At 54.1% G+C, this 230686-nt stretch carries 203 protein-coding genes, 1 pseudogene and 4 riboswitches (2 of these 208 cut by a window edge); of the genes and pseudogenes, 28 read left to right on the top strand and 176 right to left on the bottom strand.

Annotated features, from left to right (window positions below):
- The 23 genes from flgK to ACTHO6_RS04875 all read right to left on the bottom strand — a co-directional run.
- On the bottom strand, positions 1-1255 hold the 5' portion of the coding sequence (flgK, locus tag ACTHO6_RS04985) for a flagellar hook-associated protein FlgK (RefSeq protein ID WP_440239983.1). It extends 233 nt beyond the left edge of the window; 1255 of the gene's 1488 nt are visible here — the first part of the coding sequence; its start codon is at positions 1253-1255; the stop codon falls past the left edge of the window.
- A 12-nt stretch (positions 1256-1267) separates the two neighbouring features.
- The gene (locus ACTHO6_RS04980; RefSeq protein ID WP_440239981.1) at positions 1268-1759 is read right to left on the bottom strand and encodes a flagellar protein FlgN; all 492 of its coding nucleotides are present in this window, start codon (positions 1757-1759) and stop codon (positions 1268-1270) included.
- A 36-nt stretch (positions 1760-1795) separates the two neighbouring features.
- On the bottom strand, positions 1796-2071 hold the full coding sequence (gene flgM / locus ACTHO6_RS04975) for a flagellar biosynthesis anti-sigma factor FlgM (protein WP_440239979.1): 276 nt from the start codon (positions 2069-2071) through the stop codon (positions 1796-1798).
- A gap of 130 nt (positions 2072-2201) precedes the next feature.
- Complete coding sequence (locus tag ACTHO6_RS04970) at positions 2202-2633, bottom strand: TIGR03826 family flagellar region protein (protein WP_440239977.1); 432 nt, start codon at positions 2631-2633, stop codon at positions 2202-2204.
- 85 nt (positions 2634-2718) lie between these two features.
- Entirely contained in the window at positions 2719-3567 is an 849-nt protein-coding gene (locus ACTHO6_RS04965) for a ComF family protein (RefSeq protein ID WP_440239975.1), read from the bottom strand.
- Complete coding sequence (locus tag ACTHO6_RS04960; RefSeq protein ID WP_440239973.1) at positions 3564-5672, bottom strand: helicase-related protein; 2109 nt, start codon at positions 5670-5672, stop codon at positions 3564-3566. Before ACTHO6_RS04960 ends, ACTHO6_RS04965 begins: the two co-directional genes overlap by 4 nt.
- A gap of 139 nt (positions 5673-5811) precedes the next feature.
- On the bottom strand, positions 5812-6192 hold the full coding sequence (locus ACTHO6_RS04955) for a glycosyltransferase family 2 protein (protein WP_440239971.1): 381 nt from the start codon (positions 6190-6192) through the stop codon (positions 5812-5814).
- Between the two features lie 68 nt (positions 6193-6260).
- Positions 6261-6968 (bottom strand): response regulator, encoded by a 708-nt coding sequence (locus ACTHO6_RS04950; RefSeq protein WP_440239969.1) that lies wholly within the window; start codon positions 6966-6968, stop codon positions 6261-6263.
- Positions 6969-7002: 34 nt separating this feature from the next.
- Positions 7003-8145: a sensor histidine kinase gene (locus ACTHO6_RS04945; RefSeq protein ID WP_440239967.1), complete on the bottom strand. Its 1143-nt coding sequence runs from the start codon at positions 8143-8145 to the stop codon at positions 7003-7005.
- A complete protein-coding gene (locus tag ACTHO6_RS04940; RefSeq protein WP_440239965.1) occupies positions 8142-9158 on the bottom strand; it encodes a polysaccharide deacetylase family protein in 1017 nt (338 codons plus the stop codon). Before ACTHO6_RS04940 ends, ACTHO6_RS04945 begins: the two co-directional genes overlap by 4 nt.
- A 142-nt stretch (positions 9159-9300) precedes the next feature.
- Positions 9301-10512, bottom strand: coding sequence for a methionine adenosyltransferase (metK, locus tag ACTHO6_RS04935; protein ID WP_440239963.1), 1212 nt, complete (start codon positions 10510-10512; stop codon positions 9301-9303).
- A 131-nt stretch (positions 10513-10643) separates the two neighbouring features.
- A riboswitch (SAM riboswitch) is annotated at positions 10644-10744 on the bottom strand.
- A 206-nt stretch (positions 10745-10950) separates the two neighbouring features.
- Positions 10951-13518 carry a S8 family peptidase gene (locus ACTHO6_RS04930; protein WP_440239961.1) on the bottom strand — a complete coding sequence of 856 codons (2568 nt, stop codon included), beginning with the start codon at positions 13516-13518 and terminating at the stop codon, positions 10951-10953.
- Positions 13519-13767: 249 nt separating this feature from the next.
- Positions 13768-14763, bottom strand: coding sequence for an SLAP domain-containing protein (locus tag ACTHO6_RS04925; RefSeq protein ID WP_440239959.1), 996 nt, complete (start codon positions 14761-14763; stop codon positions 13768-13770).
- A 43-nt stretch (positions 14764-14806) separates the two neighbouring features.
- Complete coding sequence (locus ACTHO6_RS04920) at positions 14807-15766, bottom strand: SLAP domain-containing protein (protein ID WP_440239957.1); 960 nt, start codon at positions 15764-15766, stop codon at positions 14807-14809.
- Between the two features lie 86 nt (positions 15767-15852).
- Complete coding sequence (locus ACTHO6_RS04915; protein ID WP_440239955.1) at positions 15853-16800, bottom strand: accessory Sec system S-layer assembly protein; 948 nt, start codon at positions 16798-16800, stop codon at positions 15853-15855.
- A gap of 455 nt (positions 16801-17255) precedes the next feature.
- A complete protein-coding gene (locus tag ACTHO6_RS04910; RefSeq protein ID WP_440239953.1) occupies positions 17256-17423 on the bottom strand; it encodes an aspartyl-phosphate phosphatase Spo0E family protein in 168 nt (55 codons plus the stop codon).
- Positions 17424-17511: 88 nt separating this feature from the next.
- On the bottom strand, positions 17512-18222 hold the full coding sequence (locus ACTHO6_RS04905) for a YjjG family noncanonical pyrimidine nucleotidase (protein WP_440240096.1): 711 nt from the start codon (positions 18220-18222) through the stop codon (positions 17512-17514).
- Between the two features lie 167 nt (positions 18223-18389).
- On the bottom strand, positions 18390-19685 hold the full coding sequence (locus ACTHO6_RS04900; RefSeq protein ID WP_440239951.1) for a glycosyltransferase family 2 protein: 1296 nt from the start codon (positions 19683-19685) through the stop codon (positions 18390-18392).
- A gap of 167 nt (positions 19686-19852) precedes the next feature.
- Positions 19853-20728 carry a diguanylate cyclase domain-containing protein gene (locus tag ACTHO6_RS04895; protein ID WP_440239949.1) on the bottom strand — a complete coding sequence of 292 codons (876 nt, stop codon included), beginning with the start codon at positions 20726-20728 and terminating at the stop codon, positions 19853-19855.
- Between the two features lie 17 nt (positions 20729-20745).
- Positions 20746-21864, bottom strand: coding sequence for a glycosyl hydrolase (locus ACTHO6_RS04890; protein WP_440239947.1), 1119 nt, complete (start codon positions 21862-21864; stop codon positions 20746-20748).
- 316 nt (positions 21865-22180) lie between these two features.
- A complete protein-coding gene (locus ACTHO6_RS04885; protein ID WP_440239945.1) occupies positions 22181-22468 on the bottom strand; it encodes a hypothetical protein in 288 nt (95 codons plus the stop codon).
- The gene (locus ACTHO6_RS04880; protein WP_440239943.1) at positions 22453-22593 is read right to left on the bottom strand and encodes a PD-(D/E)XK nuclease family transposase; all 141 of its coding nucleotides are present in this window, start codon (positions 22591-22593) and stop codon (positions 22453-22455) included. The genes ACTHO6_RS04885 and ACTHO6_RS04880 overlap by 16 nt, the downstream gene beginning before the upstream one ends.
- A 68-nt stretch (positions 22594-22661) precedes the next feature.
- On the bottom strand, positions 22662-22814 hold the full coding sequence (locus tag ACTHO6_RS04875; protein ID WP_440239941.1) for a PD-(D/E)XK nuclease family transposase: 153 nt from the start codon (positions 22812-22814) through the stop codon (positions 22662-22664).
- A 191-nt stretch (positions 22815-23005) separates the two neighbouring features.
- On the opposite strand from ACTHO6_RS04875, the gene ACTHO6_RS04870 reads away from it, so the two are divergent.
- Complete coding sequence (locus tag ACTHO6_RS04870; RefSeq protein ID WP_440239939.1) at positions 23006-23230, top strand: helix-turn-helix domain-containing protein; 225 nt, start codon at positions 23006-23008, stop codon at positions 23228-23230.
- Positions 23231-23353: 123 nt separating this feature from the next.
- On the opposite strand, the pseudogene ACTHO6_RS04865 reads toward ACTHO6_RS04870, so the two are convergent.
- From ACTHO6_RS04865 to ACTHO6_RS04845, 5 genes and pseudogenes are all read right to left on the bottom strand, one after another.
- Positions 23354-24229, bottom strand: a pseudogene (locus ACTHO6_RS04865) (tyrosine-type recombinase/integrase).
- 124 nt (positions 24230-24353) lie between these two features.
- Positions 24354-24848 (bottom strand): hypothetical protein, encoded by a 495-nt coding sequence (locus ACTHO6_RS04860; RefSeq protein WP_440239937.1) that lies wholly within the window; start codon positions 24846-24848, stop codon positions 24354-24356.
- Positions 24849-25264: 416 nt separating this feature from the next.
- The gene (locus ACTHO6_RS04855; RefSeq protein WP_440239935.1) at positions 25265-27673 is read right to left on the bottom strand and encodes a hypothetical protein; all 2409 of its coding nucleotides are present in this window, start codon (positions 27671-27673) and stop codon (positions 25265-25267) included.
- Positions 27674-27798: 125 nt separating this feature from the next.
- Positions 27799-30939: an S-layer homology domain-containing protein gene (locus ACTHO6_RS04850; RefSeq protein ID WP_440240094.1), complete on the bottom strand. Its 3141-nt coding sequence runs from the start codon at positions 30937-30939 to the stop codon at positions 27799-27801.
- 454 nt (positions 30940-31393) lie between these two features.
- Positions 31394-32602: a TolC family protein gene (locus ACTHO6_RS04845; protein WP_440239933.1), complete on the bottom strand. Its 1209-nt coding sequence runs from the start codon at positions 32600-32602 to the stop codon at positions 31394-31396.
- Between the two features lie 274 nt (positions 32603-32876).
- On the opposite strand from ACTHO6_RS04845, the gene ACTHO6_RS04840 reads away from it, so the two are divergent.
- Positions 32877-33536, top strand: a complete 660-nt coding sequence (locus ACTHO6_RS04840; protein WP_440239931.1) for a YigZ family protein — start codon at positions 32877-32879, stop codon at positions 33534-33536.
- Positions 33537-33660: 124 nt separating this feature from the next.
- On the opposite strand, the gene ACTHO6_RS04835 is transcribed toward ACTHO6_RS04840, so the two are convergent.
- The 53 genes from ACTHO6_RS04835 to ACTHO6_RS04575 all read right to left on the bottom strand — a co-directional run bounded on the left by ACTHO6_RS04835 (position 33661) and on the right by ACTHO6_RS04575 (position 87146).
- The gene (locus tag ACTHO6_RS04835; protein ID WP_440239929.1) at positions 33661-38835 is read right to left on the bottom strand and encodes an Ig-like domain-containing protein; all 5175 of its coding nucleotides are present in this window, start codon (positions 38833-38835) and stop codon (positions 33661-33663) included.
- Positions 38836-39016: 181 nt separating this feature from the next.
- Positions 39017-40117: a glycosyltransferase family 4 protein gene (locus ACTHO6_RS04830; RefSeq protein WP_440239927.1), complete on the bottom strand. Its 1101-nt coding sequence runs from the start codon at positions 40115-40117 to the stop codon at positions 39017-39019.
- Between the two features lie 27 nt (positions 40118-40144).
- Entirely contained in the window at positions 40145-40882 is a 738-nt protein-coding gene (locus ACTHO6_RS04825; protein ID WP_440239925.1) for a WecB/TagA/CpsF family glycosyltransferase, read from the bottom strand.
- A 70-nt stretch (positions 40883-40952) separates the two neighbouring features.
- Complete coding sequence (gene fabZ / locus ACTHO6_RS04820; RefSeq protein WP_440239923.1) at positions 40953-41411, bottom strand: 3-hydroxyacyl-ACP dehydratase FabZ; 459 nt, start codon at positions 41409-41411, stop codon at positions 40953-40955.
- Positions 41412-41575: 164 nt separating this feature from the next.
- The gene (locus ACTHO6_RS04815; RefSeq protein WP_440239921.1) at positions 41576-42097 is read right to left on the bottom strand and encodes a CDP-alcohol phosphatidyltransferase family protein; all 522 of its coding nucleotides are present in this window, start codon (positions 42095-42097) and stop codon (positions 41576-41578) included.
- A gap of 149 nt (positions 42098-42246) precedes the next feature.
- Positions 42247-42501 carry a DNA-directed RNA polymerase subunit beta gene (locus ACTHO6_RS04810; RefSeq protein WP_440239919.1) on the bottom strand — a complete coding sequence of 85 codons (255 nt, stop codon included), beginning with the start codon at positions 42499-42501 and terminating at the stop codon, positions 42247-42249.
- 37 nt (positions 42502-42538) lie between these two features.
- Complete coding sequence (locus ACTHO6_RS04805; protein ID WP_440239917.1) at positions 42539-43372, bottom strand: flagellar hook-basal body protein; 834 nt, start codon at positions 43370-43372, stop codon at positions 42539-42541.
- A gap of 15 nt (positions 43373-43387) precedes the next feature.
- Positions 43388-44359 (bottom strand): flagellar hook-basal body protein, encoded by a 972-nt coding sequence (locus tag ACTHO6_RS04800; protein ID WP_440239915.1) that lies wholly within the window; start codon positions 44357-44359, stop codon positions 43388-43390.
- A 6-nt stretch (positions 44360-44365) separates the two neighbouring features.
- The gene (locus tag ACTHO6_RS04795; RefSeq protein WP_440239913.1) at positions 44366-45382 is read right to left on the bottom strand and encodes a rod shape-determining protein; all 1017 of its coding nucleotides are present in this window, start codon (positions 45380-45382) and stop codon (positions 44366-44368) included.
- Between the two features lie 77 nt (positions 45383-45459).
- Positions 45460-45747 (bottom strand): sporulation transcriptional regulator SpoIIID, encoded by a 288-nt coding sequence (spoIIID, locus tag ACTHO6_RS04790; RefSeq protein ID WP_005831806.1) that lies wholly within the window; start codon positions 45745-45747, stop codon positions 45460-45462.
- Positions 45748-45929: 182 nt separating this feature from the next.
- Positions 45930-46655 carry a peptidoglycan DD-metalloendopeptidase family protein gene (locus ACTHO6_RS04785; protein WP_440239910.1) on the bottom strand — a complete coding sequence of 242 codons (726 nt, stop codon included), beginning with the start codon at positions 46653-46655 and terminating at the stop codon, positions 45930-45932.
- A 91-nt stretch (positions 46656-46746) separates the two neighbouring features.
- Entirely contained in the window at positions 46747-47763 is a 1017-nt protein-coding gene (gene spoIID, locus ACTHO6_RS04780; protein ID WP_440239908.1) for a stage II sporulation protein D, read from the bottom strand.
- Between the two features lie 150 nt (positions 47764-47913).
- Complete coding sequence (murA, locus tag ACTHO6_RS04775; RefSeq protein WP_440239906.1) at positions 47914-49239, bottom strand: UDP-N-acetylglucosamine 1-carboxyvinyltransferase; 1326 nt, start codon at positions 49237-49239, stop codon at positions 47914-47916.
- An 18-nt stretch (positions 49240-49257) separates the two neighbouring features.
- On the bottom strand, positions 49258-50001 hold the full coding sequence (locus tag ACTHO6_RS04770) for a YwmB family TATA-box binding protein (protein ID WP_440239904.1): 744 nt from the start codon (positions 49999-50001) through the stop codon (positions 49258-49260).
- Positions 50002-50100: 99 nt separating this feature from the next.
- A complete protein-coding gene (locus ACTHO6_RS04765; protein ID WP_440239902.1) occupies positions 50101-50331 on the bottom strand; it encodes a DUF1146 family protein in 231 nt (76 codons plus the stop codon).
- Between the two features lie 105 nt (positions 50332-50436).
- Positions 50437-51963 carry an NADH-quinone oxidoreductase subunit NuoN gene (gene nuoN / locus ACTHO6_RS04760; RefSeq protein WP_440239900.1) on the bottom strand — a complete coding sequence of 509 codons (1527 nt, stop codon included), beginning with the start codon at positions 51961-51963 and terminating at the stop codon, positions 50437-50439.
- A gap of 3 nt (positions 51964-51966) precedes the next feature.
- Entirely contained in the window at positions 51967-53508 is a 1542-nt protein-coding gene (locus tag ACTHO6_RS04755; RefSeq protein WP_440239898.1) for a complex I subunit 4 family protein, read from the bottom strand.
- Entirely contained in the window at positions 53492-55414 is a 1923-nt protein-coding gene (nuoL, locus tag ACTHO6_RS04750; protein WP_440239896.1) for an NADH-quinone oxidoreductase subunit L, read from the bottom strand. Before nuoL ends, ACTHO6_RS04755 begins: the two co-directional genes overlap by 17 nt.
- Before the next feature lie 26 nt (positions 55415-55440).
- Positions 55441-55752, bottom strand: a complete 312-nt coding sequence (gene nuoK / locus ACTHO6_RS04745; RefSeq protein ID WP_440239894.1) for an NADH-quinone oxidoreductase subunit NuoK — start codon at positions 55750-55752, stop codon at positions 55441-55443.
- On the bottom strand, positions 55749-56258 hold the full coding sequence (locus tag ACTHO6_RS04740; RefSeq protein WP_440239892.1) for an NADH-quinone oxidoreductase subunit J: 510 nt from the start codon (positions 56256-56258) through the stop codon (positions 55749-55751). Before ACTHO6_RS04740 ends, nuoK begins: the two co-directional genes overlap by 4 nt.
- Before the next feature lies 1 nt (position 56259).
- Positions 56260-56673: an NADH-quinone oxidoreductase subunit NuoI gene (gene nuoI / locus ACTHO6_RS04735; RefSeq protein WP_440239890.1), complete on the bottom strand. Its 414-nt coding sequence runs from the start codon at positions 56671-56673 to the stop codon at positions 56260-56262.
- Between the two features lie 101 nt (positions 56674-56774).
- Positions 56775-57785, bottom strand: a complete 1011-nt coding sequence (gene nuoH, locus ACTHO6_RS04730) for an NADH-quinone oxidoreductase subunit NuoH (protein ID WP_440239888.1) — start codon at positions 57783-57785, stop codon at positions 56775-56777.
- A complete protein-coding gene (locus tag ACTHO6_RS04725; protein WP_440240092.1) occupies positions 57782-58864 on the bottom strand; it encodes an NADH-quinone oxidoreductase subunit D in 1083 nt (360 codons plus the stop codon). Before ACTHO6_RS04725 ends, nuoH begins: the two co-directional genes overlap by 4 nt.
- A gap of 69 nt (positions 58865-58933) precedes the next feature.
- On the bottom strand, positions 58934-59980 hold the full coding sequence (locus ACTHO6_RS04720; protein ID WP_440239886.1) for an NADH-quinone oxidoreductase subunit C: 1047 nt from the start codon (positions 59978-59980) through the stop codon (positions 58934-58936).
- Positions 59977-60495, bottom strand: a complete 519-nt coding sequence (locus ACTHO6_RS04715; protein ID WP_440239884.1) for a NuoB/complex I 20 kDa subunit family protein — start codon at positions 60493-60495, stop codon at positions 59977-59979. Before ACTHO6_RS04715 ends, ACTHO6_RS04720 begins: the two co-directional genes overlap by 4 nt.
- On the bottom strand, positions 60486-60857 hold the full coding sequence (locus ACTHO6_RS04710) for an NADH-quinone oxidoreductase subunit A (RefSeq protein ID WP_440239882.1): 372 nt from the start codon (positions 60855-60857) through the stop codon (positions 60486-60488). The genes ACTHO6_RS04715 and ACTHO6_RS04710 overlap by 10 nt, the downstream gene beginning before the upstream one ends.
- Positions 60858-61160: 303 nt before the next feature.
- The gene (locus tag ACTHO6_RS04705; RefSeq protein WP_440239880.1) at positions 61161-61901 is read right to left on the bottom strand and encodes a DUF6042 family protein; all 741 of its coding nucleotides are present in this window, start codon (positions 61899-61901) and stop codon (positions 61161-61163) included.
- A 217-nt stretch (positions 61902-62118) separates the two neighbouring features.
- Positions 62119-62517, bottom strand: coding sequence for a F0F1 ATP synthase subunit epsilon (locus tag ACTHO6_RS04700; protein ID WP_440239878.1), 399 nt, complete (start codon positions 62515-62517; stop codon positions 62119-62121).
- Positions 62518-62544: 27 nt separating this feature from the next.
- Positions 62545-63954, bottom strand: coding sequence for a F0F1 ATP synthase subunit beta (atpD, locus tag ACTHO6_RS04695; protein WP_440239876.1), 1410 nt, complete (start codon positions 63952-63954; stop codon positions 62545-62547).
- 49 nt (positions 63955-64003) lie between these two features.
- On the bottom strand, positions 64004-64867 hold the full coding sequence (atpG, locus tag ACTHO6_RS04690; protein ID WP_440239874.1) for an ATP synthase F1 subunit gamma: 864 nt from the start codon (positions 64865-64867) through the stop codon (positions 64004-64006).
- A 74-nt stretch (positions 64868-64941) separates the two neighbouring features.
- A complete protein-coding gene (atpA, locus tag ACTHO6_RS04685) occupies positions 64942-66453 on the bottom strand; it encodes a F0F1 ATP synthase subunit alpha (RefSeq protein WP_440239872.1) in 1512 nt (503 codons plus the stop codon).
- Between the two features lie 40 nt (positions 66454-66493).
- The gene (locus ACTHO6_RS04680; RefSeq protein WP_440239870.1) at positions 66494-67021 is read right to left on the bottom strand and encodes a F0F1 ATP synthase subunit delta; all 528 of its coding nucleotides are present in this window, start codon (positions 67019-67021) and stop codon (positions 66494-66496) included.
- Positions 67018-67521, bottom strand: coding sequence for a F0F1 ATP synthase subunit B (gene atpF, locus ACTHO6_RS04675; RefSeq protein ID WP_440239868.1), 504 nt, complete (start codon positions 67519-67521; stop codon positions 67018-67020). The genes ACTHO6_RS04680 and atpF overlap by 4 nt, the downstream gene beginning before the upstream one ends.
- A 187-nt stretch (positions 67522-67708) precedes the next feature.
- Positions 67709-67930 (bottom strand): F0F1 ATP synthase subunit C, encoded by a 222-nt coding sequence (gene atpE, locus ACTHO6_RS04670; RefSeq protein WP_005831752.1) that lies wholly within the window; start codon positions 67928-67930, stop codon positions 67709-67711.
- A 68-nt stretch (positions 67931-67998) separates the two neighbouring features.
- Positions 67999-68814, bottom strand: a complete 816-nt coding sequence (atpB, locus tag ACTHO6_RS04665; protein WP_440239866.1) for a F0F1 ATP synthase subunit A — start codon at positions 68812-68814, stop codon at positions 67999-68001.
- A 65-nt stretch (positions 68815-68879) separates the two neighbouring features.
- The gene (locus ACTHO6_RS04660) at positions 68880-69248 is read right to left on the bottom strand and encodes an ATP synthase subunit I (protein WP_440239864.1); all 369 of its coding nucleotides are present in this window, start codon (positions 69246-69248) and stop codon (positions 68880-68882) included.
- Between the two features lie 11 nt (positions 69249-69259).
- Positions 69260-69469: an AtpZ/AtpI family protein gene (locus ACTHO6_RS04655; protein WP_440239862.1), complete on the bottom strand. Its 210-nt coding sequence runs from the start codon at positions 69467-69469 to the stop codon at positions 69260-69262.
- 136 nt (positions 69470-69605) lie between these two features.
- Positions 69606-70796: an acetyl-CoA C-acetyltransferase gene (locus tag ACTHO6_RS04650; protein WP_440239860.1), complete on the bottom strand. Its 1191-nt coding sequence runs from the start codon at positions 70794-70796 to the stop codon at positions 69606-69608.
- Positions 70797-71030: 234 nt separating this feature from the next.
- Entirely contained in the window at positions 71031-71855 is an 825-nt protein-coding gene (gene bioC, locus ACTHO6_RS04645) for a malonyl-ACP O-methyltransferase BioC (protein WP_440239858.1), read from the bottom strand.
- Positions 71803-72561: an alpha/beta fold hydrolase gene (locus tag ACTHO6_RS04640; RefSeq protein WP_440239856.1), complete on the bottom strand. Its 759-nt coding sequence runs from the start codon at positions 72559-72561 to the stop codon at positions 71803-71805. Before ACTHO6_RS04640 ends, bioC begins: the two co-directional genes overlap by 53 nt.
- On the bottom strand, positions 72558-73754 hold the full coding sequence (gene bioF, locus ACTHO6_RS04635) for an 8-amino-7-oxononanoate synthase (RefSeq protein WP_440239854.1): 1197 nt from the start codon (positions 73752-73754) through the stop codon (positions 72558-72560). The genes ACTHO6_RS04640 and bioF overlap by 4 nt, the downstream gene beginning before the upstream one ends.
- Positions 73755-73771: 17 nt before the next feature.
- Positions 73772-74767 (bottom strand): biotin synthase BioB, encoded by a 996-nt coding sequence (bioB, locus tag ACTHO6_RS04630; protein WP_440239852.1) that lies wholly within the window; start codon positions 74765-74767, stop codon positions 73772-73774.
- On the bottom strand, positions 74764-75501 hold the full coding sequence (gene bioD, locus ACTHO6_RS04625) for a dethiobiotin synthase (RefSeq protein ID WP_440239850.1): 738 nt from the start codon (positions 75499-75501) through the stop codon (positions 74764-74766). The genes bioB and bioD overlap by 4 nt, the downstream gene beginning before the upstream one ends.
- Complete coding sequence (bioA, locus tag ACTHO6_RS04620; protein ID WP_440239848.1) at positions 75498-76907, bottom strand: adenosylmethionine--8-amino-7-oxononanoate transaminase; 1410 nt, start codon at positions 76905-76907, stop codon at positions 75498-75500. Before bioA ends, bioD begins: the two co-directional genes overlap by 4 nt.
- Positions 76908-77032: 125 nt before the next feature.
- Complete coding sequence (locus ACTHO6_RS04615; protein WP_440239846.1) at positions 77033-80197, bottom strand: phosphodiester glycosidase family protein; 3165 nt, start codon at positions 80195-80197, stop codon at positions 77033-77035.
- Between the two features lie 246 nt (positions 80198-80443).
- Entirely contained in the window at positions 80444-81592 is a 1149-nt protein-coding gene (gene wecB, locus ACTHO6_RS04610; RefSeq protein WP_440239844.1) for a non-hydrolyzing UDP-N-acetylglucosamine 2-epimerase, read from the bottom strand.
- 19 nt (positions 81593-81611) lie between these two features.
- Positions 81612-82241 carry a uracil phosphoribosyltransferase gene (gene upp, locus ACTHO6_RS04605; RefSeq protein ID WP_440239842.1) on the bottom strand — a complete coding sequence of 210 codons (630 nt, stop codon included), beginning with the start codon at positions 82239-82241 and terminating at the stop codon, positions 81612-81614.
- Positions 82242-82509: 268 nt separating this feature from the next.
- A complete protein-coding gene (gene glyA, locus ACTHO6_RS04600; protein WP_440239840.1) occupies positions 82510-83760 on the bottom strand; it encodes a serine hydroxymethyltransferase in 1251 nt (416 codons plus the stop codon).
- 43 nt (positions 83761-83803) lie between these two features.
- A complete protein-coding gene (locus tag ACTHO6_RS04595; protein WP_440239838.1) occupies positions 83804-84373 on the bottom strand; it encodes a TIGR01440 family protein in 570 nt (189 codons plus the stop codon).
- Positions 84374-84829: a ribose 5-phosphate isomerase B gene (rpiB, locus tag ACTHO6_RS04590; protein WP_440239836.1), complete on the bottom strand. Its 456-nt coding sequence runs from the start codon at positions 84827-84829 to the stop codon at positions 84374-84376. It abuts the gene before it with no gap.
- A gap of 150 nt (positions 84830-84979) precedes the next feature.
- Positions 84980-85438 (bottom strand): low molecular weight protein arginine phosphatase, encoded by a 459-nt coding sequence (locus ACTHO6_RS04585; protein ID WP_440239834.1) that lies wholly within the window; start codon positions 85436-85438, stop codon positions 84980-84982.
- 12 nt (positions 85439-85450) lie between these two features.
- A complete protein-coding gene (locus tag ACTHO6_RS04580; RefSeq protein WP_440239832.1) occupies positions 85451-86011 on the bottom strand; it encodes a manganese efflux pump MntP in 561 nt (186 codons plus the stop codon).
- Between the two features lie 55 nt (positions 86012-86066).
- Positions 86067-87146, bottom strand: a complete 1080-nt coding sequence (locus ACTHO6_RS04575; RefSeq protein WP_440239830.1) for an L-threonylcarbamoyladenylate synthase — start codon at positions 87144-87146, stop codon at positions 86067-86069.
- Positions 87147-87794: 648 nt separating this feature from the next.
- On the opposite strand from ACTHO6_RS04575, the gene ACTHO6_RS04570 reads away from it, so the two are divergent.
- Complete coding sequence (locus ACTHO6_RS04570; protein ID WP_440239828.1) at positions 87795-88370, top strand: hypothetical protein; 576 nt, start codon at positions 87795-87797, stop codon at positions 88368-88370.
- 214 nt (positions 88371-88584) lie between these two features.
- A complete protein-coding gene (locus ACTHO6_RS04565; RefSeq protein ID WP_440239826.1) occupies positions 88585-89379 on the top strand; it encodes a DUF3298 and DUF4163 domain-containing protein in 795 nt (264 codons plus the stop codon).
- A gap of 64 nt (positions 89380-89443) precedes the next feature.
- Here ACTHO6_RS04565 and spoIIR read toward each other — a convergent pair whose 3' ends face one another.
- The 14 genes from spoIIR to ACTHO6_RS04495 form a co-directional block, all read right to left on the bottom strand.
- Complete coding sequence (spoIIR, locus tag ACTHO6_RS04560) at positions 89444-90274, bottom strand: stage II sporulation protein R (RefSeq protein WP_440239824.1); 831 nt, start codon at positions 90272-90274, stop codon at positions 89444-89446.
- A 173-nt stretch (positions 90275-90447) separates the two neighbouring features.
- Positions 90448-91338 carry a peptide chain release factor N(5)-glutamine methyltransferase gene (gene prmC / locus ACTHO6_RS04555; protein ID WP_440239822.1) on the bottom strand — a complete coding sequence of 297 codons (891 nt, stop codon included), beginning with the start codon at positions 91336-91338 and terminating at the stop codon, positions 90448-90450.
- Complete coding sequence (prfA, locus tag ACTHO6_RS04550; protein ID WP_440239820.1) at positions 91322-92398, bottom strand: peptide chain release factor 1; 1077 nt, start codon at positions 92396-92398, stop codon at positions 91322-91324. Before prfA ends, prmC begins: the two co-directional genes overlap by 17 nt.
- Before the next feature lie 167 nt (positions 92399-92565).
- Complete coding sequence (locus tag ACTHO6_RS04545; protein WP_440239818.1) at positions 92566-93063, bottom strand: sporulation protein; 498 nt, start codon at positions 93061-93063, stop codon at positions 92566-92568.
- 93 nt (positions 93064-93156) lie between these two features.
- Positions 93157-93732 carry a thymidine kinase gene (locus tag ACTHO6_RS04540; protein WP_440239816.1) on the bottom strand — a complete coding sequence of 192 codons (576 nt, stop codon included), beginning with the start codon at positions 93730-93732 and terminating at the stop codon, positions 93157-93159.
- A gap of 217 nt (positions 93733-93949) precedes the next feature.
- Positions 93950-94150, bottom strand: a complete 201-nt coding sequence (rpmE, locus tag ACTHO6_RS04535; RefSeq protein WP_440239814.1) for a 50S ribosomal protein L31 — start codon at positions 94148-94150, stop codon at positions 93950-93952.
- Between the two features lie 106 nt (positions 94151-94256).
- Positions 94257-95522, bottom strand: coding sequence for a radical SAM protein (locus ACTHO6_RS04530; RefSeq protein ID WP_440239812.1), 1266 nt, complete (start codon positions 95520-95522; stop codon positions 94257-94259).
- 70 nt (positions 95523-95592) lie between these two features.
- On the bottom strand, positions 95593-96495 hold the full coding sequence (locus tag ACTHO6_RS04525) for a peptidoglycan DD-metalloendopeptidase family protein (RefSeq protein WP_440239810.1): 903 nt from the start codon (positions 96493-96495) through the stop codon (positions 95593-95595).
- 69 nt (positions 96496-96564) lie between these two features.
- Positions 96565-97845, bottom strand: a complete 1281-nt coding sequence (gene rho / locus ACTHO6_RS04520; RefSeq protein WP_440239808.1) for a transcription termination factor Rho — start codon at positions 97843-97845, stop codon at positions 96565-96567.
- Positions 97846-97909: 64 nt separating this feature from the next.
- On the bottom strand, positions 97910-98872 hold the full coding sequence (gene glpX, locus ACTHO6_RS04515; protein ID WP_440239806.1) for a class II fructose-bisphosphatase: 963 nt from the start codon (positions 98870-98872) through the stop codon (positions 97910-97912).
- Positions 98873-98900: 28 nt separating this feature from the next.
- Positions 98901-100184 (bottom strand): UDP-N-acetylglucosamine 1-carboxyvinyltransferase, encoded by a 1284-nt coding sequence (locus ACTHO6_RS04510; RefSeq protein WP_440239804.1) that lies wholly within the window; start codon positions 100182-100184, stop codon positions 98901-98903.
- A gap of 81 nt (positions 100185-100265) precedes the next feature.
- A complete protein-coding gene (gene fsa / locus ACTHO6_RS04505; protein WP_440239802.1) occupies positions 100266-100910 on the bottom strand; it encodes a fructose-6-phosphate aldolase in 645 nt (214 codons plus the stop codon).
- A gap of 14 nt (positions 100911-100924) precedes the next feature.
- Complete coding sequence (fba, locus tag ACTHO6_RS04500) at positions 100925-101779, bottom strand: class II fructose-1,6-bisphosphate aldolase (RefSeq protein WP_440239800.1); 855 nt, start codon at positions 101777-101779, stop codon at positions 100925-100927.
- A 105-nt stretch (positions 101780-101884) separates the two neighbouring features.
- Positions 101885-102259: a response regulator gene (locus ACTHO6_RS04495; protein WP_005827822.1), complete on the bottom strand. Its 375-nt coding sequence runs from the start codon at positions 102257-102259 to the stop codon at positions 101885-101887.
- Between the two features lie 168 nt (positions 102260-102427).
- Between ACTHO6_RS04495 and ACTHO6_RS04490 the strand changes: the two genes are divergently transcribed.
- Positions 102428-103222, top strand: coding sequence for a lipid II flippase Amj family protein (locus ACTHO6_RS04490; RefSeq protein WP_440239798.1), 795 nt, complete (start codon positions 102428-102430; stop codon positions 103220-103222).
- Positions 103223-103286: 64 nt separating this feature from the next.
- Here ACTHO6_RS04490 and ACTHO6_RS04485 read toward each other — a convergent pair whose 3' ends face one another.
- From ACTHO6_RS04485 to speE, 17 genes are all read right to left on the bottom strand, one after another.
- Entirely contained in the window at positions 103287-104888 is a 1602-nt protein-coding gene (locus ACTHO6_RS04485) for a CTP synthase (RefSeq protein ID WP_440239796.1), read from the bottom strand.
- A 215-nt stretch (positions 104889-105103) separates the two neighbouring features.
- Positions 105104-105652 carry a DNA-directed RNA polymerase subunit delta gene (rpoE, locus tag ACTHO6_RS04480; RefSeq protein ID WP_440239794.1) on the bottom strand — a complete coding sequence of 183 codons (549 nt, stop codon included), beginning with the start codon at positions 105650-105652 and terminating at the stop codon, positions 105104-105106.
- Between the two features lie 291 nt (positions 105653-105943).
- Positions 105944-107473, bottom strand: coding sequence for an alkyl hydroperoxide reductase subunit F (gene ahpF, locus ACTHO6_RS04475; RefSeq protein WP_440239792.1), 1530 nt, complete (start codon positions 107471-107473; stop codon positions 105944-105946).
- Positions 107474-107485: 12 nt separating this feature from the next.
- Positions 107486-108049, bottom strand: a complete 564-nt coding sequence (gene ahpC, locus ACTHO6_RS04470; RefSeq protein ID WP_440239790.1) for an alkyl hydroperoxide reductase subunit C — start codon at positions 108047-108049, stop codon at positions 107486-107488.
- Positions 108050-108322: 273 nt separating this feature from the next.
- The gene (gene icmF / locus ACTHO6_RS04465; RefSeq protein WP_440239788.1) at positions 108323-111574 is read right to left on the bottom strand and encodes a fused isobutyryl-CoA mutase/GTPase IcmF; all 3252 of its coding nucleotides are present in this window, start codon (positions 111572-111574) and stop codon (positions 108323-108325) included.
- 34 nt (positions 111575-111608) lie between these two features.
- The gene (locus ACTHO6_RS04460) at positions 111609-112241 is read right to left on the bottom strand and encodes a TetR/AcrR family transcriptional regulator (RefSeq protein WP_440239786.1); all 633 of its coding nucleotides are present in this window, start codon (positions 112239-112241) and stop codon (positions 111609-111611) included.
- A gap of 208 nt (positions 112242-112449) precedes the next feature.
- Positions 112450-113592 (bottom strand): acyl-CoA dehydrogenase, encoded by a 1143-nt coding sequence (locus ACTHO6_RS04455; RefSeq protein ID WP_440239784.1) that lies wholly within the window; start codon positions 113590-113592, stop codon positions 112450-112452.
- A gap of 74 nt (positions 113593-113666) precedes the next feature.
- Entirely contained in the window at positions 113667-114809 is a 1143-nt protein-coding gene (locus ACTHO6_RS04450; RefSeq protein ID WP_440239782.1) for an acyl-CoA dehydrogenase, read from the bottom strand.
- A gap of 34 nt (positions 114810-114843) precedes the next feature.
- Positions 114844-115695, bottom strand: a complete 852-nt coding sequence (locus ACTHO6_RS04445; RefSeq protein WP_440239780.1) for a 3-hydroxybutyryl-CoA dehydrogenase — start codon at positions 115693-115695, stop codon at positions 114844-114846.
- 13 nt (positions 115696-115708) lie between these two features.
- On the bottom strand, positions 115709-116887 hold the full coding sequence (locus ACTHO6_RS04440) for an acetyl-CoA C-acetyltransferase (protein ID WP_440239778.1): 1179 nt from the start codon (positions 116885-116887) through the stop codon (positions 115709-115711).
- 183 nt (positions 116888-117070) lie between these two features.
- Positions 117071-119146: a heterodisulfide reductase-related iron-sulfur binding cluster gene (locus ACTHO6_RS04435; protein WP_440239776.1), complete on the bottom strand. Its 2076-nt coding sequence runs from the start codon at positions 119144-119146 to the stop codon at positions 117071-117073.
- Between the two features lie 271 nt (positions 119147-119417).
- Positions 119418-120776, bottom strand: coding sequence for a lysine 2,3-aminomutase (gene ablA / locus ACTHO6_RS04430; RefSeq protein WP_440239774.1), 1359 nt, complete (start codon positions 120774-120776; stop codon positions 119418-119420).
- 171 nt (positions 120777-120947) lie between these two features.
- Positions 120948-122378, bottom strand: coding sequence for a sigma-54 interaction domain-containing protein (locus ACTHO6_RS04425; protein ID WP_440239772.1), 1431 nt, complete (start codon positions 122376-122378; stop codon positions 120948-120950).
- 70 nt (positions 122379-122448) lie between these two features.
- Entirely contained in the window at positions 122449-122847 is a 399-nt protein-coding gene (locus ACTHO6_RS04420; protein WP_440239770.1) for a hypothetical protein, read from the bottom strand.
- 75 nt (positions 122848-122922) lie between these two features.
- On the bottom strand, positions 122923-123336 hold the full coding sequence (locus ACTHO6_RS04415; RefSeq protein ID WP_440239768.1) for a DUF1934 domain-containing protein: 414 nt from the start codon (positions 123334-123336) through the stop codon (positions 122923-122925).
- A gap of 202 nt (positions 123337-123538) precedes the next feature.
- Entirely contained in the window at positions 123539-124408 is an 870-nt protein-coding gene (gene speB / locus ACTHO6_RS04410; RefSeq protein ID WP_440239766.1) for an agmatinase, read from the bottom strand.
- Positions 124409-124427: 19 nt separating this feature from the next.
- The gene (gene speE, locus ACTHO6_RS04405; RefSeq protein ID WP_440240090.1) at positions 124428-125261 is read right to left on the bottom strand and encodes a polyamine aminopropyltransferase; all 834 of its coding nucleotides are present in this window, start codon (positions 125259-125261) and stop codon (positions 124428-124430) included.
- A 324-nt stretch (positions 125262-125585) separates the two neighbouring features.
- Here speE and ACTHO6_RS04400 point away from each other — a divergent pair, with 324 nt between their 5' ends.
- Positions 125586-127637, top strand: coding sequence for a transglycosylase domain-containing protein (locus ACTHO6_RS04400; protein ID WP_440239764.1), 2052 nt, complete (start codon positions 125586-125588; stop codon positions 127635-127637).
- A 52-nt stretch (positions 127638-127689) separates the two neighbouring features.
- On the opposite strand, the gene ACTHO6_RS04395 is transcribed toward ACTHO6_RS04400, so the two are convergent.
- The 14 genes from ACTHO6_RS04395 to ACTHO6_RS04330 all read right to left on the bottom strand — a co-directional run bounded on the left by ACTHO6_RS04395 (position 127690) and on the right by ACTHO6_RS04330 (position 147132).
- Positions 127690-127941: a hypothetical protein gene (locus ACTHO6_RS04395; protein WP_440239762.1), complete on the bottom strand. Its 252-nt coding sequence runs from the start codon at positions 127939-127941 to the stop codon at positions 127690-127692.
- 289 nt (positions 127942-128230) lie between these two features.
- The gene (locus ACTHO6_RS04390; protein WP_440239760.1) at positions 128231-128728 is read right to left on the bottom strand and encodes a YwhD family protein; all 498 of its coding nucleotides are present in this window, start codon (positions 128726-128728) and stop codon (positions 128231-128233) included.
- An 81-nt stretch (positions 128729-128809) separates the two neighbouring features.
- Positions 128810-129139, bottom strand: coding sequence for a hypothetical protein (locus tag ACTHO6_RS04385; protein WP_440239758.1), 330 nt, complete (start codon positions 129137-129139; stop codon positions 128810-128812).
- Positions 129140-129202: 63 nt separating this feature from the next.
- Positions 129203-132052, bottom strand: a complete 2850-nt coding sequence (locus ACTHO6_RS04380; RefSeq protein WP_440239756.1) for a lipase/acyltransferase domain-containing protein — start codon at positions 132050-132052, stop codon at positions 129203-129205.
- Positions 132053-132120: 68 nt separating this feature from the next.
- Positions 132121-135480, bottom strand: coding sequence for an ABC transporter permease (locus ACTHO6_RS04375; RefSeq protein WP_440239754.1), 3360 nt, complete (start codon positions 135478-135480; stop codon positions 132121-132123).
- A 625-nt stretch (positions 135481-136105) separates the two neighbouring features.
- Positions 136106-137002: an S-layer homology domain-containing protein gene (locus ACTHO6_RS04370; RefSeq protein ID WP_440239752.1), complete on the bottom strand. Its 897-nt coding sequence runs from the start codon at positions 137000-137002 to the stop codon at positions 136106-136108.
- A gap of 184 nt (positions 137003-137186) precedes the next feature.
- Entirely contained in the window at positions 137187-137564 is a 378-nt protein-coding gene (locus ACTHO6_RS04365; RefSeq protein WP_440239750.1) for a thioredoxin domain-containing protein, read from the bottom strand.
- Between the two features lie 232 nt (positions 137565-137796).
- Entirely contained in the window at positions 137797-138324 is a 528-nt protein-coding gene (locus ACTHO6_RS04360; protein ID WP_440239748.1) for a YwgA family protein, read from the bottom strand.
- Positions 138317-139612, bottom strand: coding sequence for an HD domain-containing protein (locus ACTHO6_RS04355; RefSeq protein WP_440239746.1), 1296 nt, complete (start codon positions 139610-139612; stop codon positions 138317-138319). Before ACTHO6_RS04355 ends, ACTHO6_RS04360 begins: the two co-directional genes overlap by 8 nt.
- A 175-nt stretch (positions 139613-139787) precedes the next feature.
- A complete protein-coding gene (locus tag ACTHO6_RS04350) occupies positions 139788-142898 on the bottom strand; it encodes an efflux RND transporter permease subunit (RefSeq protein ID WP_440239744.1) in 3111 nt (1036 codons plus the stop codon).
- Positions 142895-144127: an efflux RND transporter periplasmic adaptor subunit gene (locus tag ACTHO6_RS04345; RefSeq protein WP_440239742.1), complete on the bottom strand. Its 1233-nt coding sequence runs from the start codon at positions 144125-144127 to the stop codon at positions 142895-142897. The genes ACTHO6_RS04350 and ACTHO6_RS04345 overlap by 4 nt, the downstream gene beginning before the upstream one ends.
- Positions 144128-144169: 42 nt before the next feature.
- Positions 144170-144796: a TetR/AcrR family transcriptional regulator gene (locus ACTHO6_RS04340; RefSeq protein WP_440239740.1), complete on the bottom strand. Its 627-nt coding sequence runs from the start codon at positions 144794-144796 to the stop codon at positions 144170-144172.
- 199 nt (positions 144797-144995) lie between these two features.
- The gene (locus tag ACTHO6_RS04335; RefSeq protein ID WP_440239738.1) at positions 144996-145931 is read right to left on the bottom strand and encodes an RluA family pseudouridine synthase; all 936 of its coding nucleotides are present in this window, start codon (positions 145929-145931) and stop codon (positions 144996-144998) included.
- 88 nt (positions 145932-146019) lie between these two features.
- Positions 146020-147132: an aminopeptidase gene (locus tag ACTHO6_RS04330; protein WP_440239736.1), complete on the bottom strand. Its 1113-nt coding sequence runs from the start codon at positions 147130-147132 to the stop codon at positions 146020-146022.
- A gap of 700 nt (positions 147133-147832) precedes the next feature.
- Here ACTHO6_RS04330 and ACTHO6_RS04325 point away from each other — a divergent pair.
- Positions 147833-149071 carry an MDR family MFS transporter gene (locus tag ACTHO6_RS04325; RefSeq protein ID WP_440239734.1) on the top strand — a complete coding sequence of 413 codons (1239 nt, stop codon included), beginning with the start codon at positions 147833-147835 and terminating at the stop codon, positions 149069-149071.
- A 192-nt stretch (positions 149072-149263) separates the two neighbouring features.
- On the opposite strand, the gene ACTHO6_RS04320 is transcribed toward ACTHO6_RS04325, so the two are convergent.
- Both ACTHO6_RS04320 and ACTHO6_RS04315 read right to left on the bottom strand, forming a co-directional pair.
- The gene (locus tag ACTHO6_RS04320; protein ID WP_440239732.1) at positions 149264-151936 is read right to left on the bottom strand and encodes a DUF4855 domain-containing protein; all 2673 of its coding nucleotides are present in this window, start codon (positions 151934-151936) and stop codon (positions 149264-149266) included.
- A 32-nt stretch (positions 151937-151968) separates the two neighbouring features.
- Positions 151969-153132 carry a THUMP domain-containing class I SAM-dependent RNA methyltransferase gene (locus tag ACTHO6_RS04315; RefSeq protein WP_440239730.1) on the bottom strand — a complete coding sequence of 388 codons (1164 nt, stop codon included), beginning with the start codon at positions 153130-153132 and terminating at the stop codon, positions 151969-151971.
- A 199-nt stretch (positions 153133-153331) separates the two neighbouring features.
- Between ACTHO6_RS04315 and ACTHO6_RS04310 the strand changes: the two genes are divergently transcribed.
- Entirely contained in the window at positions 153332-154141 is an 810-nt protein-coding gene (locus ACTHO6_RS04310) for an Fpg/Nei family DNA glycosylase (RefSeq protein WP_440239728.1), read from the top strand.
- Positions 154142-154159: 18 nt separating this feature from the next.
- On the opposite strand, the gene ACTHO6_RS04305 is transcribed toward ACTHO6_RS04310, so the two are convergent.
- Positions 154160-155068, bottom strand: a complete 909-nt coding sequence (locus ACTHO6_RS04305) for a GNAT family N-acetyltransferase (protein WP_440239726.1) — start codon at positions 155066-155068, stop codon at positions 154160-154162.
- 146 nt (positions 155069-155214) lie between these two features.
- Here ACTHO6_RS04305 and ACTHO6_RS04300 point away from each other — a divergent pair, with 146 nt between their 5' ends.
- Together ACTHO6_RS04300 and ACTHO6_RS04295 are read left to right on the top strand one after the other, a co-directional pair.
- Positions 155215-155640: a 2Fe-2S iron-sulfur cluster-binding protein gene (locus ACTHO6_RS04300; protein WP_440239724.1), complete on the top strand. Its 426-nt coding sequence runs from the start codon at positions 155215-155217 to the stop codon at positions 155638-155640.
- A gap of 15 nt (positions 155641-155655) precedes the next feature.
- The gene (locus ACTHO6_RS04295) at positions 155656-156297 is read left to right on the top strand and encodes a thiamine diphosphokinase (RefSeq protein ID WP_440239722.1); all 642 of its coding nucleotides are present in this window, start codon (positions 155656-155658) and stop codon (positions 156295-156297) included.
- Between the two features lie 61 nt (positions 156298-156358).
- Here the strand turns inward: ACTHO6_RS04295 and ACTHO6_RS04290 are convergent, their stop codons facing one another.
- Entirely contained in the window at positions 156359-157045 is a 687-nt protein-coding gene (locus tag ACTHO6_RS04290) for a uracil-DNA glycosylase (protein ID WP_440239720.1), read from the bottom strand.
- Positions 157046-157267: 222 nt separating this feature from the next.
- Here ACTHO6_RS04290 and ACTHO6_RS04285 point away from each other — a divergent pair, with 222 nt between their 5' ends.
- On the top strand, positions 157268-157783 hold the full coding sequence (locus ACTHO6_RS04285; RefSeq protein WP_440239718.1) for a stalk domain-containing protein: 516 nt from the start codon (positions 157268-157270) through the stop codon (positions 157781-157783).
- 181 nt (positions 157784-157964) lie between these two features.
- Here ACTHO6_RS04285 and ACTHO6_RS04280 read toward each other — a convergent pair whose 3' ends face one another.
- Both ACTHO6_RS04280 and ACTHO6_RS04275 read right to left on the bottom strand, forming a co-directional pair.
- A complete protein-coding gene (locus tag ACTHO6_RS04280; protein ID WP_440239716.1) occupies positions 157965-159632 on the bottom strand; it encodes a glutamine--tRNA ligase/YqeY domain fusion protein in 1668 nt (555 codons plus the stop codon).
- A gap of 84 nt (positions 159633-159716) precedes the next feature.
- Positions 159717-160334 carry an SET domain-containing protein gene (locus ACTHO6_RS04275; RefSeq protein ID WP_440239714.1) on the bottom strand — a complete coding sequence of 206 codons (618 nt, stop codon included), beginning with the start codon at positions 160332-160334 and terminating at the stop codon, positions 159717-159719.
- Between the two features lie 222 nt (positions 160335-160556).
- Positions 160557-160645, top strand: a riboswitch (cyclic di-GMP riboswitch).
- A 180-nt stretch (positions 160646-160825) separates the two neighbouring features.
- Here ACTHO6_RS04275 and ggt point away from each other — a divergent pair.
- Together ggt and ACTHO6_RS04265 are read left to right on the top strand one after the other, a co-directional pair.
- Positions 160826-162544: a gamma-glutamyltransferase gene (gene ggt, locus ACTHO6_RS04270; protein ID WP_440239712.1), complete on the top strand. Its 1719-nt coding sequence runs from the start codon at positions 160826-160828 to the stop codon at positions 162542-162544.
- 112 nt (positions 162545-162656) lie between these two features.
- Entirely contained in the window at positions 162657-164645 is a 1989-nt protein-coding gene (locus ACTHO6_RS04265) for a methyl-accepting chemotaxis protein (protein ID WP_440239710.1), read from the top strand.
- A 67-nt stretch (positions 164646-164712) separates the two neighbouring features.
- On the opposite strand, the gene ACTHO6_RS04260 is transcribed toward ACTHO6_RS04265, so the two are convergent.
- The gene (locus ACTHO6_RS04260; protein ID WP_440239708.1) at positions 164713-165432 is read right to left on the bottom strand and encodes a glycerophosphodiester phosphodiesterase; all 720 of its coding nucleotides are present in this window, start codon (positions 165430-165432) and stop codon (positions 164713-164715) included.
- Between the two features lie 384 nt (positions 165433-165816).
- Here ACTHO6_RS04260 and ACTHO6_RS04255 point away from each other — a divergent pair, with 384 nt between their 5' ends.
- Both ACTHO6_RS04255 and ACTHO6_RS04250 read left to right on the top strand, forming a co-directional pair.
- Positions 165817-167571: a SulP family inorganic anion transporter gene (locus tag ACTHO6_RS04255; RefSeq protein ID WP_440239706.1), complete on the top strand. Its 1755-nt coding sequence runs from the start codon at positions 165817-165819 to the stop codon at positions 167569-167571.
- A gap of 24 nt (positions 167572-167595) precedes the next feature.
- On the top strand, positions 167596-167922 hold the full coding sequence (locus ACTHO6_RS04250) for an ArsR/SmtB family transcription factor (RefSeq protein WP_005827573.1): 327 nt from the start codon (positions 167596-167598) through the stop codon (positions 167920-167922).
- 69 nt (positions 167923-167991) lie between these two features.
- Here ACTHO6_RS04250 and ACTHO6_RS04245 read toward each other — a convergent pair whose 3' ends face one another.
- The 7 genes from ACTHO6_RS04245 to ACTHO6_RS04215 all read right to left on the bottom strand — a co-directional run bounded on the left by ACTHO6_RS04245 (position 167992) and on the right by ACTHO6_RS04215 (position 175953).
- Complete coding sequence (locus tag ACTHO6_RS04245) at positions 167992-168717, bottom strand: nucleoside phosphorylase (RefSeq protein ID WP_440239704.1); 726 nt, start codon at positions 168715-168717, stop codon at positions 167992-167994.
- Between the two features lies 1 nt (position 168718).
- Entirely contained in the window at positions 168719-169381 is a 663-nt protein-coding gene (locus ACTHO6_RS04240) for a sulfite oxidase-like oxidoreductase (protein WP_440239702.1), read from the bottom strand.
- A 41-nt stretch (positions 169382-169422) separates the two neighbouring features.
- Positions 169423-170337, bottom strand: a complete 915-nt coding sequence (locus ACTHO6_RS04235) for an ABC transporter permease (RefSeq protein ID WP_440239700.1) — start codon at positions 170335-170337, stop codon at positions 169423-169425.
- Positions 170324-171394, bottom strand: coding sequence for an ABC transporter permease (locus ACTHO6_RS04230; protein WP_440239698.1), 1071 nt, complete (start codon positions 171392-171394; stop codon positions 170324-170326). Before ACTHO6_RS04230 ends, ACTHO6_RS04235 begins: the two co-directional genes overlap by 14 nt.
- Positions 171369-172898, bottom strand: a complete 1530-nt coding sequence (locus tag ACTHO6_RS04225) for an ABC transporter ATP-binding protein (protein WP_440239696.1) — start codon at positions 172896-172898, stop codon at positions 171369-171371. Before ACTHO6_RS04225 ends, ACTHO6_RS04230 begins: the two co-directional genes overlap by 26 nt.
- A 130-nt stretch (positions 172899-173028) precedes the next feature.
- Positions 173029-174057, bottom strand: a complete 1029-nt coding sequence (locus ACTHO6_RS04220; protein ID WP_440239694.1) for a BMP family lipoprotein — start codon at positions 174055-174057, stop codon at positions 173029-173031.
- A 193-nt stretch (positions 174058-174250) separates the two neighbouring features.
- Positions 174251-174372, bottom strand: a riboswitch (SAM riboswitch).
- A 105-nt stretch (positions 174373-174477) separates the two neighbouring features.
- The gene (locus ACTHO6_RS04215) at positions 174478-175953 is read right to left on the bottom strand and encodes a methyl-accepting chemotaxis protein (protein ID WP_440239692.1); all 1476 of its coding nucleotides are present in this window, start codon (positions 175951-175953) and stop codon (positions 174478-174480) included.
- 163 nt (positions 175954-176116) lie between these two features.
- Between ACTHO6_RS04215 and ACTHO6_RS04210 the strand changes: the two genes are divergently transcribed.
- Both ACTHO6_RS04210 and ACTHO6_RS04205 read left to right on the top strand, forming a co-directional pair.
- Complete coding sequence (locus ACTHO6_RS04210; protein ID WP_440239690.1) at positions 176117-176740, top strand: DUF3298 domain-containing protein; 624 nt, start codon at positions 176117-176119, stop codon at positions 176738-176740.
- 200 nt (positions 176741-176940) lie between these two features.
- Entirely contained in the window at positions 176941-177357 is a 417-nt protein-coding gene (locus ACTHO6_RS04205) for a MarR family winged helix-turn-helix transcriptional regulator (protein WP_440239688.1), read from the top strand.
- A gap of 103 nt (positions 177358-177460) precedes the next feature.
- On the opposite strand, the gene ACTHO6_RS04200 is transcribed toward ACTHO6_RS04205, so the two are convergent.
- A complete protein-coding gene (locus ACTHO6_RS04200) occupies positions 177461-178894 on the bottom strand; it encodes an NAD(P)/FAD-dependent oxidoreductase (protein WP_440239686.1) in 1434 nt (477 codons plus the stop codon).
- A gap of 63 nt (positions 178895-178957) precedes the next feature.
- Positions 178958-179057, bottom strand: a riboswitch (purine riboswitch).
- Positions 179058-179341: 284 nt separating this feature from the next.
- Between ACTHO6_RS04200 and ACTHO6_RS04195 the strand changes: the two genes are divergently transcribed.
- The 5 genes from ACTHO6_RS04195 to ACTHO6_RS04175 all read left to right on the top strand — a co-directional run bounded on the left by ACTHO6_RS04195 (position 179342) and on the right by ACTHO6_RS04175 (position 185592).
- Positions 179342-180529 (top strand): amino acid deaminase/aldolase, encoded by a 1188-nt coding sequence (locus ACTHO6_RS04195; RefSeq protein WP_440239684.1) that lies wholly within the window; start codon positions 179342-179344, stop codon positions 180527-180529.
- 218 nt (positions 180530-180747) lie between these two features.
- Positions 180748-182385 carry a M20/M25/M40 family metallo-hydrolase gene (locus ACTHO6_RS04190; RefSeq protein WP_440239682.1) on the top strand — a complete coding sequence of 546 codons (1638 nt, stop codon included), beginning with the start codon at positions 180748-180750 and terminating at the stop codon, positions 182383-182385.
- A 32-nt stretch (positions 182386-182417) separates the two neighbouring features.
- Positions 182418-182801 carry an OsmC family protein gene (locus ACTHO6_RS04185; protein WP_440239680.1) on the top strand — a complete coding sequence of 128 codons (384 nt, stop codon included), beginning with the start codon at positions 182418-182420 and terminating at the stop codon, positions 182799-182801.
- A 43-nt stretch (positions 182802-182844) separates the two neighbouring features.
- Complete coding sequence (locus tag ACTHO6_RS04180; RefSeq protein ID WP_440239678.1) at positions 182845-184464, top strand: helix-turn-helix domain-containing protein; 1620 nt, start codon at positions 182845-182847, stop codon at positions 184462-184464.
- Positions 184465-184578: 114 nt separating this feature from the next.
- The gene (locus ACTHO6_RS04175) at positions 184579-185592 is read left to right on the top strand and encodes an ABC transporter substrate-binding protein (RefSeq protein WP_440239676.1); all 1014 of its coding nucleotides are present in this window, start codon (positions 184579-184581) and stop codon (positions 185590-185592) included.
- A 162-nt stretch (positions 185593-185754) separates the two neighbouring features.
- Here ACTHO6_RS04175 and cls read toward each other — a convergent pair whose 3' ends face one another.
- The 17 genes from cls to ACTHO6_RS04090 form a co-directional block, all read right to left on the bottom strand.
- Positions 185755-187203 (bottom strand): cardiolipin synthase, encoded by a 1449-nt coding sequence (cls, locus tag ACTHO6_RS04170; RefSeq protein WP_440240088.1) that lies wholly within the window; start codon positions 187201-187203, stop codon positions 185755-185757.
- Positions 187204-187285: 82 nt separating this feature from the next.
- Positions 187286-188239, bottom strand: coding sequence for an aminopeptidase (locus tag ACTHO6_RS04165; protein WP_440239674.1), 954 nt, complete (start codon positions 188237-188239; stop codon positions 187286-187288).
- A 272-nt stretch (positions 188240-188511) separates the two neighbouring features.
- A complete protein-coding gene (gene eutC, locus ACTHO6_RS04160) occupies positions 188512-189441 on the bottom strand; it encodes an ethanolamine ammonia-lyase subunit EutC (protein ID WP_440239672.1) in 930 nt (309 codons plus the stop codon).
- Between the two features lie 19 nt (positions 189442-189460).
- Positions 189461-190822: an ethanolamine ammonia-lyase subunit EutB gene (locus tag ACTHO6_RS04155; RefSeq protein ID WP_440239670.1), complete on the bottom strand. Its 1362-nt coding sequence runs from the start codon at positions 190820-190822 to the stop codon at positions 189461-189463.
- Between the two features lie 20 nt (positions 190823-190842).
- Complete coding sequence (locus ACTHO6_RS04150; RefSeq protein WP_440239668.1) at positions 190843-192303, bottom strand: ethanolamine ammonia-lyase reactivating factor EutA; 1461 nt, start codon at positions 192301-192303, stop codon at positions 190843-190845.
- 157 nt (positions 192304-192460) lie between these two features.
- The gene (locus ACTHO6_RS04145) at positions 192461-193057 is read right to left on the bottom strand and encodes an ANTAR domain-containing response regulator (RefSeq protein WP_440239666.1); all 597 of its coding nucleotides are present in this window, start codon (positions 193055-193057) and stop codon (positions 192461-192463) included.
- On the bottom strand, positions 193020-194483 hold the full coding sequence (locus ACTHO6_RS04140; RefSeq protein ID WP_440239664.1) for a sensor histidine kinase: 1464 nt from the start codon (positions 194481-194483) through the stop codon (positions 193020-193022). The genes ACTHO6_RS04145 and ACTHO6_RS04140 overlap by 38 nt, the downstream gene beginning before the upstream one ends.
- Before the next feature lie 44 nt (positions 194484-194527).
- Positions 194528-194971, bottom strand: coding sequence for a EutP/PduV family microcompartment system protein (locus ACTHO6_RS04135; protein ID WP_440239662.1), 444 nt, complete (start codon positions 194969-194971; stop codon positions 194528-194530).
- Positions 194968-195309: an ethanolamine utilization microcompartment protein EutS gene (gene eutS, locus ACTHO6_RS04130; protein ID WP_440239660.1), complete on the bottom strand. Its 342-nt coding sequence runs from the start codon at positions 195307-195309 to the stop codon at positions 194968-194970. The genes ACTHO6_RS04135 and eutS overlap by 4 nt, the downstream gene beginning before the upstream one ends.
- Positions 195310-195311: 2 nt before the next feature.
- Entirely contained in the window at positions 195312-195599 is a 288-nt protein-coding gene (locus tag ACTHO6_RS04125) for a EutN/CcmL family microcompartment protein (protein ID WP_005827520.1), read from the bottom strand.
- A gap of 4 nt (positions 195600-195603) precedes the next feature.
- Positions 195604-196422, bottom strand: a complete 819-nt coding sequence (locus ACTHO6_RS04120; RefSeq protein WP_440239658.1) for a hypothetical protein — start codon at positions 196420-196422, stop codon at positions 195604-195606.
- A gap of 16 nt (positions 196423-196438) precedes the next feature.
- Positions 196439-197218 carry a phosphate propanoyltransferase gene (gene pduL / locus ACTHO6_RS04115; protein ID WP_440239656.1) on the bottom strand — a complete coding sequence of 260 codons (780 nt, stop codon included), beginning with the start codon at positions 197216-197218 and terminating at the stop codon, positions 196439-196441.
- A gap of 6 nt (positions 197219-197224) precedes the next feature.
- Entirely contained in the window at positions 197225-197512 is a 288-nt protein-coding gene (gene eutM / locus ACTHO6_RS04110; protein WP_005827515.1) for an ethanolamine utilization microcompartment protein EutM, read from the bottom strand.
- A 42-nt stretch (positions 197513-197554) separates the two neighbouring features.
- Positions 197555-199048 (bottom strand): acetaldehyde dehydrogenase (acetylating), encoded by a 1494-nt coding sequence (locus tag ACTHO6_RS04105; RefSeq protein WP_440239653.1) that lies wholly within the window; start codon positions 199046-199048, stop codon positions 197555-197557.
- Complete coding sequence (locus tag ACTHO6_RS04100; RefSeq protein ID WP_440239651.1) at positions 199045-199539, bottom strand: BMC domain-containing protein; 495 nt, start codon at positions 199537-199539, stop codon at positions 199045-199047. The genes ACTHO6_RS04105 and ACTHO6_RS04100 overlap by 4 nt, the downstream gene beginning before the upstream one ends.
- Positions 199540-199573: 34 nt before the next feature.
- Positions 199574-200224 carry an ethanolamine utilization microcompartment protein EutL gene (gene eutL, locus ACTHO6_RS04095; protein WP_440239649.1) on the bottom strand — a complete coding sequence of 217 codons (651 nt, stop codon included), beginning with the start codon at positions 200222-200224 and terminating at the stop codon, positions 199574-199576.
- A gap of 244 nt (positions 200225-200468) precedes the next feature.
- Entirely contained in the window at positions 200469-201365 is an 897-nt protein-coding gene (locus tag ACTHO6_RS04090) for a LysR family transcriptional regulator (protein WP_440239647.1), read from the bottom strand.
- Positions 201366-201506: 141 nt separating this feature from the next.
- Between ACTHO6_RS04090 and ACTHO6_RS04085 the strand changes: the two genes are divergently transcribed.
- Positions 201507-202586, top strand: a complete 1080-nt coding sequence (locus tag ACTHO6_RS04085) for a YeiH family protein (RefSeq protein ID WP_440239645.1) — start codon at positions 201507-201509, stop codon at positions 202584-202586.
- Between the two features lie 114 nt (positions 202587-202700).
- A complete protein-coding gene (locus ACTHO6_RS04080; protein WP_440239643.1) occupies positions 202701-204377 on the top strand; it encodes a sulfatase-like hydrolase/transferase in 1677 nt (558 codons plus the stop codon).
- A 113-nt stretch (positions 204378-204490) separates the two neighbouring features.
- Here the strand turns inward: ACTHO6_RS04080 and ACTHO6_RS04075 are convergent, their stop codons facing one another.
- The 10 genes from ACTHO6_RS04075 to ACTHO6_RS04030 form a co-directional block, all read right to left on the bottom strand.
- Positions 204491-204751, bottom strand: coding sequence for an HPr family phosphocarrier protein (locus tag ACTHO6_RS04075; RefSeq protein ID WP_440239641.1), 261 nt, complete (start codon positions 204749-204751; stop codon positions 204491-204493).
- 14 nt (positions 204752-204765) lie between these two features.
- The gene (ptsP, locus tag ACTHO6_RS04070) at positions 204766-206493 is read right to left on the bottom strand and encodes a phosphoenolpyruvate--protein phosphotransferase (protein WP_440239639.1); all 1728 of its coding nucleotides are present in this window, start codon (positions 206491-206493) and stop codon (positions 204766-204768) included.
- A 19-nt stretch (positions 206494-206512) separates the two neighbouring features.
- Positions 206513-207673, bottom strand: a complete 1161-nt coding sequence (locus ACTHO6_RS04065) for a mannitol-1-phosphate 5-dehydrogenase (RefSeq protein ID WP_440239637.1) — start codon at positions 207671-207673, stop codon at positions 206513-206515.
- A 6-nt stretch (positions 207674-207679) separates the two neighbouring features.
- Positions 207680-208114 (bottom strand): PTS sugar transporter subunit IIA, encoded by a 435-nt coding sequence (locus ACTHO6_RS04060; protein WP_440239635.1) that lies wholly within the window; start codon positions 208112-208114, stop codon positions 207680-207682.
- A complete protein-coding gene (locus ACTHO6_RS04055) occupies positions 208111-210219 on the bottom strand; it encodes a BglG family transcription antiterminator (RefSeq protein ID WP_440239633.1) in 2109 nt (702 codons plus the stop codon). The genes ACTHO6_RS04060 and ACTHO6_RS04055 overlap by 4 nt, the downstream gene beginning before the upstream one ends.
- 64 nt (positions 210220-210283) lie before the next feature.
- Complete coding sequence (locus ACTHO6_RS04050; RefSeq protein WP_440239631.1) at positions 210284-211711, bottom strand: PTS mannitol transporter subunit IICB; 1428 nt, start codon at positions 211709-211711, stop codon at positions 210284-210286.
- A gap of 211 nt (positions 211712-211922) precedes the next feature.
- Positions 211923-213434: a DEAD/DEAH box helicase gene (locus ACTHO6_RS04045; protein ID WP_440239629.1), complete on the bottom strand. Its 1512-nt coding sequence runs from the start codon at positions 213432-213434 to the stop codon at positions 211923-211925.
- A gap of 242 nt (positions 213435-213676) precedes the next feature.
- Complete coding sequence (locus ACTHO6_RS04040; RefSeq protein ID WP_440239627.1) at positions 213677-215305, bottom strand: formate--tetrahydrofolate ligase; 1629 nt, start codon at positions 215303-215305, stop codon at positions 213677-213679.
- Between the two features lie 117 nt (positions 215306-215422).
- Positions 215423-216805, bottom strand: coding sequence for an FAD-binding oxidoreductase (locus ACTHO6_RS04035; RefSeq protein ID WP_440239625.1), 1383 nt, complete (start codon positions 216803-216805; stop codon positions 215423-215425).
- A 67-nt stretch (positions 216806-216872) separates the two neighbouring features.
- The gene (locus ACTHO6_RS04030; RefSeq protein WP_440239623.1) at positions 216873-218648 is read right to left on the bottom strand and encodes a sigma-54-dependent Fis family transcriptional regulator; all 1776 of its coding nucleotides are present in this window, start codon (positions 218646-218648) and stop codon (positions 216873-216875) included.
- 265 nt (positions 218649-218913) lie between these two features.
- Here ACTHO6_RS04030 and adh point away from each other — a divergent pair, with 265 nt between their 5' ends.
- Both adh and ACTHO6_RS04020 read left to right on the top strand, forming a co-directional pair.
- Positions 218914-220434, top strand: a complete 1521-nt coding sequence (gene adh, locus ACTHO6_RS04025; protein ID WP_440239621.1) for an aldehyde dehydrogenase — start codon at positions 218914-218916, stop codon at positions 220432-220434.
- Between the two features lie 3 nt (positions 220435-220437).
- Positions 220438-220779: a DUF779 domain-containing protein gene (locus ACTHO6_RS04020; RefSeq protein WP_005835162.1), complete on the top strand. Its 342-nt coding sequence runs from the start codon at positions 220438-220440 to the stop codon at positions 220777-220779.
- 71 nt (positions 220780-220850) lie between these two features.
- Here ACTHO6_RS04020 and ACTHO6_RS04015 read toward each other — a convergent pair whose 3' ends face one another.
- Both ACTHO6_RS04015 and ACTHO6_RS04010 read right to left on the bottom strand, forming a co-directional pair.
- Positions 220851-222203: a DEAD/DEAH box helicase gene (locus ACTHO6_RS04015; RefSeq protein WP_440239619.1), complete on the bottom strand. Its 1353-nt coding sequence runs from the start codon at positions 222201-222203 to the stop codon at positions 220851-220853.
- A 27-nt stretch (positions 222204-222230) separates the two neighbouring features.
- The gene (locus ACTHO6_RS04010) at positions 222231-222854 is read right to left on the bottom strand and encodes a class I SAM-dependent methyltransferase (RefSeq protein ID WP_440239617.1); all 624 of its coding nucleotides are present in this window, start codon (positions 222852-222854) and stop codon (positions 222231-222233) included.
- Between the two features lie 154 nt (positions 222855-223008).
- Here ACTHO6_RS04010 and ACTHO6_RS04005 point away from each other — a divergent pair, with 154 nt between their 5' ends.
- Entirely contained in the window at positions 223009-223701 is a 693-nt protein-coding gene (locus tag ACTHO6_RS04005; protein WP_440239615.1) for a response regulator transcription factor, read from the top strand.
- Complete coding sequence (locus ACTHO6_RS04000; RefSeq protein WP_440239613.1) at positions 223679-225862, top strand: HAMP domain-containing sensor histidine kinase; 2184 nt, start codon at positions 223679-223681, stop codon at positions 225860-225862. Before ACTHO6_RS04005 ends, ACTHO6_RS04000 begins: the two co-directional genes overlap by 23 nt.
- A 148-nt stretch (positions 225863-226010) precedes the next feature.
- Here the strand turns inward: ACTHO6_RS04000 and ACTHO6_RS03995 are convergent, their stop codons facing one another.
- The 6 genes in view from ACTHO6_RS03995 to celB are tightly spaced (at most 43 nt apart) and all read right to left on the bottom strand, a layout consistent with a single transcriptional unit that may run on beyond the window.
- Positions 226011-226274: an HPr family phosphocarrier protein gene (locus ACTHO6_RS03995; protein WP_440239611.1), complete on the bottom strand. Its 264-nt coding sequence runs from the start codon at positions 226272-226274 to the stop codon at positions 226011-226013.
- Positions 226275-226294: 20 nt separating this feature from the next.
- Entirely contained in the window at positions 226295-227146 is an 852-nt protein-coding gene (locus tag ACTHO6_RS03990) for a Cof-type HAD-IIB family hydrolase (RefSeq protein ID WP_440239609.1), read from the bottom strand.
- Positions 227147-227189: 43 nt separating this feature from the next.
- A complete protein-coding gene (locus ACTHO6_RS03985) occupies positions 227190-228512 on the bottom strand; it encodes a 6-phospho-beta-glucosidase (RefSeq protein ID WP_440239607.1) in 1323 nt (440 codons plus the stop codon).
- Positions 228509-228835: a PTS lactose/cellobiose transporter subunit IIA gene (locus tag ACTHO6_RS03980; RefSeq protein WP_440239605.1), complete on the bottom strand. Its 327-nt coding sequence runs from the start codon at positions 228833-228835 to the stop codon at positions 228509-228511. Before ACTHO6_RS03980 ends, ACTHO6_RS03985 begins: the two co-directional genes overlap by 4 nt.
- Positions 228836-228847: 12 nt before the next feature.
- Positions 228848-229591: a chitin disaccharide deacetylase gene (gene chbG, locus ACTHO6_RS03975; protein WP_440239603.1), complete on the bottom strand. Its 744-nt coding sequence runs from the start codon at positions 229589-229591 to the stop codon at positions 228848-228850.
- Between the two features lie 22 nt (positions 229592-229613).
- A protein-coding gene (gene celB / locus ACTHO6_RS03970; RefSeq protein WP_440239601.1) for a PTS cellobiose transporter subunit IIC crosses the window boundary here: on the bottom strand, positions 229614-230686 show its 3' portion. The gene runs 271 nt beyond the window's last position; 1073 of the gene's 1344 nt are visible here — the last part of the coding sequence; its start codon lies off the right edge, out of view — the gene reads right to left on this strand; its stop codon occupies positions 229614-229616.

Below are 230686 nucleotides of genomic sequence, written 5' to 3'. Positions count from 1 at the left end.
TCGTATAGCGATAGTAGTTATCCAAGGTTGAACTTTCGGCCAGATCGTTCGGGCCTGTTCCGGCAGCCAGGACTTTGAACTTGATCGACGCAATAGCCAGCGCGTTTTCGTTGTTGCCGACCGGCGTAGATAGCGCTTCCGGTTTTGCCGCGGCGATTGCATCCAGGCTTCTCATAATTTCAGGATTAATCACCAAGCTTGATGCGCTCGTCGGATAATCCTTGGTTGCAGGATCCGCGGCCAGAGAGTTCGCGTCCACAAAGAACGGCAGATCCTGAACCGTCCCATTATTGATATCGCTCAGGCTTCGTCCCGCCCTGTGCAGGTCATTGATTTCCTTTGTCAGATTGACTGCGAGAACATCCAGCCGTTTTAGCATATTCGGTACAATTTGGTCACGGGATTGGAGAGTCCCTGCCATATATCCGGCCGTCGGAACAAAAGCTGCTCCGCCCAGGGTGAGATCGCTCAAGCCTGTGACAGGATTTTGCTGGGCGACTACGGGCTGGGAGGTGACACCGTTGACAAATTCGCGCCCTTCAATCGTTACATTCACCATTCCAGCCGTCGTTTGTGTCACGCGAATGTCTACCAGCTTGGAGAGCTTGTCCAGGAGAACGTCGCGCTGGTCATACAAATCGTTCGGCTGGTAGCCATGCGGTACAATGTTGGCAATCTGGTTGTTCAGGCTGGCTATTTGCTGCCCCAAAGAGTTGATTTCCATTGCCTTCACATTGACTACGTTATCCAGATCGAGCTGCACTTCCTTGATATGGTTCGTCAATGTGTTAAACGTATCAGCCACCGCTTTGCTTCGTTCACGAACAACAGCACGTGCGGATGTATCGGTCGGGTCCTTGGCCAAATCCTGCCAAGCTTGCCACATCTGATCCATGACCTTTTGCAGTCCTGTCTCGGAAGGCTCGTTCATGATCCCTTCCAGTTTTTCCAGTGTCTCCAGCCGGGCGTCCCAGTATCCCTGGCGCTTGTGCTCATTGCGAAACTGAATATCCAGAAACTCTTCCCGCAGGCGCTGAATGCTCGTGGCTTGTACACCCGTTCCAAGCAACCCCGGCTCGATCGTCGCATTCATTCCTACGTATGGCAACCCCGTCGTCGCCTGCATATTGACTCGCTGCCGCGTATACCCTTCCGTATTCGCATTCGCGATGTTGTGTCCGGTCGTATTCAAGGCAGACTGCTGGGCGAACAGGCCGCGTTTGCTTACTTCGATTCCATGAAAAGTCGAGCGCATCTCAGCACCTCTTTACGCTTTTTTGTTGAAAAAAGTTCGGCTCGCCTGGCGGTACGTGTCCGCGCCCGGATTGCCGTAAATAAAATCGTCTTCCGGCGTGTCCGTAATCAGGTCGAGCGTCATGTTTACAAAAGAAAGGGATTGCTCCAGCAACTGCTGATTCAGCTCGTTTGCCTCACGCAGTTCGGTGACAATCCGGACAAGCTCGTCGCGATAGGACGCTAGCCGCGTCTTCTCTTCCGCACTGGTCGTCAACTTGATCAATTCAGCCAGTGTGCCTTCCCGAAGCGCCAAGCCTTTTTCGACGGTCAGTTCCTGGACCAGACTTTGGCGGGCTGCTTCTGCTGCTGTGACGCCCTTGATTAGCTTTTGTTCCCGGCGGGTAATCGCCACCAGCTCATCCACGTTTCCTTTCACCAGCACATCTTTTTTGTGTGTGGCCAAAGTGTACAAGGCTTTGTGCAACTGGATCAAGTTGTCGAGCAGATCGTAGAGTCTCTCCATGTTCGCGTTTCTCCTCGTCTTCCCTAGAGAACTGGGTTATCGCTTTTTCCAAAAAGACAGCAGCTTCTCGGCAATGCGTTCGCTCGGGACGCGATACGTGCCTTCCTCGACTTGCTTTTTCAGCTGCTCTACCTTTTCGCGGCGCTGGGGCGCGTTCGCATCTTCAATCTGACGCTGCATTTCCAGCGCTTCCGTGGAAATGTTGACCTCATCCTTGCCCATGGGGATTTTTCCGTTTTTGCCTACCTGGTTGTTCGCCGTCTTGTTGTAAGCATTCATCATCCCGACACGGTTCGGTTCATTAATCCGCATCTGATTCCCATCCTCTCAAACCACCGGACATTTTCGCGGGAACAGGTCCCTGCTAACAGAAAAACCGATGATACCTCTTAGTAGTATCATCGGCAATTTCCTGATTGACGATTAGTTTTTTTGCGCAAAACTATTCGTCACGATTCTGCTTTCTTCGATAGGCGGCCGCTTCCGCCTGACGGGCCCGCGCGTCCTGCTCCAGGCGCTGGTCCACTTCGAGCTGCTGCGTGATCTCATGCTTCAATCCCTTCATGCAGGCGTCGCACATGTTGCCAGTGCGGATCAAAATCCCACAAATTTCGCACGGGTAACCAAGGTTCGGGTTGCCCTCTACAGAAATGCGCCCTTCCTTGATAAACCTCGTAATTTGCTTCACGCTCACCCCTGTGGCTTCGCTTACCTGGTGAATCGTAGCCCCGCGATTTTCCCGCTTGCGCAAAAAACGGGCGCATTTTTCATATTCTTGTTCCACTTGTTGATAGCAGTTGGGGCAAATGTCACGGACTGTTTGTACGAATAGAGCGTCACACCGCGAGCAGTTTGCCAGCTTGCCCAGAGACATAGAAGCACCCCCTTCAACATCCAGAAAGTTCGTTCCGTTTCCGCTTGCTGTATGCTTCCATGATAGCGTAACTTTTCCCAACTGGCTATCTGTATATGGTCAAGGAATAAATTTCACAAACTGTCCCCAAATGCGCCCGCACTGTTCTTGCGCAAGAGCGAAGAGTCGATCCGGTCGTGTAAATATCGTCGATCAGCAGAATTTTGAGAGGCTCGGCGACCAGAGGGCTGCGGGTATTCGGGGATGGACCGACGGCACGGCTACAAGAACTGGCACCGACAAACTCAGGCAGTACCGCTCCCTCGTCCCAAGCAAAAGCTTCCCGCATGCTTTTCTGCCGGGATGCGCGTCCCCCCTGCTTGCTCAGTTTCTCCGTCTCTTTGATGCGTGTGAGCAGGGGCCTCACCGGAATCCCGGTTGTCCTGCCCAACCAGGCTGCCAGCAAGTCTACCTGGTTGAAGCCGCGCGCTTGCAGCCGCCTTTCATGAAGCGGGACAGTGGTGATGCAGGCGAAGCTCGACGGCGTGTAGAAGCGAAAGGCCGCGATGGCCAAAAGCGTTCCGTAATAGTCGGCCAGGCGCTCATCCCCGCGGTATTTGAACAGGCCAAGCAGCCTTTTGCCGTCCTGCTCGTACCGAAGCAGACTGCGATTTTCCTGCAGCGGCTCGTCCCCTTCCTTTGCACAGTCGCGGCAGCGACCCTCGCTCCTGTACCTCTCTGTACGCATGTCGCGCCCGCACTGTCGGCAAATCTCCTCCTCGATGAACGGCAGGGCTTCCAGACAGCTTGCGCACGCCGGGAGACCGCGCAGCAAGCGATAGATCGCCGGATAGCTGTCAGGACGGGCGAGCCGGCTCGCCCTCGCGCGGACGACCGCTTCTCTTTTGGGAGTATTCACTCGCCCGCCACAGCTGACACAGGCAGCGGCCTTCATGAATGCTTCCTTCCTGTTGCGAGCTGTTTGGCATGCAGATTCATCCGGGTGATTTGCCTGACTGCGAGCTTGGGTGCCGTCGCGCGTTCCGCCTGCAAAAACAACACGCTGCCCGCCGGATCCTCGAACGCCCTGCCTACGCGTCCGGCAATTTGTACCAACGAAGCTTCGTCAAAGACAGGCGCCTCTGCGCCGACGACAATTACATCGCTCTTCGGGATCGTTACCCCCCGCTCCAAAATCGTCGTCGTCACCATGAGCGTAGAGCGTTTTTGCCGAAAAGCCAGCACCTTTTCCTCGCGCATCGGGTCCGCAGCATGGACACCCGCCATCTGCCCGGCATGAGCCGGCAGCCATTTGTGCAAATAAGCCAGCACTACCTCCACATCATCAATGCGCGGAACGAACACAAACAGTTGCCGTCCGGCCTCCAGCGAACGAAGCACCGCGTCTGTCAATGCCGAGATCGCTTGCTTGGACCGAACGCGCTTGTGCAGCCCACGGACGGTAAGCACCTCGGGAACAGGCAGGGGAAAACCGTGGTAGCGACCCGGCAAAAGGACGTGTGTGGCAGAAAAAAGCGGGATGGCCGCTGCGGCAGGACCCGTTGAACGATCGTTTGAAACGAGGCGCTTTTGCAGATAGCGCGGTGGGGTCGCGCTCAAATACAAGAGCTTCCCTGCCTGGTGCACAGCTCTTGCCAGCGCCCGATAGAGGATGGGATTATTGTGGTACGGAAACGCATCCGCCTCGTCGAGCACAACCAAAGCGAATCGGCGATAATAGCGCATGACCTGATGGGTAGTCGCAATCGTGATGTCGCTGTCCTCCCATTTTTCGGCGCTGGCGCCGTGGACGGCAATCACCCGCGCATGGGGAAACACCCGTTGAATGCGAGGTGCCAGCTCCAGCACCACGTCTTTTCGCGGAGTAGCAATCAGCACGCGACCTCCCGCCGCCAGTCCCTCTGCCAGGGAAGGAAAGAGCAGCTCGGTTTTGCCAGCTCCGCACACAGCCCAAATCAAAAACGCGGAAAGACCCGGGCGCGGGTTCGCAACAAAACGCCGAGCGCGCTCGGCAGCTCTCGCCTGATCGTCCGAGTAACTGCCTGTCCACTCCAGCCGCGAAGGTTCCCGGCTTGCCCCCTTGTTGCTCCCGACAGGAAATGAACCGCTTGCCGCAAGCAAAATATACGGCGTGCAGCATTTGCTCCTGCCCATCCCCAGGCAAGTCGTGCAGTATGCGCAGCCTTGCCCGCACGTATGGCAGTAGGTCAGCTCGACCGCTCGTCCCGTACTGCCGCATCGTTCACAGCTCAGAACAAGGCGGCTTTGATACCAATTGCTGCCCACGTCAATCCGCACCCCGGGAAGCCAATGCGCTCTGCCAGTCAGCACGTGCCTGTGCAAGGCGGCAGCAAGATCCTCCACCTCCACTCCCCGCTTCTGCAAAAGTGCCCCGATTTCATCCCAGAGAAGAGCGCGGCCATCCAGCAATTGTTTCAAGGCCCTGTCGTTTCTTTCTGCTCGCGTAGAGGGGGCGGATGCAGCTTGCAGCGCATCATCACGAGATAGGAACGGCGACCTTGCCTCATGCGCCAGAGATAGCGGGTGAGGGGAAGGGCGAGAACCCGACTCCCCTACTTCCACGCTGCACGCAATTGCCTCCCATGCAAACCACTCCTTATGCTGTCGGGATGGGCGCGAATGCGCTTGCGGCTCCTCGCTGTCCCTTCGGACGGTCTCACGCTGCTGATCTGCCGGGTACATCCTCCAGCTCCCGTGCCGTGCCTGCCTCCCCGCCACTTCCCGGCCGTATAGCGCGCTCGCCTCCCGGACCTTCGCCACAGCCAGACTCCGCAGCTCCGCCACCTGCGTATCCGTCAGCGCGCGCCCCTCTCCCACGCCCTTGCGCAACCGCTCGTTTATTTTCTCGCGCAAGGAAAAGGCCAAGGCAAGCGACGACGTTTTGCCGATCACATGCAGCACGCCTCCCTCCCTCTCCTGCCAAAAAGCTTGATCGACCGAAAAGCTTGGCGTCACATACGTTCGGACAGACGGTACTGCCTCTGTGCCGCATTTGATATACAGCAAGTACTCGCGCATTTGCCTCCCCCATTCCTTGCCTGTTCTCTGCCATTATTGTGCGAAAAGACAAGCCCGGTCGGCAAATGTTTTTACGAAAACGCCAAAAGGCTGCCGAATCGCTCGACAGCCTTGCCCATCTATTTATTTGCCCGAAAACTCAGGCTCCTTCCCGCTTCTTGCGCAGATCGATGACAATCGCTCCCGTCGCCGATTCGGTCTGACCGTCTGCCATGCACAAGCCACAGCCGTACGGTTCTCGCGCCAAGATCGTCAGCATCCGGGACGTATCATCTGTAGACCCTTCTTCTATCAACGTAATCCGGATCGGCTTGCCACTCCAGTAGGAGCGAAACAAAAGTCTTCTGACCGCCCGCTCCAGCACCTGCTCCGAATTGTGTACCAATAAACGATAGTGTTCTTGGGAAAGTTCGGCCACGCTGTTCATCCGACTGGTCCATCGCTCCGCTGCCGTGACCAGCAATGCGGAGCAACCAACAACCGCCAACAGCCATACAACCAGTTCTGCCATCACGGTCATACCCCCTCCTACTAAAAAGGTATGCGGAATGGCTTGAACACGGTTCCGGCTGGATGCACCGCCTGGACTTACAGCTTCACCCAGCCGTTTTTAATCGAGATGACAACAGCCTGCGTACGGTCCTGGACATTCAGCTTTTGCAGAATGCTGCTGACGTGATTTTTCACCGTCTTCTCGCTGATGAACAAAAATTCCCCGATGGCCCGGTTGCTTTTTCCTTCCGCCATCAACTGCAGCACTTCCCGCTCGCGGCGAGTCAGCGATTCGATCACCTTTGGATCGATCGTTTGCGAATCATCCACGGAGAAGCTGCGCTCTGACGTTCCCTCGTTCTCGCTCAGGCGACGAAACTCCTCGATCAGCTTGCCCGTCACCTTCGGGTGTATGTATGCGCCGCCGCTTGCCACCACGCGCACGGCGTCCACCAGATCGCTTGTCCCCATCTCTTTCAGCAGATAGCCCGACGCGCCGGAACGCAGCGTGCGATATACGTAGCCCTCGTCATCGTGAATCGAGAGCATGATGACTCGCGTGGAGGGACTCACGGAGATGACATGTTCCGCAGCAGAGACGCCATTGACGTTTGGCATGTTGATATCCATGAGCAAAACATCCGGCTTGTGCTCTTCCGCAAGCAAAGCAGCCTCTTCGCCGTCCGCGCCTTCTCCGACGACCTTAAAGTCTTCTTCCATTTCCAAAATACGTTTCACGCCCTCGCGGAACAATTGGTGGTCGTCCACAATTACAATGCGGAGCTCTTGCTGTCTTTTTTCCATGTTTCATCCCCCTGTGTACATAGTCTGTATCGGTTCATATTTTTAACGGTATTTGGAAAATTACCTTTGTTCCTTCGCCAGGAGTCGATTGCAGATCCACACTGCCTTCCAGCAGCTGCACGCGCTCACGCATTCCCAAAAGCCCAAAGGAGTTGCCGTTCGCCATGCGCTTCTCCAGATCGAATCCGACCCCATCGTCTTTGACGACGAGGCTCAGCGACTCCTGCATAAACTCCAGCTTCACTTGTACCGAGGAAGCGCCTGCGTGCTTCTCCACGTTGTTCAGGCATTCCTGAACGAGCCGGAAAATCGCTGCCTTGACCGAACTGCGCAGCGGTGGCTCCACACCAAATACTACCAGATCAATGGAAGCACGGATACGCTCTTCGCACGTCTGGATATATTTTTGCAGCGTGGGCACCAGTCCAAGGTCATCAAGAGCCATCGGGCGAAGGTCAAAAATAATCCGTCTGACATCAGCCAGGCTCAGACGAACCATTTCCTTCAACTCGTGCAGCTCCATTTGCGCTTCCAGAATACGCTCGTTTTTCAGCATACGCTCCACGATTTCCGAGCGCAGTACGACGTTTGCCATCGATTGCGCGGGGCCATCGTGAATCTCTCGCGCGACACGCTTGCGCTCCTCTTCCTGGGCCTGAATGATCTTCAACCCCATCAGTTGCGTCTGCTTGGCCGATTCCAGCGCTTCTCCGATCTTGCTCAGGTCGCCAGTCAAATAGCCGAGCACGACGCTCATCTGGGAAACCAGCTTTTCCGCGCGAACGATGGTTTCCTCCAACGTGCGCAACTGACGCTCCAGGTCGTTTCGGCGGCGCTTCAGATTGTTTTCCCGTTCGCGATAGATGGACAGCTCGACCTGAATCCGGCTGGCTTCCTCGTAGGCAATCCGAATGTCGTCCTCCGTGTACATGTGGAAGTTGCGGCTTACCTGAACGAGTCTGTTGCGCGACTTGCGATAGGCCAGCTCCAGCGCATCGACCTTCTGAATGACCTTCGAAATTTCCTGGCGAAGCTCGTGCAAATCAAATTTTAACGAGTTGCCTTGCTGTCTGGCGCTTTCAGCTATATCAAAAATTTGGGTTTTACTCGTTTCCACCGTTTCAATCGTTCTCTTGATCACCCCATCCAGCACGCTGATGTCGATCGCTTTGTTCATGATTGCTCTCCTTCGAACTCTTTTTTCGCTTTCGTGAACAGCTGTTGGAGTTTGACCTCATCAACATCTCGCAGGCCCACATCATTCCGCGGGATGGCAAACGGATTTGCCCCCCTTTTGACAAAACCGGGTGTAGAAGTAAAGACATATGCGTAGCCGGCCTGTCGCGCTGTCTCCAATACGACGGGATTCGTATAGCCAAACGGCAAGGAAATCGCATGGATCTCCCGGCCCAGCCATTTGTTCAAGCCTGCGCGAGACATACGGAAATCCACATAGAGTCGATCCCTATATTCTTCCTCATTTTCTAGTCGTTGTAAATCCTGCAAGTAGACGGGGGCCGTCTCCGGTCCCGTCTCCCCCCATTCATTCCGTGCTTCCTCTTCGTGCAGACTGTACGTATGCGAACCGATATCCGTCAGCCCGGAGTGAAGCATTTCCATGACTTGCTGACGCGTCAGTGGCGTCGTCATGTTCTCCCGTTTTCGATCGGCTACATCTCGCAAGCGTCCTGCAATGACGAAGTTCACTGACGGGTAGCCGTATGTACGCAAGATGGGAAAAGCGTGCGTGTAATAACTCTCATAGCCGTCGTCAAAGGTAATCAGGACAGCATTTTCTGTCGGCAAACTCCCTGTATCGACAAAATGCAAAAACTCCTCCAACGAGATGGGATTCAGGTCGTTTTCGTGCAAAAACGACATATGTCGAGCGAATTGCTCCGGCGTAATCACATACCGCTGGCCTGATCCATCCGTGACATGGTGATACGTCAGGACGACTACCTGCTGGCTATACCACTTTTTCGGCTTTCCCGTTGCTTTTTCGTTCTGCGTGACGTTTGGCTCAGCCATTTCTGTCCCGCTTATGCTTATAGACGTATCTACTTGGGGAAAAGGTTGCACTTTTTGCGCATTCTTTTTTGATTGGGACAATTCACCAAGCCCCACTGTCAACACAACCAGCGAGAAACAAATCACAAACACGGTCAGGAAGAGCCTTTTGTTTGGCAAAGAAACCCCTCCTCTACTTCCTCACTAGGAGATTCGACACAGTCCTACCTTTTCCCTTCGCTCAAAACCCACCAATAACTGGAAAAATTTCCCCATAACAAAAAGAGCCCAGTAGCTTTACCAGGCTCTTGCTTTGCCGTTCTTATTTTGCCAGTTGAGCAGCTTCTTGCTTCAGCACTTCTGCTTTGTCTGTTTGCTCCCAAGGAACATTCAGGTCATTGCGTCCAAAGTGGCCGTAAGCCGCTGTTTGTTTGTAGATAGGACGACGCAGGTCGAGCTGCTTGATGATGCCAGCCGGACGCAGGTCGAAGTGCTTGCGAACCAGTTTCACCAGATCTTCTTCGGAAATGGTTCCAGTACCAAACGTATCGACAGAGATGGATACAGGCTGTGCTACCCCGATGGCGTAAGCCACTTGCACTTCGCATTTGTCAGCCAGACCTGCAGCCACGATGTTTTTCGCCACGTAGCGAGCCGCGTAAGCGCCGGAGCGGTCTACCTTGGTCGGATCTTTACCGGAGAACGCGCCGCCACCGTGACGAGCGTAGCCGCCGTACGTGTCTACGATGATTTTGCGGCCAGTCAAGCCAGCATCCCCTTGAGGTCCGCCGATGACGAAACGGCCAGTCGGGTTGATGAAGTATTTGGTGTCAGCGTCCAGCAGCTCGGCTGGAACGACTGGCTTGATTACGTGTTCCATCAGGTCTTGCTTGATTTGCTCCAAAGTCGCCTCAGGAGCGTGTTGGGTGGAAATAACGATCGTGTCGATGCGAACTGGCTTGTCTCCATCGTATTCAACGGTTACTTGCGTTTTGCCGTCTGGACGCAGGTAAGCGAGGGTGCCGTTTTTGCGCACTTCGGTCAAGCGGCGAGCCAGTTTGTGGGACATGCTGATTGGCAGTGGCATCAGTTCAGGTGTTTCGTTGCAAGCAAAACCGAACATCAGACCTTGGTCGCCTGCACCGATTGCTTCGATCTCAGCGTCCGTCATTTTGCCTTCGCGCGCTTCCAACGCTTGGTCTACGCCCAAAGCGATGTCGGCGGATTGCTCCCCGATTGCGGTGATAACGCCGCAAGTGTCAGCGTCAAAGCCGAACTTCGCGCGATCGTAACCGATTTCGCGAATGGTTTCGCGAACCAGTTTTTGGATGTCTACATACGTGTTGGTAGTGATTTCACCCGCTACGAGAACCAGACCGGTGGTGACGGAAGTTTCGCAAGCTACGCGAGCGTTTGGGTCCTTGGACAAAATCGCGTCCAGGATGGCGTCGGAAATTTGGTCACAAATTTTATCCGGATGTCCTTCCGTTACAGACTCAGATGTGAACAGACGACGACCTTTTTGCAAAGCCATGAGAAATTACCTCCTTTGACCTCATACAAGTAGTTTGGTAGCCGAGTCAGGATTTTATCGACGTCAACGCAAATAAAAAACCTTTTCCATCTTGGGAGGAAAAGGTTTGAGCGCTTTTAGCTTCCTTCATCCTCTTATCGGCCAGAACAGATATCCGTCCTGCTGGTTAGCACCGCTCGAGACGGTTGCCGAGCTTCATAGGGCCAGTCCCTCCGCCTGCTCTGGATAAGAGTATCCATTACGGATTATAGAATAATTGTTTTTTGAGGTGGTGTCAATAGACTTTTACCCGAGTACGCTCATGGCCGAAACCGCCCTGGGCAAAACGCTGGGGAATCGCCTGCGGGAAGCGTCTGTGATGAATAGCGCTGCGTTTCACCGGGGACGATCCGGCCGGAGTTCGGGTCTCTACACGCAAGAAATTCGCAGAATCATTTCCTATACTTGGTACGATTTGGCGATCAACACAACAACCTCCGCCCGCGTGGCGCTTCCCTGGGGCTTGAAGGTCGAACCGTATCCATTCAGCCAGTTTCGCGCCGTCAAAGCCTCGATCGCCGGGGCTGCCCAGTGGCTCGCCGGCACATCGCGATAGCTCGCTGCGCTGCGGCTGTGCAGAGCGATGCCCTTCGCCCTGGCGATCATCGCGGCCATCTCCGCCCGCGAAACGGCTTGGTCAGGCTTGATCTGACTGTTTGGATACCCCTTCAAGATTCCGAGCTGATACGCCACTCCAAGGGTGTTGTACGCCCAATGCTTTTTTGGCAAATCGGAAAAAATCGTCTTGCCCGTATACGCACTGGCTACCTTTGCGCCGGTAGCCCGCATCGCCTGCAACAGCATGGTGGCAAACTGGGCTCGGGTTACAGCCTGGTTGGGCTTGAACGTCGCATCCGCAAAGCCCTGGACAATTCCTTTGGAACTCAGTCTGGCAATCTCCGCACGCGCCCAGTGGTTTGAAATATCCCGATACCCCGAGACGAGCGGCTGCTGCGTGACCGTCAATTTGTAAGCATCATATTTGAACGGAACGCCGCTGTTCAAGCGCACGTAATACTTGCCTTTAGGCAACCGCAGGCTGAAAATCTCACGGCCCTGATCGGACAGCTCCGCCACTTCATTGGTCGAGGCGAGCGCGTAGTTCATGTTTTTCTCGCCGTACAGGGCGATGCGAAAGCCGCTGGATACAGGAATGAACGGGGCGCGAATCGTGACGTACGAGTCTGTATTCAGCGTAAATTGAAACCAGTCTGAATCCGAAGCCGTCGGAATGGTTCCGGTCATGACTCCCCCGCTGGCGAGCGGCGAAGCCCTGCTGTACGTATCATTCGGCTCGTTCAGGTCTTTTTTCAGCGGCGTGAATCCGAGATCCAGGCGATATTCGCCGTTCACCGCATTTTGCTGGTACTCGCTGACCCGAATGTAATACTTGCCCGGTGAGACCTCCTTGCTCGCCCGTTCCACCGGATTATCGCGGTCCACGTTGTCGTAGATCGGGTCCCAGACCGTGTTTTTTCCGTTCTCCTGCTTGCCTATGGCCAACACCAGGTCCACCCGCTTGTTGTCGGGAGTCACGGTCACATCCAAATGCCCGTACTCGCGGACGTAGTAGGAGAACCAGTCCTGGTCCCTCTCCTCATGGAAGTTGCCCGTGACGCTGATCTGGTTGCCTACCAGCGGTCGTGCCGTCGCGATCGTATTGTTTGGTTCGTTGCGGTCCGGGTTAATCGTAAATTTGCTCGTCAGCACGTATGTAAACGCATTGACGCCGCCGTTTCGCACCAGCTTGATGTTCATCCTGCCAGCCTTTGCCGGGACGGTAACGGTATCCCCGTTTCCCAAATACTGCGTAATCGGCGCCCGGTTCTCCGGGTAAAAGGTCGCCGCCATCGCGGAGGAGACGCCGGAGTTGATTGCCGCCGTAAAGCTGACTTTTCCGTCATACGGCACATCCATTTTGAACCAGTCAACCGTATCATTCGGTCCCAGATTGCCGCGAATTTGCGCTTCGATCGGAAAAGCCTTGGCTCGCTGCAACGAGTTGTTCGGCTCCAAAAAATCGCCGGAGAGCGCACTCCGCACAGCTTTGTTCACGTCCAGCAGACCGTAGCCTGTTTGGCGATCCCAACCGCTCTCGCCGATATCAGTAGCTGTCTGATACAGCAACTGCCGGACATCCAGCGCCGTCAGCTTGGGATAGCGGGCCAAAATCAGGGCTGCCGCTCCGGCGACTTGAGGGGCCGCCGCCGACGTACCGGAAAACGATCCGTACTTTCCGCCCAGCTTGGTCGTATAGACATTCAGCCCCGGGGCCACCATATTTAACTCCGGGCCGATGTTCGATTGATAGATCAGCTGATTTTTGCCGTTCACGGCCCCAACGGCGACGACTGTCGGGTACGCTGCCGGATAGGCCACGCGGCTCGCTTCGTTTCCGCTCGCCGCGACGAGGACAGCACCGCTTCTCTCCGCTCGGTCGATGGCCTCCTTCAGAGAGCGGGAATAGGACAGGCTGCTGAACGACATCAGGATGACTTTCGCTCCCCGGTCGAGCGCTGCATGAATCCCCTTGGCGATCATGTCGACACTCGTCACGGCCTCTTTGTTCAAAATCTTGATCGGCAAAATCTTGGCGTTCCAGACTACCCCTGCTACGCCGATCCCGTTGTTGCCTTTTGCCGCGAGAACCCCGATGACTTCTGTACCGTGACCGTTGTCGTCCTGCGCCGGTTTTCCCGGGCTGACCAGATTGACACCCGGCAGCAGGTTCCCCTTCAAGTCGGGATGATTGTAGTCCGCTCCCGAATCGAGCACGGCAATCGTGATCGCCTGGTTGCTGTTGACGACCGACCACGCCTTGTCCGCCTTGATCTGGCTGATGTGCAGCTGGTTACTCAGGTAGCTGTCGTTGGAAGCAGGCGTCGCAGCGAGCGCGGGCCGAGCGCCCAACGGCACAAGCGTGAGCAGCATCGCGAATGACACGGCTATCTGAATCGATTTTCTCATACCAAACAGTCCTTCCTTACTTTCCCCTGCAACTGGCGCAGCAAGAAAACCTCTGTCGCAGCCCTCTCCAGCAAGGGCGCCCGCGCTGTCGTGGAAGGTTTTCTTTCCATTCAAAAAGGTACGCAACAAGGATGCTTCTCGTCCTAGCATAGCGGATAAAATGGGCGAAAAGCAACCCTGTTCCCTCAAGATTTGGAAGGTTCTGGAATATAAAAACCCTTTTCACCATGGGCAAAAAGGGTTCATCCATTACTGCAGCAGGCCTTTGTTTTCTTCGCTGTCAGGCTCTACGGATAATTTTTCTTTTTGACGTTGACGCGCCTGCGGAATATACGCACTCAATTCCGCAACGTTTACTTCCGCTTTTTTCATCGACGAGGACGGAATGTCAAAAGCCCAGATTCGCTGGCTGTTCGCTTCCACCTTCATGTTTTGTAGCGTGTAGTTGACGCGGGCGACCGCATCGCCGGCCTTGTCGTGAACGATGATCGGCACCTCGGTAAACTCCAGACGCTTCTCCAGTCCGTTGCGGAATACGACGACGACTTTCAGACCTTTATCCTCGGTAGGCTTGATGTCGAGCACCTGCAAATCTACCTGTCCTTGCGCCACCGGAGCTTCCTCCGCGGCCTTTTGCAAATAGTGGGTTTGTTCATCCGCACTCAGGCCCATGTTCAGCTCCTCGTTCTCCGCGAGGCGGCGCTTTTCCGGTTTTTTATAAGTCAACGTCAGCGGCACTTCCTTTTCAGGAATGCGATCGAACTCTTCCCAGCGGAACAGGAACTCCATCGGACGGCTGGCCATGTGGCCCACCGGACCTTTTTCCATCAAATCAAACGTCTTTCTCGCCACCTCTTCGCCGTCAGCCGTCACCAGGGTCAGCGGCAGCTTTTGCAACAGCACGTTGCGGTTTGTTGCATTGCGAATGTAGGTAAGCACGAGGTAGCCTTCATCCGTCACCTGGGTATAGAACGGAATAATGCCAACTTCGTCGCGAACGACCGGAGGCAGCTCGTCATGGACGTACTGCAGCAGCTCCTGCTCCGCCTCCTCCAATTGATCGTCCCACGGGCCGTTCAGCGTCAGGAACAGCTCCTTGGCCTCGATCCGGTTGGCAGATTGCTGCGGGTTGTCGATCCCCGATACACCCAGGTAAAACTCTTTATGCAAATGCTCGTGAATATCTTCGCGTACCTGCTCCAGACTTTCCTTGGAGCCAAACCAGTTCTCCAATAACCAACTCATATGTCAACCTCCTCCTTATTTCCACGCGAGAAAGAGCTTGCGCCTATTCTACGTCAAGCACCCATCTGCGCAGATTGGCATCCGGTTTTTTCACGAATTCCGGCGGGAACACGATCAGCCACGGACGGCTGTTCCCCGGTTTCACGCGAATGGTGCTGGCATCCACAACACCCTTCGCCACCACATCCCCGTCTGTGTCGGAAATCGTGATTTTCAGTTTGTCCGGACGATAATCCGTAGACAGACCGTTGCGGAACAGCAAGGCGGCAACCAGTTGCCCCTCCTTCGTTTTTCCGATATCAAACCCGGTGATCTGTACCGAGTTGACCGGAATCGGCGGCAACGAGTACGTGAGCGACTCCAGACGGTCTTTTTGACGCTGCGTCATGCGTTTTTCCATGTCCGGGTCCAGCTCCAGCGTACTCGGCCAGATGTGCGATTTTTTTCCTGCTTTCATCACGACTTTCCAGCGGCTAAACATGAAGTTGTCGTGCAGGTAGCTCTCTTCCGGGAACAGCACTTCCCATGGACGGCTTGTATGCGGAGGAATAGCGCCCATATCCGACAAATCGACTCTCATCCGGGCAAACGGCTTGTCGTCCAGATAAATAGCCAGGCCAATGTTTTTAAACCGCACAGGCTTATCTGTCGCATTGCGGAAAAACATCGTCACGGTCATGCCGTTCGGCTGGGGAACCATACTGAAGCCCGTCACGCTAATCAAGCCGCGTGCCATCTCCGGCAGCTCTGCCTGCAAAAAGCGCAGCGTATATTTTTTCTCCGCATCCAGCTCCTGCTCCCATACAGGGTGCAGAGACAGCTCGGTGCGCACTCTGCCTGTCTTGTCGGAAGCGCTCGCTACCGGCTTGTTTTCCACTTCCACTTCGCTATCTTTCAGCTCTGCAATATCAATCGCAGACTCTTCTTGAATTTCTTTTTTCAAATCCTCCAGAGCCTTCTCGCCCTGCTGTTTGCCAAACAAATTTTTCACAAAAGAAAACATGGGTTACCTCCTTATACGTCCGGGCCCGAACGAAGTTTCTCTCCTCATGATAAGCATTTCCCCATCGCCCTTGCAAACCGGACCCTCTACGCTTGCTGCGGAACACTTACCTTCCAACGCGACAAGTCCGGCTCCTCCAGCAGAATGCTTTCCGGAGGGTAAATAAACAGCCACGGCTTGCTCGTATTGGCATTCACGGTCAAATGGTCAAGCTCAAACAACCCTTCTGCCACCTTGGCCCCTGTCGCATCATAGAGAGCGAGCGGGAGCTTTTCAAAGGACAGCGACTGCGCAGAGCCGTTGCGGATCAAAAGCATGACGTGCAGCGCTCCTTCCGGGGAGCGACGAATTTGTACACTCTGAATATTGACTTCTCCCTCTTTTAAGGCAGGAAGATTTTTGGCCAGTTCAATCAAGGAGTTTTTCTGCTCATCCGACAGCGCCTTGATCCAGGACTCCTCCAGCTCCAACTGTTGCGGCAGCACCATTTTTTTCTGCGCCATCTCGAACGCGATCTTCCAGTTTGACAACAGCACGTTCACTTGCAGGAAATGATCGCGTGAAAATACAAACGACCACGGTCTGGCTGATCGCGGCGGAATTTCCCCTATCTCGCTCAAATCAAACGTCTGGCGGGTAAACAGCTGCTGATCCCCGAACAATACCACCAGCGTCATTTCCTTCAGGCGGATCGGACGGTTCGAGCTGTTGCGGATGAACGCCGTCACTTCGATTCCATCATCATGCGGAACCAGCGCTGTTCCTGCAAGGGAGATATTCCCTTCCGGCAGCGGTTCCAGCTCCTGCGCCATAAAGGAAAGCGCGTATTTCTCCTGCGTACTCAGCTTCGCTTCCCACGATTCATGCAAGGACAGCGTTGTTACGACGCCGGCAGATGCCTCTTTCGGTTCCTGGGCTTCCTGATGAGACTGTTCGGTATCAGAAGCGGACAAAATGGATTCCTCCTGAACCTGCGCTCGCACCTCTTTCGTGGTAGGTGTCTTCCCCAATACATTCTTCAAGAAGGATAACATAGCACCGCTCCCAACTTTTCTTTTGCATCTCGATTTTTTCTCTACATCTATATAGAGAGAGTTTGCGTTCGTCATTCACTATAGCATAGTGGCATCCTTTTGCAACATAGAAAACTTGGCATTCTCCGCCTGCTTCTGGCTCTGCTCCAGACTCGGCGAGGCAGCCACCACGGCTGACCTGCCTGGAGGCAAGCGACGGGTAATATTTGTTAGGATACCTGTAGGCACCAGCGATGTCAAGGAAGGGAACACCGCCTCTTCTATCCGAAAAACTTCCATTTCGTGAGAAAGTTTACATGATTATCGATCCTTGATAGAATAGAAGTGTCTAAACAAATAACTTGGGGAATATAGGTGTGGAGCCAGCTGACCGATTCGACTGGCTCCCTTCTTTTTTTCTATTCAGACAATTAACAACAGGTTTATCCACAGCCTGTGGGTAACCTTTGCTTTCTTTAGGGGTGTAACTGGAGGCATTTTTGATACTTCACAATATATTCGTCCAATTTTTGCGACATATCGATCACAGTCGGGTGCAGAAAACTTCCTTTTTCCAAGACCAGCTCGGATAATTCTTTACGCATGATCTCGATTCGCTGCAGCAGGTCCGTTGTATGATCCATAGCAATTCCTCCAGAAACAGTTAGATCATAAGCACTAGGATTATTATATCATCTGCTTATTCCTCTATATAAGAAAAAAAGAATAGCCTTATCGGCAAAGCATTTTTTCGGCGGCGGCGCCGACAACCTCCGGCAATGTCGTCAAATCGCGGATTTCATATGTCGGGGCAATCCCCAGATCGTTGGGTTTGCCTTGCGGATTGTACCAGCATGTATCCACGCCATAGCGGTACCCCCCTTGAATGTCAGACGTCAACGAGTCGCCTACCATCAGTACCTTGGCCCGATCCGTAAGCCCCATCCGGGAAAACGCATACTCGAAAATGCGCGGATCCGGCTTCTGGAACCCGGCTTCCTGGGACGTAATGATCTGTTCAAAGGTGTGTTGCAGCAAAGACGATTGAATCCGCGACGTCTGCACCTCGGTAAATCCGTTTGTGAGGACCGCCAGTCTACAGTTGGCAAGACGCCTGCATACGTCCACCGCTCCAGGCAACAGATGCGCTTCCTGTCCCAAATTCGCAAGGTACTGCCTGTTCCATGCTTCCGCATCCGCCGAAAGCCTGTAGTTCGTAAACAGCCGTTTGAATCGCTCCACGCCAAGCTCCGCCAGCGTCATGCTTCCCTGCTCCAGCTCCCGCCACAAGCCTTTGTTGATCTCGCGGTAAGCCGCTTCATGATCGGGCAAGCCTTCTGTCCAGCCGAACGCGCGAAACGTTTGGGCCAACGCCTTTTTTTCCGATAAACCAAAATCCATCAGCGTGTCGTCCAAATCAAAGAAAATCACGTCGTATTTCACTGTTCTCTCCACCCGTTTCCCGTCTCCAGTGACGCGTTTATTTTTTTCATAAAGCAATCGGCACTCGTATTATACCAGATTTATGAGTGATCTGCCCATCGACTGGAAATGACGGAAGAAACAAGAAGAGCCTGCCCAACGCCGACAGGCTCGGTCCACACGCCCGCTCAGGGAAAGCGCTGCGTCTTGTACCAGTTTCGTTTTCTTCGGGTCACCTTGTCCATCAACAATCCGAAAAACGCTTGTATGGAAATGACGAGGAACAATTGCGCGTACGTAAAATACGAGAGGCAGGACAAGACGAAGTTTCGCGTCGTACTCTGGCCGATATCCGTAGCCAGAGCGAGGTTGATCTGCAGCACGTACATGCAGTACATAAGCGCCCAGGCGACGACGAGGTAGACGTAGATATCCTCGCTAAACCGGAACGGAGAAACCACTTCGGGATGAAACAAGGAAATGATCTTGTAGACGAAGTTGGTCACAAAAATCACATCTGATACAATAATGGCTACCATGAACCAGAAATAGCTGGCTGCGTAATACAAAAGCTTCAGCTTGATCCGCCAGTTCGTCCCGTCGAACAAATGCCGGACGTTCCCGAAAATGGTCTGATAGTTACCCATCGCCCACCGCTTGCGCTGCTTCATGTAGACGCCAAGCCTCTCCGGCTCCTGCTGGTAGGCCTCTGCCTGCGGCGCGAGCGCGATCAACTGCCCCCGCTTCACGATCTCAAAGGAAATCGCCGTATCCTCCGTCAGCGACTCCTCGTCCCAGCCGCCCATCTCCTCGATCAGCGAGCGTTTGACGATAAAATTCGTCCCCGGAATCACGCCTAGCTGAAAAAGCTCCCACAGCCCCGTATGATAGACGCGGTGCATCGTGACCAATTCCAGGTTAATGCAGCGGGTCAGAAAGTTTTGATCGCGATTGCGCGCTTTGTTGCGGCCGAACACCGCTCCGTACCGCTCCGGCTGCTCCAGCGCCTTTTGCATCAAGAAAGCCAGCGCGTTCTTCTCCGGCGCGGCATCCGCGTCATACACGCAAATCCACTCGCCCGTCGCCTGTTTGCACGCGTCATTCAGCGCTCCGGACTTGCCGCCCGTACCCGTCCGCTCCATCACCTGCAACTGGCGCCGGACAAACTCCGGCCTGCTGTGGACCGCGCGCACCACCTCCGCCGTCCGGTCCGTGCAGTTGTCGGCGATCACGATAATCTGCAGCTTCTCGGCCGGATAGTTCAACTGCAAAATGTGTTCGACGGTCGCTGCAATGACCAACTCCTCGTTATGCGCCGGCACCAACACCGTCACAGTCGGATAGGAGTCCATATTCGTCGGGATCACCAATTCCTGCTGGCTTTGCCGAAAGACAAAACGAATGGCCCCCAGCATGATGACCGTAGACTCCAACACCGCAATCCAGATACTGATAATCGCGAGCAGCAAGAATAGCTCAGCCACTGATTTTCCTCCGATCGTATTTTTTTCTCACGCGATCGCGAAAAACGAGAGTAGCGACCGTCAGAAAAAGAATGGCAACGGCAAACATACTGCTGACCGCTAGGCACAAGGGGATAAACCAGTTGGTGTACGACATCGGAAGCCCCCCTCTTTTGATCCTGGCATGCTTAGACGTATTCCCCGATCACATCCAGTTCGGCGTTTCGTTCGAGCGCTGCAATCACGTTGTCGATTTGTTCGTACTGACTGAACTGCTCCTTTTGGAACACAAGCGCTCCCGAGCGAATGACCAGCTCCAGCGGCCGCCCTTTTTTATCGGTCACCGCCACGTCCATCATCGCGTTTTTAATCCGGCCCGTCAGTTGCTGCAAATAGTCTTTGTTGGTCATCGGCAACAAAATGACAAAGCGTCCTTCGTCGAGCGAAAACTTGTAATCCTCGAAGCGAATCTGCTTTTGAATCGTATTCGACAATTCCAGCAACAGCTGCGCATAGCGCTCCGAGCCTAACGCTTCCTGTACATACGGCAAAAATTCGATTTTAAACATCGCCATGCAAAAGCTGTAGCGATCCTCATAGCGTTTGGCCAGATTGGACTGCTTGATGACCGTTTCCGCCAGCGCCTCTTTATTGCCCAGCGTCGTATCGAGATCAATAATCGGATGGATGGTCTTCAACTCTTCCAGTCGCTCCACGATGCGCTTGCTGCGGATCACATACGACTTGATGAACGCCGCAACCAGCACGTTCGCCGGAATCGCCAAAAGCCAGCTGTACACAATGACACTGGCGTTTGCATAGGCAGCCAGCCAGACCATGTAGCTGACCATATAGACGAACACCAGAACGACTGACACCCCCATCGGCAGCGCATAGCCGAGCAAGAGCGCCAGCAGGATCGCCATGCCGAGCATAAACTCGGACAAGGTGTACGCCTGTTTCCAGTAGACTTGCACGTAAACCAACGCTTCCTGGAGAGCCGTGAGCAGCAGCAGGATGACATATCCCATCTCCATCTTGCGCGTCGGAGAATTGTTGTTCATGGTTCAACTCCGTCCCCTCATTGTGATTCCGGCTCGCCTCTGTCCACATAGCGGCGCATCGCCTCTTCTGCCAAAAGCGGAAACAGATTGTCGAAAACGTGCGTGTTGTCGTCAAAGACATATCCGCCGAAATAGCGGGCCTCCACGCTGCGCAGCTTGAGCATCCGCTCCTGTAGCTGGCGTGCCCATTCCGGATCGTCCAGCTTCAGCGCCAGCAAAATAGCCAGTCCATACACAGCCGGAGATTCATAGGAGACAGCAGCTGTCCTGCTTAGGCGGTCGTAGCGCCCTGGCAATTGCTTGCGCTCTGCAAACTCCTTTTTCAAAAAGGCGATCAGCGCCTCCGATTTCCCCCCGATTTCCGCTCGATGCAGCGCCACGATCAGTTGGTCGATCAGGTTGATCGAATCATCATACTTGTACAATTGTTTCTCTATATGGAATATTTTAGGGTAAAACAATCCATCATCCGGAAGATTCAGGAGCAAGTCCCGGTAGCGGTTGTACATAGGCGCGTCGATCATCCCGTGAGCTGCCATCCTTTTGAGGGCAGACATATCGACGTACGCGAGGCTGAGCGTGTGCGGAGACTCCTTTTTCCCGAAGTCATGGAAGTCGACGAGATACCCGTCTTGTATCGACGAGGCAAGCAAGGTTTCGGTTACAGCGGTTGCTGTCTGGCGGTACTCTGTCTGTCCCCATGTGTCAGCCGCCTGCCACAAGGCATCGACGATTCGCAAATCATCCCCCAGCGCGTTCGTCGTCACATGCGACCGGCCATCCGCTGACAGCTTCCAGTACACATAGGCTTGCGGAGAGAGAAAGTACGTCTTCAACACCTGATAGCTTTTGTCAAACAGCTTCTGATCCTCTCCTGCCAGCGCATACTGCATCCAGAGGCCAAGCGACTCCGACAAAGCCTCTCGCCCGGACACGATATCCGCGTGCGCTGCCGGAGCGTCCTGGAGATAGGTAGCCAGCGTCCCGTTCGGATTGGTCATCTGCTCCACAATAAACGTCTCCGTCGGTGACGGCACCCGCTTTTCCCGCAGGAAAAAATAAAAGCAGCCAAATACCGTCAAAACGGACAAGCCTGCGACGAGCATTGCTTTTTTGCTGAAAAGATAACGGGGCAAGTCGGCATCATTCCTGTCGAGTGGAAAAATAAGGAAACCGGAACATGGATGTGCTTCATGATTGCTATAGGAAAAGTATAATACAAGCGAAGAGGGGCGTCTATTTCTGTTCACTTGAAATAAATGGCTGTTCACGTGGGGGCGGCTTTGCTGTTGTTGCGTCAACTGGAGAGTTGCGTCGATGCATACGCCTATGTTATTTGTTTCGGGAACGTAGGAGTGGGAGAAAGCCGGTTTTTCTGCCTCCTTTCGATCAGGAATTGGTCTCCAACAAAGAGAAAACCCTTGTCACAACTGGACAAGGGGCGAGGTTCGTCTAGTGGAGTTGCTGTTTCAGTTTTTCGATTTCTTCTAAGGAAAGTTTGGTCAGCTTTGCGATGCGTTCTGGACTCTCACCTTCCGCAAGCATTTCCTTTGCAACTAAAAGCTTTCCTTCCACCAAGCCTTCTTCTCTTGCCTTCTGCTGCCGAATTTCTGCTTCCCGCACAGCAGCCATCTCGTCCAGAATCGCCTTCCGTCGCGATTCGTATTCCACCCACTTCTTCTCGTCGCGGCTCAGGTCTTCCCACTCGTCAAACGCCCGTCTCATCACTGGATCTCGCATCGCGATCGCCTCCAATTCCTTGCGAATTTCTTCGTGGTCGTCTTCGCCAATTCCGTGTATGGCATACCCTTTTGCATCTGGACAGAGTAGATGCGCGACCAGTAGTAGAGCGTGCGCTTCTCCATGGTCTAATCAGAATGCATCGGCATTCTGGTTAGACACAAGTGCAACTTTGGCTCTGCCGTCGCTTACGCTAGGCAATCGCCAAGTTTTCTATGTCGAACTTGTTCGCAAGCTGAATCTCGATGTTGACATGCTCGCCCTGTTCTGTTTTAGCGTGGATGTCCATCAAGGATGCCTTATCCTTGATGTGTTCCCGATTGATTTCCGGATTGAGGATTTCCACCGAAGTGATCTGCTTCTTAGCGCGGCATTCAGAAAGGCAAGGAGAATCGGTTCGTTCCCTGTATGTACTACCATTATACCACTGGAATGCGTGTTCGACACTCCTACTGGAACCTCCTGTCTGGTCCTGGCTCAAGGGGATTCATGTATGCTTTTCCCACCACCTTTAAGCTTGTCTTGAGGTGGTTTATCATGACTGATTTAATCAAGCGTTTAGGCAATCGCATCCGGTTCCTCCGCAAAGAGAAAGGTCTTAGCCAGGAACAGCTGGGCGAATTGTCCGGTTTACATACGAACTACATCGGGCAAGTGGAGCGCGGGGAAAAGAACGTTACGGTGGAGAGTCTGGAGAAGATTGCCAGAGGTCTTGGCGTTACGTTAGAGGAACTTTTCCAGCACATTGACCCTGCTCCCTAAGCTGACGAACTGCGCCAGCTGATTGACTTACTGGCGGAGCGCTCCACCCAGGATCGCGTATTGGCACTGAAACTGGTGCAGTCCGTGTTTGAATGGGAGAAAGAGAAGTATCAGTAGGAAAGTCTACAGCAGGTTTACTGCCAGTTCCTTTTCCTGCTTGCTGATGTTGATGTAGTAGTGAGCGGTGGTCTGGATGTGTGCGTGTCCGGCCAGCTTGCTGACAGTGGTAAGCGGGACTCCCTTTTTCAGCAGGCGGGAGCAGAACGTGTGGCGGAATTTGTGCGGGTACATCTTGAAGCCTAATTGCTTTTCCAGTCCTTCCAGCATGGTGTTGACCGCGTCCTTGTGCAGCTTTTCGGCACGCTGGCTGACAAGGAGGTAAGGACTGTCCTTGTGCTTGTTTTCTTGCCGTTCCGTCCGGACGTACTCGCGGATTAGCTCTGCGAGGCCTGGCCGAAGTGGAATCTCTCGGTACTTCCCCCCCTTGCCTGTGACACGTAGGGTATTGGTCAGGTAGTCGATGTCTTCAAGCTAGATGCCGCACAACTCGCTGACCCTTACTCCCGTGTAGAGCAGCAGGTGAACGATCAGGCAGTTTCGCAGGCTTACCTTGCTCCTATCCTGGACAAAGAACAGTAGCTGGTTTACCTCCTGCTCGGAGAACACGTCTACCTCACCTTCGCTGCCAGCTGCTACCTTGATCCGATCTCGCTGCAGGGTGACGACCTGTTCCGTCAGGATGCCTTTTCCGATCAGGTACAGGTTGTACGCTTGCAAGGAGTTGATTTTCTTGTTGATCGTGGCGACAGCGTACTTCTTCTCGACTAGGTGGTTCTTGTAGCTGACCACGTAGAAGCGTTTCAGGTCTGTGTCATTGTCCACTCCCATGCCGGACAGGTACTCGTAGAATCCCCGCACGTCTCCCACGTAGGACTCGATGGTTTTCGGTGCGATTCCGTTTTCGATCAGGTACTGTTCGAACAGCGCAATTTGCTCCACGCTTTTTCCTCCTTTCCGAACACAACGCAAAAATGCCCTACATCCACTTGGGGACGTAGGGCTGTGGGTTTGGGCACTTTCTGAATTTTTGCCTCGTACAAGGCGTTCTGCGCGGTTATTTCGGTTACTGACTATGACCGTACCCGTAAAATTTGCGCAGATACAGCTTGACCGCCGTGTTGACCAGGTTGTTGATCCGGTCGATCTCTCCTTTAGCATGTAGTTCCTGCACCTTTTCGTAGACGTCGTTTTCGAGGTAGGTCGTTACCCTTCTGTAGCGTTCCTCGAAACGGGCCTTACGCTTTGGAATCTTTGCTGCTAGGTCTTGCATTTCTTTGGGCTGCTCTACAGACGTCCTCGCAGCTTCCGCAATCTCCTGTAGCTTATTTTTGGGACGCGGCTGTACTCTGACGGGTGATGCCTGTTCAGTCAGTTTCAGACTCGGTGCAAGATTCCTTCTCTCCTGTTCGTTTTCCTCTCCTTCCTTGTTCGGTATTACAGTTCCTCTCTCTGGAGAAGATTCTGTTGGCTGGGCTTGATGCTGGCTAGCTTCGAGTTTTGCCTTCTTTGCATCATAGTTGGCAATCGCTTTGGCAAAGATTGATTGTTTTCCGTTCATTTCTTCCACTCCTCGTTACGTTTCGTTTCCACCTACGTTTCTGTCTACGAAAATGTAGATGGATACGTTTATGTAATTGTTTCGGAAAAGAAGGAGTGAAGGAAAGCCGGTTTTTCTGCCTCCTTTCGGGAATGGTATCATAATCATTATATATGTCTAAATTTTCTGATAATACAGTTTTTTGCAATTCGGGATTGCCTCCCTTGGAACTGATCGCAGTTTCTAAAGTTTACAGTGAGAGAAGTTTGACTGATTTGCTTGTCGTGGCTGCAAGGTCGGTGATGGACTTGTTAGGGGAAAGGAAATGCAGTGAGGTACCAGAAAGTTTTGCAGTGAAATTGGGGGAAAGAAAGAGCCTGCCTCTTTCGAGACAGGCCCTTTGGATGGTGTCAGACACCTTCCATGTCATAAAATAATTAGTTGTGTACGGATACGCCAGCTTTAACTCCGTATTTGTTCTCATCCAACAGGGTTGCACCAAGTGTCTTAACAGTAATAACTTTAGTAGGATCCCAGTTAGAAGCAACTTGACCAGTGTAACCTGTTCCGTTTACTTGAGGAGTAATTGTGATTTTTACTTGTTTTGCGTTTCCAGGTACCAATGCAGCTGCAACACTAGCAGCAGATCCGCCAGTACCACCCGTTCCAAGAGTACCCAGGTTCAACAGATCGGAACCTACTTTAATTTCAAAGTCTGCTGCCAACTCAGACACTGTATCAATTGCAGCAGTGGAAGTGGTATCAATGTTCTCGTTGAAAGTTAGCAAAATGTCATTGCCGTAAACTTGTACGGACTGTACAACAGCACCTGTATTATCAGCAACTTTAGCAGTCAGGTTAGTTGTTACAGCAACATTACCTGCCTTATCCGCTACATTGCTTACAGTGAGAACAGCGTCTGCACCAGTTGGGTTAACACCAAAGTTGATGGATTCAGCTGGCAACTCAATAGTAACGCTATCCTTCGCAGTGCTATTGAAGTAGATTACAGTGCCAGTAGGCAGCGCTGCGCCATCCAATTTGTAGTTGCTCAGGTTAAGAGCAGAAGAGCCTACTTCCTCTCCGAAATCAACTACAAATTTGTTTGCAGAACTTTGGAGAGTGTCAATTGTAGTTTCGGTGTCAAGTGTTACAGTTGGTTTAGTTGTATCAGCTGGGTCACCTACAGTTACTGTAGTGGAGGCTGCAGTGTTCAGGTTGCCAAGAGCATCTTTCACTGCACCTGCACCAATTTGAACGGTATAAGTACCGTTTGCCATAGTACCAGATGCTACAAAGTCGATTTCAAGGACTTTAGGAGCACCAGATTTACCAACGGTTGTAGCATTAATAGCAGGATATCTTACACCGCTAGCATCAGTAACAATGATTTTGCTCTCATCAATATCAGATGCAGCAGCTTTAATGTCTTCATTGAAAGTAACTTCAATTACTTCTTTGTTTGCAGAAGCCTTAGCCGATACGAAAGCAGGGCCTTGAGTATCACGGTTAAATGTGAAGCCTTGGGAGTATGCTACGTTCCCATTTCCTGCAGCATCCTTAATTACATCAGCATCAAGCAGAAGTGTCACTGCCTGAGAAGCAGCTGTGCTAGATGCATAGATACCATAGTCAGGAGCACCTGCACCACCCAGGTCAAAAGCAACATCATAAGTTTTTCCGGATGGGTCTACAGTTGTGTTCTTGGTAACAGTAACAGATGTACCAGAAACACCATCGGCATAGACAGTAGAACCTTTGAGAACTTTTACGTCTCCATCTTCTAGATCAGATGCAGAAGTACCCAGTTCTTCGCTTACTACAAAGCGAACGGTGTTTTGGCTAACTTGTGTTACGGAAGTAATCGCTGGTTTTACAGTGTCAGCTGCTGGAGTATTGAAAGAACCATTGTACAAGTTCATTTCGAGTCCCGCTTCATCTTTTGCACCTGCAACATAGAGAGTCACAGTGCTGTTCGCTGCCAAAGTGAGCGCTTGTGTTTCAACTTGTGTAGTGGAGCCAGAAACAAAGCCAAAAGTTACTGGATTACCATTTACACGAACCACGCTTGGAGCAGTAGCCAATGGCTCAGAGAAAGTAATAACAACTTTTCCGCCTTTGTATTCTGCTTTAGAGACAGTAGGCAGTGTTGTATCAGCGAATTTTGCAGTAAAGTCACCGCTTTCGATTGCGTTACCATCTGCGTCTTCTACGCCATCCACTTTATAAGTAAAAGTCGCATTCTGAGCTTTCTTTGTTGCGAAGGTCAAGATTACCGTCTTATTATCATCTTGCAGTTCAGCTGTTGCTACAGAGCTGCTAAGAGCAGAACCATTCTCGAAGTACAGTGTCTCATCTTCTGCAGTTGTTTTGTCAACTTCTTTGTTGAATTTAACTTCCAACTGCTTGAGGTTAATCGCACTTACCGACTCAACTTTCAGTTCACCAGGAGCACCGTCGACTGCATCGTTACGAGGATCGTAAGAAACACCATCAGTGCCATCAGTGTTTACTGTCACGTAAGAGCCTTCAAAATCAGCTTTGGTCAGGTCTCTCTTAGCTTTTGCCAGAGTGCCTTGAGCCAAGATTTCGCTGAACTTAGCGCCTTTGCCGTCAAAGTCAACAAACACCAGGTTTTTAAAGTCGCCATCTGGATTAGCAGCATTCAGCCTGGAAACGAATTCCTTTTTAGCTTCAGCACTCAGTTGGAACAGATCATCCAGCTTATAGAATTTATCTACGCTGCCGCCCATGTACACACCCTGTGTTGGTGCTGCAAAGGCAGAAGCAGCCATGCTAGCGAATACTGTAGCAGAGAGCAGGGAAAGAGTTACTTTTTTATTCACGTACTACCCCTCCGTATGGTGATAAGGAATTTTTATATAGTGAGTATGTAGAAACAGCGGAAGGAGGTCCCTCCCTCCGCCGTTCATCTCACTTTAGTGCAGAACAGACACGCTGTTTATAAAACTTATTTAAAGTTTACAGTTGTAGTATCTGTTTCGCCTTCTTGGCTTGTTACTGTAACTTTCAGGGAGGTTACATCAACAGAAGCAGAGAATGCAAACTTGATTTTGTTTCCTTCCAGTTTACCAGTGAAGGTTTCACCGTCGAGTGTAATTGTTGCAGATTTCACATCGCTTGGATCAATACCTTCGTTCAAACCAACAGTGAACAGGTAGGAAGTCGCAACACCGATAGGGAATTTACCGTTTTCTACATTGACAGAAGTAGGAACAGCATCCCAGTCATCGTTACCGCCACCGTTGTCACCACCGAAGGATTGTTTCAAGAAGTCTTCAACAGCCTTCTCATCCACGCCTTCTTTTTCTACCCAGTCTTCGCTACCTACGATCAGGACGTAGTCATAACGATCACCATCGATTTCGTCGCTGTCCAGCAGAACGATGTAGTCGCCTTCTTCTACACCATCTTCAGCTTCGAAGTCATCGTATACGTCGATGAACGCAGTGGAGGACTTCGTCAGCAGTTTACGAGTATCGTTAGTGCCAGCTTTGTAAGTGATGGTGTTGCCATCAACATCATCTACACGAGCAACAGTCAGTTTTGCGATGCTAGCATCTTTCCACTCGGAATCATCCAGCAGTTGTACGTTGTCGTCTTTATCGATGAAACGGTTGTTAACCACTTCGATAACGTCGTCAACCACTACTTCATCATCAGAGTTCAATTGGAATGCGATGAAGTCGCCGCGTTTGATACCACGATCTTGCAGCTCTTCACGATCATCGTCCAGTTTGTACTCTTTTGTTGTTACAGTGTCGCCATCTTTAGTCAGAACTTTGATGGAATCTTGTTTGTTCACAGAACCGAACTCTGTAACTACACCGTAGAAGGTATCGCCAGTCAGGCCGTCGCCTTCTACTACGAAGATTGCTTCTACTTCGTCTTTGTTTTCGTCAACGGAGTAGTAAACAGTCAGATCGTCTTCGTCCGCGATGTCTTTGAACTTCGCGATGCCTGGGTTTTTCAGCTCAGCGCGTTTTGCAGCTGTATCCAGAGCGCCAGTCATTTTGAAGATCGCAGTTTTGTCGGTTACTTCGTAGTCGCCAACAACATCGTCGGTTTCGTCTGCCAATTTATCCCAAGTAGAACCGGAGGATTTGATCAGTTTGGAGTTCAAGATTTGAACTTTGTCTACTTCGCCTTGGGAATCCAAAGTTACCTCGAGCAGAGCGATAGACTCATCTTTGCTTGGTTGCAGGATTTCTTCCAGCTCATCAGCGTCCATGTTGTCGCGGCCATAGTGTTTGCCTTCAGCGTTGTAGATGTCCTCTTTGTCCAGAGACAGAGCCAGTTTTTTGCCTTTTTGAGTCAATACAGTGAAGTCATAAGTGTCTTTCGCAGTGTTGTAAACAACACCTTTGGTAACGATTGCTTTTTGTTTGCGATCGTCGATTGGATCTTTGGTTTCAATGTGACGAACGCGGCCGGAAGCATCCAGTACCAGTTTCACAGTTTCGGAATCCAGGTTGGAAATCAGATCCCAGTTGTTGCCGTCCAGTTCTTTCACATCTTTGTTTCCGTTGTCGGAGTAAGTAGCACCTTTGTAGATGCGGTATGTTTTGTCGCCAACAGTCAGACGGTAGTCAGAAGTGCTGCGGCTCACTACTTTGTCAACTTTGCCTTCTACTACTGTGCGGTTAGCGAATACCAGCAGTTTGTCTTGATCGCCATCAGCGTAGTATACGGAGTATACATCGCCTTCTTTCAGGTCGCTCAGTTTCGCTGGTTTGCCATCCAGGAATACCAGGAAGTCTTTGCCTTCTTCTTTGTCATCCAGCTCGTTGAACTTGCCAGTATCGAGGTTGGTGATTTTCTTCTTCTCAACGTCGATTTTGCCGATCACTTCAGAACCGTACTTCAATTTGGAGTTCAGGTTCATTTTGGTGTCGTCAATCACGTGCATGTAAGAAACTTCGTTATTGCTGTCCAGAACGACTTTTACACCAAAGGTGTCGTTAGCAGCGATGATTTCTTTCAAAGCGTCAACTGGATCGCTGTAACGTTTGAAGTTGTAAGTAATTTGGGAGTTTTTGTTGAAGCGGTAAGTTTTGCCGCTTGCATCCAGTTCCACTTTCAGATCAGCCAGATCGGAAGTGCTGAGGTCTTTACCGTCAGTAGTTTTGCCTTTGAGAGTAAATTCGCTCAGACGATCCAGGATTACTTCTTGGTCTTCGGAACCTTCCATCCAAACGATTACGTCTTCACGGTCGTCTTTGATCCACACTTGTACGCGTTGACCAGCGAAGTCGTTAGGGTTGATACCGTCAGCTACTTTGTAAGTAGTGTTGCCCAGACCAGCTTCTTTACCGTTCAGGGTAACTTCGTTCGCTTTCAGTTTGCCCAGGCCGATTGCTGGTACGTTCGTAACGAGTGGCAGATCGTCGGAATCATGACCTTGCTCATGAGCCCACTCCATGTCAACTACTGTTACTTTCAGGTATTTGGTCAGGAGGTTTTTGTCGGTTACTTCGTAACGAACGTCAGTTCCGAATTCAACTTGCTCCATCAGGTCTACGCGAAGAGCGTTGTCGAGCATTTTGAAGATGTCGCCACGAGTTGCTGCATTGTTAGGAGTGGCGATGCTCTTCGCAATGTTCAGCTCGGAAGCTTTGGAGATCATGCTGTTTGGCCATACGCCACGAACTGCTGGCTCATAACCCAGTGCACGAACGATCATGGTTACTGCTTCTGCGTAAGTAACTTGGTTTTGTGGTTTGAAGGATTTGTCCGGGAAACCTTTTACGATTTCTTCGCCGGAAGCTACGTTTACGAAACCAGCAAACCAATCAGTAGATTTCACATCTGTATAAGTAGTGTTGAACTGTGCCAGTTTCGCACCTTGCTCCAGTCCGCGAGCGCGAACGATCAGAGTTGCGAACTCTGCACGAGTGATGGTTTTATCTACACCGTAATCGCCGTTGCCATAACCTGCTACCAGGCCGAGAGCTTCCAGGCGCTTAACGGTTTTTTCCATAGCAGCGTCCATTTTAGGAGCTGTAGTAGTTGCATCTTCTGCTGCGAAAGCCATTGGAGCAACAGAAAGTGCAAGTGCACTAGCCAATACACTGTTAACGACCTTTTTCATAACCTTGTGTTCTCCTCCTCTAGTATAAACAAATTGTTCTTGGGGAATATTTGTTGGTAATCTATCTTTCTTTTTAAAGCCCGAATCCTGCAAGCGCGTGTCACCTCCTTTCGCAGGCCAGCTTCGCTTTTTTGTGTTAAAAATCTCTAGTATATTCAGTATTGTGTAAAATGCAACAATCACTAGTGTAACACAAGTGCTAGAATTCGTGAATCTTTTTTACACAATTCCCCGTATTTCGTGTGACATCCTATTAAACGCCTGAGCCAATCAAAAGTTGCGGCGCCTTCGAAAAAAATTTAGGATTTTTTCGTGGGTTCCTATTCACCTGTCGATTATGTACGAAGTGACATCCGCCACAATTCGTATTATAGGGTACGCAGGGCGGACTGTCACCATTGAACCTTTTTCCAATTTTCTTTAACGCTTTACAAATCTTTCTTCCCTATCCAGCTTAGTTGCCCAGTGCTGTTTCAAAGTTTACGACAGCCAGGTTGTAGTTCAAAATCGCTTTTTGGTACTGGTTCTCGCGGTTAGACAGCTCTTCTTCTGCCTGAATCACTTCGAGTGTCGTCGCAAGGCCGTTTTCAAAACGCAGATTGGTCAGGCGGTAGCTCTCGGCAGCGGAGTCTTTCGCGATTTTCTGGAACGCAATCGCCTCTTTTGCCGCATTCAGATTCAGATAGGCTTGGGCCACTTCTTTGGAAATGGCGCGTTTTTGTTCTTCAATGGCCATTTTCGCCTTTTCCACGTTATTGCGGGCTTGACGGCCTTGGAGCGTCGACAATGCCGAATACTCCTCGATCAATTTGACGTTCAGCTCTGCCAAATTCAGTTCTTCCTGCACTTTGGTCATCTCTACGCGTTTGGTGAGCGCCTCTGCCTGGGCTTGCTCCAGGGTAAGGGAAATCGGTGCTACCTGTTTGTTGTTGGAGACGATCTTCCACTTTTTGTTCAAATCCACGCCGAGAAAATCATTCAAATCCATCCTAGCCACCTCTACCGCATTTGCTGCGGAGGTCAAGGCAGCCTTTGCACCTGCTACGCCCATTTCCGCTTGCAGGACGTCCGTTTTTGCCTTGGTTCCCACGTCAAAGGCCGCTTTGGCCACTTTCAGCTGCGTTTCTGCACGCGTCAGGCTTTGTTTTTTCAACTCGTAGTCGTCCTGTGCGAAAATGAGGTTGTAGTAGGCATTTTGCGCACCCAATCTGATTTTGGATTCGGTTGCTTTTACCGCCAGGGCATTCAGCTTTTTATTGATCTCGGCTTGGGCGGTCCCTACGTACTTGGACTTGGCGGCGTTCAATTGTTCCTTGATCCCTTCCAGCGAGTCGATCATGTCTTTGGACATGTTCGCTGCGGACATGGAGGAAAGCGTTTCGTTGATATCCGCATTTTTCGCATCCAGGCGTGCGTTTAACAGCGTATTGTTGGTTTGCAACGCTTGTGCAATGGCTTTCTCCAGCGTCAGTTCCTCAACGGCAGCCGACTCGGGTTTTGCTGTATTGCTTGTATCCGCCGCTACGGTTTGTGTTTGCGCCGGCTTCGCCGCCTCTGTTCCCGTATTGGCAGAAGCGGTCAAGGTTCCTGCTCCAATAGCGGTTGTGAGTACAGCTGCCAAGCTGATACTCATCCACTTTTTATTCGAATAAGGAAAATTCATGTGATTCCCACTCCTTTAGTTGTATTGATCGTAAAACTTTTCACTACTTGAAATATTACAGTTTGTCCCAAGAACACTATATCACAGAGTCATGTTTCGTACACAAGAAATTCGTGTCCTGCCAGCATTTTCATAAACGCCTGCACACCTTACCATGTATAGCGCATTCTCGCCCTTCTTTGCCCCCTAGATTACTACGATTCTGTGTCAAAAACATTTCAGGATTCGCCAAGCTTATTTCTACATGCTATCCTTTTCTTGAGGTGATCGATCGATGCTTACCGAATACAAAACCGTCGCTGGTTATGGAGAGGACACGATTGTCATTGAGCGTTCCCGCTTCATTGGCTACGCGCAACGGGTTACGACAGAAGAAGAAGCGGTTGCGTTTATCGCGATGATCAAAAAGAAGCACTGGGATGCTACGCACAACTGCTCCGCATTTGTCATTGGCGAAAACGACCAGATTCAACGTTCCAGCGACGATGGCGAGCCTAGCGGTACAGCAGGCAAGCCGATCCTGGAGTGCATCAAGAAAAATGGCGTAAAGGACACCGTCGTAGTGGTCACCCGTTACTTCGGGGGAATCAAGCTGGGAGCTGGCGGACTTGTCCGGGCTTATACAGCGGGAACGGTTGCAGCCTTGAAAGCCGCGAAAATCGTTGTGCATACGCTGCACCAGGCAATCTCGGTGACAGTGGACTATACGTGGTGGGGCAAGGTGGAGAACGAGCTACGTATCGGTGAATATCGGGTGAGCGGGACTGATTTTACGGACAAGGTTACCGCGCATGTGCTGATTCCCGAGGGAGGGCAGGATGCGTTTGTGGAGCGGTTTACCGATTTGACGAATGGACAGGCGCAGATTGTCCTGGGTGAGAAGGAGTATGTCGAGGTGCCTGTGGAAGCGGTGGGGGATGAGCAGGGGGAGTAGAGAGCTGCCGCTTGGAGAACCCTGTTCTTGTGTAATTCTCAGGCATGTATACAAAAAGAAAGCGGAAGAGGCACATGCCCTCTTCCGCTTTTTTCTTCTATATATATGGCGAAATTCTGAAGTTCTATTTTGGCAGTTTTTTGAGCTGAGTCATGATCCGAATCGTGATCACTGCCATTTCAGCCCGTGTCAGATCGCCTTTTGGGTTAAATCGGTAGGTCGGCTTTTTCGCATTCGGATCGTTAGGTTCACCGTTCATGATTTTTGCCTTCGCCACAACCAATACAGACGGTGCTGCATAGTATCCGGTTAATTGTGCATCGGTGAACATTTTCCCCAATGCAATGGAGGCAGCTTCTGGTGTACCTAGCTTGAGGTTCAGTGCGCGCGCAATCATAATCGCAGCCTCTTCCCTTGTCAGCGAATCATCTGGGAAGAATGCACGTGTGTCTTTGCCCCGAACAATGCCTGCCCGTGCAGCTGTTTCGATATATTTATACTCATAGTTCCAGTCATCGTCACTAGGACGAACATCCGTGAAGGTTGGTTCAGCGGGATCATTCTCATTGTTGTCTTTGTATGGTCCAGCATTGATTGGCAAGCCCAACGCCTTTACAATCATGGTGGCAAATTCACCGCGCGTAATTTTCAACTCGGTTCCGAAGCCGCTTCCTGGCGCATCATTCATAATGCCTTTTGCATACAAAGTTTCAATCGCATCACGAGCAAACGGATGGTTGATCACATCAGAGAAGGTTTCCCGTGTTTTCATGACCATGTAATACCCGAATCCTTTGAAAGGCACTGTAACTGTCTTCTTCGACGTATTGACAACCCCTCCAAGATTCACCCACTCTTCCCCATTGTTGTAGAAGATCGTCAGAATGTTGTTAGCCGCATTGACAATGGAAGAATCATATTTAATGGTCAGAGTTCCGACTTTACTTGGAACCAGGTTATCCTCCCAACGCTTTACGAATGGCTCCATCTCGATATTGTTTGCAGTTCCTTCAAAATACGGATCGCGCCCCCCTGGAGCACGATCATCGTCCCCCTCTTGACTTCCAGGCTTCGAGTTACCTGCATCCACGTAATACAGGGGACTAGCATAGTTAAAGTCCGAGGAAATGCGAAGTACGTCTTCCATATCATCTTTCAAATCGTCATCATCCAAAGAAATTCGTCCGTTTGTCCGGTCTGCAATCCCAAAATACAATGGCACGTCCGTAAAGATGTCGGTTGATGGCGGATTGATTTCCGAACCGACTCGATTGTTCTGTGGTGCAAGCAGTACAGTTCCGGTAGGGAATTTTAATTCAAACGATTTTTCAAATACGCTGAACGATAATTTTTTCCCGAATATCTCTCTGCTTTCCGCACCGCTCACTGCCGAATTCATGTTGTAGATCTTGATTTCGTCATTATGACTGTTAGATCCGAATTGGACCGTAAACTTGATTGTATTGAGACCTGGCTTTAGTGAAACGTTCGATTCAAACACGTAGTAAGTTTGCGGCACAAGTTTGCCTGTTTCCGAATCATACACGAAATCCGGATCAGTCGTATTGTACGCAACCGCCTCGGTTTTGCCAAACAGCACTTTCGTTGCCTTTTCAGCGAAAATTTTGATGGGTACAGAGTTGCTGTTTACCGAAATGTACGGGGCATTTTGCGATTTTGTAGGGGAAATCACAGTCCATGCCTGCGTATCTTGTGAAATCGTAAAAGCTTGGCGAGTGGCGATCGAACCTTGCGTGATCTCAATCTGATAGCTGGTGGTTCCACCTTTGGTCAGAGTCAGCGGGAACAGCTTCACTCTGTTTTCAAGCTCGTCAGCGGCAAGCCCCATGTCATCATCGAGTTCCCCGATCAACTCGTCCCCATAATCGTCGGAGTCCATTACAGCGCTGAATGAAAACTTGTTATTGATATCTTCTGCCTTGGAGAATGTGCTGTTATCAAAAATTGGCCCCAAGCCAGATATATTCCCTTTGATCGCAGCATCACGTGTTTTGACGTAATCAGAATCATTGTCCAAGAAATCCCAATCACCTGATGGATCCGTCAGCACGTATTTGGCAATGACATTTCCATCTTTGGTAATGCTAACGGTGGCACCTGGTTCTACATTGGCAACATTAAAGGAAAACTCGCTCAAGAACAGAGCAGACGTATTGTATGCTGCAGAAGATGATGTCTGTTCCAACTCGACATCACTCTTGCCTTGAACGACCTTAAGTTTTACGTCCTGAATCCTTGGTGTCTTCTCGGTGTTGTAGATGATATTGTAGGTAAACTTCACGTTCGGGTCATCCAGAAGTTCAAAGGTCAGGTTGTTGCTGCCTTGTTTTAAATTCCAGGATCCCCCAGCCAGAAATTGACTTTTGTTGATTTCAAACGGAATGATATTGTCTGTCGGGTCGGCATCGGCCGACAACAGGTATTGTACCGTATTCCCGTTCAGCGTCACTTTCATGTTCCCGGAAGTGAGCTTGTAGTTGTAAATCTTCCCTCGGAATTTGTCATTGTCCACAATGAACTTCGACACACTCGGATCGGTAATCTCCAGTTGACTGTTAATCACTTTTTCCTGCCCGGATGCCGTGTAGTAGAAGAGTAAGGAAGGCACTACTTCCGGTTTCAACGTGAACGAAACTTCCTTGGTACCTTGATATACTACTTTTACCTTGGTCTCGTTCGCCGGCAGTTTTAAAAATTCAATAACCGCCAAGTCATTGTCTGGATCTGCATCGAGGTTCTTAGGCTCCTTAAAACTTAACAGATAATCGTTACCCGCCCCTTCCTTCAAAGGTATCAGGCTATTGTTATAGAAGATCTTGTAATCAGCTGTAGCAGCACTCAAGTTGTAGGTTTCAATACTGACCTTTGCAGGCAAAACACTCACGATATTAGGAGTACCGTCCGTCTTTATTGGCAGCTTTGCAGTTGGACTGGAAATATCCGTGACCGCTCCAAATCGCTCTCCGTCAGCCTTCTTATACACAAACTGGAAAGGAAAATTCGCTACTGTCGATTCCGTCACGATATTGGTGAGTGTAGAGGAATCATACTTCTGGGCTTCGTATTTCACAATCATCGCGTATGTACTGTCGTTTTCCAGCACAGATCCCGCAATGGTCGCTTTGACGCTGTACAGCTTGTAATCCGATGAAATGGCGCTGTTTTGGATCGGCGTGAAAGTCACACCTGTCGCCTGTATATCCGTTGACGAAGAATTAAGGTTATCCAGGGTGACAGTCAGCGAGTTCTTCGCGAGTACCTTCACTTTTGCGGCCGGACTTATATTCCCTGCCGCATCGGATGCTACTACAGAAAGTACATCACCGACTCGTTGCGGAGCAATCATCACGGAAAAATCACCCGCAGCGTCAGGTGTAGCGGACCCCAGAACGGTCGCTCCGCGTTTTACAAGAACGTTTGTAACCCCTTCCGCCGGGTTTACTTCTCCAGAAAGAATGGTCGCGCTATTGTCGATAGTAGTGGGGACAGCAGTCGGTGCTGCTGGCGGAGTCGTGTCCACCGGCGTAACGATCGGTGCGATTGTTACTGTAATCGTCGTGCCTGGACCTGCATTGCCAGCACTATCTGTCGCTGTCACTGTAAGATCGGTACCCGCTCCTAGAGGAGGAATCGTTATTTGATAGCTTCCATCTGCATTTGCCGTCGCCGTTGCCGACAGGCCTCCCCCGTTGGTTACCGTCACCGTTGTGCCCGCTTCTGCTACCCCCGTCACTTGCGTATCCGTACTGATAACCGGATTGACAACGGGAGCGTCAGGAGGTGTTACATCTGTTCCAGATGTCGCTGATGCAACTACTACTACAGCTGCTGCACTATTGTTCCCAGCACTGTCAGTGGCCGTCACGGAAAGCGCCGTTCCTGTCGGCTGCGCCGGAATGGATACCGTAAAAATCCCGTTAGATGCGGCAAATGCAGTTCCAATTTGCGTCGGCCCTCTTTTTACAGTGACCGTGGAGCCCGCCTCTGCGGTACCGGTAACTACAAGATGGTTGTCCTTAACAGGTGTTACTACAGGTGCCGCAGGCGCTACTGTGTCCGCTGCAGCATTCACCGTTACATTTGCTGGTGCGCTTTCATTCCCCGCACCGTCTTTTGCCGTTACCGAAAGAACGGCACCGGCTGGCTGGGCACTGATATTGACAGAAAAGCTCCCATCATCACCGGCTGTACCAGACCCAAGATTCGCTGCCCCTTTTTTGATGACAATCGTGGAGCCTGCTTCAGCCGTCCCCTTTACTGCAGTCGTGCTGCTGGTAACTGGTTGAACGACTGGCGCATCGGGAGCTGATGTATCAGTCAGTGTGGAATCGAGTACAGTAACACCTGACTGCAATTTAATTAGCAGGTTTGCCGTAATCTCAAAACCGTTACCCGCTACGGTCTGAATCAGCTCATTATTCGCAGGCGGAATCTGCTCGATTTTTGTTTCCGTACCCGCACTCGCCTCTTTGAATTTCACATTGTACAATTGATCAGAGCCGCCTTGCACACTGCTTTTCGGAATGACCAGTACGTTCCGGTTAATCAACGCGACTTCTTTGTTTTGGCTATACGCGTGAATGTCAAGGTTGTTGAGACCGATCTGCGTTTCGAGGTCAATCGAAAAGTTCCCGGAGGTATTCACATCATCGCTAAACGTTTTGCCAGTCGTCTTGTTGATAGCCACGATGTTATCCGCATTTAAAGCCTTCCCAGACAGGGCCAGCGTAAGGTTGCGTGTGGAAGTTACCTCTACAATGGTCGGATCTGACTCCAAAAATACGGAGTTCAGCTTCAAACCGGAAATTAACGGGGTGTTGTTATACTGCACATATAAGCTAATCAAATCGGTAGTAACATTTCCGTTTTTTTCATAAAATGAAATTTTATTGACCCCGGGGGTCAGAGAAATGTTATCGAATGTGAACTTCCGCGTAACGGTATCAAGCGAAGGCTTGATGCTGCTCGTGTCTGAAGGTTGGGAACCATTGAGGTTGGAAACCGTATAGCGAAGGTCTTCTCCATTAATATCCAAACCGTAAGTTCCCTGCAATGTCAGCTTCGGTGAATAGTAAATATGGGGATTAGTAGGCGATGTATTACTACTGAATCCGATTAACGAGATCCCACCGGCAGCATGTGCAATCCCCGTACCGAAAGGCAGTATGGCCGTCACGAATAGCAGGATTGAAAGCACAGCTGAAATCCAGTGCTTTTTAGCAAAAATATTTCTAGGCACTTCTTTCACCTCTCCTATAATTAATTGTACTTGTTTCAAATGGATCCTTCCTTTGTGTTATCGGTATTAGCAACCCGAAAGTTAAGGGAAATCTGCCAAATCGGCACACTGGATAATCGAATTCTTATCTCTTGTTGCATCTCTCGTTCATCTGGAACGAACGATAAATAAGCAAAAAGCCCCTGCATCCGCAAGGGCTTTTCCTCCATTCCTCATGCCTTCAATTCGTCCGCCGCTCTTGCTCGGCTTGTTTAATCCTCAACCGTCTATACGCATTAATCAGCGGGCGGTGACGGCGGCTGACGAGGCCGACGATTTCGGTGCCCAGGTGGATGGCGATCAGGAGTACGACCATGACGATGATGGTCGTCCACTTTGTCGTTTTGGTGAGCAGAATCGCCATCGTGCCAAAGAAGATGCTGATCGAATAGATCGTAAGCACAGTGGAACGATGGGACAGACCCATGTTCAGCAAACAGTGGTGCAAATGGCCTTTGTCCGGGCTGGAAATCGGCTTTTTGTTCACGATGCGGCGCACGATCGCGAAGAATGTGTCCCAAAGCGGGACGCCCAGCACGACAATCGGGATGATGAAGGAAACGAAGAGCGCTTCCTTGAAGCCCATGATCGACAAAGCAGCCAGGTTGAAGCCTAAGAAAAGCGAACCGGTGTCGCCCATGAACAGGCGGGCCGGGTGAAAGTTAAAGTACAGAAAACCGACAATCGCCCCTAAAAGCACAAAGCAGTAGGTGGCGACCTTGTAATCGCCCATCAAAAGGGCCATGACGCCCATCGTTCCCGCCGCGATAGCGGAGACGCCTGCGGACAAGCCGTCCAGGCCGTCGATCAGGTTGACGGCGTTAGTCACGCCGACGATCCAGAACATCGTGATCGGAATGGCCAGCCAGAAAAGCCAGCCGCTGCTAAAGTCAATGCTGCCCGAGTACGGGAGATTGACGACACCGATCTGGAGTCCGAACGGAATGACGACGATTGCCGTGGCGATCAGTTGGCCGAGCAGCTTCCATTTTGGCGCGAGCTGGAATTTGTCATCCAGCATGCCAACCGCCATCACAATGGTGCTCCCGATAAAAATTCCCAGCATTTCCGACATGCTGGCGTACGGAACGAACAGGAAGAACGCCACCAGATAGCCCAGGTAAATCGCAAGGCCCCCCATGCGGGGCATGATCCGCGTATGTACCTTGCGCTGGTTGGGAGCGTCTACCGCCCCGACCTTTTCCGCCAGTTTTTTTACATACGGTGTCGCAATAAACGATACGATCAGCGAAGTCAGAAATCCGAGGATTAAGATAGACATCGACTGTTCTCCTCTCTACGGATGCATCTAGGAACGGCTACTCCATTTTTCTTTGAGTACAGTCCAAACGAAACGGGGAATAGCCAGCTGACGCTTCCAGCGAGACGGCTGAGAAGCTAGTCGGTACAACCATTCCAAATGCATTCTTTGCCACATTTTTGGCGCTCGTTTTACTTTTCCGGAGATGACATCGAAGCTTCCGCCTACCCCCATCATCAAAGCGGCATTCAGGCGGTCGCGATACTTCACCAGCCATTCGTCCTGTCTGGGCGCGCCCAGTGCCACGAACAAAAGCTCCGGTCTCGCTTCGGCAATCTCCTGCACGATGCGTTCCTCGTCTTCTTCCCGGAAATATCCGTCCCGGTATCCGACGATGCGCGCGTTCGGGTAGCGAGCGGCGAGCTTTTCCGCCGCCAGACGGATGACATCCGGCTTGGCGCCGAGCAGGTAAACGCCCCACTGACGCTTGTTCGCTTCCGCCATCAACGCTTCCAGCAGCTCCACGCCTGTCACGCGCTCACGAATGGGCTGATTGGTCCATTTGGCCGCGTAGACGATGCCGATTCCATCCGGAACGACATAGGCTTGTTCCACAATCGATTGAAAAGCGCGATCCGTTCTCGCCAGCATGACGATTTCCGGATTGGCTGTTACGACATGGGTCTTTTGGCCGTTTTCAATGCGTTCGGCTATATAGGTGACGTTCTCGCGAAAGCCGCGAGTCGAAAATGGCACACCCAATATGGTTGCGACCTGTTTGGTCAATGTTTTCACCTTCATTATATAAGTTGCCCACTAGCCATTTTACCCGAAAAGAAAAGCACATTCAAGGATATCATGAATGTGCTTTATTTCCTGCCGTCAAGGCAAACATCAATCCGCCCTCTGCGACTACTTTCCCATTAACGCTGGCCTTGCCGTGTCCTTTGCCGATCGAACCGCGCACGCGTGTCAGCTCAACCTCCAGCGTCAGCGTGTCGCCAGGCTTCACCTGATCCTTGAAGCGGAACTCGTCAATGCCCGCAAACAGCCCGATTTTACCCTGGTGCTCTTCCATGCTGAGGATCGCGACTGCTCCCACTTGCGCCAACGCTTCCACAATCAGAACGCCAGGCATGACCGGATAGCCAGGGAAGTGCCCCTGGAAAAACGGCTCGTTCACGGTTACGTTTTTGATCCCGACTGCGCGTTTTCCTTGCTCCAGTTCTTCAATCTTGTCCACCAGCAAAAACGGATAGCGGTGCGGAATGATTTCCTGGATTTGTCTGCTGTCAAGCGGTGCTTTGAATTCCATGTTTGATCGCTCCATTTCCATACTTTATCTGGGCTTGTCCGTGTATGAAGACCAGTTGGCAAACTGAGAATAAACATACTCCCGCTTCCGACCAGTCGGCATAGCGGGGTTACAATAGAAGGGGCACTTCCTCCCCAAACGGGAAGTGCTCTTTTATCCATCCCTTACGTGCGGTTTAACAGCCGAAACTTCCCTAAATAGATCGCGCTCACAATAAACGAGAACGCGATCACCGTCCACAATATCGCTTCGCTGTATTGATATCGATACATGACAAGCGGTATGACCAAATACAAAAGAACTGTTGTCAACTTGCCGTATGCGTTGGCTGGTACCGTTTTTTTGCCTCGGAAGTGGTAAATCGCTCCTGTTATAATCATAGCCAAATCGCGCACAAAGAAAAACAGGGCGGCCCACACGCTAATCCGCTCTGTCAAAAACAATGAGGCGATCACCGCCAACATCATCAGTTTGTCTGCCAGAGGGTCCAACATCATTCCGATTGTGGTCACAAGCTTATGTTTCCGCGCGATGTACCCGTCAGCGATGTCCGTGACTCCCGCCGCAATCAAAATGCCCAAAGCGATTTCGACGTGAAAAGGAATCCCGGAGAAAAAGACATACAGGTACAAAGGGATGAGCACGATGCGAAAGATCGTAAGCAAATTAGGAAGATTCACGGACATCCCTCCGTAGCAAGAATCGTCGCTTCCTTTTCCAACCACTCGATCTATTATACTCTGTGGACAAACAGCGCAACAAGTCCCTTGAAAAAACAGGCAGCCCCAACCATTCCGGTTCGGGCTTGTCCGCCTTGCTCTTCTCTTATCGTTGCTTACGTATCCGCAAAGAGCAGGTCCCACATATGCTTGTACGTGCCGAGGTCGAATACTTCCGCCGCTGGCTTGTGTCCCACTACTCCGTAGCCGATGACCAACCCGATGACGAGAGAGAAAAACAACAGAATGGGAACCAGCACCATCTTGGCGGCCGTCATTCGCCAGCTTCTTCCGCTCCGTTCCCGCTCTTTCGGCTTTTTCCGAACCTCTTCGGAATCATGCGGGAGCCGTCTGCCCTTCCCTTGTTCCATGCTCCTCACCTCCGTCATCCCTGCCTGTTTGCATGAATTATCTGCTGCGCAGCGAATTGGCGATCCCCATCATCTGATCGCTGATGCCGATCGCCCGCGCATTCAATTGATAAGCGCGTTGAATATTGACCAACTGCGACATTTCCTCTGTCAACGTCACGTTGGAGCCTTCCAGTGCGCCCTGGCGCAGCGTAGCAATGCCTTCGTCAATGGCGTTGGCATACTTGGTCAGCGGATTCTCCCCCGAAGCAAGCTCTGCGTCGAACAGATTTTGTCCTACCTGCTGCAATTGATCCGGATTGTCCACTTTCCAGATGCCGATCGTGCCATAGGAGACTCCATTGGCAGACAGCTCGCCCTCTGGCGTAATCTGAATGTCTTGCACCGGCTCCGGCAGCACGATGTTCACGCCGTTATTGTCCGTGAGAATGTGGCCGGATGGCGTGTGCAGCACGTAGCCGCCTTCGTCATCATCGTATTGTACCTTGAAAGAGCCGTCACGTGTAAGGCGACTTTCTTCCTGGATGACCGCTCCCGTTGCATCCTTGATTTTGCGCGTGACCAAAAAATAGCCCTGCCCTTCAATCAGCACATCTGTCGGCACATCCGTCACCTTGACGCTGCCCTGACCGAGATCCAGCTTGGTCAAGCCAAGCCGAGCACCGCTGCCGATACGCAATCCGGCAGGAGTATTGCGATTTTGATTGTCCGCTGCTGGCTGCTCGTTCATCGAATCGGAGAGAAGCTCGGAAAACGATGCCACCCTGCGCTTGTAGCCGATTGTATCAATATTCGCCAGGTTGTTGGCGGTGTTGTCCAACGCCTGCTGAATGCCGCGCATGGCCGATGTAGAGATGTTAAGCGACTGCATCCTTCCTACCTCCTATTATCCGTTTACCCGTCCGATTTCATTAGCAGCCTTGTCCAGCGTACCGTCAATCGTGGTAATGACCCGCTGATTGGCCTCGTACGCGCGCAGTACGCTCATCATGCTTGTCATGGTTTGAGCGGGATCGACATTGGACCGCTCTCGCCATCCCTGCTGCGTACCGTACCGCCCGGCAACGGCAGGCGTATCGTACTCTCCGGCTGCCAGTGCAGCCTGATCTTCTGCTTCCGCGATATCGATTGCTTGTACCTCTGCGTCTCCGTCATTGCGAAAGACGTTCGTTCCCTCGCGAACGAGCTTCTGCGGGTCGGTCACGACGGTCAGGCCCAGCCGCGGATGGCTAGTCAGCGTCTGATACTCCTCGCTTGCTGTAGCCCGGTACTGCAGTTCGCCAGCCTGACTGATCTTCAGATCCTGCCCGACATTGATTCCGGTGAGCGGATCGTTGTTCAGCCGGATCGCCTGATTTTGATTGTCGAGCACATAATAGCCGTCCGCCGTCACCAGGTATCCATCCGCATTCACGCTCCAGTTGCCGTTCCGCGTGTAGCGGATATCCTCTGACTGGGCCGGTTGCGTCACGTCCTCCATCCGCGCCACGCTGTAAAACAGGCGGCGTTCATTGCCGTCCTGATCGGGCTGGAGGTTGTCCAACAGCGCGACATCGTACGGATTGCGCGTCTCCTCGATATCCCCTTGTGTAAAATTCGGAATGGCTTCCGACATGTACACGCCGGAGTTCAACCGTCCAATGACCGCAGGCTGTCCAGGCATATTCGGAATGCCAGGAAATTCAGGTCCTTCCGAATCGCGCATGCGCGAGAGAAGCTGTTCCGGAAACGCTCGCATCACACCTACGTCCTGCTTGTAACCAGGCGTATTGATGTTAGCGAGATTATTCGCCAGCGATTCTTGCCTGTTTTGCAAGGCCAGCATGCCAGATGCAGACGTATACAAGCCTCTTATCACGTCATCTTACCCCCTGAATAATCGCTTAGTCGAGTGAGCCGGTACTTTGTCCAGGTAGTCCAGCATCATTCCGGTTCCTTTGGCTACGCACATCATCGGCTCTTCCGCTACCAGCACAGGAACCTTCAGCTCCTCCGCCAAAATCTCGTCGATCCCGTGCAAAAGTGCGCCGCCGCCGGTCAGGAACACACCCTTATCAATAATATCGGCAGAAAGCTCAGGAGGTGTTCGTTCCAAAACAGATTTGGAGGCTTGTACAATCGCGCTCACCGACTCGGCCAGGGCTTCTTGGACTTCGCCCGATTGAATGGTAATTGTTTGCGGCAAGCCGCTTACCATGTCTCGACCACGAATGTCCATTTCGTCCTGGCGCCCGCCGGATACGGTTCCGATCTGAACCTTGATATCTTCAGCCGTACGCTCTCCAATCAGCAATTTGTATTTATTTTTTATGTACCGCATAATGGCCACATCGAATGTGTCTCCAGCTATTTTGATGGAGGAAGACGTAACAATATCGCCCATAGACAGTACCGCAACATCGGTCGTACCCCCACCGATATCCACTACCATATTGCCGGACGGCTGAAAAATATCCATTCCTGCCCCTACTGCGGCAACTTTCGGTTCTTCTTCGATAAACACCTGTCTTGCGCCGCCACTGCGCTCTGCCGCTTCGCGAATCGCTTTTTGCTCGACAGACGTAATGTTCGTCGGGCAGCAGATCAGAATGCGTGGGCGTGCAAACATGCTTTTCCCGCCGATTTTGTTCAAAAAGTGCTTCAGCATCGCTTCCGTAATCTCAAAATCCGCAATGACCCCTTCGCGCAAAGGTCGGATCGCCACGATATTTCCCGGGGTGCGGCCCACCATGCGATGTGCTTCGTGCCCGACGGCCAATACTTTTCTGGTATTACTATCGATTGCCACAACAGATGGTTCGTCTAGAACAACGCCCTTGCCTTTTACATACACCAAGACATTGGCCGTCCCCAAGTCGATCCCGATATCTTTGCCAAACATGAAAGGTCCTCCCTGTTACCAGTTACATTTCTACCTAATATCATAGGCTCTTCTACGTGAGAGGACAAGGAAATTCTTTATTGGACACTTTCCTCCTGTTCCACGCGGACTTTTTTACTGCGCCGCTTGTACTTGATCTTGGTCGCTTCTCCTCCCCGCAGATGTCTGATGGCTTTGTGATATTCCAAAATTTCCTTAACCTGGTTTGCCAGCTCCGGATTTATTTCAGGCAGCCTTTCCGTCAAGTCCTTGTGCACTGTGCTTTTGGAAACACCGAACTCTTTGGCGATCATCCGAACCGTATTTCGCGTCTCTACAATATATCGGCCAATCTTGATGGTCCGCTCTTTGATGTAGTCGTGCACATTACTCGCCTCCTTGTATCTACATTGTCTGATACAATATATGGGTGCGTCGGGACACATATTCTACGTTTCCAAGCCTGACAAGCCGGCACGACCGCATCTTTTTTCCACAGTTTGTACCAACAGCAAAAAAACACCCGCAAAACGCTTGGTTTTGCAGGTGTTTTCCATCATTTCGCTTGTTATTGATTTTTTGCTTCGGCTTGCAGCAAATATTGCTGAGGGTTGACCGGTTTGCCATCCACGTGGACTTCGAAGTGGAGATGGACGCCAAAGTCTTTCTCGTACTCGTTGCGGCCAGCGGAACCGATGACCTGGCCTTGCGTCACTTCATCGCCCGGTTTGACCGTGATGTTTTCCAGGCTCTGATACACCGTGACCATTTTGTCGGCGTGTTCTACTTCCACGGTTTTGCCGACGAGCGGATCATTTTCCACCTTGGTGACTTTTCCGGCGAGCGCAGCAACAACATCAAAGCTCTTGCCGTCAGTTGCCTTCAAATCCATACCCGTGTGCGGGTAGAAGGAATTGCCGTACTTCACCAGCGCTTTTTGCTGCTCGTCTTTGGACGCTTGCTCATCGTAGTAGCTCATTCCCAGCTCGTACTGCACGTTTTTCCCTACAGGCCATGCCAATGGTTGAACGCTGCTTGCCACAGGTACCGCTTCTTCGCTTTGCTCGGTCGTCTCAGGAGCCGCTGGAGTTGTCACGGCCACGCCATCCCCGACATTGGACATTTGGGAGACCGTATCCATGACGCTGCCCTGATACCACATCACAAAAGCGAGAATGATTGCTGCGGTTCCGATGTAGATTGCGGGGAACGCCCACTTCTTGCCCAAAACTTTTTTCCAAGTGCTTGCCTTCTTGAATGGAATCGGTTGATTTTGATTTTTTTGATCTTCCATGTTATTCATCACCTCATCCCTCAGTATCGCCAGAATTTTGGCGTATAAACCTGAGGGATGAGGGAAAAGTAAAAATTTGCTTCTCTTTATGCTAGGCTCGTATGATTTGTGCGTATGGCTGCAAGCTGATGCCTTGGTAAAAATGCTTCACGATTTGCTCGGCCGTTTTGCCGCTTTTGGCCATGCCGTTTGCTCCCCACTGGCTCATGCCGACCCCGTGTCCGTACCCTTTGGTCGTAATAAAGACCTGATTCCCCCGAATCTCCAGCGAAAAGGACGACGAATTCAGATTCAGCTTTTCCCGAAATTCCCGGCCGCTGAACTCCTTGCCGCCAATGCTGATTTTGCCCACCCGATTGCCTGTCGTCCGCGACTCGATCCGATACCAGGCTCCATTGGAGGATGCCTCCTGCGCCAGCTTCACGCCCAGCTCCTTTTCCAGCTCCGCAGTCGACTTGACGACCGTTTCTTCATAACGGGGGGACTCGATATCCCAGGGGCTGGCCACGCTTTTCAAATAAGGGATCGGCTTCTCCCAGTATTCATCCGAGTTTTCGGTAAATCCGTTGCTGGTGGAAAAAAACGTCGCATCAATCGGCTCTCCCTGATACGTCAGCACGACGCCCGCCGTTGACTGAACGGCCTGCACGATGCGCTTGTTCTTCCACTCGAATTGGTCCCCCCACCGCTCCCGGCGCTGTGTTTCATCCATATAGACCTGATGCTGGACGGTATCCAGCACCTGTCCGCCCGCCGGCACATCGTCAAACTTTCCTTGCTTGAGCCTGCGCACGATATACGTTCTCGCGGCCATCGCCTGGGCTTTCAGCGCCTCCAGTTCGAATTCGGCAGGCATCTCGGCGGCGACCACCCCGGCAATGTACGTCTCCAGCGGCACTGTCTCCACCACCTTTTTTTCTGTTCGGTAGACCTTGATGGAGAGCGACGAAGCCGTTTCCGCCATCGCGGGTTTGTCTTGCTCTTGTCCCGCTGCGTTTGGCTGGACAGCGGCATCGTGCGAGGGAGCAAACAGATAGACCAGCGCGGCAGGCACCAGGACGAGCAAGATCGGCAGCGTGATAAACCCTATGAGCAAGTAGCGTTTCATCAAGTGATCCTCCCCGTTACGTGCTAGACACTTTCAGTCTATGTCCTGCCAAAGACCGATAGAACGAGAGAATAAGAGAGTCGCGCGCAAAAAAAAACCCCCTGCTTTTGCAGAGAGTCTTCGTGTTTGTCCTAGCAGCCGACATGTCGGTTACGCAAAATTAGGAGAGAAGCTGACTTTGATGGGATCCGGTACCACGGCTTCCCGCTTTTTCTCTTCGGAACTGACGCGCTCCACATCTGCCCCGAGCGCCAGCAGCTTTTCCGTAAAATTCACGTACCCGCGGTCGATATGATGGAGAGCCGTCACTTCCGTCTCCCCCTCGGACACCAGTCCAGCCAGCACCAATGCCGCGCCTGCGCGCAAATCGGTTGCAGCTACCTTGCTTCCGGTCAGCTTGGAGCCGCCTTCTACAATCGCACTGCGTCCTTCGATCTTGATGTTGGCATTCATGCGGCGGAACTCTTCCACGTGCATGAAACGATTTTCAAAAACGGTCTCGGTCACGATACTTGTGCCTTCGGAAACAAGCAAAAGCGCCATCATTTGCGACTGCATGTCAGTCGGGAAGCCTGGATACGGCAGCGTCTTGAGATCGACAGCCTTGAGCGGACCTGTCCGGCGAACGCGAATGCCGTTCTCCTGCTCGTCTACCTCCACGCCCATTTCCCGCAGCTTGGCGGTGACGGATTTCAGGTGATCGCAAATCGCGCCTTCCACAAAGACATCGCCCCCCGTAATCGCTGCGGCTACCATGAAGGTGCCCGCCTCGATCCGGTCAGGAATGACGCAATGCGTGCAGCCTTTCAGCTTTTCCACGCCTTCGATGCGGATGGAGCCGGTTCCCGCACCGCGGATTTTGGCCCCCATTCTGTTCAGGAAGTTGGCCAGATCCACAATCTCCGGCTCTTCTGCCGCGTTTTCAATCACGGTCGTGCCTTCTGCCAAAGTAGCGGCCATCATGATATTTTCCGTTGCGCCGACGCTTGCGATATCGAGGTAGATTTTGGCCCCTTTCAACCGCCCGTCTACTTTCGCTTCAATAAACCCTTGTCCGATCTCGATTTTGGCTCCCATAGCCTCGAACCCTTTCAGGTGCTGGTCGATGGGGCGGGTACCAATGGCACAACCGCCTGGAAGAGCGACACGAGCCTGTCCTTTTCTTGCCAAAAGCGGCCCCATTACCAGGAAGGATGCACGCATTTTGCGGACCAGTTCATAGGATGCTTCCACGCTGGTAAGCTCGGAAGCATGGATTGTCAGCACTTCATGATCATATGTAAGGGAGATTCCCATCGATTTCAAGAGGTCGCATATCGTCCTGACGTCATCGAGAGCAGGTACATCCGAGATGACGCATGTTCCTTCCTCTGCCAGGATAGATGCTGCAATAATAGGGAGTACGGCATTTTTTGCGCCAGAAACTTTCACAGTCCCGGTCAATGCCTTACCACCACGGACAATAATTTTATCCAATGTGTACCCCTCCGCGTGCTAATATTCCACTGTGATAATTGGTGTACCTATCGTGACCCATGTGCCAGCATTGCCGCTGTCACGGTGTGTTGCCACTTGCAGATTCATCTTTTGCCCGTTTAACGCGATGAATGGTTCCCACATGGGAGTATACCCGGAAATACTGACAACCGTCTCATCTTGTAAACGTTCCAATTCTGTTGCCTGGAGGGTAGCAAAAATCGACATAATTTTACCCCCCTGTTGGTCAACACTCATCTTAACATTGTACAATCCGCGAATACAAGTGCTAATTTGCGGAATAAAGTCGGCATTTTTCAGGGCTTTTGCGAAGGTTTCTTGTATCTGTTCCATATATAGTAGGGAATCACGGCTTCCAGATAACTGCAGCACTAGATATGTATCAAATGAACCATTTTTAGGCACACCTGTTACCTCGTAGCGCATGGAAACGCCGTTTTGCATGTATGTAGTCCGATACAGAAGAACGTTGCTGTTCTGCGGTTCCCCGTCAAGAGAAAGAGGGATCTCCAGCTTTTTCGCCCATGTCCGTGCCAACTCTTTGACTTCTTCCGGACGCAGCGCTCCCATCGCCACGCGCGCACGTACCTGGATGGATACGCCCGTTGCTCCCGAGTCTTCGAGCGTTTGCATGAGCTTGCTCGCAACAGGTTTTGCTTCCGACGCCTGCGCAGGCATCCAGTACAAGGCACAAGCTACCAGCAACAGAGCCAGTGCAGGAAGGCCAGACCATTTCCCCATATTTATCCTCTCCCCATGTTTCATGCCTATCTCTTTGTACTTCTCATTTTGTACATGAAACTGGGTGGATATACCAGCCGAGGAGAGGAAGTTTGGGAATCAGGAAAACAGGTTGCCGAAGGTCAGGGACCAGCCCAAATAATCCAGGAAAAACCGCGATACTTCATAGCCGATCACGATCGACAACAGAATTTGCAAAAGCTTCGCTTGCGCTCCCTGCGGATGCTTGACGATTTTTTCAAAGCGAAAAGATTGCAGGGCCCACCAGGAAAGGGCAATGAACACAATCGACAAAACGATGCTTACTACGCCGTACACTTCTTGCGGCATGGTTGTTCCTCCTCTTGCCAATCCGTAACCAAATAAAGAAAAAGGGACAGCTCGAATGTGAGCCATCCCTTCTATTGTACATGATACGGCCTTCCGTTACGAGTATCACTGAAAATCGGAAGGAAGCATGTTCCCGAAGTCAAACGACGGATTGAAGTGAGTCTGCACATAGTCGGTAACCAGACCCGGGAAGGCCCCGAAGAGCACTGTCAGGAGAGCCAGGACGAAAACGAAGGTCCAGATGCCTTTTGGCACGGCGAGCGGCGCTTCGCTCGGTCCCGGACGCATGTACATCTGCCGGATAATCCCGAAGTAATAATAATAGGAAATGACGCTTGTGACGATCATGATCGCTGCCAGCCAGTAGGTTTCCTGAGCCAGAGCACCCATGAACAGATAGAATTTCCCGAAGAATCCTGCGGTGACAGGAATGCCTGCCAACGACAACAGGAAAATACTCATCGCAATCGCCATCAGCGGAGAGCGGTGGTACAAGCCGGCGAAGCCTTTTAGCTCCTCTGTCCCTTGCTCGCGCGCGACCACCATGATGACGGCAAAGGCGCCGAAGCTCGCGAGCAAATACCCGAACAGGTAGAAAATCACTTCGCCGAAAAACAGCGTCGTGGGCGGCACGAACGGCACCAGCAAATAGCCCGCTTGCGCGATGGCCGAGTAAGCCATCATGCGCTTGACGTTCGTCTGCCGCAGCGCCATCATGTTTCCGATGACCATGGAAGCTGCCGCCATCAGGCCGAGATACAGGCTCCCCTCCTGGAAAAAGAAGCGGTTTGCGCCATCGTTGACGTGAAAGAACGAAATCAGCAAAACACGAAACAAGAGCGAGAAGCCTGCCGCTTTGGAGACGACCGCCAAAAACGCCGTAACGGGAGTCGGAGCGCCCTGGTACACATCCGGCGCCCACATGTGGTTGGGAGCTGCGGATATTTTAAAGGCGAGACCGACCGCCAAAAAGGCAAAGGCCACGTATACGAGGAACTGATAGCCGGCCATTCCGGCCTCCGCCAAGCGGAACGAGATTTCGTATAGATGCGTCGTTCCCGTCAATCCGTAGACGTATGACATCCCGAACAGGGTAACCGCGGTGGCGATTCCGCCCGAGACGACGTATTTGAACGCCGATTCGTTCGAGTGCCGCGACTTTTTCCGCAAGCCGACGAGCACATAGGACGACAGGGACAAAAGCTCAAGCCCTACGAACAACGTAATCAGGTCGGCCGAGGATGCCATGACCATGGCCCCCAAAAGCCCCGTCAGCATCAAATAATAGTACTCTCCCGTATGGGTAACCTCTCCTTGTTTCAGATACGACAGCGAGATCAGGATCGCAAATGCCGTCCCGCCCAGGAAAAGCAGCTTGAACGCGTTGCCGTAGTCATCCACGCGAATCATGTCCGCCATGTAGCTGTAGGGCTTGTCGAGTACATTGACATTGACGAAGACAAAGACCGCCGCCAGCACTACCCCCACCAGAGACAGCCAGCCGATCACCTGCCTGCCAAGGCGCTTGCCCGCAAACAGGTCCAAGAGCGACAGAATCGTCGCAAATCCGAGAATGATGAATTCGGGCAGAAGGTAGCTCCAGTCATATGAGAAAATATCTTTTACGTCCATGGATTACCCTCCTATTCCCGTTACGATCGGTACGATCGTTTTCAGGGCCTGCTGCATCGGATTGCCCAAAATAGCCGGGTACACTCCGATGAGAATAATGAAGCCGAGCAGCACGACCATCGGAATCACTTCCATGGGCTGGGCATCTGCAAGACCCGTAAACTGGCTTGGCGTAGGCCCAAACGTCGTCCGCAGAATGGCTCGCAATACGTAAACGGCGGTCAGCACGATTCCGAGCGCCCCGATCGCGGCCAGCACAGGCATTCGCCCAAACAGCCCAAGGAAAGCGAAAAACTCACTGATAAACCCGGACATGCCGGGCAGTCCCAGCGACGCCATCCCGCCAGCCAGGAAAACACCGCTGACAAACGGCATGGATTTGGCCAAGCCGCCCAGTTCGTCGATCATCGACGTCTGTGTCCGGTCCCAAATCACGCCGATGAGGAAAAACAACAGCGCCGAAATAAAGCCGTGGGAGACAACCTGGAACATCGCGCCCTGAAAGCCGATCGAGTTCATCGCCGCAAACCCCAGGAGTACGATCCCCATGTGACTGATACTGGAGTACGCCAGCACCATCTTCAAATCCTTTTGCACAAAAGCGAGTACCGCTCCGTACAGCACGTTGATGATGCCAAAGATCGCCAGCCACGTCGAAAACTGATAGGCCTGCTCCGGGAAAAAGCCGATGCCCATTCGCAACAGTCCGTAAGCCCCCATCTTCAGCAAAATGCCGGAGTGGATCATGACGATGGAAGGCGGGGCCTGTACGTGCACCTTGAGCATCCACGTATGGAACGGAAATACCGGCAGCTTGATGGCAAAGGCCACAAACAGCGCCAGGAACAGCCCCACCCGAGTCGCTGGCGTCAGCGCAGCGGTAACCGGATGATCCGGCGTCGTCAGAATCGCGGCAATCTGGTCGATATTGAGCGTCCGCATGACGACGAAAAGCAGGATAAAGGCCAAGAGCATGATGCCAGAGCCGATTCCGTTGTACAACAGGAACTTGTTCGCCGCACGCTCCCGTTCACCATACCCCCAGATGCCAATGAGGAAGTACATCGGCACCAGCGTCAGTTCGAAGAAGATGAAGAACAAAAACAGGTTGTCGGCGGCAAACACACCCAGCATCCCGATCAACAAAAGATGGAACAGGATGAAAAATTCCTTCAGCCGCTTCTTGATTTGCCAGGAAGCGACCGCTGCCATCGTCGCGATAATCGCCGTCAGCAAAATCAGCGGCATCGAGATGCCATCCACGCCCAACTCATAGTCGATTTCAAACGCAAACACTGTCCCCGTCTGCGCAAGTCCGATCGGGATGGAGATCCAGTCGTGATGCTCGACAAACTGAAGATTGGACGTATCGTAATTGAAAGCTCCAAACATCCAGAAGGCCAGAATCAGCGGCAGCAAGGTCCCCAATATTCCCACCTGCTTGATTGCCCCGAATCGGCGGCTCGGGATGAAGGCGATGACCAGAATCGCCAGAAGCGGAGAAAACACCAGCGACGACAACAGGATATTAACGCCCGAACCCAAAGAATCCACCTCCCTCGACCGTCAAACTGATGGCGATGATCAACAGCAGCAGACCGAACAGGACCATCGCCCCGTATGACTGGATCTGACCGCTTTGCACGCGCGCATGCAGGGAGCCGATCCCTTGTGCAATCTTGGCTGTCAGCGCAACCAGGCCATCCACCACGTACTTGTCAAACACGTTCAGGATGATGCCCAGCCAACCGAGCGGCCGCACAATGACGTGGTGATACAGTTCATCCACATAGTATTTTCGATAAGAGAGTCGATAGAGCCACGGCATCGCTTCCGGAATGCTGTCCGGAGAAATCGACTTTTTGCCGTACATGAAGTAGGCCAAAATGACTCCGAGCACCGAGATCAGCAGGGCCGCAATTTGCAGCCAGGATGCAGCATGCTCGGTTCCCTCTCCAAAAACGCCTGTAATCGCCGTTCCCGTGCTCGTAGACAGGAGCCAGTCAGACAGCAGCGGAGCGTAAGGCGTGTTCACAAAACCAGCCGCAACCGCGAGCAACGCCAAAATCAGCAGCGGACCAGTCATGACGCCTGGCGACTCGTGCGCTTCGTGCTTGCCTCTGGCCGTTCCGGCGAACGTGAGGAAAAACAAGCGGAACATGTAGAAGGCGGTAAAGAAAGCGGCAACAAGCGCAATGACCAACAGATCGTAGCGATGCGCCCCATACACGGCTCCCAGTATCGCTTCCTTCGACCAGAATCCGGCGAACGGAAAGATCCCCGCGATGGCCAGACACCCAATCAAAAAGGTCAAGGCAGTCACCGGCATTTTCTTCCACAAACCGCCCATCTCGAAAACGTCCTGGGTATGTACGGCGTGGATGACGCTGCCCGCCCCGAGAAAGAGCAACGCTTTAAAAAAGGCATGTGTCATCAGGTGGAACGATCCAGCCACATAACCGGCTGCTCCGGCGACGCCGAGCGCCATCATCATGTAGCCCAGCTGGCTGACTGTCGAATACGCCAGCACACGCTTGATGTCCCGCTGTGTCAAACCGATGGAGGCGGCAAAAATCGCCGTGAAGCCTCCTACATACGCCACTACAGTCAACGCCGTCTCTGATGCGATAAACAGCGGATACGTAGCAGCCACCAGATACACGCCGGCAGCGACCATCGTCGCCGCGTGAATCAGGGCAGACACTGGCGTAGGCCCCTCCATCGCGTCAGGCAGCCACGTATGCAGCGGAAACTGGCCTGATTTTCCCATTGCTCCGATAAAAATCAGAATCGCGGCCACCGTAATCGCCCACGGCTCCATTCGTCCAAGCGCTACGCTCTCAAAAATCGGCCCGTATTCAAAGCTTCCTGTCCACCAGAACAACAGACAAATCCCGATGAACAGCCCCAGGTCGCCGATCCGTGTGACGATAAACGCTTTTTTGGCCGCAGCCTTCGCTTCCGGCTTAAAGTAGTAGTAGCCGACGAGCAGGAAGGAGCAGACGCCGACCAGTTCCCAGAAGATGTACACTTGCAACAAGTTCGGGGAAACCACCAGCCCGAGCATGGAAAACGTAAACAACGCCAGGTACTGATAAAACACGGGAAAACGCTCATCGCCGTGCATGTAGCCTTTGGAATAAATCTGAACCAGCAGACTGACCAAGGTCACGATGACCAGCATCATGGCATTGAGCGGGTTTACCTCGAAGCCCATGTTGATGACAATGTCCCCGACGTGGAGCCAATCAACCACGTAGTTGTAGTCTGCGCCCCCCTCCCGGAATCGCTCCCAGAAGGCGAGCACGGCAATCCCGAAAGAAACAGCCGTCAGTCCAATGCCGACGTAGGCCGCTCCTTCTTTCAACTGGCGACCAAATGAAACGATCACGATGAAAGCAAGAAGCGGAAACAGAGGGATCAGCCAGGCGTAGTGCAAAAAAGTATCCATCTTTGTCCTCCTTATCAGGTCTCCATCTATCGTTTCATTTGATCCATTTCATCTACATTGACCGTTTCCTTGTTGCGGTAGAGCGCGATCAGGATCGCCAATCCCACCGCGACCTCGGCGGCTGCTACCGTCATCGTGAACAAGGTGAAAATTTGTCCGGCTACAGCGGGGTACAAGCCGTATTTGGAAAAGGCGACCAGGTTGATATTCACCGCATTCAACATCAGCTCGATCGAGATCAGCACGACAACGGCGTTACGCTTTGTCAGCGCTCCGTACAAGCCGACGCAAAACAGAATCAGCGCGACCAGCAAATAGGAGGTGATGCTTACCGTCATTCGTTATCCCCCTCCTTTTTCGCCATGATGATCGCACCGACCAATGCGATCAACAGCAGGACAGACAACAGTTCGAACGGAATGACGTACTTGGTGAAGACTTCAAGGCCGATTACCTTTGCGTTGCTCACGGATGAGGCCGTTGGCGGCGGCGGTGCCGGCCACGAAGTGTTTTGCACACCCCAGAACAACAGCCCGAACAAACCGACGACAAAAAGCAGAATCCAGCGGTTTTTCCACGTCCGCCCGGTGCCTTCGTCCTGGGCATCGTGCTTGGTGAGCATGATGCCGAACAGCATCAGGATGGAAATGGCTCCGGAGTAGACCAGCACCTGCGCTACGCCTGCAAACTCCGCTCCGAGCAACACAAACAGTCCGGCGATGCTGATAAACGTGACCCCCAGGGAGATCACCATGTGTACGACACGCGTAAAACTAATCATGAAAACGGCGCCGCCAATCGTCAGGAGAGACAGGATAAAAAAGGCCACAAATTCGCCAGTCATGCTAGTTCTCCTCCCTGACGTTCGTATTGTTGTCATCCAGCCATTTCAGGTTTTTGTACAATTCGTCCCTGCTGTAGGCAGCCAGTTCGAAGTTGTTGGTCATCACAATCGCTTCGGTCGGGCACACCTCTGTACAGAGATCGCACAAAATGCACAGTTCGAAGTTGATATCGTACGTATCAATAATTTTCCCCTTTTTCTCCGGGTCCGGATGGGGCTTCCCTGTCAGTTGGATGCACTCTGTCGGACAAATGCGCGCACACTGGTTGCACACGATGCATTTTTCCGGAGAAAAGTGTTGGATGCCGCGAAAACGTGGCGGCATGGGAAAGGGCACATCCGGATAAAAGTGCGTGATTTTTTTCTCCGTAAGCTTTTTGAATGTATATCCCAGGCCTTTAGCCAGTCCAAGCATGTATCTCACCCCTCAGATATTGAAAACTTGGCCTTCGCCTTGCCGGGCGAAGCCTGCGCGTATAAACGTGGGACACCTGGCAGGTGCTTCTGCCGCGAAGATTAGAACATGCCGTTTTGATAGGAGACGACTACAGCCGTGAGCAAAATGTTGAACAAAGCCACGGGCAAAAGAACCTTCCAGGCAAACGACATCAACTGATCGACCCGCAAACGCGGCATGGTAGCCCGAAGCCAGAACTGAAGGAAGATATACAGCGAGAACTTGAGAACAAACCAGACAATTCCCGGGATAAAGTCCAAAGCCGGATGAAGGGGCAGCCAGCCGCCCAAAAACAAAATCGTAATCAATGTCCCCATCCCGAACATGTACACGTATTCCGCCAGCATGAACATGGCAAAGCGGAACCCGGAGTATTCGACGTGGTACCCTGCCACCAGCTCCGACTCGGCCTCCGGCAAGTCAAACGGCGTGCGGTTCAGCTCGGCCTGGGCCGCCACGATAAAGACGGCAAAGCCGATAAACTGCGGCACAATATTCCAGACATCCCGCTGCGCCTCGACAATTTCCCTGAGATTCATGCTGCCCGTCAACAGAACGACACCCACCACGGACATGACTAGCGGCACTTCATAGCTAATCATCTGCGCAGCAGAGCGGAGACCCCCGATCAGCGAATACTTGTTGTTCGAAGCCCAGCCAGCCGTAATCACACCCAACACGGTAATTCCCGACAGAGCGATATAGTACAGAAGGCCGATTCCCAGGTCGGCAAACTGGATGCTTTCCGTAAACGGCATGACGGCCAAAACCGCGAAGGCAGGCGCATAGGCGAGAATGGGCGCCAGCGTAAACAGCGCTTTGTCCGCATGCTTGGGACGCGTATCTTCTTTCAGGAGGAGCTTGGTCACGTCCGCGACGGTTTGCAACAGCCCGAGCGGCCCGACGCGATTGGGACCGATGCGCAGCTGCATCCAGCCGATGACTTTGCGCTCAAAGTAGATGGCATACGTCACGAATCCCAGCAGGACGGCCAAAAGAACCACCGCCGCCACAAGAAACCAGAGCGTGTTTCCCCATGAGGGGGCTTGTTGCAGGAGCGCGTTCATCAACAGTCAACCTCCCCGAGCACGATGTCGATGCTGCCCAGAATGGCGATCATGTTGGCAAGGTTTTCTCCCTGCAACAGTTTGGGCAGTATCTGCAAATTGTTAAAGGACGGACGTCTGAATTTCAATCTCCACGGCTTATCCTTGCCCTGGCTGGCAATGTAACAGCCGATCTCGCCCCGCGGGGATTCGATGCGCACATAAGTCTCGCCCGCCGGCGGACGGATGACGCGCGGCACTTTGCCGATCACTTCTCCCTCGCTCGGGAATTGCTCCAGCGCCTGCTCCAAAATACGCAGCGACTGTTCGATTTCCGCCATCCGCAATTGGTAGCGGGCCATGCAGTCCCCTTCTGTTGCGGTGGGGACATCAAAATCAAAGCGATCGTAGATGCAGTAAGGCTCATCCTTGCGCAAGTCCCATTTGACCCCGGTGGCGCGGAGCATGACGCCGGACAACGAGTAGTCCAGTGCCGTCTTGGTGTCGAACGTGCCGATGCCCTTGATCCTGCTGATGAAAATTTCATTTCCCGACACCAACTGATGGTAGTTGTTCAGTTCTTTCTTCATGTATTGGACGAATTCCTTCGCCTTGTCGATCCAGCCTGGAGGCGCATCCCATTTGACGCCGCCGATCCGCATGTAGTTAAAAGTCATCCGCGCCCCGCACAGCTCGTTGAACAGGTCGAGGATCATCTCGCGATCGCGGAATGCATACAGAAACGGTCCCATCGCCCCGATATCCAGCAGGTACGTTCCCCACCAGACCAAGTGACTGGCTACCCGGTTCAGCTCCATGGCGATCAGCCGCAGAAACTGGGCACGTTCCGGAATTTCCAGCCCCATCATCGTTTCTACCGCGTGACAAAAGACGTAGTTATTGGTCATGGCGGACACGTAGTCCATCCGGTCTGTGTAGGGAATGATTTGCGTGTAGTTCAGGTTTTCCGCCAGCTTTTCTGTTCCGCGGTGAAGATAGCCCATCACCGGAATCGCTTCCTTGATGGTTTCTCCGTCAATTTTGACGACCAGACGAAAAACGCCGTGTGTACTCGGATGCTGTGGCCCTACGTTCAAGAGCATCTCTTCCGTGCGAATGCCCGTCTCAGAAGAGGTGTCGACATGGGTTGTGAGGATGTTCTGGTTCACCTGTTAAACCTCCTCGTCGTATTGCACATAATCTTTTCGCAGCGGATAGCCTACCCAATCATCCGGCAGCAAAATTCGACGCAAATCGGTATGTCCCGGGAAATGAATGCCCAACAAGTCAAATGTCTCTCTTTCGTTCCAATTCGCGCCATGCCATATATCCATGACAGACGGAACGGATGGCTGTTCCCGGCTCGTCTTGACTTTTACAGCCAAACTTTGTCGGTTTTTGTAGGAGTAGAGGTGGTAGTACACCTCCATCCGATCTTCGTAGTCCACACCGTGCAGATCGGACAGGTAATCAAAGGCCAACGGCTCGTCTTCCTTCAGAAACCGGGCGATCTCGTGCCAGCGCTCTGTTTGGACCACAAGCGTCGGAACTTCCTTGCCCAGCTCGTTCACGTAGGCGGCCTCCAGCACTTCCTTGCCAAATGCTTCGGTAATCCGCTCTACGTACTTGTCGAGATACGGTTGATTTTTCGAAGGAGCTTTTGGAGCTTCCTCTGCGGCTGGGGCCTCTCCCTGCGCCGCTTTCGCCTTCGCAGCGGCCGCGGCGGCGGCTTTGGCTTTGGCGGCAGCGGCGGCCTTTGCCTTGGCGTCGTCCTCTCCGCCTTCTGCTGTTTGCCCGCCTGCTGCTTCCCTGGCTGCCTTCGCCTTCACGGCAGCAGCGGCCGCAGCCTTGGCTTTGGCGGCAGCAGCCGCTTTCGCCTTCGCATCTGCGTCAGCACCGTCTGCTGTTGACGCAGCGTCAGCCTGCTGGGCAGCCTCTTTGGCTTCTTTCGCCGCTTTTGCTTTGGCCAAAGCTTCGGCAGCGGCTGCCTTTTTCGCAGCGGCTTTTTCCTCTGGCGTCATTTCCGAGACGGGCTTCGCGGCCTCTGCTTGCGGTTCTGCTGCTTGGGCTTGCGCGGGAGCTTCCTCGGCTTCCGTTTTCGGCTGTGGAGCCTGCTCTCCCTGTTCTCTTAATTTTCGCAAAGCTTCGGCCTTGGCACGAGCCTCAGCGGCGGCCTTCGCCTTTTCTTCCGGCGTTGGTTTGCGTTTTTCTTCGCTCATGGACTGGTCACCCGCTTCCCAGTCTTCGCTTCATAGCGAATTTTTTCCTGGAGCTTGTTGATTCCGTAAATCAGGGCAGCTGGATTTGGCGGACAGCCCGGAATATATACGTCGACAGGCACGATCTGGTCTACCCCTTTTACCACACTGTACGAGCGCACGTAAGGACCCCCCGCCGTCGCACAGGATCCCATGGCGATCACCCATTTCGGTTCGGGCATTTGATCGTACAATCGGCGCAGCAATGGAGCCATTTTTTTCGTAACCGTTCCGGCTACGATCATGACATCGGATTGTCTCGGCGAGGCGCGGAAGATTACGCCGAACCGGTCCAGGTCATAACGCGCTCCACCTGTTCCCATCATCTCGATGGCGCAACAGGCGAGACCAAAGGTCAGCGGCCAGAGCGAGTTGCTGCGAACCCAGCCTTTTACCGTTTCCAATGTCGTAAACATGACGTTGCGATCCAGCTCTTCTTGCAATTCTGGCGCAATGCTTGTCAGATCTAGTTCCATTCCAGCACCTTCTTTCTCCACGCGTAAATCAACCCTACTACCAGCAAGGATATAAAGATGACCATCTCGACCAGGGCGAACAGCCCCAGCTCTTTGTAAGCGACGGCCCACGGGTACAGAAAGAGCGTTTCTACATCAAAGATGACAAACATGAGAGCGAAAATGTAATACTTTACGTTGAAGCGTACCCAGCTGTCGCCAACAGGAATGTTACCGCTTTCATAAGTCGTTTGCTTCTCCCGTGTCGGCTTTTTGGGACGCAGCAACGGACCGACGAAACTGACCGTAGCCACGGGCAGCAACACACCCAGAATCAAAAAGATCGCGACAATCACATAATTGTTGGTGTAGATGTCATTCACCCACGTTCCCTCCGCTCGTAAGAAAGATGTGAATCTGTCTTGCGCTGCCCTCCAGGAGAAGTCATCACCTCATGAAAGGGGTACTGCTCGCAGCATCGCAGATGAAAGTATGAACGTTGTCGCAGACCGATACTGCTAGAAAAAAATACCTTTATCATTATATCAAATTGCCAAGGGGGTGTCTAACGAAAGCCTTCCATATGTGCCATATAAAGGGAAAAACTTAGAGAAAACTCCCTAAGCTTTTCCAGCATCATATAATAGCCAAACGAAACGGCCTGTCTGGCTCTCCTATTCCGTTGATTATTGCACGTTGCTTGAAAACGGCTGACCGAGGAAGTCCTCGTAAATGCGCTCCCATACAATCGTGAAGTTCAGCTTCTCATCATCTGGCAGCTCCAGCATGTTCTCAATCGCTTCTTCCATGTACGGAGTCAGCTTAATCAAAACCTCAGCAAGCATTTGATCGTTGGTGTTGAGCATTTCTTTCATTTCTGCCTTGGAGATGCTGAATGTATTTTCGTCGCGTTCATGAAGCATCAGGACCAGGCGGCTGAACACAGGGTGGACCAGCGCTTCCAGCTTCACATGCGCCAAAGCGAGCGATTCCACTTCACTCAGCTTGAACAGTTGGGACGCATCCGGGAACGGATGAATAGGGATATCCCAGTAATCCTCGTGATCGATCACCAGACCCCATTTGACGAAAAGCTCGATCGCTTCGGCACGGGATGTCGGGTAATCGTAATCCGAGCGTTTCAGGAACGATTTGAAGCGGTTCAGCAGGTTGACATAGCCCTCATAGTCCGCTTCCGATTTGAAAGCTTCCTTCACAGGCTCGGAGAACGTGCCTTTCAATGCTTCGATTTCATCCAGTGCTTTTTCCATCTCCGCTTTTGTTTCGTGCTCAGTTACGACAAAACACAGGGACTGAAACAGGACATTCATTTCATGAGACAGCACGCTCGACCAGCCATTAGCCTTAAAGCCGCTAGGAATCACGACGCCATCCTGATTGTGGCGAATATCGCGAATGGTTTGCATCAGTTACACTCTCCTTTAATTCCAAAAAGCCAGTGCCGCCCCTTATGCTGGCGCAACAAAATCATGTCCGACGGCAGGGCATTAGGTCTATTATACACAGAAACGATAGGCAATTACCAACTGGAAATATCATGGCCCGCAAACATGAATAACCATATACGTCGTGCAAGCGAAAAATCCCCGCAGCCACCTGGCCGCGGGGATATCAAGCTTATGCTTACTTCATTACGTCGAGACGCGCCATCGCACGTTGCAGCGCACGCTCGGCACGCTGGACGTCGATATCGGCATATTTCTCAGCCAAACGCTTTTCGGCGCGAGCTTTCGCTGCCTTGGCGCGTTCTGCATCAATGTCTCCCGGCAATTCAGCCGTTTCAGCAAGAATGGTTACCTTATCGCCGCGCACTTCCATGAAGCCGCCGCTTACAGCTATCTTTACTTCGGTTTCACCTTCTGTCTTGATCCGAACCGGCGCTATTTTCAGCGGGCTTACCAGCGGCATATGGTTCGGCAAAATACCGAGATCCCCTTGAACGCCGCGAGCGATGACCATTTCAGCCTGACCGCTGTAGACGATCCGTTCAGGAGTTACGACTTCCACTGTCATCTTACTCACTTACTCGTCTCCCCTTTCCAGGGTGTCTTACGCCATTTTCTTAGCTTTTTCCACCGCTTCTTCAATGGTTCCTACATACAGGAACGCGCTCTCTGGCAGATGGTCGTGCTTGCCTTCGAGAATTTCCTTGAAGCTGCGAACGGTTTCTTTCAATGGCACGTATTGGCCTGGGTTACCGGTAAATTGCTCGGCAACGTGGAAGGACTGGGACAGGAAGCGTTGAATGCGGCGTGCGCGGCCAACGACTTGCTTGTCTTCGTCGCTCAGCTCGTCCATACCGAGGATCGCGATGATATCTTGCAGTTCTTTGTAGCGTTGCAGAATTTTTTGCACGCCACGAGCCACATCGTAGTGTTCTTGCCCAACTACTTCCGGAGTCAGAGCACGGGAAGTGGATGCGAGCGGGTCAACCGCAGGGAAGATACCCAACTCGGCGATGGAACGCTCCAGGTTGGTAGTCGCGTCCAAGTGAGCAAACGTAGTCGCAGGAGCCGGGTCGGTATAGTCGTCCGCTGGTACGTAGATCGCTTGAATGGACGTTACAGAACCTTTTTTGGTGGAGGTAATGCGCTCTTGCAGCTGACCCATTTCGGTAGCCAGTGTTGGCTGGTAACCTACCGCAGATGGCATACGGCCCAAGAGAGCGGACACCTCGGAACCCGCTTGGGTAAAGCGGAAGATGTTGTCGATAAACAGAAGAACGTCGCGGCCTTCTTCATCACGGAAATACTCCGCCATGGTCAGACCGGTCAACGCTACGCGCAGACGCGCACCAGGCGGTTCGTTCATCTGACCGAATACCATCGCGGTCTTCGGCAGAACGCCTGCGTCTTTCATCTCGTGGTACAGGTCGTTCCCTTCACGGGTACGCTCCCCTACGCCAGCAAATACGGAAATACCGCCGTGCTCTTGTGCAATGTTGTTAATCAGCTCTTGAATGGTAACGGTTTTCCCTACACCCGCACCACCAAACAGACCGATTTTTCCACCCTTGATGTACGGAGCCAACAGGTCAATAACTTTGATCCCTGTTTCCAGGATTTCAACATTGGTTGCTTGTTCTACGAACTCAGGAGCTTTGCGGTGAATCGGGTCACGACGCTCTACGTGCCCCAGCTCTTGCTGGTCGATCGGTTCTCCCAATACGTTGAATACGCGTCCAAGGGTTACCGCACCCACTGGAACGGAGATAGGCGCACCTGTGTCAACGGCTTCCATTCCGCGAACCAAACCGTCGGTAGAAGACATTGCAACGGTACGAACCATGTTATCACCCAGGTGAGTCGCAACCTCAACGGTCAAGTCGATGTCGCGCTCGCCAGCGCTTTGTGCTTTATGTTGAATCTTGATCGCATTGTAAATGGCAGGCAGGTGTCCACGCTCGAACTCGATGTCAACAACCGGACCCATTACCTGAACCACGCGTCCATTCGCCATCTTACTTCTTCCCTCCTGTAAAGCTAAATTGGGAGCTATTCGCTGCCACTTACGCCTGTGCGTTTGCACCTGCAACGATCTCGGAAATTTCTTGCGTAATCGCTGCCTGACGGGCACGGTTGTAGATCAAGGTGTAACGGTTGATCATATCCGTTGCGTTGTCTGTCGCGTTGCCCATGGCAGTCATACGGGAACCTTCCTCGGAAGCCTTCGCTTCCAGAAGCGCACTGTACACCAGTGTTTCCGCATATTTGGGCAGAAGATCCGCCAGTACTTCTTCCGAGGACGGCTCATATTCGTAATTGATTGTGCGCACCTCGTTGCTCTCGGGAGCTTCCAGTGGCAGCAATTGTTTTACGGTAGGTATTTGCGAAATTGCACTTTGGAACTTGTTGTAGCACAGGTACAACTCGTCGATTTGCTCGTTCGCAAACATTTGGACTGCCGCACTGGCAATTTTTTTAATGTCCGCAAACGATGGGTTGGCTGGCAGACCCGTTACCTCTTCCAGGAGCGGATAGTTCCGTTTGCGGAAGAAGTCGCGCCCTTTGCGTCCGATTACAAAAATACCGTACTCGTCTTGGGACTTGTGCTTTTCGCTGATCGTGGTAACCACTTTACGAAGCATGTTGGCATTGTAGCCTCCAGCAAGTCCGCGGTCGGACGTGATGACAATGTAGCCGGTCTTTTTCACCGGACGTTTTTGCAGCATCGGATGTTTGGAGCCGGAAGTCCCGCTCGCGATGCTTGCAATCACTTCCTGGATCTTGTCGGCGTATGGGCGTGCTGCCTCGGCCTTCTCCTGGTTGCGGCGGAGCTTGGCAGCCGCCACCATTTTCATCGCTTTTGTGATTTGGCGCGTATTTTTGGTGCTTTTAATACTGCGTCGAATCTCACGAATTCCTTTTGCCACTCGTTTTCACCACCTTGAGAACGCATGCCGGGCAAAGCGCCCGGGCATGCATCTGATGTCTATCAGGTTAACGATTAGCGCGTTACCGAAAAGCCTTTTTTGAACTCTTCGATCGCTGCGTTCAGTTCTTTTTCATCCGGGAGGTCTTTCGTGGTACGGATGTGCTCCAACAGATGCGGTTTGTTGGATTCCAGGAAAGACAGCAATTCTTTCTCAAAGCGGCGTACGTCTGCTACTGGAATGTCATCCAGATAACCGCGAGTCGCGCTATAGATAGAAGCCACTTGCTTCTCAACAGGCATTGGATCGAACTGGCCTTGCTTCATGATTTCCATCAAGCGCTCCCCGCGGGTCAGGCGAGCTTGGGTAGCCTTGTCCAGATCGGAACCGAACTGAGCAAACGCAGCCAACTCACGGTATTGAGCCAACTCCAGCTTGAGTGGACCTGCTACCTTTTTCATCGCCTTGATTTGCGCGGAACCCCCTACACGGGATACGGAAAGACCAGTGTTAACCGCTGGACGTTGACCGGCGTTGAACAAGTCTGTTTCCAGGAAGATCTGACCGTCCGTGATGGAGATCACGTTGGTTGGAATGTACGCGGAAATGTCGCCCGCTTGCGTCTCGATGAATGGCAGAGCCGTAATCGAACCGCCGCCCAGCTCATCAGACAGTTTCGCAGCGCGCTCCAGCAAACGGGAGTGCAGATAGAATACGTCACCCGGATATGCTTCGCGGCCTGGAGGACGACGGAGCAACAGGGACATTTCGCGGTAGGCAGCAGCCTGTTTGGACAGGTCATCGTATACGCACAGAACGTGTCCGCCTTTGTACATGAAGTACTCCGCCATGGTTACGCCAGCGTATGGTGCCAGGTACAGCATTGGCGCCGGGTCAGAAGCGGTAGCGGAAACGACGATGGTGTATTCCAGAGCGCCTGCTTTACGCAGGGTTTCTACGATGTTCGCAACGGTCGATTGCTTTTGACCGATCGCTACGTAGATACAAATCATGTCTTTGCCTTTTTGGTTGATGATCGTGTCGAGCGCCACAGCTGTTTTACCCGTTTGGCGGTCGCCAATAATCAACTCGCGTTGTCCACGGCCAATCGGGATCATCGCGTCAATCGCTTTGATACCTGTTTGCAGCGGCTCATGTACGGATTTACGCGCCATTACGCCAGGAGCTGGACTCTCGATCGGACGGTAGCCGCTATTGGCGATAGGTCCTTGACCATCAATCGGTTGACCCAGTGGGTTCACTACGCGGCCAAGCAGCGCTTCCCCTACTGGCACTTCCATAACGCGACCGGTACGTTTTACGGTGTCGCCTTCCTTGATGTCGCGGAAAGGTCCCATAATAACGACACCCACGTTATCTTCTTCCAAGTTGAGTACCATACCCATTACGCCATTTTGGAACTCAAGGAGCTCCCCTTGCATGGCCTTTTCCAAACCGTGAACGCGGGCAATACCGTCACCTACCTGGATGACTGTGCCTACATCTACCACTTCGATTTCAGATTTAAAATTAGCGATCCGCTCTTTGATGAGGGAGCTAATTTCTTCTGGTCTGATTGCACTCACTTACTTCACCCCATTCATCCAACTTCTTAAAGACCGAGCTTTACGCCTTTTGCGCAAAGGTTTCCAGCTTCGTTTTCAGGCTGCCATCGTACAGACGATCGCCGATTTTGATAATAATGCCACCGAGAATCGCGGGATCTACAACCGCTGTCACCCGCAGCTTTTTCTTTACTTTTTGGCCGAACTTGTCAGCCAGCTCCGCTTTTTCTTCTTCCGAAAGCGGCTTCGCGCTTGTGACGATAGCATCTGCATAGCCACGCGCTTCGTTTGCCAACTGTACAAAGGAACTGTAGATGTCGGACAGCTGCGCTTCCCGTCCGTTGTCAATCAGGACGCTCAGGAAGTTGAGGCTCTCTTCCCCTACATGGCTTTTGAACAGCTCATCAACCAGTTTGCCCTTTGCATCTGCCGCGATGTGCGGGTGCTGCATGATCTTTTTCAGATCTTCGTTGCCTTCCACAGCCTGCACGATCGCACCAAGGTCCGCTTCCACCTGATCGATCTTGCCGCGCTCGCTCGCTACCTCAAAGAGCGCGCGAGCATAACGCTTCCCTACTGCGCTACTCATAGGCGATCTCCTACTTGAGCGAGGAATTTGTCAACCGTAGACTTTTGCGCTGCCTCGTCCAGCTCTTTTTCAATAATTTTGGAAGCCAAAAGTACGGAAAGAGCTGTCATTTGCTCGCGCAGTTCGAGTTTTGCTTTTTCTACTTCACGGGCCAGTTCAGCGCTTGCGTCCGCTTTCATGCGCTCGGATACCGCTTGCGCTTCGGCCACGATTTTGCTTGCTTCATCAGACGCTTGCTTGGTCGCACGGTCGATGATGGCTTTGGATTCAGCCCGCGCTTCATCCAGTACGCGGCGCTGCTCTGCCAAGAGAGCTTCTGCTTCCGCGCGATTGCGCTCAGCCGATGAAATTTGGTTTTCGATATGCTGACGACGTTTTTCCATGATGCTAACGATCGGGCCCATAGCCAATTTACGAACCAGCAAGAGCAACAACAAGAACACAATTGCTTGGGTTAAAAGCGTTCCCCATTCCAGGGATACCGCTCCAAAGTCGAGCATTCGTTTCACTCCTTCCTGCGAAAAGAAAGATGTATCATCACGGTATGAACCGCTCTTTGCCTGTAAGCCGGCCTCGCTCCAAACGCGAAACCTTCCTTCGATGAGCGAACGAGAGAAAAGGCTGCCACTCGCTCAAAAATAGAGGCGGGTATCAAGCGCCCGCCTATTTTCACCAATTGCTCGCTGACTACATACGACCGAAGAGAATGAAACCGATCGCTACAGCGATGATCGGAACCGCCTCTACCAGACCGAGACCCAGGAACATGAGACCCATCAGGTTACCACGTGCTTCTGGTTGACGAGCTACACCTTCAATTGTACGGGAAATGACCAGGGAGTTTCCGATTGCTGCGCCAAGAGCAGCGAGACCAAATACGATACCAATTGCAAGAGCCAAACCTTCCATTGTTTAAAAACCTCCTTAGTGTTGTGAGAAACGAATCAAGAATCAAAAGAAAATCGGGGAAATGCTGATTAGTGATCTTCATTCACTTGCTGAGACAGGTAAACCATCGCCAGCGTAGTGAAAATGAATGCCTGTACAGAGCCGACAAACACGGAGTAGCCCAGCCACAGGAACAGCGGAATACTTCCGAAGATCCCTACACCCAAGAGGAAGGCGATCAAAACCTCACCCGCGAAGATGTTACCGAATAGACGCAAAGGAAGCGTCAGCGGCTTGATGATGAACTCCTCCAGAATGTGAATCGGGTTCAGGAATGTATGTTTCAACCATCCACCGAAACTCTTCTTGATTCCCAAGTAGTGAGCATACAGCAAAACGATGAACGCGAGAGCGAAGGTTACGCTCGGAGTCGCGGTTGGGGATTTCCACCAGCCAATGATAACGCCGTGTGACTGCGGATCGCTTGCGTTCAGCTCTTCCTCAAGCTTGGCCAGCTTTTGTTGCTTCGCCTCTTCGCTCGTGGAAAGCGTCAACATGTCTTTAACCTTTTCGCTTACTTGATGGTCAGGACCGTTGTGGTGTGCTGTATTCACGTTAAATACAAGACCCAGTTGGTTTCCAAGGAAAATGTAGAGGAACAAGGTCAGTGCCAGCGAGACAAAACCCGCAGCTTTTTTCGGTGAGATATAGCTTTTGGTAATACCGGTTACGAAGTCCACAATCCATTCCATCACATTTTGCGCGCCGCTTGGTGCAGCGGAGGTCAGATTGCGAGTCATCCCGATACAGAGCAATAGCACCACCAGAGAGGTTACCAAAATCATGAGAATAGTGGAGATGTCAAATACCATGCCCAGCCATTCAAATCGCAGAGAATAATGCATGTATTTCACCCCTTTCTTCCGCGCGAATATTTTGCTTGCGTGCATGTCAAAAAGAATTCTGCTATCTATTTAAAGGAGCGATACACAAAAAGGAAGCTGAGAATCTGAAAGAGGAACAAGCCGATCAGCACTCCGGCCAGTCCAAACATGTGAGGAAAACGCATGGTCAAAAAGACAGCAAAGCCTGCCACGACCAAGCGTTGCAGCATACCTGTCCCTTTCGGCCGCACGCCTGGATCGACAGCCATCTGGCCAATTCGCCAGGTTTTGCTGAAGAGGACCGTGCCATTCACTAGACTGCCAGCCATCCCGAGCAGGAGGCTTTGCAAAAAGAAACGACAGGATGGCAACAGCGCCCAGAGTATCGCGGCAATTGCCATACAGAAAAAGGCATAGCGAAACGTGGATCGCATTGCCGAAGAAAACGTTTGCATGTCCCATCTCCCTAGAGGTAACCGCGAATGATGCGGTAGACGCTGTACACGCCTATTCCTAATCCCGCGAGCAGTCCAACCATCAAAAAGAGCGGATTGGTAGCGAACAGACCATCGAGGTATTTTCCCAGAAGGACTCCCGCAATCACACAAATCGCCATATCGACACCGATCAGGGTGACCAACGTGATCGCTCGCCAGGGATTATCGATTTTCGACACGGAACAACATTCTCCTTTCATACATAAGGAGAGGGCTGGTGTCAAGTACCCTTTGCCCTCATCCATATTAACGAAGAATTATTCCCTTTGTCAACGTTCGTCTTGTTCTGTACACAAAGCGTTCACAATTGGAAATTTATATTTTTTCCACAATCGTCGAAACGCCCTGTCCACCGCCAATGCACAAGGTTGCCAGACCATATTTTGCCCCTTCGCGCTTTTGCAATTCGTGAACAAGGGTGACTAAAATTCTCGCCCCGCTTGCGCCAATTGGATGACCAAGCGCGATGGCTCCCCCGTTAACGTTCAGCTTTTCGCGGTCGATGCCAAGCGCTTTGCCCACAGACAGCGACTGAACGGCAAAAGCTTCGTTCGCTTCGATCAGATCGATGTCGGACAAGGAGAGTCCTGCCTTCTCCAAAACGCGCTTGGTCGCGGGAACAGGCCCGTAGCCCATGATGCTCGGATCGACCCCGGCGCTGGCGTTGGCCACGATGCGCGCGAGCGGTCTGACTCCCAGTTCTTCCGCTTTTTCCCTGGTCATGAGTAACAAAGCAGCCGCGCCGTCATTGATGCCGGATGCGTTCCCCGCCGTGACGGTTCCGTCCTTTTTAAAGGCTGGCTTCAGCTTGGCGAGCATCTCGACCGTTACGCCGGCACGCGGAAATTCGTCGACGGAAAACAGCACCGGATCGCCTTTGCGCTGCGGAATCGGAACAGGTACGATCTCATCCTGAAAACGGCCGCTTGCCAGAGCTGCCTGGGCTTTCTGCTGGCTCCACGCGGCAAACTCATCCTGCTCTTCCCGTCCGATCTCGTATTTCGCACACAGATTTTCAGCCGTGATTCCCATATGATAGTCGTTGAAGGCGCACCAAAGGCCATCGCGAATCATCGTGTCGACCACCTTCTGGTCACCCATGCGGAACCCCGAGCGCGCGCCCTCCAGCAAATACGGAGCCTGACTCATGTTTTCCATGCCCCCTGCCAGTACGACCTCGGCGTCTCCGCTTACGATTGCCTGTACAGCCAAATGAACGGCTTTTAATCCCGAGCCGCATACTTTGTTAATCGTCAAGGATGGCACCTCGTGAGCCAATCCCGCATGAATGGCAGCCTGCCGCGCAGGGTTTTGTCCCAGACCCGCAGACAGCACATTTCCCATAATCACTTCATCGACCGCATCCTTGGTCACACCTGCGCGCTCCAAGGCCGCTTCGAGGACGATTCCGCCCAGCTTTGTCGCGCTGATTCCCGCAAGCGTGCCCTGAAAGCTGCCGATGGCCGTGCGCACTGCGCTTGCGATAACGATTTCCTTTTGACTCATCTTCCATACACTCCTCGAATGAACAGGATAGCCAACCTTCTTAAAATTCCCTATTTTTGTACGGATTCCTGCAAAGAAATCGCTTTCAGACAAAAAAAGCGTCTCCCTGCCCCGAAGAGCGGAAGACATGTTTTTCGCTACGTGCGCTCGTTCGTGCCAACGAAGCCTCCGTCGCCAATCGGGACAGCCGCGCACCATCCACCATGACTCACTGGCGTTGCAGATGCGGCCCGGTTAGCAAAACGGCTGGCGACGACCGCTGATGTAAAGCAGGTCGTACGTGACCTGCACGCCCTGCTCCCCGCCATACCTTTTCTCGTAATAGTCCATCATCTCAAGCAGCAGCCTTCGTCGGCCCAGGCCCGCGCCCTTGTCCTCGCTCGTATTGGCGCCTACTGCCTTGACCGCATGCAAAAAGTCGAGCACGCCGGGATAGGTCAGCACGACCTTTTCCGCCGTCACCTGCAAAGAACCCATTCCCGCCGCCTCCAGCATGCGCAGCCACTGTTCCGCTGACAGAAAGGACAGGCCGTGCCGTACCGCTTTTTCGCCCAGTCTGCCGTGGGCATGGGCAAACGAATCGTGCAGCTCACAAAAGGTATCCGGCCCGAAAGTAGAAAAAAAGAGCGGGGCGTTTGGCGCAAGCAAGCGGCACAAGCCGCGGATCGTCTCATCCGGACGAAAAAACCATTGAAAGCAGGCTCCTGACACAATCAAGTCTTTGGCGGCTTCCGGCTGCGTCCAGACCCATTCCTCTGCATCGGCCTGGAGAAAGCTTGCTGTCAGGCCGAGACGGGCAAGGCTGGCCTGAGCCTGGGCAATCATTCCGCCGGCGACGTCAATCGCCTCGTATTCGGCATGAGGATACTGGCTGACAAGTAGACGGGTCAGCCCCCCAGTGCCGCAGCCGACCTCCAGGATGCGGGAAACTTCTTCTTGCGAGAGGGCCGTCTGAACCATTGCGCTCAGTTGATGCGCCATCTCCTTTTGCACGATGGCGTACTGTTCATAGGAGGCTGCCTTGTGACTGAACCGATGCTTGACCATGTTGCTGCGCAATTTGCTTCACCATCCTTGCTACCGCTGTCCCGACCACGTCCGGGTAAAAAATGGGGGGTGCGTGGCCGCAGTCTTGCAGCCGCACAAACTCAGCAGCCGGCAGCGCGCTTGCCAACTCCTCGCCCGCTGCCAGCGGACAGATGAGGTCGTCTGTTCCGTGAATGACGATGGCCGGACAGGAGAGTGACGCCGCTTTATGCCGACAGTCCTCGCTTGCCAGGTAATCGAGACCCGCGAGCAGGGAGCGCTCGCTCCACTGCTCCCCCACTTTTCCCGTATCCAGTCGGTTTTGCTCGCGTTCCTCCGCCGTCAGCATCTGCTCCGCGAACTGGGCCATGATCCGCTCGCGGTCTTTTGGCAACAGCCGCTGCATCCGTTGCAGCACGGCTGCGCCCCAGCCACGGTCCCGCTCTGCCGACTCGCGGACAAAGCGCATGGTTGTTCCGATGAGAACCAGCCCTGCTACAGGATAGGAGGCTGCCAGTCTGAGCGCCAGCAGCCCGCCCATGGACCAGCCGACGACAACCAGCTCTTTTCCGGCGACTGAGCGAGCTGTCTGTTCTACTGCCTCGTAAAACGCTTCCGGGTGGGACACGCGCGAAAAGTCCGGTGCCAGGTGCAACGCACAAGGAAGCTGTCGACGGACTTGCTCCCAGCAGGAATCCGACATCCCCCAACCTGTCAGCCAAAGTATCGCTGGCGTCACAGCGCATCCCTCCCGTCCAGCTCATCGCGAATGGCAGCCAGCTCCCGGACGGCCCACGTCAGTTCCTCCGGGGTATGCGTCGCCATCACCGTAAAACGGATGCGCGCGGTCCCATCCGGAACGGTGGGCGGACGAATGGCAACAGCGGCAATCCCGCGCTCCAGGAGCTTCCGGCTGAATTGCAGCGCCCGCTCGTTTTCGCCGATCGCCAGCGGGATAATGTGCGTGTCATCGTCTGGTACGGCAAAGCCGCTCGCGCGCAGCTGCCGGCGAAACCAACTTGCGTTTTGCCGGAGGGCTTGCCTTCTCCACGTGTCTGTCTCGATTTGCGTCAACGCCGCAAGCGTCGAGCCGACGACGGCGGGCGGCAAAGCGGTGGAGTATAGGAGCGAGCGGGCCTTCGAACGCAAATGGCGAATCACGGGCGTGTCGGCACATACATAGGCGCCGTACGCCCCAAAGGCTTTGCTGAACGTGCCCATCAGCACATCCACCTGGTCGGCTATCCCCAGCTCGTGGCACAAGCCCTGGCCCTGTTCCCCGCGCACGCCGCCCGCATGCGCCTCGTCGACCATAAGCAGAGCGTCGTAGCGCTCGCGCAGCTCGGCCAAAGCCAACAGCGGAGCCTTGTCGCCGTCCATGGAAAAAATGCTGTCCGTCACGATCCATTTCCGCCTTGCCCCCTGATGCTTTTGCAGCAAAAATGCCAGATGCTCCACATCGTTGTGCCGATACCGGACATGCTCGGCACGGCTCAGGATGATGCCGTCGACAATGCTGGCGTGGTTCAGCCGATCGCTCAACACGACATCGCCCCGGCCGGCAAGTGCGGCGATCACTCCCGTATTCGCCTGATAGCCGCTGGCAAACACGAGCGCTCCTTCGCGCTGCTTCCACTCGGCCAGGCGCTGCTCCAGTTCGTCGTACAGCGGGTAATTGCCCAGTACGAGGCGGGAAGCCGTGCCGCCCGCGCCCCATTTTCTCGCGGCCTTTTCGCCCGCTTCCACGATCCGCTCTTCATGAGCAAGCCCCAGATAGTTGTTGGCGGATAAATTCAGCAGCTTTTTCCCGCCAACCCGAATCCACGCGCCGCCTGCTTCGGCTATCGGTTCCACCGTCTGCCACGTTCTGTCCAGCGACTGCTCCCGCATCCGGCTCCACTCCGCCTCCAGCCATTCGTACTTGCGCTTCATGTGCCGCACCTCTTTGCCTACAGCGCACATAGCTCGATTTCGAAGCCGAGGTCTTCGATCATTTTGTGATCGGTGGAAATCTCCTGTCCCGGCGTCGTCAAATAGTCGCCGACAAACAGCGAATTGGCCGCGTAGAGCGACAGCGGCTGCAAGCTGCGCAGATTCACCTCGCGTCCGCCTGCCACGCGAATCTCTTTGTCAGGGCAGACGAAGCGGAACAGCGCCAGCACCTTCAGCGCCTTTTGCGCCGGCGTGCGGCCCTGGTTTTGCAGCGGGGTACCCGGAATCGCATTCAAAAAGTTGACCGGGATGGAATCGGCATCCAGACTGCGCAAGGCATACGCCATCTCCACGATCTCCTCATCGCTTTCCCCCATGCCGACGATGACGCCAGAGCATGGCGACATCCCGGCTTTTTTCACGGTATCGACGGTTTCCACCCGCTGATCGTATGTATGCGTGGTCGTAATCGACGAGTAATGATTGCGGCTTGTGTTCAGGTTGTGGTTGTAGCGATGCACGCCCGCTTCCTTCAGCCGCTGTGCCTGCTCGTCGCTCAGGATGCCGAGACAAGCGCATATTTTCAGCGGCATGGTCTCGCGAATTTCCTTCACCGCTTCGATCACCTGCCCCAGCTCCTTTTCGGTCGGTCCGCGGCCGGAAGCGACGATACAGTACGTCCCTGCCTTGCGGTTCAGCGCTTCCCGCGCTCCCGCCAGCAACGTGTCTTTGTCGAGCATGGTGTACTTGGCTACAGGAGCGGTGGAGACGATCGACTGCGAGCAGTATCCGCAATCTTCCGGGCACAGACCGCTTTTCGCGTTCAGGATCATGTTCAGCTTGACCTTTTTCCCGAAAAAGTGCTTTCGGACCTGAAAAGCGGCTTGCAAGAGCGGCAACAGTTCATCGTCCGGCGCTTGCAGCACGCGCAGCGCCTCCTCCTGCGTCAGCACTTCCTTTTGCACAGCCTTCTCTGCGTACACATTCCAGTTCATGGCAACGGTCTTGTTCATCCTCGTATCTCCCCTTTTATGGATTGCTTTTTCAGCACACGCTCGATAGCCGTCAGATCGACATGCTCCCTCGCCCATGCAGCCAGCCGCTCTTTTGTCAGCTCGGCATCCGTATACGGCAGCGTGCCCCATACAGAAACATTCCCGTAACGCTCGATCATCGCCGCATTCGTCGCGACACTCCGGTCGGTCGCCATCGTTGCGGCATTCAAAATCACACCAGCCACCTCAAGCCCCCGAGAGCGGGCATACCAGACCGACAAGAGCGTATGGTTGATCGTGCCAAGCCCTGCGCGGGCGACCAGCAAAAGCGGCAGTTGGAGCCGGACAGCTACATCCACCATCATCTCCGTTTCCGTCAGCGGCACGGCCAGCCCGCCTGCTCCCTCCACCAGCAGCCAGTCGTGCTTCGCCATCAAGGAAGGCCCACCCGCCACGACTTCATCCAGCGTGAGCGTCCTGCCCTCCGCCTTTGCGGCCAGCCAGGGAGTCAGCGGCGCGGAAAACGCCAGTGGCGCAATTTCCTCGCACAAGTCCCCTACACCACTCCCTGCCCGCAAGCGAAAGGCATCGCTTGTCTCTTCATGCGCCAACGCCCCGGACTGGACGGGCTTCCACACGCCGACATCAGAGCCTCTCTCGCGCAGCGCGGCCGCGATTCCAGCCGTAACAACGGTTTTGCCCACCTCCGTATCCGTCCCGGCAACGAACAATCCTGCAAACTCCTTGCTCATCGCACCGTCTGCCCCTTTTGTTCCAGCGTGACCTCGTGAATGGATTCCGCCAACATTTGCACCATTTCCGCCATTTCGTCCATTCGGGAGGCCAGCGGCGGGATGAAGACGATCACATTGCCCAGCGGTCGGGTCAGCAGACCCTTTTCTCTCGCCCGCTGGCAGACGCGGACGCCGATGCGCTCGTTCCAGTGGTACGGCTCCTTCGTCTTTTTGTCTCGGACCAGCTCAATCCCCGCCATCAAGCCTTTTTGCCGGATATCGCCGACATGCGGCTCTGCCTTGAGCGGCTGCAAAAGCTTTGCCAGCCCGACCGCTTTTTCCGCTACCTGCTCGACCAGACGCCGCTCCTCCATGAGTCGCAGGTTGGCCAGCGCTACGGCGCAGCCAAGCGGATTTCCCGTGAAGGAGTGGCCGTGGAAAAAGGTCTTCTGCTCCTCGTAGTCGGCGTAAAAAGCGTCGTAGATTTCTTCCGTAACGAGCGTAGCTGCTACAGGCAAGTAGCCTCCGGTCAGCCCTTTGGCAACCGCCATAATGTCTGGCACTACGCCGTCATGCTCACAGGCGAACATTTTCCCGGTCCGTCCAAAGCCTGTCGCGACCTCATCCGCGATCAGCAGCACGTCATGCGCGCGCAACAACTCCGCAATCCGCTTCAAACAGCCGTCAGGCATGACGATCATCCCGCTGGCTCCCTGGACCACAGGCTCGACAATCATGGCGGCAATCTCGCCTGCTTTTTGCTGCAGCAGGCTTTCCAGCTGGCTCAAGGTCGCTTCCATGGCCGCCTGCTCTCCTCCATCCCGATAGGGGTACGGGTAAGGGATGACGTACGGAGAAAAGAGCAGCGGCTTGTAGACCTGATGGTACAGCGGGATGGCGCCTACGCTGGTCGCTCCGATCGTGTCGCCGTGGTAGGCGTTGTTCATCGTAATAAACGAATGCTTGCCCGTCTGTCCGCGGTTTTGCCAATACTGGAACGCCATTTTCAGGGAGATTTCCACCGCCGTCGCGCCGTTGTCCGAGTAAAACACTTTGCTGAGTCCAGGCGGCGCGATTCGCACCAGTTGCTCCGCCAGCAAGATGGACGGCACGTTGGCCATGCCCAGCAAAGTCGAATGCGCGATTTGCGACAGCTGCTCCATGATGGCCTGATTCAACTCGGGGACATTGTGGCCGTGAACGTTCAGCCAAACAGAAGAAAAGCCGTCGTAATACGCCTTGCCATGGACGTCGAACAGCTTGACCCCCTCGCCTCTGGCAATAATCAAAGGATCCTGCGCGTTGTAGTCTTTCATTTGCGTAAAAGGATGCCACAAAAATTGCTTGTTCTTCTGCGCCAGTTCGTCATAGTCATAGGGATAGGAAGAAGTATGTAACAACCAAGACACCCCTTTGGTTAACATATATTTGTTAACCAAAATATTAAAATGGTTGACCATTTTTGGCAATGACTTTTTTTGGATGGGCGGAAAATGAAAAAAGACCACGCTCCCCTTGATGAGAGAAGCCTGGTCTTTACTTGCTGCTTTTATTTGGTTTGCTGCAAAATGCGATAGAGCGCTACGACGCACACAGCGCGGGTCGTCGGTTTGTTTGGCTGGTATTTTCCGCCGACCGGATCGATCAGGCCGAGTCCGACCATGTTGGCGATGGACGAAGCAGCCCAGGACGGCCATGTTCCTTTGTCGGAAACGGTTTTGGCCGCTCCTTTTTTGTTTACCAGCCGATCCAGAATGACAGCCGCTTCTGCTCGGGTCACCGGTTTGTCGGGGCGGAACGTTTTATCCTCGTAGCCTTTTACCAAGCCTTTGGCAACGGCCACCTGGACCGCTCCCTGCGCATAGGCAGGCACCTTGTCCTTGAAGCTGAGCTTCGGCGAGTCGGGCAGCTCCCAGTGGAACGTACGCGCCAGCAAGGTGACGAATTGCGCTCTGGTAAGCGAAGTTTCCGGTCCGAACGTCGTGTCCGTCAATCCTTTGACGTATCCGTTCTCCGCCATAAACATGATTTCCTTCTTGGCCGGGTGGTTGGCGATGTCGGTAAACGACGGACTTGCCGCTCCTGCATCGTCCATATAGTACGGAACGTATTTGCCGTAGCTGTTCACCTCATACACCCACTGCCCTTGCGCGTTTTTGGTGCCCAAGAGCGGATCGAGCGTCTGGTTGGTTTCGTTGACGTACAGAAGTCCGACTCCTTTTCCGGCAATCCACTTCTTCGGTACAAGCGTCAGCTTGACCGGCGACGTGAAGATCGCGTCTTCTGTGCCCGCCTTGCGTTCTCCCGGCTTGATCGTGAACGAGTAGTCCGCAGGGACATACCCGGGCAACTGCTGATTGACGATCGAGTCGATTTCCACCACAGCGCTGTCCAAAAACGAAGCGGTTTTCTCAAACGAGTAGCCGAGGTCAAGCTCCGCGCCCAGAGACAGGCTGCCCGGCAGTTCAGGCACCACAGTCGCATTGCTCGGCTGGCCTGTCTGGTTCGGCAAAAGGAGCGACAGTTCGTCGAAGTACAGCGTTCCTTTGTCATGCGTAATGCCGTCGTTCGGCTGGTCCACTACGTAGATGCTCTTCAGCTTCAACGGATAGGCGGCATTGCTCGGGAAGTAGCCTTTTACCTGCTTCCAGCCTGTCCAGTCGATTTCTTTGGCCAAATCGACGTAGACGGTCTTGCCGTTGGCATCCAGCACTTCTGCGCGCAGCCAATGTCTGCTGTTATCTCCGTTTACCCACAAGCCGATGCCGAGCGGCTTGCCTGGGATGGCGACCGGCTGGGAGCCGAGCACGCCGTAAGCGATGCGCAGTTGGTTCGCTGGCGCTCCGGAGAAGTTGTAGACGAGCTTCGCCGCTTTTTTCGTGCGGAATACCTGGTCCTGAACGAGCGCAAACGAGCCTGCCGAGCTGATGCTGCCCGGGTTGGCAGCGTGGTACATGCCGACCTGGTTGTCAAACGTCAGCCATGGCTGCTCGAATTGGCCGACAGAAAACGGCACGGTAGTCGATACACCGTCATACGTAATCGTCAGGTGTCCATTTCCCGGCTCGTTGCCTGCTACCAGCTGCAGCTTGTCGTTGACGGTAGCGACAGCAGAGTCCACGCTCGCTTTCACGCTAAGCGGCGTCGCCTGAAGCGTCGCTCCTTTTTTCGTCTTGATTTTCACATCCAGCGTGACAGCTTGTCCCGGTGCGATCGTGACCGGGTTCGGGGAGACGACGATCTGTTGGACCTCGCTGCCCGCAATCACGTGCACTTCTTTGCTTTGCGCGACGTTGCCCAGTCGGCCTGTCAGTGTAATCTGGCCGGAGCGGGCTGGCGTAAAGCGTTGTCCCTCTACTGTACCGGCATCGGCTTGCGTGGTTTCCCACGTGACGTTCGCCGGATTGATCGCGTACGGCTGGTAATGCGTGTCGTATCCTTTGGAGGCCGTGAGCGTAACAGTTTGCCCGATCAGCACCTCTGCCGGCACGTCAATTTGGAATCCTCGCAATTCTCCCGGCGGAGCGGTGTTGTATACAGCAAGCCCGGTTGGCACGCGGCGTTCGGCGCCGCCACTCGGCTTGTTAGCCAGGTTGGCATGCGTCTCGCCCAGCATGCGGGCAGCCAGCGTTGTAGAGCCGCCACCGTCAAAGTTCACGGCACGATAAGAGCCGAGCTCCGCCATGATTTTAGCCAGCTCGTCCAGATACACGCCTTTATTCGCGTCGATCGTGACCATGTACAGGGTTTTTCCATCCTGGGACACGCCTACTGCCGTGCGAGCATTGAGGGAAGTGATCGACTTGTCGGCCTGAAACGACGTCAACGCTTTTCCCTGGTCCACGAGCAACACGTTGCCGCCTACAGCTTGTTTCAGGTTGAGAGTTTGCGGGGTGGTTTGGTACTCGATCACCGCTCTCGCCCCCACCGGGAAGTTTTGCTTGAGGAAGGCCGCTGCCGCGCCGTGTCCCCACAGGACGTATCCGTTGTAAGGTATGTATACTCCCGGTTGATTGACCCGCACTTCCTTTGCGACGTTGTCCACGAACAAAATCTCGACGACATCCTTGTAGCCAGGAATTGCGCCCAGACTTGTTTTCCCGAAGGAAGGCGTATAGACGTTCAACTGGTTCTGGTGGCTTTTGCGGCCTTCGCTCGGATTGTACTCTTCTTTGTTGACGCCTTGAATCGAGTAGACGGCTCCGTTCGGCGCGGTGACTTTTCCGCCGAACCCGAACTTGTCGATGATCGCTATCTTGTCTCCGGTCACCCCCAGGCTGTACCAGTACGAGATCAATCCCATCGAGGATATCAGCTGCTCGTCCTTCATCACGATGCCAAACGGCGCTCCCCGCTTGGACATGTTGAAAAAGTCCGCGTTAATCGCAGCGATCGCGCCTGTCTCGCGAGCCATCTGGGTAACGGTCTGCTTTTCCGTCAGCTTGCCCGCTGTCCCGTAGACAGGCTTGACCTCTACGTACGGGTTGTTCAGATCGACCTTGGTCACCATGACGGTCACGACCTGATTCGCGAACGATTTCGTATATTTGGATAAAGTGGTTCCCTCTCCGATCGGGGTTTGCCACACCAAATTCAATGCACTGGTTTCCGCCCGGGCGTGCGCGACATTGGTCGCAAGCGGCACAAACGGAACAAAAGCTCCCCAGGCCAGCGTGGTAGCCGTGAGCAGCGTCACAATCCTTTGCGCTCTCATGTTGGTAACTCCTCTCCCTCTTCCAAACTTCTGTCTGTTCCCTATGTAAGTCCGTACCTATTCATTAGACGCACCGAAAACTGGATCGTTTCGCCAATTTGGCAGATTCTCCATTGGCAAAACAAACCAAATTGTCAGTATGCCCCAAACAGCAAGAAAACCCGTCCGGATGATAGCAGTCGATACCGGACGGGTCGCTCTTGGCTGTATGGCGCTTGTTGGTCGTGCGCGTTCTGCTTCAGGCGCTTACTGTCCCGGCTTGAACGGCTCGGGACGTTCCGAACGCAATCCAAAATGATACAGGATCGCTTCCACGATGCGGCGGGATGCCTCTCCGTCTCCATACGGATTGGCCGCGTGCGCCATCGCATCGTAGGCAGCCTGATCGGTCAGCAGCTCTTTTGCCATGGCGTATACTTGTTCTTCATCTGTCCCCGCCAACTTGAGCGTACCAGCCTCGATTCCCTCCGGCCGCTCGGTCGTATCTCGAAGCACCAGGACAGGCACGCCCAGAGACGGCGCTTCTTCCTGAACACCGCCGGAATCGGTCAGGATCAGATGAGCGCGTCTGGCAAAGTTGTGGAAATCGAGCGCATCCAGCGGTTCGATCAGCATCACGCGCTCGTGATCGCCCAAAATTTCCTGCGCTACTTCCTGGACGGCCGGGTTGAGGTGGACCGGGTACACGACGGCAATCTCGGGATGCTCGTCCACCAGTCTTCGGACCGCACGGAAAATGCGACGCATCGGTTCCCCCAGGTTTTCGCGGCGGTGGGCGGTCATCAGCACCAGCTTGTGGTCGCCTACACGCTCCAGAACCGGGTGCGTGTAATCGTCGCGCACCGTTGTTTTCAACGCATCAATCGCTGTATTTCCGGTGACGTAAATGCTCGCCTCGGGCTTCGCTTCCCGTCTGAGGTTGTCAGCAGACCCGTTTGTCGGGGCGAAGTGCAGGTCGGCCATCACACCTGTCAGCTGACGATTCATCTCTTCCGGGAACGGCGAATACTTGTCCCACGTGCGCAGGCCCGCTTCCACGTGACCAATCGCTACCTGGTTGTAAAAAGCAGCCAGGCTCGCCACAAAAGTCGTCGTGGTATCGCCATGCACCAGCACGATATCCGGCTTGACTTCCTTGATCGCGGCATCGAGGCTTTGCAAGGCGCGTGTCGTGACATCCACCAGCGTCTGGCGGTCCTTCATGATGTTCAAGTCAATGTCCGGCGAAATCTCGAAAATCTCCAACACCTGGTCGAGCATTTGGCGATGCTGGGCGGTCACGCAGACGACCGATTCGATTTGCCCGCTGTGCTTTTTCAGTTCATGCACAAGGGGGGCCATCTTGATCGCTTCCGGACGCGTTCCGAATACCGTCATTACTTTTACTGTTTTCATCTTGAATTTCCCTCTCCGCCTATTTTGTGCCGTACAAGCGGTCGCCCGCATCACCAAGCCCAGGCACAATGTATCCATGGTCATTTAAATATTCGTCAATCGCCGCTACGTAGATATCCACGTCCGGATGCTCGTCCTGCACCATTTTGATGCCTTCTGGCGCAGCGATCAGGCACATGAGCTTGAGGTTTCTCGCACCGCGCTTTTTCAGCGCCGTAATCGCCGCTACGGCAGAACCGCCCGTCGCGAGCATCGGGTCAATGACAATCAGCTCACGTTCGGCTACATCGGAAGGAAGCTTGACGTAGTACTCTACCGGCTGCAAGGTTTCCGGGTCACGATACAGCCCCACGTGGCCTACTTTTGCCGCCGGGATCAGCTTGAGCAGTCCATCGACCATGCCGAGTCCTGCACGGAGGATCGGTACGAGTCCTACTTTTTTGCCGGCAATTACATTAGACTTACAGGTGGCTACCGGGGTGTCAATGATCGTTTCCTCAAGCGGCATGTCGCGGGTGATTTCGTACCCCATCAACGTTGCTACTTCGTCCACGAGTTCGCGGAATTCTTTGGTTCCTGTATTTTTGTCACGAATAAACGTCACTTTATGCTGAATCAGCGGGTGGTCAAACACATATACACGGCTCATGTACGTTCCTCCGTTTCCCTATCAATGCATCCTTTCCATCATAGCGAAGGAGAGAGTCGCCGTCAATTTGCCTAATCTTCGTATTTTTCTTCCGTTTCCTGGGAGGTGGCTGCGGGGAGGAGAAGACGGTTTCCAGGCCAGGCTCCGTTCTACGTCTCCCGAGTTTTCCACGTCGCAGTTGTCAGGAAAAAGACAGAAAAAACGCCAAAAAACAGACCCGCGCGAGGCTGCTCACGGGGTCTGTCTGCTTGAGAAATAATCTTGAAAATTAAATCGTCAAGCCCTCATACATCGGGAAGCGTTGGCACAGCGCGGCTACGCGTTGGCGGGCTTCGTCGTGCTTGGCTGCGTCTTCCGGATTTTTCAGGGTCAGGACGATGATGGCGGCTACTTCTTTCATCGCTTCTTCGTCAAAGCCGCGGCTGGTGACGGCTGGCGTCCCCATGCGGATACCGCTGGTGACGAATGGGCTTTGCGTATCGTAAGGAATGGTGTTTTTGTTGGTGGTGATGCTTACTTCGTCCAGGAGGTGCTCGGCTACTTTGCCGGTCAGACCGATTTTGCTTACGTCAACCAGTACGAGGTGGTTGTCGGTTCCGCCGGACACGAGCGTCAGACCTTCTGCTTGCAGCGCTTCGGCAAAGACGCGGGCGTTGCTTACGATCCGTTTTGCGTAGTCTTTGAAGTCAGGCTGCAGCGCTTCGCCAAAGGAAACCGCTTTTGCCGCGATGACATGCATCAGCGGACCGCCTTGCACGCCTGGGAACACGGATTTGTCGATCGCTTTTGCAAACTCTTCCTTGCAGAGGATCAGACCGCCTCGCGGACCGCGCAATGTTTTGTGCGTCGTGGAGGTGACGAAGTGCGCGTGCGGCACCGGGTTTGGATGCAGGCCGGCAGCCACCAGACCCGCAATGTGCGCCATATCTACCATGAAGTACGCGCCGACTTCATCGGCGATTTCGCGGAATTTGGCAAAATCAATCGTGCGCGGATAGGCGCTTGCGCCCGCTACAATCAGCTTGGGCTTGTGCTCCAATGCTTTTGCGCGAACATCCTCGTAGTTAATCAGGTGGGAGTCTTGATCTACGCCATACTCTACGAAGTTGTACAGCGTACCGGAGAAGTTAACAGGGCTTCCGTGCGTCAGGTGGCCGCCGTGGGACAGGTTCATGCCAAGCACAGTGTCGCCTGGCTGCAAAATGGTGAAGTATACCGCCATGTTTGCCTGTGCGCCAGAGTGTGGCTGTACGTTCGCATGCTCGGCACCGAAGAGTTCTTTGACGCGATCGCGCGCGATGTTTTCCACGATGTCTACGTACTCGCAACCGCCGTAGTAGCGACGGCCCGGATAGCCTTCCGCGTACTTGTTGGTCAGTACCGTTCCCATCGCTTCCATGACCGCACGGCTCACGAAGTTTTCGGATGCAATCAGCTCAATTTTGTCACGCTGTCTCCCCAGCTCCAGTTGAATGGCTTCCAAAACGTGCGGATCCTGCTTACGCAAAAAATCTAGCATGATGTTTTCTCCTCCTTGAAATTGGGCTTGTCCCCCATTCTTTTTAGGTACAGCTTTCCTGTTCGGGCACAACTTCATAGACAGCTCGCGCGCCGCCGATCAGCTTGGGGCGTGTCCGCGCAGCTGTGACATGCGCTTCACCCACAGTCCGCTGCGAGGGGCGCACAGGTACGGCGACGTGCTTCAAGTGCATGCCGATCAGCGTATCGCCGATATCAATGCCTGCATGGGCGCGAATCTGCTCCACCACAACCGCATCGGCAAGCTGCGTAAAAGCGTGCGCAGCCATGGAGCCGCCAGCAGTCGGTACCGGAACGACCGAAACCTCTTCCAGCCCGTAGCGTTCCATGACTTCCCGCTCCAGCACCAGCGCTCTGTTCAAATGTTCACAACATTGAAAGGCCACAGCAAAGCCGCGCCGCTCCTGCACCGTACGGATGCCGCGATAAATGGCGGCGGCCACATCCCGGCTGCCAGCCTTGCCAATATGCTTGCCCAGCACTTCACTGGTACTGCACCCGATCACCATGATTTGTCCGGCTCGAAGCGCGGCCAGTTCGGCAACTTCCTCCACCAATTGGAAAACCTCTTGTTCAATAGCGGATAGGTCCACTTACTTCACTCCCGCGTGCTTCGCTTCGATTTGCGCGATCTTTTCCACACGGCGCTCATGGCGACCGCCCTGGAATTCCGTCTCCAGCCAAATTTTCACGATATCCAACGCCAGACCAGGGCCGATCACCCGCTCCCCCATAGCCAAAACGTTCGTGTTGTTATGCTCACGGGTAGCTCGCGCTGAAAAGGTGTCGTGTACCAGCGCGCAGCGAACACCAGGAACTTTGTTAGCTGCAATCGACATGCCAATGCCGGTTCCGCAGACCAGGATGCCCCGGTCAAACTCGCCTGCTGCCACTTTTTCCGCTACGGGCCAAGCGTAATCGGGATAATCTACCGAATCCTCGCAAGAGCAACCGAAGTCTTCCGTCTGGATGTTCATGGAGGCGAGCAGCGTCTTGATTTCCTCTTTCAGCTTGTATCCACCGTGATCTGCAGCAATCGCCACTTTCATCTGCCATCCCTCGCTTGTTTCATGATCTTCATTATTATACATCAAAAAGCCGCAAGTAAAAAGTGAACATTTTTTCGTTGGTTTAAAAAAACGTTCGTACTCTCATAAGAAACAAGGTCCTGGTTGCCTACCAGCACCTCCTACGCACCGTTATTCACGAAAACGAACTTCCAGCAGCCGCTCCAAAAGCCTGTCCAGCGACTCCTCGATTTCTTCCGCGCATCTGCGATAATCCTCCAGCGCCCCGCCAAACGGATCGGCGATATCCCCCAAGCCTTCCACTCCCACAAATTCCTGAAGGGTATGCACCTTGTCCGCTGCCGCCGGAAAAAAGCTCAGGATGGCTTGCTTGTGATTGCGCGTCATGGTCAAAATAAGGTCCGACCACTCGATCAGCGCTTCATCCAGCTGACAAGACGCATGTTCATGCGAGATGCCTCGCTCCGCAAGCACCGTCTGGGCGTGCGCGGAAGCAGGCTGTCCTGCGTAAGCCGCCACTCCGGCCGAGCGTACTTCAAATTCTTGTCCGGCTGTCTTTGCGCGAAACATCGCCTCTGCCATTGGACTGCGGCACGTGTTTCCCGTGCAGACGAATAGTATCCGTTTCAATGATCGCCCCTCCTAGATGACAAACTTCAACCCGAAGCAAAACAAAATAAGTCCTCCTATTAATTCGCTGTAATCGCCCAACCATCCTCCCACGCTTCTGCCCAGCAAAAGTCCAAAATAGGACATGGCCGCCCCCATGATGCCGAACAGGGAAATCGCGAGAATTTTGTTGACTTCGATCAGCCCAAACGAAAACCCGACCGTGAGCGCATCGAGACTGACGCTGAAAGCAAACAGCAGCAGTCCGATTCCTTTTGTTTTCAACACGCTCCTTTGATCGCCGTGAATCAGTCCGTTCCACAACATATGCAAACCGATCAGCATGAGGACTCCGCCGCCGATGAAAACGGCGATATCCCCCACCAAATCGGACAAATAAGCGCCGACAGCAATCCCGACGACAGGCATCATGATATGAAAAAGTCCAATGGTAATGCTCACCTTGACAATTTCCCGCAAACGGATTCCGACCATGCCCACGCCGATCCCGAGCGAAAAGGCATCCATGCTCAAAGCAAAGGCAATGATGAGCAACGTCAAGAATTGCCCCCACTGAAACAACACCTGGTCCAAGCCGACTCCCCCCCGTCTCTTCACCTTATGCGGACAAGGAGGAGTTTAGACTGGTTTAGACGGACAGAATACGGCCGCCAGCCGCTTTCTCCAAGCGATTCATCACGGCCATGCCCAAACCTTCGCGCGAAAACGTTTCTCCTACAATGAACTGGACGTGCTGGTGGTCAAACTCGCGCAGCACCGCATACAACTGCCGGGCGACTTTCTCCAGATCGTGGCGGGAGCCTACGGACAAGACGATGTCCACATCCGCCTGATTCTGCCAGTAAGCGGCCGACTCTTCCGTCGCCAGCACCCCGGTTTTTTGCCCGTGCCGTTTTGCCTCGGCGAGCAGCTCTGCCATTTTCGCGCGCACCTGCGCTTCGCTGCCTGTCACCAGCCACATTTCCCCTTCAGGGGCGTAATGCGTGTATTTCATCCCTGGCGCGCGCGGCGTCTCTACCGCTCCCACCTGAAACGAAGGATCAAGCTCGACCGGACCAATCACCCGCTCCAGCTGTTCGCGGGTAATTCCTCCCGGACGCAGGATGACAGGCGGGTCCAACGTTGCATCAATCACCGTAGATTCGACGCCCACTCCGGTAGCTCCGCCATCCACGATTCCCGCGATCCGTCCATTGAGATCGGCAAGCACGTGCGCGGCCGTAGTCGGGCTTGGACGTCCGGAACGATTGGCGCTGGGAGCTGCAATCGGCACACCGGCCTCCTGGATCAGAGCGAGTGCGATCGGATGGTCGGGCATGCGCACCCCGACAGAGTCCAGCCCCGCCGTGACCAGCGACGCAACCCGATCGTTTTTGGGGAGAATAATCGTCAACGGACCAGGCCAAAATGCGCGCATCAGCTTCCGCGCTTTTTCCGGGACTGCGCCTGCGACTGTGGACAACTGCTCCAGCTCGCCGATATGCACAATCAGCGGATTATCGCTCGGCCTGCCTTTCGCTGCAAATATTTTCTCCACGGCTGCATCAGACCATGCATTCGCCCCCAGGCCGTATACCGTCTCCGTTGGAAAAGCGACCGCTTCCCCTGCGCGCAGCAAACGGGCTGCATCCACAATCTGTGTACAACTGCGGAGGTTTTCCACACCGTTATCCACAGACCAGACTTTCGTCACCAAATTGATTTCCATCGCCAAAAAATCCTTTCTCTAGCTCGTTTCTTTGTCATAAGTGCCTTTAGTATAGTTGGGCATCTAAAAGTTTTCAACAGGCTGTGAGTAACTTGTGAATAACTTTGGGAAAAGACGTGGAAAAGTCTTTGATTAAAAAACCACACAATATTACCTGTTGCAAGTGAGCAGAAGACCCTTTATGAAATATCTGTAAGTCATGAAGAATACAAGGGGCATTACATCAAACCAGAGAATGGGAAATGTAATAAAGTCTAATGATAAACGGGGAAGTGAGGACTATTGTCATACGAACATTAGTATATAATTAACTATTTATATATTATCTATTTACTTTACTTGCAAATTTGGGTTACTGTTCTATATAGAAATACAATTTTTTTCAAAAAAGGAGAAAATGAGCAATCGAGAATAGAATATATTATTCTGGATTGGCAAAAGGAGAGTATTATGCCGAACTGTCCGGCGAACTTGAATTTTTACACGGAACAGCATACATTGGAGATTTGAAAGGACAATTGCCAGGTACTACTCTAATCGTAAGATAAAAATAACAAGAGAATCAGGGTAATTGATGGCCCTGATTCTTTTGTTAATTTGTATAGTTACTCTTTGTACCAGATTATTTGACTAACCGGGGGAATGGATATGCACTCTTCTTGGAATATTAGTATGGACATTCCTGAAGCGCTAAATTTCGCTATTTATGTAGGATTCGCTCTTGAACTACTGCCTGATAAAGTTCTCAAGGATAAAGATACAGCATTTCCTGAGAAAAAATTAATAATGGACGAGTCTTATTCAATCGATGATTTAAAAAGTGCTTGGAATGAATGGTGGCATTTCCTTGTTCATTCACGACAAGAACAGTGTGTACCAAAACTTGAAAGACCACATACAACAGGAATAGAATCAGGAAAATTCAAGAAACTATGTGATGCTTTGTGGGTAGATTTTTATAAATGGTGGAGTATGCCAGCAGGTGGCAAAATGGCTATGGTCTCTTACACTACTTTGGGGAGAAAGGAAATAAGAAAAATCATTCATGAAATGGAAGAACAAACAGAGCGGTCAATTCAACCATTTTCGCTAAAAATTGACCTTGTTTATTCAGGTCTCGATAGTGTAATAGATGTAACTCCTACCTATGCAGTTATGCCAATTAATCCTCCACCCTACTATAATACTACGTGGTGGAAGAGGAAAATCTCAACATGGTTATGAGATGATTTGCTGCCACCCGGTCTTCTTCATTTTGTACATTCTGTGCCCTCATCCTTGTTTGACAAGGTGGAGGGCACTCTTTTTCACGTCTTTGCAAGCCTGGGAAAAGTCTTTGTTACCATTTCTTAACCGCCGCTGCCAAAACGATGTAGTAGAATGAGTCCATAGCAATGAGGAACTTGTTCCCCATAGACTGAAAGGATCGTGACTGACTATGACATGGTTACAATCTGTTACTTCCAGCCTTCTCGGCACAGCCGTATGGTTGACCGCCGCTACTGCACCCGTCCTGGCCGCTGCTCCTGCTGCGCCAGCCAAGCCTGCTCCTGCCACGCAAGCGCAAGCACCGCAAGCCGCCGGAGTCGTGTTTACCCCGAAGACGTTCACCGTCCATTCCAAAGAATTCGAGGGCAGAGTGACCATCCCGGTCATTCGCGGGTTGAAGGATAAAGCGTTTGAAGCGAAATTAAACGCCGACCTGCTCAAGCAAGCCCAGACAGGTCTCGCCGAAGGACAAAAAGCGGGCAAGGAAGACGCCGCAGAAGCCAAAAAATACGGCTGGGAGCCACGCCCGCATGCGCTTGACATCTCCTATGAAGTACACCAGGCCGGCAAGCTCGTGTCCTTCTCCATCCAAACGTACGTCTATACGGGCGGAGCGCACGGCATGACCGAGGTGACTTACTACACGATCGACAACCAGGCCAAAGCCAGAACGCTCAAGCTCGCCGATCTGTTCCGGCCCGGCTACGACTACCGCAGCATTCTCAACCAGCTCATCAGCCAGCAGATCAAAGCGCAAACAGAAGCGGACGGGTACAATCCGTACAGCTTTGAAAGCATCTCGGACGACCAGAGCTTCTCGTTTGAAAACGGAAATCTCGTCATTCATTTCGGGCAGTACGAAATTGCCCCGTATGCAGTAGGCATGCCTTCTTTTACAATCCCTGCCCATCGCTTCCAAAACCTGCTGAAGCCGGAAATTCTCGCCGCATTGACGGGAAAATAAGCCGTTTCCCATCCAAAACGACACCTGCGCTTTTCGCGAGGTGTCGTTTTGATGACGGTGTGACTCAGGAGAACCAGCTTTCGAGCTTTTCCCACAGATAGAAGCGCACCTCTACTTGCGGCGCAGGAGCTGCCTGCTTGCTCTCCCCTTGCCCCTCGTCCTGCTCTTTTCCTTGCTCGTTTGCTTCCGCGTCTACTGCTACAACCTGCTCCGCATCGGACATGCTTGCTGGCTGATTGTGGCGGCTCCACGTCTCTTCCCGGTCCAGCAGCTCTTCACGCCATTCCTTGCGCTCTGCGGATTCCCGGTCCGTCTCCCGTGCAGACGTCGCTTCTCCATTCAACGTCAACTGCTCTGTCGCGGCCCCGGACGTTGGTTCAGCCTTCGGTTCTGCTGCCTGGACAGCATCCCCGTTGGACATATCGATAAAGCAAAGCGGCGGAAACAGCACGCACCACCAGTTTTGTCCTTTTGCCTCACCGATTTGCACCCGCAGCGCCTCGTAGTTGCCAGCCGGATACACGTAAGAACCGTACAGCTTGGTCGGAAAAGGCACTTGCCCGAAATCGACGACCGCTTGATAGGAAAAGCCGCGTTCACGAATCGTTTTATCCACAACCTCTTGCAAAACCGGAAGCTGGGAAGCGACCAATTGCTCTGCTTCCTCGAACGACCGGATATCCTCCGCCCAGGTGTCCATCTGGGCGATCAGCGCATCGCGCACTTCACGCTTCAGCCACTGATCCTGAACAGAGTCGCTGTTGGCGATGATGCGAAGACGAATCGATTCTTGAGGGATCGGCCCATTATCGAGTACATTGGCCGAAGTAAGCTGTCCCTCCCAGCACATGGTGAGCATAAACAAACTGAACGCGATCAATCCCATCCGTTTCATATCCAACCGTCTCCCTCTCTACTGAGTCTTCCGAACCTTTTCTCTCTATAGCCTCAGTATGGACAAGGAGCCGGGAGTCCAAACACAAAATCACAAACATTCCTACAATTCCGGCCGAAAAATATGGCGGTGCCCATGGTAGGGCGCCGCCTTGGTTGCAATGCCAAGGGCCATTACCGCCTTACACCGATAACGACCCGCTCGATTCCCGCCAAATCCGGCACAATCTGTACCTGCCCGATCACGCCAGATGCCTGCATCATCGCTGCCACCTCGCGCGCCTGATGGATGCCTACCTCGAAAGCGACGACCGCTTGATCCTTGAGCAGAGCAGGCAGCGCCCCGCACAAACGGCGGTAGCAATCCAGCCCGTCATCCCCTCCATCCAAGGCCAGCCGCGGCTCATGCAGACGAACCTCTTCATCCAGCTCGTCCACATCCCGGCTCGGAATATACGGAGGATTGGAAACGAGAATATCTACTTTTTCCCCGGCGGCAAGCAACGGCTGTACCAGATCGCCCTGCAAAAAGCGCACGGTGGCGCCCAGGCGTTCCGCGTTTTCCCGGGCAACCGCTGTCGCATCCGGCGACAAATCTACGGTTGTCACCTGCCAGTGCGGCTTCTCCAGCGCAAGCGTGATGCAGATGGCCCCGCTGCCTGTCCCGATGTCCGCCACGGCGAGCGCTTCTTTTTCCGGCCAAATGGCCGCTGCGGCAGCCAGTACCTGCTCGACGAGTATTTCTGTCTCCGGGCGAGGAATCAAGACGCCGGGACGCACAGCAAAGACGCGCCCGAAAAACTCCTGCTCGCCGAACATATACTGTAGCGGCTCGTGCCTGCTTCTGCGTTGGCACAGCTCGTCCAGCTGCGCCAGCGTCTCGGCGGCAATCGGCTCTGCCATCGAGATCAAATAGCGCGTGCGATCCCAGCCCAGGCAGTGACGAATCATCAGCTCCGCCTCAAACAGCGGATCCTTTGCCCCTTTTTCCCGCAAAAAGGAAGAAGCCCGTACCTGGGCTTCTCGAATCGTCGTGACATCCGACCAATCAAGCTGAGTGTGCATGGCTTTTCAGAAGCTCCGTCTGTTCATGCAAAATCAGGTTGTCGATCACTTCATCCAGATCGCCTTCCAGCACCGCTTCCAGACGGTGCAGGGTCAGACCGATGCGGTGGTCGGTTACGCGGCTTTGCGGATAGTTGTAGGTGCGGATGCGCTCGCTTCGGTCGCCGGTCCCCACCAGGCTTTTGCGTGTAGCATCTGCTTCCGCGTTTTGCTGCTGCATATAGTAATCGTACAGACGCGCGCGCAACACGCGAAGCGCCTTGTCTTTGTTGGAGTGCTGGGATTTCTCATCCTGACAGGATACCACGATGCCTGTCGGAATGTGCGTCACGCGAACGGCCGACTTGGTCGTATTGACGCTCTGTCCGCCAGCACCGCTGGAGCAGAACGTATCGATGCGAATGTCTTTTTCGTGTACCTCTACTTCCACATCTTCGGCTTCCGGCAAGACGAGCACGGTAGCGGTCGACGTGTGGATGCGCCCGCCGGATTCTGTCGCCGGGATGCGTTGTACGCGGTGCGCTCCGCTTTCAAATTTCATTTTGCTGTAAGCGCCGCGACCGGACAGCGAGAAGACGATTTCCTTGTAGCCGCCGATATCGGTCGGGCTTGCTTCCAGCACTTCGACTTTAAAGCCGTGACGCTCGGCAAACCGGGTGTACATGCGGAACAAGACAGCGGCAAACAGAGCGGCTTCGTCCCCGCCCGCTGCCCCGCGCACTTCCACAATCACGTTTTTCTCGTCGTTCGGGTCTTTTGGCAGCAGGAGAATTTTCAGGCGTTCTTCCAGCTGTTCCTTGCGACTTGTCAATTCGCTGATTTCAAGCTTGACCATTTCACGCATCTCATCGTCCAGCTTTTCTTCCAGCATCGCTTTGGCATCATCGATTTGGCTCACAACGGATTTATATTCACGGTAGGTCGTCACTGTTTCTTCCAACGAAGCCTGTTCCTTGGACAGCTCACGCAAGCGTTTTGTATCGCTAATGACGTCGGGGTCACATAGGAGATTTGTTACTTCCTCAAAACGCTCTTCAACTGCGGATAAGCGTGCAAACATTGTACTTCACCCCATCGCAAAGAATACTAAAAAACGATTATAACAGATAAATTATAGGAGGAAAGCGAAAATAAGTCAAAGCGCATTATTTCAATGGACATTTGCGTATTTCGATGCGAAACAGGCCCGGCGATGCCGAGCCTTGCGATACCCGTTTAAGACGTCTGTCAACGGTGAAAGCCTTCGTGGGAGGTAACGTGGAAATCATAGCGCGGGATTTTTTGCTGGAGCAGAGCAATCACCTGCTGCTCCACCATTCGCGCCTGACTCGCCGTACTGTTCGGAACAAGGTCTAGAGTAACATATGCATTGCCGCCATTCAGTGTGATTCGGGCGTTCTCGACGCCTTTGACCGACTTGGCCATCATTTCCATGTTGTTCATGTCAATTTGCGTGTTGGATACATTGGACTGGCCGATGATGATGTTCGGATTCTGGTTGCGCCCCATCAAAGCGTCACGGTCAGCCGCAGGCGGAGCAGGACGATGGAGGACGTCCCCGCTTCGCTCTCCTTTGCTCGCAGCCGAATACTGCCCGTCCGTCGCCTGTGTATGGGAACCGTTCTCGTGGGTCATGGTTCGGCCACACCCGACGGTCAAGGCAGAGGAAAGCATGAGGATGCCCAGCACTGTCAACGAGCATTTTCCCAAAGGCTTCATTCGCACGAAAAAGCCACCTCCTGTTTTGCTTAGTCTGCGCAGCGCCTTCGAGGCTCATGCACGCCAGAAGCAGAGGGTGGCTTTTTCCTGCCGGCTCCGTCAGCGATTGGCCGGAGGGTGGTAGTAGTGCTTGCGGCAGACGCTGCTGTACGTGTCATTGCCAGCAATTTCAATCGTCTCTCCGGTGTAGACAGGCTTTCCGTTTTTGAATTTGAGAATATGCGTTGCTTTTTTGTTGCAGTAGACGCACACCGTTTTGATTTCTTCCACCTTGTCCGCTTCGCAGAGCAAAGCGGCGCTGCCAGGAAAAAGTTCGTTCTTGAAATTTTTCAGCAAGCCGTAGACGATGACGGGGATGCCCAACTGATCGACAATCGCCACCAGTTGATCCACATGATGGCGGCTGATGAACTGCGCCTCGTCTACCAGGACACAGTGCGGCTTTACAGGCTCTGCTGCGACAATTTCGTACAAATTCGTCTCTTCGCTGATCGGAATTGCCTCTCGGCTGATGCCTACCCGCGAAGCCACTTTCCCCACGCCGTAGCGATCATCGACGGCTGGCGTGAACACCACGACTTTTTTGCCTGATTGCTCGTAGTTGTGAGCGACTGTCAGCAACTGAATCGATTTGGAGGCATTCATTGCCCCGTAACGAAAATATAATTGTGCCACGTCTCTATCTCCCTTTGCCTAAAAGTGGTGATTCCCGAATCGCCCAAGGTTTCTGGCTCTATTGTAGAGGGACTTTGCCGGAAACGGAAAGAGATTTTTTGACAAAAGAAAACGAAACCAGACGATGATTCCCGGCCGCTGCCCTCCTGCCCAAATCGCTCCAGAAAAAGACAAAACCAGGCAGATCGCTCTACCTGGTTGCTCCAATCCTGTCTGATTAGGACAGATTGTATTTGCGTTTGAAACGGTCTACACGGCCGCCAGCATCTACGAATTTTTGTTTTCCAGTGAAGAAAGGATGGCAGTTGGAGCAGATCTCCACTTTCAGCGCTTGCTTCACGGAACCGGATTCGAATTCGTTGCCGCATGCACATGTAACGGTTACTACATTGTACTGAGGATGAATACCTTGTTTCATCTTGTCTACACCTCTCTTACGCCCTGAATCGTTTGCCGAAACAGAGTTATATAAACACATATCAGATAGTAGCATGCTGTCGGCCGAAATGCAACAGGTAGACCGCTCAGGCCATGTTTTTCCTGCGGCGCAGCTCTTTCGGCGGAATGTGCGTAAACGATCCGATCACCACATCCGGCAATTCCTGCTGATAGATTTCGATTGCCTGCTTCATGCCGAAGACTTCGCCCTGCGCTTTGGGAATCATCGCCAGATAGCTTTCCGGATCAATGTTCAAATTGCGCAACTGAATCAGCTTGATGCCTGTGCGGCGGATGAAGCCAATCATCGCTTCCATTTCTTCTTCGCGGTCAAAAACACCCGGGAAGCACAAGTAGTTGATCGACGTGTACACGCCTTTGGAAGCGGCGTATTCCGCGGAGCGCGCCACGTTTTCCAGCGTGTAGTTGCGCGGGCGGTAGTAGGCATTGTAATGCTCGTCAATCGCGCTGATGATGCTGACGCGCATCAAATCGAGACCTGCATCGACAATCCCTTTGATGTGATCGGTCAAGCCTGCGTTTGTATTGATGTTGATATAGCCCATATCGGTCGTCGCCCGCACGCGGCGCATCGCCGGAACGATGATCCCGGCCATGGTCGAAGGCTCACCCTCACAGCCCTGACCGAAGCTGATAATGCTCTCTGGCGTCTGCAAATGATGCAGCATGACCTCTACCAGTTCGTCCTCTGTCGGCTTGAAGTTCATCCGCGTCTGCGGAGACGGAAAGCCGCTGTCGTCTGGTTGCTCGGAAATACAGCCGTAACAACCGGCATTACAGGTGTAGGAGACCGGCAGGCTGCCTTCCCAGCGGTTGAAAAAGTTGTTGGAGGCAGTCAAACACTCGTATTCCAGCGCACAGTGCGACAGGTGATGCAAAATCCGGTTGTTCGGGAACAGCTCCAACGTCTTTTCCACGCGCTGCCGCAGTTCATCCATGGGGAAATTCAACGGGTCCCATTTGTAAATGTCGTCGCTCGCCCTGCCTGCTACCCAAAAGTGGTTGTCTTTCCAGACGACTGCCGAATACCCGAACAGCGGCAGTTTGCTCTCCTTGTTTGTTTTCACATATCCCGGGAGCAATAGTCGGGTAATCCCTTGCGGAACGAGCGCGCCGACCGCTGTATAGCCGTCCAGCTTCACCATTTCGCCCGTTTCCGGGTCCATTCCGATCGGTACGGTATCCGGCAGGCTGACCAGCGTTGCGCCTTCCGGCAGCGGGATCAGCTCTTCTTCCAGAATCTCTGTCAATATATCGCCGTTTCGCGCCACCGCGAACAAGCCCGGGTGGTCGTATACATTGCCTTTTTCATCTGCGTACACTAGATACATGGGAAAATCGCCTCGCTTCTTTGCTTTGCCCATTGTAACGCATTGAAAAAGCAATGTAAATTGTGAAGGGTTACCTGCCGAGGTATGGAAGCGGGTTGATCGGCACATCGTCCTGCCTGACTTCAAAATGGAGGTGATACCCGGTGGAATCGCCTGTCTGCCCCATGTATCCGAGGACGTCGCCCGCTTCTACGCTCTGGCCGGGCGTGACCAAAATCGTGCGCATATGGGCATAAAAGGTTTGCAGACCGTCTCCGTGGTCCAGAACGACCATCCGCCCGTATCCGGACCGATTGGCTCCCGCTTCGACTACCTTTCCTGCTTTCGCTGCCAGAATCGGCGTGTTGGCCTCCTGCTGATTCCACAAATCCACGCCTTTGTGCAACTTGCCCCACCGTGTTCCGAAGCCGCTTGTAATCGTTGCTCCCTCCACGGGCCAATCCATTCGGCCGCGAATCCGCGTCACCACTTGTCTGCTTGCCGCCTGGGCCGTATCGCGTTTTTGTTGGAGCTCCTCCGCTTGCATCGGCTGTCTTCCGACGACCGGAATGTACACGACTTGTCCCGCATACAGGTTGTCCGACAGCGCTGAGAAAAGCGGGTTGCGTTCCAACAGAAGCTCCCGGCTGACGCCGTATCTTCTCGCTATGTAATCAAGCGTCTCTCCTTGCTTCACCCTATGTGTCACTTCGTCTTTGGCAAGAATCAGCTTCATCCCGACAGAAAGCAAATGCGGATTGCTGATTTTATTGGTCTCCACCAGCTGTTTCAGTGTAAGGCCGTACCGCTCGGCAATTCCGGAAAGCGTGTCTCCCTGGCGCACTGCGTACACCATCGCATTGCTTTTGGCAGCAGATACTTGCTTGGTCAAACGCGCGTACGGATTAAACGCTTGAAACAACGTTTGCTCGACGACAGCCTTTTTCGCTTCCGTCTGACTGTCGATCGGCACAGGAACCTGCACGTACTCCACTGACTCTCTCCTCCCTCTCTTTCCACTCCCCTTACGGTATGCCAAACGGGCAAAAAAAATGACGGCGAGTCATGAACTCACCGTCGTGCCGGCCGTTTTCCCCCGGCCTTGCTGCTTGCTTTCCAGCGTCTGCAAAAACTCTTCGTTTGTTTTCGTGTCCGCCAGCTTTTTGATAAACGAATCGACAAACTCGTTCGTTTCGTTCATATTTTTGCGGATCAACCACAGTTTATCCAGTTCTTCTTTGGACAGCAGCAATTCCTCGCGGCGCGTTCCCGAACGGCGAATGTCGATCGCCGGGAAGATGCGGCGCTCTGCCAGCTTGCGGTCCAGATGAAGCTCCATGTTTCCTGTTCCCTTGAATTCCTCGTAGATCACATCGTCCATGCGCGATCCGGTCTCTACCAGCGCCGTCGCAAGAATCGTCAAACTGCCGCCCTCTTCGATGTTGCGCGCCGAGCCGAAAAAGCGCTTCGGACGGTGAAACGCCGCCGGATCAATACCGCCAGACAATGTCCGGCCGCTTGGCGGAATCACCAGGTTGTAGGCGCGAGCGAGACGGGTGATCGAATCCAGCAAAATGACGACGTCCTTTTTGTGTTCAACCAGACGCTTGGCCCGCTCCAATACCAGCTCCGCCACTTTGATGTGATTTTCCGGCAACTCATCAAACGTGGAAGCGACAACCTCGCCTTTGACCGAACGCTGCATATCCGTCACCTCTTCCGGACGCTCGTCGATGAGCAGCACAAACAGGTGAATATCCGGTCGGCTTTCCGTGATACTGTTGGCGATTTCTTTCAGGAGCATGGTTTTTCCCGCTTTGGGCGGAGCGACAATCAATCCGCGCTGACCTAGCCCGACAGGGGCAAGAAGGTCCATCAGGCGGGTGGACACACGCTCAGGAGCGGTCTCCAGCACAAGCTTGGTTTGAGGATATAGCGGTGTTAAAGCGGGGAAATGCAGACGCTCAGAAGCCGTCTCCGGATCTTCTCCGTTCACAGCTTCTACTTGCAACAGACCAAAATAACGCTCGTTTTCTTTGGGAGGTCTAGCCTTGCCTGACACCAGATCCCCCATGCGCAGATCAAAACGGCGAATCTGCGACTGGGAGATGTAGATGTCCTCCGAGCTGGGGAGATAGTTGATCGGACGGAGGAAGCCATAGCCCTCCGGCAAGATTTCCAGCACCCCTTCCATAAACATCAGGCCGTCCCGCTCCGCCCGTGCCCGAAGAATCGCGAAGATCAGTTCCTTCTTCTTCAGTTGGGAGTAATACGGGATGTGATACTCCTTGGCCAGCTTATAGAGATCGGTCAATTTCTTCTCTTCAAGTTCAGAAAGTAACATACATCCACCACTCTTTATTTACTCTTGGAAAAAACATGATCGAAAAGCCAAGCTGTTTGTTTTCCTACAAACCGAGTGACGGTTTGCGTTCCAGGCGGTGGTTTCCTTCAATGAAGCGTACCGTTCCCGTTTTTGCCCGCATGACGACAGAATGGGTCGTAGCGCGAGTTCCCTGGAAGCGAACTCCTTTCAGCAATTCCCCATCTGTTACGCCCGTTGCCGCAAAAATGGCATCATCGCCCTTGACCAGATCATCCATAAACAGCACCTGGTGCGGGTTGTTCAGCCCCATCTTGACACAGCGCTGAATCTCTTCTTCGCTTTGTGGCAACAGCTTGCCCTGGATTTCGCCTCCGAGACATTTCAACGCTACCGCAGCCAATACCCCTTCTGGCGCTCCGCCGGAACCGAACAAAATGTCCACACCTGTATCCGGGAATGCCGTGTTGATCGCAGCCGCCACATCCCCGTCGGAAATGAGGCGAATGCGGGCACCTGCCTCGCGAATCTCGTGAATGATGCGGGCATGGCGATCACGATCGAGCACAATCGCTACCAGGTCGCTGATATCCTTGCCCTGTGCCGCCGCAACAGCTTTCAGGTTGTCGCGGATCGGCGCGTTGATGTCGACTTTGCCAACCGCTTTTGGCCCTACTGCCATTTTCTCCATGTACATGTCAGGCGCATGCAGCAAATTTCCCCGGTCTGCAATCGCAATGACAGAAATGGCGCCCCATGTGCCTTTTGCCAGGATATTCGTCCCTTCCAGCGGGTCAACAGCCACATCTACTGCGGGCGCTACCCCTTGGCCCAGACGCTCGCCGATATAGAGCATCGGCGCTTCATCCATTTCGCCTTCCCCGATCACGACTACACCGTCCATCGGCACTTTTTCAAATTCCTTGCGCATCGCGGTCGTCGCCGCGTCGTCGGCTTCATCTTTTCGTCCAAGCCCCATCCAACTGGCGGAAGCCAAAGCAGCCGCTTCGGTTACACGAACCAGTTCCAGTGTTAAACTGCGTTCCATTCTGGAAGACTCCTCTCCTGATGATTGGTTAACGCTGCGGGCTTTCCGCTTGCTGCATGCCTACCCGCGTTACGTCGGCACCCAGCATTTGCAGCTTGCCCACCAAATTTTCATAGCCGCGGTCAATATGTTCAAGACCTTCCAGCTCTGTCGTGCCGCTTGTAGCCAGCCCTGCGATAAATAGAGCGGCTCCGGCCCGCAAATCGGAAGCGACCACCTTGGCTCCGTTCAGCTTGCTTCCGCCTTCGATGACAGCGGAACGTCCTTCCACCTTGAGCGTAGCTCCCATGCGCCGCAGTTCATCTACATGGCGAAAACGCGAGCTGTAAATGTTGTCCGTCACAATGCTCGACCCTTTGGCAAGGGTCAACAGCGTCGTGATCGGCTGTTGCAAATCAGTCGGAAATCCCGGATACGGGCTTGTTTTCACATCAATGGAACGATAGGAATCCCGTCCGATCACCTGAATGCAGTCATCCATTTCCGTCACGTGAGCGCCAATCTCGCGCAGCTTGGCCGTCAACGACTCCAAATGCTTGGGAATGACGTTTTCGACCAGCACATTGCCATTGGTCGCCGCTGCCGCAATCATATACGTCCCCGCTTCGATCCGGTCGGGAATAATCGTATGCCGGCAGCCGTGCAGACGCTCCACGCCCTGGATGCGGATGACATCGGTCCCTGCGCCCTTGATGTTTGCCCCCATATTGTTGAGCAATGTAGCCACATCGACAATCTCCGGCTCGCGGGCAGCGTTTTCAATAATGGTCACGCCTTCTGCCTTGGACGCAGCAAGCATGATATTAATCGTCGCTCCCACGCTGACAAGGTCAAGGTAAATTCTCGCGCCTTGCAGGCGACCGCGCTTGGCCCGGATGGTCATGACTCCGTTTTTGTTCTCCACCTCGGCGCCCATCGCCTCAAAGCCTTTGATGTGCAAATCGACAGGTCTTGGCCCCAAATCGCATCCGCCTGGCAGCCCTACCTGCGCCTCGCCGAACTTGGCAAGCAAGGCTCCCCACAAATAGTAGGAAGCGCGCAGCTTCTTGATCTTGCCGTTGGGCATGAGCATCAGCTTCATCAAGCGCCCGTCGATTTCCATCCAGTCTTCTTCGAACAGCACGTCAGCTCCCATTTCCCTAAGAAGCCCATGATAGATTTCTACATCCTGAATACGGGGCAGATTTTCAATAACGACAGGGCCGTCCGCCAGCAACGCGGCTGGAATCAGTGCGACTGCGCTATTTTTGGCTCCGCTGATGGTTACCGTGCCCGCGAGCGGCTTTCCACCATTGATAATCAGCTTATCCATGCATCGCTCTCCTCAGGTGGTAATCGGGAAAGAAGCACCTTCCCCAATGGAAAAGGTGCTTGAAACTTTCGGTACTTGTCCTTATTTTTGCATGCTTGCCCAGTCAGCGAGGAATTTCTCCAGGCCGCTGTCTGTCAGCGGATGGGCAATCAGCTGCTTGAACACTTTGGCCGGAATGGTCGCATAGTGAGCACCGCGGCGGGCCGCTTCCGTCACATGCACAGGGTGGCGCACTGATGCTGCGATGATTTCGGTATCGATGCCATGCACGGAGAAAATCTCGGCAATGTCTTCGATCAGCTGCATGCCGTCTTGTCCGATATCATCCAGACGTCCCAGGAACGGGGATACGAAGCTCGCTCCTGCACGAGCCGCGAGCAGCGCCTGGTTTGCGGAAAACACCAGCGTTACGTTTGTTCGGATTTTGCGCTTGGCAAAATACTTGGTTGCCTTCAACCCTTCGGCAGTCATCGGCAGCTTGATGACGATGTTTTTCGAGAGGGAAGCGAGCTTCTCGCCCTCTTCGATCATGCCTTTTGCATCGGTGCTGATGACCTCAGCGCTGATCGGACCGTCTACGATGTCGATGATTTCCTTCAGTGTCTCGATAAAGTCGCGGCCTTCCTTGGCAACCAGCGAAGGATTCGTGGTTACTCCGGCCAGGACTCCCCATTCGTGAATCTCGCGGATTTCTTCAACGTTTGCTGTATCAATCAAAAAACGCATGATTAGCCTCCTAGTTACGCGCGGTTGCTGCTACCGAACAGGCGCATTTTTCCTTTTACAACTTCCTTGATCGCGTCGCGAGCAGGGCCCAGGTATTTGCGCGGGTCGATTTCGTTCGGCTTCGCAGCCAGCACTTTGCGAACCGTTTCGGTGCATGCGACTTGGCTTTCCGTATTTACGTTAATTTTGCCAACACCCAGGCGGATCGATTCTACAATCGCTTCGTCCGGTACGCCGGAACCGCCGTGCAGAACGATCGGCGCTCCAATGTTGCTCGCTACTTTTTCGATAATGTCGTAGCGGATTTTGGGCACGCCTTTGTACATGCCGTGAGCCGTTCCCACTGCAATCGCCAGATAGTCTACTTTTGTTTCTTCCCAGAAGCGGATCGCTTCCTCAGGGTTTGCCAGCGTAGCATCTTCCTCGTCAACAGACAAGTCGTCCTCTACCCCGCCGATGGTACCAAGTTCACCTTCTACAGAAACGCCTACAGCGTGAGCAGCCTCAACAACCTGTTTGGTCAAGCGAAGGTTATCTTCAAAGGAATGATGAGATCCATCGAACATGACAGAAGAGAATCCTGCGCGAATGCACTTCATGACAATATCAAAGTTGCTGCCATGATCCAGGTGCAAGGCAACAGGTACTCCTGCGCGCTCAGCCGCCGTTTTTGCGATGGCGACCGTGTAGTCCAGTCCCATGTATTTGAGTGCCCCTTCGGAAACACCGAAAATGACAGGCGATTTTTCTTCCATCGCCGCTTCCGTGATCGCTTGCGTAAACTCCAGATTGTTCAGGTTAAATTGTCCGACGGCGTATTTATGCAATTTGACGTCTTCGGTAAAAGCGGTCATAGGTACCAATGGCATTTGGTAAGTCCTCCTCTGCTAGCTTCAAATCACGAGGCTTATTATATCACAGACAGGCGTTTGTTAACAGGTACGCTTGTCCCCACGCACACGTCGCCAAAAGGACTAGCAGGCAAGCTGCTGCTGTACGGCCATTCGCAGCTCGTCGATATCGAACGGCTTGGTGAAATGGGTCAGCGCTCCCAGTTGAGTCGCTTCCTTGATCATGTCCAGTTCTCCGTAGGCCGTCATCATGATGACCTTGATGTCCTGGTTGATCTTTTTAATGTGCTTCAAAATCTCAATGCCGTCCATGCCTGGAATCTTCATATCGAGAATGACCAGATCAGGCGATTCCTTTTCCACAATCTCCAAAGCCATTTTCCCGTTTGCAGCCTGGAAGGTCTTGTACCCTTCTTTTCCCAGTACCTCATACAACAAAATGCGGATACCATACTGGTCATCGACAACCAGCACCTTTTTATCATGTTTGTCGAACACGGTTACTCCCCCCTGACGAATCCATTTCCTTAATTAACTAGGTTTTCGCCTAAAAACAGGAAACTCCTGCACATTTTTGCGTATCCGTTGCTGAAATTTTCGCGTTATGTCCATTTCGAGTATAATAGGGATACCATTTTCGCGCCAAGCAAGGAGCCAAAAACCAAGATGAATGCGCTCTGGTTGATCTGCCTGTTGACGTTTATTATCCATACGACAGAGACACTCTCCTATGCCATCCGCTTCGCAGGAGTCCAGACAGGGAGAATCGCGGTCGCCATGTCACTCGTCGGCATTACCCTGTTGCTCTCCCGCACCTCCAACCTGATTCAGGGACCGTTCACCGGCGGGCTGATGGATCAAGCGGCCATCCTGCATACCGACCCGAGTTGGCAGCTACATACGATTATAGCGGCTTCCTCTGTCGGGACGCTGGCTGCCATCGTGCTGTTTCCCACGTTTGTCCAAATTTCCAAACGAGTCATCTCGCATCTTGAGCTGGCCGGTTCGATTCCGCAAATGCTGCGCACAGCCGTCACCGTAGACAGCATCCGCCGCGTCCGGCACCACGTGCGAATCCCGAGCTGGCAGGCCATCTCCCGGTTTCGCATCAAAGGCATCCCGAAACGTCTCCTGCTGCTCAACTGTTTGGGAACGGCGATTTACACTAGCAGCGTGCTCTCCGTCCTTTACGCGACGCTGCTGGCCCCTGATTACAAGGCAACGGTGCTGATGTCGTCGGGCATGATTAACGGCTTCGCCACGATTTTCATGACCATTCTGGTGGACCCGCAAGTCGCCCTCCTGACCGAAAAAGCCATGCAGGGAAAAGCCACACAGGAATCGATTCGGGACATGTACTTGTGGCTGATGATTTCCCGATTTTTCGGGACGCTTCTGGCTCAGCTCTTCCTTGTTCCCGCCGCCTACTGGGTGGCCTGGCTGTCTCCGCTTTTTCACTAAACAGGCGGCATGCAAAAAAGACGCACCGACGAGCGAGAGCGCCGGTGCGTCTTTGGGTCTATTTTTATTTAGACAGGTTCAGGGAAGCTTTGACGAAATCGCGGAACAGCGGCTGCGGACGGTTCGGACGGGATGTGAATTCCGGATGGAACTGGGTAGCCACGAACCAAGGGTGGTCCGGCACTTCCACGATTTCCACCAGACGGCCGTCCGGGGATGTACCGGCAAAGCGCAGGCCCCGTTTAGCCAGTTGCTCGCGATATTCGTTGTTGACTTCATAACGATGACGATGACGTTCATACACCAGTGTGCTGCCGTAAGCAGCTTCGGTCAGCGTGCCTGCTTCCACTTTGGAAGGACCGAGACCGAGGCGCATGGTGCCACCTTTATCCTCGATTTCTTTTTGCTCTGGCAAGAGGTCGATCACCGGATAAGGGGTGTCCGGATTGATCTCGGAGCTGTTGGCACCGTCCATGCCTGCGACGTGGCGGGCAAATTCAATCACCGCAATTTGCATACCGAGGCAGATGCCCAAAAATGGCACTTTGTTTTCGCGAGCGTAGCGGGTCGCGATAATTTTGCCTTCGATCCCGCGATCGCCGAAGCCGCCTGGTACCAGGATGCCGTTTACATCGCCCAGCAGTTCGCCTACGTTTTCCGGCGTCACTTCTTCTGCGTGCACCCATTTGATTTCCACTTTGGAATCATTCGCATAACCGCCATGGTACAGCGCTTCTGCTACGGACAAGTAAGCGTCGTGCAGCTCCACGTATTTCCCGACAATCGCGATCGTCGTTGTCTTGGACAGGTTCTTGATTTTGTTGACCAGCGACTTCCACTCGGTCATGTCGGCTTCCTGGCAAGTCAGGCCGAGGTGGCGGCAAACATAGTCGTCCAGACCTTGCGCTTGCAGTTGCAGTGGCACGTCGTAGAGAGTCTCTGCATCCACGCATTCCACAACCGCGTTTTTGTCGATGTCACAGAACAGTGCCAGCTTGTCCTTCATTTCCTGGGTCATTGGCTGTTCGGTACGGGTCACGATCACCGTTGGCTGAATGCCCAGGCTGCGCAGTTCTTTCACGCTGTGTTGGGTCGGCTTTGTTTTCATCTCGCCCGCTGCCTTGATGTAAGGAACCAGCGTCACGTGAATGTACATCACGTTTTCACGGCCAATATCGCTCTTGATCTGACGGATCGCTTCCAGGAACGGCAAGCTCTCGATGTCCCCTACCGTTCCGCCGATCTCGGTGATTACCACGTCTGCTCCGGTTTCGCGGCCCGCGCGGAAAATGCGGTCTTTAATCTCGTTCGTAATGTGCGGGATAACCTGAACGGTTCCGCCCAAATAGTCTCCGCGACGTTCTTTGGCGATGACGGTCGAGTAGATTTTTCCAGTCGTTACGTTGGAGTTCGCGCTCAGATTGATGTCGATAAAACGCTCGTAGTGTCCCAGGTCCAGGTCGGTTTCCGCTCCATCGTCCGTAACGAATACTTCCCCGTGCTGATACGGGCTCATCGTTCCTGGATCGACGTTGATGTACGGATCACATTTCTGGATGGTTACCTTCAAGCCCCTATTTTTCAGGAGTCGGCCCAGAGAAGCCGCTGTAATTCCTTTTCCCAACGAGGATACGACCCCGCCCGTCACAAAAATATACTTCGTCATCGTTAACGTCCCCTCTTTCCCTAAACCCTTTAGGAGTAGTAATAGTAAAAACGGTATGAAGACGGCTCCCAAAAAAAGAAAAACAAAAGCGAGTCCTATCCCTTTTGGTAATGGGGTAGGGGCACTTTTGTTTTATAGTTTCCCTTATTTAATCCTTCTTCATGTGAAGCCCAAGGAGTATTTTATCTGTCCGTCAGGCGGAAGTCAAGGACTTATCACTTATCCTCGTCATCTTCCAACTCTTCGTCCACTTCCTCTTCCTCAAGCTCCTCGTCAAACAGCTCGTCTTCCTCTTCTTCGAGCTCTTCTTCGTCGATTTCGGCAATCTCTTCATCTTCGATATCCGCATCATCCACGAATACTTCTTCGTCTTCGAAAATGACAACGTCGTCTTCTTCGTAATCCTCCACAATTTCGTCTTCGGTGTCGTAATCGTCGAAGTCGTCGTCCAGAATGACTTTCTTCTTCTTGGTTCCGCCGCCTTCTTGTGTTTCCTCGACCGTGTCCGTTGGATACCAGCGTTTCAATCCCCACACGTTGTCGCCAAGGCACACAAAACGGCCGTCGATATTAATCTCCGTGTATACTTGCGCGATGATAGCCATGAGTTGTTCGTTTGTCATGTTACGAACAGCGGCCAGCTCATCCATCAGCTCGCGGAAGTTGTAAGTGCGGTTGGTTTCGCGCAAAATTTCATACGCAATATCAACCAACGCCATCTCACTCAGTTTCTCGGGATCAATATGCGCAAACAATTGACTCACCCAGGGCACGTCCTTTCTATTAGAAAACTATTGGCTTGAATACCGACCTCGCCCTTTGCTGGGGGACGCAGGCATTGCATAGGCAATTCATCCATGTGTCGATTTCCTCAAACGTATATCGTATAACATACGAAGACTAACATACAGTATTCCTTATTTTAGACGAAAATGCAAGGCTTTCAAACCGGGAAGGACCATTTATTCTCGGTACGGGTTTCCCGGTTATTTTCCTTGTTGTATAAAGAGAGCCGCTTCGCTATCCGGATGGTAGCGAAGCGGCTCCTACGTTCATTAGTTTCGAATGAGATAATCAAATGCACCCAAGGCTGCGGTGGCACCTGAACCCATCGAAATAATGATCTGCTTGTATGGACTATTCGTGCAGTCGCCTGCGGCAAATACACCAGGGAGGGAAGTAGCGCCGTGTTTATCGACAACGATCTCGCCCATTCGGTTCCGTTCGACTGTATCTCCCAGCCAATCGGTATTCGGCACAAGACCGATTTGGACAAACACACCTTCCAGCTCAATGTGATGAACCGTTTCCGTCTCGCGATCCTTGTAGGAAATGCCGTTTACCTTGTCGGTACCGGTGATTTCCGTGGTCTGCGCATTGGTGATCACCGTTACGTTCGGCAAGCTGTACAGGCGCTCTTGCAAAACAGAGTCGGCTTTCAGCTCAGCAGCGAATTCGAGAACCGTAACGTGCTGGACAATGCCCGCGAGATCGATTGCGGCTTCCACACCGGAATTTCCGCCGCCAATGACAGCTACGCGTTTACCGGCAAACAATGGACCGTCGCAGTGCGGGCAATACGCCACGCCTTTGTTTTTGAACTCCTCTTCGCCAGGTACGCCCACATTGCGCCAGCGGGCACCCGTCGAGAGGATAACGGTTTTGCTCTTGAGAACAGCACCGTTTTCCAGTTCGACTTCGATCAAGTCCTTTTTCTCCAGGCGCTTGGCCCGCTGCAAATTCATGACATCGACATTGTACTCTTTTACATGCTCTTCGAGACTTGCGGCCAACTTCGGACCTTCGGTGTATTTGACACTGATGAAGTTTTCAATACCCAGCGTGTCCATGATCTGGCCGCCGAAGCGTTCAGCCACAATACCGGTGCGAATGCCTTTGCGCGCCGCGTAGATCGCAGCACTTGCTCCGGATGGACCGCCTCCGATCACGAGCACATCATAAGGTTCTTTGTTCGCAAATTCGGATGCGTCCGGAGCCGAACCAAGCTTGGCGAGAATTTCTTCGAGTGTCATCCGACCGCCGCCAAAGTTTTCCCCATTCAGAAAAACCGTTGGCACAGCCATGATGTTTTTGCTTTCGACTTCTTCTTTGAACGCAGCACCGTCAATCATAGTATGTCGAATACCAGGATTGAGAACGCTCATCGCGTTCAGTGCTTGAACCACATCAGGACAATTGTGGCAGGTCAGGCTGACATAAGTCTCGAAGTGATATTCGCCTTTCAGACTCTTCACTTGATCGATGAGCTTCTGGTCAACCTTTGGAGGTCTGCCGCTCACTTGCAGCAAAGCCAACACCAAGGAAGTGAATTCATGTCCCAAGGGTACGCCAGCAAACGTTACTCCGGTATCTTCCCCGATACGATTGACACTAAAGCTAGGTGTACGCTCCATGGAGGCTTCTTCCAGCTTGATTTTCTGCGACATGGTTGCCAATTCTTCCAATAAAAGCAGCATGTCACGCGATACGCTATCAGAGCCTGCGCTGTATTTCAACAGCACTTCGCCTTCCATGAGCTGAAGATATTGCGCTAGCTGTGCTTTGATTTCTGCGTCCAGTATCATTGATCCCACTCCTTAGATCTTGCCAACAAGATCAAGGCTTGGTTTCAGGGTAGCAGCACCTTCTTGCCATTTCGCCGGGCAAACTTCGCCTGGGTTGTTGCGAACATATTGAGCTGCTTTCAGTTTGTTGACAATGGAGCTTGCATCGCGACCGATGCCGCCTGCGTTGATTTCAATGGCTTGGATCACACCGTCCGGGTCGATGATGAACGTACCGCGGTCAGCCAGTCCCTCTTCTTCAATCAATACATCGAAGTTGCGGGAGATGGTGTGAGTTGGGTCGCCAATCATGGTGTAGGTGATTTTGCCGATGGTCTCGGATGTATCGTGCCATGCTTTGTGAGTGAAGTGAGTATCTGTAGAAACGGAGTATACTTCTGCTCCCATAGATTTCAAGGTTTCGTATTGGTTTTGGAGATCTTCCAGCTCAGTCGGGCAAACGAAAGTGAAGTCTGCTGGATAGAAGCAAACGATGCTCCATTGACCTTTAAAGTTTTCTTCTGTAACCTCTACAAAGCTACCGTTTTTGTAAGCTTGTGCTTTGAAAGGCAGGACTTGTTTACCGATAAGAGACATAGTGAATAACCTCCTGTATGATTGGTTTCTAGAATTATTAAATATAATAATTCTAACTTGATAACAATTATCATTCAATTGTTCCCGTTTGTCAACCTCTTTTTTATAATAACTTTAATGTAGAAGTCATGCCTAGATTAGTCTTGAATATTTTGTAGCAGAATATACCCGTTTCCATCGACAGGCAGGAAAAAGCCGAACCTCCTCCCCAACCAACAGAAAGGGGCCTCCCTTGAAAAGTAGCTGCAACTACTCGTGAGGCCCCTTGCTCGTTTACATATTTCTCCGGTACTGGCCGCCGACCTCGTACAAAGCGGCACTGATCTGTCCAAGCGAAGCCACCTTCACGGTTTCCATCAGCTCGGCAAAAATGTTCCCGCCTGCCATCGCCACCTCCTGCAAGCGGCGCAGCGCTTGCGGCGCTACGTGGCGGTTGCGCTCTTGGAACGCGCGCAGGTTGACGATCTGCTGTTCCTTTTCTTCCTCTGTCGCCCGCGCCAGCTCGATCTCGTAGTCTTCCTCGGACGCGTTCGGATTGATAAAGGTGTTGACCCCGATAATCGGCAGCTCGCCGGAGTGCTTTTTCATTTCGTAGTACATCGACTCATCCTGGATTTTGCCGCGCTGGTACTGCGTCTCCATCGCTCCCAGCACGCCGCCGCGCGAGCTGATCCGCTCGAACTCCTGCATGACAGCTTCCTCCACCAGATCGGTCAGTTCGTCGATGATGAACGCGCCTTGCAGCGGGTTCTCGTTTTTCGCGAGTCCCATCTCCTTGTTGATAATCATCTGGATCGCCATAGCCCGGCGCACAGAGTTCTCCGTCGGGGTCGTAATCGCTTCGTCGTAGGCGTTCGTATGCAGCGAGTTGCAGTTGTCGTAAATCGCAATCAACGCTTGCAGCGTCGTCCGAATATCGTTGAAATCCATCTCCTGTGCATGCAGGGAACGTCCGGAGGTCTGGATGTGGTATTTCAGCTTTTGACTGCGCTCGTTGCCGCCGTAGCGGTTTTTCATCACAGTCGCCCACACGCGGCGCGCCACCCGGCCGATGACCGTATATTCCGGATCGAGGCCATTGGAGAAAAAGAACGACAGATTCGGCGCAAAATCGTCGATGTGCATGCCTCGGCTCAAATAGTACTCTACGTACGTAAAGCCGTTCGCCAGCGTGAACGCCAGCTGCGTAATCGGGTTGGCCCCCGCTTCCGCGATATGGTAGCCAGAAATGGACACGGAGTAGTAGTTGCGCACTTTATGGTCGATGAAATACTGCTGGATGTCGCCCATCATCCGCAGGGCAAACTCCGTCGAGAAAATACACGTGTTTTGCCCCTGGTCTTCCTTCAAAATATCCGCCTGTACGGTTCCGCGAACAGTCGACAAGGTATACGCCTTGATCTGCTCCGCTTCCTCCTCGGTCGGCTGGCGGCCTTCCCGCTGGACAAACTTCTCGATCTGCTGCTCAATCGCCGTGTTCATGAACATCGCCAAAATCATCGGGGCCGGGCCGTTAATCGTCATCGACACAGACGTGCTCGGCGCGCACAGGTCGAAGCCTGCGTACAGCTTTTTCATGTCGTCCAGCGTGCAGACGCTCACTCCACTCGTCCCGATTTTCCCGTAAATATCCGGGCGGTAATCCGGGTCTTCGCCGTACAAGGTCACGGAGTCAAACGCCGTACTGAGCCGCTTCGCCTCGTCGTTTTGCGAAAGGAAATGGAAACGCCGGTTCGTGCGCTCGGGTGTCCCTTCGCCCGCAAACTGCCGCTTCGGATCTTCGCCCTCCCGCTTGAACGGGAACACGCCTGCCGTGTACGGAAACTCGCCCGGCACGTTTTCCTTCAGCGACCATTTCAAAATCTCGCCCCAGTCCTCGTACTCCGGCACCGCTACTTTTGGAATGCGCGTACCCGACAGCGATTCCGTGAACAGCTTCGTGACGATTTCCTTGTCCCTGATTTTCGTGACAAACTGGTCCTTTCTGTACGCTTCCTTGAGCTTAGGCCAATTGTCGAGAATCCGTCGGCACTCGGGATGCAGCTTCTCTTCAAACAGCTTGATCTGTCTGTCGAGTACCCCGACAAGCTCTGTCGCTGCCTCTTCTTGCGCTGCGAGCAGCGTCTCCTTTGCGCCGTGCAGCTGGTACAGCTTGCGGGCGATGGCCGATTGCTCCTCGGTATACGCCCGGTATTGGCGGACCGTGTTGGCAATTTCTTGCAAGTAGTTGATCCTTTCTGTCGGAATCAACGAAGTTTTATGAATTTTTACGGGAGTGGTGTCCAACTGCTCAACAGGCCAATCCACGCCTGTCTTTTCGACAATTTTATGCATGAGCGCGGCAAACAGCACGTTTGTCCCCGGATCGTTAAACTGGCTGGCGATCGTCCCGTAGACGGGAATCTTCTCGTCGGGCAGGTCAAACAGCTGGTGGTTGCGACGATACTGCTTGCGCACCTCGCGCAGGGCATCCTCCGAGCCTTTTCGCTCAAATTTGTTGATCGCGATCACGTCGGCAAAATCGAGCATGTCGATTTTCTCCAGCTGGGAAGGCGCGCCGAATTCGCTGGTCATGACGTACATGGACACGTCGCACACCTCGGTCACCTGGGCATCGCCCTGACCGATTCCGCTCGTCTCTACGATGATGAGATCGAACTGAGCCGCACGGGTAACCTGAATCGCATCCTTCACAGCGGCGGACAGCTCCATGCCGGACTTTCTCGTCGCCAGACTGCGCATGTAGACGCGCGGCGTATTGTTGGCATTCATGCGGATCCGGTCGCCCAAAAGCGCTCCGCCCGATTTTTGCTTGGACGGATCGACTGACAAAATCGCGACTGTCTTTTCCGGATACGTGCGCAAAAACCGGCGAACCAGCTCATCCGTCAACGAGCTTTTCCCCGCTCCCCCTGTGCCTGTGATGCCCAGCACCGGGATCGAATCCTGCGCTTCCCGCACGCACTCCTTGAGCGGTTCCTTCCACTCCGGCTGATCGACGGCGTACTCCGCCACAGAGATTAGGCGGGCAATCGCCTTGTGGTTCTGCTCGCGCAAGCCAGCGACTTCGTTTTCCAACTGCTTGACCGTGGGAAAATCGCTGTTGCGAATCATGTCGTTAATCATGCCTTGCAAGCCCAAGCGTCTTCCGTCATCCGGCGAGTAAATTTTACAGACGCCGTACTCCTCCAGCTCGCGAATCTCGCGTGGAACGATGACACCGCCTCCGCCTCCGAAGACGCGGATATGCCCGGCTCCCCGTTCGCGCAACAGATCAATCACGTATTTGAAATATTCCACATGGCCGCCCTGGTAGGAGCTGATGGCAATGCCTTGCACGTCCTCCTGAATGGCGGCGGTCACGATATCATCGACAGAGCGGTTGTGACCCAGATGGATCACTTCCACTCCCGAAGACTGCAAAATACGGCGCATGATATTGATCGAGGCGTCGTGACCGTCGTACAAGCTGGCGGCGGTCACGAAGCGAACCTTGTTTTGCGGACGATACACTTCGGTTTCCATCGTTCCACTCTCCCCCGAGATTGAATGAATGATGTCAGTCGGAGACACTGATATCCCGAAGCAGCAGCGTAATCTGCTTCTCGGTGTACTCCTCCAACGTATAGTGCTTGTGCAGAGCCCAGCGGCGGAACACCCACATTTCGCCCAACACCATGATATTGTCAGCCATCAGCTTGACATGCTTCTCATCGAGGCGCAGCGAGCCGTCGGCAATCCCTTTTCGCAGGATCTCCACAAAAATTTGCGCAATCTCCTCTTCGCGTCCGAGCACGTAGCGCAGCGTTTCTTTCGGCAACGACTTCGACTCCTGGTAAATGAGCAGGACGCGGTCGCTCATTTGGTCCATCACACGAATGAAGCTGCGGATGGCGAGCTTTAAAATTTTCAGTCCGGTGCCGCTAAAATTGATCGCTTCGCGCAGGCGTGTCTCCATCTCGGCATGAATCGCATCGCAAACGAGATAGAGCACGTCTTCCTTGGATTCGATATATTCGTACAAGGTACCGATACTGAACCCCGAAGCCCGGGCAATCTCCCTTGTCGTCGTCTTGTGAAAGCCTTTATGAATGAAGAGATGAACGGCAGCCTCAATAATTTGTTCCCGCCGTTTTTCGATCAGTTTCGGGTCCTTGACCAAGGACGGTATGGTTTTTCTCTTTTCGGACACAACAAATCCACCTTTCCAACCGACTGAGCGTTTAGTCAGACACTTTCGGGAAAAGAAAGGAGCAAACGCTCTTCTTGCGTATCTTTTCGCACACCATTATACGCGAGGAAAAGCGCAAAGCCAAACCTTTCTTTTCCGCAGCCTCTGTCAACATGATCTGCGGGCTTTCAGCTAGTTGGATGAATCGCGGCTGCTGGTCGGCGTCTTGCTATTCTTTTAACAGATAGTTGCTGATGACGACGCGCTGGATTTCATTCGTGCCTTCATAGATTTGCGTGATTTTGGCATCGCGCATGAAGCGTTCCACCGGATACTCGCGTGTGTAGCCGTAGCCGCCAAAGACTTGCACAGCTTCGGTCGTCACCTCCATCGCGATATCGCCCGCAAATACTTTGGACATGGCCGATGCTTTTCCGTAAGGCAGTCCCTGATCTTCCAGCCACGCCGCCTGATAGGTGAGCAGGCGCGCCGCCTCAATCTTGGTGGCCATGTCAGCCAGCTTGAACTGGATCGCCTGCAACGAGGCAATCGGCTTTCCGAATTGGTTGCGCTCCTTCGCATAGCTCAGCGCGTGCTCGAAGGCCCCCTGCGCGATCCCCACCGCCTGGGCAGCAATCCCGTTTCGTCCGCCGTCCAGCGTCATCATCGCGATTTTGAAGCCTTGGCCTTCTTCTCCCAGCCTGTTCTCTACCGGCACGCGCACCTCTTCGAAATTGACAGCGAGCGTCGGCGAGGAACGGATGCCCAGCTTCTTCTCTTTTTTCCCCATCGTAAAGCCGTCCATGCCTTTTTCCACGATAAAAGCGGTGATTCCTTTGTGCTTCAGTTCTGGCTGGGTTACGGCAAAGACGATGTAGATTTCCGCTTCGCCCGCATTGGTGATGAAAATTTTGCTGCCGTTCAAAATGTAGTGATCGCCGTCGCGCACCGCGGTTGTGCGCATTCCCGCCGAATCGGAGCCGGAGCCTGGCTCAGTCAGACAGTAGGCCCCCATCTTCTTGCCCTCTGCCAACGGACGCAGAAACTTTTGCTTCTGCTCTTCCGTTCCGAACTTGTAAATCGGCCAGCTGGCAAGCGACACCTGTGCGGACAACGTGACTCCGATTGACGCATCCACGCGGGAGAGTTCCTCTACTGCAATGACGTAGCTCAAGTAATCCGCGCCAGCGCCTCCGTATTTTTCCGGCCAAGGGATGCCCGTCAAGCCAAGCTCAGCCATCTGCTCGAAAATGGATCGATCGAAGCGCTCTTCTTCATCGCGCTCGGCTGCTGTCGGAGCTACCTGGTTTTCTGCGAAGTCGCGAATCATTTTGCGCATCATGTCATGTTCTTCCGTAAGCTGGAAATTCATCGTTTTCACTCCCCCATGTGCTTTGCGCCGGTCCTTGTCAGGCGAAAACAAGTCTGACGGAACAATCGGCTCGATTAGTCGGCAAGCAACTGCTTGGCAATAACGATTCGTTGAATTTCGTTTGTACCCTCATAAATTTGCGTGATTTTGGCGTCGCGGAACAGCCGCTCAACCGGATATTCCCTGGTGTAGCCGTAGCCTCCGAATATCTGTACCGCTTCTGTTGCCAGCTCCATAGCCGTGTCCGTTGCGAACCGTTTTGCCATGGACGCTTCCATGCCGCAGGAGATCCCCTGGCTACACAGCGATGCCGCGCGATACACGAGCAGTCTCGCCGCTTCCGCCTTGGTCGCCATGTCCGCGAGCTTGAAGGCGATAGCTTGCTGCTTGGCGATCGGTTGGCCGAACTGCTTGCGCTCCTTGGCGTACTCTGTTGAATAGTGAAGAGCAGCCTCTGCGATGCCCAGCGCCTGCGCGGCAATCCCGATGCGTCCCGTGTTCAGATTGGCCATTGCGATAGGGAAACCTTCTCCCTCCTGCCCCAGCAGGTTTGCAACAGGCACACGGGCGTTGTCGAATACCAGCTCGGTCGTATAGGAGCCGTGCAGCCCCATTTTCTTTTCCTTTTTCCCGACAGTAAAGCCGGGCGTATCCTTTTCTACGATGAAGGCCGATATGCCCTTGGTGCCTTTGGTGGGATTAGTGACGGCAAACGTGATGTACGTATCTGCTTCGCCGCCGTTCGTGATAAACACCTTGTTGCCGTTCAAAATATATTCGTCGCCGTTTCGCACAGCTGTCGTCCGGATGCTGCTGGCATCCGATCCGGCATGCGGCTCGGTCAGGGCAAAAGCGCCGAGATACTCGCCGCGGGCAAGCTTTGGCACGTACTTGCGCTTCTGCTCCTCCGTTCCGAAGTACAGAATGGGATTGGTCCCGACCGAGGTGTGTACGGACAGGATCACGCCTACCGTTGCGCTCACTTTGGAAATCTCATGGATCGCCAAAATATAGGAGACAAAATCCGCTCCGGCGCCTCCCCATTCTTCGGCAATGGGAATTCCCATCAGCCCCATTTCGCCCATCTTTTTGATGACCTGACGGGGAAACTCCTCTTTTTCTTCCATAACCGGAACAAATGGCGCAATCTCTTTTTGCGCAAAGTCGCGCACCATGCGGCGCATCATTTCCTGCTCTTCCTTCAACCTGAAATCCATGTCCGCCCGCCCTACCTTTCTGCCGAATCATCAGTTAGTTGTACACGTAGAACCCCCGACCGGATTTTTTGCCCAGCCATCCCGCTTTCACGTATTTGCGCAAGAGCGGGCAAGGACGGTACTTGGAGTCGCCAAAGCCTTCGTGCAGCACCTCCATGATATAGAGGCACGTATCCAGTCCAATGAAGTCTGCCAACTGGAGCGGACCCATCGGATGGTTCATGCCCAGCTTCATCACTTCGTCAATCGCTTCCGGCGTCGCCACGCCCTCGTATACGCAGTAGATCGCTTCGTTGAGCATCGGCATCAGCACCCGATTGGAGACGAAGCCGGGAAAATCGTTGACGCTTACCGGCACCTTGCCCATTTGCTTGGACAAATCCTCCGTCAGCTGGTACACCTCATCTGCGGTTTGCAGTCCACGGATGATCTCGACCAGCTTCATCACCGGAACCGGATTCATAAAATGCATCCCGATTACTTTTTCCGGGCGCTTCGTCACGGCTGCAATCTCCGTAATCGGCAGGGAAGAAGTGTTGCTCGCCAAAATCGTATGCGGCGGACACACCTCGTCCAACCTGGAAAAAATTCCGGTTTTCACCGCCATGTTTTCCGTTACGGCTTCGATGACAAAATCCGCTTCCGCAGCGTCTGCCAAATCCGTCGAAGCTACGATTCGGGACAAAATCGCCTGCTTGTCGTCCTCGCTCAGCTTGCCTTTTTCCACGTTGCGCGACAGATTCTTCGAAATCGTGGACAGACCGCGTTCCACAAACGGCTGCTGCACGTCGTTCAAATAAACGCGGAAGCCTGCCTGCGCCGCTACCTGGGCAATCCCGCTGCCCATCTGTCCTGCCCCGATGACCATGATCGTTTGGATGTTCATGTAGAAGGCCTCCCTATTCCACTTTAATCAGGATCGCGTCTCCCTGTGCGGCGCCGCTGCATATCGCCGCGATTCCCAGTCCGCCACCGCGTCTTTTCAGTTCGTACGCGAGGTGCATGATAATCCGCGCTCCGCTCGCGCCAATCGGGTGGCCGAGCGCGATCGCTCCCCCGTTCACATTCACCTTTTCGTCGTCCCAGCCGACGATTTTGCCGCTCGTCAATGTCACGGCCGCGAACGCTTCGTTCACCTCGAATAGGTCAATCTCGCTGAGCGACACCCCTGTTTTTTCGAGCAGCTTGTTGATTGCCAGCCCCGGCGTTGTCGCGATGTAAGGCGCTTCAGCCCCCACCTGCGCGTGCCCGAGAATCGTCGCCAGCGGCCGGATGCCGAGCTGCTTCGCCTTTTCATCGGACATCAGCACCATCGCGGCGGCTCCGTCGTTGATCCCCGGCGCGTTGCCCGCCGTAATCGTGCCGTCCTTTTTGTAGACCGGAGGCAGCTTGGCCAGCCCTTCCCTGGTGGTATCCGGGCGAGGTCCCTCGTCTTTTGCGACCAGCACCGGCTCCCCTTTTTTCTGCGGAATGGAGACGGCGACGATCTCTTCGTCAAAAAGCCCCGCTTCCACTGCTCGGGCAGCCCGCTGTTGACTGCGCAGCGCCCATTCGTCCTGCGCTTCCCGCGTAATGCCGTACTCCTCGGCTACGTTGCTGCCGTGGATCGCCATCGGCACCTGGTCAAACGGACATGTGAGCCCATCGTACATCATCAGATCGCGAACAGCGGCATCACCCATCCGCATTCCGTAGCGCGCATCCGGCAGAGCGTAAGGCGCATTGCTCATGCTCTCCATGCCGCCTGCGACGATGATTTCCCCGTCCCCCGCGCGAATGATCTGATCGCCCATCGTGACGGCCCGCATCCCGGAGGCACATACCTTGTTGATTGTCTCGCTCGCCACATTCCAGGGCAGCCCGGCCTTGCGAGCAGCCTGGCGGGAAGGCACCTGCCCCGCGCCTGCCTGTACGACCATCCCCATGATGACTTCATCGACCTGATCGCCGGAAATACCGGAGCGCTTCACTGCCTCCTTGATGGCGACAGCGCCGAGCTCTACCGCAGACAACGCTTTCAAAGAACCGCCAAACTTACCAAACGGGGTACGTGCCGCCCCTACAATCACCGTTTTCATCGCATGACCTCCATTCGGTATTATCGAGCCAATCAACCAAACGAAATTGATCGAGCGTTCGTTCATTTTCTGCTACCTTCATTTTGCCGTCTTCTGTTGGATTAGTCAATGAATTAGGAAAAAAAGAACAGCCTGATTTTTCGCTCGTATCAGGCTGTTCCAACGATGCCGCCCCGGCTTGCTTCAGATCGCATCCGCCAAAATTTCCGCCACGTCGCGCGTTTTGACGTCGTCTTCCTTTTCTTTGGTCTTGATGCCGTCGTTCATCATGGTCAGGCAGTACGGGCAGGCACTGGCAATCGCGGTCGGATTGACCTCCAGCGCTTGCTCTGTACGCGCCACGTTAACCCGCGTGCCTTCATGCTCTTCCATCCACATGAGACCGCCGCCCGCTCCGCAGCACATGCTGTCGCAGCCGCTGCGCTTCATCTCGACTACTTCCACGCCTGGAATCGCTTCGAGAATGACGCGAGGCTTGTCGTAAATTTCGTTGTAACGGCCCAAATAGCAGGAATCGTGATACGTGATGCGCTCCTTGACTTCCTTGGTCGGCTTCAAACGCCCTTCCTTCACCCACTGGGCGAGTAGCTCGGAGTGGTGATATACCTCGGCAGTCAGCCCAAACTCCGGATATTCGTTTTTGAACGTATTGTACGCATGCGGGTCGCAAGTCACGATTTTTTTGACCTCGTAGCTTTCGAACAGCGCGATGTTTTCCTGTGCCAGCTGCTGGAACAAAAACTCGTTTCCGATGCGGCGCGCCGTGTCTCCCGAGTTCTTTTCCTCATTGCCGAGGATGGCAAACTTGACGCCCGCTTCGTGCATGAGCTTTACAAAGGCTTGGGAGATTTTTTGGCTACGCAGGTCAAACGACCCCATCGAGCCAACCCAGAACAAATACTCGAACTCCTCGACCTGTTTGACGGTCGGCACCTCGTATTGCCCGTTCAGACCTTCGATCCATTTCGTCCGGTCTTTGCGGTTGATTCCCCACGGATTGCCCTGACGCTCGATATTGTTCAAGGCACGCTGCGCTTCGGCTGGCATGCTGCCCTCCGTCATTACCAGGTAACGGCGCATGTCGATAATTTTATCCACATGCTCGTTCATGACCGGGCATTGATCCTCGCAGTTGCGACAGGTCGTACAAGCCCACAGCTCCTGCTCGGTAATCACATCGCCGATCAGGTTTTTCTCGTAAACCGAGGTCGCCTCTTCGGCTGTCGCCGCTACTTCGGACGCCTGCCAAGCAATCTGGTTGGCAGCGGTTTGCGAAAAGGCGAAGCTCGGCATCCACGGCGTGCGGGAGGTTACCGCCGCCCCTTTTTCGGTCAAATGGTCGCGCATTTTTGTAATCAGATCCATCGGCGAAAGCATTTTTCCCGTACCGGAAGCCGGGCACATATTCGTACAGCGTCCGCACTCCACACAGGCGTACAGGTCGATCAGCTGGGTTTGCGTGAAGTCCTCGATCTTGCCCACGCCGAACACTTCCTGCGTCTCGTCCTCGAAGTTGATGCTGGTCAGCTTGCCGGGAGGATCGAGCTTTTTGAACCAGACGTTGACCGGAGCAAACAGCAAGTGCGCGTGCTTGGACTGCGGCACGTAGACGGCGAAGCCCAGCAAGATAATCAGATGCGCCCACCAGAATACGTAAAACAGAACCGCGCCGCCTGTCGTCCCTACGCCGATCGCGGAAAAGGCCATCGCGATTACGGAGGAAATCGGCGCAAAGACGGATGCTTCATGACCGAGCCAAATCTGCTCGAAGGCGAGGGAGAGCAGCACGGTCGCCATCAGGGAAGAAATCAGGAGCAGAACGATTCCCGACTTGAAGCCGCGCTTCAGCCGCTTCAGCTTCTCGATATAGCGGCGGTAAAAGGCGTATCCGACGGCGGCCAGGATGAGAAACGTAGTGATCTCCTGCATCAGCGAAAAATATTTGTGCGCGCTGCCAAACGGAAGCTCGAAGCCTTTGGACAGCCCCTTGATAACCAGCTCGATAGCGCCGAACTGCAGGATAATGAAGCCGTAAAACATGACGACGTGCATGATCCCGCTCTTTTTGTCCTTCAACAGCTTCTTGTGGAAAATGACGTTGTCCAGCATCAGGTTGATACGTGCGCCAAAGTCATCTTTCACATCTGGCTTTTTGCCCAGCTTGATGAACAAATATCTGCTGTACACAACATGTCCGGCCAGATACAGCCCATAAGCGAGCACCAGGAAAAACGCGATCAAATTGATAAGTGCCAGCATGTTTCTACTCCCCCCACTTTCACGAGTTGTCTTTACTTTCTATCTTATCAGAATCAAGAGGAAAAATGAATGACCATTCAGTCTGTTTGTTTGATTTTTTGAAAGAATGAAAGAAAACCGACTGAACGTTCGCTCATATTGCTGTAATCCGATCTTATCACATCTGGGGCAAATCAACCATCCTCCAAATCAAGTTGGAAATCATTTTACACGAAAAACAAGCAGCCACCCGCTTACCAGGCAGCTGCTTCGCTTCCGTTTTTTGCTCGGTTTATTTGCCAGAGGCTTCCTTGGTTTCTCCTGCACTCTGTTCTTTCTTCGCTTTTTGCTCCTTGCGCACATCGGCCAGCGACTTGACCTTGGTCGCCTTGATGCGCTTGTTGCGCGGCAGGTCGGCCGGTTCCAGGTTGTCTGCTTCATCCTGCATGAGCGCGGCGATACCGACTGCCTTGCCTTTTGCCGCGATGCAGTATTCGCAGTTTTCCTCGTCGTGCTCATGGTACTGCTTCGGCTCTGGATACGAAGTGATGACGCCTTCGAAGTTGCGCAGCACCACTTTGTCGGACGACTGGGAAATCAGGTAGTTCGGGCTGACCGGAATTTTCCCGCCGCCGTGCGGAGCATCGACCACGAAGGTCGGCACGGCGTAGCCGGAGGTATGGCCGCGCAGATGCTCGATAATCTCGATTCCTTTGCTGACGGGAGCGCGGAAGTGGCCGATCCCTTCGGACAGGTCGCATTGATAGATGTAGTAGGGCCGGACGCGAATTTTCACCAGATCCTGCACCAGCTTTTTCATCGTGTTCGGACAGTCGTTGATTCCCGCGAGAATCACGGCCTGGTTGCCCAGCGGCACGCCTGCGTTCGCCAGCATTTCGCAAGCCTGCTTCGCTTCCGGCGTAATTTCCTTCGGATGGTTAAAGTGTGTATTGAGCCATACGGGATGGTATTTTTTCAGGATGTTGCACAAGTTCTCCGTAATCCGCTGCGGAAATACGACTGGCGCACGGGTCCCGATGCGAATGATCTCTACGTGAGGGATCGCGCGCAGACTGCTGATGATGTATTCCAGTACGCGGTCGTTGATTAACAGTCCGTCTCCGCCAGAGAGAAGCACGTCACGCACTTCCGGTCTGCTGCGGATGTATTCGATACAGGCGTCGAGCTGTTTCTTTGGCACGCCCATCCCGATCTGGCCGGAAAAGCGGCGGCGCGTGCAATAGCGACAGTACATGGAGCATTGGTTCGTGACCAGGAAGAGCACACGGTCCGGATAGCGGTGCGTCAGACCTGGAACCGGAGAATCCGTATCCTCATGGAGCGGGTCTTCCATGTCGTATTTGGTGCGCACCATTTCCGAAGACAATGGCACGGATTGCATGCGCACGGGATCTCTCGGGTCGTCGACATCCATCAGGGAAGCGTAGTATGGCGTAATATTCAAAGGAATGGTTTGCGTGGAAATGCGCACGCCCTCTTCCTCTTCCGGCGTCAGGTTAATGACCTGCTTCAAATCCTCTACCGTTTTGATCGTGTGCGTCAGCTGCCACATCCAGTCATTCCACTTTTCCTCGGGTACATCCTTCCAAAGCTCAATGGAACGCCAGTCACGTCTCGTCGCTACTGTCATCTGCTCCCCATCTCCTCTCGTCTGTAGTGAACCCTCATTCGTTTCACTCGACCAAGTAAAGATGCAAGAGGCGTGCCAATCAAGTCAAAAGATTGCGAAAATTAGCCGGAAAGCGTTTTGTTGCCCTTCGCCCCCTTGAATGGCCGGTTTCATCTGCCGAATTTCCGGCAGTCAACAGGGCGGGATCATTCGCTGCGATAGCTTGTATTGCAGCGTCTGCCTGGGGATACCCAACAGCTTTGCCGCCCGCAGCACGTTGCCATCTGTCTTTTTCAGTGCGTCTCCGATGATTCGCTCCTCCAGCTCCCGCAGCATGTCGGGCAGGGTACAGCCTTCCTTTTCCGCGAGCAAGGCAAGCGGGTCTGGCACAGAAGAAGGCACGGGCTTTTCCGGCAGCGCCCGCTCCAGCATATGAACGGGCAAATGCTCCATCAGCACCACGTCGCCCTCGACCATGTTCATCGCGGCCTCGATGACATGCTCCAGCTCACGGACGTTGCCCGGCCAGTCGTAGCGTGCAAACAGCTGCGCTACCTCCTGGCTGACTCCGCGCACATTCATGGCGAAGTCGCGATTGAATTTGGTCAAAAAATGCTCGACCAACAGTTCCACATCTTCTCTCCGCTCACGCAAGGGCGGCAATTCAAAGGAGACGACATTGATCCGGTAGTACAGGTCGGTTCGCATCAAGCCGCGCTCCACGAGCAGCTGCGGCGCTTCGTTCACGGCCGCAATGACGCGCACGTCGACTTTGGTCGACTGGCTCCCGCCGATTCGCCTGATCTGCCCATCCTGCAGCACGCGCAGCAGCTTGGCCTGCAAATCGAGCGGCATGCTGTTCAGCTCATCCAAAAACAAGGTGCCGCCGTCTGCCAGCTCGAACAGCCCCGGGCGATCATCGGCTCCCGTAAAGCTTCCCTTCACGGTGCCAAACAAAAGGCTTTCCAACAGGGACGCGGGCAGCGCCGCACAGTTTTGCGCGATAAACGGCTTGCCGCTGCGGGCAGACGCCTGATGGATGGATTGGACGAACAACTCCTTCCCCGTTCCTGTCTCGCCGTAAATCAGCACAGGCGAAGTCGTTCTCGCCGCCTTTTTCGCCCGTTCCTTCAGCCGCTTCATGGTTTCGCTCTTTGTCAAAATATCATCGAACTGAAAAGAAAGCCCCTCTGTTCCCCGCTTGACTCGCTTCGGCTTGCTGATCTTGGCCTGCAAGTCGACCAGGCGCTCCGACAGTTCTTTCAGCCTACCGATATCTTTGGCGACCTCGACCGCCCCGACCAGCCTTTTGCCGACTCGCACCGGAAGCGTCGTGTTGATCGTCTCGACCCGCATCCCTTTCCAGTTTTTGTAGGTCTGTGTCTGATTGTAGATCGCGTCTCCGCTCTCGATGACGCGCAGGAGCGTGCTCGAATGCCGATCAAGCGAAGGAAATACCTCCAGTAGCGGCTTTCCCAGCACTTCCTCTGGCGTAAGCCCGTCGAGCCTTGCCGCGACGTGATTGTAGAAAATCGTGATCCCTTCTGCATCCACGACATGAATCCCCTCGTCAATGGCCCCCAATATCGCCTGCAACATTTCCACTGTATCAGACAACGGCATGCCGGCCTCCACTCCTTTCAACCTTGCTGCCAAAAAACCATCACTATGCCGAAAATTCGGCAAATACACATCAGCCTTCCCGATTTCGCGCGATGGGAAGCGCGAGCATGACCATATACAACAAATGTCCGGACATCCATATAAAAAACGCGGTCCACGTCATCTGTACCTTGCTCAACAGACTAAACGGCAAAAAGGCGACGGCAAACCCCAACATCCAGCCCAGCCAATAGCGGATTCTTTTGCCGCGATGATCCCGAGGGTAAAAAGCCATGAGGAAATACGCAATGATGACACTGATCAAAAGATGAATCAACAGTTCGACAATTGACGAGACATTTTCCATGCCCGGTACGTAGCTGACATCAATCAGTACGGGAAACGTACTGGTTTCGAACAAGCCGTCTCCCAGCGCCAAAAAGGCCGCCAAACCCAGGCCCGCCATGAGGCCATTCACGAGTACGAACATGCTCGCCCCCCTTCCTGATCCTGCCACAGGTTCCTTCTATTGTACGTGCAAAAAACCGCCCTTGCAAAGAGCGGCTTATTTTCTCAGCTCAATTTTCAGTTCGTGCTCGCCTGTGTATTGCTCGTTCATCCATGTCTGGTAAAAAATTTCCACCTGTACCGGGGCTTCTTCCGCATACCGGATGCGCAACTTGCTCGTGTGTGTTTCCAACGCGAACGGGCCATACGGACTTTGATAGGTGCCATGCGTGCTGGCTCCTTTTTCAAAATGCTGTCTGGTCGACACGCCTCCCTGACGCACGAGCGTAACGGCCTTGTCCGTCAGCTTGAGCGTCGTACTGACTTCGCCTACGCCTTCCAGCTGTTCCTTGTACGTCACATACCAGGCACTGGCCTTTTGGACGAGCTTGCCTTCATACTGGTGCGTCGATTCATCCCATTCCCCGCCGACGCGATGTCTGGTTGACAGCTTCATCTGTACATCTTGCATGACGACTTCCACACTCCGTGATTTCTACTTTCTGTCCGGTCCAACATCCATTCATTTTACGATCATCCCTCGCTGGTTGCAACCGCTTGGCCCAAACGGTTCCTGCCGGGGGGCAGACCGGGACTGCCCTGAATCGGGTGGATACGAAAAAGCCCCCGGCCTTTTGCTGAAACCGGGAGCTTGTCGTTGTTTTCGAGTTGGATTATTTGACAAAGCTGAGCAACAACTCGCGCACGATCTTGGCTGCGACGATTTGCGTCATCTCGCTGTGATCGTACACAGGAGCCACTTCCACCAGGTCGCAGCCGATCACATTGGCGCCGTTTTTCGCCATGTAGTGGATGGTGTCCAGCAGCTCGCGGGAAGTGATGCCGCCCGCTTCGGTTGTGCCTGTGCCAGGCGCGTGTGCCGGGTCCAGAACGTCAATGTCGATGGTCAGATAGATCGGACGGTTGCCGATCGTCGGCAGCACTTGCTTTACTGGCTCCAGTACGTCGTATTTGTACAGGTGCATGTTTTCCTTCGCCCAGTCGAATTCTTCCTTCATCCCGCTGCGAATCCCGAACGAGTAGACATTTTTGCCGCCGATCAGGTCGCACACCTTTTTGATTGGCGTGGAGTGGGAATACTGGTATCCTTCGTAGCTGTCGCGCAGGTCGGTATGCGCGTCGAAGTGGAAGACCACCATGTCCTTGTACTTTTCATATACCGCCTGGAATACCGGCCAGGAAACGAGATGCTCGCCACCCAGTCCGAGTGGGAACTTGCCGTCTTCCAGCACTTTTGCCACGAAGGTGCGGATGGCATCCAGGCTGCCTTCTACGTTTCCAAAAGGAAGCGGGATGTCGCCTGCGTCAAAGTATTTGATGTCTTCGAGCAGCCTGTCCAAATACGGGCTGTACTCTTCCAGACCGATCGATACTTCGCGGATACGGGCAGGGCCGAAACGGGAACCCGGACGGAAGCTCACCGTCCAGTCCATCGGCATTCCGTAAATGACTGCCTGGCTTTCTTCATAGTTTCCGTGGCTGCGGATGAAGACATTGCCAGAGTATGCTTCGTCAAAACGCATCAGGGTTGTCCTCCTCCGATTAGTCGCGGGTCAGCTCTGCCACAAAGTTAGGCAGTTTGAAAGCTGCGTAGTGAACGTCCGCATTGTAGTATTTGGTGCCCAGGTCTTTGATTTTGGCCGGATCTACTTCCAACGGATCGTACTGCTTGGAAGCGATGGTGAAGCTCCACAGACCGGATGGATAAGTAGGGATGCTGCATGTGTAGAGACGCGTTACCGGGAAGATCGATTTCAGGTCTTTGAATACGCGTTTGATGAGGTCGCGGTTGAACCATGGAGATTCGGTTTGCGCCACCATGATGCCATCCGGCTTCAACGCGTCGTAAATGCCTTGGTAGAAGCCTTTTTCAAACAGACCTACTGCAGGTCCTACCGGTTCTGTCGAGTCGACCATAATGACATCGTACTCGCCTTTGTGGTCGTGGATATGCTTGATCCCGTCAATGACTTGCACATCGACCTTCGGATGGCCGGTCAGTGCGCTTGCAATTTCCGGGAAGTATTTTTTGCAGGATTCAATCACGCCACCGTCGATTTCGGCCAGGACTGCTTTTTCTACAGCCGCATGCTTCACGATTTCACGGATGGCGCCGCCGTCGCCGCCACCGACAACCAGAACTTTTTTCGGGTTGGGATGCGTATGGAGAGCGACATGAGAAATCATCTCGTGGTAAACAAACTCATCGACATCGGTGGTCATAACCATGCCATCAAGTACTAACATGCGACCAAACTGCTTTGTAGTAATGACGTCGATTTGTTGAAACTCGGTTTTTTCGCTGTATAGGGTATCCGTAATTTTCGTTGTGATCCCGTGATTTTCCGTTTGTTTTTCGGTGTACCACAATTCCATATTCATGGCTATGTAACCTCCTTCAAGTAACCGCATGAAAATACAATATAACAAGAAAATTATAGTAGCTGCCAATCAAAAAGCAAGTTTTTTTTCTGGCTGGGCAAAATACGGGCGCTCCCTGCTGTTTTTCAAGCGGCAGGTAAGTTTATCCAGCCCATCATTGACCCATACTAGAGGTATCATCTGTCCTTTAGTATGCCCCCTTTTCAGGGAAAAACGTCTCGTCGCTTTTTCATAAAAAAGAACGTGCGCCGCATGGCCATCAGCAAAACGGCCTTATTCGTTTAGTTCATGCAAACAATAGAAAGGAGGAGAGGCAAAATGGAAGTCATTCGCGAGCCATCGCTGCTTCGTTATTTACGCTGGATCAAGAAATTTGCAAAATTTACCATACTCAGCCTATTGTGCTTATCTTTTGCCATTTTGCTATTAATCCTGTATTTGCGTTCCCAACCGCTTCCCGAATCGTTCGTGAAGCAAACCACAACGATTTACGCCTCCAACGGGGACGTGCTGGACACGATGCATCGGGGGGAAAACCGCATTTCTGTCCCGATCCAGGAAATATCGCCTGCGCTCATCAACGCGACGATCGCCATTGAGGACCGATCGTTTCGGGAGCATTACGGCTTTGACTGGAAACGGCTGGCCATGGCCGCCTACGTCGATGTCATCAACATGGACATGCGTCAGGGAGCCAGTACAATCACCCAGCAGTTGGCGCGCAACCTGTATTTGACGTTGGATAAAACATGGGAAAGAAAAATCAAGGAAGCGCTCCTCGCCATTCAGTTGGAGCTGAATTATAGCAAGGATGAAATTTTGGAAATGTATTTGAACCAAATCTACTACGGTCACTCTGCTTACGGCGTTCAGGCCGCAGCGCAAACGTACTTCGGCAAGGATGCCAAAGACTTGTCCGTAGCGGAAAGCGCCATGCTGGCGGGCATCCCCAAAGGCCCTACCTACTATTCTCCTTTCGTAGATTTTGAGCGGGCAAAATCGCGGCAAAAGCTGATTCTCGAAGCCATGGAGCGCGACGGAATGCTGACAGCCAAAGAAGCCGAACAAGCTTATGCGGAGCCGATCAAGCTGAAAGAACGCAAAACGGAAACGGTCGTCGAACAAGCTCCTTATTTCCGTGATTACATCGCCAATCTGGTGAAAAACAAGTACGGCATCGACGAGGAAACATTCATCCACGGCGGCTTGAAAATCCATACGACGCTGGATCCGGTCATGCAAAAAAAAGCGGAGGATATTATCGCCTCCACGTTGCCAAAGGACAATCCGAACCTGCAGGCCGCCTTGGTTGCCATGGACCCTGCTACCGGTCATATCAAAGCCATGGTCGGCGGGCGGGATTACAAAACGAGCCAGTTCAACCGGGTACTCGGCAAAAGGCAGCCGGGCTCTTCCTTCAAACCGATCATGTACCTGGCTGCCCTGCAAAACGGCTATACACCGCTCACAATGATGAAAAGCGAACCGACCGTGTTTACCTACGACCAAAACAAGCAGTACATCCCAAGCAATTTCGGCGGGCGGTATGCCAACGCCATGATTACCATGCGCGAAGCGATCAAAACCTCCGATAATATTTACGCGGTCAAAACGATTGATTTTCTCAGTCCGCAAAAGGTTGTCGAGCAAGCCAAAAGCCTGGGCATTACCAGTCCCATGCAGGCTGTACCCTCTCTGGCGCTGGGAACGTCCCCCGTCTCTCCGCTGGAACTGAATGCGGCCTATGCCGCAATCGCCAACAAGGGAGAAGCTGTGCAACCGATCGCGATTACGTCGATTGAGGACAGCGAAGGAAATATACTGGTGGAAGAGAAGACGCAAAAAACCCGGGTTGCCGATCCAGTCGCCTCCGCTCTTTTGGTCAATATGATGCAAAGCGTATTTGAACGCGGCGGAACCGGCTATCGGGTCGCAAATGAATTGAATCGGCCTGTGGCCGGCAAAACAGGCTCTACCGACTATGATGCCTGGCTGAGCGGCTTCACGCCTCAATTGGTGGCGACAGTATGGGTGGGATACGACAAAAATCAAAAAGTGGATGATGTAAAGGAAGGCTATTTGTCCAAAAAAATCTGGGCCAGCTTCATGGAAAGCGCGCTCAAAGGTCAGCCACCCGCTCTCTTTGACATGCCGGCGGGTGTCGTGTCCGTCTATATTGATCCGGCATCGGGGAAACTGGCTACCAAGCACTGCCCGAACCCTCAGCTGTTTTATTTCGCCAGCGGAACAGAACCGCACGAATACTGCACCGACCACCTGGGAGCAGACCAGGCTCCCGCACCGCTCCCCCCGCCTGATTCGTCCACGTTCTGGCAACGAATGGGCAGCTGGTGGAAGCCTGAGCAATGACATAGCCAAAAGCAAAGGACGCACTCGCCAAGAGTTGCGTCCCTTTTTTCATTCAAGTAGACTGGTTGTCTCCGCCGCCTACAACGCCATCTCCATCTGCAAAAACGTGGTCGTTGACGACGGTAATCAGCCCGGCCCGATCAAGCTGCTCCAATACCTCAAACAAGCTTTCCCGTTTGCCCGCCGGGAGCTTTCGGACGTAGTTGTTGATTTCTACAGGTGACACATGCGTGCGGAAATGGACGCCGCCGTGCCTCACAAAATGGTCGTGGGACTGCGCCTGCTCACGCGGATCTTCCCTCATAGTACCGCCCCTTCCGTCAGACAGTTTGGTTCGAGCCTCCTTATTGTTCCGCGTTCAGCACAAAGCATGACCTGTAAAAAAAGCCTCTTGCGCAGGGCCAAGGTGACGGCTTGCGTCATCGGCAATGCCGACAACAGCACGAACACAAGCAGGGAAAGAGTGACGGGCTCTCTCCCTGCCTGCTGACCCAGTGTACATGTACACAGATATGGAAATAAGTTTACCTGACTTCAATTCTGGTAACAATTGATTTCAAAATTTGTTCACAAACCGTTCACGTTTTCCAGCATTAGGACAATTTTCGTTTTAATTCCTCCGAAGAGTTCTCGAACATAGCGGCATTGTTGTCGATCAACAATTTTTTCAGCGCCGCTTTTTCCTTTTCGCCCAGTTCATCCAGCATGATCCGTCGCTTCATGGAGTAATCCATCCGGTTCACATGGTCCGCCAAAATTTTGTATCCGCGGCGCGCTTCCCGATCAATTTCCATATAGCACGCAGTCGCACCGGCATAGTACGGGCCATTTTCGTTGCGATCAACGGTTACCCAAATGAGCCAATACGGCTTTCCGTTCGGTACCTCTTCTTTGTTCGTGGTCCATTTGATTCCTTTTTCGACCGAGCTTTTCGCATGCAAAGCGCCCATATCGATGTACGCCTCATCCCCGTCAATGATGACGGACGATACCGCGTTCAAGTCGAGTACACCTTGACCGAACCCGCCATGAACATCGGTTTTGCCACTCATGATCGTGAACCCGCCTTTTTTGTTATCAAAAATATCCATTTATACGCCCTCCATACACAGATTCTCCTTTCTTTATTCTACTCGGAAACCAACAGCGACGCAATTTGCCCATGCGCCCGGTTATTTCCCTTCTTCCTTGCTCATCTCCCGCTTTTTTCGGTAGCGCTTCACGGCCTTGTCGAAGATCCACATAATCAAGGTCAGAAGCAAAGCAGAATGAATAGCCATCGCAGCTTTTATCATCCAAAGCGAGCCCAGCAATGTGCTGGAGGGAACCACGATCATATAGTAGGCAAAACTGGTAAGAAACCCTGCTCCAAACGTCATCCAGAAGCGGAATCCAAAAACCGCCCAGATGTAGCCTGTCACAATCAGCCCAATGATTGGCCCTCCTACTTCAATCGAATACATAAACGGGCCAAGAAATAGCCAGACAAACAAATTGTCCATGTTTCCAAATCCTTTCTGCCTGTCGCCTTCTCTCCACACCATTCTGTCGCTTGCGAATATGGGCTACTGCTCCCATTCGCGGGACCTGGCCGCCGCGTTCGTTTCCTCCGTCAGTCCATGCTCGTCCAAGCGGTAGCGCCTTCCGTTTTCCGCATCGTCTTTCGAATCTTTTGACGAAAAGCGTTTGATGATAAACTTCGGCGGGCTTGTATCCTGCTGCGGTGTGGGAGCCTCAAACTCCAGCTCCTCTTGATCGAGCACATGGATGACCACCGTATTGCCGTGGTATTCGATAGCAAGATCTTCCTGCACTTCTTTTTTCTTGGCATCGAGCGTGATGGACCTGCCGCTTTTGGTAAACGTAAGCGCTGGAAATGTTCCGTCTTCCTTGGAAATCACGTAGTACAAATACTTGGCGCCTTTGCCCGGCACCTGATTGCGCAGTCCGGGCTGAGCTTCCTCGCTCCCTTTCAGCAGCTGTGTCACTTGCCTCATGACTTCCGGAATGGTGGGCAGCTTGGCATGCTCCCCTGCCACATAGTACCTTTTCTTGATGTCCTTTTGGGCGTAGTTGGCGCTGATGTAGGGGACGGTTCCATCTCCCATTCCTTTATCGTAATAAGGTACCCATTCATTGTGATAGGCGTCGAAGAAGTAGCCCAAAAAAGTCGTTTGGCCGGTGCCGATGATGGAATACTGGGGAACATTGATCGTCTTTTTTTCCCATTTCTCATGGAGCGCGCCTCCCTGCTTGACCAACGGGGCGTAATCCAGCCGAATTTTTTTGTCCTGCAAAAACTCTGTGTAGCTGTAAGGGTCGTTGCGGTTTTTCCGCAGAAAGCCAACCGTTTCAAAGTACGTTTTGGAAGGCAGCAGCTCATACACAGCCGGAGCGTATTCCGAAATGACTTTTCCTGTCTCTTCATCCATCCAGGGAATGGAGAAATTATATCCGTACTTGATCGCCTGATACGCTCGCGGGGAGCCGAGAAACGGCGTACCCATGTAGATAATGCGATTGATTTTCGGCTGATACGAGACATTGGCGAGCAGCGTTTCCCTCGTCAGCAAGCCACCCATGCTGTGCGCGACTAAATGAACCTGCCGTGCCCCCGTTCTCTCCAGCGCGAGATCAATTCTCCGTTTCAGTTCAGCGGCGTTTTTCGTACTGCTGTACCGCCAGTCATACGGCATGGCGAAAATGGTCCGGAACTTTCGGTAACCCATTTTCTCCAATTCCTTCACCATGCTGTAATACTGCTCCGTCCTGTCGCGTACAGAATTCAGCGGGGAGTACGAGAGGTATTCAATGGCTCTGAATCCTTCGTCGTCAGGCTCCGGCAAAATCGAGATGCCCGCTTCCCTCGGACGCACCTCCACGCTGCTTGGACCTGTCGGCTCCAGTGAGAGCAAGCGACGATGTCTCGGGTCATTGATTCCGATCAGGCTGTCGCCAAGAGCCAGCCATATTTCGGAGGTTTCGCCGTTCTTCTCCGCTACCAGCCGGGAGCCCCCAATCCCCGGGATCAAAATGACCGGAATGGTGATCGCTCTCACGTCAAGCGTATAGGAGTTGGGCGTAAAGCCCGATCGCTGGCTGGCCATGACTTTCATGATGTAGGTTCCGGGATTGGCGTTCAGGACGATTTGCTCGCTGACGCTTTTCGGTTTTTCCGATTTGGCCAGCACCTTGCCCTGCTCATCCAGCACATACAGATCCAAATCCATCCCCGTGGGAATGTCTTTTAGATCGATCATGAAAGTCGATGTCAGCGAGAACGAATAGCGATAATAATCGACATCCGTTTTCGCATGGAGATTCCCCGTGATGTACCTGCTGTTCATATCTGACAGGTCATACGCCTCTTTCGCAGAATTGTTCGGCTCGTACACATCCGCTTTGGCATCTGACTGGTCAGCAAGAAAATCAACCCGCAGCCGGTAGTGGAAATCTATGTGGTAGGACTGCTCCTTTCCTTTTACCATGATGTAATACCATTTATCTTTTTCCAGTCCGATTCCTTCCACTTCCTCCGCTTCCTCACCCGGACGTTCGGAGCGGCCAAGCTCATTTTGCTCGGCATCAAATATGTACAACTGGTAGTCTTGTCGGTATGGAATATCGCGCAAGGACACATTCATTCTTCCATGCCTCGTCCCTTTGATCTTCCAATAATCCACATCGCCAGCCTTCCCGATTTTCCCTCTGGCATCTTTGGCGTCAAACAGCCAGTCGGCTTTTCCAAACGTATCGTTAGGCTCCAGTTCATATAGAACCTCTCGGCTGCGCAATTCGATTTCTCCCGGCTTGCCGCTTTCTGCAAAGTCTGTGGAAAATTCCTGCGCCAGTTCATCCGGCGTCTGGTCGGCATTCCGGGAGTCAGGCTCTTCCCTGTTGGACTCATCCTTGTTGGGGGTGTCTGCTTCAAACGCGTCTGCCTTGCTGTTCGTTTGCCCTTGTCCTTGCTCGAAAAGCGTGGTTACGGCCAGCCACTCCGCTTTGACCTCTGCACGTCTGACCCAGGACGCCTTCTTCACGTCCAGCTTTTCCGCATAAGTCAGGTCCGCGCCGGACAGATCAATCTGCCAGCTCACCAACGGTTCGTCTTCGTCCGGTTTGCGCAGGCTTATTCGTAAAGGGCTGTCGCCCGTAGGCTGTACAGCCGCGGATAGGCGTGAATCGTTGCGAAAGACACGGCTCTTGCTTTTGCCTTCCTGAGCTATTTCCAGTTCGATTCGCTCGGGATTGGCTGACAGTTGCGCCTGAATGCGCACCTCGCCTGCTTCTATCCAAGCCCATACCGCTTCCACGAAAAGATCACGTTCTTTGGCCCATCCGGTCACGACAACATTTACCCAGCAAAACACAAGCAGAATGCCCCAAGCCGACAGGCGCCTGACCGTCTTCCTCATAGCCATCCCCCTTATCTACTTTTCTACCTCCAACAGTAAAAAAAGACAGATAAGGGGTGCAAATCTATTTACTGAGTGGTGTGGTTGCGGATTCCTTGCCGCTCCCAGGCATTGGCGATGATTCGGAAGGGTACCCGATAATCCGCCTGCTCATGACCTTGCGCAGCCGTTTTGTTCAAATAGGGAAAGCCTTTGTCCACGCCGAACCGAAACTGTACCTGATAATACACGGCATAGGAACCGCCCTTAGCAAAGCCGTACTGCTTGTCTCCCATCAACGGCGTATCCACTCCCGCCTCGCGCGTCCCCAGCTTGGACGCCGAATAGGAATGTCCGCCCCATCGCTGGCTGGAATGGGCATGCAGCGGAAGCAACGATTCCAAAGACGTCTGTCTTCGCCCGGTCTCCGCTATCCATGCTTTCGCCGAAACAATCAGCGGAAACTGTCCGCTAACCGGGTGGCGGTGGCGATCCTGCAGCTCCACGCGAGCCAACATCCGCTCGCCGGCATAAAAATCGTTGGGCGCGCTATTCTTGTAGCGGTCCCGCGCATGGTATTCTGCCCATTCGGGCGTATGCTGAATGGAGCTGGTCGCATTCGGCTCAAATACCTCGAAGGTGCGCTCGCTTCCTTTTACCGTAATCGTGTAGCGCCCCGTCATCGAGCTGGTGACGCTTTGCGCTTCGCACGTTTCCTCGTCATCCTCGTCTTTGGAGCACACGTCGTAGGTCAGCACAAAATCAACCTTGTAATCCATCACAATGACAAAGCCGTTGATTTGCGCTTTGTATTTCTGCGTTTGCAGCACGTGTCTCCACGTGGTTTGGGTGGGGACATGCGTGCCTGTGTACAAAAAGTCTCCCCCCATGGACGTGCTGGCTACCCGCCATTGCTGGGGGATGCCCGGACCTGTCACCTGTAAATCCAGCAGAGCGGGCGTGTAGACCGCAAGACTTTTGGCGTCCGTGATCCAGCCCGGACTGGCCGTCACTACCGGATTCTTGACATCCTCCCCGCTGACTGACTGTTCCAGTTGCCGCTTGTATTCTGTAATGTTTTGATTGATCTCTTGCTGTGTCTTTTGAAAGCCTTCGTTGATTTTCGCCTGATCGATCACGACGCGAATGTTGGCTGGCTCGCGTTCCCACACCCCATCAGCTTGTACCGCCAGCTTTTGCAATTGGCGACCGTCACTGTCGTATATCTCCAGCCCTATTTCGCCACCATCGTAATCCCCGCCTCCACCGGGCGGCTGCGGAATCGTTCCGCCGACGACCTTGACAGGCCAGAGAGCGCGGTTGTCGGGCCAGATCGTTTCGTTATCCGGTTTGTTCTTGGACGGATTGATATTCGCAATGAAATCCTCTGTTTTTTGCGGATACTGGGTCGGTACGGTGATTTTGCGAACCTCGCCTGGTTGAAAGTGATTCACATCGAGGATCGTTTCTTTTTCTGAACTTGCCCATCTGACCGCCAGTTTGGTATCGTGCGTCAACTTACCAGCGTTTTTCACGTTGAACGTAATCGTCGCTTCCGTTCCCGGCGCTTGCGGATCGCCTGGATCGATGTCGAAGCTGCTTTTGACGATCAAAAGGTTCTCTCCATCGGGGTCTGGTCCTGGGCTGCCCTCGCCAATTTTTACAAAAAAGAATCCGTGGCAATTTTCATCTTCGTAGGAGCCGATTTCGACTTTATAGAGTCCGTCCAGAAGCAGATTGTTTTCGGCCGGAAACGTAACCCAGTGATCCTCGCCCGGGGTGCCTGAACTGGAAAGAGACTTTCCTTCTCGCTTTCTTTCCCACATGCCGGTGCTTGGATCGAACCACTTCAACATGTACGAGCTGTCTTGGCTCAAAAACATCCGGAACCTGTACCCGCCTTGGGTTTCATCGGCAGCCAATTCAATCGTTTCCCCGCGCTGTATGCTTTTGCTCCATTTTTCGTCGTGAAAAATCGTTTCAACAGACACAAGAATATCCGGGCATTTGCGATCCGATACGATCGGGAAGGTCAACTCTCCGACACAGCCATTCTCCGACTCGAACAAGATGAGAATGGTATCACCCACGTCCACGTCGCTTGGCAGTTCGAGATCGAATTTTTCCAGCGCCGGAACTACCTCATCGGTCAAAGGTATCTTTTGTCCATCGCGTTTCAAGTACCATCTTCCGGAGAGCTTCGTGGAGAAGCCCATGTTTGTCTCGTAGTGATCTCCTGCATCAGTGAAGTACCTCATATAGACCGGTTGCGTGAGTGTGCTTGGACCGTTAGGAGAGCTATCCAGTGCGTCTCCTTCGGGGGAAAAAGGATTCGGGTATTGTCCATGGACAAAAAATACGACCTTTCGCAGATCAGCAATGGAGCAGGATGCATCTTTTACCACGATCGTTATTTCGAAGTCGCATTCAGGTCTATCATTCCATTGCGATGTGGCGTAGTTTAGCTTGAGTTTGTATGTTTTTCCTTTTTCAAACACGACTTCAGGAGGATTGGGCAGATTTAGTTTTTCAGCGTTGTATGGACGCCACTTGTCTTTATCGTCATACTGACCAGGCAAAGTGACGACGCTGCCATTTGGCCTCGTAACGTCCCACATGATTTCTGCCGGGCCTGTTTCCCCGTTTTTATCTGTATATTTGGCCTTGAAATACAGGGTGTCTATCGGCAATATTTCAATCGTTTGCCCGTTGCGAATAACCGAATTGTTTAGAGTGATGATCGGGCACTTATCTTCGCCGTCATTAGCTTCCACGCGAAAGTATTTTTCCCAGCACTCGGTCCCGTCATCGCTTTTGTACACGACCTTTACTCGTCCAGATGAGCCGATACTGCCTATTCCGACCTTTTTATTCCCTCCGGAGCCCGTAACCATTGGGGAACCATTCATCGTGAATGTGCCGTTCTTCTTCGCAAAAATCGTGATTTCTGCCTGTTTCTCTACCACGATATCCGATCCACCGCTGGAAACAGCCGTATGATTTTTGATGTCTTTGTCGCCTACTACCTGAATATCCATTTTTGTTTTCGTTGTTTCTATGGAGCAGGAGGGGGTTGGATCCGGTTCTTCCGTTGGAGGGGGAGTTGGAGTGCCAACTGTAAACCGAGCACTGTAGGCAACTCCTTGTCCGTCTACAGAAGGCGTATTTGTTGTGTTACGATCATGCGTGTCCGTAAAAAGTATTCTCGCTTCATAGTTTCCCGGTTTCGTAGGTATCCAGGTTTTCACCGGGAATTTCACTTCATGACCGGTACCACTCCCGTCTGTTGGAGCAGCTCCCGGTATATCGTAAGTCTTGATCGCATCGGTAAACTTTTGTTCTGTTTGCCCTGTATCGAGATTGTAGACGTACATGTTGTAAACGATTAACCCGCGATTGTAGATGCTGTAATCCTTGCCTTTCGCGGTAATCGTTACTGTATTTCCCACATCGTACTTCGTTTTATCTGTCGTAATGCTTCCATCTGGGCGGGGTGTCGTTACGAAATTTGTTACGCCGACGTATGAACCTTTTTCCGAACCTGAAGCAGGTCGAAAGGAGAAGGGGCCACCGCCTCCGCCAGACATTTCGGCGACTTTGGAAAGGAGGTATCCGGTGTATGGTTGACCTCCCCCTCCGCTGATTTCTCCGCCGTAAAAGCCGTTCTCGTTTGTTAGGAAGGAGGGGTTTCCGTTGAATAGTCTCGCATATGCCTGTGCTTCGCTGATGTCTACGATGGGGTAGCCGTTGTTGGAGGTTTCTGTAGCTTTGGAATAGTTTGCTACTTTGTAGCTGCTTCCTCCGCCTGAGACTGCTCCGGACCATTTTACGTCGGCGAAGGTGAGGTAAAATGGATCGCTAGGTAATGACCAACCATTTATAAAATTCTCGTCGCTACCGCGAACTTTTTTATCTTCATCAAGATACCCTACAAGCCTATTCCGTACATCCGGATTTGATGTAGTTGCATCTGCGAAATAAGGTATAAGTGCAAGGCCACTGACTACTAAAGCAATTATCGTCAGACCAAACTTCCCACACTTTTTACATATTTTTAACATGATCTTCCCCCAATTATCGGGAATTAGTGCGTGTTAGATTTGTCCCATTATTGTACGTGTAATAAGCGAGTAGCTTAGCCTGCCCGGAATTTTTTACGCTAAACGCCATATAATCAACCTGACTAGCATTCACTTTAACAGCGCCCCCATAATAAGACTCTACATTTTGATTCTTCAAACGAATAATCAGCCTAATATCCTTGCCTTGCATAGTTGGCACCGTACCTACAAGATATCCGTTAGAACTCTTCAACGAATTATGAAACTTCAAAGCAATTTCTTCACCAATTTTTGTGTCCTTTACATCTTTATTCAAAAGATACAAAGCAGCAGCTTCCTCACCCCGTGTAACAGTTCCGAGTCCATCACTGGTAGATGTTGAAACACCGTTAGCAAATTTACCAGCTTTCTTCGGAATCCATCCATTGCCAACAGCGATATCGGAATATACTTGACGTTTATCTCGAAGCCTGCTGTACATACTCTTCCAAGCATTGTTCATCAGTAAAGATGCTTCCTCACGAGTAAGAACTTTATTGGGATTTACAGCGACATCATCGAGAATCCCATCCTTCTTTGCGCGCTCGTAATAAACTTTCGCCCAATGTCCGGCTGGTAAGCCCTCTACTGCTGTACCGGACGTGAGCGCTTTGGCATTGACGAGTCCTGCCACCAAATCCGCTTGCGTAATGGGTTGCTCCGGCCGAAAATTTCCATCCGGAAACAGCCACATCAATTTGTGGTCTACAGCATACTGAATTTGAGGCTTGTAAACATGATTCTGATAGTCCTTCGCGTTAGCTTGTTGAGCAAATGCCGATTCAGTGGTTGAAGAGTTGAACGCTATCGCGCTTAGAAGGCATATAGACGCCAGCAAGCATTTCAGCGTGGTTTTCAATTGCTTTTTCATAGCGTGAATCCTCCCTATTTTTCAGTGGCCATTACTTGCCATACCTAAGCCTGGTTTATCAGGCAAAACACTTGTTGTTCGAAAAATCTGCTACGCGCTTTCTTTGGACATCTTCTTTGACATGAGCTTTCTGCCTCAGCCTCCCATCGCACCTGCATGGTTCATCGCACAGAACAGTTATGATTTAGTTTCCATATCCTGATTGCTTATTCCTTTCCAAGTATTTCCGGAATGCACTCTCTGGAACGTCGCCCTCCAGCCTATCGATCACTTTTCCGTCTTTGAGCAAAAAGACGGTCGGCGTTGCAGTAGCACCCATCTCTGTCGCTCTATCCAAATCTGCTTGTTGATTTACATCCAGCTTCTCTACCTGCCAGTCAGGGTAGTCAGCCATTACTTTTTCGAATGTCGGGGTAAACGTCGTGCAGTAGCCGCAGTTTTCGCTGTACACGTAAACGATCCTCGCATCCTGTGCGCCGGCTGCGACCAGCCAGACCAGCGCGGCCAGCACCACACCCCCGGCCACCAGAATCCATCGCCATACTTGCTTCATTCCGTTCATCTGCTTCGCTCCCTTGCCTTGTGGATCGTGAATCCGCACAAACATAATTGCTATGCTTTTGTCAAAGAACGATACCCGAATTATGTCGCCCCACACTGAGACAAAAAAAGCCGACCCGCGGTGAGGTCGGCTGCAAGCGCCAAAATCCTGTTTCTGTTCAAAAGGACAAAAAAAAATGACGTACCACAACTGTTAGAAGTTCGTACGCCGTGCTGGTCGGTCTATGCCAAATTTATTCCGTCGGGTTGGTGCCGTCTCCTTGCATCAACGACCGCAACTCCTCAATAAACGCCTGCCCCTTCTGGATTTCCTCCTCGGTATAGCGCTGCTTGCTCTTAAAAGTAAAAATTTTGCCCTTCATTTCTTCGTAGGGCAAATGACTGAAGTACAAGATGGTGGATACCAGTTCAAGAAAGCGGGAGTTTTCCTCGTTCATTCGCAAAATGGCCCGCTCCCCCAGTCCGAAGTCGACCTCGTGAAAACGGAGGAAATCGCGTCCCGTTTCGTTCAGAGAATAGCGATACATGTGGATGGCGCCCTTGCTCTCCACTTGCTCATCCAAAAGCCCCATGTTGCACAGCTCGTCCACCCTGAGCGTCAGTTCCTCTGAATACGGGCCGTACATGTGAAACTCGAAGCGCTCATCGAAATCCATCTCCAGATGTTTTCCTATGTACACCATTTTCTGCAATTTTTTTCGCCCGCTCACTTCGCCGACAATTTCGATCAGACGAATGATCTTGGCGTGACGATTAAGCATCCTCCATCACTCCCAGACGTTCTCGAATCTTCCGGGAAAGATCCCCCGGCAAAGCCATGACTTTATCCAATGGAAAGTACAATTTGTAGTCAAATCGGCGCTTTCCGCTAATGGCCTGTACAATCTCAGACTTCTGCGACAGTTCTACCAGCTCGCCGGAAGGCATCTGGAGCATAATCGGAATCCGCTCCTCTTCTTCTCCGGCACGGTAAAAATCATACGGAAGATCGGAAGTCGTGTCTACCTCTAAATAATACATCGGGTCGATCCCTGCCTGTTGGAACTGCTTTTTCAGCTCTGCCAACAAGCGGAAATCTCTTGGGTTATATTCGACGTATTTGAAGAGATTCCTGTCCAGAAAACGGGCGCACAAATCTTTCAAAATCAGGTCTTCTTCCTTGCGCCAAAGCTGCATGTAAAAGAGAATCACCGATTCATCCAGCGCCAAATAGTCGGCCAGCTCCACTTTTTCCCGCAAAAACGGCAGTAGCATCACCGGCTCCTGGGCAAATTCGTACCCGTTTGCAGCCAGCCATTTTGCCCGCTGAAAAATTTTGCAAAGCACGACTTCCGCGCTGCGGGTCACCGGGTGAAAATAAACCTGCCAGTACATTTGATAGCGCGACATGATGTAGTCCTCGACCGCATGCATGCCGCTGAACTTGAAGACGATGCCGTCCTCTTGCGGCCGCATGACGCGCAAAATGCGCTCAATCTCGAAATTGCCGTAATTGACCCCGGTATAGTAGGCATCCCGCAGCAGGTAATCCATCCGATCTGCATCCAGCTGACTGGAGATCAGGCTGACGATCAGCTTGTTGTCGTATGTTTTGTTGATGACTTCCGCCAGCTTCTTGGGAAATTCTTCATCAAAGCGGCGCAAAATCCGGTTGATCTGCGTATCTCCCAGCAAGATCGCGCGGGTCCAATCCTCGTGATGGTATTTGAACACCTTTTCAAACGAATGGGAAAACGGCCCATGCCCGACATCGTGGAGCAGGGCTGCGCACAAACACAGCAGCTTTTCCTCATACGTCAATTGAATCCGGCCTTCAAACGTCTCCAAAATTCTCCGCATCAGCTCGTAGACGCCAAGCGAATGGTTAAACCGACTATGCTCTCCACCGTGAAACGTAAAAAAGCTGGTGCCCAGTTGCTTGACCCGGCGCAGGCGTTGAAATTCTGGCGAGTTGATTAAGTCCCAAATGAATTTGTCCCGCACGTGGACGTAGCGGTGAACAGGGTCTTTGAATACCTTTTCTTCATGAAGAAGCTGGGGCTGTTGCATCCTGGACACTCCCTTCCTGTGTTGCGTTCTCTCTTTCTTTTCCATAAGATACCGTATTGTTCATTCTATCATATCATACGTCTGTTTGTGTTTCTCGCCGCAAGCAACTCTTACAGCGAAAGAGCGGCAACCCCTTCGCCCATGGGACGAAAGAGGCTGCCGCCGGTGAAAGTCCTTACATTCCTTTTGCCTCGGGTCCATAAAAATCCGGACGTGTTGCCGCTTGTTTTGCTTGCTTTTTCAGCTTTCGCTGGATCAGTACCGTGTAGAAAGACGGCACGACGATCAACGTCAACAGCGTCGAGAACAGCAAGCCGGAAATAATGGTGACAGCGAGCGGCTGGAACAGGACGTCGCCTGAGATCGCGAGCGGCATCAAGCCCGCTACCGCTGTAAACGAAGTCAGCAAAATCGGCCGCAACCGCGCCTCTCCTGCCGAAATGACAGCCTGTTTCAACTCCGCCCCGGCATGTCGCGCCTCTTCGATGAACTCAATGAACACAATTCCGTTGCGCACGACGATCCCTGCCAGCGAGATAACGCCCATCATCGTCATGAAGCCAAGCGGTGTCTGGGTCACAAACAGTCCGATCAGACTGCCCGCTACCGCCAAGTAGACCGTGCTCATCACCAGTACCGGAATCGTCAGCGAGTAAAATTGCATCGCAATCAAAATCAGGATCAGGAATACGACGAGAACAGAGAGTTTGCCCATGTCGATAAAGATATCCGTCTGCTCCGACGTTTCCCCGCCGACCTCAATCCGATATCCTTCTGGCAAAGGCATACTGTCCAGCACAGGCTGGATTTCCGCCATCACTTCTGTTGCTGTGCGGTTTTTGACATCAGCAGAAACCGTTACGCTCCGCGACAAATCGCGATGCGGAATCGCCTGCGTGCTGAAGGTCGGCCTGACCTCTGCCAGCTGCGACAGCGGAATCAGCTCGCCCCGGGCATTGGCAATGCTCAAACGTTGGAACAACCGAGCAGGGTCCTCCTCTTCCTTTTGCAGGAACAGCTTTATGTCGATCAACTCGTCTCCCGTATCGAACTCGCTGACGCTGACGCCTTCGCTGACCAGCCTGAGCGTCGTCGACAGGTCCGTGTAGTTGACCAGCTTTTGCTCCATCAGCTCTTTGTTGACGACAAATTCAAGCGTGTAGCGCTCTACGCCGAAATTATCCTGCACGTCGTAGGTGCCTGCAATCCCCGCCACTTTGTCTTTGATTTGCGCCGCAAGCGAGCGGAGCGTCTCGATGTCCTCCCCGTACACGCGGATGACTACCGGCTTGCCGACAGGCGGCCCTGCTTCCAGCTGCTTGGGCAAAACAGTCGCTTCCGGATACATTTTCTTGAACGCTTCCGTCCACGGCTCCAGCATATTTTCGATCTTCGTTTCCTTTTCATGAAAGCGCACGACGAGCTGCCCGACGGTGATGCCGCTTCCCGCCTCTGTGTCGCCGCCAAACATTTTCGGCGCGCTGCCCCCCGCATAGGAAGCCACAGACTCGATTCCAGGCTGCTTCCTGATCCAGTCGGATACGCCGCGCACGACCCGGTCTGTCTCTTCCAGACTGCTCCCGACCGGCACGCGAATATCTACGAGGAATTGCGGGCGATCATCATTCGGGAACAGCTGCACCGGGGTAAGCGGAATCAAGCCGTAAGCGGCTGTCCCGATCAAAACACCAACCATCCCGGCCAAAAGCGGTCGCTTGAGGATATTTGGCATCAGCTTGCCCGCATACCAGTTCGTGAGCTGCGCCAGCTGTTTGCCCAAAAGCCCGGCCGGCTTGCGGTACCCTTCCGCACCTGCCTGGCGCCGCTGTTCATACCATTGGCGGAAGATCGGAATGATCGTCAAAGACATAATCATGGAGGCCAGCATCGTCAAGGAAATAATCGCCGGAACAGGCCGAATGAATTGACCTGCGTTCCCGTTCAAAAACATCAGCGGAGCAAACGAGGCGATCGTCGCCAATGTCGCGGTCACAATCGAAACGGATACTTCCCTGGCGCCGTTGACTGCTGCTGCCAGCGGCTTTTCGCCCAGTACGGACAAGCGCCGCTCAATGTTGTCGTTCACCACCACGGCGTCATCGACCAAAATCCCCAGAACGATAATCAGCGAAACAATCGAGATCATGTTCATGGTGATGCCAAGCCATGGCAGGAACAATAGTCCTACCGCGAGCGATATGGGAATCGCCAGCGCCACGACAAACGAAGTAATCAGGTTCAAGCCCAGCGTGCAGACGAGCAAAACCGCGATGACGGCGATAATCATTTCCCGGGTAAGATCGCTGAACAGCTCATCCACGCGCTCGTTTTGGCTGTAGATCGAGTGTCTTTCGGCCCAGACTGGCAACGATTTGTCCAGCGTCAGCATCATTTCGTCCACGCGCTTTTGCAGCGATGGCACGTCGCTTCCTGTCTCCGCGTTGATGCTGACCGAAATCGAAGGCTTGCCGTTGTAATAGGAGGTCGATTTGACTGTCTCCGTCGCCAGCTTCGCCTGCCCGATGTCCTTCAAATAGATCGGAAAGCCTTCTTGTGTGCGGGAAATCAATACGCGATTCAATTCTTCCACATTCCCGCTTTCCGCAAGCTTTAGCTGATAGGTGCGTTTGTCGGTGGTCAAATCGCCCAGCGGGATTTTTTCGTTTTCCCGTTTGACAGCCATCATTACCTGGCTCCAAGTCAAGCCGTATTGGCTCAACTTCTGCATATCCACCTCGATATGGACTTCCTGCTCCGGCAAGCCTTCCACCCGGACATCCGCTACGCCTGGAATCGTGCGCAGCTGCTCTTTCCACGACTTCAGCATGTCGCGCATGCTGTACAACTGCTCCCGCGAATCGGCTGTCACCGCAAACGTCTGGACAAACGTGCGGTTCAGGTCGTCGTTGATGATCGGCTGCTTCGCATCTGCCGGAAGCTCGGCCTCCGCGTCTTTTACCTTTTTGCGCAGTTCATCCCATTTTTGCTTCGGGTCCACGTCGCTTTTCGCCTCGACGATGATCGAGGAGACGCCCAGCGAAGAGGTCGAGGAAATATAGTTCAGTCCTTGAAGCTCGTTGATTTTTTCCTCCAGCTTCTTCGTGACGGTCTGCTCGACCTTCTCGGGCGAAGCTCCCGGGTAGATGGTCGTCACCGTCGCCAGGTTGACGATGATGTCCGGCGACTCCTGCTTGGGCAACTGGAAAAAGCTGAGGAAGCCAACCAGCACGACCATCACAAAAAACAGCAGTGTGATCTTGCGCTTCTTGACGATGTACGTAATCACGGCTGGTTCCCTCCTGCCGCCTCAATCGGGTCGCCGTCAAACAAACGGTCGACGCCCTTGACGATCAGTTGGTCCCCCTCTTTCAGCCCGCTCTTGATTTCCAGCTTGTCGTGCAACAGTTGCCCGATCTCCACCTTTGTTTTCACGGCCTTCCCGCCTGCATCGACAAACACATGGGCATCGTCTTTGCCCCTGCTGATCACCGCCTCCACCGGAACAAAGATGCCAACCTGCCCCTTGATTGTCTTGGTCGCTTTGACGACTTGCCCGGCAAACCAGTCATGTGCGGCATTGGCCACTTGCACTTCCACCCCGATCGTACCCGTACTCCGGTTCGTCGCGGGATGTATTTTGGTGACCTTGCCATCCCGTTTCTGTCCATACAAATCGAGGGAGACGGTTTCGCCTTCCTTCCAGGCGGAAATCTCGCGGTCAGGAACCGGCAGCACGACCTTTAGCGTATCAATATTGCCTACGCGATAGATCGGGGTCCCGGAACCGACCAGATTGCCCGTGGACGTGAGCTTGGCAATGATGGTGCCGTGGATGGGAGAGCGGAGCTGTGTTTTTGCCAGCGTGCTTGCCGCCGACTGTTTGGCGATCACAGCCTGGTTATAGGTGGCCCGGCTCAGCTCCCTGTCTTCCGCACGTGCCCCTTGCGTCACCAGCGAGTACGCCTGCTGCGCATTTTCCCAATCTTTTTGGGCAAGCGTTAATCCGTTCTGCGCCGTCTCGAACTCGCTTTGCGAAATCGCCTTTTGCTGATAGAGCTGTTCGATCCGTTTGAAATCATGCTGCATTTTTTGCAAAGCGACCGTGGCTTTTTCGACCTGCAACCGCGCCTGCGTGATCTCCTGCTCCCTCGCTCCGTTGTTGACCTTGCTCAGGTTGGCAGCACTCTGTTGTACCGCTGCGTCCGAGGAAGCGACCTGCAACGCATAGTCCTGCGCGTTGAGCCGCGCCAGTACATCCCCCGCCTTGACCTTGTCGCCCTCGGCTTTCGCCATTTCCACGAGCTGACCGCCCACCTCGAAGGAGACGACAACCTCTTCCAACGGTTCCAGCGTTCCGGACAACTCTGACACGGCTACGGCCTGCTCCTTTTTGACCGCTGCCACCACGACTGGCTTGACTTCCTTTTCCGGAGTGGCAGCAGGCTGCTGCTCGCTGCACGCCGTCGTTGCCAACCAGCCCAACATCATTACAGATACCAGCCATTTTCTCCTCATGACTTCCCCCGCTCCTATGTACCCTCACACGATTTTGTATGGTTACGCCCGTTTGATTCCTTCCAGCAATATCTCTGCCGCATGCTCATACAGCTGTTCCTCGTCATTGATGATCGGGGCATCGAGGCTGACGCGGTACTTGGCCATGAACGCATAAAAGAAGGTCGAGATGAACATCAAGGCTGCTGTGCAAGGATCAGATTTGGGCAGATGTCCCTGCTGCTGAAATTCTTCGAGCTTTGCGCTCAAAACATCCACGGCCGTCATCGGCAGACGACTGAACAGCTTGACGACCTCCGGGTGATTGTCTGCCTCGACTATGCAAATCATCAACATTTCTTTTCGCTCCACCAGCAGGCGGTAATACGCTCTTGCATAGCCGATCAGCATTTCCTTGATGGTAGCGAACTCGCCTTGCAGCTCTTGCTCCAGTTGCTCTCGCACCTCGAAAACATTTTGGAGAAGCTCCTCCAGAATGGCCACCTTCTTCTTAAAGTGGCGAAAAATCGTCACCTCATTGACACCAGCCAGCTCGGATATTTTGCGGGTGGTTGCTCCCTTGTAGCCTTTTTGCGCCATCAGTTGACGGGCGGCCGCCAAGATTCTCTCCCGCGTCTCCTGCTCCTCTCCCCTCCCTACGGAAGCCTGATCGATATGTGGGTAATCCATCATGCACCTCCAAGCCATCGCTATCTTTTCACAATTTTCCCTGCCATTATATCCCGGGAATGCATGCATGTAAACACTTGCATGCAGAGGCATAACAAACGAATGTCCTGTGTTTGCCGCTAACGGCGGCACTCTCCTCCCGCTTTGCCAACAAAAAAAGGACTTCCGGCAAAGTCCTTTCCTTTTCCTTCCTCTACTGTTAGGCAAATTCCGCCTGTAACAGCCGCCTCATGTCTGCTGGCACCGGCGCTTCCACCACCAGCTCTTTTTCGAGCAGCGGATGCACAAACCGCAGACAAACGGCATGCAAAGCCTGTCTGCGCAACAGCCCTCTCGCTCCGCCGTACAGCGTGTCGCCTGCCAGCGGGTGGCCGATATGGGCGAAGTGTACGCGTATTTGGTGGGTGCGCCCCGTCTCCAGCCAGACGCGGACAAGAGACATCCCTTCCGAAGTCTGTTTCACCTCGTAGTGCGTAACAGCATGATCTCCGCCGTCTGTCACCCGCCTTTTCGTCGGATGGCGCGGGTCTTTGCCGATGGGCGCTTCAATCGTGCCTGTGCCATCTGTCAGCCGTCCGCTGACCACCGCCAAATATTCGCGGTGCAAGCCGCCCTCGCGCAGCACGCGGTCAGCCAGTTGATGGCCGTAGCTGCTCTTTGCCACGAGGATCGCCCCGGAGGTGTCTTTGTCGAGTCGATGCACGGGATGGATGCTGACGCTCTCTCCCCTTTTGGCGAACAGATCAGCCAACGCGTGCACCAATGTTTCATGATGCTCCTGCTTGACGGGATGCACCATCAAGCCTGCCGGTTTGTTTGCGACCAGCAAATGGTCGTCCTCATACAAAATGTCCACCGGAACAACCTTGCTGTCCGTTGACAACGGGTGGGCGGCAAGCTGCGGCGGCGATGGAAGCTGCTCCTGCCGATCGGCTACCCGTACAGCGATCACATCTCCCGCCTTCACCTGCCGCTGCAAAAAAGGCGGCTTGCGGTTGAGCAAAATCCCCTTGCTTCGCGTCAGCCGCTGCATCATGCGCCCGGATACGCTCAGCTTTTGCCGGACAATTTGTTCCACGTTCATTCCGGCGTCTTCTTCCTTGACGGTGTATTCCATCCACTCTTTGCGGCTCACGTCTATCCCTCTGTTCCATGCGTTTTCCCTATTGTAGCAAAAGGACGCCGGACATACCCGTAGCATGATGACTTGTTTTTACTCGTGGTTATCCTTTCAGATTTTCCGGGTTCAGCCCTTGCAGCTCAGGCAGGACAAACAGACCGTCCTTGCGAATCAGGACGTCGTCAAACCAGATTTCGCCGCCGCCGTACTCGGGGCGTTGAATATTCACCATGTCCCAGTGAATCTGGCTGCGGTTGCCGTTGTCCGCGTTGTCATACGCGCGGCCTGGCGTGAAGTGGAAGCTGCCCGCAATCTTCTCGTCGAACAGGATGTCGTTCATCGGATGCAAAATGTACGGGTGCACGCCGATCGCAAACTCGCCGATGTACCGCGCGCCTTCGTCCGTGTCGAAAATTTGGTTGAGCTTCTCGGTGTTGTTCGCGGTCGCTTCTACGATTTTGCCGTTTTCAAACGTCAGGCTGACATTTTCGAACCGGGTGCCCATATAGCTGGTCGCTGTGTTGAACGTAATTTTGCCGTTCACCGAATCGCGCACAGGCGCGGTGAAGATTTCGCCGTCCGGGATATTGCGCATTCCGGAGCAGATGACGCTCGGGATGTCCTTGATCGAGAAGCGCAGGTCGGTTCCCGGCCCGATCAGACGCACTTTGTCTGTGCGATCCATCCATTCTTTCAGCGGGAGGAATGCCTCGTGCATCTTTTGGTAGTCCAGGGAGCAGACATCGAAGTAAAAGTCTTCGAACGCCTCTGTAGACATGTTGGCACTCTGGGCCATCGCCGTTGTCGGGTAGTTGAGCAGCGTCCAGCGCACATTCGATACGAGGTAATCGTTCAGCTCTTGCATCACGCTCTGGTGGGCGCGGCGACGGTCTACCGGCACGTCTGACATTTCGCTGTCATTGGACGGGCCGTTAATCACGATATACGTATCGAGATCCTTGAACATCGGTTCTTCCCACTTGGCCAGATGGGTCGCCCGCTCTGCGCTTGTTCCCATCATCAGCTCCCGCTGGATTTGCATGTCCAGAACCCGCACAAACGGATAGGCTCCCTTGGCGTACGCTTGCTTGACCAGCTCTTTTGCCAGCGCGTGACCTTCCCCGCGCACCTCAATCAACAGCGTTTCCTTTTCCTGCAACCGCACGGAATGACTGAGCAGATTTTCTGCCAGCTTGACCATTCGAGTGTCCAACATGCCATCTCCCCCGTTTTCATCATGAACATAATAAAAAATATTTTACCGAATAGACGGCACTTTTTCAATCAGGCTCCGACTCTGTCCGCCTCGTCCTGATTATCATACCACCTGCGAGCGCCCAACGATGCGGAAGCTGACAGCAATTGGTACCATTCCAAAAAAACGAAAATTTCTCTTGCCTACCATCATTTCCGTAGCGTATTCTAATCAACAAGAGTTTACCTGTTCAAATATTTGGAAAGATGGGAGTGCTGCGTTCATGGTGTTTTCTGTAGTGATCACTGCTTAGGTAGGGCCTGTTGCTGAGAGGCCCCGCCTCTTGCCAACCCTATCTATCGTTTGATACTGCAGGATGCCTGAACCGCTTCCGTCTTTTTCCCGATAGGACTGGTGGGTGCCGATACGCGGTGTGAGCAGTTGGCTTGTTGTAGCCTTTTTTCGTAGGCACAAAACCTTCTTTGCTCCCCGATTTTTCGGATTTTCCTGCCACCCTTGTATCGTCCGATCAAGCGCAAGCGGAAAAGAGCATTGTCTCTCCAGCCGTTTGCGCTTTTTGTTGCGGACAAACCCGCGAAGAGCCGTGCATCGAGATGTTTGGCAAAAAAAAGAGCAGCCGCCTTGTCCCCTTTCGGGAAAAAGCGCGGTCACGGCACCTGCTGATGATTGGAACGTAAAAGGAAAGGGAGGTATTTGTGTCATGCAATGGCGTTCGTGGGATTTGAACTTAAAGGTGCGTCTTTTTGGCGAACTGATTACCCATACGTTTTTCTGGATGTACTTTCCGTTTATGGCGCTTTATTTCAGCGATACGTTCGGCAAGGACGTAGCCGGTCTGCTCCTGATGGTACCGCCGCTGCTCGGCATGCTGTTCAATCTGTTCGGGGGCTATTTGGCTGACCGGGTAGGGCGGCGATTTACGATGCTGCTCTCGCTCTGTACGTCGACGGCGATGTTTGCCCTGTTTGCTTTCTCCCCATCGCCGTGGATTGACTATATCGCGTTTATCGGGATCGGGATTGGCGGTGCGCTTTACTGGCCCGCCAGCTCTGCCATGGTCGCCGACCTGACGACGGAGGAAGATCGCCGGATCGTCTTCGCCACGTTTTACACCGCGATGAACATCGGGGTCGTGGCTGGCCCTGTTCTCGGCTCGTTCTTTTTCGTCCACTACCGCTCGGAGCTGCTGCTCGTCTGTACGATCATCGAGCTTTTGTTTGCGCTCGCCCTCTTTTTCCTGATAAAAGAGACGCTGCCCGATCACATTCGCCAGGAAAAGGCCAAGGAACGCTTTTCCCTGACCCAGCAATTCAAAAGCTACGCGATTATTTTCCGCGACAAGGTTTTCGCCCTCTACATCGTCGCGGGCATCCTGATCGCTTTCGCCTTCATGCAGCTCGATATGTACATGGCTTTGTACGTCAAAGAGCACGTCTTTGACCAGACGCTGCTGTCCTGGGGCGACTGGAAGCTGGCTGTGGGTGGGACAAGCGCATTCGGCTGGCTGATGGGACTAAACGGCCTGCTCGTCGTCCTGTTCACCCTGCCTGTCACGCGCTGGTTTGAAAGCTGGAACGACCGCAACAGCCTCGTGATTTCGTCTGTCCTGTACGGATTCGGCATGTTTTTCATGGCCTTTACCACAAATATTTGGCTGCTGTTCGCCTGTATGGGCGTACTGACCTTGGGCGAGTTGATCCGCACGCCGGTCGCGCAAAGCTTCATCAGCAAATACGCGCCAGAAGACGCGCGCGGTCAGTATATGGGGGCTTCTTCGCTGCAGTTTTCCATCGGACGCTTCCTGGCTCCTATGACGATCGGGCTGTCCCAATGGCTCTCTCCGCTGGGAGTGTTCAGCGTGATTCTCGGATTTACCTTGCTCAGCGCCTATCTGTATATCGTCTTGTTCCGCATGATCCCGGCCAAACAGGCAGGCTGACGGTCGGCTCTTCTCAGGGTCGGACAGCCAGCCTGGATGTCAGAAAAGCTACGCCCCGAAACCTTGCGCCACATGCCGCGAACAGCGGCGGGCAACAAGGCTGCCCATCGACATCCCGCTGCAAAAAAAAGAGTCTGTCTCCCGTCCATGAGGAGAAACAGACTCTTTTTCGCTAAGGCCAACCGCCATGCGCTAGGGCAAGTCGGTCGCCTCAAAATACTCTTCCCGGTCAAAACGCCCGCGCATCCATTTGTACGTATCGTCGTAAATGGCGCGCATGACCGGGTCCTTGCTGTTCGCCGCCTCGATCAGCGTCTTGGAGCCGTAGTAGTACGCGTGGATGTTGTTTTTGTCCATCCCCAGCTTATGGGCTGCGACGAGCTGATTGTAATAGGTCTGGTAGAACTTCGGATCGCGATACATCCGCTCGTCCCCTTCGATCTCCACGCCCATGCCGTACTTGCTGACGACGTCCAGTACGCCTTCGATCCGGTCGAGCTGCACAGGCTTGTCGCTGTAGAAATTCGGCTGGAGGAACGCGTAATCAAAAGACAGCGACTTCCACTCCGCCACACCGGGCGCCCCGTAGTAAGGAATCCAGTAAAAGCGCAGCGCTTCGTTATGCACCATGCTGGCCATGTCGCGAATGAGCGTGCGCTCTTTCGGGGCGCTGTCCTCGATCAGCTCGTGGAACCAGTAGATTCCCTCCAGCTTCAAATAGCTGTAGCCTTCCTTGTTCCAGCGCTTGAGCAACTCCTGGAAGTACCACTCCAGTGCGGCCTTGCGGTTCAAATAAGCCTGCTCCTCCCCGATTCCCGCAGGACTGAACGACAGGGACGGCTTGTTGTCCGCAATCTGGCCAAAGTTCGTTTGCGCTGCGTTCGGATACGGCAGGGCCAGCACAACATTTTCCTGGGTCGGCGTCGTGTACAGCGTGCCGCGCAGGCGATTGTACTCCCGCATCGCCTGGTTCAGCGCATCGAGCTGCTTGCCGGTACCGAACAAGTCGTTCATGTAGCTGCGCCAGCCGTCTTTGGTGACCGGCATGTTCTGATACGGCAAAAACAGAATCGTGTCGAACATCTGGTCGCGCATATAGCCGTCCGGAGTGCGATAGCCGACCATCGGCAAGAAATCTTCCTTCGTCCATGTACCGCGCTCTCCATACGCTCCCGAATAGGCGAGCAGCATATTTTCCACGCGGCGTACCACTTTTTGGTCCTCCGTCACTTTCGCCGGGCTTGGCGGCGGCAAGAGGACAGCTCCGCCTTGCCAGTCGCTCTCGTTTTTCGCCCAGACCTCCAATTGGCGGGCAAAAGCAAATACCTTCACCGGGAACGATACCCGGACGTAACGCGTTTGTACATCAGGCAGCGTGACGGCGAGCGTGCGCACGACCAGCTGATTCTCCGTAGCAGGAACGTCGTGAACCGCCCGTCCCGCATACGACCACGCTTTTCCGTCACGGGATACTTCGACTTCCATGTATTCCGGCAGCGTGATCCCTGACGTCTTTTGCTGCTTGAACGTCAACGTGATTCGCTCCAACGGCTTTGCTTCGTTGAGGGCAACCGTCACCTTGCGGCCGAACTGACGGTTGTACCCGGTCCACTCCTCGGAAGGTGTGACCAAGCCGCCTACAGGTCCGGGGTACTGCTTTTCCACCTGCTGGAAGTACGAGTCCGGCGGCCCAAAGGTAGCGACCGACGTGAAGCTGCCCGGAGCGATGTTGACCAGTTCGTCCTGCTCGGCAGGCTCTGCCGCTTCTTCCTCTTCTGCGGGCTGCTGCTCACCATCTGCTGCCGTTTCCGGGACGGTCGCCGCTTGCTCGCCCTCTGCCACTGCCTTGCTCTCGTCAGCTTGCGGGCTGTCGCTCGGGGCGGTTGTGCCAGGCGCTTCCGTCTCGGCGACAGGCGGCTTTCCGGCATCTTTGATCTCTACGGGAACCGTCACGGTTTGATAGCCAACGGTGACGGTAAGATTGCCTTTTCCCGGAGTCGGGCCGGCGACGAAGGTTCCGTCCGCCAATACCGTGCCCAGTTCGGGGCGATCAAAGGCGAAGATCGGGGTAAACGGCAGTTTGTCCCCTTTCGCGTATGTTACTTCCAGCCGCTCGCTCGTACCCGCAAGCACGCTCAGACGGGGCTTGTTCACTGTGAACTCCGCCTGCTCTGCTTGCTGATAGCGGGCATCGAGCACGCGCTCCGCGATGACTGCCGCCTCGGCGCGGGTCACGGTTCCGTTCGGATTGAATTGGCCCGCTGCGCCCTGCATCCAGCGCTGGTTGGTCACTTCTTCGACCGCCGCTTTGGCGTAGGCGTCGATTTCCGCTTCGTCGCTGTAGGTGACCGTACTTTGCGCCGGCGCTTTTGGGACGCCGCTCACTTTCATCAATCGCGACAGGATGACGGCCAGCTCCTGCCGGGTAAGCGGATCGGAGCCGCCGAATGTCTGATCGCCTCTGCCGGTCAGCACCCCGAGATCGGCGAGTCCGTAAACAAACGGAGCGTACGGGTTTTCCTTCGGCACGTCGGCAAAACCAGCCTGCTCCATCTGTCTTGGCTGAAGGCCCACTACCTTTGTCAGCAGTACCGCGACATCCTGACGCGACATGGCCTTTTGCGGCTGGAAGCGGTCATTGCCCTGACCGCTGATGAGATGCAGCCCTGCCAGCCGATTGATGGCACCAGACGCATAGCTGTTGCCAATATCGGTAAATGTCACGGTCTCTTGCGCGGCTTTCCCGGTCTCTGCCTTCTGCTGTGGCTCATTGGCCGCATGCGTTGGCGGAGCCGCCTGGACCAGCAAGACGGCGAGCGCCAGACAGGCAGTGAGCATTTTGCTCCCCCATGTTCTCTTTCTCATCACAAACTTCTCCTCCATTTTATACCCCTTTGCTACATGTTTTCGGTCGGGGACACCAAGGGCTGACGAGGCGGCTTGGGACCGAAAAACTGATAGTAATCCACCTTGATGTTGCCGTTGTAGAGCTTGCGTTTCTTGCTCGCCTTCCGCCCGAAATGCTCCTCGAACTGCTCGTCCGACGTGATGATATAAAACGACCACGTATCCATGGCAGCAAACGTTTTGCCCATTTCGCCGTACAGCCTGCTGACCTGCTTCCACTCGCCCAGACGCTCTCCGTACGGCGGATTGCAAATCAGATAGCCGTACTTGCGCTTGGTCCGCACATCGCGCACATCCATGCGCTGGAAGTGAATCAGCTCATCCACACCCGCCTCGGCAGCATTGCGGCGCGCAACCTTCAGGATTTCATCGTCCACATCAGTTCCAATTATTTCCAGTTTCTGGTCATAGCGGGCCAAATCGTGCGTCTCGGCGCGCGCTTCCCGCCAAGCGGTCTTCGGAATGACGGGCCAGGCTTCTGACACAAATTCCCGGTTCATTCCCGGCGCGATGTTCTGCCCGATCAGCGCTGCCTCGATCGGAATCGTGCCGGAGCCGCAGAACGGGTCCATGAACACGCGATCCGGCTTCCAGCGGGACAGCAAAATCATCGCAGCCGCCATCGTTTCCTTCAATGGCGCGGTACCAATCAGCCCGCGATAGCCCCGCTTGTGCAGTCCCGGTCCCGAAGTGTCAATCGTCAGCGTCGCCACGTCCTTGAGCAGCGCCACTTCGATTTTGTACAGCGGTCCTTTTTCCTCAAACCAGTCACGCTTGTACGTCTTTTTCAGGCTTTCCACCACCGCTTTTTTCACGATTGCCTGGCAGTCCGGCACGCTGAACAAGGTGGATTTGACCGATTTTCCTTCTACAGGAAACGTGGCGTCCTCGGGAATCCAATCGGCCCAGGGCAGGGCCTTTGTCTGTTCAAACAGCTCGTCAAACGTCGTCGCTTTGAACTCCCCTATCTTGAGACGCACGCGGTCGGCCGTTCGTAACCACAAATTTGTGCGAGGAATCGCAGAAATATCGGCGGAAAACGTCACCTTTCCGTTTTCCACCTGAACCGGGCCGTAGCCGAGCGCTTTTACTTCCTCCGCTACCACCGATTCCAATCCAAAAGTCGCCGTAGCGATCAATTCCACTTTTTGCATATGTAATCTCCTGTCCGTCCAAATTGCTTCGGGGCATACCCTTATACTATATTACCCGATTTACGAATAGGGTTGGTAATCTTGTGCAAAAACAAGACGAAAAGACCCGCCGCCAAAAAAGAACGGGTCTGGCATGCTGACTGCCCATACTGGGAATCCTATGAAAATACATTCACTTCCAGGAAGGGGAGAATCGCCAATGCCGGAATTGCCAGAGATGGAAACGTATCGCGGGCTGCTTCATCAGCAAATCTGCGGCGCTGCCATTACCGCTGCCACTGTCCAGCGGGAAAAGACGATTAACGTACCCCCGGCGCAGTTTGTTCAGACTGTACAGGGCAATCGCCTGACGCTCATCGAACGGCGGGCCAAGCATCTGTTGTTTCATTTGCAAAGCGGGCACGTCCTGCTGCTGCACCTCATGCTGGGCGGCTTCCTTTACCTAGGCACAGCGGAAGACAAGCTGGCGCGAACAGCCCAGGTGACGCTGTCCTTTGGCGAGCGCATCCTTTATTTTCACGGGCTGCGCCTTGGCTATTTGCACCTGTTGACCCCCGACCAGATCGACGAGAGGATGGCCTCGCTCGGCCCCGAGCCGCTGGAGCCGGGCTTTACGCTCAATCGGTTTCTTGAGCTGCTCGCGGAAAAACGCGGCGTGCTGAAAACAACCTTGGTCGACCAGCACTGGATCGCAGGCATCGGCAACTGCTACTCCGACGAAATCTGCTTTCACGCGAGAATTTTGCCGACGCGGCGCATTCCCGGGCTCACGGCCGAGGAACGGACCCGACTGTACCACTCCATGCAAACGGTGCTTGCGGAAGCCATCCGTTTTGGCGGCTACATGGACCAACCGCTGTATCGCGGTGACGGCTTGACGGGTGGATTCGACGAGCGCTGCCAGGTGTACGACCGGGGCGGAGAGCCTTGCCTGCGCTGCGGACAGCCGATTGAAAAAGGCGAGCTTTCGTCTCGCAAGGTGTTTGCCTGCACCAACTGCCAGCAGTAAAGGGGCAAATGCCCCCGGTCACGGCCCTGTTTGTTCGGCCGCATCCATCTGCTTGACCATGTACACCTGCTCGATTCCCGACGGTCCGAAGCCCGCCGCTTCCAGCGCTTCGAGCAGCAGCCTCTCGGAGGCGCGCAAATTAAACGTGGATCGTTTGCAGTCCAGCCCATGCGGCCCGTACACATGGGCGAGCGCGACGTTCACAATGCTGCGGGCATCCCTTCGCTCCGGCTGTGCCACGCATTGGCGCAACACGATGGCGCTGACCCGCCCCGCTGCATTCAGCACGTGTTTGTACAACGCATACCCGACTGCCTGTCCTTCGCTGTCCTCCACCACCAGCGCCTGCGCATCGGACAAGCTCTGCCAGTGGTTTTGCCAGGCAACCTCTCCCGCGTAAAACGGCAGCGTGGCCGCTTCCTGAACCAGTACACATCTGACCCGGTAGTCCGAAGGGATCGGCGCCGAAAAAGCGTGCTCCGGCAGCGGACCGCTTCGTTGCCAGAACAAAAGGCGGTCTTTCACTTCATAGCCTTTTTGCTCGTACAAGGCAATCGCTTTGCGGTTTTGGCTCATCGCTTCCAGCGTGGCGATCTCCACGCCTGCTTCCCGGTACAGCGCAAGCGTATGGTCAAGCAGTTGACGGCCCACCCCTTGTCTGCGATAGGCGGTGGCGACGCCTGTTCCCCCGTTCCACGCGACTTTTTGACCGCCGATCGTCCTCAGTCCGCTTGCGACCAGGCCGATCGGTTCGGTGCCGTCAAACGCGACCACCGACAACGACAGGACATAGCCCTCGTTCCCCAGACGCTGCACCAGCCGCTCTTCCGTCATGACGATCGGAATCAAATACCCTTCAAACCCTCTATTCCACGCTTTCGTCACTTCGGCAAACGTACAATCGCTCATCCGCTTGATGGTAATCACCCCATCACCTTCCATTCTTTTCGATAAAATAATTTTAATTGAAAAAGGCGAAAAATTCAATCTTTTACGTCCGTCAGCGCACTTTCTTTGGCACGCCTGCTTTTCGCGTGGTAAAATGGAAAAAATCACGTACCCGGGAGGTTCCTATGCGCAAACAGCTGACCGTAGGCTCTCTTATCGCCGGACGCTCTCCCGTACAGACGCCAGTCCCTGCTCCTGTGCATGTCCATGTACCGGAAACGAACAGGCGAGCTGGCAGCTTTCCCAAGCTTCCGAACCACACGCAGACTCCTTTCCAGCGCAAACAGGTGGAGGTCAAGCAGCACGACCATACGATTTCGATTGAACAGGCCCCCTGTCAGACGCTGCTGCAAGCCGCACTGGCTCAAGGCCAGCCGCTCGCCTACAAATGCCAGCAGGGCTATTGCGGGAAATGCCGCGTTCTCGTCGTATCAGGCACCTCTCTGCTCGCTGCCCCGACCGGGCCGGAACGAGAAAAGCTGGGCAAAAAGCTTGCTTCCGGCTATCGCCTCGCTTGTCAAAGCACATTTCGCTCTACGATATCGGATTAAAAAGGTGACAGCAGCATGAAACCAACACGCATCCTACTATTTGCCGGGGGGAAGCTGGGAGACTGGGCCATCCGCCACATTCGCGAAGACGACTGGCTCGTCGGCGTTGACCGGGGCGCCCTGTTCCTCGTTCGCCACGGCTTCACACCGCACCTGTCCATCGGCGATTTCGATTCCGTCACGGCCGAGGAAATGGCGGAGATCGAACGCCACAGCCTGCACGTCTCCTCCTGCGATCCCGTGAACAAGGATTTGACAGACACCGAAATGGCCCTCCACTGGTGCATCCGGCAAAAGCCTGGAGACATTGTGCTGCTCGGGGTGCTTGGCTCGCGATTCGATCATACGCTCGCCAATGTCCACTTGCTTCGCAAAGCCTTGCTGGAGAAGACCTCCTGCTGCATTATCGACGAACGAAACGAGATTCGCCTGGTAGACAGCCACTGCCGCATCGAGCAGGACCATTTTGCCCATGTCTCCCTGCTGCCTTTGACCTCAGAAGTCACCGGCATTACGTTGCGCGGATTCATGTATCCGCTGGAAAACGCCACGCTGCACATCGGCGACACGCTCGGCATTAGCAACGTGCTCACGGAAAAGACAGGAACCATTGACGTAGGCACAGGCCAACTGCTCGTCATCAAAAGCAAGGATTAAACGGTACGCGAAAAAAGGCTCTGCGCCGTTACCGTCTAACGGCGAGAGCCTTTTCGGGCGACTATTCTTCTTGTACGTGCAGCGGCAGCTGCCAATCGATCTCTTCCATTCCTTGCGAGCGCAAAAACGCATTCGCCCGGGAGAACGGACGACTGCCAAAAAAGCCGCGATTGGCCGAGAATGGGCTCGGATGAGGCGAAGCGATGATGCAATGCCGCTTTTTATCAATAAACGCAGCCTTCTCCTGCGCATGCCTCCCCCACAGAATGAACACCATCGGCTTTTCCCGCTCGTTCAACAGATGAATGATCTGATCGGTAAACATCTCCCAGCCAATGCCTTTGTGCGAATTCGGACTGCCCGCCCGCACGGTAAGCACGGCGTTCAGCATCATGACTCCTTGCTTGGCCCAGTGGCTCAAGTAGCCATGCTCGGGAATGGTGCAATTCAGATCGCTTTGCAGTTCCTTGTAGATGTTGACAAGCGACGGCGGCGGTTTGATTCCCGGCCTGACCGAGAAGCTCAGGCCATGCGCCTGTCCCGGCCCGTGATACGGGTCCTGTCCCAAAATCACTACTTTGGTCTGCTCGTAGCCTGTCAGATGAAGCGCTGTAAAAATGTGATACATGTCCGGGTAAATGATTCGTGTCTGATACTCTTCTTTCAAAATCTGACGGAGCTTCAAATAGTACGGTTTCTCGAATTCTCCCGCCAATAGGGGGGCCCAGTCATTTCGCAATATTGCCATGTTCCTCACCTTGTCCGCTATTCTTTCTCTACCTTACCACAAAGTCCCCCCTGTCTGAATCACCGTTTCTTCCTGCCCCAGTCGGGATGGCCCCTCGCAGTCCTACTTTTCCTTCCATCCGTAGTCTATGTTTCCTATTACCCTCGTTTGATAGCATTTTTCCCATCATCTTTGCCATAATGTGTGCGGGGAAGATTTAGACAAAGGGAGAGGTTTTTCGACATGAAATGGGACTTGAAATCATTTTTTGGGGGAATCATCGTCGGTTCTGCCCTCTTCTCGGGAATCGCGATTGCGGCTCCGAACTATCCGGATGTGGCAGAAGGCACAAAAACGCCGTTTACCTACTACTTTGAAGGTGTACCAAAATCGCCAAACAGCGATGTACAGGGCATTCTGTACAAAAACTCCGTCTACGTGCCAATCCGCTTCGTAGCCGAAAACTTGAACAAACCCGTCATTTACGATGCCAAAACCAAGTCGATTTTCATCGGCAAGCTGCCGGTTGCCAAAATGTACTCGAAAATGGAGGCGGTCGAGCTGGTCAAAAAGAAATACGCCGCCAGCCTCACTCCCGCGCACATGGTCGAATATGACCACGATGATGAAAAAGGGCACTATGTGATTCATGTCTACCAAACCGTCGTGAACAACTTCCAGTCCGGAGACAGCTACACCAGCACCTACGGCTGGTTCGTGGTAAATCCGAACACAGGTGAAGTGAAGTCATTGCTGTAATCGGGCACTCATTCTTTTCTATACCGAAAAAAGGACAGCGGCAAATCGGGAGCCACTGTCCTTTTTCATTTCCACACACGCATGAGAAACGCTCCGGTTTTTTCTCATGGAAAAAGCGCTGTCGCACACGGGTTCCCATGCTGCCACAGCGCTTTTGTTTTTGACGCAACCTTTGCTTCTCCTACGCTTTCGGAAGTTCAAACGAGCTTTTCAGCGAAACGATCCGGTTAAAGACCAGCTTGTCCGCAGTGGTATGCTTCGGATCGACATTGAAATAGCCGTGACGGAAAAATTGGTATTTGTCCTGCGCCTTCGTATCCTTCATGTTCGGCTCCACGAAACCGTTCAATACTTCCAGCGATTTCGGATTGATCTTGTCCAGGAAGTTTCCTTCCCCGTCCTCGTCATCCAGAATCAATGGCTCGTACAGACGGAACTCCGCAGGGATAGCCTGGGTCGCCTCAACCCAGTGGATGGTCCCTTTCACCTTGCGACCTGTAAACCCGCTTCCGCTCTTGGTCTCCGGGTCATAGGTGCAGTGCAGTTCGATAATATTGCCATCCGCGTCCTTCACCACGTCGTTGCATTTGATGAAGTAGGCGTGCTTCAGGCGGACTTCATTTCCCGGAAACAGGCGGAAATACTTGCTCGGCGGATTTTCCATGAAGTCGTCCTGCTCAATGTAGATTTCGCGGGAGAACGGGATTTGGCGGTTGCCCATCTCCGGATTTTCCGGGTTGATCTCCGCTTCGAGCATCTCTACCTGGCCTTCCGGATAGTTCGTAATGACCACCTTCAGCGGATTCAGAACAGCCATCGTGCGCGGTGCTTTCAGTTTCAAGTCCTCGCGGATGAAATGCTCCAGCATTTTTGCGTCTACGGTACTGTTGCTGCGCGCTACCCCGACTTCGCGGGCAAACGTGCGAATCGCTTCCGGTGTATAGCCGCGACGGCGGAATCCTGCAATGGTTGGCATGCGCGGATCGTCCCAGCCATCAACGACGTTCTCGTCTACCAGCTGCTTCAGCTTGCGTTTGCTCATCACCGTGTTGGTCAGGTTCAGGCGGGCAAACTCGTACTGGCGGGGAACGTGTTCCATCTCGCACTCTCGGATCACCCAGTCGTACAGGGGACGATGGTCTTCGAATTCGAGCGAGCAGAGCGAGTGCGTCACGCCTTCAATCGCATCCTCCAACGGATGCGCGTAGTCGTACATCGGATAGATGCACCATTTGTCTCCCGTGTTGTGGTGTGTCGCATGGGAAATGCGGTACAAAACCGGATCGCGCATGTTGATGTTCGGAGACGCCATGTCGATTTTGGCACGCAGCACTTTTTCCCCGTCCTTGAACTCCCCGTTGCGCATACGTGCGAACAGGTCGAGGTTTTCCTCCACGGAACGGTTGCGGTACGGACTGTCTACCCCCGGCTCGGTCAACGTTCCGCGCAGTTTGCGTATCTCTTCGGCAGACAAGTCGTCCACGTAGGCTTTGCCTTTTTGAATCAACAGCACCGCACGCTGGTACATCTCTTCAAAGTAATCCGATGCAAAAAACAGCCCGTCCCACTCAAAGCCCAGCCATTTGACGTCTGTTTTGATCGCTTCCACGTACTCCTTGTCTTCTTTCACCGGATTGGTATCGTCAAAACGGAGATGGGCTTTGCCATTGAATTCGCTTGCCAGCTCAAAGTTCAGGCAGATGGCTTTTGCATGTCCAATATGAAGATACCCGTTCGGCTCCGGCGGAAAGCGGGTAATGACTTCCTTGACCTTGCCTGATTGCAGGTCGTCAATCACGATATTGCGGATAAAATTGGATGACGCTACCTTGTTTTCCAATGAAATCAACCTTTCACTTCACCTTTACATTCCATAATACTGATTCTCCTCCGAGAGTTCAACAAAATCGGGCCGTTGTCCGGCCCGCTGCGTCTACCACTCCTGCTCTTTTGACCATTGCGATTGCGGCTGGCAATACAGCGAAATGATCGAGTCGAGGGACCGCTGCTGCTCGGTAATGCCGCGAATGGTTTGCAAATGCTTCGGTCGTACGAGATGAAGCAGCGGCTGTTCAACTTGATTGAAACGCTCGAAGGCGGCGGCGGCAATCTCATCCCATTGACGATAATAGCGAAGCAGATCGTCGGGCATGACCCTTGAGCGACTCGTACCGGGCTCCGGCAAACAATCGAACGGTTCATCCAGGTTCAGCGTCCCGTAATCATCGGTCAGCTCCTCGCCGGGTAAAATGTCCCGTGCTGCCAGCTCCAAATCGTACATCGTCGCTACGCAGGTCGCATGGAAGCTATGATTGACATACCGCGCCTTATCCCAGCAGAGGATGTATTTGCCGAATTGATTCTTGAACGAATATTTTTGCACATCCTGTTTTCTCAATGGGTCCAGTTTTTCCACAAAGGCCGGGTCTAATACCTGATCGAGGTCATCCTGGACCCAGACGATCGTGCCTTTGGGAATGAGCTTTGTCGCAAACACACCGTACCCGATCTCATCGTTGATATAGCGAAGCTCTGTGTCGGGATGCATCATGGTCGTTGTTTCACTCCTTGGCAAATGTGCCTTTTTACCATCATAAGCAGTTCGGCCAACAGAGGTGTGTGAATGTCGGTGAAAAACGCATGTTTACCTGATCGCTCATTTTTTCTGGATAAAAATATTTTTTCTATTTACCCCCATCGACAAATAGTCTATAGTATGGACAAACAGACCTTAGGAAATTTTTCCTGTAACAATGGCATTATATTTTCATTGATATCGAAACGGCAAACCCGGGGAAATCCGGCGACGCAAAGCTACAGGGGCTACCTCCGCACGAGCGGACACGCCAGCCAGCTACCGAAATATTGGTGTAGGACAAGACCAATGATCCTATATCATTGGTCTTTTTTTGTGCGCAAAATGTCTAATTTTGTCCATTTTTGTATGAATGAGGAAGTTTTGTCGCGAGTAAGGAGGTGAGGCTGCAAGAAGCTGGCGGATTGTTAACATCCTTTTACACACCCATTAGGAGGCCTCATGAGATGTCATTCTGGAAAAAACTTTCTACCTTCGCTCTGACTGCCGCCGTCGGCCTGACAGCATTCGCTCCGGCCCAGGCTGCCAACCGTCCCACATCAATGTCGCCAAACGCCATGGTCACAACCCCTCACTATCTGGCTACAGCTGCAGCCCTGAAAACACTGAAAGACGGCGGAAACGCAGTAGACGCCGCCATTACCGCGGCTTCTACTCTCGCCGTCGTCTATCCGCACTACACGACCATTGGCGGGGATAACTTCTGGCTCATTTACAACGCCAAAACAAAAGAGCTGAAAGCGTTGAACGGCAGCGGACGAGCAGGCGAAAAAGCAACCATCGAATACTACAAAAGCAAAGGCTACACCAAAATTCCTTCCCGCGGCTACGAGTCAGCCAACACCGTTCCCGGAGTGGTTTCCGGCTGGTGGGAAGCTTACAACTACGCCCACAAAAGCATGGGCAACAGCAACCTGCCTTGGCACAAGCTGCTGGAGCCAGCCATCGGATACGCGGAAAACGGCTATCCCGTCACGCCCAACCAGGTGTACTGGACCAAATACGCAACGGACCCTACAGACAACGAGCTGAAAAATCTCCAGCGCTTTGAGGGCTTCCGCCAAACATTTCTGAAGCCAAATGGCGAGCCGTATGCGCCAGGCGAAATTCTCAAGCAGCAGAACCTTGCCAAAACGTTGCGAATCATTGCCCAAAAAGGCGCCGACGGATTTTACAAAGGCGAAGTCGCGCAAAAAATCGTAGCAGACCTGCAAAAGAACGGCGGATTGCTCACGCTGAAAGACTTTGAGCAGCACACCTCCACCTGGGCCGATCCGATTACGGTGGACTATCGCGGCTACAAAGCGTACAATGTGCCGCCAAACTCCCAAGGCATGGCCTCGCTCTCGATTTTGAACGTGCTGAACAACTTCGACCTCAAGAGCATGGGCGAAGGCACGCCGGATTACTACCACACGATCGTCGAAGCCACCAAACAAGCTTTTGCCGACCGCGACAAATGGCTGACTGACCCGGCATTTGCCGATATTCCTGTGGACGAGCTGTTGTCCAAGCAGCACGGAAAGGAACTGGCGGCGCGCATTGATATGAAACAGGCGGCAAAAGCAGTCGAGCCGCTCGATCCCAAAGGCGACACAACGTGGTTTGGCGTCGTAGACAAGGATGGAAATGCCGTGTCGATCATCCAGAGCCACTATTTTGACTGGGGCTCCGGCATCGTCGTGAAAGACACCGGCGTTCTTTTGCAAAACCGCGGAAGCTACTTCTCCCTGGATCCGAATCATATCAATCACCTGGAGCCGGGCAAGCGCACCTTCCACACGATCAACCCGGCCATGCTCTTTAAGGGAGACAAGCCGTACCTGCTCTACGGAACACAAGGAGGCGAAGGCCAGCCGCAGACACAGGCTGCGCTCGTCACCCGCATCGTCGACTTCGGCTTCAGCGTCCAGGATGCGATCGAAGCGCCAAGATGGCTGCATGGCCGCAACTGGGGCTCTGACTCCAACAACCTGAAAGTCGAAAGCCGCATTCCGCAGAACGTTCTCGACGAACTGGTGAAACGCGGCCATCCGGTCGAAAAGCTGGAAGCTGCCTACACCGATACGATGGGGCAATCCGGCGCGATTTTGATTGACCCGCAAACGAATGTGAAATTTGGCGGCGCTGACCCTCGCGGGGAAGGCGCGGCAATGGGATATTAATGGCTCGTCAGACTGCCGAATCCTCTCGGCAGTCTGTCTGTGCATTTCTCCTGCACAGACAACGTCTAGGAAAAAAGAGATTGCCAAGCACGAATGAGGAGTGGAAAAACCCATGTTTTTATTCAGAAAGCTGAGGAACAAAATGATTCTTTGGTTCCTCACCGTTGCCGTCATTCCCCTGGCTGTCGTGTCGCTGTTTATTACGAACAGCTTTTCTTCCATCCTGATCGACAAGCAAAAAGCATCGTATGTCGACCTGACCTCCAGTACAGCGATGGCGATGGATCAATATTTGGATCGACGCATGACCGAGATTCAGGTGTTGGCCCGCACCTCGGATATTCAATCGCCTGACGCGGCAGCGAAGAACGAGTTTATCCGCACATTTACCGCCGAAATGAAACTGTACGACGGCAATACGTTTATCGGTAGCGACGGAAAAGTATCCGCCGATACGTTTCCGAAGAGCGTCGGAATCGACCTTGGCGAACGCCAATTTTTCAAGGACGGCATGCAGGGCAAGTCGAGCTTCTCCGACGTTCTGGTCGCCAAAACGACAGGCAACCGCTCCATCATTGTCGCAGCTCCTGTCACAGGAAAAAACAAAGAAGCGCTTGGCGTCCTGACCGGGCTGGTCAATATGGATGCGTTCTCTTCGACGTTTCTGACCAATCTGAATGTGGGCAGTGACGGTTACCCGATTCTGGTGGACAACAAGCACCAGATTCAATACCATCCCAACCAGGAGCTGATCGGAAAGCCGCTTGCGGAATCGGCTCTGCCCCAGCCGCTGGTGGATATTTTGAACGCAGACAAAGCAGAAAAAGGCTCCTACAGCTACTCCGATCAAGGCAAGGAATACGTCGTCACGTACTCCCCGATTCCCAAAACGAACTTTGGCCTTTATCTACATATTCCGGTTGAATCCATCACATCTGCCGTTTCTTCCGTCAGCAACAATGTCATGCTCATCGTTTTTGGCGTAGTCGCTGCCGTGACCGCCATCGCGTATGCGATTTCCCGCCAAATCACCCGCCCGATTGTCGATGTGGCTGCTGTCGCCAACCGTATTTCCGAGGGCGAACTCACCGTGCAGCCGCTGCAAATCCGAACGCAGGATGAGGTTGGACAGCTGTCCCAGTCGGTAAACGCCATGGTGCACAACCTGCGCACGATCATTCAGCAGGTCAACGATACGGCTACGGATCTCGCTTCTTCGGCAGAGGAACTGTCGGTGAATGCGGAGCATACCAGCAAGGCGACAGAACAAATCGCCATTACGATTCAGGAAGTGGCCTACGGCGCGGAAAGACAGGTCCGAAGCGTAGAAGACAGCGTCCATGCCATGCAAGGGGTGTCACAAGGGGCACAGCAGGTAGCCTCGAATGCCCACTATGCCGATGAATCAGCCATGAGCGCTTCGCGGATCGCCGTAGAAGGCAACGAGGCGCTGCAAATCGTCATCAGCCAGATGCAGTCCATCGAGAATACAGTCGGCAACATTGCGGATATCGTCAAACGACTGGGGAACAGCTCGCAGGAAATCGGGCAAATCGTCCAGGTCATCACCGCCATCGCGGAGCAAACCAACCTGCTCGCGCTCAACGCTGCCATCGAAGCCGCCAGAGCGGGCGAGCAAGGTCGCGGATTCGCCGTGGTCGCAGACGAGGTACGCAAGCTGGCGGAGCAGTCCGCCCAGTCGGCGCAACAGATCAAAGAACTGATTACCACGATTCAGCAGGAATCCAATCAGGCTGTGCTGTCGATGGAGCACGGCACCAAGGAAGTCGCCATCGGCCTGACAGTCGTGAACAACGCCGGAAAATCGTTCGAGCAGATTCAGGATGCGGTCGCGCAAGTAGCGAGCCAAATCCAGGAAGTGAAGACGTACTCCGAACAGATGTCTGCCGGAACCGAGAAAGTCGTGGAATTGGTCAGCGTCATTGAGGAAGTCGCTGAAAACTCGGCAGACGGTACGCAGAGCGTATCCGCCGCCACCGAGGAACAACTGGCTGCCATGGAGGAAGTGAACTCCTCTGCTGCTTCCCTGGCACGAATCGCAGAAGAGCTGCAATCGCATGTGAGCCGATTCAAAATATAGCCGCAACGAAAACGTGCAAAAAGCCGTCGGGACCGATTCGCCCCGACGGCTTTTTCATCATGCTCGCTTAGCCCAGTGTCAGCATCCGGTCAGGATGGTTGGTGCAAATCTGCACCTCGGGATGCCAGGACATGACTTCCCGGATGTGCGCTGGCTCATCCAGCGTCCAGGCTACGACCTTGAAGCCTTTTTCGATCGCCGCCACCGCCAGCTCTCGCGTCAGGTACGGATAGCCCATGGACAGGATGCTGGCACCTGCCGCCTCGATCTGCTCCAGCATGAGCACGGGACGGCCGTAGACGATCAGCCCCGTCTGTACCTCCTGGTCGAGCATGCGCACGTGGCGAATCAGTTCGTGGTCAAACGACGTCACATACACTTCCTGCTTCATTCCGTACTGCTCCACCAGCGCCAGCACCTTTTCCGCAATCCCCGGGTACATGTCGCTCGTCGCCTTCAACTCGATGTTCAGCGTGCAGCGGCCCTTGACCGCAGCCAGCGCTTCCGCCAGCGTCGGGATTTTTTCGCCTGCAAACCTCTCGTCGAACCATTTGCCGGCATCGAGCCGGCGCAGCTCCGCAAGCGTGTGGTCTTTAACCAGCCCGCTTCCGTTCGTCGTGCGCTCCAGCGTAAAATCGTGAATCAGGACCGGAACACCGTCACGCGTCAACTGGACGTCAATCTCCATCGCCTGGATCGCAGGCTCGGCCAGCGCCAGTTGAATCGCAGCCAGCGTATTTTCCGGTGCTTTGCCCGACCAGCCTCGATGGGCCATACATATGTTCATATCGCGCGCCCCTCTCTTTCCGTACCGCTCCGCTGTCTTCACAGCTTGCTGCCTTTGGCAGTCGCATGTTACTGTGCTTCGACCTTCGTTGTCCGCCCGAGCATGACGGGAAGGCTGCTTTTCTTTCCAATCTGGCATGTGTCTTCCATTCCGTCAAGAGCCATACTCCAAAAGCACGGCGGGCATCGGCTCTGCTGCGTCAGGCTGCTGTTCCCTTCGCCTCGGCCACTTTTTCCCGCTGCTATGCCTCCTTCTACGGATCGCTTGCCAAAAAGGGCCATGTTCCTGTAAGGATGCCATTGACGGACATCGCCGAGCAGGAGTATGATCCATCTATATTCAAATAATCAAATATTCGAATATACGAAAAGAAGGGTTGCTACCATGAAGTGGGCCGCTAGATTTCAGGGCTACAATACGCAAGCATTCAAAAAAGACTGCGTGTCAGGACTAATCGTAGGGATTATCGCAATTCCGCTTGGCATGGCGTTCGCGATCGCCTCAGGCGTCAAACCGGAGTACGGGATTTACACCACCATCATCGCCGGTACGCTCATCTCGCTCTTTGGCGGCTCCCGCTACCAGATCGGCGGGCCGACCGGGGCCTTTATCCCGATTTTGTTTGCCATCGTCATGCAGTACGGCTATGAGAATTTGCTGCTGGCGGGCTTCATGGCCGGGATTCTCCTCGTCCTGATGGGACTGTTCAGGCTTGGCGGGCTAATCACATTCATCCCCCGCCCCGTCACCATCGGATTTACCGCCGGGATTGCCGTCATCATTTTTACGGGGCAGATCGCCAATTTCCTCGGTCTGTCGCAAGTGCAGCGGCATGAGGACTTTTTGTCCAACATGAAGGAAGTCGCCGTTCACCTCGATACCACCAGCTTGTACAGCGTAGCGACGGCCGTTTTGAGTCTCGCCATTATTTTAATCACGCCGCGCTTCGTGCGAAATGTCCCAGGCTCGCTCGTCGGCCTGGTCATCTCCAGTGTCGTTGCCTTCCTCTTGTTTGAAGGAAAAGTCGCGACGATCGGTTCGACCTTCGGAGAGATTCCCAGCGCGCTGCCCAGCTTTCATTTTCCTGAAATCACGCTGGAGCGCGTCCAAAAACTGCTGAGTCCGGCCTTCATCATTGCTATACTAGGAGCGATAGAGTCTTTGCTGTCTGCGGTTGTTGCGGATGGCATGACACGCAGTCGCCACAACAGCAACCAGGAGCTGATCGGGCAAGGCATCGCCAACATGGTGACGCCGCTGTTCGGGGGAATTCCCGCTACAGGCGCGATTGCCAGAACCGCAACGAATATCCGCAGCGGAGCGACCTCCCCTGTGTCCGGAATCGTCCACGGCATCGTCGTCCTGCTCATTCTCGTCCTGCTTGCTCCTTACGCCTCGCACATTCCTTTGGCGAGCATGGCGCCGATTCTGATGCTGGTCGCCTGGAACATGAGTGAGCGCAAGGAATTTGCGCACATCCTGAAAGCACGGACGAGCGACTCTCTCGTGCTGCTGATTACTTTTCTGCTGACTGTGTTTACGAATCTGACTACCGCCGTCGAGGTCGGGCTGGTACTGGCCGTGCTGCTGTTTATCAAAAGGACGCGCGAAAGCCTGCGAGTAGCCAAAGTATTGCCTGACCCTTCCTTGAAGCATGAGAAGGTCACGCCCCACATGGTGACGTCCCAGCACGATTGCCCGCAAATCAGCATCTACACGATTGAGGGACCGCTCTTTTTCGGGGATGCCGATCTGTTCGAAAGCTCGCTTGCGAACACGTTGCAGCATCAGCCAAAAGTATTATTGCTACGGATGGGCAAAGTACCGTTTCTGGACATGACAGGCGAAGCCAATTTGTCGCGGATCGTGAAACAGTGCATGAGCCAGGGCACAACGGTACTCGTGTCAGGACTCCAAAACGCCCCGAAACAAATTTTGCAGCGCACGGGCCTTTATGCGCTCATCGGCGAGGCGCACTTTTTCGACCACACCGGAGAGGCAATCGCGTACGCCCTGCGCCGGGTGGACGTCGGCAAATGTCTGGGCTGCCAGCACTTTGCCTTCCGGGAATGCGCGAATCTCGCTGATCCTCAGTCGCAAACGGTTGGCGTGCAGCAAACAACCCACACGTCGATATGACGAAAAGATCGGAGGAACCTGCTATTGAATTTGGAGCTACAGCAATTTAAAGCGAATTTCTTCAAAGCACTGGGCCATCCCCTGCGGATTCGGATTCTGGAGCTATTGGCGGAGGGAGACAAAAACGTGAACGAGCTGCAAACGCTCATCGGCAGCGAAGGCTCGGCCGTGTCCCAGCAGCTCGCCATTTTGCGCAACAACAACATCGTGTACGGCACCAAGGACGGAAACAAGGTGACGTATTCCTTGCGCGATCCGATGATTATTGAGCTGCTCAGCGTTGCCCGGCAAATTTTCAACAACCACCTGATCGACACGATCTCGATGCTGGATCGCTTCAATGAAGAATAGCGGCTGTCGTACGGCATACGGCAAAAGAAAAAGCCCGGGACTTCTCATCGTCCCGGGCTTGCTTCCGTTTTACGCGGAAACGGACACCAGCGCGTCCAGCGCAATCTGCGCCTCGGCTTCAATCGCTTTGGCCACCGTCTCTGTGTGCGGGTTGTACGAGGCGAGCAAATCGGCATCGGCGTAGCCGTCAATCGCGAGGATCGACCCGGCCTTCATGCCCCGCAGCGCGGCAATGACGAACAGCGCGGCGTTTTCCATCTCGACAGCCAACACCCCTGCTTTTTGGTACAGCTTGTGCGGAAATTCCAGAACGCCGCTGTAGAAAACATCGAGCGTCAGCGTGATGCCTTCCGTTACATTCAGCCCCGACTCGTGCGCCTTTGCTGCTTGCACGAGCGCATCTACCACGCGGCGATTGGCGACAGCCGGGAAACCGGGCGGAACCAGCTGGCTCGTAAGCCCGTCCTGGCGCACAACAGCCGAGCTGATGACGAGGCTGCCCGGCCCGATTTCTTGCTGATACGATCCCGCCGTCCCGACGCGGATGATGACCTGTACGCCACCCTTCGCCAGCTCCTCGAAGCACACGGCCGCTCCCGGCGAACCGACGCCGTGGCTGACTACCGCTACCTCCGTGCCTCTCCAGCTTCCGGCATAGCTGTGGTACTCGCGATTTTCCCCGATTTGCCGCGTGTCCTCCAGCTTGGAGGCGATCAAGGCAGCGCGTTTCGGATCGCCGCAGACGATGACGCGTTTGGGCAGCTGTTCCGGGTCTACTTTCAGATTGGTCAGCATCTCAATCAAACTCCTTTTTCTCCCATTCGTCTTCCGGGATCGGCAACGCTTCGCCGGAGAACCGCTCTTCGCGGAACGGGTCTGCGATCAGGTGAAAGCCGTTTTGCTCCCAGAAGCCGGGCTTGTTTTCGCGCATAAACTCAATGCCGCGCAGCCACTTCACGCTTTTCCAGAAATACAGGTGCGGGACGACCAGGCGCAGCGGCCAGCCGTGCTTGTCCGTCAGCGGCTCCCCGTCAAAGGAATGGGCCAACAGCACATGGTCGCGCATCAGGTCAGCCAATGGCACATTCGCCGTGTAATCGTGATCGCCGTGCAGCATGACGTAGGGCGCAGCGGGCACGACACCGATGGCCTGCAAAAAATCGCGGAAGCGCACGCCTGTAAACGCATTGTCGAACCGCGACCAGCGCGTCACGCAGTGAATGTCGCTCGTCACCGTCACCTGCGGCATTGCCATGAGCTGTTCGTAGTGGAGCGTAACTTCCCGGTCGACCTCGCCAAACACGCGCAGCGTCCAGTCCTTCATGTCGTAGGTCGGCACTTCGCCCTCGTGCAAAATAGGGAAGCGCTCTGTCAATACTTGCCCGGGCGGAAGTCGTTTGGCCAATGCCGGGTCGACCGCCGGCACTTTCATTCGCTTGATCCGATCTGCCTTGTTCATCTTGCGTACCTCCTTGGTCTTTCTTGACTGCGCCCTCTTTTTTACCGGGTGCTCTGCTGGTTATGGCTGGCACCTTGCATCCGATCCTTCAGGAAGAACATCGCCACCACCGTGAGCACATACGGCAGCATCGAGGTAAACTGCGTCGGAAGCGAGAAGCCTTGCAGACGAATGCTCAGCGCATCCATCAAGCCAAACAGGAAGCTCGACGCCACAATTCCCAGCGGGTGAGACTGCCCCATCATCATCGCGACCAGGGCAATAAAGCCGCGCCCCGCAGTCATTCCTTCCGAAAACATCGTCACTTGCCCCAAAGAAAGCTGCGCTCCGGCAATCCCGCACAAAGCGCCGCACAGGACGATCGCGAGCACCTGCAAGCCTGCTACCTTCAACCCGAGACTGCGGGCAGCCACCGGATTGGAACCGACGGCGAGAACCCGGAAGCCGGTCACCGTCCTGGAAAAGAACAAATAGAGCGCAATCGCGGCCACAAACGCAAAGTAGACGAGCGGCGAATGCCCCGATACGACCTCGCCCACGACGGGAATGTGCTGCACCCCCGGAATGTCCCACTTCGGCAAGCCTGCCATGTCCTTATCGTAAAACGCTCCCTTGACGCCAAAAATCGCCCGCAGCGCAAACGTCGTCAGACCGAGCGCAAGGAAATTGATTGCCACCCCGACGACGATCTCGTTTGCTTTCAGCTTGATCGTCATATAGGCAAACAGCAGGGAAAACAGAACGCTCATCAGCGCCGCGAGCAAGATTGCGAGAAACAGATTCCCGGTAACGTGATTGCCGACGATGGCAGAAAAGGCGCCAACGAGCACCATGCCTTCCAGCCCTACATTGAAAATGCCAACCCGCGCGCACAGCGCTCCCCCCAATGCCGCGAGCAAAATCGGCGTCACCATCCGAATGGTAGAACTGACGAGGGACCAATCAAGCAGCTCCATGAGATTCTCCCCCTTTTGCTTTTCGCTGTTTCCACCAGTCGTAGCTGAATTTAGCCGAGATAAACAGGATCAGCACCGCTGAAATCACGCTGGCCAGCTCCAACGGCACCTCTGTGTTGCGCTCCACGCCCATCGCTCCCGTCTGGAATGCAGCCAGCAGAATCGAGGTAAACACGACACCCACCGGATGGGCGTTCGCCAAAAGCGTGGCCATCAGCCCTGTCCAGGCGAAGTTCGGCACGGTCAAAGCGCCGTCGACAAACCGATAGTGCGCTCCCAGCACCTCGACCGTTCCGGCCAGACCCGCCAATCCGCCGCTCGCGAACATGCCCGTCAGCATGACGCGAACGCCGTTGATCCCCCCGTACCGGGCAAACAGCGGGTTTTGTCCCAGCATTTTCACTTCATAGCCAAACGGCGTAAAGCGAATCACCCAAAACAGGATCACGGCACCGACGATGGCAAACAAAAAGCCTGCGTGCACGCTCATCCCCGCAAACAGCTTGGGCAGCCAGACGCTTTTATCGAGCATGACCGTCTGCGCCAGCGCCGCCGAACCGCTGCGGTCGCGAAACGGCTCGGTGACCAGATAGCTTGCGAACAACACGGCGATATAGTTGAACAGCAAGGTGGAGATGAGCAGCGGTATGCGGAATCTCGCCTCCATAAAGCCCGGCAGCAGCGCCCACAAACCGCCTGCCGCCATTCCCGTGAGAATCGCAGCCACCAGCTTCACGATTCCCGGTGCGGGCAAATAGATCGCCACCAGCGTAGCGCTGATCGCCCCGAGCACCATCTGTCCTTCTGCCCCCAGGTTGAACACTCCCGCCCGAAAAGCAAGCGACAGCCCCAAGGCGATCAGCATGATCGGCGTCGCTCGCGCCAAGGTAGCGGTGAAAAAGTAGAAGCTGCCGAAGGCCCCTTTCCACATTTCCCGGTAGGTGCCCAGAATGGATTCCCCTACCGAAGCGATGACGAGCGCCCCGATCAACAGCCCGATGACAACCGCCAAAAGCGGCTGAACCAGTGATTTACCCAGCTCTTTGATTGCTGCCATGAACGCTTCCTCCCGCCATTAACACGCTGATTTTTTCCTCGGTTGCCTCTTTGCGCGAAAGCTCTCCGGCGATCCGCCCTTTGTACATCACCAAAATGCGGTCGGACAGCGCCAAAATTTCCGACAGCTCGGACGAGACCAGCAAAATCCCGTCACCCGCATTGCGCTTGTCGATCAGCGCCTGATGGATGTACTCCATCGCGCCGATATCGACGCCCCTGGTCGGCTCTGCCGCGATCAAAAACGGAGTCTCGTGTCCCAGCTCACGCGCCACGATCAGCTTTTGCAGGTTTCCGCCCGACAAATTCCCGGCAAGCTCCTGAAGCTGTCTGGAGCCTGTCTTGATCGCGAACGTTTCTACCCAGCCTCTGACGACCTGGCGAAAAGATTCGCGCAACACGACGCCGCGCCGATTGAACGCTGGCTTTCGCTGGTAGCCCATCAGCGCGTTCTCCTCGACGCTCTCCAGCTTGGCTACCCCCCACAGGTAGCGATCCTCCGGAATGTGCGCCAAGCCTGCCTCGCGAATCGTCGCCACAGCCTGGTTGGTGATGTCCTTGCCGCCCAGCCGAATCGTTCCCTCCTGTACCGTCCGCAAGCCGCTGATCGCTTGCAGCAGCTCGGACTGGCCGTTGCCCGATACGCCCGCGATGCCGACAATTTCCCCGTGATGCACGGTAAAGCTGACCCGGTCGACCAGCGTCTGCTTTTCCCGAACCGTCACGTTCTCCACCTGCAAAAGCGGCCCCCGCTCCAGGTCGACGCGCTCGCTCAGCTCCCGCAGCTCGCGTCCGACCATCAGCCGGGCCAGATCGTCCACATTCGTCTCGTCGCGCGCTACCGTGCCCGTCACCTTGCCGCCGCGCAGCACCGTGATCCGATCAGCGACCTCCATCACTTCCTGCAGCTTGTGGGTAATCAAAATGACGCTCTTCCCGCTCTCCGCCAGATTGCGGATCGTCTGCAACAGCTCGCGCACTTCAAGCGGCGTCAGCACGGCAGTCGGCTCGTCCAGCACGATGATGTCCGCTCCCTGGTACAGCACCTTGAGAATTTCCACACGCTGCTGCTCGCCGATAGAGCACTTCGACACTCTGGCCTCTGGATCAATCGGAATCCGGTACTGCTCGCTTAGTGCGCGGACCTTTTCCACGGCGTCCTTCCGGCGAAAAAATCCGGCCTGCTGCGGCTCGTAGCCGATCACGATATTTTCCGCCACGCGAAAGTCGCCAAACAGCATGAAGTGCTGATGCACCATCCCGATTCCGTTGCGAATCGCGTCCTGCGGCCCGCGAAAAACGACAGGCTTGCCGTCTAGCACGATCTCGCCGGACGTCGGCTGCTCCATGCCGTACAGCATCCGCATCAGCGTCGTCTTGCCCGCGCCGTTTTCCCCGACGATGGCGTGAACTTCTCCCGCCGCAAGCGAAAACGAGACCTTGTCGTTTGCCGTAAAATCGCCGTATTTCTTGGTCATGTTCCGCATTTCCAACCGAACGGTCATCCTTGCCCCTCCTTCTTTGCGCTTCGCCTCACCTAGCCTCGCCTTTGTTCGATGCTTTTGCCTTTTTGTCTATAAGGAAGACCGACTACACAGCTGTAGTCGGTCACCATCCTGCCCGGTGCGCCCGTTTTTAAAACGAGTCCGGCACTTTGCGGGTACCAGCGACGATTTCCTCGCTGATCGCTTTGACTTTGTCCACGACTTCCTGCCCAATAAAAGCGTTCAAAGGTGTCTGGCTCTCATGCGTCACATAGGTAACGCCTACGCCTTTTTCTTTCAGGCCGTACGAGATGACGCCGGGCTTGAACGAGCCTTCCACAAACGACTTCACGGTTTCGTACGCGGCGGTATCTGTCCCTTTCAGCTGGGACAACACGATGTGCTCCGGGTCAATCGTGGTGCGGTCCACGTCCTGTCCCGCTGTATAGAAGCCTTTTTCCTTCGCGGCCTCGAACACCCCGAGGTCGCCAACCGCTGCCGCTCCGTTGATGAAGTCGGCGCCTTTGGATGCTTGCAGCAGCGCCAGCTCCTTCGCTTTTGCCGGGTCAGAGAAGCTTCCTACGTAGTTCACCAAAAACTCCGCGTTGGGATTGGTTGCCTTCAATCCTTCCTGGAAGCCGCCTGTCCATTTCTTCAACAACGGAATGTCCATGGCGACAACCATGCCGACTTTGTTGGTCTTCGTGGCAAGACCGGCCGCCGCCCCCATCAGGTAAGCCGCTTCCTGCTCACGGAAGGTCACGCTGCGCACGTTCGGCAAATCTACTACGGTATCAATAATCGCGAAGTTGCGGTCAGGATTTTCGGCCGCCACTTTTTTCAACGCGTCTTCCGATTCAAAGGAAGACGTGATAATCAGATCGTAGTTTTCCGCCACCGCGACGCGCAGATTTTCTTCGATGGCGCCGTGGTCGGTAGACTCAATCGTTTTCACTTCTGCGCCAAATTCCTGTCCTGCTTTTTTCGCGCCCTCGTCCATTTGCTGGAAGAACGGGTTCACCCCGATTTTTTCCGGCAAAATCAGCGCAATGCGCTTCTTCCCGGCACCTTCTTGCCCTGTCGCTTCTTCTTTTGGCTGGTCAGCAGGCGCATTTCCCCCAGCCGCACAGCCTGTAGCCAATACAGCAAAGGTGGTGAGTGCCAACAACAACTTTTTCATGGTGTTTTCGCCCCTATCCGAACATTCTACGTTTTTTCTGGACCTTACTCCGTAATGTACGGCTTTTTTCCGAAAAGATCAATAACAAACACGAATATTTATTGTAAAAAATATTTTATCATTCGTGTTTGTTCCTTCCTGCCAACAAAAAAACTCTTCCCGAAGGAAGAGTTTGCGTCCGAAGCCGTCCTCTTCCTCATCTGTCAAAACCCCGGTACAGGTTTTGCAGGAATTGGCACCTTTCTGTCCATGTCACGCATGTCCAGTGGTTGCCGGGCTTCATCGGGCCAGTCCCTCCGCCGCTCTCGATAAGGAGATCAAACTATTCTGTTACAATGAGTTTATTCTAGCAGAACCCGTTGAAAAAGCAATCGTTTTTTCAGACTGTTCCCGCCAATTCGGCAATTCAGCAATTCGCGCTTATTGGCTGCGGAAGGTTTGCTGAAGTCGATGCGACAGATGGTTCAGCTCGCCCAGCTCTTCGGTAATTTCCCGCACCTTTTGATGCTGGTTTTCCGCTGTGGCAAACAGCTCCTCCAGATTTGCGAGCGATTGCTCGGTGACAGCCGTAATCGTCGACATTTCCATCGCCACTTCGCCCGAGCGCATTTTGACCCGATTCATGCTGGAGCCGACATGCTCGGCTGCCTGGAGGAAGGCCGTCATGCCGGAGCGCACGGCCTCGATCGACGCCACTGTTTTTACAGCCAGTTCCTGCCCCTTGGCCACCGAAGCCTCTCCGTTGCTGATCTGCTGGACGGCGTTCTCGCTTTCCTGGTGGAGCGATTTGAGAATCTCGGTAATTTCCTGGGTAGCGGTTGCGCTCTGCTCCGCCAGCTTGCGCACCTCGTCTGCCACGACGGCAAAGCCGCGCCCGTGCTCGCCTGCGCGTGCCGACTCGATGGCAGCGTTGAGCGCAAGCAGGTTGGTTTGCGTCGCAATCTGGTTGATCGCTCCTACAATCTCCTCGACCCGATTGGCCTGACGGTTCAGCTGGTGAATCGTCGACGCCGCCACGTTGACGGCAGACACAATCTGTTCCATCTGCTGCGACAGCTCTTTCATCATGTCGACGCTTTCCTTCAGACGGCGGTTGTTTTGATCGGATTCGCTCTTCATCGCATTCGTCTGCTCTGTGACCGCCACGATCTCCTGGTCGATCGACTGCACCTCTTCTTCGATTTTCACCGTCGAATTGGCCTGCGATTCCATCCCCGTCGCCACTTCCTTGAAGGCGAGCATCATTTCATCCGTATTGCGCTTCGTTCCTTCGGCATGCTCGTGTACGTGCTCTGTCGTCCGGTCAATCTGCTCGGTCATCTGCTGGATGTGGGCAAGCAGCTCTCCCAGACGGCGTTCTTTTTCCTCCGCTTCCTGACGGGCGAGGTTGGCCCTTTGCAGAGAAGCTTGTCCCGCCAGACAGAGGTACGTTACCGCTCCCATCATCATCAAACTCACCATGATGCGCAGGACCAGATTCAGCTCGTTGGCCTCGCCGCTGAAGATATCATACGAGCCTGTGTAGAATCCGACCAGCGTCACAATGATTTGCCCGATCCCGGCACTCACGACCAGCTTCCAGTCCAGGTAAGCCGCCAGAAAGCCCATCACGACAAAAGCGAGAAACGAAACCTCCGGATACGTCGTGAAATGGTCGAACGCAATCGCGTAATACATCAGTCCAATCGCTACGAGGTAACGAATGACCGGGCTGTCTTTTTTAATAAAGTAAAACGGTGAAGCGACAAGCGTGACCAGCAATCCGAGGGATGTCACCTTCCAGAAATTAGCATCAAATTGATAGGCAATGAGTCCTGCCATCCACAGGTGGTTCCATAGGATAAAAATCATAAATCCTTCTTTGTCCGTTAACGTGTTGCGAATCAATCGAATCATAAATGCCCCCCTTTTCCCTGCTACTTATGTATCGGATTCTTTTTCCATTATAACCCGCGCAGATTGCCTCATTTGTGAAAAAAGTGAGAACAGCCAAGACGAATGAAGAATAGGCTACAATCATACCCCTTATTTTATGACATCTGGAAAGGAACTACGAACCGTGGAAGATCAACTTCAGCTTTTGCCAGCCACCGTACTGACGCGGACGATCCAACGTCCCAACACCACGATCTATTACCCGCAACTGGCCGGGATCGCCAATCAGCAAGCAGAAAAAGAAATCAACCGCGCCCTTTTGCAAACCGTCCAGGGCTTGATTCATGAGCAGCAGCGGGTACAAGTACCGGGAAATACGCAAATGCAAGGAAGCTACGAAATCAAAACCAATGAACGCGGCATTTTCAGCGTCACCATGAACAATTACGCCTACACGCCGCAAATGGCCCACGGCATGACGTTTCTCGGGTCGGTGACGGCAAATATCCATACAGGCAAGCTCTATACGCTGCGCGAACTGTTCAAGCCGGGCAGCGATTACGTCAGGGTCCTGTCCGAGAATATCAAACGCCAGATCCAGGAACGGCAAATTCCCACGCTGAACGGATTTACAACGATCAAGCCCGATCAAGACTTTTACGTCGCGGACAAATCATTGGTGATTTACTTCCAGCTGTACGAAATCACTCCATACTATGTCGGCTTTCCGATGTTCCCCATCTCCGTCTACGAGCTGGAGTCGATCCTTGATGAAAACGGACCGCTCGGTATTTTGTCTGCCAGTTGACCAGCCTCCCTTTCCCTTCTTCCCGAAGCTGATGCCTTTGAAACGGCGTCAGCCTTCTTTTTGTCAGAAAACGGCCTTATTTTGCCTCAAATAAACGTTTACTTATATGTTAGGAACTGCTACTATGTTATTTGTACATATTTACTTAAGCAATCAAGCGCTTCCCCTAGCGAACCCGCTTTTCCTGGAGGTCTGATACCATGCAACATTACGGTCATAAAATTGGCCAAGCTGCCAGAGTCTTCAGTAAAACATTGAATGGAATCATGTCCCCGATGGGATTGTATAGCTCGCAATGGAGCATTATTCTCTGCCTGCACTATCGCAGCTCTTTGACGCAGGTGCAGTTGAGCAACTACCTGAACGTAGAGGCCCCGACCATTACCCGGACATTGACCAGGCTGGAGGAGATGGGCTGGATCATCCGCTCCGAGGGGGAAGACAAGCGGGAACGGTATGTGTCGCTCTCACCAGCCGCAATCGAGCGCTTTCCCCAGTGGCTACAGGCTGCGCAAGATTTGGAAGCGGTTGCTCTGCGCGATCTGGACGAACAGGAGCTTGCCGTCTTTAACCGGGTACTGAAAAAGATGACGGACAATTTGAATACACATGCATAGACGTGTCTGTGGGACGACGACACGACAAAAGGGCTTCTGCTCCTGAGCGATGATGCGCGGGAAGAAGCCCTTTTCCTGTATCGCCTGCTGCGTTCGCCGCTTGTCAATTCATCCGCTTGACCATACTGCGCGCCATCCAGACCCCGGCCGATCCCGCCTGCGCCAGTCCACGCGTGATCCCAGCCCCATCGCCTCCGCAGAACAGCCCTTTGATTTCTGTCTCAAACTCCTCGGTCAGCTTCGGACGCGCGGAGTAAAACTTGGCCTCGACGCCGTAAAACAGCGTGTGCTCCGAGGCAATTCCCGGCGTAACCTTGTCCAGTGCCTCCACCATCTCCATGAGGCTTTTCATCGTATTGTATGGCAGCACCAGCCCCAGATCGCCCGGCACCGCTTCCTTCAGCGTCGGCTCCAGGAAGCCTTCTTTGATGCGCGCTTCCGTAGAACGACGGCCCCGCAAAATATCGCCGTACTTTTGCACGATCACTCCGCCATTGGACAAATCGTTTGCCCGTTTGCAGATTTCGCGCGCGTATTCGTTCGGCTTGTCAAACGGCTCCGTAAACGTATGCGAGACGAGCAGCGCGAAGTTCGTATTGGTCGAGCCGAGCGCCGGGTCCTTGTAGGAGTGCCCGTTTGCGGCCATCACGCCGCTGTGATTTTCCACGACGACGTGCCCGGACGGATTGCTGCAAAACGTGCGTACGCGCGTGCCGACAGATGTATTGAAAATAAACTTGCCCTCGTACAAATGCTCATTGATTTCCCGCATGACAACATCGGACGTCTCTACGCGCACCCCTACGTCTACTTGATTGTTGTACATTTTCAGGCGGCGTTTTTTCAGAATATGGGTCAGCCAGGCCGATCCGTCCCGTCCAGGGCCGATGACGACAAAATCGCTCTCGTACTCTTCCCCGTTCTTCAGGACCACGCCTGTGACACGATGGCCGTCGTCTTCCTTGACCGTCAAAATGTCCTCCACCTCGGTCTTGAACATCATGTCGATCCGTTCCTTCAAGTATTCATAAATCGACTGCAAAATCTCCAGGTTTTGCTCTGTGCCCAAATGGCGCACCTGTGCGCGCAACAGCTTCAGCCCTGCCGCATACGCGCGCTGCTCGATGCTTTTGATCGTCTCTGTCGTCGGATCGGTGATCGTGCGGGTCGCGCCATGCTCCAGGTTGATTTCGTCGACGTATTGAATTAAGCCCAGCACGGTGGAAGGACGGAGGTAATCCGTCATCCAGCCGCCGAACTCGGTCGTAATATTGAACTTGCCGTCACTGTAGGCGCCTGCCCCACCAAAACCGCTGGTGATCGAGCAGGCCGGCAGACAGCCCGCGTAGTCTTTTTTCCCGGCAGGCGGCGGACAGAGCTTGATCTTCTCCTCCAGAATCGGACAGCGCCGGCTGTAAATGTCGTGCCCTTTATCAATGAGGAGCACTTTGGCAGTTGGCGCTTTTCGCGTCAGCTCATAGCACGTAAAAATTCCCGTTGGTCCTGCTCCTACCACAATCGCATCGTATTTTTTCACTTCCCGCTCCTCCTTGCAAGCATGTTGGCGTACAAAAAAATTCCCGGCCGACGAAGAAGGTAGGTCAAAGACACCTTCATTCGTAGCCGGGAATTTACGGTTCCCTGTAGAGACCCTCAAACCATATCTTTGAGGATATACGAACTTTTCATGGATGGATCCAGTCCGTTTGTCAACCAGCAACCATATGTATAGTAACGAACAAACGGAATCAAGTCAATGGTTTTCAGCAATTTCATTCGTGTTTACATGAATTTTACATAAAAAACAAGGGAAGTGAACGTGATTAAAAAGTAAAACACGAACATTACAACCAACTCATGCGTCTTGTCCGACGAGTCCTTTTCGCAGCGGCCGGAAGGAATCGACACAAAAAGGGAGAATATGTAGAATTTTACGAAATATTTTCCTATTACTACCCTCTTACAAAAAGGATGAGGCTTGCCCATGCGGGATTATCGCTATTACCAGTCTGCCTTTTCCGGTATTCCAAAGCCGTTCGCTTTTGTCGACCTGGACCTTTTGGAGCAAAATGCCGAGCAAATTGGTTTGCAGAGCAATGGCAAGCCCATTCGGATTGCCACCGCATCCATCCGCAGCATCGGGATTCTCAAGCATCTGTTGCAGCTGGACGATTGCTTTTCCGGGCTGCTGTGCTTTTCCGCTCCCGAAGCGCTCCATCTGTGCGCGGCAGGCTTTGACGATTTGCTTATGGGCTGCCCGGTTTGGGAAAAAAGCTGGCTGGTCGCGCTTGGCGAACAGATACAGCAAGGCCGCACTCTCACTCTTCTGATCGATTCCGCCTCACACGTGGAGCATCTGGAACAAATCGCCCGCGAGCAAGGCGTGATTTTCCCCGTCTGCCTCGACATCGACATGTCCACCGATATAGCGGGGCTGCATTTCGGCGTGTGGCGCTCTCCTCTGCGCTCCTTGGAAAAAGCCGTGGCCCTGGCTTCCCGCGTCGCTTCCTCCAGGCACCTCTCGCTGGACGGGATCATGGGCTACGAGGCCCAGATTGCAGGTATCGGCGATCGCTATCCCCGGCAATTTTTCAAAAACAGCCTGATTCGCCTGTTGAAACAGCTATCGGTAAAGGAAGTGGCTCATCGCAGAGCGGAGCTGGTCAAGGCGATTGCCGGGCTGGGCATTTCGCTTCGCTTCGTCAATGGCGGGGGAACAGGCAGCCTGCACCATACGGCAAAGGAAGATGCGGTGACCGAGCTGACAGCCGGCTCCGGCTTTTATTCGCCCGGCTTGTTCGATTACTATCAAGACTTTCATTTTCAACCCGCTGCCGGATTTGCTCTGGAGATCATTCGCAAGCCTGCCGAGCACATTTACACATGCGCGGGCGGCGGCTATGTCGCCTCCGGTTCCGCAGGGGCGGATCGCTTGCCCAGGCCGTACTTGCCAAAAGGCGTTCGGCTTATACCCGACGAAGGTGCCGGGGAAGTGCAGACGCCCATTCAGTATCGCGGCATGGAAACACTGCAACTGGGCGATCCCGTCTTTTTTCGCCACGCCAAAGCGGGGGAGCTTTGCGAACGTTTTTCGCGGCTCTACTGTGTTTCGGGCGGAAAAGTTGTCGCTCACCTGACAACCTATCGGGGAGATGGTTTATGCTCCCTGTAAACCTGTTTGCTGCCAAGCTCTGTTGGCCGCTTTTCTCCCGTTATCGCGGAATGGGGCAACGAGTGTTTCTGCTCGAAATGCGATTGATTCGCTCGAACCATTCTGATAGATTGGTTTCATCAAAAGCTGCCTTTCCCCCTAAGATCGGCGCCTTGTCTTTCTTTTTTACCCAATAAACGGAAACGGTTTTCACTATACGGAAAAACGGAGGCTTTTTCATGCAAAAATGGCAGACAAAAGACCAGCTCGTCGATCTCCTGTGCCATCTGGTCAGCATCCCGAGCGTGACCGGCTCGCCTGCCGAGAAAGACTTGCCCGGTTACGTCGTCGATCAGCTGCGCTCCCTGCCGTACTACCAGGCCAACCCCGATCATGTCCGGGCCCATCCGACCGACGATGGGCGACATTTTGTCACCGCTCTCGTCAAAAAGCCGGGCGTGCGCGACACCGTGATCCTGGTCAGCCACTTTGATGTGGTCGATGTGGAGGATTACGGCGGCTGGATGGAGCATGCCTTCGACCCGAAAACACTCACCCGCCTCTTCCAGCAAAATCAGGCGGACATGCCTGCCGATGTACAGCAAGATTTGCGCACAGGCAACTGGCTGTTTGGCCGCGGGACCATGGATATGAAGGGCGGACTCACGCTGCACATGTCGATGATCGAGCGGGCGTGCGCCGGAGAATTTGACGGCAACGTCCTCCTGCTGACCGTTCCCGACGAGGAAGTGAACTCTGTCGGCATGCGCGCGGCTGTCCCCACGCTGTTGAAATGGGCCGAGCAGTTCGATTTGCGCTATACGGCTGTGCTCAACTCGGAGCCGATGTTCACCCGCTTTCCGGGCGATCAAACCACCTATGTATACACAGGCTCCATCGGCAAAGTGCTGCCGGGCTTTTTGTGCTACGGAAAAGAAACGCACGTGGGCGAGCCGTTTGCCGGGCTGAACGGCAACTACATGGCCTCGCAAATCACCTGCGAGCTGGAGTTGAACACTTCGTTTTGCGAAGTCGTCGAGGGGGAAGCTTCCCCGCCTCCTACGAACCTGGTGCAAAAAGACCTGAAAAAAGAGTACTCCGTGCAAATTCCGCATCGCGCCGTGACGCTGTTCAACCTGTTCCTGTTGGAAAAGCAGATGGAGGAAGTCGTCGAGCCGCTCTTGAACGCAGCGCGAAATGTCACCGCGCGCATCCGGGAAACCTACCTTCGCCATGCCAGCCAGTTCGCCCAGTTCGCTCCTTTCAGCCCGCGCGACCTGTCCATCTCCGTGATGACCTACGAGGAGCTGTACACCTACGCCTTGAAAACGCACGGCGCGGACAAGCTGCGCCAACTGGAGGCAGACGTCATCGCCAACCGCCAAGACAAGGACGATCGCGACACGACCATCGAGCTGGTCGATCGACTGGCGATTCTCTGCAAAGAGCTGTCTCCGATGATCATCCTGTTCTTCGCTCCGCCGTTTTACCCGGCCGTCAGCTCGCGCCACCACCCGCTGATCCAAAAGACGGTGGCCGAGATGGAGGCGTACGCGCGGGAACAGCACCAGGTCACGTTGGTCAAGCAAAACTACTTTGGGGGCATTTCCGATCTGAGCTACGTCGGCCTGCAATACCCGGCGGCCTCCATGAAGCCGCTGGTCGCCAACATGCCGCTGTGGAACAACGGCTACTCCATCCCGCTACAGGAGCTGGAAGCCTTTCACGTGCCCGTCATGAACCTCGGCCCGGTTGGTCGCGATGCGCATCAATGGACCGAGCGTCTCGATGTCGACTACGCCTTCGACACGTTACAAGACATGCTGCCCCGCTGCATCCAGTCTTTGCTGCGGCATAGTCGGGCGGCAATCGAATAAGGGAGATGCGTTACCGCTGAGGAGGACTCGCCATGAACTTTGAAGCAAAAGAAAACGGATTCGTCGCCCACTTCCCCTACGGCGACCTGCACGTCTCCGGCGATGAAGCATACGGCTTTTGCCCGTATCAACTGCTGGTCTCCTCCATTGCCGTTTGTAGCGGAAGCTTACTGCGCAGCGTGCTGGGCAAGATGAGAATGCCGTGCAGCGCTATGAAGATCACAGCTGATGTCACACGCAACGCGGCAAAAGCCAACCGCGTCGAGAAAATTCACCTGCACTTCATCCTTACCGGGGAAAACATGAAAAAAGACAGGGTCCAAAAAGCCGTGGAAGCCGCAAGCAGAAACTGCCCGATGGTCCAGTCGGTACAAGGAAGCATCGTCGTGACCGAGTCTTTTGAGCTGGTTCCCTAATCGGTTCCCCTTACGCCATCAACTCTGGAAAGGAGAGGTCATCATGAGCGACCATCAGGCACAAAATCCTTCTCCTCCCCTTTTCCTTTTGAAAGGGATGCAGCATGTCGCTTTGCCTCCGCGTCACACGTGGTCTCTCCCCTGCGCTTCCCCGCATACGCTGCTCCTGGCGGCAGAAGGGAACGGCTATTGGCAGGCCGCGGACATGCCTGATTCGTGCGCGTGGTCTCCCGGGAGTGTTCGGTTTGCCACAGAGAAGACTGTCGCTACGATTGCCGCAGACAGCGGGAGCACTCTATCTTTTTTCGCATTCTATTTTGACGTTCTGGAGCCTGAGGGAGGCGTGTCCAACAGCTACTCGCCCAGCCGCTCCTGGAAACCGAACAACGACAGCTATCAGCTCCACTCGCCCCATCGCTGTTTCGAGCTTGCCTTCGCTTTGCTGGCCGACCAACAGAGCCAAAATCCGCTGGACGTCCTGCAAAATCAGATACGCTTCCAGCAGCTGCTGCACATCATCTGGCGTACAGGCAGCACGCAAGCCTCTGTCGAATCGGAGAAAGCGATCCAACAGACGCTCTCCTATATCCATGCGAATTATGCATCGTCGCTCTCTTTGACTGATCTGGCGAACCAGGCTGGGCTTACCCCCCGCTACTACACGGAGGTTTTTAAAAAGAACGTCGGCAAAAGCCCGATTGAATATGTGACCAGCTATCGCATCGATCAGGCGAAGAAGCTGCTTCGGGAATCGAAAAAACGATTGCGTGAGGTCGCGCATCTGGTCGGCTATGAGGATGAGTTTTACTTCAGCAGACGGTTCAAGCAGAAAGTCGGCGTCTCGCCCACTGTTTTTGCAAAAGTAAGCCAGAGGCTCATCGCACCCGTCACCTTCCAGTACACCGAGTATTTGATGGCCCTTGGCATCAAACCGGTCGGGGCGAAGGAAGACCAGGTTCAGTACATGCGCGAGCAGCTGCAAGTAAAAGAAGCCAAAGACATTATGGCGCTGTCCAGAACTTGCCCTGAGCTAATCAAGTCGTTGCAGCCTTCTATTATCCTGACGGACTATCACAAGGATAGCGCTGCCTTTTCCAGCATTGCCCCAACTTGCACGCTGCGTTGGCTCGATGCCGATGTCTTCGGTCATTTGCTGCATATCGCGGATCTGTTCGGACAAAAAGACAAGGCGCTATCGTGGATCAAACAGCATGAACTCAAGGTGCAAAAGACGAAGCGGTATGTAGACACATGCATTCCCCGGGAGGAAACCGTCGCGATTCTGAATGTGCGCCCCTCCCATCTATTTGCTTACGGCGTACGAAATATTGGACACGTCTTGTACAAGTCTTTGCAGCTGACTCCGCCCAGAATGATTCAGGAGAAGATCAAGCGCGATCCCAATTTTTGGGCCGTCCCAGTACAAGAAGAGCAAGTAAGCGAGTATGCCGCAGACTGGCTGTTCGTCCACGTCTTCGACGACGACCTATCGCGGGCCCACTATCAAGCACTGACAAAGCGGGAAGACTGGCAGCGGTTGCCTGCCGTGCAAAAAGGGCAGGTCGTCATGCTCAGTACCGTCTGGTTCGCCTACGATCCGTTATCGCTGGATGCCCAATTGGACGAAGCGATTCTGCTATTGAACAGGCACAAATCGTCCTGACCGCCAGATTATCCATAGAAAAACGGAATAATCTCCATGGATGAGCCTGAAGGTTCAGGGTAAGATGTAGCTTGTTATTGAGAATGATTTTCATCCAGATTCAGGGGGGTACTCATGAAAAAATCGCGCATACATGCATGGCTGTCTGGCATCATGCTCCTCGCCTTTCTCTTTTTGACGGCTTGCGGGCAGACCGCGCAAAACCAGTCCACGCAACAGCAAACGGCCTCTCCGGCAACTGCCGCTGAGCCTGGAAAAACGGAGACCGCGAAACCAGAAACACGTGTCATCAAGCACGCCAAAGGCGAAGCAATCGTTCCGGTCAAAGCCGAGCGCGTCATCGCCCTGCAATATTTGGGCACCGTGCTCGCCCTTGGCCTAAAGCCGGTCGGCGCACTGGAAGGAGACATGGAAGGCGCAGACATGGCGCCTTTGGTGCAAGGGATTGAGTCAGTCGGGACTTACGAGGCGTACAACCTGGAAAAAATGCTGGAGCTGCAGCCCGACCTGATCCTGACCAACTCGGACGTCGAACCGCAACTTTATGAAAAGCTGCAAAAAATCGCTCCTGTCGTCGCGATCAACTTCGAGGAAGCAGATGTCTTCAGCCATGTGAAGCAAGTAGCCGAGGTGCTTGGCAGAGAAAAAGAAGGCGAGGAATGGCTCGCCAAGCATAACGCCAAGGTGGAGGAAGCACGCAAGCTGCTCCAGGGCAAGATCGGAAAGGAACAGACTGTCGCTGCCTTGAACGTCCGGGCGAAAACATTGAAAATGTACGGCACGCGCAACATGGGCCACGTCCTGTACAACTCCTTGCAGTTGACACCCCCGGCCCCGATCCAGGCAGAGATCGACAAAGACCCGAACTTCTGGAGCAAAGATATTTCGCTGGAGCTGTTGCCTGAATACGCTGCCGATCACATTTTCCTGATGGTGTTCCCAGGTGAAGATGCAACACAGTATTTGAAAGAACTGGAGAGCAGCAGCTTGTGGAAAAACCTTCCTGCAGTCAAAAACAACCACGTCTATGTCGTTGATGTGGACAGATGGCTGGGCTATGACCCGATTCTGATTGAAAAGCAGCTCGATGAAGCGGTGGAATACTTGAGCGGAGCGAAAAAGCCGTAGCCTTTTTGACTTCAACCTTTTTCAGCCTACTCGTACAGCCTGGCAGCCTAGCCGGGCTGTTTCTTTTTGCGGCTTCATCGTTTGAACCGATTTCCCAAGCGCCACTTCCATGCGAAAGGACCCTCCCCTGTGAACATTCACAAGGCAAAGGGTCCTTCCTTTTTATAAAATGGGAGACAACAACCGCGCCAATGATTCCTGCATGCGTATCCGAAGCGGACGGTTGAAATACTCATCCGTCGTCATTTCCCGGCAATCGGCGAGGTCTGCCAAGAACAGCTCCTCCAACTGCTGAGCCACCTGCGAATCGTACAAGAACACATTGGTTTCAAAATTGAGCTTGAAGCTGCGGATATCGACGTTCGCCGTCCCTACCGAAGAAAGCTGGGTGTCCACCACGATCGTCTTGGCGTGCATGAAGCCTTTTTCGTACAAATAGCAGCGCACGCCGCTTTTCAACAGCTCGCCCAGATAGGAGTTCGTCGCGAAGAAAACCATCAGGTGGTCCGGCCTGCCCGGCACCATGACGCGCACGTCCACCCCGGACATCGCGGCCATTTTCAACGCGGTCAGCATGCTGTCGTCCGGTATGAAATACGGGGTCTGCAAATAAATCTTGTGACGCGCCTTGTAGATCATTTTCAGAAACGCATGCTTGATTTGCTGCTTTTCCGAATTCGGTCCGCTCGACACGACCTGGCAGCCGATTGTGCCCTTTGGCTCCGGCATCTCCGGGAAGTAGTCGAGCGACTCCTGCATTTTTTTCGCTGCTGCCAAATTCCAGTCCAGGAAAAAACGCGCCTGCAGCATGTAGACTGCTTTTCCTTCAATCTGCAGGTGTGTATCTCGCCAGTACCCCAGCTTCTTATCCTTGCCCAAGTATTCGTCGCCGACGTTGAAGCCGCCAATAAAGCCGCTTTTTCCGTCGACGATCGTCAGCTTGCGATGGTTGCGAAAGTTGACGCGGAAATTGAGAAACGGAATCGACGAAGGAAAGAACGAGACGACTTCTCCCCCTGCCTCCACCAGCGGCCGGAAAAACCGGGAAGAGACGCCTGACGATCCGACAGCATCATAGAGCAGCCTGATCTTGACGCCTTCTCGCGCCTTCTTCGTCAAAAGTTCCAACAGCTGCGTTCCCAGTTCATCATCATTGATAATATAGTACAGCAAATGCACGTGTTCCTTGGCATCTTCAATCTGCCTGAACATGCAATCGAACAAGCTGTGCCCTTCGGCGAACACTTGAACGGCATTGTCCTGCGTATAATAGGCACCGTCGCTTACCACGTTCATGAAAATCATGTCGCGATGCCTCTCCATCGCCGGATCGTTCACCTGCAGCTCGCCCTGCTCCAGCAGCTTCTTCTGCTTGTCGACAGCGGCGCGAAAATGGGAAAACTCTCCCTCGCGGAGCCGATACAGCTTTTTCTTGCTCAGTCTTTGCCCAAAAAGCAGGTAGAGGAAAAAGCCGATACCCGGCAAAAACAACAGAACCATCAGCCATGCCCAGGTAGCCGCAATGTTGCGCCTCTCCATAAAGATGAGAACAGCGGCCAAGATCAGATTCCCTATCGTAATGACCGCCACAATTTGCTCCAGCAACAACATCACACCACATCCACCCTCAAAGGATATCTCCCATTCTACAACATTTGCTTCCGGGATTCATCCTTGGCCCGGATCGAGTCGGCTACTGCTCCAACAGTTCCCCGTTCTTCATGATGCAGATGCCGTCCAAATACACGTCCGGCTCTTTGACCACCAGATCAATGTGCACGCCGGCTATTATTGTTCCACCGAAGGTATTGTTGCTGCCAAAGGCAACGTGAATGGTTCCGTACACTTTCTCGTCCTCCAGCACGACTCCCGTAATCCGTGCCTTGTCATTCGTTCCGATCCCAAACTCGCCCAGCATCCGTCCGTCCTGATCGCCCAGCATTTGCAGCAGACGTTCGGCGGAGGTGCCTTCGGCGTGGACAATCCGCCCTTTTTCAATCGTCAGCAGCAGCGGCGAGTCGATTTTGCCGATCCCGGAAATCGAGCCGTCCACCACAATTTGCCCTTCTGCCGTGCCCTCCATCGGCGCCACGTACGCTTCTCCTGACGGCAGGTTGCCCGATTCACCCGGATTGACGTACATGCCTGTGCTGGGCACGCCATGGCGTCCGGCGATGGAAAAAGTGAGCGACTTGCCCGCTTTTTCGATACGCACGGTGCTGGCTGCGGTCAACAGCTCGGTCACTTTCTCCGTCCGTGCTTTGACTTGCGCGTAGTCGGCAGAGATCGCTCCTTCCAAAAACATATCGGCCGTGATACTTGGCATGGTGGCGAGTCTTGCGCCGTTTGCCGCCGCTTCTTTCCGCGCTTTTGTATGCGTCAGGGAATGCTCGGTCACGCACACGACCACATCGGCGCTTTTCATCGCTGCGGCTACCGCCACCGGAGGCTCCTGACCAGACTTTTCCCGTTCCTGCATGACCATCAGCATCGCTTCCGCTCCCAACTGCTTGCCAGCCTCGAAGAGCATTTCTCCAAGCTCTCGCTTCGGCTCGTCCGCCACTACCAAAAACGATTCATTCGCCTGGAGTGCCATGCAGTTTGTCAAAATCGCCTTGCTCGTCTCTATCAACTTCCTGTGATCCATCGTCCTCTGCCTCTTTCCCTCGATCATGATATCCTTGCGATCTTGCCATCCCTGTTGTCTTCGCCTTCCTTGGCGCCTACTCCTGCTCGCGGAAAACACCTCGTCCCTCCACGATAGCCTTTTTGTCCACTCCCGAACCAATCCAGACGCGGCTGCGCCAAAGCGATCGGCGCAGCCTTCGTTGCACGGATACGGGAGCAAAAAAAGCCCCGCCACATTCAGATGGCAAGGCTTGCTGTTTATTCGCGCGTTTATCACACGCATGACAAATGTTACAAGACCAGCTTCACACCGCTTGCTTTTTGCTCCAGCATTTTGGCGAGAATCGTACCGATGTGGGCGCCTGCCTCGATCGGCGACGTTCCTTGACGATGAATATTGGAGATGACCGTGCGCTCGGACTCTACCATGCCTTTGCGCGGGCGGTAGCACATGTAGGCGCTCATGGAGTGGGCCGTAACCAGACCCGGACGCTCCCCGATCAACAGCACCAGCACTTCCGGCTCCAAAATCTCGCCGATATGGTCCATGCTCGCGACGCGTCCGCCTTTGACAAAAAACGGGGTCCCGCAGCTCAAGCCGTAGCTTTTCAACGAGTCCATCAAGGAGGGAAGCACGTCTTTCAGGTTGGCCTCGACCGCGCTGGCACTCAGGCCGTCGGAGACGACGATTTGGACTTGCGGCCTTTTTTGGCAGCGCTCCTGAAGCAAGCGCACGCCTTCCTCGGTGAGAATGCGTCCCATGTCCGGGCGCTTCAAATAGTTTTCAGTGTTGTCGTACTGGGTTTCCACCGTGAACAGAGAAAACTGGTCGAGCACTTCCTGGCTGACCTCCCCGTAGACGGCATCGACTGCTGCCGCGTGGTCGCGTCGGAGTTGCAGCATCGTTTTCGTCAGCGGTCTTACCCCTGTACGCCATACGCCGATCCGGGCAGGCGTGCTGGCCAAAAGCTCCTCCAGTCCTTCCTTCCACTTCGGATTCGGGATTTGCGCCGTTCGCTCCGGCTCCGCTGGCGCGGCGTGTGTCTCCTGCGGGTGGGGGGCCACTGGTGCCAGAGTCGCTTCCTGCTGGGGCTCGGCTTTCGCTTTCGCTTCCGCCGCTGCGGCCGCTTTTGGCTCAGGTGCTTTTTCGCCCAGCTCGGCCAGCTTTTTGTGCAGCTCGGCCACCACTTTGTCTACCAAAAAATCCAACGGTTGTTCCATTCGTCATACACCCCCTCTCTTACATGAAGATTGTCGGATCGCCTGCTTTTGGCGTCAGCTTGCCGTTTTCCATGATCCCTATTTTTTCCAGCCACTGTTCAAACGCAGGTGCCGGACGGAGGCCGAGAACCTCGCGGAACGCGGCGATATCGTGGAAGCTCGTCGATTGATAGTTGAGCATGACGTCGTCCGCCATCGCCACCCCGATGACAAAGTTCACCCCTGCCGCCGAGAGCAACATCCCGAGATTGTCCATATCGTTCTGGTCAACCTTCATATGGTTCGTGTAGCATACGTCGCAGCCCATCGGCAGTCCGTGCAGCTTGCCCATGTAGTGGTCTTCCAGCCCTGCGCGGATGACCTGGCGGCTGTCGTACAAATATTCCGGCCCGATGAACCCGACAACCGTATTGACGATAAACGGATTGTACTTGCGCGCCAGTCCGTAGCAGCGCGCCTCCATCGTCACCTGGTCGATGCCGAAGTGCGCCTCGGAGGACAGCTCGGAGCCTTGGCCCGTCTCGAAGTACCAGAAGTTCGGCCCGTAGGAAGTGCCTTCCTTGCGCATCAGCTCATCGGCTTCGTCCAGCAGCTTGACGTCGATCCCGAATGCGTTGTTTCCTTTTTCGCTGCCGGCAAGGCTTTGGAAAATCAGGTCGGCCGGCGCGCCCTGACGGATCGCGCGCATCTGTGTGGTCACGTGAGCGAGTACACAGTTTTGCGTCGGAATCGCCCATTTGTCCATGACCTCTTTGGTCATGGTGAGAATGTCCTTGACGCTGTCCGCTGTATCAATGACCGGGTTGATCCCGATTACGGCGTCGCCGATTCCGTAGCTGAGTCCTTCGTACAGCGCTGCCTTGATTCCCTGCACATTATCGGACGGGTGGTTCGGCTGCACCCGCGATGCCAGGACGCCTGGCTGGCCAATCGCTGTATTGCAGTGGGTGACCACGCGAATTTTGGCCGCAGCCGCAATCAGGTCGAGGTTGCTCATCAGCTTCGCGGTAGCCGCGATCATTTCGCTGGACAAGCCGCGGCTGATGCGCTTGATCTCGCTGTCGCCCGCCTCGTGGCTCAAAATGTACTCGCGCAGCTCGGCGACGCTCCAGTTTTTGATTTCGTTGTAGATTTTTTCGTTGATGCCTGCTTCAATGACGCGGGATACCTCGTCTTCCTCCGGGGGAAGCATGGGGTTGTTGCGAATGTCGGCCAACGTCAGGTCCGCCAATACTTGCTTGGCAGCGACGCGTTCCCGGGAATCGGAAGCGGCGATTCCAGCCAGCTGGTCGCCGGATTTGTCTTCGTTTGCCTTCGCGAAAATTTCTTTCAGATCGCGAAATTGATAGGTCTGTCCAAGCACAGTCGTTTTCAAATTCATCTCGTTCCCCCCTTTGTACGTTACGCCTTCTCATCAAACGCGAGGGTTTTTACCACAACCGGGATAATCGTTCCCGAAATCGGCTCGCCCAGGTCGATATAATCGCCATACTCCACCCGCACCTGATCGATGCAAATAATCTCCGGCTCTCCCTTGCAGCGCAGCGCCAGCCCCTGCCCCAATGCTTTGGCCATGTCGGTCTCGCAGATCACGACCATCGTCCGGCTCTCGGCAAAATAATGCCGGTATTGATCCGACAGCTCCTGGGCGATCGTTTGCAGCAGCGCATACGAGCAATAGCCGATGCCGGAGATCGCGAGCGCGAACGGGATGCCTGTTGTTCGATCAAAAAGCCGTTCGCCGAGCTGGCAGATCGCCGCTACCTCCTGATGAATCCGCGCCGGGTCCGACAGTTGTTCTTCGGTAAGCTCCAGCTTGAGAATCGGAATGTTTTTGATCGGCAAAAGCTCCGGCTTGATATGCACGGTCGAGCCGCTGATTTCCGTGCTTTGCATTCCAGCCCCGATCACGGTGGCCCGCACGGTTTGCTCCGGATCGAGCCAGCGCACCGGGTACGTCCCTTTTTCCCGCTCCTGCTGTAGCACATAGCCCAGCAGCGGACCAAAATCGCCGTAGCGGCTGACATCTGCCATGCTTTTCACGGGCGGTCCCGTCATCAGCTGTCCGACCCCGCCGGAGACGGTCAGCTCCTCTACCGGAAATTCCCCGCGCAAATGCGGCCCTGCGACAAGCAAGCCCGATACGTGCCGTTCTTGGCCCGTCAAATAATCGAGCATGCTGCGGGCCATCTGCTGCGCCACTTCGGTTATTCCCGGCAGCCCGACTTTTTGCCCGACCGCGATCCGCAAGCCTTTTGCCTGTAGCCACTCCTGGATGTTCGGCGACACGTAGGTGACGACATCCTCCCGATCCAGGCGAATCAGCCTGCCGCCGACGTGAAAAGTCACCGTCGCGATCGCCCGGCCGCGCTGGAAATAAGCCGCATTGGCCGTACCGCCGCCGATATCCACGTTGACGACCGTCCCTTGCAGCGTTTGCGAGCGTTTTTCTGCGCCCGCGCCTTTGCCTGCCAGCACGCCTTCGAGGTCTGCCCCCGCCGTTGCCACGACAAAATCGCCGGATCGCTCTGCCAGCACATGCACGATATGCTGCGCGTTTTTCTTGCTGGCCGTCTCCCCGGTGATAATGACGGCCCCCGATTTGATGGACGACAGACTGATGTGTGCCTGTTCGTACTCCGCTTGCAGCAGCGCACCGATTGCTTCTGCGTCGATCTCATCAAAGCCGCGCAGCGGAGTGGCATGCACTGCGCTTGCATACAGCAGTTGACGCTCCACAATCTGGTAGCGCGGCAGCGAAAAAGTGCTGGACATGCGTCCCAGGCGCAGACGACTGACGATCATTTTGGTCGTGCTGGTCCCTACGTCGATGCCGACGCTTTGGATCCATTGTTCATCCATCGTGAACCTCCTTGAAGCCATTGGCGTGCCGGACAAGGCCCAAAAGAAAAACGCCTGAACAGCCGGAAAAATCGCTTCCGGTCTGACTCAAGCGCCTTTGCTTTGCTTCCTTTTTACTTGTTTGGCATCCTGCTGCTTTTCTAGCGGTCAGAAACATTCAGCCTTGGGAAAAAAGCGCCTCCTCGCCAGCGAGAATTTCCTCCGCGAGCTTCACAAGCGGCATGCGCCGTTGCATGCTTACTTGCTGCATCCATTTGTAAGCGGCCTCTTCCTCCAGGGAGAGGGCACTCATCAGCTTCCCTTTGGCTTTTTCCACGCATTTTCGATCCTCGATCTTCTGTTTCAGCTCGCGGATGTCTTTCTTTAACGACACGACCTTTTCCTTTTGGCTGAGCGCGATCTCCACAGCCGGAATCAGGTCATCCTCGGATACGGGCTTTACCAGATAGGCCGTTACTCCGGCTTTTCGCGCGTCGAGCACCAGTTCCTTCTGGCTGTACGCGGTCAAAAGAAGGATGGAGCAGTCCGAAAAGGAGCGGATGATCCCGCTTGCCTTGATCCCGTTGAGACCGGGCATTTTCACATCCATGATAATGAGATCGGGCTTGTGGCGATGGGCGAGTTCGACCGCCTCTTCCCCGTTTTTTGCCTCGGCCACAACCTGATAGCCTTCGTTTTCCAGCATCTCGCGCAAATCCATGCGGATAATCGGCTCGTCATCCACCACCATAATCTTCGGCTGTGTCATCTTCATCCTCCTTCTGGATCGGATAGAGAATGGTAACCTCCGTTCCGTTGCCTGTGTTGCGGAAATGCATCGTTCCCTCCAGGTCTTCCTTGACGAGCGTGTCGACGATTTTCAGGCCAAGGTGTCCTTTTTTGAGAATGTGCTCCATGTCCTCGATGCCCACCCCGTCATCGGTGACGGACAGGCTGACAAAATCCTCCTTCGAAACAAGCGCGATGGAGATTCGCCCTTCATGTCGCTCGGAAAATCCGTGAATCATGCAGTTTTGAATCAGCTCCGTGACGATTAAGGCAAAGGATGTCGCCTTGTTGGACGGCAGGTACACGGATTCCCCCGTCACGACGACGTGTATCGTTTGCTCTGAACGTCTCATCGAAGAGACGATGATTTTCGATATTTTCGTTACAATCTCTTTGAAGTCGATCTGTTCCAGACCGTCCTGCGCCAAATATTCGTGAATGATGGCGATGCTGTTGATCCGGTTGATGCTTTCCCGGTAAACCTTCTCGATCTCGTTCGACTGCGAACGCCGCATTTGCAGGCGCAGCAGGCTTGCGATCGTTTGCAGATTGTTTTTTACGCGATGGTGAATCTCTTTGATGACAGCCGATTTAATCATCAGCTGTTTTTCTTTTTCGCGGATGTCCGAAATGTCCCGGAGCAGGATGATGCCTCCGATGATATCCAGCTTGCGCACGGACGAAACCGCTTTCATCATGATAAAATGCTTTCCTTTTGACAGCTCATCCTGGATATAGCCCCCGTGACGCACGAAGTTTTCCGGGGAAACGCGCCAGGAAAAAACGCGTTCGATGCTGATGCCCTTGTCCGGCCGCTCGAAGCCGATCAAGGAGAGTAGCTTGTGGGCGCGCCCGTTGGCGTAGGTAATGGTCCCACTCTGGTCAAACAAAATCATGCCTTCGTGCAAAAGCGACGAAATCGGCATGTCGGGCACGGCGAACTGAATCAGCGTCTCGCTCAAATGCTCCGTGGTTTCCTTGAGCATCTCGACATTTTTTTCTTGTTCGACCTGCTTGGAAATATCCTGCTCGGTAATCAGCGTCCCGATCGTTTTGCCCGCAGCGTTTGTGATCGGCACGACGCTTTGGCGCATGACGACCTGCTCCTGCGAGACGCCTCTCGACCCGATCACCGGTTTGCCTGTAGTCAGGCAGTACATGACAGCGGGCTCATTGATCGCGGTTGCCAGATGCCCCACGACGGAGCCGCTGTACATGGATCGCGCGGTGGCAGGCTTGGCCTGCGCGACCACCAAAGCAGCGCTTCGGTCTACGGTCGGGCAATCAATGAACATGTCAGCCTGCGACAGATCGGCAAAAATCTGCAATTTGGAAGCGAGGTCCTCCACGATCCGGATGTCGTCCTCGCTCAATATCGTAGACGCTTTGCACAGTTCCCGTATGGATTGCATGCGAACCTCTTTTCACCTGCCAAAGTGGATAGTGCCTCCGAAACTTATTCGCTGACCATTTGGTGCAAATACGCACGCAGCTCCGATACTCCCTCACTGGTGTAGGAGGATGTCCGGAAAATTCGCGCGTCGCCCAGTGATTGGCGCAGGAAACCTTCCGCTCGTTGTACATCGGCATCGGGGTGATCCACCTTGGTGATAACTCCCAGGCACGCGTGGGGAAAGCCTTGCGAGAAGCCCGGGGGAAAGTAGTTGCGCTCGCGTGTGGCATCCTGGACCATCACCACAATGGTCGCCTCCAGCGCGGTTGCCATCAGCGTGCGGTAAAACATCGGATTTTCACTGTACTCGCCCGGCGTGTCAATCACCCAGTCCCGATATTCAAGCGCTTGCGTCTTCCTGGCTGGCTGCTCATCGTTGAACAGCGCTTTCACCAGCGAAGACTTGCCCGCTTCGATGGCCCCGATTATCATGACACGTCCTGTCATGATTTCGTCACCAATGCGGGCGTGAACCGCAGTTTCTCACTCAATACCCGATTGACCGCATCCACTGCCATCTCCACAGCAGAGACATCCCCCACGACAATCAGCGACCCGGTAAAGCGATCGAGAAATCCAAGCTCGACTCCTGCTGCCTTCGTCGCAATGTCGGCGGCAATTATCGCCGTTTCCGTCGGTGTCAGGGTCAGAATGCCAATGGCTCCGGCCTCCTTGATGCCCAGCTTGGTATAGAGCATCGGGTCAGGGTTGGCAATCACGTGAGCCAATGTGACCTGTTTTCCCGGCACAAACTCCTGTATGACCCGTGAACGTTCCTGTTCCATCGCTATCCCTCTCCTCCTGCGGCACCCGGCACCTCAAACGAATCGACGATGCCCACGATGATCGCATCAATCGGCACGCTGTTGCCCGTAAACAGAATACGGGCAGGGGTTCCGCGTGAGACGATGACCTGCTCGCCGATCCCTGCCCCGATCCTGTCGGCTGCAATGACGGTTTGCCCGCTCTCTTCGCCGCGCCAGTCAATCGGCTGGACAACCATCAGCTTGAGATTTTCCATACCGGTTTCCTTTTGGGTTGCCCACACACTGCCGATCACTTTGCCCAAAAACATGCGATCACCCTTTTCCTACATAGCTGACCGTAATGCCGCGCTCTCTCATGCTGTCATAAGCCAGCGGAGAGACAATCGCTCCTTTTTTCACGTGCAAGGTCGTATCCCGCAGCTCCGGCTGGGACTTGATCCAATCAGCCGTCAGCAGCTTGCCGGAGAACACGGCCTCCGCCTCGTCCAGGGCGGTCAGGAGCGGCTGCTCAGGCTTTGCCGCTGCTTTTTGCAGGTGGGACTTCAGCTTGGAAACGACGCGCTCAGCCAGACGCTTCTGCTCGACAAACTCCACGCCCAGCTCCTTCATCGCTTCGACATGGCGCAGGAACAGCCTTTCGTACGCTGGGGGCAGCGTCAACGTGTGCAGCGTGCGGCGGTCGGCGCGCTTGATGCCCGGCACATCGGAGCCTGCGATGACAAACTTGCCTGTCACCAGCGCGGAAAAGACGATTTCGGCCTTGATGGTGCCCTTCATGCCGGAGGCGATTCTCGCTGCATTGTCCAGATCGATCTCCGGAATGACGATTCCGTCATAATTTTTCGGCACTTCCAACGGGGCGGGAGCATACTCATCCGCTGTGAGAATTTTGTCTGCTCCCCCGCATTCGATCTTGTGCATCCCCAGCCAGGACGAGGTTTCCCCGTCCAGGAAGAGGATGTCATGGCAGATCCCGTGGTTTTTCAGGTGAATAAACTGATCCTGGTACGCCTCATGAGCCTGGCTGTCGCAAAAGACATACAGGACACGAGGCGCTTCCGGTTTCTGTTCCCTGTTCATCGAAAGCAAAATTTCTTTCGTAATGGATGCCACCATTTCTTTGATGTCCATCAAAGTTCTACCTCCGTTAGCCGGAGTAAAATTGGCCGTTCTTGCCGATCACTTTTACCCGGTCGCCCGTTTTCAAATTGGCGGCATTCCCTTCATCCAGATCGACATGGAAATCGAGCGCGAATTGCGGATGTACGCGAACCACCACATCCGGAAAGATAACAGGGCGGTCACTCTGGGTAGCCAGGATCAGCGTATCGCCATCCTTCACCTGGAACCGCTCGGCATCCGCCGGAGACATGTGAACGTGCCGCTTGGCTACAATCACACCTTTGTCCAATACGACGGTGCCTTTGGCTGTTACCAGTACCAGACCCGGAGTCCCTTCAATATCGCCAGACATCCGCACAGGCGCATGGACGCCCAGCGCAAAGCCGTCAGTCCGGGAGATTTCCACTTGTGTCGCTCCACGCGCCGGTCCCAGAACCCGCACGCCGTGAATGCTGCCTTTTGGTCCTACGATGGTCACCGTTTCCTGGCAAGCAAACTGGCCAGGCTGGGACAGATCGCGCATCGGCGTCAATTGATGGCCCGCGCCAAAAAGCTTCTCCACATCCTCTGGCGACAAATGAACGTGGCGATTGGAAACACCCAGGGGAATTTCCTGTACTGCCTCGGCAGTTTGATTGGTGGAAGGTTGCTGCTGTTGTTCTTCGAATGATTTCACTTGAATCCCTCTTCCTTTCAAGAAATCTGCCGCTGCTGGTGTGATTTTATCCCCTTTCTCCAGAAGAAAAGGGTTGGGAATGCCAGTTTTATGCATGGCTCGCAATGCTGCTTCTGTAATAACTGCCATCGAGGATTACCCTTCGAGCTTAGGCAGGATCAGTTCAATGTCTCCGTGTGGACGTGGAATGACGTGTACAGATACAAGCTCGCCTACTTTTTCGGCAGCAGCGGCGCCTGCGTCCGTGGAAGCTTTTACTGCACCTACGTCACCACGTACCATGACGGTTACGAGACCGCCACCCACGTGTACTTTGCCAATCAGTTTGACGTTCGCTGCTTTGACCATTGCGTCAGCAGCTTCAACGGCTCCTACCAAGCCCTTTGTTTCTACCATTCCCAATGCGGACATTTCTCCAGCCATTTTTTTATTCCTCCTTCATTATATGGACAATTTTTTACTATTTTAAGACGTCATTTCTGTTAAAACCGATTTAATTATGTTTTTGATCTCTTCGCGGCTCAAGCCGACATGCAGCGAAGAGACAGCTTGCAGGACCGCTTCCTCCGCCTGTGTCGCTTGCGCGGCCTGCGCGGGCGCAGACTCCGGCATTTCCCTGACACCGAACGCGACGCGCTTGATGTTGAAAAGATGCTTGGGACCGATGTTGTCGGAGGTGATGTTGTTCCCGAAAGAACCGCACCCGAGCGTAAAGGACGGCTGCACGCCAGTCGTGGCGCCGATGCCCCCGAAGGTGGTTCCGGTATTGACCGGGATGCGGGAAGCCGGCATCGCCTGGCCGTAAGATGCGATGACGTTTTCATCCTGGGCGTGAATCCCGGCGGTGTGGCCCAAGCCGCCGTGCGTGAGCAGCTCGCGGCAGCGGGCAAACGCCTCATTGTCACCCTGAACGGTGTAGAGAGCGAGAATCGGCGCCAGCTTTTCCACGGACAGCGGATACTCTTTGCCTACTCCTGTCTCTTCGGCCACCAGCACGCGCGTTTCGGCCGGAATCGAGATGCCTGCCATTTGCGCGATGACGTGCGGGGAGCGGCCGACGATTTGGGCGTTGAGCGAACCGTTGACCATGATGATGGCGGCTACTTTGGCCTTCTCGTTCTCGTCCAAGAAGTAGGCCCCTTCGCGCTTCAAAGCGGCAATCACCTGATGCTTGACCGCTTCCTCGACCACCAGTGCCTGCTCCGAGGCGCAGATGGTGCCGTAGTCAAAGGTCTTGCTCTGCACGATTCGCTTGGCAGCAGCAGCGAGGTCAGCGCTGTGGTGGATGTAGACCGGGACGTTTCCGGGTCCGACACCGTACGCAGGCTTGCCGGAGCTGTACGCGGCCCGCACCATTGGCGTACCGCCTGTGGCGAGAATCACGTTGGTCAGCTTGTGCTTCATCAGCTCGTTTGTAGCCGAAAGCGTCGGCTTGCTCACGCAATGGATCAAGCCTTCCGGCGCCCCGGCCTGCACAGCGGCCTGCGCCATCAGTCGCGCTGCTTCCAGCGTGCACCTGGCTGCCGACGGGTGCGGACTGAAGACAATCGCGTTACGCGCTTTGAGTGCGATCATCGACTTGAAAATAACCGTCGAGGTCGGGTTGGTGGACGGCACGATCCCGGCGACAATCCCTACCGGCTGGGCCACTTCCCACACCTTGTTCTCCTCGTCTTTGCGAATGATGCCAACCGTCCTCACCTCTTTGATGGAAGCGTAGACATCCTGGGCAGCGAACAAGTTTTTCATTCGTTTGTCCGGAACGTTTCCGAAGCCGGTTTCCTCCACCGCCAGAGCGGCCAATCGCTCGGCATGTTCCACGCCTGCCTTGGACATCGCTGCGATGATTCTGTCGATCTGCTCCTGGGTGTAGGTAGCAAGCTTCGCCTGCGCTTCCTTCGCCTGGGCGAGGTACGTGCGCACTTCCTGAATGGAGTACAAATCAGCGTCCAGTGTCATTCGGCTTTGTCACCTCCGCCTTGCTGCTTTGCTTCAATCAGGCGAATCAACTCTTCCTTCTTCGCCGTATGGATGTCATTGGTCGAAAGCGGGAAATCCGCAATCGAGCGGGCCAGCTTGCGCAGGTCGTTAATCGATTGCTCTGCCAGCGGTGAGGCTGGTTTTTCCTGTACAGGCTGGGGCTTGGCTTCTTCCTTCGCTTCCGAACGCATCAGATTTTTCATCATTTTGAAAACATTCTCATCCGGGCGCGGGATGACGTGGGAGTGCAGCAACCGTCCGACGCGTCTTGCTGCGTCAGCGCCGGCGTCTACGGCTGCCTGTACCGAAGAGACATCCCCGATTACGTACACGGTCACAATCCCTGCATCCGCGCCTTCATAAGTAACGACCTTGACGTCTGCCGCTTTTGCAGCAGCATCGGCGGCCGCGATGAGCGCGGGCAAGCCCAGCGTCTCAATCATGCCCAGTGAGTATGCATGAGCGCGCATATCCATTCCTCCCCTTCAAGAGGGAAAATCCCTGTTATCGTTTGACTGGCTGTCGGGCGACGTCTCTTACGGCATCGGCAAAGGCAGCGGCTGCTGCGGTGCATGCCGATTGGCTTCCTGTAAGCAGCGCTCCCCCGAAGTTGGTTTCCGTGGGCGGACCAAAAAACTGCACCATCTGTACATCTGCTGCCTTGAGAGCAGAATCGATCCCGTACACGGCTTCAAGCGGCGGAGCGATCAGATAGGCGAGCGGCTCCCCTTCCCTGATGCCGGCAAGCCCGGACAAGTAGCTGCCCGTCCGCGACACGACATGTGCGTAATACGCATGCGTCCCCTCTTCATTCAACGAGTAAAAGCATGCCCCGCTTTCCATGAAGGCAACGGCTGCATCAATACCGCTCTGGACCTCCGATGGCGTCGCTCCTCCGATGATGCCGATGAACTCGCCGGACAACGGACCGGAAGCGTGCCCAGAGCCTGCGTAAAACGACTTGGCGTAAATCACTTCGACGGCTGCCTTTTTTGTCGCCTCGTCCATGGCTGTATAGCCCACATCGTCAATGGTGGAGGTGAGCATTCCCACACTCCGGATAGAGGGAGGCAGGTTCAGCTTCTCCGCTAATTGTGGATCGACGTTGGGAATCATTCGAATCGCAAGCGGCGTCGCTCGAATGGGTTTTTCCATGCGTGTCACACTCCTTTCCGACCCCTTCCCTTTTCCAAACGCAAAAAAAGGTGCCTACACACGAGAGAACAAGACTCCGTGTTCCAGGGCACCTTTGCCTTTTATCTATTCACTTGTTCGGATCCATTCACGCCAGTGGTGTGATCTGATTCCTGCTTCTACTGTAAGACAGGGCAGGAAAAAATGCAAGCGGTTTCGGTATTTGCGTCTGGCGCATGGCGTCGCTTTCTTGTTTGGACGTGTATCAGACGTGCGATCCCTCCGGTACGTGGGAGCGAATCAGGTCCATGAAAATCTCCAATGCTCGCGTCTGAAACTCGTTCGATTTCGTCACCAGCGAAAAATCCCGCGTCACGGGCGTTCCCGTGACTTTCAACGTGCAGAGCGTCCCCAATTGTCGCTCTTTGCGGATCGCCCAATAGGACAAGAGACTGATTCCGAGGCCGGCTTCTACCGATTCCTTAATCACCTGCGTACTGCCGAACTCCATTCGTTTCGGAGGCTGGAATTGGAGCTGGCGAAACATCTTTTCCGCCGCTTCCCTCGTCCCCGAGCCTTCCTCCCGCACAATCCACGTTTCCTGCATCAGCTCGCTGATCTCCACCGTTTCTTGGCCCGCCAGCCGATGACGGGGAGAGGCGATCACGTACATGCGATCGTCGGCAAACGGCTCGATGCACATCTTTTCATTCACGTACTCCCCCTCCACGATCCCGACATCCAGCTGCCGGGTCGCTACCAGGTCAGCGATGACCGTGGAATTGTGTATCGTGATCGTCGGCGTAATCAAGGGATAATCCTTGCGTAGCCGTGCAATCACGTGAGGCAACACGTACTCGCCATACGTATAGCTGGCGCCAATCGTCAAACGTCCGCTCGGCGTGCTCATCAAATCGTCGACCAGGCTCTGCATACGCGTGTACAGCCCTAAAATTTCCCGTGCATGATGATAGACGATCTCCCCTGCCTTATTCAGCCTGACGTATTTGTTGCTGCGTTCCAGCAGCTTCGTTCCAATCGCCCGCTCCAGCGAGAGAATGTATTGGCTGACGGCTGGCTGCGTCATGTGCAATTCTTCGGCGGCCCGCGAAAAATTTTGCCTGTCTGCGACCGTGACAAACACGCGCAGTTGCTGATCCATGCAGCATCCCCTCTCCTTTCCCAACAGCTTCCCAATAACTATATAGATTTACTTATTATCATCATTGTAATGATTTATTTTTCTTATGGTAAGCATTGTTTTATGCTTGGTTTGTCAAATTCGTTCGAGGAGTGATCGCAATTGGCTTCTCCGCTGTATAAAAGCACGGCATGGAACGACAGCAGCCAGACTTCTGTCCTGCCCGACAGCGAGCAAAAAAACAAGCCTGCCCCATTCTCCTTGTGGCTCGGCGGTGTCGCCTTCACCTTCGTCATCGCGCTCCTGGGCTACGGGTTATCTACTATACCCGGCTTGGATCGGGTCGGGCCATTGGCCTGCGCCATCCTGATCGCCGTAGCCTATCGCCAGTTTTGGGGATACCCGGAAATGCTTCGTTCCGGGATTCAGTTTTCCGCCAAGCGCTTGCTGCGATTCGCCATCATTTTGTACGGTCTGAAGCTGAATGTTGCCGTCGTTTGGCAGCAAGGTCTGGGGCTTCTCGCCTACGACGCAATCGTTATCGTTTTTTCTATCGCGCTTACCGTGCTGATCGCCCGGTGGCTGAAAGCCGATCCCTCGCTCTCGCTCATGCTCGGCGTAGGAACCGGAGTCTGTGGAGCAGCGGCCATTGCCGCCGTATCGCCGCTCATCCAGGCCAAAGAAGAGGATACGGCCATTGGCGTGGGCATCATCGCGCTCGTCGGCACCCTTTTCGCGATTGCCTACACCATCCTGCGCCCATTTCTGCCCATATCCGCAGTCGAATACGGCATGTGGTCGGGCATCAGCCTGCATGAAATCGCTCATGTCGCACTCGCTGCCGCACCTGCCGGACAAGATGCCTTGGCGATGGGACTGTTGGCCAAGCTGGGACGGGTGCTGCTTTTGGTGCCGCTCTGTTTTCTCTTGATGTTCTGGATGAAGCGAACAAATTGCAACGGGAAAAGGCAAGGCGCAGCCCACATCGCATTTCCCTGGTTTTTGTTCGGCTTTCTGGCGATGAGCCTGCTCGGAAGCTACGTGCTCGGCAAGCATCTCCCCGTCTCCGAAGCCTTCCACACCAGCGTGTCCCAATTGACTACCTTTGTCCTGACCATGGCGATGGTCGGTCTCGGACTGAACGTCAACCTGCGTGCCCTGCGCACAAAAGCGGCCAAGCCGCTGATCGCCATGTCCATTACCTCGTTTTTGTTGACCGCGCTCTCCTACGTGCTGATCTAGTTTGTGGAAAAGCCAGCGTCGTCTGACTCGCAGCCAGACGTTTTGGATGGATAAGGACAAAGCTTATCCCCATATGTTGATAATAGTGTGCACATCTCATCTGGAGGCGTCCCTATGTCGAGTCGCTCTTTCAAAGCTCGTCCGAACATCCTGTTGATCCTGGTCGATCAGGAGCGGTACCCGCCCGCCTACGAGGAAGCCCCTGTGCGGGCCTGGCGTGAAGCAGCGCTTCCCGCTCATTCGTTTTTGCGCCGCCATGGCCTGGAGTTCCGGCGCCATTACGCCGGCGCGACAGCCTGCTCCCCCAGCAGGGCCACGCTGTTTACCGGGCAGTACCCGTCCCTGCACGGCGTCACCCAGACGAGCGGCGCCGCCAAGCGTTCCCCTGACAGCGACATGTTTTGGCTCGATGAAAACACGGTTCCTACCATAGGCGACTACTTCCGCGCGCTCGGCTACCGCACGTATTACAAAGGCAAATGGCACATATCCGATCGCGATATCTGGATACCGGGCACGCATCTGCCCATCCTGAGCTACGATTCCGGCACAGGCATGCCCGACCCGGAAAAAGAGCGGCTGTACTCGCTCGCCAATCGGCTGGACGACTACGGCTTTTCCGGCTGGATCGGCCCTGAGCCGCACGGCAGAGCCCCGCACAATTCAGGCTCCTCCGCCGCCATCGGCGTAAACGGCCGGGACGTGGTGTACGGCAGCGAGGTTGTCAGCCTGCTCGGATGGCTCGATCAGGAAAAAAGTCGGCTCACACGCCCGGAGACGTACCAGCCGTGGCTCATCGTCGCTTCTTTTGTCAATCCACACGATATTGCCCTCTATGGGGATATCTCGGCACAGATTCCGCTTTTTCGCTTTGAAGTAGAGCCATCCGTGCCCGCAATCGCCCCGCCGCCGACCCGGCATGAATCGCTTGCGACGAAGCCGCGCTGTCAGGCGAGCTATCGCGAGGTTTATCCACAAGCGTTCCAACCGATCTCCGACGAAGCTTTTTACCGCCGTTTGTACTACCAGCTGCAAAAAAATGCCGATCACCAGATCATGCGGGTGCTGCAAGCGTTGACGGCCACATCCTTTTACCCGGAAACGCTGATTTTGTTCACATCCGACCACGGCGAGCTGCTGGGAGCGCACGGCGGGCTCCATCAAAAATGGTATTCCGCCTACGAGGAAGCGATCCACCTCCCGCTCCTCATCCACAATCCGCTGCTTTTTCCACAGCCGCTGTCTACCGAAAGGCTGACCAGCCATGTGGATATTCTCCCCACTCTGCTCGGCTGTGCCCATGCGGACGTGGACGCCATTTCCGTGGAATTGCAGCTGACTCACAGCGAAGTCCGCCGACTGGTAGGGAATGATTGGTCCGCGCTGATTCTCGGTGGCGGCGAAACGGCTCCAAACGATACCGGGCCTCTGTATTTCATGTCGGAGGATGATGTGACAAACGGACAGCATCAAGTTAGCCTGCTCGGCCAGCCCTACCGTTCCGTCATCGAGCCGAACCGCATCGAAACCGTCATCGCCTATCTGCCGACTGCTTTACATGGACACCGGGAGCTGTGGAAATACTCCCGTTACTTCGCAGCGCCCCCATCGCCTGCCGGGTATTCCCCGGTCATCGCACCCGAATACGAATTGTACAATCTCACAACAGATCCAGAGGAAACATGCAATCTCGCTGCTCCGGTTCATGCCACGCCCGCCGTCGAGCCTGTTCGCCGCCAGATGGAGCGACTGCTCGACGAACAACGAAAACAGAAACGGCTCACGCCTTGACCCCCTTCGTTCCACACGTCAGCGCACGATCTTTTCACATTGGCCAGCTTTCGCGAAGCTGTCTTTCTCCAAAAGAAAACCCCCCCTGTCCGAGGGGGGTTTTTGAGCGGAATTTATCCTTCTTCCGAGAGCAGCACTTTTTCCAAAGCGGCAATTGCTTCGTTCTCGTCCACGCCGTCAGCAATCAGGGTAATTTCCTCCCCTTTGGCGATTGCCGAAGCCATGATGCCCATGATGCTCTTTCCGTTGACCGTCTTTTCTTGTTTGACGATCTTGATTTCACTGGCAAACGACGTGGCCATTTTCACAAAATGGGCTGCCGGCCTCGCATGCAAGCCATGCGGCAATTGGACTACAATTTTCTTCTCCACCATCCTGTTGTGCCTCCTTAGCTGTCTTCTTTCATGATTGTCGTTTTGACATACGCCTCTACCTGCGCGGATGTACCCATCTGCAAAATGTTGTCGATATGCCGGGCCATTTCCTCCCGGCTCAAGAGACTGAGCTGCTTGCGGGCGGGCAAAATACTGCTTGCGCTCATGCTGAATTCATCGAGGCCAAGTCCAAGCAAAATCGGGATGGCCACAGGATCGCCCGCCATTTCTCCGCACATCCCGACCCATTTGCCCTGGCTGTGCCCGGCCTCGATCACGTTTTTCAACAGCCGCAGAACAGCAGGGTGATACGGCTGATACAAATAGGCAACCCGTTCGTTCATCCGATCCGCCGCCATCGTATATTGAATCAGGTCATTGGTGCCAATGCTGAAAAAGTCCACTTCCCGCGCGAATACATCGGCCATCAGGGCGGCAGCGGGGATCTCAATCATGATGCCCACTTCGATGCGATCGGATACAGCGACTCCGCTATTTTGCAGGCCTTCTCTCTCTTCTTCCAGGATCGCTTTGGCCTCGCGGAACTCCTCCAGCGTCGCAATCATCGGAAACATGATTTTCAGATGGCCATGCACGCTCGCCCGAAGCAGAGCGCGCAGCTGCGTGCGGAACAGCTCCTGTCTGTCGAGACACAGCCGGATCGCGCGATAGCCGAGAAACGGATTCATCTCCTCCGGCATGTCCAGATAGGAAAGATGCTTGTCTCCCCCGATGTCAAGCGTGCGGATGACCACAGGCTTTTCGCCCATGCTCGCGAGTACCTGCTTGTAGGCGAGATACTGCTCTTCTTCGGTCGGGAAGTCATCCCGTCCCATGTATAAAAATTCCGTGCGAAAAAGGCCAATCCCTTCCGCGCCGTTCGCGAGCGCCCCTGCGACATCGGCCGGGCTTCCGATATTGGCGGCCAGCTCCACGTGATGCTGGTCCGCCGTCATGGTCGGGGTGTGGACCAGCTTTTCCAGCTCGGCCTTTTGCTCAGCGTACTGGGCCTGTTTCCTGGTGTAGTGCGCGATCTCTTCTTCGCTCGGGTCGATAATGACCACGCCTTCGTGCCCGTCCACAATCACGAGCGTAGACGGCTGGACTGCGCTTGTAATCGTCTGTGTTCCGACCACAGCCGGAATCTCCAGAGAACGCGCCATGATCGCGGAGTGCGAGGTACGTCCGCCAATGTCGGTCACGAAGCCTTTTACATAGCGGCGATCAAGCTGCGCCGTGTCCGAAGGAGTCAAATCCTCTGCCACGATGATGACTTCCTCTGCGAGAGAGCCGGGATGGAAAACGTTCACTCCCAGCAAATACGCCAGGACCCGCTTCGTCACATCGCGAATGTCGGCCGCCCGCTCGCGCATGTAATCGTTGTCCATCTGTTCGAACAAGCCGATAAACGCCTGCGCGACATCGTGCAGGGCGCTTTCCGCGTTTGTGCGCTCCTGTGTGATCTTGTCTTTTACGACGTCGACCAGTTCAGGGTCCTCCAAGACCAGCAGGTGGGCTCTGAAAATGTCGGCGTGATCCGCGCCCATCTCTGTTTCCACACGCAGCGCAATTTGCTGCAAGTCTCGTTTCGCCCGGTCCAGCGCTTCCTCGAAACGCTGAATCTCGCTGGCCGCATCCTCCACCGCTACCGTCTTGATTTGCATATCAGGAGCACTCAGCAAAAACGCCTTGCCGATGGCTACCCCTGCGGAAGCTTTTACACCTACAATTCGTTGGGACATTCCTTGCACCCGCCTTTCCTCACTTGGTCCTTGTCCACTCTTGCAGCAGTTGGGCTTGTCTGCGCACCACTTCCTCCAGCGGATGGCCTGCCGGAATGCCCGTGCTGTTGCGCAGGGCATGTTCCCACCCGAACTCTTTTACGTCTGTCTGGATGCGCACCGCTTCCTCGTCCTCTGGCGAGTCAAACAACAGGGCCGCGGCAATCGCCAGACTCAAATACACGGGATGGATTCCTCGCTCCATACATTCCAGAGCAGGACCTACCAGCCGATCGTGGCGGGACAGCTTGCGCAGCGGCGAACGCCCTACCCGAACGACGTCGTCCGAGAGCAGCGGATTCGCGAAGCGTGCCAAAATCTTCTCGCTATACTGCGCATGCGCCTGCTCGTCAAAGCCGTACTTGGCTACCAAAAGCGCTCCTGTCTCCTGCAAGGCGCCTCTGGCCGCCTTCGCCACTTTCTCGTTTTGCATCGCTTCATCAATCGTTTTCGCTCCCAGCTGATACCCGAGATAGGCAATGACGGCATGGCCGGTATTGACGGTAAACAGCTTACGCTCGATGTACGGAGCCAAATCATCTACATAGGTGACGCCTTCGATTTGCGGCACGTCTCCCACCATTTGCGACTGATCCACGACCCACTCGAAAAACGGCTCGACCGTGACCAGCAGCTTGTCTTCGTGCTGCTGAATCGGCACAATGCGGTCTACCGCTGCATTGGGAAACCCGATCAGCTCCGCCGCCTGTGCCCGCAACTCTTCGGAGAGCCGCGCAAAAACGTGTTCCTTCAGCCTTGCGCTCCCGCCAATCATGTTTTCGCAAGCGATCACATTGAGTGGACGCGGATGGTCTGCCAGTCGCTTGGCGATGCCTGCCGCAATCGCTCCCGAGATCGGCCCGAGGACGTTTGGCCCCACAGCCGTCGTCACCAGATCGGCGGATGCGATGGCAGCAGCGACAGCGTCGACATCCTGCCCGTGAATCGCCCGCACTCCTTCCACGACCGACCGGGGATTTCCTGCTGTTGCCAATTGCACGTGATACATTTTTCTCTGGTTCAGCTCGTCAACCAGCGCTGTGTTCACATCGACAAACACAACCTCATAGCCTGCCTGGCTCAACAACTGGCCGATAAAGCCTCGGCCGATATTGCCTGCTCCGAAATGGACTGCCAGCATACGCGATTACACCTCCTGGGTGAACATCGCGATGATTTCTTCCGCCGTGGCGGCCTCGACGATCCGCTTCACGTTTTCTTCCTCGGAGCAAAGGATCGCGATATTGGACAGCACCTCCAAATGCTCATCGCCCACTGCCGCAATTCCGACCAGAAGATAGGCGGTATTCCCTTCGCCAAAATCGACGCCATCCGGCACCTGCACAACCGAGATTCCGGTAGAGCGAATCTCTGCCTTTGCTTCGTTCGTGCCATGCGGAATCGCTACGCCGCTGCCGATGTAAGTGGTCGCCAACTCCTCGCGCTCCAGCATTTTTTCCACGTAGGGAGCCGTCACGTGTCCGGCGCGAACCAGCAGCTCGCCCGCCAGTCTGATCGCTTCTTCCTTGTTCGCTGCTTTTGCCTTCAACATGATTTTCTCTGTGGTCAGTATGTTTTTCATTTTGTACTCTCCCATCCTGTCTTTTTCAGGCAAAAGGCATACAGCCTGCCTGCTATATAATCAGCAATGTGCTGGGTTTCCCCGGTTTTCAGCACGGATTGCATCTCTTCCTCGATCAAAAGGGCGCTGACCTCGCTGAGCACCTCCAGCCCTTCCTTGGGCACTTCCTTCGGCCCCAGCAATAGCAGCAGCACGTCCACCTGCATCGCTTCTTCGTCCATCGAGCGGAGCGACACGGGCTGCTCCAGACGATGAAAAGTGAACGATGCGTTTTGTACCGCCTCGTTTCTGCCGTGGAACAGCGCCATGGAGGTACCCGGTATTCCCAGTCCGCCGAGCTTTTCGCGGGCGATCAATTGCTCCACGACAGGCTCTGCTGCAAGGATGGTCCCCCGTTTCTCCAGTTCCGTGCAAATGTCCCGCAAAAGCGCAGACATATCGCGGTACCGGTTGCGGACGCGTTCTCCCCACAAGCCTTCCAGAATTTGATTGGCGTAGGTGGCATAGAGCTGCATCGCCTTCAACTGCTCCCAAGACCGCTTGCCAGGCGGCACGATTTTGTTTTCCTTTTTCGCCGCCCCCGCCTGAACCGGGCGGTTGTGCAGATGAAACTTGATTTTTTGAATGTCGTCCTGCGGCAACAACGGGCTGACGACTACGTATTCTGCCGGGTCGAGCGCCAGCGGCAGGGTGGAGATAATCAGATCGTAGTCGCTGCGCGGCACGCTGCCCAGATCAAACATGGACAAATTCTGCAAGCTGACGATCTCGGGAATTTCCTTTTTGATGCGCGTCGCCAAAATCTTCGAGGAGCCAATTCCGCTGGAGCAAACGACCAGGGCGCGATAGCGCTGTTGCTCCAGCCGCCCTCTCTCCAGCGCTGCCCCCACATGCATGACCAGGTAGCCAATCTCTTCCTCCGGCACTTGCAGCTCCGGCAGGAGGACGGCCACCGCCTCCTTTACGACCGCAAACAGCTCCGGATAGTTTTGCTTGATCTGGCCAAGGATCGGGTTGTGGATTTCCATCTGACGCCTCAGCCTGTACAGCGCCGGTTCCAGATGCGTCAGCAAGCCGTGAAACAACGACATGTCCTCCTGCAACGACAATCCCAGACGCTCTTCGCACAAGGTAATGAAGCGTGCGGTCAACGCCGCCAGCTCTGTATTTTCCGGCCAGACGGCACCCTCAGGGGACTGACGCAGCTTCGCTCCGCGCAAATGCATGGTAATATAGCCGATTTCATCCTGGGGAATCTCCATCTGAAAAATTCGCTGCAATCGCTCCATGATATTTTTGGCGACGACGTATTCGGGAGTTCCCGCCAGCTCGCTCAAGGTATGCTCATCAAAACGAATCTTTTCCCCTTTTTCAATCCGCTCCATCGCCAGCGCCAGATGCGCAACCAGACCGATATAGGCGCTGTCCGCGAGCGGATACGGCAGTTCGGCTTCGAGGTGGCTCAGGGCATTTTCCACCTTCATCAGCTTTTCCCGGTCGATGAGGGACAAGAGCCGCCGGGAAATCGAATCCATATCCCGCGCTGTCTTGTTTTGAATGTTTTCCTTAATAATGGCGATCAGCTCGTGATCGTCGAGATATTCGGCCATCAAGCGGCTGATCGCCTTTCTTTTGGACGCCTCGTTTCCGAGCAGCTCCACCCCGTATCCGCGCTTTCGCAGCAGGGTCAGGTCATAGCGGCGGAGCAACTCTTCAAGATCGTCCAGGTCATGACTGATCGTAGCGGTCGTCACCTTCAGATCAATCGCCAGGGAAATCAGCTTGACGGGCTCCGTGGCTGCCAGCAGGGAGCAGAGGATGATCGCCTTGCGTTCCTCGGCAGTGAATTCTGTCGTCGTCTGGTGCAAAACGGACATTTTCAGCGCGAGCTTCTGCTCGGGGGCGCCGACAACCTCCACCCCGGCCCCCGTCTTGCGCACCAGCTCCAGGCCGCTTTCAGCAAACAACGGGGCGAGGGCGTCCAGCTCCCTGTGAACGGTTCGGGTGCTCACGCCGATTCGTTCGGCAATCTGCGCCACGGTAATGCCCTTTTCTTCCTGCAATAAAATGTCCATGATCGATCGCTGCCGTGAGGATACATGCATGCCCTTGCTCCCTCCTTAACGCCAAAGAGGGAAAACGCTAGCGTTCACTAGCGTTGATCCCCTTTTACCCCAGCCGTTTGACCAACTTGTCATACTCCGGACTATTCAAGAAGTTATCAATGGAGATGTGCTCGGCAGACGGTGCCTTTGCCCGCGCTCTCTCCGTAAGCGATTTGTGCGTGATGACAATATCGGCATCGTCGGGAATGTCGTTGATCGCGGTGTTGATAACCGTGATCTCGCCAAGTCCGGCATCCTTGAACTTTTTGCGCAGGGATGCCGCTCCCATCGCGCTGGAGCCCATGCCAGCGTCGCAAGAGAAGACGACTTTTTTCACATCGGTAGCCACCACTGCTTTCGCCGCTGCTACCTCTTCTCCTTCTGCTGCTGGCTGCTTTTGGCCTTTCAGCTCCTGCATTCTTTCTGTCGCTTTTTCCAACTCGTCTTCAGACTTGTTGCTCATTTTCAGCAAAGCGACTGCGATGACGAAGGAAACGACGGTTGCGGCCACAACCCCTGCCCATACCGGGAGCAAGCCGCCACGCGGCGCCATGGCACTGAGGGCGAAAATGCTGCCTGGCGATGGTGGTGCCACCAACCCTGCTCCGAGCAGCGTAAAGGTAAAGACCCCTGCCATACCGCCGCCGATTGCCGCCAAAACGAGGCGCGGATTCATCAAAATGTACGGGAAGTAAATCTCGTGAATGCCGCCGAAGAAGTGAATGATGACCGCCCCCGGCGCCGACTGCTTGGCATTGCCCCGTCCTGCCAGCCAGTATGCCAATAGGATTCCCAATCCAGGCCCTGGATTGGTCTCCAGGAGGAAAAAGATTGATTGTCCTGTTCGCGCCGCTTCATCCAAGCCAATCGGACTGAAAATACCGTGGTTGATCGCATTGTTCAAAAACAGCATCTTCGCCGGCTCGACCAAAATACTCGCGAGCGGCAACAATCCGGCATCGACAATCACCTGAACGCCGGAAGCGAGCCCTTTACTAAGACCGGATACGACCGGACCAATCGCCAGAAAAGCCAGCAACGTGAGCAGACCGCCGAAAATTCCTGCCGAAAAGTTGTTCACCAGCATTTCAAAACCGGAACGAATCTTGCCTTCGAGCAGTTGGTCCACTTTTTTGATGACCCACCCGCCGAGAGGCCCCATAATCATCGCCCCTAAAAACATCGGGATGTCTGATCCGACAATGACCCCCATCGTAGCGGCAGCACCTACGACACCACCGCGCACATCGTGAATCATTTTTCCGCCCGTGTACCCGATCAAAAGCGGCAAGAGATACGTAATCATCGGCCCAACCAGCTTGGCCAGATTCTCGTTAGGCAGCCAGCCTGTCGGGATAAACAACGCCGTAATCAGTCCCCAGGCAATAAACGCGCCGATGTTCGGCATCACCATTGCACTGAGGAACCGCCCAAATTTTTGCACCGCGACTCGCAAACTGCCGGAAGACGATTTGTTCGCCAAGTTCTCCATACCGGACCCTCCTTTACCCTGTCTATAAAAATGTTGACATGATTAAAATGATAATGTGCACACCTCAAATATAAAGCGTTTACATATGCGCCACAACAAAATCAAAGCGCGAATTTGTCGCTCTTATTGTTGCCAAAACTTAATAACCGATAAAAGCATGCAAAAAAAGCCGATGCAATCATCGTTGCATCGACTTTTTCCTGTAGCGCTATTAACGCTGTTTGCTGCTGTACGCTCTCCCTCCGGACTCGGTGCTGCGAGAGCGAGACTCCCCGCCACGCGGACGGGAATCGCCGCTGCGAGGACGAAACTCTCCGCTGCGCGGGCGAGGTGGACGTTTGCCGCCGCCAAAGCCGGAACCGTATCCGCCTTTTCCTTTCGGGAATGCCTTTTTCTTGCCCACGCGCAGAGGCGCTTCTTCTGTCAGACGAACCGGAGTCATATCCGGCTCTTTGGTCAGCAGCTTGAGGGCAGCAGACACGAGCGTAACCGAATCGATATCCTCCAGCAGTTGCTCCGCCAGCCCTTTGTAGGCGCTCAAATCTTCGCGGCCGGACGCTTCCAAAATTTTCTCCACGGTCAAACGCTGCTGGCCTTCCAAGGCTTCCGCCATGGTTGGCACCGAGCGGCGCTCCATGCGACGGTTTGTCGCGCGCTCGATCTGACGCAGATGGTCCATTTCTCGCGAGGTGACAAACGTGATCGCGAGACCCGTTTTCCCGGCACGGCCCGTACGGCCAATGCGGTGAACGTAGCTCTCGGAGTCTTGCGGAATATCGAAGTTGAAGACGTGCGTGACGCCGCTGATATCGAGACCGCGGGCCGCAACGTCTGTCGCCACCAGTACCTCGATCGTGCCTTCCTTGAACTTGCGCAGCACGCTGTCGCGTTTTGCCTGGTTCAGATCGCCGTGAATTCCTTCGGCACCGTAGCCGCGCTTGGTCAGCGCTTCGGACAGCTCATCTACGCGACGCTTGGTGCGGCCGAAAATAATCGCCAGTTCCGGGGCATGGATATCGAGCAGGCGGCAGAGTACATCGAATTTTTGCTTCTCCGTGACTTCCATATAGTGCTGCTCAATGTTCGGAACCGTTACTTCCTTCGGCTTTACAGAAATCAGCGTCGGCTCCGTCATGAATTGCTGTGCAATTTCCTGAATCGCTCTCGGCATGGTCGCAGAGAACAGCAAGGTTTGACGATTGTCAGGCACTTCTTGCAAAATTTCTTTGATATCATCAATGAAACCCATGTTCAGCATTTCATCCGCTTCATCCAGGACGACGATCTGAATCGCATCGAGGCGAATCGTTCTTCTTCTCATGTGATCCATAAAACGACCCGGCGTAGCCACGATGATTTGCGGACGCTTTTTCAACGCCTTGATCTGGCGGGTAATATCTTGACCGCCGTAGATGGGCAGCGCGGAAATGTTTTTGAACTGGGCGATCTTGTTGATTTCCTCTGCTACCTGAACAGCCAGCTCGCGCGTCGGCGTCAGGACAACCCCTTGAATGTTGCCGTTGTTTTCGTCGAGGCGCTCCACCAGCGGAATCCCGAACGCAGCCGTTTTCCCTGTACCGGTTTGCGCTTGTCCGATCAAGTCACGGCCTTGCAAGGCAACAGGAACGGTTTGCTCCTGAATGGCCGTCGCCTCCTCGAATCCCATGTTGCCAAGCGCTCTCACAATAGAATGATGCAAACCAAAATCATAAAAAGTGGTCAATGAACGTCAGTCTCCTTTACCTTTACCTTCTTCTATAAAATTCTCATGAAAAAAGGGCACGATTCCTTACAGCCGGAACATGCCCTTCTATCTCCGATTGTACATAAGCACCCTACAAAGAACATGATCGTAATCGTACCATGCATCTTGTAAAAATGCAAACGGCATTTGTGCCCATTTTCCTCTAGTTTCCACAGATTGGCGCAGAAACATACCTTTGTGACCTGCAAAAACAGTAGCAGCTAGCCAAGCCCTTCCACATGCCCGCACTCATCCACATACAGCGATTCCGCCGCCGGTTTCTTCGGAAGTCCCGGCATCGTCACCACGCTTCCGGTCAAGGCGACGATGAAGCCTGCTCCCGCCGAAATGCGCACCTCGCTCACCTGAATGGTAAAACCGACCGGGGCGCCCAGCTGATCGGCCCGATCTGTAAAGGAGTACGGCGTCTTCGCCATGCACACAGGCAAATGGGACAGCCCCATTTCCTCTATCTTCCGGATCGTTTTTGTCGCCAGCGAAGAAAAGGCTACGCCCGAGCCGCGATAGATTTCTTTGACGACGGTCTCGATCTTTTCCTTCACAGGGCACTCATCTTCGTACAGGAAGCGGAAGGACGAAGGGCGCTCTGCCGCACGCATCACTTTTTCCGCCAGCTCGATCGCGCCTTCTCCGCCCTCTGCCCACGCCTTGGACACCGCCGCTTCGACACCTGCCTTTTGGCATAGCGCCAGGACAGCCTCGATCTCCGCCTGCGTATCGGTGGCAAAATGATTGATCGCCACAACGGCAGGCACGCCGAACTTCTGCAAGTTTTCCAGATGGCGGCGCACATTGGCGAAGCCTTTTTCCAGGGCGGCAAGGTTTTCCACGGCCAGATCCGGCACCTTGACCCCGGCATTGTACTTCAAGGAGCGCACGGTAATGACCACGACTGCAGCCGCAGGAGTCAGCCCGGCTTTTCTGCACGTGATGTGGAAAAATTTCTCCGCTCCCAGGTCCGCACCGAAGCCCGCTTCCGTCACGACGTAATCCGCCAGCTTCAAGGCCGTCTTCGTCCCGATCACGCTGCTGCATCCGTGCGCGATATTCGCAAACGGACCGCCGTGAACGATGGCGGGCGTGCCTTCGATCGTTTGCACGAGGTTTGGCTTGATCGCATCCTTGAGCAATACGCACATCGCCTCGACCGCATTGATTTCTTCCGCCCGCACCGGTTTGTCTTCCATGTCATAGCCGATGATGATGTGATTCAGCCGCTCGCGCAAATCGGCGAGATTCTCGCTCAGGCACAAAATCGCCATGATCTCCGATGCAGTCGTAATCATAAACCCGTCCTCCCGCGTCGTGCCATTGCCGTCTCCCAGCCCGACCACAATGTTTCGGAGCGCGCGGTCGTTCATGTCCATCGCCCGTTTCCAGACGATTTTTTTCGGATGGATGCCCCGCGGATTGCCGTGGAACAGATGGTTGTCGATCATCGCCGCAAGCAAGTTGTGCGCGGCGGTCACCGCATGAATGTCACCAGTAAAATGCAGATTGATTTCATCCGCAGGGAAGAGGTGCGCCTTGCCGCTCCCGGTAGCTCCCCCTTTTATCCCCATGCACGGGCCCAGAGACGGCTCCCGGAGCGCTGCGATCGCCTTTTTTCCAAGCAGATGAAGCGACTGCGACAATCCAATCGAGGTCAGTGTCTTGCCTGCTCCCGCCGGATTGGGATTCATCGCGGTAACGAGAATCAGCTTGCCGTCAGGTCGGTCTTTTATTTGATCCCACAATTGATCCGATATTTTTGCCTTATACTTTCCGTAAAGCTCGATATCCTGCTCATGGATACCTGCTGCCTTGGCAATCTCAACAATCGACTTCATACCCGCCTCCCTGCCTCGCGAACTATTTTATGTACCAATCATGTACATTCCACATGGCAGCCTGTTCTCCTATGCCCCGGGTCACTTTTCAGGGAAAAGAAAATCCTGCATTCTGACTCAGAATGCAGGCGGCGATTCCTCTTCGAAGATTTTTCCCGGGTTGAGAATGCCGTTCGGATCGAGGACGTGCTTCATCGCCTTCATCACGTCCAGCGCCGCTCCGTGCTCCTTGCGCTGGTATTTGACCTTGCCGACTCCTACGCCGTGCTCTCCGGTGCACGTCCCGCCTCTTGCAAGCGCGTAGTCTACCAGATGCGCATTCAGCGCCTCGGCGCGTGCCATTTCCTCGGGATCATGCACGTCGATCATGACAATGGCATGGTAGTTTCCGTCACCGACGTGCCCCAGCACAGCTCCGTCCAGACCCGAGCGGTCAATGGCTTGTCTGGCGTCGACCACGGCTTTGGCCAGTTCGGAAAACGGCACGCATACATCCGTCACCATCATCTTTTTTCCCGGCGATTTATGCAGGAAGGCGTACGCCAGATTGTGACGGGCATCCCAGAGCGCCGCCCGCGCCTTGGAATCGGTCTCGAACAAAAACTGCGTGCAGCCATGTTCGGCCGCGATCGTCTGGGCAAACCCGATGTCGTGCGCCAGGCTCTGCTCGCTGCCGTGAAACTCGATAAACAGCGTCGGGTTTTCCGGGTAGTTCGTCTCTTTGTACAAATTCACCTGGCGAATGGAGCGCTCGTCAACCAGCTCGATGCGCGCCACCTGAATCCCGGCCCCGAGAATATCGACGACGGTATCGACCGCGTCCTGAACGGTCGGGAAGCTGGCCCGCGCTGCCATCGTCACCTCCGGAATCCCGTACACGCGCAGCGTCAGCTCGGTGAACACGCCCAATGTCCCTTCCGAACCGACGAACATTCCCGTCAGGTGATACCCGGACGAAGATTTGGCTGTCATGCTGCCCGTATGAATGATGCGGCCATCCGCCAGCACTACTTCCAAATCGCGCACCTGATCGCGCATCACTCCGTAGCGTACCGAGGTCGTTCCGCTCGCATTGGTGGCCGCCATGCCGCCCAGCGTCGCGTCTGCCCCAGGGTCCACGGAAAAAAACAGGCCGTGCTTTTTCAGCTCGCGATTGAGCTGGGTGCGCGTCACGCCTGGCTGCACACGCACGAGGAAATCTTGCGGCCGGACTTCCAGCACCCGGTTCATCAGCGAAAAGTCCATGCTGATGCCACCGGCGTACGGAATGGCGTGCCCTTCCAGGCTGGTGCCCAGTCCAAACGGCGTCACCGCAATCCGCTTTTCATTGGCCAGCTTCAGGATGGCGCTGACCTCTGCTGCCGTCTGCGGAAACACCACTACGTCCGGCAGATGCGGCGTGTGATACGATTCGTCATGGCTGTGCTGCTCCAGTACCGTCGGGTTGGTCGTTACCCTGTCTTCTCCCAGCAGACGTACTAACTGTTGTCGATAGTCCACGCATACTCTCTCCTTCGCTACTTGCTCAGATAGACGAGAAGCAAGCTGATTGGCCTGTACAGGGCCATCATGGCTCCTCCTGGCCGACGGACGCTGTCAGCTTGTATTCCGCCATTTTCCGGTACAACGTGTTTCGCCCGATTTGCAGCAGCCTGGCCGCCCGGCTCACATTGCCTCCGCTCGAATCCAGCGCTCGCCTGATCGCCACTAGCTCGGTTTCCCGCAAGGAGGGAACCGCATGGACAGGCTTTGTCTCTTCTGTCAGTCCCTCAAGCTGAATGTGCTCCGGTCCAATCTCTTCGCCGTCGGACAAAAAGGCAGCCTGCACCAGCACGCCTTGCAGCTCGCGAACGTTGCCCGGCCAGGAGTAGGTGGCGAGCTTTGCTTTTGCCTCCGGGAGCAAGACGTACGGCTGTCCCATGGCAATTTGTTGCATCAAATGCTCGGCCAACTGGATGATGTCGCTTCGCTTCCGCAGCGGCGGCAGGTGGATGGAGACCCCTTTGAGCCGATAGTACAAATCCGCGCGAAAACGCCCCGCCCTGATTTCCTCCGGCAAATGGCGGTGCGTGGCAGCGATGATCCGCGCATGAATCGGCCGCGACTGGTTGCTGCCTACGGGCGTGACGACCTTTTCCTGCAGCACGCGAAGCAAAGCGGCCTGGGCGCGCAAAGACATGTCCCCGATCTCGTCCAAAAAGATCGTCCCTTTCTTCGCCGCTTCAAACTTGCCGATTCTTCCCTCGCGGTTGGCGCCGGTAAACGCGCCGCCTTCGTATCCAAACAATTCGCTTTCGATCAAATTTTCAGAAATGGCACTGCAGTTCACGGCGATAAAAGGCTCCTGTGCTCGCGGCCCTGTCTCATGAATCATCTGCGCGAACAGTTCCTTCCCGGTGCCGCTTTCGCCGAGAATCAGCACGGGAAAATCAACCTGCGCCGCCTTCTGTCCGAGCATTTTCGCCTGCAAAAAAAGCGGGCACGACCCGGCAAGGCGGGGAAACGGCTTGAGGGCAGGCTTCGGCTTCTGGCTTGGGGCAGGCGCGGAAGCTCCGGGAGCAGCGTCCGCCACGGCTTGGGCAGCCCAGAAACGCTGGCGGTTATCCTGCACGTCTCGCCCGGCGCGCTCCTCTTCCGGAGACAGCCGCGTTCCCAAAGCGTCTTGGCCCAGCCGCTGTTTGGCCCATTCGTTCAGGCCCACGATGCGCTCATCCCTGTCGAGCGCTACGAGCGGCACTTTTTTCTGGCTGCTAGCTTTCTCCGGGCTTTCAGGCAAGGCAATGACCCGCTCGGCGTTGGCGTACAGGAAGCGATTTTGCAAGGCTTCCGCAATCATGCAGGCAATCGTCAAGGCAAACGGGTGCATGTATTCCTTGCGCGTGCTGATGTCGATGACGCCAAGCAGCTCGCCCGTCGGTGAAAATATCGGCGCCGCCGAGCAGGATAGAAAGCGGTTCTCCAAAAAGTAATGCTGGTCTCCCTGCACGGAAATCGGCTGCTGCGCGATCAGCGCCGTTCCTATCGCGTTGGTTCCTTTGTAATCCTCCGTCCAGTTCGCCCCGATTTGCAGCTGCACCTTTTGCGCCTGATTGGCAAACACAGGGTCCCCGACGGTGTGAATGATATTGCCATCCCGATCCGACAGCAAAGCGATATGCTCGGTCGACAGCAAAAAAGGAGCAAGCTTGTTGAAAAGCGGGAGGCTTTCTTGAATCAGGGGGTGATTTTCCTGAATGATTTCTTTGATTCGTTTGCTGGAAATGATCTGGTCATTGGCTTTCTCCCAAGCTTTGAGGTTCGATTCCTGGCAGCGCTTCCAAGATTGCTGGACAATCGTTGACAACACTCTTCCCTCCCTCAACCATCATTCTCTCTCAGTATAGCATGAATAAGAACGCGAAGCCTCGCGCAAAAAGCAGAGATTTGTAAGATACTCCCAAGAGTATGGCAAACTGTCCCGAAACAGAACAACTCCTGCTCCATTTTGGAGCATTTTTGGTGTGCCTCATCTGCGAAAACGTTATCATTTCAAGCTTACGGCGATTGGTACGGGATTTGCTTTTAGAGAAGGCTGTAAAGAAAAAGGTGATAATAGAGGAGGCGCTCGCATGATCTATGCTCAACCCGGCCAAGCCGGATCCAAGGTGACTTTCAAGACTCGCTACGACAACTACATCGGGGGCAATTGGGTACCGCCGGTGAAGGGTGAATATTTTGATAATGTCTCCCCTGTAAACGGCAAAGTCTTTTGCGAGGTTGCCCGTTCGACGGCAGAGGACATCGAGCTTGCACTGGATGCCGCCCACGAGGCAAAAGTCGCTTGGGGACGCACCTCGGTTACACAACGATCCAACATCCTCCTGAAAATCGCAGACCGCATGGAAGCCAACCTGGAGCTGTTGGCGACTGCCGAAACATGGGAAAACGGCAAACCCATCCGCGAGACGCTGGCGGCAGACATTCCGCTCGCCATCGACCATTTCCGTTACTTTGCTGGCGCCATTCGCGCCCAGGAAGGCTCCCTGGGGGAAATCGACAACGACACGGTGGCCTACCATTTCCACGAGCCGCTCGGAGTCGTCGGACAGATTATTCCGTGGAACTTCCCGCTCCTGATGGCGACATGGAAGCTCGCCCCGGCGCTGGCCGCAGGAAACTGCGTCGTGCTCAAGCCCGCCGAGCAAACACCGGCTTCGATCATGGTACTGATGGAGTTGATTGGCGACTTGCTTCCTCCAGGCGTCGTCAACGTCGTGAACGGCTTCGGTCTGGAAGCGGGCAAACCGCTGGCATCCAGCAACCGCATCGCCAAAATCGCCTTTACCGGTGAGACGACAACCGGCCGTCTCATCATGCAATACGCTTCGCAAAATATTATCCCGGTGACGCTGGAGCTGGGCGGAAAATCTCCGAACATCTTCTTCCCGGATGTGTGTGCAAAGGACGACGCGTTCTTCAACAAAGCCATCGAAGGCTTCGTGCTGTTTGCGCTCAACCAGGGCGAGGTTTGCACGTGCCCGTCCCGCGCCCTCATTCACGAAAGCATTTACGACCCATTCATGGAGCGCGCCCTGAAGCGCGTCGCCAGCATCAAGCAGGGCAACCCGCTCGATACGGAAACGATGATCGGCGCCCAGGCTTCCCTGGAACAAGTCGAAAAAATTCTCTCCTACCTCGATATCGGCAAGCAGGAAGGCGCAGATTGCCTGATTGGCGGAGGACGCGCACAGCTTGAGGGGGATTTGGCGGGCGGCTATTACATCCAGCCGACCGTGTTCAAGGGCCACAACAAAATGCGCATCTTCCAGGAAGAAATTTTTGGTCCGGTAGTCTCCGTGACCACCTTCAAAGACACGGAAGAAGCTCTCTCCATCGCCAACGACACCTTGTACGGACTCGGCTCCGGCGTATGGACGCGCGACATGAACACCGCCTACCGCATGGGCCGCGAAATCCAGGCTGGGCGCGTATGGACCAACTGCTACCACGCGTACCCTGCGCACGCTGCGTTCGGCGGATACAAAATGTCCGGTATCGGTCGCGAAACGCACAAAATGATGCTCTCTCACTATCAGCAAACCAAAAATCTGCTGGTCAGCTACAGCGACCAGGCTCTGGGTTTCTTTTGACCGATGAGCCAGCCTGAGAAAGTGCTCGCTACCGATGCTGCCCTACAGTTGATCGAACGGCTGCGCGCCAAGCATGGCGACTTGATGTTTCATCAGTCAGGGGGCTGCTGCGACGGCAGCTCTCCCATGTGCTACCCGCTCGGCGAGTTTCTCGTCGGCGATCAGGATGTACTCCTGGGTGAGATCGGCGGCTGCCCGTTTTACATGGGGAAAGCCCAGTACGAGTATTGGAAGCATACCCAGCTCATCATTGATGTGGTCGAGGGCCGCGGCGGCATGTTCTCGCTGGAGGGCCCTGAAGGAGTGCGCTTCCTTACGCGTTCGCGCGTCTTTCCTGACAGCTAAATGCACGAAAAAGACCGTTCCTGCCTGTCTCACAGCCGGAACGGTCTTTCTGTTTTTCCGCTTTGCTTCCCTCAGCGATTCTTGGCCCTTCGAACGGTGCTGCCGCGTTTTGCCGGAGCCGGGCCGGGCCGTTTGCCTGGCGGTTTTTTGCCGTCAAAACGTGCGCTTCCGCCTGCTGCCCGTACGCTGCTGTTCTGCCCTTGTTTCCTCGCACGCCCTGCTTTGCGCTGGTCTGCCAGACCTTTATGCTTCTTCCTGTCCTGCTTGCGCTCCTCGTGCCCCCCGAAGTCCGCCGTCCGCTCACTCGCACGCCGCTCCACATTCATGGCGATCCCTTTTTCAATCTCGGCGAGCCGGGCCCGATCCTTTGCCGCCACCAATGTGTAGGCGACGCCCTTCTCCTTGGCCCGGCCCGTTCTGCCGATGCGGTGAATATAGCTGTCTACGTCCTCCGGGATATCGTAGTTGAATACGTGTGTGACTCCCTCGACGTCAAGTCCGCGAGCTGCCACGTCCGTTGCGACGAGAAACTGGATTCTGGCTTGGCGGAAACGCTTCATCACGTCCTCGCGCTTCGCCTGTGACAAATCGCCGTGCAGCTCGTCCGAAAGATAGCCACTCCCTTGCAGGGCGGCGTTCAGCGTGCTTGCCCGGCGCTTGGTCCGGCAAAAGATCACCGCCAAAAACGGGCGTTCCTCGTCAAGCAAGCTGCGCAAGGCAGACTGCTTCGCCCGGTCCGTTGTCTCCACGACGATCTGCCGGATATTCTCCAGCGTGATCCGCTTGCCTGGCACGTGAATCTCCTCCGGGTTTTGCATGAACCGCTTGGCCAGCGCACGCACCTGTGGCGTCATCGTCGCGGAAAACAGCATGGTCTGCCGATCAGCAGGCGTCTGCGCGAGAATGTCCTCCACCTCGGGCAAAAAGCCCATGTGCAGCATCTGGTCCGCCTCATCCAGCACAAGCATGGATATGGTCGACAAATCAATCGTGCCTCTTCTTAAATGGTCCAGCAACCTGCCGGGGGTAGCGATCACAATCTGTTTTTTGCCCGCCAGCTTGCGCAGTTGCCGATCGACGTCTTGTCCGCCATATACGGCAAGCACATGCACCTCGTCCACGGCCGCCGTCAGCTTTTGCACCTCTGCCGTAATCTGCAGCGCAAGCTCCCGCGTAGGCGTGAGGATCAGCGCCTGAACGTCGTTTGTCTCGGGATCGACTTTCTCCAAAATCGGCAGGAGAAAAGCAAGCGTTTTGCCCGTCCCTGTCTGTGCCTGGGAAATCGCATCTTTGCCTGTCATGAGGACAGGAATTGCTTTTTCCTGGATCGGAGTCGGCTCCGCAATCCCGTTCGCCTGCAGAGCGTCTACCCATTCTTTTCGTATGCCCCATCTCAAAAAATCAGCCAGTTTCGCCATCTCCATTCATTCCGTATCCAAAACCATACAGGATTATTTCGTACAAACCGCCATCCCGACAAAATAACGCACGCCGTCACGGGGCTTTTCAAACGTCGGCCCCCGCTGATAGTAAATCTCCACCTGCGAAAACCGGACAAACAGCTCCTCAAACTCAGCGGGCGTCAATTGATGCACATGAAAAGGCTCGCTCGTCTGCATGCCTCTCCCTCTGCCGAACGGACTGGACAGGACCAGCGTGCCGCCCGGCTTCAGCATGCGATACAGGTTATCCATAAACAGCAGGTCGTCGGTGACATGCTCAATCGTTTCAAAGCTCAAAATCGTATCAAACAAGCCCAGCTTCTCCGGGAGCAGCGGATCGAGGGCATCGCCCTTTTGATACGTGATCTTTTGATGATGGTATTCCCGCTTCGCATACGAAATCGTGTCATCATCGCGGTCGACGCCGATCAACTCGACTAGCTCCCGCTTCCGATCCTTTGCCACCATATGGCAGCCGTACCCCGTTCCGCAGGCGATATCGAGCACTCTGCCTCTGATATAGGGGGTGGCAAAATAATAGCGGGCGATATGCTCCAGCAGCATGCCATTCGTCGGCTTCAACAGCTTGGGGATGATCCTCTCCCCGGTCCATTCCAGCAAGGCCCTCACCATTTTCCTCGTTTTTCCTCCCCCCCATCTTACCTTATTTTCGGACTAGATCCTATCTTGGCATTTCGTAAGAATTTTGTAAGAGATTTCTATGCTGTTTTGTCAAACCTGGGCGGTAAGATAGAACCATGAATGCATGCATAAGGGGGGAGAAAGCATGACGACTTATCACGTCCTCGTAGTCGACGACGAGGCAGAGATCCGGGACGCCATCGAAATATACCTCCAAAACGAATCGCTGGTCGTGCATAAAGCCCGCAATGGCGTGGAGGCATTGGACGTTTTGGAACGACAGGAGATTCACCTCATCATCTTGGACATCATGATGCAGCAGATGGACGGGATCACAGCTACGTTTAAAATTCGCCAGGACAAAAACATCCCGATCATCATGCTTTCGGCCAAATCGGAGGATACGGACAAAATATTGGGCTTGAACATCGGGGCCGACGACTATGTGACCAAGCCTTTTCATCCGCTGGAGCTGGTGGCGCGGGTCAAATCCCAGCTGCGACGCTACACCAACCTCGGCAACTACAAAACAACCGGGGAAGAAATTCACGTCCGCGGCTTGTCGTTGAACAAAAGTACGAAAACCGTCACCGTCGACGGCAACGAGGTGCGGCTGACGGCCACGGAATACAAAATTTTGGAGCTGCTGATGGAAAACAAAGGCCGGGTCTTTTCCATCGAGGAAATTTACGAGCGCGTCTGGCGAGAGCCGTACATGAACGCGGAAAACACCGTTGCCGTCCACGTCCGACGCATTCGGGAAAAAATCGAGATCAACCCGAAGGAACCGAAATATTTGAAGGTGGTATGGGGAATTGGATACAAAATCGAAAAATAGCCGCTTTACGCTGCCTGCCCTGATCGGTCTGATTGTCAGTCTTTCGCTGCTGATGCTGACGGCGGCAGACATTTATCACAACCGCGAGTATTTGCAAAAAGACAGCTACTTCCAGAGTGCCAGCTTCACCAGCGAAGTCAGACGGTTTGTCGAACTGGTGAAAAACGTTCATGTGGACTTCGCCGACTACGAGCACAAAACACCGGAGGAAAAGCTGGGCAAAGAGACAGTAGAGCAGTTCCAGCGCGAGCGCGAGGATGCCCTGCAGGAAGTCAAGAAAAGATTCGAGATGGGATACGCGTACGAGTTGGAAGAAGCGAGAGCGGCTTCCAATACGAAGGAGCTTGACAAGCTCATTGCCGAGCAAGCCGCCAAGCTGAAAGAGGCACTCGCGGAAGAAAATGCCCGCTGGGATCAACAGTTCAAACAAATGGTCGCGGATAAGGACGCCGAGTACGAGGAGCGCAAAACCAGCCTTGCGCTGCGCTCCGGCTCCTTTCAATACTATGTCAACGACAACCGGACTGGCAAAGTACACACCAATATGTCCCAAGCGCCCTCCGAGAAAGAAGTGAGCGAAAAGGCCCGCTATGCGATCCGTTTTCCGACAACTGCCGATCAGGCATATGGCGAGTTTGCCGATATCAACCGGACTTATCAGCTACATGAATGGAGCGGGATTTTTTACGTGCCGAAAAACCCTGAGGGCTACAGCCAGATTCATGCCGATGCCGCCTATTTCGATTCCAAACGGGAGCGGCTGCTCAGAGAATGCGCCCTGTTCACGGTGACGCTGCTTGTGACTGGGCTGCTTTTCTGGTATTCGAAGCGGAATCGCGCGGCAGAACAACCGATCGTGGTCAACAGTCTGGCGCTTTTCCGGCGCATCCCGCTCGATATTCGGTCAATCATGCTCCTCCTGGTTGGCTTTACGTACCTGGCGATGATTGCCCATATGCGTTTTTTCTTTTTGCCGATTGACGCCGAGCATTTCTTTACACTCGGGATCATCTCCCTGTTTACAGCCTATTTGCTGCTGTATGCTCTGGATGCCTGGCAGATGTACGTGCACCCGGAGTCGTTTCGCGAGCAATGGCAAAAAAGCCTGTTCGCCCGGCAAAAAACGCTCCTGCGAGAAAGCTATAACAACCGGAGCCTGTTTTTCAAAGTCTCCTTGCTGTTCGTTCTGACAGTCGGGTTCAGCATGAGCGCAGCACTCGGTCTGGTCTCCCTCCAGACATCCTTTGAGGAATTGTTCTTTCTCAGCTTTTTCTACGGCATGTTCTACCTGATCGCTGTTGTACCTTACACCCTGCGTCGTTTGGGACTGATGAACCGCATCATGCGGGGAGCCTCCGAGATGTCAGCCGGGAACCTGGATGCCACGATTGACAAGATTTACAAAGGAAATCTGTCTGAGCTTGCTCACTCTCTCAACAACATCAAGCGGGGATTAAAACGGGCGATGGAAGAACAAATGAAGAGCGAGCGCATGAAGTCGGAGCTGATTACCAATGTTTCGCACGATTTAAAAACGCCGCTCACCTCCATTATCAACTATGTCGACTTGCTCAAACGGGAGAACTTGTCTGCAGACGAGATCAAAAGCTACGTCGATGTATTGGATCGCAAAACGGCCCGCTTGCGGGTGCTGATCGACGACCTGTTTGACGCAGCCAAAATGTCCAGCGGAGCTGTCGAGCTGCACATCGAGCAGGTGAATGTAGCCTCCCTGCTCAACCAGGCGATCGCGGAGTTCAGCGAAAAGATCGAGCAGTCGTCCCTCACCTTTCGCGTCAACGTGGAACAGCCGAAAATCGTGGCGCCGCTTGACGGCAAAAAGACGTGGCGCGTCTTCGAGAATTTGATTGGCAATGCCTTGAAATATTCCTTGCCCCATACGCGGGTCCTGGTCGATTTGTACGAAAAGCCGGAAGAAGTCATCCTGACGATCAAAAACGTTTCTGCCTACGAAATTGACTTTGATGCCCAAGAGCTTTTCGAACGGTTCAAGCGCGCCGATCAATCGCGCCATACCGAAGGCTCCGGTCTCGGACTCGCGATTGCGAAAAGCATCGTGGAGCTGCAAGGCGGCCGCCTCTCCATCGAGATTGACGGCGATTACTTCAAGGTGATGGTCGCGTTTCTCAAAAACGCCTGATGCCTGCCTGCCTTTTGTCGGGATCTTGTTGTCCCCGGCGCTACACTGGCACCCCCGCATACGAAGCAGTGCCCGAAAATGCAAAAAAGCCAATGCCCGCTTACCGGGGCACTGGCTTTTTTGATTGGCTCCTGCACTCTACGCCCTTCTACATGGCGAAGTTCCGCCCCAACAACGATCGCAGCGCCACCGCTGCCTCCTGTTCGTCCACTCCCTCCACTTCAAACGTCAGCTCATCTCCGGTCTTTACACCCAGCGCCATGACGCTGAGAATGCTTTTGCCATTGGCCTGCTTGTCGTTATAGATCATTTTGACCGACGAGCGGTACTGATTGAGCAGGTTTACCAGGACAGAAGCCGGACGGGCATGAAGGCCGCCACTTACGGTAATTTCAACGCTAAAACGGACCATTGCACTCCTCCTTTTCTGCCTCATGCATCGTGTATGGGGAAAAACTTGCGGATGACCGCAGCCACGCCGTGCTGGTCGTTGGACGTTGTAACGTAGCGGGCCAGCCGCTTCACATCGTCCGGGGCGTTGCCCATCGCCACCCCCATGCCGGCATATTGCAGCATTTCCGCATCGTTGTAGTTGTCACCGACGGCTACGATTTCTTCCGGATCGATTCCCAGTTTTTCTGACAGTACGGCGAGTCCGCTTGCTTTGGAGACCCCCTCCGGCAAAATCTCCAGGTTGCGCTCGCCCGATGCCGTCACTCTGATTTTTTCCAGGCTGGCGCATTCCAGCTCCCGCCTGGCCGCCGCGATCCGTCCCGCTTCTCCGGTAACGAATATTTTGGGGGCGCACACTTGCTTGGTCCGGACGTACTCCGCGAGCGTTGACGTCGGCTGGATTTTGAGCGGATACCGATCCTGCCAAAGCTGTCGCACCGTCTGCCTGTTCACATGCGGAAACAGCTCCCGCCACCGCCAGCTTCGGTTCGTCACCGCGTAAGCCTCGTGCAGCAGCATGATCTCCAGCTCATGCCTCGCCAAGATTTCCGTCACCAGAAAAGCCGTTTCGTGAGGAATGCGGCTGACGAACAGTACGTGATCCGTGAGCGGATCGGCTACGTACGCACCGTCGTGCGATACGAGCGGGGTACGGAGGTAAAATTGTCTGGCCAATGCTTTCGCCGAAGGATACGCCCTGCCTGTAGCCAGCGTGACGTACACGCCCCGCCTTGCCAGCTCGCGAATCGCCTGCTGCGTCACGTTTGCCAGGGAATGGTCTGACATCAGAATCGTTCCGTCCACATCCAGAGCAAGCAGCTTGTATCTCATGCTCCTGCCCCGCCTGCTAGGCCGTTCCACCAGTCTCTCACCCTCACGTCACCGGCTTGAAAAACTGCGGCAGATACTCCTTGTGCGCTTCCAGCATTTCATCGAGAATTTGCTTCGCGACCGCATCGGACGGCACCAGCGGATTGATCGTCATCGCCAGTAACGCCTTGTGGTAATCGCCCGTGACAGCCGCCTCGGCCGCTACCCGCTCGAACGACTTGATTTGCTGCACAAGCCCGCGCACAGGGACAGGCAAATCTCCAACGGCCAGCGGGATCGGTCCTTGCTTCGTAATGACGCAGTTCACTTCTACCGCCGAATCGTCAGGAATACTGGCAATCGCGCCATTGTTGCGGACGTTGACCGGCTGAATATCCCGACGGTCGTTGTAAATGGAGTGAATCAGATTGCAGGCCGCCTCGCTGTAGTACGCTCCCCCGCGCTTTTCCAGCTGCGGCGGCTTGATATTCAGGTCGGGATCTTCATAGAGTGTAAACAGCTCCGCTTCCACCCGCTTGACCACCTCCGCACGCGTGCCGTTCTTGCTCGCTTCTTCCTGCTCGTGTTCTAGCATCGTGCTAGTCTGATAGTAATAGCGATGGTACGGGCAAGGAAGGATGCCCAGCGCCTTGATGAAATCTTTTTCCCAGCCGAGATCGAGAATGTTTTGCATCGTGATTCCCGATTGCTCGCCCGTCAGCTTGTCGATCACTTGCGAAGTGACGTCGTCTCCATCCACATATACCCCAAGTCCAAACACCATGTGGTTCAGCCCGGCAAAATCAATATGCACCCGCGACTGGTCGACACCCAAAACAGTCGCGACTCCCATTTTCATCCCGATCGGGACATTGCACAGCCCGATGACCTTGTTGCGGTTTGTGTACCGGAGAACCGCTTCTGTCACCATGCCGGCCGGATTGGTGAAGTTAATCAGCCAGGCATCCGGGCAGAGCTCCTCCATATCGCGGCAAATATCGAGAATGACCGGGATCGTGCGCAGTCCTTTGAGCAATCCGCCAGGCCCGTTTGTCTCCTGCCCGATGACCCCGTATTTGAGCGGGATGCGCTCATCCTTGATCCGGGCGTCCAACAGCCCTACGCGCATTTGTGTCGTGACAAAATCAGCCCCGGCCAGCGCTTGGCGCCGATCCAGCGTCAAATGCACCTTGATCGGCACCCCGGCCTTTTCCACCATGCGCTTTGCCAGCGCCCCGACGATTTGCAGCTTTTTCTCGCCCTCGGGAATGTCCACGAGCCACAGCTCGCGCACGGGCAGCTCGTCGTACCGTTTGATAAAGCCTTCTACCAGTTCCGGCGTATAGCTCGATCCTCCACCGATCGTAACGATTTTGATTCCGCTCACACTCCTGCCTCCTTCCCGGCATGGACATGGCCGTACAGCTCGACGAACTCGCTGGCCAGATCCTTGATCGTCATCGCATTCATCAGATGATCCTGCGCGTGAATCAACAGCATGCTGATCTCCGGCTTTTCTCCCGCGATTTCCTTTTGAATCAACGCAGTCTGATGGTGATGGGCCTGGCTCAGCTCCTCGCCGGATCGCCGCAGTGCATCCTGTGCGCCTGCCATGTCTTGGTTTTTCGCCAGGGCGATTGCTTCCATCGCCAGGCTTCTCGCATTTCCGCCGTGTAAAATCAGCTGAAAAATCACGTCTGTATGGTCCAAATCAATCTCCACCTATCCGAGTTCTTTATACGTCACGAGCTGTACATTGCGTTTTTGCACGTACTCTCTTATCTCTTTTGCGGTCAAAATGTGCAGCTCCCGCGCGCGCGGAAGCGTGTAGGAGCTGCCTGTCAGCACCGCTTCGTCCACATACGCCGGATGCGTCATGATCTCCGCCACAGCACAGTCCGCCAGCTCCTCCACAACGTCGATGAACGACTGTACGGTCAAATCGTCTCCGTAAAACCGCTCGGAAAAGCCCTCTGTTGTCGTCACCTCTGCATGCTCTGCCCACGCCCCCGGCGAAAACGCCCACGGATGGCGAACCGGAAGCCGGTATTCTTTTGCCAGGCGCAGCACAATCGGCAAAATGGCAGGATGGGCATGGACGTGGTGATGGCTGTCAATGTGCGTCAGGGGTAGACCTGTTTGCAAAAACGTTTCCAGCTGGCAGCGCAGCTCCCTCTCCACTTCCTCCGGGGACGCGTGCAAAAAATCGCGTTCGCGCCGGAACCGCCCCTGCTCGTCGGTCAGCGACGGCACGTTCTGACTGACTGGCGCTCCGCAGGTAAGCACCAGATGGATGCCTACCCCGAGCGTCGGCGTTTCGTTTGCCAGCTGAACGGCATGCTCGAACCCGCTCATGTTGACCATCACCGTGGCAGAGGTGACGACACCCGCCCGATGCGCCTCGATGATCCCCAGATTCACCCCTTTGGAATACCCGAAGTCATCCGCATTCACAATCAGCTTCATGGCATGCCTCTCCTTTGGTTCATTACAAATTCACGACTTTGTCGGAAGCGGCATGCGCCTGTTCCTCGTTCAGCTTTTGCTTATCCCACAGACGGAAGAACGGATAGTAGATCAACAGCGAGATGACGAAGTTCACCAGTTGAAGCACGCTGCCCGACAGTTTCCCGCCCGTAGCCAAATAGCCGCTGATAATGAGGGGAGTCGTCCACGGTACGGCGACCCCGCTTGGCTTTGCCACCCAGCCCAATGACATCGCTACATAGCTGACAATCACCAGCACGACTGGAGCGAGGATAAACGGAATAATCAGAAGCGGGTTCATGACGATCGGCATGCCGAAGGTGACAGGCTCGTTGATATTGAACAAGCCAGGGCCGATAGAGAGCCGGCTGATGTTTTTCATCTGCTCGCTGCGCGCTCGAAACAGCATCAGGACGACGAGCGCCAGCGTTGCGCCGGAACCGCCTGCATAAATCCACAGGTCGAAAAACTGAGTCGTAATCACGTTGGGCAATTCGGCATTCGGGTTCGCCTGGAACGCCGCCCGGTTCTGGTCCATCAAGGTGAGCCAGATGGGGCTCATGATGCCGCCGACAATCGCCGCTCCGTGCAGGCCGAGCGACCAAAGCAGTTGGACGAGCAGCACGCAGACAATCGCTCCGATCAGACTGCTGCCGAGCGCGCTCAGCGGACCGACGAGCAAGTCAGCGACGATGTTGTGGATGCTGGCAAACGAGGTATTTTCAATCAGGATGCGCAAAAGCCAGACGACCAGCAGCACGACGGAAGCGGGAATCAGCGCCACGAAGGAGCGGGAGACAGCAGGGGGCACCCCGTCCGGCATCGTAATGACGATTTTCTTCTGAATGATTTTGCGGTAAATCTCCGTGGACAGCACGGCCAACAGCATCGCGACGAACAGCCCTTGGCTTCCCATCAAGGCGACAGGAATGACTCCGCCTACCTCTTGCGCTGCCGTGGCACCTTCCGGGGTGAACATCGTCTTGTAAGGGGTCGCGAGCAAAAAGGAAGCGACCGAAATCGCGCCTGCCGACAGCGGATCGACCTTGTACTTTTCCGCCAATCGGTACGCCA

Source organism: Brevibacillus sp. SAFN-007a (assembly GCF_051967035.1).
Lineage (GTDB): Bacteria > Bacillota > Bacilli > Brevibacillales > Brevibacillaceae > Brevibacillus.
Note: the sequence above shows the minus strand (reverse complement) of the source record. Positions and strands in the feature narration are given on the sequence as shown.

Excerpts from the sequence above, each read along its gene's own strand:
- ACTHO6_RS04980 (WP_440239981.1), bottom strand. The coding sequence starts at position 1,759 with ATGGAGAGACTCTACGATCTGCTCGACAACTTGATCCAGTTGCACAAA.
- flgM (WP_440239979.1), bottom strand. The coding sequence starts at position 2,071 with ATGCGGATTAATGAACCGAACCGTGTCGGGATGATGAATGCTTACAAC.
- ACTHO6_RS04970 (WP_440239977.1), bottom strand. The coding sequence starts at position 2,633 with ATGTCTCTGGGCAAGCTGGCAAACTGCTCGCGGTGTGACGCTCTATTC.
- ACTHO6_RS04965 (WP_440239975.1), bottom strand. The coding sequence starts at position 3,567 with ATGAAGGCCGCTGCCTGTGTCAGCTGTGGCGGGCGAGTGAATACTCCC.
- ACTHO6_RS04960 (WP_440239973.1), bottom strand. The coding sequence starts at position 5,672 with ATGCGCGAGTACTTGCTGTATATCAAATGCGGCACAGAGGCAGTACCG.
- ACTHO6_RS04955 (WP_440239971.1), bottom strand. The coding sequence starts at position 6,192 with ATGACCGTGATGGCAGAACTGGTTGTATGGCTGTTGGCGGTTGTTGGT.
- ACTHO6_RS04950 (WP_440239969.1), bottom strand. The coding sequence starts at position 6,968 with ATGGAAAAAAGACAGCAAGAGCTCCGCATTGTAATTGTGGACGACCAC.
- ACTHO6_RS04945 (WP_440239967.1), bottom strand. The coding sequence starts at position 8,145 with ATGAACAAAGCGATCGACATCAGCGTGCTGGATGGGGTGATCAAGAGA.
- metK (WP_440239963.1), bottom strand. The coding sequence starts at position 10,512 with ATGGCTTTGCAAAAAGGTCGTCGTCTGTTCACATCTGAGTCTGTAACG.
- ACTHO6_RS04930 (WP_440239961.1), bottom strand. The coding sequence starts at position 13,518 with ATGAGAAAATCGATTCAGATAGCCGTGTCATTCGCGATGCTGCTCACG.
- ACTHO6_RS04925 (WP_440239959.1), bottom strand. The coding sequence starts at position 14,763 with ATGAGTTGGTTATTGGAGAACTGGTTTGGCTCCAAGGAAAGTCTGGAG.
- ACTHO6_RS04920 (WP_440239957.1), bottom strand. The coding sequence starts at position 15,766 with ATGTTTTCTTTTGTGAAAAATTTGTTTGGCAAACAGCAGGGCGAGAAG.
- ACTHO6_RS04915 (WP_440239955.1), bottom strand. The coding sequence starts at position 16,800 with ATGTTATCCTTCTTGAAGAATGTATTGGGGAAGACACCTACCACGAAA.
- ACTHO6_RS04910 (WP_440239953.1), bottom strand. The coding sequence starts at position 17,423 with ATGGATCATACAACGGACCTGCTGCAGCGAATCGAGATCATGCGTAAA.
- ACTHO6_RS04895 (WP_440239949.1), bottom strand. The coding sequence starts at position 20,728 with ATGAACAACAATTCTCCGACGCGCAAGATGGAGATGGGATATGTCATC.
- ACTHO6_RS04885 (WP_440239945.1), bottom strand. The coding sequence starts at position 22,468 with ATGCGAGATCCAGTGATGAGACGGGCGTTTGACGAGTGGGAAGACCTG.
- ACTHO6_RS04880 (WP_440239943.1), bottom strand. The coding sequence starts at position 22,593 with ATGGAGAAGCGCACGCTCTACTACTGGTCGCGCATCTACTCTGTCCAG.
- ACTHO6_RS04870 (WP_440239939.1), top strand. The coding sequence starts at position 23,006 with ATGACTGATTTAATCAAGCGTTTAGGCAATCGCATCCGGTTCCTCCGC.
- ACTHO6_RS04860 (WP_440239937.1), bottom strand. The coding sequence starts at position 24,848 with ATGAACGGAAAACAATCAATCTTTGCCAAAGCGATTGCCAACTATGAT.
- ACTHO6_RS04850 (WP_440240094.1), bottom strand. The coding sequence starts at position 30,939 with ATGAAAAAGGTCGTTAACAGTGTATTGGCTAGTGCACTTGCACTTTCT.
- ACTHO6_RS04845 (WP_440239933.1), bottom strand. The coding sequence starts at position 32,602 with ATGAATTTTCCTTATTCGAATAAAAAGTGGATGAGTATCAGCTTGGCA.
- ACTHO6_RS04840 (WP_440239931.1), top strand. The coding sequence starts at position 32,877 with ATGCTTACCGAATACAAAACCGTCGCTGGTTATGGAGAGGACACGATT.
- ACTHO6_RS04830 (WP_440239927.1), bottom strand. The coding sequence starts at position 40,117 with ATGTCTATCTTAATCCTCGGATTTCTGACTTCGCTGATCGTATCGTTT.
- fabZ (WP_440239923.1), bottom strand. The coding sequence starts at position 41,411 with ATGGAATTCAAAGCACCGCTTGACAGCAGACAAATCCAGGAAATCATT.
- ACTHO6_RS04815 (WP_440239921.1), bottom strand. The coding sequence starts at position 42,097 with ATGTCCGTGAATCTTCCTAATTTGCTTACGATCTTTCGCATCGTGCTC.
- ACTHO6_RS04810 (WP_440239919.1), bottom strand. The coding sequence starts at position 42,501 with ATGGAACAAGGGAAGGGCAGACGGCTCCCGCATGATTCCGAAGAGGTT.
- ACTHO6_RS04805 (WP_440239917.1), bottom strand. The coding sequence starts at position 43,372 with ATGCAGTCGCTTAACATCTCTACATCGGCCATGCGCGGCATTCAGCAG.
- ACTHO6_RS04795 (WP_440239913.1), bottom strand. The coding sequence starts at position 45,382 with ATGTTTGGCAAAGATATCGGGATCGACTTGGGGACGGCCAATGTCTTG.
- ACTHO6_RS04785 (WP_440239910.1), bottom strand. The coding sequence starts at position 46,655 with ATGGAAGATCAAAAAAATCAAAATCAACCGATTCCATTCAAGAAGGCA.
- spoIID (WP_440239908.1), bottom strand. The coding sequence starts at position 47,763 with ATGAAACGCTACTTGCTCATAGGGTTTATCACGCTGCCGATCTTGCTC.
- ACTHO6_RS04770 (WP_440239904.1), bottom strand. The coding sequence starts at position 50,001 with ATGGGGAAATGGTCTGGCCTTCCTGCACTGGCTCTGTTGCTGGTAGCT.
- ACTHO6_RS04765 (WP_440239902.1), bottom strand. The coding sequence starts at position 50,331 with ATGCCGCAAGAAGTGTACGGCGTAGTAAGCATCGTTTTGTCGATTGTG.
- nuoN (WP_440239900.1), bottom strand. The coding sequence starts at position 51,963 with ATGGACGTAAAAGATATTTTCTCATATGACTGGAGCTACCTTCTGCCC.
- nuoL (WP_440239896.1), bottom strand. The coding sequence starts at position 55,414 with ATGGATACTTTTTTGCACTACGCCTGGCTGATCCCTCTGTTTCCGCTT.
- nuoK (WP_440239894.1), bottom strand. The coding sequence starts at position 55,752 with ATGACGGTAAGCATCACCTCCTATTTGCTGGTCGCGCTGATTCTGTTT.
- ACTHO6_RS04740 (WP_440239892.1), bottom strand. The coding sequence starts at position 56,258 with ATGACTGGCGAATTTGTGGCCTTTTTTATCCTGTCTCTCCTGACGATT.
- nuoI (WP_440239890.1), bottom strand. The coding sequence starts at position 56,673 with ATGCTTGGACTGGCTAAAGGCCTGGGATATACATTCAAAAAGCTTACG.
- ACTHO6_RS04725 (WP_440240092.1), bottom strand. The coding sequence starts at position 58,864 with ATGCTCTTGAACGTAGGGCCACAGCATCCGAGTACACACGGCGTTTTT.
- ACTHO6_RS04720 (WP_440239886.1), bottom strand. The coding sequence starts at position 59,980 with ATGAGCGAAGAAAAACGCAAACCAACGCCGGAAGAAAAGGCGAAGGCC.
- ACTHO6_RS04715 (WP_440239884.1), bottom strand. The coding sequence starts at position 60,495 with ATGGAACTAGATCTGACAAGCATTGCGCCAGAATTGCAAGAAGAGCTG.
- ACTHO6_RS04705 (WP_440239880.1), bottom strand. The coding sequence starts at position 61,901 with ATGCAAACCATTCGCGATATTCGCCACAATCAGGATGGCGTCGTGATT.
- atpD (WP_440239876.1), bottom strand. The coding sequence starts at position 63,954 with ATGGCGAATGGACGCGTGGTTCAGGTAATGGGTCCGGTTGTTGACATC.
- ACTHO6_RS04680 (WP_440239870.1), bottom strand. The coding sequence starts at position 67,021 with ATGAGTAGCGCAGTAGGGAAGCGTTATGCTCGCGCGCTCTTTGAGGTA.
- atpF (WP_440239868.1), bottom strand. The coding sequence starts at position 67,521 with ATGCTCGACTTTGGAGCGGTATCCCTGGAATGGGGAACGCTTTTAACC.
- atpE (WP_005831752.1), bottom strand. The coding sequence starts at position 67,930 with ATGGAAGGTTTGGCTCTTGCAATTGGTATCGTATTTGGTCTCGCTGCT.
- atpB (WP_440239866.1), bottom strand. The coding sequence starts at position 68,814 with ATGCATTATTCTCTGCGATTTGAATGGCTGGGCATGGTATTTGACATC.
- ACTHO6_RS04660 (WP_440239864.1), bottom strand. The coding sequence starts at position 69,248 with ATGCAAACGTTTTCTTCGGCAATGCGATCCACGTTTCGCTATGCCTTT.
- ACTHO6_RS04650 (WP_440239860.1), bottom strand. The coding sequence starts at position 70,796 with ATGAGTCAAAAGGAAATCGTTATCGCAAGCGCAGTGCGCACGGCCATC.
- bioF (WP_440239854.1), bottom strand. The coding sequence starts at position 73,754 with ATGAAGCGCAAGTACGAATGGCTGGAGGCGGAGTGGAGCCGGATGCGG.
- bioB (WP_440239852.1), bottom strand. The coding sequence starts at position 74,767 with ATGAACAAGACCGTTGCCATGAACTGGAATGTGTACGCAGAGAAGGCT.
- bioD (WP_440239850.1), bottom strand. The coding sequence starts at position 75,501 with ATGAGCAAGGAGTTTGCAGGATTGTTCGTTGCCGGGACGGATACGGAG.
- bioA (WP_440239848.1), bottom strand. The coding sequence starts at position 76,907 with ATGTTAACCAAAGGGGTGTCTTGGTTGTTACATACTTCTTCCTATCCC.
- ACTHO6_RS04615 (WP_440239846.1), bottom strand. The coding sequence starts at position 80,197 with ATGAGAGCGCAAAGGATTGTGACGCTGCTCACGGCTACCACGCTGGCC.
- wecB (WP_440239844.1), bottom strand. The coding sequence starts at position 81,592 with ATGAAAACAGTAAAAGTAATGACGGTATTCGGAACGCGTCCGGAAGCG.
- upp (WP_440239842.1), bottom strand. The coding sequence starts at position 82,241 with ATGAGCCGTGTATATGTGTTTGACCACCCGCTGATTCAGCATAAAGTG.
- glyA (WP_440239840.1), bottom strand. The coding sequence starts at position 83,760 with ATGCTAGATTTTTTGCGTAAGCAGGATCCGCACGTTTTGGAAGCCATT.
- rpiB (WP_440239836.1), bottom strand. The coding sequence starts at position 84,829 with ATGAAAGTGGCGATTGCTGCAGATCACGGTGGATACAAGCTGAAAGAG.
- ACTHO6_RS04575 (WP_440239830.1), bottom strand. The coding sequence starts at position 87,146 with ATGGAAATCAATTTGGTGACGAAAGTCTGGTCTGTGGATAACGGTGTG.
- ACTHO6_RS04570 (WP_440239828.1), top strand. The coding sequence starts at position 87,795 with ATGCACTCTTCTTGGAATATTAGTATGGACATTCCTGAAGCGCTAAAT.
- ACTHO6_RS04565 (WP_440239826.1), top strand. The coding sequence starts at position 88,585 with ATGACATGGTTACAATCTGTTACTTCCAGCCTTCTCGGCACAGCCGTA.
- spoIIR (WP_440239824.1), bottom strand. The coding sequence starts at position 90,274 with ATGAAACGGATGGGATTGATCGCGTTCAGTTTGTTTATGCTCACCATG.
- prmC (WP_440239822.1), bottom strand. The coding sequence starts at position 91,338 with ATGCACACTCAGCTTGATTGGTCGGATGTCACGACGATTCGAGAAGCC.
- prfA (WP_440239820.1), bottom strand. The coding sequence starts at position 92,398 with ATGTTTGCACGCTTATCCGCAGTTGAAGAGCGTTTTGAGGAAGTAACA.
- rpmE (WP_440239814.1), bottom strand. The coding sequence starts at position 94,150 with ATGAAACAAGGTATTCATCCTCAGTACAATGTAGTAACCGTTACATGT.
- ACTHO6_RS04530 (WP_440239812.1), bottom strand. The coding sequence starts at position 95,522 with ATGTATCTAGTGTACGCAGATGAAAAAGGCAATGTATACGACCACCCG.
- rho (WP_440239808.1), bottom strand. The coding sequence starts at position 97,845 with ATGTTACTTTCTGAACTTGAAGAGAAGAAATTGACCGATCTCTATAAG.
- glpX (WP_440239806.1), bottom strand. The coding sequence starts at position 98,872 with ATGGAACGCAGTTTAACACTGGAACTGGTTCGTGTAACCGAAGCGGCT.
- ACTHO6_RS04510 (WP_440239804.1), bottom strand. The coding sequence starts at position 100,184 with ATGGATAAGCTGATTATCAATGGTGGAAAGCCGCTCGCGGGCACGGTA.
- fsa (WP_440239802.1), bottom strand. The coding sequence starts at position 100,910 with ATGCGTTTTTTGATTGATACAGCAAACGTTGAAGAAATCCGCGAGATT.
- fba (WP_440239800.1), bottom strand. The coding sequence starts at position 101,779 with ATGCCATTGGTACCTATGACCGCTTTTACCGAAGACGTCAAATTGCAT.
- ACTHO6_RS04490 (WP_440239798.1), top strand. The coding sequence starts at position 102,428 with ATGAATGCGCTCTGGTTGATCTGCCTGTTGACGTTTATTATCCATACG.
- ACTHO6_RS04485 (WP_440239796.1), bottom strand. The coding sequence starts at position 104,888 with ATGACGAAGTATATTTTTGTGACGGGCGGGGTCGTATCCTCGTTGGGA.
- ahpF (WP_440239792.1), bottom strand. The coding sequence starts at position 107,473 with ATGATACTGGACGCAGAAATCAAAGCACAGCTAGCGCAATATCTTCAG.
- ahpC (WP_440239790.1), bottom strand. The coding sequence starts at position 108,049 with ATGTCTCTTATCGGTAAACAAGTCCTGCCTTTCAAAGCACAAGCTTAC.
- icmF (WP_440239788.1), bottom strand. The coding sequence starts at position 111,574 with ATGGAAACCGAAGTGTATCGTCCGCAAAACAAGGTTCGCTTCGTGACC.
- ACTHO6_RS04455 (WP_440239784.1), bottom strand. The coding sequence starts at position 113,592 with ATGAATTTCCAGCTTACGGAAGAACATGACATGATGCGCAAAATGATT.
- ACTHO6_RS04450 (WP_440239782.1), bottom strand. The coding sequence starts at position 114,809 with ATGGATTTCAGGTTGAAGGAAGAGCAGGAAATGATGCGCCGCATGGTG.
- ACTHO6_RS04445 (WP_440239780.1), bottom strand. The coding sequence starts at position 115,695 with ATGAACATCCAAACGATCATGGTCATCGGGGCAGGACAGATGGGCAGC.
- ACTHO6_RS04440 (WP_440239778.1), bottom strand. The coding sequence starts at position 116,887 with ATGAAAACGGTGATTGTAGGGGCGGCACGTACCCCGTTTGGTAAGTTT.
- ACTHO6_RS04435 (WP_440239776.1), bottom strand. The coding sequence starts at position 119,146 with ATGCTGGCACTTATCAATTTGATCGCGTTTTTCCTGGTGCTCGCTTAT.
- ablA (WP_440239774.1), bottom strand. The coding sequence starts at position 120,776 with ATGACAGTAGCGACGAGACGTGACTGGCGTTCCATTGAGCTTTGGAAG.
- ACTHO6_RS04425 (WP_440239772.1), bottom strand. The coding sequence starts at position 122,378 with ATGCCGTTGTCTGATACAGTGGAAATGTTGCAGGCGATATTGGGGGCC.
- ACTHO6_RS04420 (WP_440239770.1), bottom strand. The coding sequence starts at position 122,847 with ATGTTCGTACTCGTGAATGGCCTCATGGCGGGCCTGGGTTTGGCGGCC.
- ACTHO6_RS04415 (WP_440239768.1), bottom strand. The coding sequence starts at position 123,336 with ATGCAAGATGTACAGATGAAGCTGTCAACCAGACATCGCGTCGGCGGG.
- speB (WP_440239766.1), bottom strand. The coding sequence starts at position 124,408 with ATGCGTTTTGACGAAGCATACTCTGGCAATGTCTTCATCCGCAGCCAC.
- speE (WP_440240090.1), bottom strand. The coding sequence starts at position 125,261 with ATGGAATTGTGGTACACCGAAAAACAAACGGAAAATCACGGGATCACA.
- ACTHO6_RS04400 (WP_440239764.1), top strand. The coding sequence starts at position 125,586 with ATGGAAGTCATTCGCGAGCCATCGCTGCTTCGTTATTTACGCTGGATC.
- ACTHO6_RS04395 (WP_440239762.1), bottom strand. The coding sequence starts at position 127,941 with ATGAGGGAAGATCCGCGTGAGCAGGCGCAGTCCCACGACCATTTTGTG.
- ACTHO6_RS04390 (WP_440239760.1), bottom strand. The coding sequence starts at position 128,728 with ATGGATATTTTTGATAACAAAAAAGGCGGGTTCACGATCATGAGTGGC.
- ACTHO6_RS04385 (WP_440239758.1), bottom strand. The coding sequence starts at position 129,139 with ATGGACAATTTGTTTGTCTGGCTATTTCTTGGCCCGTTTATGTATTCG.
- ACTHO6_RS04380 (WP_440239756.1), bottom strand. The coding sequence starts at position 132,052 with ATGAGGAAGACGGTCAGGCGCCTGTCGGCTTGGGGCATTCTGCTTGTG.
- ACTHO6_RS04370 (WP_440239752.1), bottom strand. The coding sequence starts at position 137,002 with ATGAAAAAGCAATTGAAAACCACGCTGAAATGCTTGCTGGCGTCTATA.
- ACTHO6_RS04365 (WP_440239750.1), bottom strand. The coding sequence starts at position 137,564 with ATGAACGGAATGAAGCAAGTATGGCGATGGATTCTGGTGGCCGGGGGT.
- ACTHO6_RS04360 (WP_440239748.1), bottom strand. The coding sequence starts at position 138,324 with ATGCTTAATCGTCACGCCAAGATCATTCGTCTGATCGAAATTGTCGGC.
- ACTHO6_RS04355 (WP_440239746.1), bottom strand. The coding sequence starts at position 139,612 with ATGCAACAGCCCCAGCTTCTTCATGAAGAAAAGGTATTCAAAGACCCT.
- ACTHO6_RS04345 (WP_440239742.1), bottom strand. The coding sequence starts at position 144,127 with ATGAGGAGAAAATGGCTGGTATCTGTAATGATGTTGGGCTGGTTGGCA.
- ACTHO6_RS04340 (WP_440239740.1), bottom strand. The coding sequence starts at position 144,796 with ATGGATTACCCACATATCGATCAGGCTTCCGTAGGGAGGGGAGAGGAG.
- ACTHO6_RS04330 (WP_440239736.1), bottom strand. The coding sequence starts at position 147,132 with ATGTTGGACACTCGAATGGTCAAGCTGGCAGAAAATCTGCTCAGTCAT.
- ACTHO6_RS04325 (WP_440239734.1), top strand. The coding sequence starts at position 147,833 with ATGCAATGGCGTTCGTGGGATTTGAACTTAAAGGTGCGTCTTTTTGGC.
- ACTHO6_RS04320 (WP_440239732.1), bottom strand. The coding sequence starts at position 151,936 with ATGAGAAAGAGAACATGGGGGAGCAAAATGCTCACTGCCTGTCTGGCG.
- ACTHO6_RS04315 (WP_440239730.1), bottom strand. The coding sequence starts at position 153,132 with ATGCAAAAAGTGGAATTGATCGCTACGGCGACTTTTGGATTGGAATCG.
- ACTHO6_RS04310 (WP_440239728.1), top strand. The coding sequence starts at position 153,332 with ATGCCGGAATTGCCAGAGATGGAAACGTATCGCGGGCTGCTTCATCAG.
- ACTHO6_RS04300 (WP_440239724.1), top strand. The coding sequence starts at position 155,215 with ATGCGCAAACAGCTGACCGTAGGCTCTCTTATCGCCGGACGCTCTCCC.
- ACTHO6_RS04295 (WP_440239722.1), top strand. The coding sequence starts at position 155,656 with ATGAAACCAACACGCATCCTACTATTTGCCGGGGGGAAGCTGGGAGAC.
- ACTHO6_RS04290 (WP_440239720.1), bottom strand. The coding sequence starts at position 157,045 with ATGGCAATATTGCGAAATGACTGGGCCCCCCTATTGGCGGGAGAATTC.
- ACTHO6_RS04285 (WP_440239718.1), top strand. The coding sequence starts at position 157,268 with ATGAAATGGGACTTGAAATCATTTTTTGGGGGAATCATCGTCGGTTCT.
- ACTHO6_RS04275 (WP_440239714.1), bottom strand. The coding sequence starts at position 160,334 with ATGATGCATCCCGACACAGAGCTTCGCTATATCAACGATGAGATCGGG.
- ggt (WP_440239712.1), top strand. The coding sequence starts at position 160,826 with ATGTCATTCTGGAAAAAACTTTCTACCTTCGCTCTGACTGCCGCCGTC.
- ACTHO6_RS04265 (WP_440239710.1), top strand. The coding sequence starts at position 162,657 with ATGTTTTTATTCAGAAAGCTGAGGAACAAAATGATTCTTTGGTTCCTC.
- ACTHO6_RS04260 (WP_440239708.1), bottom strand. The coding sequence starts at position 165,432 with ATGAACATATGTATGGCCCATCGAGGCTGGTCGGGCAAAGCACCGGAA.
- ACTHO6_RS04255 (WP_440239706.1), top strand. The coding sequence starts at position 165,817 with ATGAAGTGGGCCGCTAGATTTCAGGGCTACAATACGCAAGCATTCAAA.
- ACTHO6_RS04245 (WP_440239704.1), bottom strand. The coding sequence starts at position 168,717 with ATGCTGACCAATCTGAAAGTAGACCCGGAACAGCTGCCCAAACGCGTC.
- ACTHO6_RS04240 (WP_440239702.1), bottom strand. The coding sequence starts at position 169,381 with ATGAACAAGGCAGATCGGATCAAGCGAATGAAAGTGCCGGCGGTCGAC.
- ACTHO6_RS04235 (WP_440239700.1), bottom strand. The coding sequence starts at position 170,337 with ATGGAGCTGCTTGATTGGTCCCTCGTCAGTTCTACCATTCGGATGGTG.
- ACTHO6_RS04230 (WP_440239698.1), bottom strand. The coding sequence starts at position 171,394 with ATGGCAGCAATCAAAGAGCTGGGTAAATCACTGGTTCAGCCGCTTTTG.
- ACTHO6_RS04225 (WP_440239696.1), bottom strand. The coding sequence starts at position 172,898 with ATGACCGTTCGGTTGGAAATGCGGAACATGACCAAGAAATACGGCGAT.
- ACTHO6_RS04220 (WP_440239694.1), bottom strand. The coding sequence starts at position 174,057 with ATGAAAAAGTTGTTGTTGGCACTCACCACCTTTGCTGTATTGGCTACA.
- ACTHO6_RS04215 (WP_440239692.1), bottom strand. The coding sequence starts at position 175,953 with ATGATTCGATTGATTCGCAACACGTTAACGGACAAAGAAGGATTTATG.
- ACTHO6_RS04205 (WP_440239688.1), top strand. The coding sequence starts at position 176,941 with ATGCAACATTACGGTCATAAAATTGGCCAAGCTGCCAGAGTCTTCAGT.
- ACTHO6_RS04195 (WP_440239684.1), top strand. The coding sequence starts at position 179,342 with ATGCGGGATTATCGCTATTACCAGTCTGCCTTTTCCGGTATTCCAAAG.
- ACTHO6_RS04190 (WP_440239682.1), top strand. The coding sequence starts at position 180,748 with ATGCAAAAATGGCAGACAAAAGACCAGCTCGTCGATCTCCTGTGCCAT.
- ACTHO6_RS04185 (WP_440239680.1), top strand. The coding sequence starts at position 182,418 with ATGAACTTTGAAGCAAAAGAAAACGGATTCGTCGCCCACTTCCCCTAC.
- ACTHO6_RS04180 (WP_440239678.1), top strand. The coding sequence starts at position 182,845 with ATGAGCGACCATCAGGCACAAAATCCTTCTCCTCCCCTTTTCCTTTTG.
- ACTHO6_RS04175 (WP_440239676.1), top strand. The coding sequence starts at position 184,579 with ATGAAAAAATCGCGCATACATGCATGGCTGTCTGGCATCATGCTCCTC.
- cls (WP_440240088.1), bottom strand. The coding sequence starts at position 187,203 with ATGTTGTTGCTGGAGCAAATTGTGGCGGTCATTACGATAGGGAATCTG.
- ACTHO6_RS04165 (WP_440239674.1), bottom strand. The coding sequence starts at position 188,239 with ATGGATCACAGGAAGTTGATAGAGACGAGCAAGGCGATTTTGACAAAC.
- eutC (WP_440239672.1), bottom strand. The coding sequence starts at position 189,441 with ATGGAACAACCGTTGGATTTTTTGGTAGACAAAGTGGTGGCCGAGCTG.
- ACTHO6_RS04155 (WP_440239670.1), bottom strand. The coding sequence starts at position 190,822 with ATGAATTTGAAAACGACTGTGCTTGGACAGACCTATCAATTTCGCGAT.
- ACTHO6_RS04150 (WP_440239668.1), bottom strand. The coding sequence starts at position 192,303 with ATGGATGAACAATGGATCCAAAGCGTCGGCATCGACGTAGGGACCAGC.
- ACTHO6_RS04145 (WP_440239666.1), bottom strand. The coding sequence starts at position 193,057 with ATGAAGATGACACAGCCGAAGATTATGGTGGTGGATGACGAGCCGATT.
- ACTHO6_RS04140 (WP_440239664.1), bottom strand. The coding sequence starts at position 194,483 with ATGCAATCCATACGGGAACTGTGCAAAGCGTCTACGATATTGAGCGAG.
- ACTHO6_RS04135 (WP_440239662.1), bottom strand. The coding sequence starts at position 194,971 with ATGACAGGACGTGTCATGATAATCGGGGCCATCGAAGCGGGCAAGTCT.
- eutS (WP_440239660.1), bottom strand. The coding sequence starts at position 195,309 with ATGGAACAGGAACGTTCACGGGTCATACAGGAGTTTGTGCCGGGAAAA.
- ACTHO6_RS04125 (WP_005827520.1), bottom strand. The coding sequence starts at position 195,599 with ATGTTTTTGGGCAAAGTGATCGGCAGTGTGTGGGCAACCCAAAAGGAA.
- ACTHO6_RS04120 (WP_440239658.1), bottom strand. The coding sequence starts at position 196,422 with ATGGACATCAAAGAAATGGTGGCATCCATTACGAAAGAAATTTTGCTT.
- pduL (WP_440239656.1), bottom strand. The coding sequence starts at position 197,218 with ATGGCAGTTATTACAGAAGCAGCATTGCGAGCCATGCATAAAACTGGC.
- eutM (WP_005827515.1), bottom strand. The coding sequence starts at position 197,512 with ATGGCTGGAGAAATGTCCGCATTGGGAATGGTAGAAACAAAGGGCTTG.
- ACTHO6_RS04105 (WP_440239653.1), bottom strand. The coding sequence starts at position 199,048 with ATGACACTGGACGCTGATTTGTACTCCATTCAGGAAGTGCGCACGTAC.
- ACTHO6_RS04100 (WP_440239651.1), bottom strand. The coding sequence starts at position 199,539 with ATGCGCGCTCATGCATACTCACTGGGCATGATTGAGACGCTGGGCTTG.
- eutL (WP_440239649.1), bottom strand. The coding sequence starts at position 200,224 with ATGGAAAAACCCATTCGAGCGACGCCGCTTGCGATTCGAATGATTCCC.
- ACTHO6_RS04090 (WP_440239647.1), bottom strand. The coding sequence starts at position 201,365 with ATGGATCAGCAACTGCGCGTGTTTGTCACGGTCGCAGACAGGCAAAAT.
- ACTHO6_RS04080 (WP_440239643.1), top strand. The coding sequence starts at position 202,701 with ATGTCGAGTCGCTCTTTCAAAGCTCGTCCGAACATCCTGTTGATCCTG.
- ACTHO6_RS04075 (WP_440239641.1), bottom strand. The coding sequence starts at position 204,751 with ATGGTGGAGAAGAAAATTGTAGTCCAATTGCCGCATGGCTTGCATGCG.
- ptsP (WP_440239639.1), bottom strand. The coding sequence starts at position 206,493 with ATGTCCCAACGAATTGTAGGTGTAAAAGCTTCCGCAGGGGTAGCCATC.
- ACTHO6_RS04065 (WP_440239637.1), bottom strand. The coding sequence starts at position 207,673 with ATGCTGGCAGTCCATTTCGGAGCAGGCAATATCGGCCGAGGCTTTATC.
- ACTHO6_RS04060 (WP_440239635.1), bottom strand. The coding sequence starts at position 208,114 with ATGAAAAACATACTGACCACAGAGAAAATCATGTTGAAGGCAAAAGCA.
- ACTHO6_RS04055 (WP_440239633.1), bottom strand. The coding sequence starts at position 210,219 with ATGCATGTATCCTCACGGCAGCGATCGATCATGGACATTTTATTGCAG.
- ACTHO6_RS04050 (WP_440239631.1), bottom strand. The coding sequence starts at position 211,711 with ATGGAGAACTTGGCGAACAAATCGTCTTCCGGCAGTTTGCGAGTCGCG.
- ACTHO6_RS04040 (WP_440239627.1), bottom strand. The coding sequence starts at position 215,305 with ATGAAGTCGATTGTTGAGATTGCCAAGGCAGCAGGTATCCATGAGCAG.
- adh (WP_440239621.1), top strand. The coding sequence starts at position 218,914 with ATGATCTATGCTCAACCCGGCCAAGCCGGATCCAAGGTGACTTTCAAG.
- ACTHO6_RS04020 (WP_005835162.1), top strand. The coding sequence starts at position 220,438 with ATGAGCCAGCCTGAGAAAGTGCTCGCTACCGATGCTGCCCTACAGTTG.
- ACTHO6_RS04015 (WP_440239619.1), bottom strand. The coding sequence starts at position 222,203 with ATGGAGATGGCGAAACTGGCTGATTTTTTGAGATGGGGCATACGAAAA.
- ACTHO6_RS04010 (WP_440239617.1), bottom strand. The coding sequence starts at position 222,854 with ATGGTGAGGGCCTTGCTGGAATGGACCGGGGAGAGGATCATCCCCAAG.
- ACTHO6_RS04005 (WP_440239615.1), top strand. The coding sequence starts at position 223,009 with ATGACGACTTATCACGTCCTCGTAGTCGACGACGAGGCAGAGATCCGG.
- ACTHO6_RS03995 (WP_440239611.1), bottom strand. The coding sequence starts at position 226,274 with ATGGTCCGTTTTAGCGTTGAAATTACCGTAAGTGGCGGCCTTCATGCC.
- ACTHO6_RS03990 (WP_440239609.1), bottom strand. The coding sequence starts at position 227,146 with ATGAGATACAAGCTGCTTGCTCTGGATGTGGACGGAACGATTCTGATG.
- chbG (WP_440239603.1), bottom strand. The coding sequence starts at position 229,591 with ATGAAGCTGATTGTGAATGCGGATGACTTCGGGTATTCCAAAGGGGTG.